Annotated in this window: 191 protein-coding genes, 1 tRNA gene, 1 pseudogene and 4 other annotated features (1 of these 197 cut by a window edge); of the genes and pseudogenes, 161 read left to right on the top strand and 32 right to left on the bottom strand. The window is 55.5% G+C overall.

What is annotated here, in order from left to right; genetic code table 11:
- From BQ5462_RS11225 to fumC, 27 genes are all read left to right on the top strand, one after another.
- The coding region (locus BQ5462_RS11225; protein WP_159429669.1) for a hypothetical protein at window positions 1-272 on the top strand (272 nt) is incomplete at its 5' end.
- A gap of 3 nt (window positions 273-275) precedes the next feature.
- The gene (locus BQ5462_RS03930; protein WP_071142110.1) at window positions 276-596 is read left to right on the top strand and encodes a phage head closure protein; all 321 of its coding nucleotides are present in this window, start codon (window positions 276-278) and stop codon (window positions 594-596) included.
- Window positions 593-1,060, top strand: coding sequence for an HK97-gp10 family putative phage morphogenesis protein (locus BQ5462_RS03925; protein WP_071142109.1), 468 nt, complete (start codon window positions 593-595; stop codon window positions 1,058-1,060). The genes BQ5462_RS03930 and BQ5462_RS03925 overlap by 4 nt, the downstream gene beginning before the upstream one ends.
- Complete coding sequence (locus BQ5462_RS03920) at window positions 1,047-1,448, top strand: DUF3168 domain-containing protein (protein ID WP_071142108.1); 402 nt, start codon at window positions 1,047-1,049, stop codon at window positions 1,446-1,448. Before BQ5462_RS03925 ends, BQ5462_RS03920 begins: the two co-directional genes overlap by 14 nt.
- Before the next feature lie 15 nt (window positions 1,449-1,463).
- Window positions 1,464-1,940 carry a phage tail tube protein gene (locus BQ5462_RS03915; RefSeq protein WP_071142107.1) on the top strand — a complete coding sequence of 159 codons (477 nt, stop codon included), beginning with the start codon at window positions 1,464-1,466 and terminating at the stop codon, window positions 1,938-1,940.
- A gap of 10 nt (window positions 1,941-1,950) precedes the next feature.
- Complete coding sequence (locus BQ5462_RS03910) at window positions 1,951-2,343, top strand: hypothetical protein (protein WP_071142106.1); 393 nt, start codon at window positions 1,951-1,953, stop codon at window positions 2,341-2,343.
- Between the two features lie 14 nt (window positions 2,344-2,357).
- A complete protein-coding gene (locus tag BQ5462_RS03905) occupies window positions 2,358-2,651 on the top strand; it encodes a hypothetical protein (RefSeq protein ID WP_071142105.1) in 294 nt (97 codons plus the stop codon).
- A 4-nt stretch (window positions 2,652-2,655) separates the two neighbouring features.
- Window positions 2,656-6,570: a hypothetical protein gene (locus tag BQ5462_RS11340; protein WP_071142104.1), complete on the top strand. Its 3,915-nt coding sequence runs from the start codon at window positions 2,656-2,658 to the stop codon at window positions 6,568-6,570.
- A gap of 14 nt (window positions 6,571-6,584) precedes the next feature.
- On the top strand, window positions 6,585-7,154 hold the full coding sequence (locus tag BQ5462_RS03895) for a DUF2460 domain-containing protein (RefSeq protein WP_071142103.1): 570 nt from the start codon (window positions 6,585-6,587) through the stop codon (window positions 7,152-7,154).
- A gap of 11 nt (window positions 7,155-7,165) precedes the next feature.
- Window positions 7,166-7,750, top strand: coding sequence for a baseplate hub domain-containing protein (locus BQ5462_RS03890; protein WP_071142102.1), 585 nt, complete (start codon window positions 7,166-7,168; stop codon window positions 7,748-7,750).
- Window positions 7,747-8,223 (top strand): NlpC/P60 family protein, encoded by a 477-nt coding sequence (locus BQ5462_RS03885; protein WP_071142101.1) that lies wholly within the window; start codon window positions 7,747-7,749, stop codon window positions 8,221-8,223. Before BQ5462_RS03890 ends, BQ5462_RS03885 begins: the two co-directional genes overlap by 4 nt.
- Entirely contained in the window at window positions 8,210-12,220 is a 4,011-nt protein-coding gene (locus BQ5462_RS03880; protein ID WP_071142100.1) for a phage tail protein, read from the top strand. Before BQ5462_RS03885 ends, BQ5462_RS03880 begins: the two co-directional genes overlap by 14 nt.
- A gap of 9 nt (window positions 12,221-12,229) precedes the next feature.
- Window positions 12,230-13,669, top strand: a complete 1,440-nt coding sequence (locus tag BQ5462_RS11335; RefSeq protein ID WP_071142099.1) for a hypothetical protein — start codon at window positions 12,230-12,232, stop codon at window positions 13,667-13,669.
- Window positions 13,670-14,020: 351 nt separating this feature from the next.
- Window positions 14,021-14,281 carry a hypothetical protein gene (locus tag BQ5462_RS03870; RefSeq protein WP_071142098.1) on the top strand — a complete coding sequence of 87 codons (261 nt, stop codon included), beginning with the start codon at window positions 14,021-14,023 and terminating at the stop codon, window positions 14,279-14,281.
- Window positions 14,274-14,642 (top strand): hypothetical protein, encoded by a 369-nt coding sequence (locus tag BQ5462_RS03865; RefSeq protein WP_071142097.1) that lies wholly within the window; start codon window positions 14,274-14,276, stop codon window positions 14,640-14,642. Before BQ5462_RS03870 ends, BQ5462_RS03865 begins: the two co-directional genes overlap by 8 nt.
- Window positions 14,578-14,979, top strand: coding sequence for a hypothetical protein (locus tag BQ5462_RS03860; protein WP_159429668.1), 402 nt, complete (start codon window positions 14,578-14,580; stop codon window positions 14,977-14,979). Before BQ5462_RS03865 ends, BQ5462_RS03860 begins: the two co-directional genes overlap by 65 nt.
- Window positions 14,980-15,113: 134 nt before the next feature.
- On the top strand, window positions 15,114-15,683 hold the full coding sequence (locus BQ5462_RS03855) for a hypothetical protein (protein WP_071142095.1): 570 nt from the start codon (window positions 15,114-15,116) through the stop codon (window positions 15,681-15,683).
- Window positions 15,684-15,685: 2 nt separating this feature from the next.
- Window positions 15,686-16,261, top strand: coding sequence for a DUF7338 family protein (locus tag BQ5462_RS03850; protein WP_071142094.1), 576 nt, complete (start codon window positions 15,686-15,688; stop codon window positions 16,259-16,261).
- A gap of 162 nt (window positions 16,262-16,423) precedes the next feature.
- A complete protein-coding gene (locus BQ5462_RS11220; protein ID WP_159429667.1) occupies window positions 16,424-16,576 on the top strand; it encodes a hypothetical protein in 153 nt (50 codons plus the stop codon).
- A gap of 50 nt (window positions 16,577-16,626) precedes the next feature.
- The gene (locus tag BQ5462_RS03845) at window positions 16,627-17,271 is read left to right on the top strand and encodes a hypothetical protein (protein WP_071142093.1); all 645 of its coding nucleotides are present in this window, start codon (window positions 16,627-16,629) and stop codon (window positions 17,269-17,271) included.
- 49 nt (window positions 17,272-17,320) lie between these two features.
- Window positions 17,321-17,551, top strand: a complete 231-nt coding sequence (locus tag BQ5462_RS03840) for a hypothetical protein (protein ID WP_071142092.1) — start codon at window positions 17,321-17,323, stop codon at window positions 17,549-17,551.
- Window positions 17,552-17,565: 14 nt separating this feature from the next.
- Window positions 17,566-17,925 (top strand): hypothetical protein, encoded by a 360-nt coding sequence (locus BQ5462_RS03835; RefSeq protein ID WP_071142091.1) that lies wholly within the window; start codon window positions 17,566-17,568, stop codon window positions 17,923-17,925.
- A gap of 20 nt (window positions 17,926-17,945) precedes the next feature.
- Entirely contained in the window at window positions 17,946-18,152 is a 207-nt protein-coding gene (locus tag BQ5462_RS03830; RefSeq protein ID WP_071142090.1) for a helix-turn-helix domain-containing protein, read from the top strand.
- A 425-nt stretch (window positions 18,153-18,577) separates the two neighbouring features.
- A complete protein-coding gene (locus BQ5462_RS03825) occupies window positions 18,578-19,576 on the top strand; it encodes a TAXI family TRAP transporter solute-binding subunit (protein WP_235819566.1) in 999 nt (332 codons plus the stop codon).
- Window positions 19,577-19,585: 9 nt separating this feature from the next.
- Window positions 19,586-20,137: a DUF1850 domain-containing protein gene (locus BQ5462_RS03820; protein WP_071142088.1), complete on the top strand. Its 552-nt coding sequence runs from the start codon at window positions 19,586-19,588 to the stop codon at window positions 20,135-20,137.
- 22 nt (window positions 20,138-20,159) lie between these two features.
- On the top strand, window positions 20,160-22,088 hold the full coding sequence (locus tag BQ5462_RS03815; protein ID WP_205407927.1) for a TRAP transporter permease: 1,929 nt from the start codon (window positions 20,160-20,162) through the stop codon (window positions 22,086-22,088).
- 202 nt (window positions 22,089-22,290) lie between these two features.
- Window positions 22,291-23,667 (top strand): class II fumarate hydratase, encoded by a 1,377-nt coding sequence (gene fumC / locus BQ5462_RS03810; protein WP_071142086.1) that lies wholly within the window; start codon window positions 22,291-22,293, stop codon window positions 23,665-23,667.
- Window positions 23,668-23,710: 43 nt separating this feature from the next.
- Here the strand turns inward: fumC and BQ5462_RS03805 are convergent, their stop codons facing one another.
- Window positions 23,711-24,055 (bottom strand): heat-shock protein Hsp90, encoded by a 345-nt coding sequence (locus tag BQ5462_RS03805; protein WP_071142085.1) that lies wholly within the window; start codon window positions 24,053-24,055, stop codon window positions 23,711-23,713.
- Between the two features lie 142 nt (window positions 24,056-24,197).
- On the opposite strand from BQ5462_RS03805, the gene BQ5462_RS03800 reads away from it, so the two are divergent.
- The 8 genes from BQ5462_RS03800 to BQ5462_RS03765 all read left to right on the top strand — a co-directional run bounded on the left by BQ5462_RS03800 (window position 24,198) and on the right by BQ5462_RS03765 (window position 31,598).
- Window positions 24,198-25,007 (top strand): C39 family peptidase, encoded by an 810-nt coding sequence (locus BQ5462_RS03800; protein WP_071142084.1) that lies wholly within the window; start codon window positions 24,198-24,200, stop codon window positions 25,005-25,007.
- A 336-nt stretch (window positions 25,008-25,343) separates the two neighbouring features.
- Window positions 25,344-25,787 carry an Hsp20/alpha crystallin family protein gene (locus BQ5462_RS03795; protein WP_071142083.1) on the top strand — a complete coding sequence of 148 codons (444 nt, stop codon included), beginning with the start codon at window positions 25,344-25,346 and terminating at the stop codon, window positions 25,785-25,787.
- Between the two features lie 199 nt (window positions 25,788-25,986).
- Window positions 25,987-26,298, top strand: coding sequence for a hypothetical protein (locus tag BQ5462_RS03790; protein ID WP_143038013.1), 312 nt, complete (start codon window positions 25,987-25,989; stop codon window positions 26,296-26,298).
- A gap of 98 nt (window positions 26,299-26,396) precedes the next feature.
- Window positions 26,397-26,966, top strand: coding sequence for a tryptophan transporter (locus BQ5462_RS03785; protein ID WP_071142081.1), 570 nt, complete (start codon window positions 26,397-26,399; stop codon window positions 26,964-26,966).
- A complete protein-coding gene (locus BQ5462_RS03780; RefSeq protein ID WP_071142080.1) occupies window positions 26,959-27,819 on the top strand; it encodes an energy-coupling factor ABC transporter ATP-binding protein in 861 nt (286 codons plus the stop codon). The genes BQ5462_RS03785 and BQ5462_RS03780 overlap by 8 nt, the downstream gene beginning before the upstream one ends.
- Window positions 27,816-28,658, top strand: coding sequence for an energy-coupling factor ABC transporter ATP-binding protein (locus BQ5462_RS03775; protein WP_071142079.1), 843 nt, complete (start codon window positions 27,816-27,818; stop codon window positions 28,656-28,658). Before BQ5462_RS03780 ends, BQ5462_RS03775 begins: the two co-directional genes overlap by 4 nt.
- Window positions 28,655-29,323 carry an energy-coupling factor transporter transmembrane component T gene (locus BQ5462_RS03770; protein WP_071142078.1) on the top strand — a complete coding sequence of 223 codons (669 nt, stop codon included), beginning with the start codon at window positions 28,655-28,657 and terminating at the stop codon, window positions 29,321-29,323. Before BQ5462_RS03775 ends, BQ5462_RS03770 begins: the two co-directional genes overlap by 4 nt.
- 106 nt (window positions 29,324-29,429) lie before the next feature.
- The gene (locus BQ5462_RS03765; protein ID WP_071142077.1) at window positions 29,430-31,598 is read left to right on the top strand and encodes a Tex family protein; all 2,169 of its coding nucleotides are present in this window, start codon (window positions 29,430-29,432) and stop codon (window positions 31,596-31,598) included.
- On the opposite strand, the gene pepT is transcribed toward BQ5462_RS03765, so the two are convergent.
- The gene (gene pepT / locus BQ5462_RS03760) at window positions 31,584-32,867 is read right to left on the bottom strand and encodes a peptidase T (RefSeq protein WP_071142076.1); all 1,284 of its coding nucleotides are present in this window, start codon (window positions 32,865-32,867) and stop codon (window positions 31,584-31,586) included. The genes BQ5462_RS03765 and pepT overlap by 15 nt on opposite strands.
- 256 nt (window positions 32,868-33,123) lie before the next feature.
- Here pepT and BQ5462_RS03755 point away from each other — a divergent pair, with 256 nt between their 5' ends.
- From BQ5462_RS03755 to BQ5462_RS03740, 4 genes are all read left to right on the top strand, one after another.
- Complete coding sequence (locus tag BQ5462_RS03755) at window positions 33,124-34,437, top strand: ATP-binding protein (protein ID WP_071142075.1); 1,314 nt, start codon at window positions 33,124-33,126, stop codon at window positions 34,435-34,437.
- A 107-nt stretch (window positions 34,438-34,544) separates the two neighbouring features.
- Window positions 34,545-34,817, top strand: a complete 273-nt coding sequence (locus tag BQ5462_RS03750) for a type II toxin-antitoxin system RelB/DinJ family antitoxin (protein WP_083378061.1) — start codon at window positions 34,545-34,547, stop codon at window positions 34,815-34,817.
- 417 nt (window positions 34,818-35,234) lie between these two features.
- Window positions 35,235-35,528: a DUF6110 family protein gene (locus tag BQ5462_RS03745; RefSeq protein ID WP_071142073.1), complete on the top strand. Its 294-nt coding sequence runs from the start codon at window positions 35,235-35,237 to the stop codon at window positions 35,526-35,528.
- A 32-nt stretch (window positions 35,529-35,560) separates the two neighbouring features.
- The gene (locus tag BQ5462_RS03740) at window positions 35,561-37,675 is read left to right on the top strand and encodes a heavy metal translocating P-type ATPase (protein WP_071142072.1); all 2,115 of its coding nucleotides are present in this window, start codon (window positions 35,561-35,563) and stop codon (window positions 37,673-37,675) included.
- Between the two features lie 37 nt (window positions 37,676-37,712).
- Here the strand turns inward: BQ5462_RS03740 and BQ5462_RS03735 are convergent, their stop codons facing one another.
- The gene (locus tag BQ5462_RS03735) at window positions 37,713-38,321 is read right to left on the bottom strand and encodes a TetR/AcrR family transcriptional regulator (RefSeq protein WP_071142071.1); all 609 of its coding nucleotides are present in this window, start codon (window positions 38,319-38,321) and stop codon (window positions 37,713-37,715) included.
- 167 nt (window positions 38,322-38,488) lie between these two features.
- Between BQ5462_RS03735 and BQ5462_RS03730 the strand changes: the two genes are divergently transcribed.
- The 5 genes from BQ5462_RS03730 (at window position 38,489) to BQ5462_RS03710 (ending at window position 44,628) form a co-directional block, all read left to right on the top strand.
- On the top strand, window positions 38,489-39,472 hold the full coding sequence (locus BQ5462_RS03730; RefSeq protein WP_071142070.1) for a DNA recombination protein RmuC: 984 nt from the start codon (window positions 38,489-38,491) through the stop codon (window positions 39,470-39,472).
- Window positions 39,473-39,516: 44 nt separating this feature from the next.
- Window positions 39,517-39,720: a binding site (T-box leader), on the top strand.
- Between the two features lie 72 nt (window positions 39,721-39,792).
- A complete protein-coding gene (gene serA / locus BQ5462_RS03725) occupies window positions 39,793-41,382 on the top strand; it encodes a phosphoglycerate dehydrogenase (protein WP_071142069.1) in 1,590 nt (529 codons plus the stop codon).
- A gap of 347 nt (window positions 41,383-41,729) precedes the next feature.
- Window positions 41,730-42,308, top strand: coding sequence for a helix-turn-helix domain-containing protein (locus tag BQ5462_RS11650; RefSeq protein WP_071141679.1), 579 nt, complete (start codon window positions 41,730-41,732; stop codon window positions 42,306-42,308).
- Entirely contained in the window at window positions 42,275-43,150 is an 876-nt protein-coding gene (locus BQ5462_RS11645; protein WP_407923319.1) for an IS3 family transposase, read from the top strand. The genes BQ5462_RS11650 and BQ5462_RS11645 overlap by 34 nt, the downstream gene beginning before the upstream one ends.
- Before the next feature lie 116 nt (window positions 43,151-43,266).
- Complete coding sequence (locus BQ5462_RS03710) at window positions 43,267-44,628, top strand: aspartate-alanine antiporter-like transporter (RefSeq protein ID WP_071142137.1); 1,362 nt, start codon at window positions 43,267-43,269, stop codon at window positions 44,626-44,628.
- A 144-nt stretch (window positions 44,629-44,772) separates the two neighbouring features.
- Here BQ5462_RS03710 and glsA read toward each other — a convergent pair whose 3' ends face one another.
- From glsA to BQ5462_RS03690, 4 genes are all read right to left on the bottom strand, one after another.
- Window positions 44,773-45,714, bottom strand: coding sequence for a glutaminase A (glsA, locus tag BQ5462_RS03705; RefSeq protein WP_071142068.1), 942 nt, complete (start codon window positions 45,712-45,714; stop codon window positions 44,773-44,775).
- A gap of 17 nt (window positions 45,715-45,731) precedes the next feature.
- Entirely contained in the window at window positions 45,732-47,138 is a 1,407-nt protein-coding gene (locus tag BQ5462_RS03700; RefSeq protein ID WP_071142067.1) for an alanine/glycine:cation symporter family protein, read from the bottom strand.
- A gap of 101 nt (window positions 47,139-47,239) precedes the next feature.
- A complete protein-coding gene (locus BQ5462_RS03695) occupies window positions 47,240-48,193 on the bottom strand; it encodes a LysR family transcriptional regulator (RefSeq protein ID WP_071142066.1) in 954 nt (317 codons plus the stop codon).
- 29 nt (window positions 48,194-48,222) lie between these two features.
- On the bottom strand, window positions 48,223-49,395 hold the full coding sequence (locus tag BQ5462_RS03690) for an iron-containing alcohol dehydrogenase (RefSeq protein WP_071142065.1): 1,173 nt from the start codon (window positions 49,393-49,395) through the stop codon (window positions 48,223-48,225).
- A 187-nt stretch (window positions 49,396-49,582) separates the two neighbouring features.
- Here BQ5462_RS03690 and BQ5462_RS03685 point away from each other — a divergent pair, with 187 nt between their 5' ends.
- The 11 genes from BQ5462_RS03685 (at window position 49,583) to BQ5462_RS03635 (ending at window position 60,063) form a co-directional block, all read left to right on the top strand.
- Complete coding sequence (locus tag BQ5462_RS03685) at window positions 49,583-50,464, top strand: DMT family transporter (protein ID WP_071142064.1); 882 nt, start codon at window positions 49,583-49,585, stop codon at window positions 50,462-50,464.
- Window positions 50,465-50,522: 58 nt separating this feature from the next.
- The gene (locus tag BQ5462_RS03680; RefSeq protein ID WP_071142063.1) at window positions 50,523-50,789 is read left to right on the top strand and encodes a DUF1653 domain-containing protein; all 267 of its coding nucleotides are present in this window, start codon (window positions 50,523-50,525) and stop codon (window positions 50,787-50,789) included.
- A gap of 475 nt (window positions 50,790-51,264) precedes the next feature.
- Complete coding sequence (locus tag BQ5462_RS03675; RefSeq protein ID WP_071142062.1) at window positions 51,265-51,804, top strand: biotin transporter BioY; 540 nt, start codon at window positions 51,265-51,267, stop codon at window positions 51,802-51,804.
- Window positions 51,805-52,011: 207 nt separating this feature from the next.
- Window positions 52,012-52,698 carry a dethiobiotin synthase gene (bioD, locus tag BQ5462_RS03670; RefSeq protein WP_071142061.1) on the top strand — a complete coding sequence of 229 codons (687 nt, stop codon included), beginning with the start codon at window positions 52,012-52,014 and terminating at the stop codon, window positions 52,696-52,698.
- A gap of 12 nt (window positions 52,699-52,710) precedes the next feature.
- Window positions 52,711-54,051 (top strand): adenosylmethionine--8-amino-7-oxononanoate transaminase, encoded by a 1,341-nt coding sequence (gene bioA / locus BQ5462_RS03665; protein ID WP_071142060.1) that lies wholly within the window; start codon window positions 52,711-52,713, stop codon window positions 54,049-54,051.
- A 231-nt stretch (window positions 54,052-54,282) separates the two neighbouring features.
- Entirely contained in the window at window positions 54,283-55,518 is a 1,236-nt protein-coding gene (locus tag BQ5462_RS03660) for a M24 family metallopeptidase (protein WP_071142059.1), read from the top strand.
- Window positions 55,519-55,620: 102 nt separating this feature from the next.
- Complete coding sequence (locus BQ5462_RS03655; protein ID WP_071142058.1) at window positions 55,621-55,929, top strand: hypothetical protein; 309 nt, start codon at window positions 55,621-55,623, stop codon at window positions 55,927-55,929.
- On the top strand, window positions 55,926-56,486 hold the full coding sequence (locus BQ5462_RS03650; RefSeq protein WP_071142057.1) for a manganese efflux pump MntP: 561 nt from the start codon (window positions 55,926-55,928) through the stop codon (window positions 56,484-56,486). Before BQ5462_RS03655 ends, BQ5462_RS03650 begins: the two co-directional genes overlap by 4 nt.
- Before the next feature lie 56 nt (window positions 56,487-56,542).
- Entirely contained in the window at window positions 56,543-57,697 is a 1,155-nt protein-coding gene (locus BQ5462_RS03645) for a DNA polymerase IV (protein WP_071142056.1), read from the top strand.
- A gap of 12 nt (window positions 57,698-57,709) precedes the next feature.
- Entirely contained in the window at window positions 57,710-58,585 is an 876-nt protein-coding gene (locus BQ5462_RS03640) for a DMT family transporter (RefSeq protein WP_071142055.1), read from the top strand.
- Between the two features lie 182 nt (window positions 58,586-58,767).
- Window positions 58,768-60,063 (top strand): O-acetylhomoserine aminocarboxypropyltransferase/cysteine synthase family protein, encoded by a 1,296-nt coding sequence (locus BQ5462_RS03635; RefSeq protein ID WP_071142054.1) that lies wholly within the window; start codon window positions 58,768-58,770, stop codon window positions 60,061-60,063.
- 44 nt (window positions 60,064-60,107) lie between these two features.
- Here BQ5462_RS03635 and BQ5462_RS03630 read toward each other — a convergent pair whose 3' ends face one another.
- On the bottom strand, window positions 60,108-61,160 hold the full coding sequence (locus BQ5462_RS03630; protein WP_071142053.1) for an AbrB family transcriptional regulator: 1,053 nt from the start codon (window positions 61,158-61,160) through the stop codon (window positions 60,108-60,110).
- A 113-nt stretch (window positions 61,161-61,273) separates the two neighbouring features.
- Here BQ5462_RS03630 and BQ5462_RS03625 point away from each other — a divergent pair, with 113 nt between their 5' ends.
- The 9 genes from BQ5462_RS03625 to BQ5462_RS11635 all read left to right on the top strand — a co-directional run bounded on the left by BQ5462_RS03625 (window position 61,274) and on the right by BQ5462_RS11635 (window position 69,954).
- Window positions 61,274-62,188 (top strand): LysR family transcriptional regulator, encoded by a 915-nt coding sequence (locus BQ5462_RS03625; RefSeq protein ID WP_071142052.1) that lies wholly within the window; start codon window positions 61,274-61,276, stop codon window positions 62,186-62,188.
- Window positions 62,189-62,260: 72 nt separating this feature from the next.
- A complete protein-coding gene (locus BQ5462_RS03620) occupies window positions 62,261-63,676 on the top strand; it encodes a WG repeat-containing protein (protein ID WP_071142051.1) in 1,416 nt (471 codons plus the stop codon).
- Between the two features lie 320 nt (window positions 63,677-63,996).
- Window positions 63,997-65,262 carry a 3-isopropylmalate dehydratase large subunit gene (gene leuC, locus BQ5462_RS03615; RefSeq protein WP_071142050.1) on the top strand — a complete coding sequence of 422 codons (1,266 nt, stop codon included), beginning with the start codon at window positions 63,997-63,999 and terminating at the stop codon, window positions 65,260-65,262.
- Window positions 65,259-65,741, top strand: coding sequence for a 3-isopropylmalate dehydratase small subunit (locus tag BQ5462_RS03610; RefSeq protein ID WP_071142049.1), 483 nt, complete (start codon window positions 65,259-65,261; stop codon window positions 65,739-65,741). Before leuC ends, BQ5462_RS03610 begins: the two co-directional genes overlap by 4 nt.
- A complete protein-coding gene (leuB, locus tag BQ5462_RS03605) occupies window positions 65,741-66,814 on the top strand; it encodes a 3-isopropylmalate dehydrogenase (protein WP_071142048.1) in 1,074 nt (357 codons plus the stop codon). Before BQ5462_RS03610 ends, leuB begins: the two co-directional genes overlap by 1 nt.
- A gap of 80 nt (window positions 66,815-66,894) precedes the next feature.
- Window positions 66,895-67,464: a DNA-3-methyladenine glycosylase I gene (locus BQ5462_RS03600; protein ID WP_071142047.1), complete on the top strand. Its 570-nt coding sequence runs from the start codon at window positions 66,895-66,897 to the stop codon at window positions 67,462-67,464.
- Between the two features lie 108 nt (window positions 67,465-67,572).
- Complete coding sequence (locus BQ5462_RS03595) at window positions 67,573-68,367, top strand: MBL fold metallo-hydrolase (protein WP_071142046.1); 795 nt, start codon at window positions 67,573-67,575, stop codon at window positions 68,365-68,367.
- Window positions 68,368-68,533: 166 nt separating this feature from the next.
- On the top strand, window positions 68,534-69,112 hold the full coding sequence (locus tag BQ5462_RS11640) for a helix-turn-helix domain-containing protein (RefSeq protein ID WP_071141584.1): 579 nt from the start codon (window positions 68,534-68,536) through the stop codon (window positions 69,110-69,112).
- Window positions 69,079-69,954 carry an IS3 family transposase gene (locus BQ5462_RS11635; protein ID WP_143037990.1) on the top strand — a complete coding sequence of 292 codons (876 nt, stop codon included), beginning with the start codon at window positions 69,079-69,081 and terminating at the stop codon, window positions 69,952-69,954. The genes BQ5462_RS11640 and BQ5462_RS11635 overlap by 34 nt, the downstream gene beginning before the upstream one ends.
- Window positions 69,955-70,040: 86 nt before the next feature.
- Here the strand turns inward: BQ5462_RS11635 and ilvN (BQ5462_RS03580) are convergent, their stop codons facing one another.
- The 5 genes from ilvN (BQ5462_RS03580) to BQ5462_RS03560 all read right to left on the bottom strand — a co-directional run bounded on the left by ilvN (BQ5462_RS03580) (window position 70,041) and on the right by BQ5462_RS03560 (window position 76,050).
- Window positions 70,041-70,544 (bottom strand): acetolactate synthase small subunit, encoded by a 504-nt coding sequence (gene ilvN, locus BQ5462_RS03580; protein ID WP_071142045.1) that lies wholly within the window; start codon window positions 70,542-70,544, stop codon window positions 70,041-70,043.
- Window positions 70,541-72,238: a biosynthetic-type acetolactate synthase large subunit gene (gene ilvB, locus BQ5462_RS03575; protein ID WP_071142044.1), complete on the bottom strand. Its 1,698-nt coding sequence runs from the start codon at window positions 72,236-72,238 to the stop codon at window positions 70,541-70,543. The genes ilvN (BQ5462_RS03580) and ilvB (BQ5462_RS03575) overlap by 4 nt, the downstream gene beginning before the upstream one ends.
- A 121-nt stretch (window positions 72,239-72,359) precedes the next feature.
- Window positions 72,360-73,370 carry a ketol-acid reductoisomerase gene (gene ilvC, locus BQ5462_RS03570; RefSeq protein ID WP_071142043.1) on the bottom strand — a complete coding sequence of 337 codons (1,011 nt, stop codon included), beginning with the start codon at window positions 73,368-73,370 and terminating at the stop codon, window positions 72,360-72,362.
- A gap of 88 nt (window positions 73,371-73,458) precedes the next feature.
- Window positions 73,459-73,699 (bottom strand) — a binding site (T-box leader).
- A 184-nt stretch (window positions 73,700-73,883) separates the two neighbouring features.
- A complete protein-coding gene (locus tag BQ5462_RS03565) occupies window positions 73,884-74,570 on the bottom strand; it encodes a response regulator transcription factor (RefSeq protein WP_071142042.1) in 687 nt (228 codons plus the stop codon).
- Entirely contained in the window at window positions 74,548-76,050 is a 1,503-nt protein-coding gene (locus BQ5462_RS03560) for a sensor histidine kinase (protein WP_071142041.1), read from the bottom strand. Before BQ5462_RS03560 ends, BQ5462_RS03565 begins: the two co-directional genes overlap by 23 nt.
- A 212-nt stretch (window positions 76,051-76,262) precedes the next feature.
- Window positions 76,263-76,498: a binding site (T-box leader), on the top strand.
- A 135-nt stretch (window positions 76,499-76,633) separates the two neighbouring features.
- On the opposite strand from BQ5462_RS03560, the gene ilvB (BQ5462_RS03555) reads away from it, so the two are divergent.
- The 3 genes from ilvB (BQ5462_RS03555) to BQ5462_RS03545 are packed head-to-tail and all read left to right on the top strand — an operon-like array spanning window position 76,634 to window position 80,137.
- Window positions 76,634-78,346: a biosynthetic-type acetolactate synthase large subunit gene (gene ilvB / locus BQ5462_RS03555; RefSeq protein WP_071142040.1), complete on the top strand. Its 1,713-nt coding sequence runs from the start codon at window positions 76,634-76,636 to the stop codon at window positions 78,344-78,346.
- Window positions 78,343-78,894, top strand: coding sequence for an acetolactate synthase small subunit (gene ilvN, locus BQ5462_RS03550; protein ID WP_071142039.1), 552 nt, complete (start codon window positions 78,343-78,345; stop codon window positions 78,892-78,894). The genes ilvB (BQ5462_RS03555) and ilvN (BQ5462_RS03550) overlap by 4 nt, the downstream gene beginning before the upstream one ends.
- Window positions 78,881-80,137 (top strand): ATP-binding protein, encoded by a 1,257-nt coding sequence (locus tag BQ5462_RS03545; RefSeq protein ID WP_071142038.1) that lies wholly within the window; start codon window positions 78,881-78,883, stop codon window positions 80,135-80,137. Before ilvN (BQ5462_RS03550) ends, BQ5462_RS03545 begins: the two co-directional genes overlap by 14 nt.
- Before the next feature lie 135 nt (window positions 80,138-80,272).
- Here the strand turns inward: BQ5462_RS03545 and BQ5462_RS03540 are convergent, their stop codons facing one another.
- A complete protein-coding gene (locus BQ5462_RS03540) occupies window positions 80,273-81,781 on the bottom strand; it encodes an ArnT family glycosyltransferase (RefSeq protein WP_071142037.1) in 1,509 nt (502 codons plus the stop codon).
- Between the two features lie 266 nt (window positions 81,782-82,047).
- On the opposite strand from BQ5462_RS03540, the gene BQ5462_RS03535 reads away from it, so the two are divergent.
- The 3 genes from BQ5462_RS03535 to BQ5462_RS03530 all read left to right on the top strand — a co-directional run bounded on the left by BQ5462_RS03535 (window position 82,048) and on the right by BQ5462_RS03530 (window position 85,475).
- Complete coding sequence (locus tag BQ5462_RS03535; protein WP_071141821.1) at window positions 82,048-83,241, top strand: ISL3 family transposase; 1,194 nt, start codon at window positions 82,048-82,050, stop codon at window positions 83,239-83,241.
- A gap of 220 nt (window positions 83,242-83,461) precedes the next feature.
- Entirely contained in the window at window positions 83,462-83,608 is a 147-nt protein-coding gene (locus BQ5462_RS11020; protein WP_083378055.1) for an ESPR domain-containing protein, read from the top strand.
- On the top strand, window positions 83,565-85,475 hold the full coding sequence (locus BQ5462_RS03530; protein WP_071142036.1) for a YadA-like family protein: 1,911 nt from the start codon (window positions 83,565-83,567) through the stop codon (window positions 85,473-85,475). Before BQ5462_RS11020 ends, BQ5462_RS03530 begins: the two co-directional genes overlap by 44 nt.
- A 131-nt stretch (window positions 85,476-85,606) precedes the next feature.
- Here BQ5462_RS03530 and BQ5462_RS03525 read toward each other — a convergent pair whose 3' ends face one another.
- From BQ5462_RS03525 to BQ5462_RS03510, 4 genes are all read right to left on the bottom strand, one after another.
- On the bottom strand, window positions 85,607-86,731 hold the full coding sequence (locus tag BQ5462_RS03525; protein ID WP_205407923.1) for a 5-methyltetrahydropteroyltriglutamate--homocysteine S-methyltransferase: 1,125 nt from the start codon (window positions 86,729-86,731) through the stop codon (window positions 85,607-85,609).
- 213 nt (window positions 86,732-86,944) lie between these two features.
- Window positions 86,945-87,817 (bottom strand): IS3 family transposase, encoded by an 873-nt coding sequence (locus BQ5462_RS11630; protein ID WP_235819542.1) that lies wholly within the window; start codon window positions 87,815-87,817, stop codon window positions 86,945-86,947.
- Window positions 87,787-88,365, bottom strand: a complete 579-nt coding sequence (locus BQ5462_RS11625; RefSeq protein WP_071141584.1) for a helix-turn-helix domain-containing protein — start codon at window positions 88,363-88,365, stop codon at window positions 87,787-87,789. Before BQ5462_RS11625 ends, BQ5462_RS11630 begins: the two co-directional genes overlap by 31 nt.
- Window positions 88,366-88,452: 87 nt before the next feature.
- A complete protein-coding gene (locus BQ5462_RS03510; protein WP_071142034.1) occupies window positions 88,453-92,742 on the bottom strand; it encodes an acyl-CoA dehydratase activase-related protein in 4,290 nt (1,429 codons plus the stop codon).
- 313 nt (window positions 92,743-93,055) lie between these two features.
- Between BQ5462_RS03510 and BQ5462_RS03505 the strand changes: the two genes are divergently transcribed.
- Window positions 93,056-94,669, top strand: a complete 1,614-nt coding sequence (locus tag BQ5462_RS03505; RefSeq protein ID WP_143038011.1) for a putative polysaccharide biosynthesis protein — start codon at window positions 93,056-93,058, stop codon at window positions 94,667-94,669.
- 34 nt (window positions 94,670-94,703) lie between these two features.
- Here the strand turns inward: BQ5462_RS03505 and BQ5462_RS03500 are convergent, their stop codons facing one another.
- Complete coding sequence (locus BQ5462_RS03500; protein ID WP_071142032.1) at window positions 94,704-95,570, bottom strand: LysR family transcriptional regulator; 867 nt, start codon at window positions 95,568-95,570, stop codon at window positions 94,704-94,706.
- 154 nt (window positions 95,571-95,724) lie between these two features.
- Here BQ5462_RS03500 and BQ5462_RS11215 point away from each other — a divergent pair, with 154 nt between their 5' ends.
- The 5 genes from BQ5462_RS11215 (at window position 95,725) to BQ5462_RS03480 (ending at window position 99,953) form a co-directional block, all read left to right on the top strand.
- Window positions 95,725-95,880, top strand: coding sequence for a hypothetical protein (locus BQ5462_RS11215; protein WP_159429666.1), 156 nt, complete (start codon window positions 95,725-95,727; stop codon window positions 95,878-95,880).
- A gap of 12 nt (window positions 95,881-95,892) precedes the next feature.
- A complete protein-coding gene (locus BQ5462_RS03495) occupies window positions 95,893-97,080 on the top strand; it encodes a pyridoxal phosphate-dependent aminotransferase (protein WP_071142031.1) in 1,188 nt (395 codons plus the stop codon).
- Window positions 97,081-97,097: 17 nt separating this feature from the next.
- The gene (locus BQ5462_RS03490) at window positions 97,098-98,024 is read left to right on the top strand and encodes a fumarylacetoacetate hydrolase family protein (RefSeq protein WP_071142030.1); all 927 of its coding nucleotides are present in this window, start codon (window positions 97,098-97,100) and stop codon (window positions 98,022-98,024) included.
- Window positions 98,025-98,038: 14 nt separating this feature from the next.
- Window positions 98,039-98,833: an SDR family oxidoreductase gene (locus BQ5462_RS03485; RefSeq protein ID WP_071142029.1), complete on the top strand. Its 795-nt coding sequence runs from the start codon at window positions 98,039-98,041 to the stop codon at window positions 98,831-98,833.
- 160 nt (window positions 98,834-98,993) lie between these two features.
- Window positions 98,994-99,953 carry a M23 family metallopeptidase gene (locus BQ5462_RS03480; RefSeq protein WP_071142028.1) on the top strand — a complete coding sequence of 320 codons (960 nt, stop codon included), beginning with the start codon at window positions 98,994-98,996 and terminating at the stop codon, window positions 99,951-99,953.
- Between the two features lie 134 nt (window positions 99,954-100,087).
- Here BQ5462_RS03480 and BQ5462_RS03475 read toward each other — a convergent pair whose 3' ends face one another.
- Window positions 100,088-100,639 (bottom strand): PadR family transcriptional regulator, encoded by a 552-nt coding sequence (locus BQ5462_RS03475; RefSeq protein WP_071142027.1) that lies wholly within the window; start codon window positions 100,637-100,639, stop codon window positions 100,088-100,090.
- Between the two features lie 172 nt (window positions 100,640-100,811).
- Between BQ5462_RS03475 and BQ5462_RS03470 the strand changes: the two genes are divergently transcribed.
- Complete coding sequence (locus BQ5462_RS03470) at window positions 100,812-101,795, top strand: alpha/beta hydrolase (protein WP_071142026.1); 984 nt, start codon at window positions 100,812-100,814, stop codon at window positions 101,793-101,795.
- A 134-nt stretch (window positions 101,796-101,929) separates the two neighbouring features.
- The gene (locus tag BQ5462_RS03465; RefSeq protein WP_071142025.1) at window positions 101,930-103,588 is read left to right on the top strand and encodes a [FeFe] hydrogenase, group A; all 1,659 of its coding nucleotides are present in this window, start codon (window positions 101,930-101,932) and stop codon (window positions 103,586-103,588) included.
- A gap of 77 nt (window positions 103,589-103,665) precedes the next feature.
- Here BQ5462_RS03465 and BQ5462_RS11620 read toward each other — a convergent pair whose 3' ends face one another.
- The 3 genes from BQ5462_RS11620 to BQ5462_RS03450 all read right to left on the bottom strand — a co-directional run bounded on the left by BQ5462_RS11620 (window position 103,666) and on the right by BQ5462_RS03450 (window position 105,516).
- Entirely contained in the window at window positions 103,666-104,538 is an 873-nt protein-coding gene (locus tag BQ5462_RS11620) for an IS3 family transposase (protein WP_407923321.1), read from the bottom strand.
- Window positions 104,508-105,086 carry a helix-turn-helix domain-containing protein gene (locus BQ5462_RS11615; RefSeq protein WP_071141679.1) on the bottom strand — a complete coding sequence of 193 codons (579 nt, stop codon included), beginning with the start codon at window positions 105,084-105,086 and terminating at the stop codon, window positions 104,508-104,510. Before BQ5462_RS11615 ends, BQ5462_RS11620 begins: the two co-directional genes overlap by 31 nt.
- A gap of 82 nt (window positions 105,087-105,168) precedes the next feature.
- A complete protein-coding gene (locus BQ5462_RS03450; RefSeq protein WP_071142024.1) occupies window positions 105,169-105,516 on the bottom strand; it encodes a winged helix-turn-helix transcriptional regulator in 348 nt (115 codons plus the stop codon).
- Window positions 105,517-105,665: 149 nt separating this feature from the next.
- Between BQ5462_RS03450 and BQ5462_RS03445 the strand changes: the two are divergent.
- Window positions 105,666-106,085, top strand: a pseudogene (locus tag BQ5462_RS03445) (dioxygenase family protein); the annotation flags it as partial.
- 74 nt (window positions 106,086-106,159) lie between these two features.
- Here BQ5462_RS03445 and istB read toward each other — a convergent pair.
- Window positions 106,160-106,915 (bottom strand): IS21-like element helper ATPase IstB, encoded by a 756-nt coding sequence (gene istB, locus BQ5462_RS03440; RefSeq protein WP_071141678.1) that lies wholly within the window; start codon window positions 106,913-106,915, stop codon window positions 106,160-106,162.
- Window positions 106,897-108,339 (bottom strand): IS21 family transposase, encoded by a 1,443-nt coding sequence (gene istA, locus BQ5462_RS03435; protein WP_071141677.1) that lies wholly within the window; start codon window positions 108,337-108,339, stop codon window positions 106,897-106,899. Before istA ends, istB begins: the two co-directional genes overlap by 19 nt.
- Window positions 108,340-108,478: 139 nt before the next feature.
- Between istA and BQ5462_RS03430 the strand changes: the two genes are divergently transcribed.
- Window positions 108,479-108,853 (top strand): DODA-type extradiol aromatic ring-opening family dioxygenase, encoded by a 375-nt coding sequence (locus BQ5462_RS03430; protein ID WP_235819564.1) that lies wholly within the window; start codon window positions 108,479-108,481, stop codon window positions 108,851-108,853.
- A 210-nt stretch (window positions 108,854-109,063) separates the two neighbouring features.
- Entirely contained in the window at window positions 109,064-109,696 is a 633-nt protein-coding gene (locus BQ5462_RS03425; protein WP_071142023.1) for an NAD(P)-dependent oxidoreductase, read from the top strand.
- 39 nt (window positions 109,697-109,735) lie between these two features.
- On the opposite strand, the gene BQ5462_RS03420 is transcribed toward BQ5462_RS03425, so the two are convergent.
- Complete coding sequence (locus BQ5462_RS03420; protein ID WP_071142022.1) at window positions 109,736-110,638, bottom strand: LysR family transcriptional regulator; 903 nt, start codon at window positions 110,636-110,638, stop codon at window positions 109,736-109,738.
- Window positions 110,639-110,799: 161 nt separating this feature from the next.
- On the opposite strand from BQ5462_RS03420, the gene BQ5462_RS03415 reads away from it, so the two are divergent.
- From BQ5462_RS03415 to BQ5462_RS03405, 3 genes are read left to right on the top strand one after another with little or no spacing between them, the layout of a single operon-like run.
- A complete protein-coding gene (locus BQ5462_RS03415) occupies window positions 110,800-112,755 on the top strand; it encodes an aconitate hydratase (protein WP_071142021.1) in 1,956 nt (651 codons plus the stop codon).
- The gene (locus BQ5462_RS03410) at window positions 112,752-113,951 is read left to right on the top strand and encodes a lactonase family protein (RefSeq protein WP_083378052.1); all 1,200 of its coding nucleotides are present in this window, start codon (window positions 112,752-112,754) and stop codon (window positions 113,949-113,951) included. The genes BQ5462_RS03415 and BQ5462_RS03410 overlap by 4 nt, the downstream gene beginning before the upstream one ends.
- Window positions 113,952-113,963: 12 nt before the next feature.
- Window positions 113,964-115,226, top strand: coding sequence for an SLC13 family permease (locus tag BQ5462_RS03405; RefSeq protein WP_071142020.1), 1,263 nt, complete (start codon window positions 113,964-113,966; stop codon window positions 115,224-115,226).
- Between the two features lie 152 nt (window positions 115,227-115,378).
- On the opposite strand, the gene BQ5462_RS03400 is transcribed toward BQ5462_RS03405, so the two are convergent.
- Window positions 115,379-116,620: an aminopeptidase gene (locus tag BQ5462_RS03400; RefSeq protein WP_071142019.1), complete on the bottom strand. Its 1,242-nt coding sequence runs from the start codon at window positions 116,618-116,620 to the stop codon at window positions 115,379-115,381.
- Between the two features lie 184 nt (window positions 116,621-116,804).
- On the opposite strand from BQ5462_RS03400, the gene BQ5462_RS03395 reads away from it, so the two are divergent.
- The gene (locus BQ5462_RS03395; RefSeq protein WP_071142135.1) at window positions 116,805-118,055 is read left to right on the top strand and encodes an ArsB/NhaD family transporter; all 1,251 of its coding nucleotides are present in this window, start codon (window positions 116,805-116,807) and stop codon (window positions 118,053-118,055) included.
- A gap of 15 nt (window positions 118,056-118,070) precedes the next feature.
- The gene (locus tag BQ5462_RS03390; protein WP_071142018.1) at window positions 118,071-119,111 is read left to right on the top strand and encodes a lactonase family protein; all 1,041 of its coding nucleotides are present in this window, start codon (window positions 118,071-118,073) and stop codon (window positions 119,109-119,111) included.
- A gap of 82 nt (window positions 119,112-119,193) precedes the next feature.
- On the opposite strand, the gene BQ5462_RS03385 is transcribed toward BQ5462_RS03390, so the two are convergent.
- Window positions 119,194-120,051 (bottom strand): LysR family transcriptional regulator, encoded by an 858-nt coding sequence (locus BQ5462_RS03385; RefSeq protein ID WP_071142017.1) that lies wholly within the window; start codon window positions 120,049-120,051, stop codon window positions 119,194-119,196.
- 134 nt (window positions 120,052-120,185) lie between these two features.
- On the opposite strand from BQ5462_RS03385, the gene BQ5462_RS03380 reads away from it, so the two are divergent.
- The 5 genes from BQ5462_RS03380 (at window position 120,186) to BQ5462_RS03360 (ending at window position 129,338) form a co-directional block, all read left to right on the top strand.
- Window positions 120,186-121,310, top strand: a complete 1,125-nt coding sequence (locus BQ5462_RS03380) for a 2-methylaconitate cis-trans isomerase PrpF family protein (protein ID WP_071142016.1) — start codon at window positions 120,186-120,188, stop codon at window positions 121,308-121,310.
- Window positions 121,311-121,423: 113 nt separating this feature from the next.
- Window positions 121,424-123,706 carry a hydratase gene (locus BQ5462_RS03375; protein WP_071142015.1) on the top strand — a complete coding sequence of 761 codons (2,283 nt, stop codon included), beginning with the start codon at window positions 121,424-121,426 and terminating at the stop codon, window positions 123,704-123,706.
- A gap of 10 nt (window positions 123,707-123,716) precedes the next feature.
- A complete protein-coding gene (locus BQ5462_RS03370) occupies window positions 123,717-125,138 on the top strand; it encodes an MmgE/PrpD family protein (protein ID WP_071142014.1) in 1,422 nt (473 codons plus the stop codon).
- A 305-nt stretch (window positions 125,139-125,443) separates the two neighbouring features.
- The gene (locus tag BQ5462_RS03365) at window positions 125,444-126,637 is read left to right on the top strand and encodes an isocitrate/isopropylmalate family dehydrogenase (protein WP_071142134.1); all 1,194 of its coding nucleotides are present in this window, start codon (window positions 125,444-125,446) and stop codon (window positions 126,635-126,637) included.
- A 400-nt stretch (window positions 126,638-127,037) separates the two neighbouring features.
- The gene (locus BQ5462_RS03360) at window positions 127,038-129,338 is read left to right on the top strand and encodes a hydratase (RefSeq protein ID WP_071142013.1); all 2,301 of its coding nucleotides are present in this window, start codon (window positions 127,038-127,040) and stop codon (window positions 129,336-129,338) included.
- A 127-nt stretch (window positions 129,339-129,465) separates the two neighbouring features.
- Here the strand turns inward: BQ5462_RS03360 and BQ5462_RS03355 are convergent, their stop codons facing one another.
- Window positions 129,466-130,395 carry a LysR family transcriptional regulator gene (locus tag BQ5462_RS03355; protein WP_071142012.1) on the bottom strand — a complete coding sequence of 310 codons (930 nt, stop codon included), beginning with the start codon at window positions 130,393-130,395 and terminating at the stop codon, window positions 129,466-129,468.
- A 281-nt stretch (window positions 130,396-130,676) separates the two neighbouring features.
- Here BQ5462_RS03355 and BQ5462_RS03350 point away from each other — a divergent pair, with 281 nt between their 5' ends.
- From BQ5462_RS03350 to BQ5462_RS03250, 21 genes are all read left to right on the top strand, one after another.
- On the top strand, window positions 130,677-130,988 hold the full coding sequence (locus tag BQ5462_RS03350; RefSeq protein WP_071142133.1) for a hypothetical protein: 312 nt from the start codon (window positions 130,677-130,679) through the stop codon (window positions 130,986-130,988).
- 5 nt (window positions 130,989-130,993) lie between these two features.
- Window positions 130,994-132,838: a V-type ATP synthase subunit I gene (locus BQ5462_RS03345; protein ID WP_235819560.1), complete on the top strand. Its 1,845-nt coding sequence runs from the start codon at window positions 130,994-130,996 to the stop codon at window positions 132,836-132,838.
- Window positions 132,839-132,854: 16 nt separating this feature from the next.
- Window positions 132,855-133,331 carry a V-type ATP synthase subunit K gene (locus BQ5462_RS03340; RefSeq protein ID WP_071142010.1) on the top strand — a complete coding sequence of 159 codons (477 nt, stop codon included), beginning with the start codon at window positions 132,855-132,857 and terminating at the stop codon, window positions 133,329-133,331.
- 15 nt (window positions 133,332-133,346) lie between these two features.
- Window positions 133,347-133,955, top strand: a complete 609-nt coding sequence (locus BQ5462_RS03335; RefSeq protein ID WP_071142009.1) for a V-type ATP synthase subunit E — start codon at window positions 133,347-133,349, stop codon at window positions 133,953-133,955.
- 1 nt (window position 133,956) lies between these two features.
- Window positions 133,957-134,952 carry a V-type ATPase subunit gene (locus BQ5462_RS03330; protein ID WP_071142008.1) on the top strand — a complete coding sequence of 332 codons (996 nt, stop codon included), beginning with the start codon at window positions 133,957-133,959 and terminating at the stop codon, window positions 134,950-134,952.
- A 26-nt stretch (window positions 134,953-134,978) separates the two neighbouring features.
- Complete coding sequence (locus BQ5462_RS03325; RefSeq protein WP_071142007.1) at window positions 134,979-135,305, top strand: V-type ATP synthase subunit F; 327 nt, start codon at window positions 134,979-134,981, stop codon at window positions 135,303-135,305.
- 60 nt (window positions 135,306-135,365) lie between these two features.
- The gene (locus BQ5462_RS03320; RefSeq protein WP_071142132.1) at window positions 135,366-137,087 is read left to right on the top strand and encodes a V-type ATP synthase subunit A; all 1,722 of its coding nucleotides are present in this window, start codon (window positions 135,366-135,368) and stop codon (window positions 137,085-137,087) included.
- On the top strand, window positions 137,080-138,471 hold the full coding sequence (locus BQ5462_RS03315) for a V-type ATP synthase subunit B (protein ID WP_071142006.1): 1,392 nt from the start codon (window positions 137,080-137,082) through the stop codon (window positions 138,469-138,471). Before BQ5462_RS03320 ends, BQ5462_RS03315 begins: the two co-directional genes overlap by 8 nt.
- Before the next feature lie 3 nt (window positions 138,472-138,474).
- Window positions 138,475-139,110: a V-type ATP synthase subunit D gene (locus tag BQ5462_RS03310; protein WP_071142005.1), complete on the top strand. Its 636-nt coding sequence runs from the start codon at window positions 138,475-138,477 to the stop codon at window positions 139,108-139,110.
- Window positions 139,111-139,283: 173 nt separating this feature from the next.
- Window positions 139,284-140,645, top strand: a complete 1,362-nt coding sequence (pdxR, locus tag BQ5462_RS03305; protein WP_071142004.1) for a MocR-like pyridoxine biosynthesis transcription factor PdxR — start codon at window positions 139,284-139,286, stop codon at window positions 140,643-140,645.
- A gap of 93 nt (window positions 140,646-140,738) precedes the next feature.
- The gene (locus BQ5462_RS03300; RefSeq protein WP_235819559.1) at window positions 140,739-141,293 is read left to right on the top strand and encodes a hypothetical protein; all 555 of its coding nucleotides are present in this window, start codon (window positions 140,739-140,741) and stop codon (window positions 141,291-141,293) included.
- A 24-nt stretch (window positions 141,294-141,317) separates the two neighbouring features.
- Window positions 141,318-141,896, top strand: a complete 579-nt coding sequence (locus tag BQ5462_RS03295) for a nitroreductase family protein (protein ID WP_071142003.1) — start codon at window positions 141,318-141,320, stop codon at window positions 141,894-141,896.
- An 11-nt stretch (window positions 141,897-141,907) separates the two neighbouring features.
- Window positions 141,908-142,765 carry an NAD(P)/FAD-dependent oxidoreductase gene (locus BQ5462_RS03290; RefSeq protein ID WP_071142002.1) on the top strand — a complete coding sequence of 286 codons (858 nt, stop codon included), beginning with the start codon at window positions 141,908-141,910 and terminating at the stop codon, window positions 142,763-142,765.
- A complete protein-coding gene (locus BQ5462_RS03285) occupies window positions 142,762-143,778 on the top strand; it encodes a polysaccharide deacetylase family protein (protein ID WP_071142001.1) in 1,017 nt (338 codons plus the stop codon). The genes BQ5462_RS03290 and BQ5462_RS03285 overlap by 4 nt, the downstream gene beginning before the upstream one ends.
- Before the next feature lie 11 nt (window positions 143,779-143,789).
- Window positions 143,790-144,257, top strand: a complete 468-nt coding sequence (locus BQ5462_RS03280) for a peptidylprolyl isomerase (protein WP_205407922.1) — start codon at window positions 143,790-143,792, stop codon at window positions 144,255-144,257.
- Window positions 144,254-144,523, top strand: coding sequence for a GIY-YIG nuclease family protein (locus BQ5462_RS03275; protein ID WP_071142000.1), 270 nt, complete (start codon window positions 144,254-144,256; stop codon window positions 144,521-144,523). Before BQ5462_RS03280 ends, BQ5462_RS03275 begins: the two co-directional genes overlap by 4 nt.
- Before the next feature lie 167 nt (window positions 144,524-144,690).
- Complete coding sequence (locus tag BQ5462_RS03270; RefSeq protein WP_009015310.1) at window positions 144,691-144,888, top strand: cold shock domain-containing protein; 198 nt, start codon at window positions 144,691-144,693, stop codon at window positions 144,886-144,888.
- A 103-nt stretch (window positions 144,889-144,991) separates the two neighbouring features.
- A complete protein-coding gene (locus BQ5462_RS03265) occupies window positions 144,992-145,747 on the top strand; it encodes an SDR family NAD(P)-dependent oxidoreductase (protein WP_071141999.1) in 756 nt (251 codons plus the stop codon).
- Between the two features lie 10 nt (window positions 145,748-145,757).
- On the top strand, window positions 145,758-147,098 hold the full coding sequence (brnQ, locus tag BQ5462_RS03260; RefSeq protein ID WP_071141998.1) for a branched-chain amino acid transport system II carrier protein: 1,341 nt from the start codon (window positions 145,758-145,760) through the stop codon (window positions 147,096-147,098).
- Between the two features lie 74 nt (window positions 147,099-147,172).
- Complete coding sequence (locus tag BQ5462_RS03255) at window positions 147,173-147,781, top strand: porin family protein (RefSeq protein WP_071141997.1); 609 nt, start codon at window positions 147,173-147,175, stop codon at window positions 147,779-147,781.
- 120 nt (window positions 147,782-147,901) lie between these two features.
- Window positions 147,902-147,978: transfer RNA gene (locus BQ5462_RS03250), tRNA-Arg, on the top strand.
- A 130-nt stretch (window positions 147,979-148,108) separates the two neighbouring features.
- Here the strand turns inward: BQ5462_RS03250 and BQ5462_RS03245 are convergent.
- Entirely contained in the window at window positions 148,109-149,512 is a 1,404-nt protein-coding gene (locus BQ5462_RS03245; protein WP_071141996.1) for an aspartate ammonia-lyase, read from the bottom strand.
- 301 nt (window positions 149,513-149,813) lie between these two features.
- On the opposite strand from BQ5462_RS03245, the gene BQ5462_RS03240 reads away from it, so the two are divergent.
- The 5 genes from BQ5462_RS03240 (at window position 149,814) to BQ5462_RS03220 (ending at window position 155,176) form a co-directional block, all read left to right on the top strand.
- Window positions 149,814-150,179: a CidA/LrgA family protein gene (locus BQ5462_RS03240; RefSeq protein ID WP_071141995.1), complete on the top strand. Its 366-nt coding sequence runs from the start codon at window positions 149,814-149,816 to the stop codon at window positions 150,177-150,179.
- On the top strand, window positions 150,172-150,855 hold the full coding sequence (locus BQ5462_RS03235; RefSeq protein WP_071141994.1) for an LrgB family protein: 684 nt from the start codon (window positions 150,172-150,174) through the stop codon (window positions 150,853-150,855). Before BQ5462_RS03240 ends, BQ5462_RS03235 begins: the two co-directional genes overlap by 8 nt.
- A 138-nt stretch (window positions 150,856-150,993) precedes the next feature.
- Window positions 150,994-152,148, top strand: coding sequence for a M20 family metallopeptidase (locus BQ5462_RS03230; RefSeq protein ID WP_071141993.1), 1,155 nt, complete (start codon window positions 150,994-150,996; stop codon window positions 152,146-152,148).
- Window positions 152,149-152,166: 18 nt separating this feature from the next.
- Window positions 152,167-153,606, top strand: coding sequence for a YfcC family protein (locus BQ5462_RS03225; protein WP_071141992.1), 1,440 nt, complete (start codon window positions 152,167-152,169; stop codon window positions 153,604-153,606).
- Window positions 153,607-153,844: 238 nt separating this feature from the next.
- Window positions 153,845-154,100: a binding site (T-box leader), on the top strand.
- A 92-nt stretch (window positions 154,101-154,192) separates the two neighbouring features.
- A complete protein-coding gene (locus BQ5462_RS03220; RefSeq protein ID WP_071141991.1) occupies window positions 154,193-155,176 on the top strand; it encodes a bile acid:sodium symporter family protein in 984 nt (327 codons plus the stop codon).
- Window positions 155,177-155,300: 124 nt separating this feature from the next.
- Here the strand turns inward: BQ5462_RS03220 and BQ5462_RS03215 are convergent, their stop codons facing one another.
- Window positions 155,301-155,732 carry a Fur family transcriptional regulator gene (locus BQ5462_RS03215; RefSeq protein WP_071141990.1) on the bottom strand — a complete coding sequence of 144 codons (432 nt, stop codon included), beginning with the start codon at window positions 155,730-155,732 and terminating at the stop codon, window positions 155,301-155,303.
- Between the two features lie 189 nt (window positions 155,733-155,921).
- Between BQ5462_RS03215 and BQ5462_RS03210 the strand changes: the two genes are divergently transcribed.
- From BQ5462_RS03210 to BQ5462_RS03200, 3 genes are all read left to right on the top strand, one after another.
- The gene (locus BQ5462_RS03210) at window positions 155,922-157,424 is read left to right on the top strand and encodes a CYTH domain-containing protein (protein ID WP_083378051.1); all 1,503 of its coding nucleotides are present in this window, start codon (window positions 155,922-155,924) and stop codon (window positions 157,422-157,424) included.
- 173 nt (window positions 157,425-157,597) lie between these two features.
- Window positions 157,598-160,141, top strand: a complete 2,544-nt coding sequence (gene clpB / locus BQ5462_RS03205; RefSeq protein WP_071141988.1) for an ATP-dependent chaperone ClpB — start codon at window positions 157,598-157,600, stop codon at window positions 160,139-160,141.
- Window positions 160,142-160,274: 133 nt separating this feature from the next.
- On the top strand, window positions 160,275-161,519 hold the full coding sequence (locus BQ5462_RS03200; protein WP_071141987.1) for a hypothetical protein: 1,245 nt from the start codon (window positions 160,275-160,277) through the stop codon (window positions 161,517-161,519).
- 154 nt (window positions 161,520-161,673) lie between these two features.
- Here the strand turns inward: BQ5462_RS03200 and BQ5462_RS03195 are convergent, their stop codons facing one another.
- Window positions 161,674-162,234: a hypothetical protein gene (locus tag BQ5462_RS03195; RefSeq protein ID WP_071141986.1), complete on the bottom strand. Its 561-nt coding sequence runs from the start codon at window positions 162,232-162,234 to the stop codon at window positions 161,674-161,676.
- Between the two features lie 155 nt (window positions 162,235-162,389).
- Here BQ5462_RS03195 and BQ5462_RS03190 point away from each other — a divergent pair, with 155 nt between their 5' ends.
- The 41 genes from BQ5462_RS03190 to rpsD all read left to right on the top strand — a co-directional run.
- Window positions 162,390-163,382 carry a hypothetical protein gene (locus BQ5462_RS03190; protein ID WP_071141985.1) on the top strand — a complete coding sequence of 331 codons (993 nt, stop codon included), beginning with the start codon at window positions 162,390-162,392 and terminating at the stop codon, window positions 163,380-163,382.
- A 20-nt stretch (window positions 163,383-163,402) separates the two neighbouring features.
- Window positions 163,403-164,767, top strand: coding sequence for a phosphohexomutase domain-containing protein (locus tag BQ5462_RS03185; protein WP_071141984.1), 1,365 nt, complete (start codon window positions 163,403-163,405; stop codon window positions 164,765-164,767).
- A gap of 15 nt (window positions 164,768-164,782) precedes the next feature.
- Window positions 164,783-165,772, top strand: coding sequence for a UDP-glucose 4-epimerase GalE (gene galE, locus BQ5462_RS03180; RefSeq protein WP_071141983.1), 990 nt, complete (start codon window positions 164,783-164,785; stop codon window positions 165,770-165,772).
- Between the two features lie 5 nt (window positions 165,773-165,777).
- Entirely contained in the window at window positions 165,778-167,730 is a 1,953-nt protein-coding gene (locus BQ5462_RS03175) for an ABC-F family ATP-binding cassette domain-containing protein (protein WP_071141982.1), read from the top strand.
- A complete protein-coding gene (locus BQ5462_RS03170) occupies window positions 167,727-168,416 on the top strand; it encodes a uracil-DNA glycosylase (protein WP_071141981.1) in 690 nt (229 codons plus the stop codon). The genes BQ5462_RS03175 and BQ5462_RS03170 overlap by 4 nt, the downstream gene beginning before the upstream one ends.
- Before the next feature lie 21 nt (window positions 168,417-168,437).
- Window positions 168,438-169,208, top strand: a complete 771-nt coding sequence (locus tag BQ5462_RS03165; protein ID WP_071141980.1) for a threonine/serine exporter family protein — start codon at window positions 168,438-168,440, stop codon at window positions 169,206-169,208.
- Window positions 169,209-169,217: 9 nt separating this feature from the next.
- Window positions 169,218-169,688: a threonine/serine exporter family protein gene (locus tag BQ5462_RS03160; protein ID WP_071141979.1), complete on the top strand. Its 471-nt coding sequence runs from the start codon at window positions 169,218-169,220 to the stop codon at window positions 169,686-169,688.
- A gap of 70 nt (window positions 169,689-169,758) precedes the next feature.
- Window positions 169,759-170,112 (top strand): cupin domain-containing protein, encoded by a 354-nt coding sequence (locus BQ5462_RS03155; protein ID WP_071141978.1) that lies wholly within the window; start codon window positions 169,759-169,761, stop codon window positions 170,110-170,112.
- Between the two features lie 417 nt (window positions 170,113-170,529).
- Window positions 170,530-170,784, top strand: coding sequence for a L7Ae/L30e/S12e/Gadd45 family ribosomal protein (locus BQ5462_RS03150; RefSeq protein WP_071141977.1), 255 nt, complete (start codon window positions 170,530-170,532; stop codon window positions 170,782-170,784).
- A gap of 66 nt (window positions 170,785-170,850) precedes the next feature.
- On the top strand, window positions 170,851-171,234 hold the full coding sequence (rpsL, locus tag BQ5462_RS03145; RefSeq protein WP_012939266.1) for a 30S ribosomal protein S12: 384 nt from the start codon (window positions 170,851-170,853) through the stop codon (window positions 171,232-171,234).
- 48 nt (window positions 171,235-171,282) lie between these two features.
- On the top strand, window positions 171,283-171,753 hold the full coding sequence (rpsG, locus tag BQ5462_RS03140; protein WP_071141976.1) for a 30S ribosomal protein S7: 471 nt from the start codon (window positions 171,283-171,285) through the stop codon (window positions 171,751-171,753).
- Between the two features lie 23 nt (window positions 171,754-171,776).
- Window positions 171,777-173,864, top strand: coding sequence for an elongation factor G (gene fusA / locus BQ5462_RS03135; protein WP_071141975.1), 2,088 nt, complete (start codon window positions 171,777-171,779; stop codon window positions 173,862-173,864).
- Window positions 173,865-173,892: 28 nt separating this feature from the next.
- Window positions 173,893-175,086 (top strand): elongation factor Tu, encoded by a 1,194-nt coding sequence (gene tuf, locus BQ5462_RS03130; RefSeq protein WP_071141545.1) that lies wholly within the window; start codon window positions 173,893-173,895, stop codon window positions 175,084-175,086.
- A 178-nt stretch (window positions 175,087-175,264) separates the two neighbouring features.
- Window positions 175,265-175,576, top strand: a complete 312-nt coding sequence (gene rpsJ / locus BQ5462_RS03125) for a 30S ribosomal protein S10 (protein WP_012939263.1) — start codon at window positions 175,265-175,267, stop codon at window positions 175,574-175,576.
- A 12-nt stretch (window positions 175,577-175,588) separates the two neighbouring features.
- Window positions 175,589-176,248 carry a 50S ribosomal protein L3 gene (gene rplC / locus BQ5462_RS03120; RefSeq protein WP_071141974.1) on the top strand — a complete coding sequence of 220 codons (660 nt, stop codon included), beginning with the start codon at window positions 175,589-175,591 and terminating at the stop codon, window positions 176,246-176,248.
- A 25-nt stretch (window positions 176,249-176,273) separates the two neighbouring features.
- The gene (gene rplD, locus BQ5462_RS03115) at window positions 176,274-176,903 is read left to right on the top strand and encodes a 50S ribosomal protein L4 (protein ID WP_071141973.1); all 630 of its coding nucleotides are present in this window, start codon (window positions 176,274-176,276) and stop codon (window positions 176,901-176,903) included.
- Window positions 176,903-177,193 (top strand): 50S ribosomal protein L23, encoded by a 291-nt coding sequence (gene rplW, locus BQ5462_RS03110; protein ID WP_071141972.1) that lies wholly within the window; start codon window positions 176,903-176,905, stop codon window positions 177,191-177,193. The genes rplD and rplW overlap by 1 nt, the downstream gene beginning before the upstream one ends.
- Window positions 177,194-177,214: 21 nt before the next feature.
- A complete protein-coding gene (gene rplB / locus BQ5462_RS03105) occupies window positions 177,215-178,045 on the top strand; it encodes a 50S ribosomal protein L2 (RefSeq protein WP_071141971.1) in 831 nt (276 codons plus the stop codon).
- A gap of 28 nt (window positions 178,046-178,073) precedes the next feature.
- A complete protein-coding gene (rpsS, locus tag BQ5462_RS03100) occupies window positions 178,074-178,352 on the top strand; it encodes a 30S ribosomal protein S19 (protein WP_071141970.1) in 279 nt (92 codons plus the stop codon).
- A gap of 23 nt (window positions 178,353-178,375) precedes the next feature.
- Entirely contained in the window at window positions 178,376-178,711 is a 336-nt protein-coding gene (gene rplV, locus BQ5462_RS03095) for a 50S ribosomal protein L22 (RefSeq protein ID WP_012939257.1), read from the top strand.
- 28 nt (window positions 178,712-178,739) lie between these two features.
- A complete protein-coding gene (gene rpsC / locus BQ5462_RS03090; RefSeq protein ID WP_071141969.1) occupies window positions 178,740-179,417 on the top strand; it encodes a 30S ribosomal protein S3 in 678 nt (225 codons plus the stop codon).
- Window positions 179,417-179,875, top strand: coding sequence for a 50S ribosomal protein L16 (gene rplP, locus BQ5462_RS03085; RefSeq protein ID WP_071141968.1), 459 nt, complete (start codon window positions 179,417-179,419; stop codon window positions 179,873-179,875). Before rpsC ends, rplP begins: the two co-directional genes overlap by 1 nt.
- Window positions 179,875-180,069, top strand: a complete 195-nt coding sequence (rpmC, locus tag BQ5462_RS03080; RefSeq protein ID WP_071141967.1) for a 50S ribosomal protein L29 — start codon at window positions 179,875-179,877, stop codon at window positions 180,067-180,069. Before rplP ends, rpmC begins: the two co-directional genes overlap by 1 nt.
- Before the next feature lie 36 nt (window positions 180,070-180,105).
- Entirely contained in the window at window positions 180,106-180,366 is a 261-nt protein-coding gene (rpsQ, locus tag BQ5462_RS03075; protein WP_075579434.1) for a 30S ribosomal protein S17, read from the top strand.
- A gap of 39 nt (window positions 180,367-180,405) precedes the next feature.
- Window positions 180,406-180,774: a 50S ribosomal protein L14 gene (rplN, locus tag BQ5462_RS03070; protein ID WP_012939252.1), complete on the top strand. Its 369-nt coding sequence runs from the start codon at window positions 180,406-180,408 to the stop codon at window positions 180,772-180,774.
- 21 nt (window positions 180,775-180,795) lie between these two features.
- A complete protein-coding gene (gene rplX / locus BQ5462_RS03065) occupies window positions 180,796-181,125 on the top strand; it encodes a 50S ribosomal protein L24 (protein ID WP_071141966.1) in 330 nt (109 codons plus the stop codon).
- 23 nt (window positions 181,126-181,148) lie between these two features.
- The gene (rplE, locus tag BQ5462_RS03060; RefSeq protein WP_022486694.1) at window positions 181,149-181,691 is read left to right on the top strand and encodes a 50S ribosomal protein L5; all 543 of its coding nucleotides are present in this window, start codon (window positions 181,149-181,151) and stop codon (window positions 181,689-181,691) included.
- A gap of 12 nt (window positions 181,692-181,703) precedes the next feature.
- Window positions 181,704-181,889: a type Z 30S ribosomal protein S14 gene (locus BQ5462_RS03055; protein WP_012939249.1), complete on the top strand. Its 186-nt coding sequence runs from the start codon at window positions 181,704-181,706 to the stop codon at window positions 181,887-181,889.
- Window positions 181,890-181,920: 31 nt separating this feature from the next.
- Entirely contained in the window at window positions 181,921-182,319 is a 399-nt protein-coding gene (rpsH, locus tag BQ5462_RS03050; RefSeq protein WP_071141965.1) for a 30S ribosomal protein S8, read from the top strand.
- 30 nt (window positions 182,320-182,349) lie between these two features.
- The gene (rplF, locus tag BQ5462_RS03045) at window positions 182,350-182,898 is read left to right on the top strand and encodes a 50S ribosomal protein L6 (protein ID WP_071141964.1); all 549 of its coding nucleotides are present in this window, start codon (window positions 182,350-182,352) and stop codon (window positions 182,896-182,898) included.
- A gap of 25 nt (window positions 182,899-182,923) precedes the next feature.
- The gene (gene rplR / locus BQ5462_RS03040; protein WP_071141963.1) at window positions 182,924-183,286 is read left to right on the top strand and encodes a 50S ribosomal protein L18; all 363 of its coding nucleotides are present in this window, start codon (window positions 182,924-182,926) and stop codon (window positions 183,284-183,286) included.
- A gap of 18 nt (window positions 183,287-183,304) precedes the next feature.
- On the top strand, window positions 183,305-183,805 hold the full coding sequence (rpsE, locus tag BQ5462_RS03035) for a 30S ribosomal protein S5 (protein ID WP_071141962.1): 501 nt from the start codon (window positions 183,305-183,307) through the stop codon (window positions 183,803-183,805).
- Window positions 183,806-183,817: 12 nt separating this feature from the next.
- Window positions 183,818-184,003: a 50S ribosomal protein L30 gene (gene rpmD, locus BQ5462_RS03030; RefSeq protein WP_071141961.1), complete on the top strand. Its 186-nt coding sequence runs from the start codon at window positions 183,818-183,820 to the stop codon at window positions 184,001-184,003.
- A gap of 15 nt (window positions 184,004-184,018) precedes the next feature.
- Window positions 184,019-184,459 (top strand): 50S ribosomal protein L15, encoded by a 441-nt coding sequence (gene rplO, locus BQ5462_RS03025; protein ID WP_071141960.1) that lies wholly within the window; start codon window positions 184,019-184,021, stop codon window positions 184,457-184,459.
- Window positions 184,460-185,716: a preprotein translocase subunit SecY gene (secY, locus tag BQ5462_RS03020; RefSeq protein ID WP_071141959.1), complete on the top strand. Its 1,257-nt coding sequence runs from the start codon at window positions 184,460-184,462 to the stop codon at window positions 185,714-185,716.
- Between the two features lie 11 nt (window positions 185,717-185,727).
- A complete protein-coding gene (locus BQ5462_RS03015) occupies window positions 185,728-186,372 on the top strand; it encodes an adenylate kinase (RefSeq protein ID WP_071141958.1) in 645 nt (214 codons plus the stop codon).
- Between the two features lie 12 nt (window positions 186,373-186,384).
- A complete protein-coding gene (infA, locus tag BQ5462_RS03010) occupies window positions 186,385-186,603 on the top strand; it encodes a translation initiation factor IF-1 (RefSeq protein WP_009015367.1) in 219 nt (72 codons plus the stop codon).
- A gap of 30 nt (window positions 186,604-186,633) precedes the next feature.
- The gene (rpmJ, locus tag BQ5462_RS10895; protein ID WP_076978284.1) at window positions 186,634-186,747 is read left to right on the top strand and encodes a 50S ribosomal protein L36; all 114 of its coding nucleotides are present in this window, start codon (window positions 186,634-186,636) and stop codon (window positions 186,745-186,747) included.
- Window positions 186,748-186,760: 13 nt separating this feature from the next.
- Window positions 186,761-187,126, top strand: a complete 366-nt coding sequence (gene rpsM / locus BQ5462_RS03005; protein ID WP_071141957.1) for a 30S ribosomal protein S13 — start codon at window positions 186,761-186,763, stop codon at window positions 187,124-187,126.
- Between the two features lie 25 nt (window positions 187,127-187,151).
- A complete protein-coding gene (gene rpsK / locus BQ5462_RS03000; RefSeq protein WP_071141956.1) occupies window positions 187,152-187,544 on the top strand; it encodes a 30S ribosomal protein S11 in 393 nt (130 codons plus the stop codon).
- 18 nt (window positions 187,545-187,562) lie between these two features.
- On the top strand, window positions 187,563-187,747 hold the beginning of the coding sequence (gene rpsD / locus BQ5462_RS02995; RefSeq protein WP_071141955.1) for a 30S ribosomal protein S4. 409 nt of this gene lie beyond the right edge of the window; the window shows 185 of its 594 coding nt (coding positions 1-185); it begins with the start codon at window positions 187,563-187,565; the stop codon falls past the right edge of the window.

Below are 187,747 nucleotides of genomic sequence, written 5' to 3'. Positions count from 1 at the left end.
TTGGGCAAAAATACCGCAAAAAGTCCACACAGGCCAGACGTTTTCGGCAGATGAAACGCCGAAAAACCGCGTATTTCCTAGCGTTTCGGCGTTTCCCGTATCGTCCCGATAGGACGTTCCGTAATGCTGGGGATGCTGGATTTAAAGCCAAGGCCGACATGGTCATGCTGGCCATCGTCACCAATCTCTATGAGGACCGAGTCGGAGAGAAGAAGGACCTGGGCTACATCATCCAGTCCATGCTCCACCAGCTCAGCCTATGGGAGGGATGACCTATGATCAATCCTGCTAAGCTCAACAAAAGAGTCAAGCTGCTGCAGCTGACCAGGGGCGAGGATGACGGCTTTGGCGGCACCACCACCTGGACGGTTGCCGCCACGGTATGGGCTGAATTTTTAAAAGCCAGGGTATCCCCCGGCGTCATCGCTGATGACGGGGCTGCCGTCATGGTCACCCAGGGCATGCGGATCCGGGCACGGGCAGACATAGCCAAGGGATGGAGAGTCGAGCATGATGGCCATCAGTATGAGGTCTATGATGTAGACCGCTCTGATCCGGAGATCTATGTGCTGACTACCCAGGAGGTGCGGACATGAGCAAAGGCTTTGTGATCCGGATGAAATCCACCGAGGCTGTGGAGCTGGCTACCAAGGAGATAGATAGTTACTCCAAGGCAGTCCAGAGCCGCATCCGTGGAGTTATCCGCAAGGGCACTATGGCCATCTATGACTCCGCTGTCCGCATGGCACCCATGGGCGATACGGGCAAACTCAAACAGGGAATCCGTTTCCGGTCAGCCAACGACTGGCAGACCGGGGAAGTCGTCTCAACGGCTCCCCACTCCCGGGTTGTGGAGATGGGGACAGGGCCCCGTATAACCTATCCCAACCCCAAGCTGGGGAAGAGACACGCCATGAAGATGCCGGACGGCCGGTATGTCAAAGGGGACATCTACAACGGCCACATGACCAAGCATCCGTTTATGCGGCCCGCCTACCTGAAAGAAAAGGATAAGATTGAGGCCGCCATGAAGGAGGCGATTGAGCATGATACTGATTAAAGACGTCCCCCTGGTCCCTCTGCAGCAGGCCGTATTTAAAGTTATCAGGGATGGCCAGACCACGCCCGTCTACGGGGATGTGACCGAAGAGGCTAAGCTGCCATACATCACCATCGGCTCCGTGACCATGAAGCCCGAAGCCGTTAAAAACATGGTTCTGTGGACCGCCACCATCAACATCGATGTGTGGGCCGACAGCAACGGCAAGCGGAAGGTCAATGACGTGCTCAATGACATCTCCGCATTGTTGTCCTACTACGGCCCAACCCTGGCGGTGGATGGCTACAAGACCATATCTGCCAACATCGATGTGATAGAGGCGTTTCCGGAGGTAACCACAGGCTACCACGGAACCCTCACCGCATCGTTTTTACTCAACAAGATTTAACAGGAGGAAAACCATATGACTATTACTGCTGAAGACCTGAAGAAGCTCCCGACTCCCACCGATACGACAGAAGCCCAATCCGGTAAAGACACCCTGCTGTATCTGGGAGCACCCGGCAGCACTACCGAAACCCCGAAGTGGACTCTGGTGGGCGGTCAGCGTGACTGCACCCTGGACATGAGCTCCGACTCCATCGACGCATCCCATAAGACCAGCGGCGGCTGGCAGACCAAACTGCAGGGCCTCAAGAGCTGGAGCATCAACTACACCGGTCTCCAGGTTATGAACGACGACGGAGCTCAAATCATGGAGTACGCATTTATGAACGGCAAGCCGGTCCTTGCCAAGATTGTATATCCCGATAAGAGCTATCAGCAGGGGTGGGCCGCTGTTACTAAGTTTAAAAAAGGTCTGGCCTACAAAGATGCCGCTACTATCGACGCCACGCTGGAAGGCCAGGGCGAAATTTCCGAAGTAACGACCGGGGCATAAGGAGTAAATTATGAAAAAGAGCATTGATATTAAGGTCGGGGACAAGACCTACTCTCTGATGTACAATACCAAGGCTCTGGCAGCAGCGGAGCGGTCTATCGGCCGCTCCCTTGTTTTTATGCTGGGGCAGGTAATGGTCAATCCGTCCATGGGCAACGCTATCAACATCGACTTTACCGTCGCTTGTCTTAATGCGGGGATCCAGGACAAACCCAAGGACTTTGACGCATATGATTTTATTGACTCCTACTGCGAGCAGGGCGGTAACCTGGACGAGCTCAACGCCTACATCTTCGAAGCCATCATCGCCAGCGGGCTTTTTATCAAAGGGGACAGCAAGGCGACCGAGAAAGCGATCCAGGCTTATCGGAGAGTGCTGGCTCCCCTCGAATCCAAAGCGTAGCCGACTGGATAGCGGTGGCCGAGAAGGCCGCCTTTACCATCGGCATCCATCCAGCAGAATTTGAGGAGATGCAACCAGGGGAGTTTTACCAATGCTTTGAGGCATCCCAGGAAGCTCAAAAGGCCAGGGACTGCCGCACGGCCTACTGGGTCAGTGTGCTGCTGTCCCCTTACTCCAAAGAGCCGGTGAAGGTTAAAGACCTCATCGAGCCCCTGTGGACAACTCCCCAGCAGCGGATGCGAAAGATGATGGAGGATCGCAAGATCCTCATGGATGAATTTGGATTAACCCAAGAGAAAGGACGGTGACAACATGTCGACGATTGCAGACCTACTTATCAAGATCGGGGCTGACAGCTCCGGGTTAAACTCAGCACTCAAAAACGCCAAGGGCCAGATCGATAAGACTTTTGAGCCGTTCCCCATCAAGGGATTTACGGATGCCATCAACGGAACCTCTGCATCCGTGGAGGGATTTGCCAGCAAGGTGGCCAAGGCCGCTGCTCTTGCGGGGGCTGGCTTTGGTTTCACGCAGCTGATCAGTGGGGCAGTGGAGGCAGGCTCCCGGATCCATGATCTGACGGAGGCCATGGGCATCTCTGCTGCCGAGGCATCCATGTTTAGCCGGACGGTGGCCATCGCCGGAGGCGACATCCAGACTGCAAGCACGGCGCTGATGAAGCTGGACAAGACGCTAACCGGGGGCGGGACCGCCGCCGAAAAGGCACAGATCATGCTCCAGGCGGTAGGGGTATCCCTCCAGGACTCCAATGGCAAACTGCTCCCGGTCAACCAACAGCTGGAAGCCCTGGCCGAAGGCTATCAAAAGGCGGCTAAGGCAGGATACCAGCAGGAATTTATCATGAATACCCTGGGGGCCAAGGGCCTGGCCCTGGCTGGTACTCTCCGGGAATATGCCGAGGCTAAGGAGCAGGCGAACAAGATCAGCGGCATCGGCCTGGATCCGGAGGAAATGGACAGGCTCTCTAAGGAGCTGACCACTCTCAAGATGCAGGCCAGCAGCATCGGCCTGGCCACCGGGGCCGCACTGGCACCCATCGTGGAGGCATACCTGCCGTACCTTATGACAGGGCTGTCCAACACGGCAAAATTTTTAGCGGCGAACAAAGAAGAGATCGTGGACATCACCCGGAACGTGGTGGCGTTTATCGCAGTCTATAAGACTCTCCAGGCACTCCAGTCGGCCAGCCGTGCCGTGGGCGGTCTCTTTGGCTCTGCCGGATCTACGGCGGCTGAGGAGGCACTGACCCGGGTTCAGGAAAAGGCCATTGAAAAGCGCATCAAGATGGTCCAGGCGGCGGCCCTGGCGGAGGAAAAGGCCTACTACCAGAGCCTGGCCACCATGCAGACTACAGAAGCCGAAAAGACAGCACTTTATGCCAAATTTGTAAAACAACGGGAACTCCAGGCGGCAGAAGAAGCCGCTGCCATCCGCAACGCCATGACGGCAGCTTATGCCCAGGTCAATGCGGCGGCCACCGAGTCGGCAGCCGTCCAGAGTGCAGCCGGGGCAAAGGTGGCCGGGCAGGCAGCAGTGACCTCTGCAGCCATTGCTACCACGGGCACGGCGGCCACCGGGGCAGCTGTCAAAACGGTGGGGGCAGCAACTACCAGCGTCACAGCCATTGGGACAATCAAGTCGGCCGTCTGGGGCCTGATCGGGGGCTGGATGGGCGTAGCTGCGGCCATCGGCTATGCCACCTACAAGCTCTTCCAATACAAGCAGGCTCAATTTAACAAGGAATATTACGACGATACAGTAAAGTACAACGGTAATACCTATAAAAAAGTTGACGGCGAGTGGAAGCTCCGTGGCATCAACGACGAGGAGGACGAAGCCCTGGGCGGCGGCGCTTATAAATACACAGACGTCACCGATGAGCAGACTCTGCAGGTCCTCAACGATGTGGAAGCCGCCAGGAAGGCACCCAAGACCAGAGTCAACGTAAGCAGTGGCGGCGGTGACGGCAGTGGCGACTCTACGGCTGCAGACCTCACGGCAAAGCTCCAGGAGGCCCTGAACAAAGTCAACGCAGCGACAGCTACGGGCAGCAGCGGGGCCGGGAGCAGTGCCGCCGCTGCTAAAGCCCCCGAGCCCAAGCCTGTAGAGGTCCAGGTCCCCATCGGCCAGATTGCCGCACAAAATGCCATCAACGCATATAACCAGGCTCCTGGCAGTCAGTGGCTCAACCCTGAGCTGACCACCGACATGAACATGTCCTGCGCCGCCTTTGTCGGAACGATGTACGCCGCAACCGGGGCACTGAAGTCCTTTTACACGGCCTCCGGTGACAACATTGAAGATCAGTTGGAAGCCAAAGGAGCCTGGCACAATCCGGGAGACGGTTACATCCCCGAGGCTGGGGACTACATCTCCGGTCCTAAGCATGTCGGGATGTATGTCGGCAACGGGCAGGTAATCTCCCGAGACTCCAAAGGCGGCCTGCAGCAGCGGGATCTGGCGTCCTGGAAAGACGAGTTTGGTTTTATCGGGTTTGGATCTATCCGAGAGTTTACCGGCGGCCAGACGATGTCTCAGTCCATGCTCCCAGATCAGCAGAAGCAGCAGGAGGCCATTGATCGGCTCAATAATGCTAAGGCCAAGGCCATGGAACTGTTTACGTCCATGAAAGACGCCATCGGCAAGGAGACAGGCACGGCTTACGAATCCGGAATGACCAGCGTGACCGAGGATGTCAGAAAGAAAGCCCAGGAGATCGCACAAATTCAAAAAGATGGGGTCCCTGCGGATGCTATCAAGATGCTCACCGACGAGCTGGCCACCTATCAGACCACCATGATGGACAAGGTAGAGAAGCAGCGGAAAGAGAATTTGGACAAGCTGGTCACCGATACGGCCAAGGCCAATGCTGAGGTAAAGGGCGACTACAAGAGCCTGGCCGATGCCGAGTACCAGAGCACACTGGACGCCATCAACAAAGAACGGGACGAACGGCTCAAGGCAGTGGCCAAGAACAAGAACGACAAGGAGGCCATGGCCGCCGTCGAGGAGTGGTACACAGCCCAGACGGCAGCCGCCGCCCAGAAACGAGTGGACGCCTACCGGGAGTCTTTTGACCGCCAGGTTGAGTACGCCATCAAGGCCCACGACATGATCCAGCTCCAGAGCATCCTGAATAGCCAGGAAGGCAAGGACAGCCGGGAGTGGGATGGACGGACCGAGGCCATGGAGAGGTACTACGACCTCTGGAAGGCCGCCAACGTCTCTGTGGACGAGCAGATGACGGCCGTGGCTGAAAAAGCCCAGACCGGGCTCCAGGACTTTTTCACCAATCTTTTTACCGGCGAAAACAGCTTTACCGACTCCATCTTGGATCTCTTTGACTCCATCATGCTGGAAATCGTAAACCAGATCACAGAAAAGTGGGCGGCACAGATCGTTACCAGCCTATTCGGTGGATTCCTGGGCGGCAACAATGGAGCCCAGGGCGGCGGTCTGAGCATCATCGGAGACGTTGCCATGGGCGGACTGCTCAACATCAGCAGCATCTTTGGAGGTGGCGGCAACAACGGATCCGGAGGAAGCTCCGGTGGCATCGGTGTAGGAGATATGGGCGTGGGGGCTGTGGCCACCGGGCTCAACTCCCTAAGCACCGGGCTCAACTCCGCCACCACGGCAGTCACTGCCATGGGCGGAGCAACCGGAACGGCTGGCAACCTGCTAGGTGCTTACAACGTCGTCCAGGGCGTCCTCAACATGACGACAAAACCGGCCGAATCCGCCACCACCGTGACGACGACTGCAGCCATGCAAGCCCTGAGCGCTGCCGCCCTGAGCGCATCCATAGCGCTGAAAAGTATGTCCGTAGGCGGCAGCGGCTTCTTCTTCTTTGCATCTGGCGGCTACATCAGCGGACCAGGCACAAGTACCAGCGACTCCATCCCGGCCATGCTGTCCAATGGCGAGTACGTCATCAATGCGGACGCAGTGTCCCGGGTGGGGGCTCCGCTCCTGGATGCCATCAACCAGGGCCGCAGCATCCGGCATTTTGCCAGCGGCGGCCTGGTGAGCGGCTCCGGCGGCAGCGGCATCATCCTCAAGGCAGGAGGCACGGTCCAGCTCAACGTGAGTGCCCTGGATGCATCCAGCTTTGTAGATTTCCTGCGCAACGGCGGCGGCGACACCATCAAGCAGCTGCTGCTGGACAATGATCGAGACTACACCGGTAACACCGGGGTATGGTGAGGTGATAGAGGACTATGAGCAGACTGTTTTTTCCGACTTGTAAAATCGCTTACGAGTCCAGCAAAAGTCAAAAATGGAGTACACAGGTACAAACAGCAGGGTCCGGCATGCGCCGGGCCCTGACTAATCAGCTATACCCGGAGTGGACCATCAAAGTCAAAGTCAACTACTTGACTGATGAGGAGGCTAGAGCCCTCCACGGCTTTGTAGCAAAACTCAAGGGAGCCCTGACACCCTTTTACTGGCTGGATGCTGAGGACTACCAGGTCAAAGGCCTGCAGCTCCCCATGGTCAGCAGCGGACTGTACCAGCCTTTGATGCAGATGGGCGATTATGTGGAGCCGGTCAGCTATGTGGATAACCTGAGTGTATATGTGGATAACGTCAAGCAGGCCAGCAACAAGTACAGTCTGACGGCCGGAGGTCTGATTAAATTCAGTACCCCGCCGTCCGCCTCAGCGGTAGTCAAGGCTGACTACCGCTACTACTGGCAGGTGTATCTCTCCGGAGACGGCATTGAGATCGAGCACGAGTATGACAACATCAATCGGACCAGCAGCTTCAAGCTGGTCACAGTAAGGTGAGGTGACCAGCCATGAAAGACGTATCTAAGGACCTGGCGTCCTATCTGAGCACAGTAAAGAGCCTCACCAGCTGCGACCTGTATGATCTTGTCCTGGACTCCGGAAACACCTACAGGTACTGCGACACAGATCAGGACATCACCTACAACGGCAATGTTTATAGGCACAATGCCCTGCTGCTTAGCAGGCAGCAGATCAAAACCAACCCGAGCATTAGCGTGGACTCCATGACGGTTACTGTCTATTGCGACAAAAACGACAGCCTGGAGAGCAAAGCCTTTTTAAAAGCCGCCCACGATGGCACTCTTGACCAGGCAAAGCTCTATCTGAGCCGCTGCTTTTTTAACGGCCAGACCGTTGTGGGGGCCATCGCCCTCTTTGGCGGGCAGGTGGAGGTCAAGCAGGCCGGTGGCATCAAGGTGGAGCTGACGGTCAAGAGCAAGACCCAGGGGCTCAACATGCAGTTTCCGCTGCGCAAGTACTACCCCCAGGGCACCTACACCCTCAACAGTGACTCCAACATCATCTCGAGCCAGACAAGCGAGGAGACCTGTCTGATCGCTCCCTTTGTCCCTCAAAAGGAGGTACTGCTATGAGCACGATCGGTGACAAGATTGCCCAGGCATCCCTTGCCTGGCTGGGGACTCCCCATATCAACATGGCCCGAGTCAAGGGCAGGGGCGTGGACTGTGGCATGCTACTCATCGCCAGCCTGGAGGACTCCGGAGCAGTAGCCAGGGGCTCCATCCCCATCAAACCCTACAGCAATGAGTGGCACTTGCATCACTCCGACGAGTGGTTTTTACACTATGTGCAGACCTACTGCGACAAGGTGGAGACCATGGAGCCTGGTGACTTCCTGCTCTATCAATTTGGCCGGTGCATCAGCCATGGCGGCGTCTACATCGGCAACGGCCAGATTTGTCATGCAGTCATCGACAAAGGCGTCATCCTGTCTGATCTGAATGAGGTCATGTTTGTGGATGCCCATGGCCACAGCCGGTTGAGAGCGATCTACCGGTTTAATCCGGACAAATACAAGGAGGTGACAGCGCATGGGGATATTTAAATCGCATACCACATACAACCGGGCCGACAAGATCTCCAACTTTACTGTGACTACGGCCGAGTACGGCAGTGCTGTCCCTGAGGTCTTTGGCACCACACGTAGGTCTGGCAACGTCATCTACTACGATGACTTTACGGCTCATGAGCATCGGGAGAGCCATAAGGCGGGGAAGGGCGGCCGGAAAAAGACCGTGACCATCACCTACACCTACACAGTGGCCACCATCCTGGGCCTGTGCGAAGGACCCATCAACGGCATCGGCAAGGTGTGGGTTGGCAAGTCGGTCTACGACTACCCAAATGACAACATCGGCCTGACCTGCTGGACCGGCACGGACACGCAGCAGCCCTGGGCTTATGTCCAGGGGAAACACCCGGACAAGGCCCTGCCTTATAAGGGTCTGGCCTATATGGCCGGGGTGGTAGATCTGGGCGATAATGCCACTTTTCCCACCTACAACTTTGAGATCAAGGGCAAGCTGCTCAGCACCGGAGACTACACCGACGCCAACCCCGCCGATGTGATCAGGTACATCCTGGACAAGACGGGCCTCTCCGGTGTGGCCATTGATGGACTGGACAACTATCGCACCTACTGCCGAGAAAACGACCTGCTGATCTCCAGCCCCATGGACGACACCAGCGCCAGGGAGACCCGGGAAATCATCAACGAAATCATCAACATCACCAATGCCTATATGTTTTGGAGCAACGACCACTACAAAATCGTGGTCCTGGACGACCAGGCACACGGCGGCTGGAAGCCGGATACCACCATCCGCTATGCACTGACTCCGGACGACATGCTCCCCCAGAGTGGCGCCGCCCTGGTGACCTATAGCCGCAAGGATAGCAGCGAGGTCTACAATCAGTACCCCGTGGAGTTTATCTCCCGCAAAAACAGCTACGACAAGGAGACCGTATCCTACGCACTCTCTAAGGACATCGCAGAGCATGGCGTCCGGCAGGCCAGCACGACTAAGGCCCATTGGTTTTACACCAAGGAGCGGGCCGTGAAGCTGGCAGAGGCGCTGGCCCGGAAGGCCATCTATGGCCGAAATCAGTATACCTTTAAGCTGGACTGGTCCTTTTGCCGGTTAGAGGTTGGCGATTTGGTCACACTCACGGATCCATCCATCGGCCTGGACAAGCAGGTAGTGCGGATCAGCTCTGTAACCGAGGGCACCAACGGGGTGCTGACATTTACGGCAGTCAGCGTGCCGCCTATGGACGTGACGGCTCCCCAGTACGACGTGCACAGTCAGGACCGGCCCTACGTCGACTATAATGTGACCGCTCCCGACACGGATACCCCCGTGCTGATCCAGCCCCCGGCGGATCTGACCACCAACGGACTGGAACTGTGGATCGGGGCAAAAGGCAAGGGTGACCTCTGGGGCGGCTGCGAGGTCTATGCCTCCGACGACGGGACCACCTACCGCTCTATCGGTATGATCACCAACACAGCCCGGATCGGCACCCTGGCCACCAACGTCACCAAAGATGCCACCACCCTGGAGGTCTCCAGTAACGGTGACTTTTTGTCAGGCACTGCCCAGGATGCAGAGCGGGGCAACACCCTCTGCTGGGTAGACGGGGAGTGCTTTAGCTATCAGACAGCCACCTTGCTGAGTAATGGCCATTGGCAGCTGTCCGGCTGCATCCGTGGGCAGTACTTTACCACTGCCGCCGCCCATAAGGCCGGAGTGCAGTTTGCCCGTATGGACTCCACGCTGCTCAAGGCTCCCTTTACCAAGGCTGACATCGGTAAAAAGATCTGGCTCAAATTTGTCTCCTACAACATCTTCGGCGCCGGAAATCAGGATCTGAGCAAGGTCAAGGCCTATCAGTACACCATCCAGCCCTACTACATCCCGCCCGTGACGGGCATCAGCTGCTATAACCGCTATCGTCAGCAGGCCGACGGGGTCAGCCGCTATGACATCGTAGTCAAGTGGACTCCTCCGGCCCTGGACTCCTACCTGGAGGGCCGTGTCTGGTATAAAACGGACCATGGGCAAGTAGACAACCTGTCTGCCACCGAGGGAGTCAGCGTTGACAGCATGGGCTTTAGCGGCGAGTGGATTTTTGGCGGCAGCGGCAAGGACCAGGTGGTCATCCCCCAGGCTGTAGTGGGCGATACCTACCGGATCTGCGTGACCACTGTGGACGAGTGGGGAGCCTCCACCAGCCCGGATCTGGCACCCAGCAAGGACATCGTGGTGGCTCTCAAGACCTACATCCCTAATACGCCGTACGGCTTTACCGTCGACTTTGGAGCGGCGGCCGTGGCCACCTGGAAAGAGGTCACCAACACCGACATCAGCTTTTATGAGATACGCCTGGACAACCACCCGGGAATCGAGGGAGCCAGCCTGCTGGCACGGACCAATGGCCTCAAGGCATCACTGACGCTGACCTCCCGGACAGGTACTCTGTACCTCTTTGCCTGCAACGCCCTGGGCAAGTACTCCGACCCGGCGACACTCAAGTACAGCAAGGCTCTGCCGCCGACTCCGGCGGTCCCCAAGCTGACAGCGACCATCGGAGGCTTTGGAATCATGGCCAAAGCCATCCCCAATGGCTGCATTGGCATGGCCATCTACATCGACAGCCAGGACGTCATCCGGACGCCCAACAACGTCTACTCCTGCACCTGTGGAGCCGGTGTCTATACGGTGCGGCTTGCCTACTATGACCTCTTTGGCGAGGGCGATAAATCGGACGAGGCCCTGGTGACGGTTAAAGTCGAGATTGACGAGTCAATGATTAAAAACGAGGCCATCAGCCTGGACAAGGTCAATGCAGCCATCAAGGACCAGCTGAAGAAGGGCGTGGACGCCGAAAACAAGGTTAGCGTCGTGGTGGACAACCTCAACGCTGAGGATGGCTATAAAAACTACTCTGCCCTGACTCAGCTCAACGACGCCATCAACCTCCGGGTCAAGGAGGGGGATGTCATCAACCAAATCAACGTCAGCCCGGAGAGCATCCTCATCGACGGCTCCAAGGTCCACATCACCGGCGAGACTTACTTTGACGACAACATCGTTACGAGCAAGATGCTGCAGGCAGCCAACATTTCCCTGGAAGGGGCACTGGCCATTACCGGCGGAAACGTATTCCTTAATGAGGACGGGATGCGGGTTAAGCAGAGCAACGGTGAATCCATCATGTTTGACGGAAAGGGTATGACGTTTTTCGACAGCGACGGAAACGCCTACAACAGTGTCCGCCGCATGATTATCGGCACGGCAAAACATAACCAGTATGTTAAATTCCCCGTTGCATGGCCTACCGCCCCGAAGGTTCTTATAACTCCGCTGTCTGTAACCACAGCGGACAACAACAAAAGCGGGGCCATTATCCGTATCCACTGCCGGGCAACCGACGTAAGCCCAAACGGATTTCGGGTTATGTGCTACTCCGGGATAGATAATACAAGCTACTGGCAGAGCGTAAACACGGATTTAGGCTCTTTTTCCGGGGCGAGAGGGTATACTGATGGCTCAATCCGCCAGACGTTTTCATGGACAAAGAACATCAGCGTGGACAGCCGTGCAAGACTCATTAAACTGAACCTGTATTTCAGCGGGATTTGGCACGCTAAAGGTACTGGCATTGGAATCGGGAAAAGCAGCAAGAACGACGCCCCCTTTACCCGTGTCACGGTAACGGCGGCGGGCAAGACCGTGCTGTCCGAAGATGTGGGCGGCACGGACGGCGGCTATTTCGACTACTGGAACGGGCAGAGCGTCCAGACCTCCCAATTTCAGATTCCTTCGGTCAGCGCCATTACGGTAAATATCCAGTGGCGCCCACGGGCTAACCACATGGGGAAGAGCAACGACGCAGGAGATGTGGGGGATGGCAAATGTACCCTGCAGAGCATCGAGGGCACAATGCAGGGTAACGACTCTACACAGGTCATCGACAGTGACGGGACGGCCCTGTTTTTGGCAGTTGACCAGTCAACTCAAAACTATTCGGTAAGTTAAGGAGGACGCATGAAACGACAAGCATATCAGCACCCCGAGCTGAGGGATGCAAACGACAGCATCATCCAGGACGGTGCTTTCGGCAAGAAAACGCCATTAGCCAACGCTGAGGGCACTGGCTGGATTGACTACGTAGCCAACGACCTGGAGGCACTCCACGATGCCATCAACGGGGGCAGGGTATACGTAGCCAACAAGGACGCACTCCCCGCTACAGGGGATTTATCCGCCATGTACATCGCAGAGGATACGGGCAAATGGTATCTCTGGGACGGGCAGAAGTACATCGAAACTGACAACGCCCGGAAGATTGCTGACGAAGCCATTGCCGCTAGGGATGCGGCTAAAGCCAGTGCAAACGATGCGGCCAATAGTGCAAGGGAACAGCAGGCCGACTGGAACGTGACGGACAGCACGAGCAAGGCGTTTATTAAGAATAAACCACAAGTAATAGATGAGCAGGGAGTAACGACTATTGCACAACGCATCACGGATGCTGGACTAGATGACGTAAGGCTTTACATGGCAAACGGTATTACTACAAAAGCTTTAACTGTGTATGAGGAGTCTTCCGTCCCCACAGCGAACGCTGGCAACAGCAGTAAAGCCATTGCCAACACGGAATTTGTTGCCAAGTCTATTTCTGCATTGGTCAACGGTGCCCCCGACCAATTAAACACTTTGAACGAGCTGGCAAAGGCTCTGGGCAACGACTCCAACTTTGCGGCCACCATGACGGCAGAGCTGGCCAAAAAGCTGAACAGCACGGAAGCGGAAAGCACCTACGCCACGAAGCAGGAAGCAGGCGTCCCGTACCAGATTAAGCGCAACACGGCTTACAAGGTTGGCGACGTACTGACCTCTCCAAGCCTTCCACCGGGCTGTGTAATCGTCGTGACTCAAGCAGGGACGACGGGTAGCACAGAGCCGGACTGGACGACCGTTAAAAGTAACATGGGTGGGGTAATAGCTGACGGAACTGTAACGTTTTATATCAACGATACACTGAGCAAACACAGTATAGGCGATATTATCTATAAACCGCTGACAAAAACAGGGGAGCATGAATACCTCCTGCCGTTGGACGGGCAGACGATTGACGGGGACAAGTATAAACGGCTGGTGGATTATCTGGGGACCACGACGCTACCGAACCTTAACGGGCGGTATCTGAGAGCTGACGCCACACCGGGGCAGATGGTGGAAGCGGGGTTGCCGAACATCACAGGGAAATTCCAGAGGATTTACACATACGCTGACCAAGCCGGAGCCCAAGGAGCTTTTAGCCTTGATGCTTATGCAACGAACAATGGCCCCTATGAAAATGGTGATACTAATAATGCCCTTACGATATCCCTTAACGCTTCCCGTTCCTCCGCCATCTATGGCAAATCAACTACCGTAACCCCGTTAACTTATACCGTGCGTGCATTTATTTGCTATGCATAAAGGAGAGACTATGAGCGAATTTACCGATGGAACCATGACAGGGAACACTCTGTCACTGGTTTAGTTGACCATCAACGAAACACCATCCCATGGTCACATGGTTAGAACCAGGACAATTCGAATTCAGATTACAACGGATTACCTTGAGCAAAAAAAAGTGAGGGCCGCATCATGTGTCTCAAAATACCCCAGGGCTTTTTGACGGCCCTCTATCGTCTTTTTAACTACCCACGGGCGCCGTCTGTGCCCCTGGAGCTTGTATACAGAGCCAAATCCATTTGGTAAACGCATAAAAAATCAACCTCCTAGATATGTATTACTACTGGAGATGATAGCAAGGGAGGCAAGAGTATGGATGTATCGCTAGGAGACGCAGCCGCCATCCTGGGGCTCATCGGCGGAGCAATCCTCTACATGGTCCGGTCTACGGTGGCACCTCTGCAGGTTGTCCTCGACCGGGTGACGAGGAGCCTCGACAAGCTGGATGCGACGCTAGCCGAAGAAAAGGCCCACCGGGAGCAGATGGAGGTCCGCCTCCAGTCCGTGGAGGATCGGAGCAAGAGCAATACCCACCGGATCGACAGCATCGAGGAGCGGGTGGGTCATGGCTAACTTTTTTAAGCCGATTTTAAGTTTTATCGCCCAGGCCGGTAAGGTCCGCATCAAGGGCCTGCCCATGGGCCTTGTCATTGTCTATATGCTTTTTTTACTGTCCAGCCTGGTGCTCTACATGACCGGCTGGATTTACTTGTGGTATACAACAGGCAAGCCCGACCTGCCCAAGCTGATTGATTTTATCAACTCCATGGGGAGCAAGGGCTTTGCAGCCGTCATCTTGATGGTGGCGGCAAACTTTGTCGATAAAAATCATAACGGCATCCCAGATGCCATAGAAGGAGGCAAAGATAATGCTAAAGGAGATTCAATTTCAGCGATCCCGCCAGAAGATCTACGCCATGGACGAGGACTATGAGGTCATTAAGTCCTGGCCCTGTCACGACGACTTTTTTGCCGGGTACAATGATCAGGGTGAGCCCCGGGAGTCCCTGCCGGACGGGACCTATCCGGATGTAAGCGCTGAGATCACTACGGCCTATGGTCCCGGCTATGGCACCTTTTACATCACCACCGGTGATCCCAGGGGCAGAGACATTCATGGGGGAGGCAGTGATCTGGATGATCCATTTGCCCCGTACCAAGGGTGGGAGGGCACCTATGGCTGCCTGCGCATGCAAAATGCAGACGGTGAGGAGCTCAGCCAGATGATCATCGACGCAGGAAACAGCTGCACCCTGACCGTCGTGGAGTGACACTGTCCTAAAATATGGACTAAAACCCGCTACATCAACGAGATTGAGATGTGGCGGGTTTTTGCTATATACGCAATAAAGTATATGCAAAACAAAATAAAAGTTGTCCAATCGCAAAATAAGAGGTGATTTTTATGGACCCCGAACAAAAAAAGAAAATCATCCTGGCAGTCATCGCTCTCTGCGTAATCAGTCTGCTGGCCGGGCTGATCTATGCCCATCGAGAGCGCCAAAAAGAGCAGCCGACGGTGATGCCGTACCAAGACACAACGGATCCGGTCAAGACGGCTGACCAGCTCAAGCTGTCAGATGACTCCGTCCGGGCAGTGACCAGGGAGATCTACCACATCCAGCAGACCCAGCCCATGCCCCAGGTGACCTACTACGTCCAGGCTCCGGATCTGACGGCAGGAGCGGAGACTGTGGCCAAAGAGATTAAAGAGGACAAGCCCTCCGTCCCGGCAGCGGCCCGGGAAAAGACGGACCGCACCGTGGTCACGGCTGACCCCAACCGCCAAAAGGTGGACGTCTATAAAATCAACCTGCGCAAGCCTCATAAGGTCAAGGTGGGGGCCATGACAACCGGCGACAAGACCTACATCGGAGCGGGCTACCAGTACGGACGATGGGAAGGCATGCTCTACACCCGGACCGGCCGCAAGGTAGAGGCTGGCTCCATCACCTATACAGTTAAGGAGTGGTGACTATGATAAGATACCTGATTTACCTGCCTCTGCAGCTGATCTGCATGGTGCTCTGCTACCTTACCAACTGGCTGGTGGTGCTCTTTGCGGACGAGCAGGGAGAGCTGCCTGGCCTGCTGCGCATGTGGCAGACCTGGGACGACACTCTGGACAACAAGACGGATGTGAGCCGGATGCCAGCCTGCCTGCGCTACGACTGGGACGCCCACTATATCCAGGAGCATCGGATGGAGTGCGGCCAGGTCCGCTATACGGAGAGGCTCATCAAGTCGTTTGGACTGGCCAACCGGATCCGGCGCTACTGCTGCCGGGTCCACTGGCTGTACCGCAACTGCGCCTATGGCTTTGCCTTTTACATCTTCGGGACCACAGTCTGGCCTCAGCAGTACCCGATCCAGACCAAGAGCGGGGACGGGTGGTACTACTGCCGCTCTGGCCTGGCCTGGGCCTACAAAAACGAGGCCCGAATCGCCGGGAAATGGTGCTGGAAAATCTACCTTGGGTGGAAGATCCAGCGGACCATGCAGACGGAATACCAAGCTATGATCGCCACCAGGCTGTGGATCAGCCGCAAGTAACAACGCCTCCAGGGCTAGCACCTGGGGGCTCTATTTTTTTTGCAAAATTTTATAAAAAGTCCTTGAACTAGCACGCAATGCGTGCTATAATATAGTCAGAAAGAGGGAAGGGGACAAAAAAAGAAAGCCCCCATCAAAAGAAAAGAAAAGGAGAGATTGATCATGGAGAGAATCGAACTGGAACAAATCGCAGGAGCTGCTTATGATGGCGGCTGGAGAACTTCTGATAAAGAAGACCTTCAGAAGGAGTACGGATTTACCGATGACGAACTGGAAATCGTCCTTGACAAACTGGCTGAAATCGAAAACCGCTAAAGCAATGGCGGGGCTAGCCACCCCGCCACCATTTAAAAGGAGGGAATATCATGAAAACGACCATCAACAAAAAAACTTATGATACCGATAAGGCAACCTTTATCGGTGAATGGGACAACGGAGCATCTCCTACGGACAGTCTGGATTATATGATCGAAGAACTGTACGTGACTGCCGACCATGAGTTCTTCATCCATGGCCGGGGCGGAGCCAGGACGGCCTATGGGCGGTACGAAGGCTTCGATTCCTGGGCCGGCGGAGAAGAAATCCGTCTGTTGCCGGTCTCCATGGCCAGCAGAATGGTAAGGGAACATCTGCCGGAAAAATATCATGAACTTTTTGGGGACAATCCTTACTGCGAAATCAAGGATGAAAGCGGGGAAACTATCGAGGTCGGCACCCGGGAACAGATTGCCGATGCATGGAAAACCACAAAAGCCAACCCCTGTGAAAAAAGCCGTTTGACTCTCTGGGAAGAACAGGAAGATGGTAGCCATCTAATCAAAGATGAAACCATTGGAGAAGGTTATGAAGAACTCAACCGGGAAGAGCTGAAATCCCTGGCCCTGGACCTCTACGGTTCCGGCTGGCGGGCCGATGACAAAGAAGAACTCCAGTATCAGTACAATTTGACAGAATGGGAAGTTGAAACCCTGTGTGAAATCCTGGAAGACATCGAGAAAAACGAAGACTGAAAGCCGGGCGGGGCTTTGAGCCCCGCCACCCATTGAAAGGAGAACCACCATGAAATGCTTCGTTAACTTCGTAAACCAAGACAACGGCGAGGAAGATGCCTACAAGATCGTTGGTGTCCCGGCGGAAGCTGGGCAAAAGATGGACGCCTGGATCCAGGACCTGATCCAGGAGATGAAGCCAATCCAGCAGGAGCTGGACAAGAAATTTGGCGCCTCCCATTCCCTGCTGATCGTGGTTAAAGATGGGGCCGAAGAGGTCTTCAGCCTCCATACGGCCTGAAAGGAGAAAAAATCATGAAAATCGACAAAAACTACGTCATGGAAATGAAAGCGATCGCTCGAGCGGAAAAATACAAGGATTTTTACAAATACTGCACCCTGAGTGCAGGGGTGAGCGACATCGCCGCCCTTATCTACCGGACCAGCAACCCGAAGGAGATCGGAGAGATCCCTTTCGGTGAGGACGGGGATTACAAAGCCCACCTCATCGCTGGTGACACAGATGTCCCCAGCCATTACAACCTGGTTCTGGACACAGCATCTTCCTGGCTGTGGATTTATGATGACGATGGTAAAGTCCTGGATCTGGAAAACCCGTCTGGCTTCCAGCTTTACAGAGCCGGAGAGAGAGGACTTATCATCCGTTTTAAATGAGCGGAAGGAGGTCGGTGGAAATGACCACCATCAAAGAGGCTCGGCAGGCCGCCGGGCTTAGTCAGCAAGGAGTGACCGATACCCTGGGCATCCCCAGGAGGACACTACAGGATTGGGAGTCTGGGAAGCGGACACCGCCAGGGTGGGCGGAAGCCCTGGTCGTGGAAAAGCTGGAGCGAATCGCCCAGGAAAGTCATGCAGCCCGTCCTACGACAGCAGAAAAGTAGTCGGGGCAGACTGTGAAACGGATGTTCGCATATGTGAGCGTTCGGGTCACCATTTGAAAACAAAAACGTCCCTGTGGCTTGCAGGGGCGTTTTTTTTATTCCTGTTTCCATGGCGGGCACTTTCCGGTTCAAAAGAGAACCAGGATGAATGGAAATGTATAAACATCTATTATAAAGAACCAATTGCATGATTATGACATCTCATGTATACGATATGATGCGTTAATTTATATTGAAAGTGTAAAAACTGTATGATATACTAAACTCATAGAATTTACGGAATCGTAAAACATTCAGCTTTTTTGCATAGAACATTTTTTCTGAGTATTACGAATTGCCTTTTTATGATAACCCCTTTATTTCTGAATTCAGCCCCGTTCCGGGTTTGAAGAGCTATGATTTCATCAATTGAAGGAGGGATTTTTGTGAAAAAGTGGTTTGCAGTATTGGTGGCAGGAATGCTGGCGGTAACAGCCGCAGGCTGCGGCAGCTCCGGAGGCCAGAAGAGCAGTGACGGGAAACTGGACCGGAGCAAACAATTCATTACGGTGCTCACCGGACCTACCAGCGGCATCTATTTCCCCATCGGAGGCGCTTTCTCGAAAGTCGTGGGGGAAATGGGCTACAAGACATCCGCTACGGCTACAGGGGCTACGGTTGAGAACATCAACGGGATCCTGACGGGCAAGGGGGAAATGGCCATTGCCATGTCCGACTCCGTAATTCAGTGTCAGGATGCATTTGGTGCCTTTGAAGGCAAGAAAAAGGAACCGGATCTGCGGGTGATGATGGGATTGTGGCCCAATGTGGTGCAGATTGTCACCACGGAAGATTCCGGCATCAAGACCTTCAAGGATATCAAAGGCAAAAGAGTCGGGGTGGGGGCGCCCAACTCCGGGGTGGAACTGAATGCCCGGATGATCTTTGAAGCCAACGGCATGAGCTACAGTGATGCCAAGGTAGATTACCTGTCCTACGGGGAAGCCATCGACCAGATCAAGAATGGCCAGTGCGACGTGGCTTTTGTGACCTCCGGTCTGGGGAACGCGACCATCAAGGAACTGGGAACCATGAAGAAAATCCGGTTCATCCCCATCGATGGAGAAGCCATCAAGAACCTGACGGCCAAATATCCTTTCTATATGCCGTTCAAGATTCCCAAGGAATCCTATGATACCGAGGTGGATACGCCTACGGCAGCTGTGATGAACGTGATGCTGGTGGACAAGAAACTGCCGGATGATGTGGTCTACGACCTGCTTACCGGGATCTATTCCCAGAAGGGGCTGGAGACCATCGGCGCTTCCCATGCCACGGCCAAACGGGAAATCACCCTGGATACGGGCCTGAGAGGCATCAAAGGGACCTCTCTGAAGCTGCATCCCGGTGCGGAAAAATTCTGGAAAGAAAAAGGGAAGCTGTAACGCTGTCCCATGAAGGGTAAAAAAAAGATCCTGGCCTGTCTGGCCCTGCCCTTTGCCGTCGGACTGCTGTTCTGGTGGCATTGGGCCAGCCGGACGGTCCTGCGGATCAGGGATTATCAGACAGGAAAGACCTATGTGGAATTTCCCGCCGGCAGGGGGGACCGGCTGTTTTTCGGCTGGATCCATTCCCTGGAGCATATCCACTGGCATGAATACTTCCATGTGGCTGACGACAACAGCCTGGTGCTGGATACCATCTCCTTTCCGTCTTTTGGGGCGGGGATCCCGGAAAATAAGGGGAAGAAGACCTGGATCGATGAAAAAGGAAACATCTACATGGATGAAATCGGCCAGGTGTTCCCCCGGATCGACTGGCTGAATTCCCATTACGCAACCCGGGAAATCCGGCTGAATGACCAGCTGATCACCAGCGGACGGCTTCTTCCGGAACACACCCGACTGACCCTGATCATAGAGAAGAGGGGGTATTTTGATGGACGACTTGAAGAAACGCTCGACAGATTCGGGTGCAGACGCCTTCTCCCAGGCTCCCGTCAATAAGGACGGGATCATCACTGGAGATATGACGGAAGAAATGGCCGCCAAGACCAGTGCCATCATTGAAAAGGTGGACAAGGAAAGCGCCACCCGGAAATTCACCGGAAAAATCAAAAGCTTCTTTTACATTTTTGCCATCCTGGTTTCTCTGTACCATTTGTACACGGCCATTTTCGGGCCTCCGGTGACCCTGGTCCACCGGTCCCTCCATGTGGCCATGATGTGTTCCATGTGCTTTTTGATGTATCCCATGCGGAAAAAATCCAGTCGGACCACACCCAGTTTGTTTGACTGGTTCCTGGCCGCCATTTCCTTTGTGATTCCCTTTTATATCTGGCATGATTACCTGGGAGTCGTAGAGCGGGCCGGACGGGCCAGCGACATGGATATGGTGATGGCCACCCTGCTGGTGGCACTGGTGCTGGAAGCCACCCGGCGGTGCAGCGGCAAGGCCCTGCCCATCCTGAGCCTCTGCTTCATCCTCTACGGGATGTACGGACGGGAATTCCCGGGAATGTTCATGCACCGGGGCTATGACTGGCTCAGCCTGTCCAATCATTTCTTCGCCAATACGGAAGGGATCTACGGGACTTCCGTCAACGTATCTTCCAGCTATATTTTTCTGTTCATCCTTTTTGGCTGCGTCATGACCAAATCCGGCATGGGGAAATTCTTCAATGACATTTCCCTGTCCCTGGCCGGGCACACCAAAGGCGGTCCCGCCAAGGTGTCGGTGGTGGCAGCCGGGCTGCTGGGCTCCATCAACGGGTCGGCTGTGGCCAACGTGGTGACCACCGGATCCTTTACCATCCCCCTGATGAAAAAGACCGGGTATTCGGCGGAATTCGCCGGAGCCGTGTCGGCAGCGGCTTCTGTAGGGGGCCAGCTGCTTCCGCCCATTATGGGGGCAGCCGCCTTCATCATGGCGGAAATTCTGGGGGTCAAGTATTCGGAAATCATTGTATGGGCAGCCATTCCGGCGCTCCTGTACTATATGGGAATCATGATCCAGGTCCAGCTCCGGGCCTCCAAGGACGGGCTGGTGGGGGTGCCCAGGGAACAGCTGCCCCGGACCCGTGATGTATTGAAGGCACAGGGCCATCTGATCATCCCCATTGTGTTCCTGCTGTACATGCTGTTCATGTCCGGTTCCACCGTGGTGTATGCGGCGGTGCTCACCATCGGGGTGACCATCCTGGTGGCGGCTCTGAAGAAAGCCACCCGGATGAAACCCAAAGCCATTGTGGATGCCCTGGCGGAAGGGGCCAAACAGACGGTGAGTGTGGCCATTGCCTGTGCCTGCGTGGGTATCGTGGTGGGGGTTTCCTCCAAGACCGGATTCGGGCTCACCATGGCCAACACCATCATCAGCCTGGGGAACACCAGCATCATGTTTACCCTGGTGTTCACCATGATCACCTGTATGATCCTGGGTATGGGACTGCCTTCCATTCCCTCCTACATCATTACCTCTTCCATTGCGGCGCCCGCCCTGTTCAAGCTGGGGATTCCCAATGCGGCGGCCCACATGTTCAGCTTCTACTTTGCCATGTTCGCCAACCTGACGCCTCCTGTGGCGCTGGCGGCCTTTGCGGCAGCCGGGGTGTCCGGCGGGGATCCCATGAAGACCGGATGGACTTCGGTGAAACTGGCAGTGGCCGGGTTCATCATTCCCTATATCTTCGTGCTTTCGCCCCAGCTGATGCTGATCAATACAACCTTGGGAGAAGGGTTGTTCACGGCGGCTACAGCAGCCCTGGGAGTATTCCTTCTGGCAGTGGCCTGCGAAGGGTATGTGTATGCACCGGTGAATGTGGTGATGCGGCTCGTTTCCCTGGCCGGGGCCCTGCTGCTGATGATCCCTGGGATCCAGACCGATATTGTGGGGGCTGTGATCCTCATCGGGGTGATCCTGTTCCAGAAAAGAAAAGCCAAAACATTGCAGGTGGCATAAAGGGCGGCATGGAAAAATGCTTTTTCCGCGCCCGGCCACCGGCCATGGAAGTCGGCTGATGCCGGCCTGACAGAGGAGCTGTGGATGAGTTGTCCACAGCTCCTTTTCATGGAACCCGGCGTGGTACAGGGGGCTGTGATTTGACAAACTTCAGGGGCTATGAAATAATGCTTTTATCCAATACAAAGTGAGGGGGAGCAGCATGGCGAAAAAAGAAGAATGGCGGCTGGAACGGGATTCCATGGGAGAAATCAAGGTCCCGGCGGACAGATACTGGGGGGCTCAATCGGAGCGGAGCTTCGAGAACTTCAAGATCGGTACGGAAAAGATGCCCATGGAAGTGATCCGGGCTTTTGCCTATCTGAAGAAGAGCGCTGCCCAGGCCAACCAGGCTCTGGACAAACTGGACAAGAAACGGTGCCAGATCATCGGGAAGGTCTGCGATGAGATCCTGAAGGGTAAGCTGGACGGGAACTTTCCGCTGGCAGTCTGGCAGACGGGCAGCGGTACCCAGAGCAACATGAACGTGAACGAGGTCATCGCCCATCGGGGCAATGAACTGGCCGGAGAGGCCCTGCTGCACCCCAATGATCATGTGAACATGTCCCAGAGCTCCAACGATACCTTCCCTACGGCCATGCATATTGCTGCTGTATGGGAAATCGAAAAGAACCTGCTGCCCCACCTGGATGATCTGGTGGACGCTTTCAAAAAGCTGGAAAAGGCCCATAAGGGGATCGTGACCACGGGCCGGACCCATTTGCAGGATGCGGTGCCGGTGGCCTTCTCCCAGGAAATTTCCGGCTGGCGGACCATGCTGGAACGGAACCGCCAGGAACTGAAGGCGGCGGAAAAAGGGCTGCTGGAACTGGCCCTGGGTGGTACGGCTGTAGGCACCGGGTTGAATGCCCCCAAGGGGTTCGACAAGAAGGTAGCCGGGTTCATTGCCAAGAACACCGGTTTCCCCTTTGTGACGGCTCCCAATAAATTCCATGCGCTCACCAGCCTGGATGATATGGTCTTCGCCCACGGTGCCCTGAAGGCACTGGCAGCCAACCTGATGAAGATGGCCAACGATGTGCGGTGGCTGGCTTCCGGGCCCCGGGATGGCCTGGGCGAAATCACCATTCCGGCCAACGAACCGGGTTCCTCCATCATGCCCGGGAAAGTGAACCCTACCCAGTGTGAAGCCGTGACCATGGTGGCTGTGCAGGTCATGGGGAACGATGCCGTCATCGGCTTTGCCGCTTCCCAGGGGAATTTCCAGCTGAACGTGTTCCTGCCGGTGACCATCTACAATTTCCTGCAGAGCGTGCGGCTGCTGGGGGATGTGATGGAATCCTTCCGGAAGAACTGTGTGGTGGGAATCAGGGCCAACAAGGACAAGATGGCCTACAACCTGCATCATTCCCTGATGCTGGTAACGGCCCTGAGCCCGTACATCGGCTACGACAAGTGTGCCCAGGTGGCAAAACTGGCTTTCAAGGACAACATTTCCCTGAAGGAAGCCGTGCTGAAGCTGGGCTTCATGGAAGAAAGCGAGTTCGACAAGGTGTTCCATCCGGAGAAGATGGTATAAAAAATAAGAGCGCCGCGGAGCGGCGCTCTTATTTTTTATTTCCTTATTCACCCAGCATTTCCAGGATCTTGGAACCAGCCGTGCAGGCCGGGCAGAAGCAGTATTTGCCGCCATCGGCTTTCACCTTCTGGCCCTGGGCCAGCATCCTGGCAGCCTGTTCTTCCCCGAAAGCCTTTTTGGCAGCGTCGGAAGCGAAGAAGGGCAGCACCTGGTCGATGGTGCATACGTCTTCCTTCAGGGCAGCCCGCAGCAGCGCGGTCAGGTTGGCCTGGGCAGCGGTACCGTCGGCTGCCAGCCATTTTTCAGCCAGATCTTTCAAACCGCTGTATACGCTGGGAGCGGCCACCAGATTTTTTACTTCAGAAACCAATTCTTCATGAGTTGCCATGGGAATCATCCTTCCTGTAAATAAATTTATTACAACAATATTATAGCACATCTGACAGAAAAGAGTTAGTCAATTTTTAATGGATTTCGTATAATAGAAAAGAATGAACAAGAAGAGAACAACATGTGACGAGGTGAATGAGATGCTGTTTGGCAAAAAATTGGCAATGTGGGTTTTGACCGGGATTCTGGCCGGAAGTATGGCTCTGCCGGCATTGGCAGCGCAGAAGGACAACTTTACGGATGACATGAAGATCACCGGGGTGGAGAAGATTACCCAGGACCAGGGAGCCGCTTCCATTGAGCGGAAACTGGACCACAAAAAGTCTCCCTACTATGTCCATCCGGATTTTTACCATATGCATTCCAAGGGATCTTTGACGATCCTGCCCTGCTTCAAAACCATCCAGCAGTCCAGTGAATGGTCCTGTGGTCCGGCTTCGGCCCTGATGGTGCTGAACTGGTACGGACGTCAGAAGGACTGGACGGAACAGAAACTGGCGGATCTGCGCCATCCTCTGCAGGATGTGGCAGTCCCCGGCTTCCCGAATGGCTACCCGGGTACCACTTTGGAACAGATGAAGGATATGTTCCAGAAGGTGGGGGGCTTCGATCTGGTGACCACAGAAGATTATGCCCAGGCAGGAAAGACTTTTGGCCCGGAAGACATCAAAGCCACCCTGAAGGCAGGGAAACCCATCCTGGTGGGGTGGATCGACTGGGGCGGCCACTGGCAGGTGGTCATCGGCTATGATGACATGGGTACCGCCGATACCCAGGATGATGTGCTGATCGTGGCAGATCCCTATGATACCACGGATCATGACCAGGATGGATATGGCATCTATCCGGCGGCCCGGTTCTTCTCCACCTTCGATATGTACGGGCAGTTCCCGAAGAAAGAAGGAGGGAACCACAACCTGTTTGTGATCGTCTCTCCTGCAAAACCGTGAGCGGGCGCACCCAAGGGGGCGTCTCTGCAGTGTTGCGGTCATTGGACCGTGCAGGAATCGTAAGGGGAGTATCCATGGAGGGGCGGGCATATGGACCCGCCCGCTTTTTTCGAAAAAAGTCAAAAAATCTTTGACTTTTTAGCACTCAACGCTTGACAGTGCTAACAACTTGTGCTAGTATAATAGTCGGACGAAGGAAAGACCCACAGAAGGGTTCCCGTAAGGAACCTGGAACGCTGGACGACGGGTTCCCTTGCGGAACCCCGGGAATCCGAAAGCCTTTCGGTAGTCTCAAAAGCTGACCTTCAAGGTCAAGATTGAATGGAGGAATGGCTTATGTTACTGCCTGCTGTTTTCAATGACAATGTGTTTGATGATCTGATGGATGATTTTGATGATGTGTTCTCTGTGCGGAATCCTCTGTACGGGAAACATGCCAGAAATATGATGAAGACCGATGTACGGGATGTGGGCGACCATTATGAACTGGATATCGATCTGCCGGGCTTCAAGAAGGATGAAATCCATGCACAGCTGCAGGATGGGTATTTGACCATCAGTGCCAGCAAGGGTGTGGACAAGGATGAAAAGGACAAGAAGGGCCAGTACATCCGTCGTGAACGTACCTTTGGCCAGTGCGCCCGGAGCTTCTATGTGGGTGAAGGCGTTACGGAGGCCGATGTGAAGGCCAAGTACGAGAATGGCATCCTGGAATTGAGCGTTCCCAAGAAGGAAGCCAGGAAAGTGGACAACAAGAAATACATCGCCATCGAAGGCTGATGGCCTGCAGGAAACCCCGCCGGGAAACCGGCGGGGTTTCTTTTTATGAAAAAAGACGGATGTGCCGTTTGCGTCACAAATTTTCAATAAGAACACAGTAGATATATGATAGAAACGTGAATTCTATCAGGCTGGATTGAATAGGGTATGGGGGTATGATACACTACTGGAGAATGAGGAAAAATGAGGCGGTAGCAGTATGGACAGAAAGAGGAAAACAACGTTGGCAGACGAGACTCCAAAAACACATCTGATGACTTTTGCCCGGAAATTCACCCTGCAGGAGTGTTATGAACGGGTCCTGCTGGTAAGGGCGTCCATGAGCGGATACATCCTGAGCCATGAGTTCAAATATCTGTTTGCCCGGGAGAATCTGAAAAAGCTGTGCCTGACACAGGCCCTGAGGATCTTTGATGTTCCCCAGGATAAGATTGAACTGCTTCTGGTGGAAATGAAGACACAAAAAGACAAAATGCTGGAAGTGAGCCGGCGGATCTTTGCAGAGCTGTGAAATGTCACAGCTCTTTTTTATGGCCCCTTCTGCTTGACAGTCAGAGATTTGACACATAAACTATACTCATACATTTGTAGCAAAGGAGTATAGCAATCATGGACAAACCGATTCCGGATCTGATTACGGTGGAAGCAGCCAGGGACACCCATCGCTGGGTAGCCATGACGGCCCTGCTGCTGGCCATTGGTGTCATCCTCCATACCATCAGTCCCAATGTGGGCGGGGTCACCCCCAACTGGACCATTGCCATGTATTCCATCACCATCTGCCTGACGAAACCGGGCCTGACCCGGGCCCTGGGCATTGGATTCGTGGCCGGTCTGACTCTGGTCCCTTCTTCCAAATCCGCCTTCCCGCTGGGGAACATCGCCAGTGAAGTGAGCGGGGCCCTGACGGCCTGTATCCTGGTGAAGGCCTTCGCTCTGACCCATCTGGAGAACCTGAAGGTGAAACCGTTCATCGTGGGTTTTGTGGCCACCAGTGTCAGCGGTGCCGTATTCACCTACATCCTGAAACTGGTGCTGGGGCTGCCCCTGACCGTGTGGACCCATGCCATGCTGCCGGTGGTGTTCACCGTGGGGGCTCTGAATGGGGTGGTGACCCAGGTGCTGTTCAGCCCTGTACGGAAGATCTTCTATGCAACGGAGGGGAAACACCATGAGTGACAGTGCCATTCGGATCTCGGATTTTTATTTTGCCTATCTGAACAGTGACCTGGTGCTGAAAAACATCAACCTGGACATCCAGAAGGGCAGCTTTACAGCCATCGCCGGTCCCAGCGGTGCCGGCAAGACCACCCTGTGCAAGGCCATGACGGGTATCGTGCCCCATTATTACGGGGGACGGTACTACGGCAAAGTGGAAGTGCTGGGAGAAGACCTTAAGGGAAAGAAAATCTCGGAAATCGCCATGCGGGTGGGCATCATGATGGATGACTACGAAAGCCAGATGGTGTCCCTGACCGCCGGAGAGGAAATCGCCTTTGGCCTTCTGAACCATGGATTCTCGCCGGATGAGGTGGACCAGCGGGTGAGCCAGGCCCTGGCCGATGTGGGCCTGCCCGGCCGGGAAAGCTACCAGCTGGACGAACTGTCCGGGGGCCAGCGGCAGCGGCTGCTGCTGGCATCGGTGCTGGCCTGCCGGCCGGAAGTGCTGATCCTGGACGAGCCGGTGTCGGCTCTCGATCCGGACGGAGCCCGGTCCCTGTATGCCCTGCTGTACAAGATCTACCAGCAGCACAACATGACCGTGGTGGTGGTGGAGCACGACCTGAACTACCTGCTGCCCTACATGACGGATCTGGTGCTGATCAGCGGCGGCGAGGCCCGGGTACAGGGACCTTTCGAACAGGCGGCCCGGAAGGCTTTCCAGCAGGAAGACCTGCGGGAGAACCTGCCGGAACTGTGGCAGGTGAAGCTGGGTCTGGAAGAGAGATTCCACTGCCGGCTGGGCAACTGGCGCAGTGAGGACGAAGCGGAAGAGGAACTGACCCGGAAATTCCAGGGAGGCAAGGCATGATTGAAGCAAAAGAAGTGAACTTCGCCTATCGCAGAGGGGTACCCGTGCTGCAGGATATCCAGTGCAAGGTGGAAGATGGAGAAGCCGTAGCCCTCCTGGGGCACAACGGCAGCGGCAAGACCACCCTGAGCCGGCTGTTCATGGCGCTGAACCACCCCCGCAGCGGACAGGTGCTGGTGGACGGCGTGGATATCGTGGACTGCGAACCGGCGGACCTGGCGGATAAGGTGGGCTATGTGTTCCAGAACCCGGACCTGCAGCTGCTGGGAGATACGGTATATGATGAAGTGGCTTATGGTCTGCAAACCCGGAAGATGCCTAAAGCGGATCTGGATAAACAGGTGCGGGAAGCCGTGGAAGCCATGGGGCTGACACCCTGCCTGGACCAGTATCCCCGGGGGCTTTCCTTCGGCCAGAAACGGCGGCTGGGGGTAGCCGTGGCCCTGGCCCTGCAACCCCGGACCCTGATCCTGGACGAAATCACCAACGGCCAGGATGAACAGGAAAAGCTCCATATGATGAACTACCTGTCCAGGCTGCAGAGGGAGAAACACATCACCCTGATCCTGATCACCCACGATATGGAAATCGCCCGGAAGTACACCACCCATGCCCTGGTGCTCCACGATGGGCAACTGGTGTATGACGGGAAAACAAAGGAACTGTTCGACGGCAGGCGGCCCATTGAGGAATGGGGCCTGAAGCAGCCGGTACTGGCCCGGCTGGGAGCGCTGTTCGGGGTGGATGCGGACAGCCCGGAAGTCCTGTGTGACCGGCTGGAGCTGAAGGAAGCTCCGAAAGAAGGACGGAAGGAAGAGAAAGAAGGTGGCAAGGCATGAAGCTGACCGCTTTTACGAAACTGATCCTGGTGCTGGCGGTGACAGCCTGGGTGTTCCTGCTGCCGGTAGCGGCAGTGGCCACGATCCTGGCCCTGGAACTGGTGATTTTGCTGTACATCAAGCGGGACCGGATGACCATGGCAGCCATCGGGACGCTGACGGTCTTTACCGGGATGATGGTGGTGCTGCAGCTGCTGTTCGGTTCGGCACTGTACGTGGCGCTTACCGGCGGGCTGCGGATGTTCGTCATGACCACGGCGTTTCTGTGCCTGCTGGCTTCCACCCGGATCCAGGAAATCGCCCAGGCGCTGGTGGAAAAATTCCATATGCCCTATGAATACGCCTTCATGCTGACTACGGCCCTGCGGTTCGTTCCGGACTTCCTGTCGGATTCGGCCATCACCCTGGACGCCCAGTCCTGCCGGGGCTATTCCAACCGGGGCAATGCCTTCAAACGGCTGTATGCGTACCTGGCGGTGGTGAAACCGCTGGTGATGCGGGCCGTGGCCAAGTCGGACACCCTGGCCCTTTCCATGGAACTGAAGGGGTTCGGCCCCAATACCTATAAAAACCGCCGGCCCATGCGGCTGCATGGACTGGATTACGTGACGCTGCTCCTCATCATCGTGCTGAGCACGTATCCCATTTGGGTAAAACATATCTAAAGCTGACGCATAACCCGGGCGCACGATCTGGACTCATCTTGTGTGCCTGGAAAAAGTCGGGGCTGCGGGGATCCGCAGCCTTTTTTTTACGAAAGGAAAATATCCAATGAAACAAACTGACATTGCCCCATTGATCGCCGGGGAACTGGGTTGCAGATCCATACAGGTGGAAAAGACCATCGAACTGCTGGATGGGGGCAACACCGTTCCCTTCATCGCCCGGTACCGGAAGGAGGTCACCGGTTCCCTGGAGGACGAACAGATCCGGACCATCGAGGACCGGCTGAATACCCTGCGGAACCTGGTGAAGCGCCAGGAGGAGATCCTGACCAGGATCGACGAACAGGGCAAACTGACACCGGACCTGCGCCAGGCCATCGAACAAGCCCAGAAATTGACGGAACTGGAAGACCTGTACCTGCCTTATAAGCAAAAACGGCGGACCCGGGCCCAGCAGGCCCGGGAAAAGGGCCTGGAGCCGCTGGCCAATGCTTTCCTGCTGCAGCGGGAAATCCGTGGCACCTCCCTGGAGGCAGCCCGGGCCTATGTGGATCCGGAAAAAGGGGTGGAGACGCTGGAAGCGGCTCTGGAAGGAGCCCGGGATATTGTGGCGGAAGTGGTTTCGGAAAATGCGGACCTGCGCAAGGACCTGCGGCAGAAGCTGTGGAAGGAGGGCGTGCTGCAGACGGAACTGGTGGAAAACGCCGATGAGGCCCAGACCTTCCTGATGTACAGGGACTACCAGGAACCGGTGCGGACCCTGCCCTCCCACCGGGTACTGGCCATCAACCGGGGTGAAAAGAAGGGATGCCTGAAGGTGCATCTGCTCTGGGAGGAGGAACGGGCCCTGCAGCTGCTGCAGCGGCGGTTCGTCCGCCATCGCTCCATTTATCAGGAACAGCTGGAACTGGCCCTGGCGGACAGCTGGAAACGGTTGTTGTTCCCCGCTCTGGAGCGGGAGATCCGCCATACCCTGACGGAAAATGCCGAAGCCCAGGCCATCAGGGTGTTCGGGGCCAACCTGCGGCAGCTGCTGCTCCAGGCGCCTCTGGCAGGACGTACGGTCATGGGACTGGATCCGGGCTATCGCACCGGCTGCAAAGTGGCTGTAGTGGATCCTACCGGCCAGGTGGTGGACCATGGGGTGATCCAGGTGACCCAGAGCGAGAAGCAGAAGGAGCAGGCTGAGGAAATCCTTCTGGGGATGATCGAGAAGCATCATGTGACCCTGCTTTCCATTGGAAATGGCACGGCTTCCTATGAGACGGAACAGTTCGCAGCCCGGCTGATCCAGCAGCATCACCTGAGGGAGGTGCATTACCTGATCACCAATGAAGCGGGGGCTTCGGTATATTCTGCCTCCAGGTTGGCCAGAGAGGAACTGCCGGAGTACGATGTAACCATCCGGGGCGCTGTTTCCATGGCCCGGCGGGTGCAGGACCCCCTGGCGGAACTGGTGAAGATCGATCCCCAGGCCATCGGGGTGGGCCAGTACCAGCACGATGTGGACCAGAAGGCCCTGACCGGCACCCTGGACGGGGTGGTGGAAATGGCGGTGAACCATGTGGGCGTGGACCTGAATACGGCGTCGCCGGCCCTGCTGTCCCATGTGGCGGGCATTACGGCCACTACAGCAAAGAATATTGTGGCCTACCGGAACGAAAACGGGCGCTTCACCGGGCGGCGGCAGCTGCTGAAGGTACCCCGGCTGGGTCCGGCGGCCTTTACCCAGTGCGCCGGTTTCCTGCGGATCCTGGATGGAAAGAGCCCTCTGGATGCCACTCCGGTGCATCCGGAATCCTACCGGCTGGCAGAAGCCATCCTGGAGAAACTGGGGTTTGCGGTCAGGGATTTGAAGGATAAAGAGAAGCTGGCGCTTCTGGCAGCCAAACGGAAGCTGGTGGACGAGAGCCGGCTGGCCAGGGAGCTGGAGGCCGGCCTGCCTACGGTACACGATATCCTGGACGCCCTGGTAAGCCCCGGCCGGGATCCCCGGGAGGACCTGCCGGCACCCCTTACCCGGCAGAATATCGTCAGGCTGTCCGATATCAAAGTGGGGAGCCTCATGCGGGGAACCATCCGGAACGTGACGGATTTCGGGGCCTTCGTGGACATCGGCATCAAAACGGCCGGACTCATCCATATTTCGGAAATGAGCAGTCGGCGGATCAGGCACCCATTGGATGTGGTGAGCGTAGGGGATGTGGTACAGGTACGGGTGATCAGCGTGGACGAGAAGCGGGGGCGGATCGGCCTGTCGTTAAAGGGTGTGTGAAGAAATCAGGGCCCCGTTTTCAACCACTTTTTCTACGATTTTCAGGGATACATGGTAGGCTTTTTCCAGGGAGGGGACGGGCAGGCATTCGTACGGAGAATGGAAGTTCAGACCTCCGGTGAAATAGTTGGGGGTGAAGATACCCCGGGTGGACAGGAAGGATCCGTCCGTGCCGCCCCGCATGGCAATGGTGTGGGGCTGGATGCCCAGGTCGTCCAGCGCTTCGTACAGGATGTCCACGGCCTTGCGATTTTTGGGGGTCATGGCATCGGCGATGTTGCCGTAGATGTCCTCCAGGGTGCAGGTGACTTTCGCCCGGGGCTCCTGCTGCAGCAGGCGCTGCACGTTCTGCCGGATGGTCTCTTTTTTGGCCTCATAGCCGGCCTTGTGGTGGTCCCGGATGGCCAGCTGGACCACTGCCCGTGTGGCATTGGACTGGATGGATTTGATCCAGATGTAGCCCTCCTTGTCTTCCGTGCACTCCGGGGTCTCTTTCCGGTCAAAGAAATTGGCGAAATCCACGGCCAGCAGGGTGGGGTTCACCAGGCGCCCCTTGGCGTTCATGGGATGGGCACTGATTCCCTGGATGGTGACAGTGGCAGCACCGGCATTGAAGGTTTCGTACACCACCTCGCCCACTTCGCAACTGTCGATGGTGTAGGCGAAATCCACCGGAAACCGGTCCAGCTCCAGGGATTTGGAACCTTTCAGTCCCACTTCCTCATCGGGGACGAAGGCAATGTAGATGTCTCCGTGGAAAATCTCCGGGTGGGTGGACAGGGTGTGGAGCAGGGTCATCACATTGGCCAGGGCCGCTTTGTTATCCGCACCCAGCACGCTGGTGCCATCGGTGAATACGATGTCCTCGCCTACGTGGGCAGCCAGCTCCGGATGGTCGGAGGCCTTCATGACAAGGTGCTTTGCTTCATTCAGGATCACATCGCCGCCCGGGTAGCCCTTGACCAGGTGGGGATGGATGGTGGGGCTCAGGTTCACGTCCACCGTGTCCAGGTGGCAGCAGAACCCGATTTTGGGTACGGAGCCGGTGAAGCCTTTGGGCAGGCTGGCAGGCAGGTATCCGGTGAGGACGCAGTGATCGCTGAGATGCACGTCCTCCAGGTCCAGGAGCTCCAGTTCGGCTTCCAGCAGCCGGGCCATATTCCACTGGCTGGGGGTGCTGGGGACCGTGGCAGCACCGGCCCGGCTCTGGGACGGGATGTTGATGTACCGCAGGAAGCGGGTCAGTAATTCATGGGTGATTTCGGACATACAGGGACCTCCTTACAGGAATTTGATTCCATCCATTGTACCATATTATCGTATATAGAGAACCTGCCACCAGCTTTCGGCGGGTCCCCCCTTGAAAAGGGCGGAAAATCGTGACAAGGGTGGCAGGTTCTTTTTGCTAAAAAGAAAATGGAAAGAAAAGGAAAAGTGCCTTGAAAAATCGTTTCATTTCCTGTAAAGTATAAGAAGCTGTTTTGTTTCGTTTTGTTTTCCATTTGCCAAAAGAAAGAGGAGTGCCATGCTTCAGCGCAAGATCGAAAAATTCCTGCAGACCTGGAAACAGGTCCCCCAACACAACCCTCTGGTGATCAAGGGCTGCCGCCACTGCGGCAAGACCACCTCTATCCTGGATTTTGCCCGGAAGGAATATGCCCATGTGGTCTACCTGAATTTCCAGGAGAAGCCGGATTATGCGGCCATTTTCAAAGATTCCCTGGATGTGGATTACCTGGTGATGCTGATTACAGCTCTGGTAGGGCCGGATGCCCTGTTTGAACCCTACAAGACGGTGCTGGTGCTGGATGAAATCCAGGAATGTCCGGAGGCCCGGGCGGCCCTGAAAGCGTTTAAAAAGGATGGACGGTACGATGTGATCGCCTGTGGGTCGCTGCTGGGCGTAAAGGGGTATGGCAAGGAACCGGCGTCCATTGCAGTGGGGAGTGAAACCGTGGTGAACATGGTTCCGCTGGATTTCGAGGAATTCCTGTGGGCCAATGGAATCACCACACCGGTCCTGGATATGCTGCACCGGAGCCTGGATCAGGAAATACCGGTGCCGGAAGCCCTGCATTTGCGGCTGAATGAACTGCTGCGGCAGTATGCCGTGGTGGGTGGCCTGCCGGAAGTGGTGGAAACCTATGTGCAGACCCATGATCTGAATGCCGTGCTGGCCAAACAGCAGGAAATCCTGAAGGATTATGAAGAGAATCTGTTCGTGGCCGTGAACAAACGGGCCCGGGCCAAGCTGAAAACGGTCCTGGATGCAGTACCTCTGCAGCTGAACAAGGAAAATAAAAAGTACCAGTATGCCCAGCTGAAAAAAGGGTCCAAAGCGTCCCAGTTCGAAGGGACACTGACCTGGCTGGAGGAAGCGGGTATCGTGACCCGGTGCTACAACCTGACAGAACCGGGACTGCCTCTGGAACGGCATGCCATCGACACCATCTTCAAGGTGTATATGAAGGATGTGGGGCTGTACGCGGCCATGCTCACCGGGGAGGACCGTCTGAAACTGCTGCAGGGAGATCTTTCCGGATGCCAGGGCGCTGTGTATGAAAGCCTGGCGGCCGATCTTCTCAGCAAGAGCGGGCGGAAGCTGTATTATTATCATAAAAATTCCGGCCTGGAAGTGGATTTTGTGATCCGCTGTCAGGGCAAGAGCACCCTGGTCAAGGCCACGCCTTCCACCGGCAATACCAAGAGCCTGAAGACCTTGCTCCAGCAGCCGGACAAGTACCAGGTGGAACAGGCCATCCAGCTGAGCACGGAAAATGTGATGAAAAAGGGAAAAGTGCTGGAGCTGCCCATGTATATGGGCTTCCTGCTGGGCTGATCCTGCTGGATGGGGAGAAAATTGGCACTCAGATGTCTCCTTTTTGTTGACATCCCGTTGCATTGGCTGTATAATGCAAGGCATCAAAACAAGAGGGGTTGATGGATTTGGCATCTGTTAATGTAAATATCCGTATGGATGCGGGACTGAAAAAAGAGTTTGAAGAATTCTGCAGCAATGTGGGCATGAACATGACCACTGCTTTTACCATCTTTGCCAGAAGGACTGTCCGGGAAAACCGGATCCCGTTTGAAGTTTCCGCCGATTGCCGTCGGGCAGCTGTCCATCAGGTTCCGGCAGACAGTGCCGCCAGTCAGGAAGCAGCAGTCAAGAAACCGGAAGATATGTTCGAGGAAATCAAGCAGGATTTCAATATTTAAAGACTGTGCCAGGAAAGAAAGGGCTGTGAAAAAATCACGGCCCTTTTTTTGCCGGTTTTTTTGGGAGGAGAGACTCGAAAGGAATGGTGACAGGACAGATGCCAATGAAATAAACGACGTATTGTCTTGACTAACCAACTGTGAAAGTTCGGTAAAATACCTGGGATTTCCCGAGGATTCATGAAAACCCCTGATTTTTGTGATATAATTTACTATTATCCCGGTTGATACTGGAGTAAGGTACTTGAGAACTGATTACAATGCGGCTTGGGGGACGTGGTATTAGGCCGTCTTCCAAGATCGGGCGCTCTGCCGGACTCATGTTTACACAGCTTCCTAATAGGCGAAATGCTCCGGGGAAAATTCACACGGGCTTGCAGGAAAAACTGCCAAGCCGGCGAAAGGAGCCATTTGACTATGGAAAGAGAAGATTGGATTAAAACGGGTTTGGTTGCTGGGGGCGCTGTCCTGGGCCTTCTGGGTGAACGGGTAGTGAAATCCAACCTGGTGAAAAAAGCGCTGGTAAAGACCACCGCTGCTGCCCTGCGGGCACAGAAGTGCGCTGCGGAAAGCTCTGCTTCCCTGCAGGCACAGGCTGATGATATCGTAGCGGCTGCCAGGGAAGAAAACCAGAAACTGGAAGAAGCGGAAGCGGCGGAAAAAGCCAAGAAAGAAGCAGCTGCTGCTGTAGTTGAAGACGAAGCGAAGTAAGCTCTTTTCTTTGGGAAAGGAGCGGAAACGCCATGAAATTTCAAATCCAACATGAAACAGCCGGCCGGATCCGGGTGCGCTGTCTGGCCCAGGAGGGACGGAGTGTCCGTTCCTTCAGCCTGGAACAGGAAGCAGCCATCCTGGGCGGACTGGAACGGGTCCCGGGAATCCGGAAGGTGAAACTGTATGCCGGGGCTGCGGGCATCGCCGTGCTGTATAAGCCGGACGCAGCCGGCAGCATCCGGGACGGGATCATCAAAGCCCTGGCCCGGCTGAACATGAATGATCCGGATCTGCGGAAAGCCACCCGGGAAAAAGCCGGATCCCTGATGCTGAACCGGCAGTACCGGAACCGGCTGGTGACCCTCCTGGCCCGGCATTTTGCCTGCAAGTGGTTCCTGCCGCTGCCCATCCGGATGGCCCGGTGCTGGTACCATACCCTGGGCTTTATCCGGCTGGGACTGAAATCCCTGCGCCATGGACGGCTGGATGTGCCGGTGCTGGACGCTACGGCCATTACGGCAGCCATGCTCCAGAAGGACATCAGTACCGCCGGTTCCGTCATGCTGCTGTTGCGGATCGGGGAACTGCTGGAAGAATGGACCTATCAGAAGAGTGTCCATGATCTGGCGGACAATATGTCCCTCCACATCGATACGGTGTGGAAAGTGGTGGACGGTACGGAAGTGGAAGTCTCCCTGGCCGATGTACAGGCCGGGGACCTGGTCAGCGTGAAGATGGGCAGCACCATTCCTCTGGATGGGGAAGTGCAGAGCGGCGACGCCATGGTGAACCAGGCTTCCATGACCGGGGAATCCATGCCGGTCCATAAGACGGCAGGCCTGACAGTCTATGCCGGGACTGTGGTGGAAGACGGAGAGATCGTGGTAAAGGTGAAGGGCGGCGCCGGCAACAGCCGGTACGACCGGATCGTGAAGATGATCCAGGATTCCGAAAGCTTCAAATCCAACCTGGAAAGCCGGGCCAGCCATCTGGCAGACAGCCTGGTGCCCTGGTGCCTGGGGGGAACCCTGCTCACCTATCTCCTGACCCGGAATCTGACCCGGGCCATGTCCATCCTGATGGTGGACTTCTCCTGTGCCCTGAAATTGTCCATGCCCCTGGCGGTACTGTCGGCCATGCGGGAATGCAGCACTCACAAGATCACCGTCAAGGGAGGCAAATTCCTGGAAGCTGTGGCCCAGGCAGATACCATTGTCTTTGACAAGACCGGTACTCTGACCCTGGCCAAACCCAAAGTAGCAGATGTACTTTGCTTTAACGGGTATGACCGTGCCACAGTGCTGCGCTATGCGGCCTGTCTGGAGGAACATTTCCCCCATTCCGTGGCCAACGCCATTGTGCGCCAGGCAGCGGACGAGGGCCTGACCCACGATGAGATGCACAGCAAAGTGGAATACATCGTGGCTCACGGAATCGCGTCCATGGTGGATGGCAAGCGGATCGTGATCGGATCCGGCCATTTCATCTTTGATGACGAACACTGTGTGATTCCGGAAGGAGAAGAAGCCCTGTACGAAAACCGGCCGGAAGAGTATTCCCATATTTATATGGCACTGGACGGAAAACTGGTGGCCATCATCTGCATCCAGGACCCCTTGCGGCCGGAAGCGCCCCAGGTGCTGAAGAACCTGAGAAAAGCCGGGTTCAGGAACCTGGTGATGATGACCGGAGACAGCGAACGGACGGCTGCTGCAGTGGCCGCCAAAATCGGGGTGGACAAGTTCTACGCCGAAGTGCTGCCGGAAGACAAGGCCCGGTTCATCAAGGAAGCCAAAAAGAGCGGTCACCGTGTGGTGATGGTGGGCGACGGCATCAACGATTCACCGGCCCTGTCGGAAGCTGATGCCGGTGTGGCCATTGCCGAAGGGGCGGATATCGCCCGGGAAATCGCCGATATCACCATTTCGGCCCATGACCTGCAACAGCTGGTGGTGCTGAAGGAAATCAGCACCCTGCTCATGAAGCGGGTCCAGTTCAACTATGATTTCGTGATTACGTTCAACGCAGGCCTGATCGGTCTGGGGGTGATGGGAATCCTGCCTCCGGCGACAACGGCGCTGCTGCACAACGGATCGACCATTGCCATCAGTCTCCACAGCATGACGGATCTGATGGAAGCATAAAAAATGGCGCTGTGAAAAAAATCACAGCGCCATTTTTTTACGGCAGCATGGACTTCAGGACGTAGTCGATGAGCTTGCCCAGCAGGGCATCCGAAGGATGACCGTCCGGATTCAGGGAAAGGGGAAGATCTTTGACCAGGAACAGCATTTCAGTCACCGCGGTCAGGATGAAGGTCACGTAGCGGAAATCCTCTTTCTGCGCAGGGGATTTCAGTTCCCCCTGCGCCGCGGCCTGGGCCAGCAGCTGCTGCACATAATCTCCCATGCGGCACAGACGGCTCCAGGAATCGGAATTCAGCAGGCCCGAGGGAGTGATCAGTTCCTGATACAGGATGATCATGTGGCGTTTGGGATCCAGCTGGCTTTTCAGGATGGTGTGGAGGTATTCCTTCAGCCGTTCCAGGGGTGGCAGGCCTTCCTTGTCCAGCCGTTCCTGGAGCTGCTGGATGGCCTGCAGCTGGCTTTCGATGATGGCCTGGTACAGGGCCTGCTTGCTGCCGAAATGGTAGGAGATCAGAGCGCTGTTGCAGCCGGCCAGCCGTCCGATCTCCTTGATGGAAACATTGTGGTACCCTTTTTTATCAAACAGTTCGGCGCCGGCGTCCAGCAACCGTTGCATGGTTTCTTCCGAGTTCCGTCTGTGCATGACGGACCCCTCCTTCCGAATTAATTACTTATGTGATTAATTCTATTATAGCGCAAAAGGAGCAGAACGGAAAGAGGGCGGAATCCGTCGAAAGGAACATTTGTTCGTGCAAGTTCCCTTTTCTTTTGTTATAATGGAATGAGAATCTGGGAAAGGCGGAATGTTGCATGGAAACTATTTTGTTGGGAGCAGTGCTCTGCGCCCTGATTTTTTTAATCGTCATGTTGTACCAGCTCCAGAAGGCCCTGGGGGACCGGGAGGAACTGCAGCAGCAGCAGGCCCGGGAGGATGCGGACCGGCTGCGGGACAGCCTGGATCAGAAGGTGACCCTTTCCATGAGCGTGGTCAGTGACCGGCTGGCCATGGTGAACCGGTCACTGGGGTCCATGCAGTCCCTGGCCCAGGGCGTGGGCGACCTGAAAAAGGTCCTGACCAATGTGAAGAACCGGGGCATTTGGGGGGAAATGCAGCTGGGGAATCTGCTGGGCGATATGCTGGCTCCGGAGCAGTATGGCACCAACGTGGCCATCAGGCCCCGCAGCCAGGAACGGGTGGAATTTGCCATCCGGCTGCCGGGGCGTACCGGAGATGCACCGGTGTGGCTGCCCATCGATGCCAAGTTCCCCCTGGAAGATTACCAGCGGCTGGTACAGGCCCGGGAGGACGGGGATAAGGATGGAGAGACCCTGGCTCTGAAACAGCTGGAAATCCGGCTTAAAAGCGAGGCAAAGGACATTCGGGATAAATACATCGCACCGCCGTATTCCACCGATTTCGGCCTCCTTTATCTACCCTTGGAGGGGCTTTTTGCAGAGGCGGTCTCCCGCCCGGGACTCATGAGCGAGCTCCAGCGGAAATACCGGGTGACCCTGGTGGGGCCCACTACCCTGGCTGCCGTGGTCAACAGCCTGCAGATGGGGTTCCGTACCCTGGTGGTGCAGAAGCAGACCAGCCAGGTGTGGCGGCTGGTGGCCCAGATCAACACCGACCTGGGGGTTTTCGCGACGGCGGTGGAACGGGCGGAAAAGAAGCTGGCGGAAGCCCAGTCTGCCATGGAGTCCGTGGGAGACCGTACAAGAATCCTGAAAAAGCACCTGGATCGGGCAGAAAAATTTACGAAGGCACTTGACAATACCAATGACAATGACTAGAATTGTAAGCAAGTGCTTGAACTACCTAAATTGATATAGTGTATAAAGTATCTATGAAGGAACCAAGTACACAGGATCTTGCCTGTTACAGAGAGCTGCTGGCGGTGCGAAGCAGCGGAAGATCCTGTGGAATCCACTCCTGAGATGGTGGGGGTCGCAACCCACCCGGCCAAGCCGTTATCCTGGAAATGAGGCTGCGCTGCAGCGAAATAAGGTGGCACCACGTGAGAGGTTCTCCCGTCCTTGACATACCCGTTTAGGGGGTCAGGCACGGGAGTTTTTATTTTACCATTTTACTGGGATTTAAGGAGAGAAAGAACATGGACAAGAAAAAAGTCATCGTGGTGGAACGGATTTCGGACAAAGGCGTGGAAATGCTGAAAGCACAGCCAGACCTGGAAGTTACCGTAAAATTTGATATCCCGCGGGAAGAGTTGCTGAAAATCGTGGGAGAGTATGATGCCATCATTGTCCGCAGCGTGACCAAGATCAACGAAGAGTTCTACCAGGCTGCCAGGAACCTGAAGGTGGTGGGCCGCGCCGGCAACGGGGTGGATAACATCGATATCGATGGGGCCACGAAACGGGGCATCATCGTGGTGAATACGCCGGAGGCCAACGTGATCTCCGCCGCTGAACATACCATCGGCCTGATGCTGGCCTCCTGCCGGAATACGGTGCGTGCCCAGAAGATGATCGAAAGCCGGGTATGGGATCGGAAGAACCTGAAGGGTGTGGAATTGTACCACAAGACCCTGGGCATCATCGGTCTGGGCCGGATCGGGGCCCTGGTGACCAAACGGATGCAGGCCTTTGAAATGAAGGTCATTGCCTATGACCCGTACATTTCTGATGCCCGGTTCAAACGGCTGGGCGTGGAAAAATGCGAGACCCTGGACGAACTGCTGGCCAAGTCCGATGTGATCACCATCCATACGCCGAAAACGGAAGAAACCATCAACATGATCGGCAAGGAAGAACTGAAAAAGTGCAAGAAAGGCGTGCGGCTGGTGAACTGCGCCCGGGGCGGCCTGTACAATGAACAGGCGGTGGCGGAAGCCATCCAGGAAGGCCAGGTGGCCAGCATCGGCCTGGACGTGCTGGTGGACGAACCCAAACCCATTTCTCCCCTGATCGGTATGGACCAGTGCACCCTGACTCCCCATCTGGGCGCCGATACGGCCGAAGCCCAGGATAAGGTGGGTATTTCCATCGCCCAGGAAGTGGTGAATGTGCTGAAGGGGCAGATGGTGCCCAATGCGGTGAACCTGCCGGCCCTGCATCCCCAGGAGCTGGAGGGCATGATGGGGTACCTGCAGCTGGGCGAATGCCTGGGCAAGCTGTACTACCAGCTGGAAAAAGATCCGGTGGACAAGGTGGAAGTGCTGTATGAAGGTCCTGCCGCCCAGCTGGAGACCACGCTGATCACCCGGAGCATCCTGAAGGGCCTGTTCGATCCCATCCTGAAGGAACGGGTGAACATGGTCAACGCTGAACTGGCTGCCGAAACCCGGGGCGTAGCCGTGGTGGAGGGCAAGATGAACGGGGAAGACCGGTTGAATCGGGTCAGCCTCAAGGTGTACAGCGGTGAAAAAATCTTCACCGCCGCGGGGACGGTGGCTCCGGATGAAACGGCCCATATCACGGAAGTGCAGGGATACCAGTATGATCTGGTGCCGGAACACTACATGATCCTGGCCAAGAACGATGATAAGCCCGGCATGATCGGTCAGATCGGGACCCTGCTGGGGGCCGCCCATGTGAACATTGCCACCATGCAGGTGGCCCGGAACGCCAGGACTGGCAGTGCCATGATGATCATGACCGTGGACAGTCCTGTGGAAAAGGCTACCCTGAAGATGATCGAAGGGCTGGATGGGATCCTGAGCGCCGATTTCGTTACGTTATAAGAAAAATCGAATCTCCTGAAAGGATGTGGAGCCGTCCACATCCTTTTTTTGAGTCCATGTAAAATACGAACATTATACAGTATTCTTACTTGTAAATTCGAAATTATTGACATAAAATATAGGAAAAACAACGAGATTGTAAGGGATCCTCTTGGTAAAAACACAATTTACCGTAATTTAAAACAATTCTCGAGACCATTGCAAAGTTTATGTCATTCCGGTAAAATAAATTCATCTTTTTCCTTTTTTATTCTTTTTTATTTTTATTTATCGAGGGGGGAATATTATGCAATGAGCTGACCCCCAATTGTTAGACCAAAAATCTAACAATTGGGGGTCAGTTTTTTATGGCAAAACACAACTATGAATTTAAGAAAAAAATAGTACTGGAATACTTGAACAGTGACGAAGGGTGTATTTCTATTTCACGTAAATATGGGATGGCAAGTAGCAGCCAGCTGCTAAAGTGGGTTGCTGCTTACAAGGCATTTGGTGATAATGGACTGAAGAGATCCCGCTCTCAAAAAATATACTCTTTCAAAGAAAAACTTTCTGTGGTAGAGTCTTACTTAACAAACGAAATCTCGTATCAGGAATTGGCAATTCAAGTAGGAATCAATAATCCATCCATGATTTCCAGATGGGTCAATGAATTTAAAATTGCGGGGCCGGAAGCGTTACGGCCACATAAAAAAGGCAGGAAGAGAACTTTGAACAAATCTCAAACCAAAAAAACAGATCCCCAGGTTCAGCAGCCGATGGTCGACATCAGTGTGGAACATGTCCAGGAGTTAGAGGATGAACTCCTTAAACTCCGTATAGAGAATGCTTTTTTAAAAGAACTGAGGAGACTGCGTTTAGAGGACGAAGCAAAAATGAGAGAGTTGCGAAAATCATCTCCAGTCTCCGAAGATCATTCAAATTGAAAGACCTTCTCTCCTATACTCAAATGCCTAAAGCGACCTATATGTACTGGCAGAAACGGTTTGACCGCGTGAATCCAGACCAGGAAGTAGAGGACAAAATACAGGAAATCCGCAGCCAGCATAAAGATTATGGATATCGGCGCATGACCGGTGAGCTGAAGAATCAAGGGCTTTGCGTGAACAAGAAGAAAGTTCAACGTATCATGCAGGAACTGAGCCTTCAGGTAACATCCTTTACCCGGAAAAGCCGTAAATACAGCTCCTATAAGGGTAAGGTAGGAACCATTGCTCCCAATAGAATACATCGTCGTTTTGAGACGAATATCCCACATCAGAAGATTACAACCGACACTTCAGAATTCAAATACTATGAAGTAGATCCACAGGGACATCTGACCCTGCACAAGCTTTATCTGGATCCTTTCCTGGACATGTTCAATGATGAAATCATCAGCTATGGAATAGCAAAACGTCCTTCGGCTGAAAGCATACTGGAAGCTCAAGCTGAAGCAATCGAAATTACTGCTGATTGTCCGTATCGAAGAACGTTTCACTCCGATCAGGGTTGGGCATACCAAATGAAGGCCTATGCCAGGAATCTAAAAAAAGGACGAATTTTTCAAAGCATGTCTCGAAAGGGCAACTGTCATGATAACGCTGTAATGGAGAATTTCTTCGGCTTAATGAAGCAGGAAATGTATTATGGAGTAATCTACTACAGCTACGAAGAACTAAAAAACGCTATCGAACGATACATTAAATACTATAACGAGCAAAGGATCAAGGAAAAACTATGCTGGAAAAGTCCTGTTCAATATAGGCTTTCCTTGCAGGCAGCATAAAAAAGTAACGAGACAGTAAAAACCATCTCGTTACTAAGGTCTAACTTTTTGGGGTCACATCACAATTCAATGTGATCGCATTCTTTCTCAACCCGCTGGTCCTGCTGTTTCTGACCATGGCGTTGGGGAACCTGTTCGGAGAACTGAAATTCCGGAAATTCAAATTCGGGATCACCGGGACCTTGTTCGTAGGCCTGGCCATCGGTTACTTCCTGACCCGATATGCTGCCACCATCACCAAGGGCAGCAAGTATTTTGCTTCCGCCACCAAGATCATGCAAGGGAAGATCATCGATGGTTCTCTGATGAACCTGGCCCTGCTGATCTTCATTGTGGGTACCGGCCTGCTGGCTGCCAAGGACATGAAATACGCCATCAACAAATTCGGAAAACAGTTTGTGGCGCTGGCCATTTTCATTCCTTTTGTAGGGGCAGTGGCCTCCTATGGGTTTTCTCAGGCTCTCGACAACCTGAGCCCGTACCAGATCACCGGCACTTACACCGGGGCTCTTACCAGTTCGGCGGGTCTGGCTGCCGCTACGGAGTCTTCCGACAGTGAATCCAGACGGTTGGCACAGGATTTTTCCAACCAGCCTGAAAAGGCCCAGAAGAAGATCCTGGCCATTGTGAACGGGGCCAAAACCCGTGATGCCAAACTTCGGGGCACTGCGGTACCGGAAACCATGACACTGGAAAACACCCAATCCCTGAGTCCGGAAGATGTAGAAGTCTTTGTGACGGAAGCCAAGGCCGGCGTAGGGGTGGGCCACTCCATCGGATATCCGTTCGGGGTGCTGTTCCTGATCCTGGGAATCAACGTGATCCCCAAATTCTTCGGGTTTGATGTAGAGGAAGAAAAGAAGAAATATTTCGCCCAAAAGGCCATCGATATCAAGAACAACGAAAAGCTGGCCGCTTCCACCATGCCGGAAGTGCCCATGGATTTCGTGGGATTTTCCCTGGCGGCGTTCCTGGGGTATGTGCTGGGTTCTATCAAAATCTTCATGGGGCCTCTGGGGATGTTCTCCCTGGGTTCCACCGGTGGTGCCATCCTGGTTTCCCTTGGACTGGGCTCCCTCGGTAAGGTGGGCCCTGTCAACTTCCGGATGAACTCTACCGTGCTGGGCAAGATGCGGACCTATTTCCTGTCCGTATTCCTGGCCGGGACCGGGCTGAACTACGGATACCGGGTCATCGATGCCATCACCGGCGCCGGGTATATGATCGTAATCATTTCCTCCCTGGTGGCCATCCTGTCCGTACTGTTCGGATTCCTGCTGGGCCGCTATGCGTTCCATATCAACTGGACCCTGCTCAGCGGTGCCATCACCGGCGGTATGACTTCCGCTCCGGGCCTGGGCGCTGCCGTAGATGCCCTGGAATGTGATGAACCGGCTGTTTCTTATGGGGCTACCCAGCCACTGGCCACGCTGTTCATGGTCATTTTCTCCATCATCATCCATAAGCTTCCCATCTGATATTGCATGCAAAAAAGGCGCTGTGAAAAAATCATCCACAGCGCCTTTTTTTCGCCAGCGTCAGCTGGCTTCCATCAGCTGGTGACTAGTGACGGGGTGTGAAAAAGCATTTTTTCACACCCCCTTTTTATATCCAGGGGATCCTTAAAATTCTTTCGTGTCGAAAACGTGCAGGCCCAGGGAATCGGACAGGACCTGCAGGATCTTTTCTCCGCCCACGCTGTTGCCTTTTTTGTTCAGCATGGGGCCGAAGGTGCCGATGCCGATGCCGTGGCGGGCAATGGCACAGATGCCGCCGCCCACGCCGCTTTTGCTGGGCAGGCCCACCTTCACGGCATATTCCCCGGATTCATCATACATGCCGCAGAGCATCATCAGGGTGGTGACAATGCGTACAATGGTGGAATCCACCAGCTGTTCTCCGGTTACGGGGTCCACTCCGTGGTTGGACAGGACCATGCCGTAATGGGCCAGATCACGGGCGGTGACCATCACGGAGCACATGCGGAAATAGACATCCAGGATCTCTTCCGGTTCTCCGTCCAGCACATTGTCGCTTTTCAGCAGGAAGGCAATGGACCGGTTGCGGGTGCCGGTCTTCTTTTCGGAATGGTATACGTCCTGGTTCAGGTCGATGCGGGGATTGGCGCACAGCTTCCGGACCAGGTCCAGAAAGGAGGCAAAGGGATCCGGGGTCTCGATGCAGCTGGCCGTGACAATGGCGCCGGCATTGATCATAGGGTTAAAGGGACGCCAGTCCTTCAGCTCCAGCTGCAGGATGCTGTCGAACCGGTCTCCGGTGGGTTCCATGCCGATTTTGCTGAATACCTTGTCGTAGCCGGCTGTCTGCAGGGCCAGGATCAGGGAAAACGTTTTGGAAATGCTCTGCATGGTGAAGGGAATGTCGTAGTCCCCGGCACAGTACGTACTGCCGTCCCTGCGCATGAGGCACACTCCCAGATTCCCGGAATTGGCCTTGGCCAGTTCCGGGATGTAGCTGGCTACCTTGCCTTCATACAAAACCTGTCGCCCTGCTGCCAGGGCCTTTTCCAGTATTTCCTGGATTTCTGTTTTATCCATGACCATGGTTCTTCCTCCTTGGGTTATTTCCAGAAATCAAGTTCATCCGTGGGCAGGCCAAGGGATGCTGCTTTGAAACAGGGATCCTGGCCCGCTTCTTTCTGCTTTTTGTAATCCTGATAGGCTCCGACGGCTACGCTGCTGAGCAGGACGCAGGCTGTCAGGTTGATCAGGGTCATTCCTCCCATCATGATGTCAGCCAGATCCCAGGCGGCAGCCATGGGAATGATGGCCCCCAGGAAAACGATCAGGACTGCATACAGGTGGAACCCTCTCATGAATTTTTTGCCGGGGATCCGTTTGTGGTTCAGATACGCCAGACCGTTTTCACAGTAGTAAATGTTTCCGATCAGGGTGGTAAAGGAAAATACCAGCATGGAAACTGTAATGAACAGGGGACCGAAATCACCCAGCACCTTGTGCAGGGAAGTCTGTACCCACAGGGCGCCCGCGTTTTCCGCATTGCCGGGGACTTCCGATACCAGGCACATGAAGGCCGTTGCATTGCAGAGGATCACCGTATCGATGTATACGGACAGCATCTGGACCAGGCCCTGTTTTACCGGGTGGGTGGTCGTGGCCGCGGCGGCCGCATTGGGGGCAGATCCTACACCGGCTTCGTTGGAATACAGTCCCCGCTTGATGCCCATGATCAGGCAGGAGCCTCCAATGCCGCTGAAAATGGCCCGGAAGTTGAAGGCGTCATGCAGGATGGCTTCCAGCACCCGGGGGATTTCCTGGAAGTTCAGGGCCAGGACCAGGATGGTCACCAGGGCATAGGCCACTCCCATAAAAGGGACCAGGATGCCGGCGGCCTTTTCAATGGCTTTGGCCCCGCCCATGACGCAGGCGCCTACCAGAAGAGCCAGGATAGCCCCGATGACAGCCGGGGTGGTCTCCGGATGGTAAAAGCTGTAGACGGAAAACGTGGATTGCACGTTGAAGGAACAGAGCAGATTGAATCCGAAAGAGTAGGTCAGCAGCAGGAAGATGACGAATGCTGTGGCCATGACCCTGTTGTGCAGGGCATCTTCAATGTAATAGGCAGGCCCTCCGTAGGAAGAACCGTCTGCCTTTTTCCGTTTGAAGATCTGGGCCAGGGTACATTCCGTGAAGGAAGAGGCCGCACCGATGATGGCCATCAGGGTCATCCAGAAGGCGGCACCAGGGCCTCCCAGACAGATGGCCGTGGACACGCCGATGATGTTGCCGGTGCCCACGCAGGCCGCGGTGGAAACCATCAGCGCCTGGAAGGGAGACGTCCCGTTTTTGTCCTTGGGCTTTACCATCAGGAGACGCAGTGCTTCCGGCAGCCACCGTACCTGTACAAAACCCATCCTCAAACTGAAATACAACCCGGCGGCACCCATCACGATCAATAGGATCGGATAGTACAGGATACCATCCACAGCGTCCAGGAATTCCATCATTGTTGCATTCCTCCCCTATTTGAATTGTGTAACTATTTACTGAATTCATTATAGAGGAAAAGCAGGCCATCGGGGAAATAGATGATATACATAGGGGCCATCTATGATGCCAATGAGTCACCCTCCTTCTGCAATTGGGCAAAGCACTCCCGCAGGAGCTGGATGAAGTCCGTTTCCATGCGGGAGAGCATGGCGCCCTGATTGAGCAGGACACCGAACCGGAGATGCTCACTGCAGCCCAGCAACGGGATGGAAACCACTTTGTACAGAGAGTCCTGCCCCTGGAACTCCATGATCCCCACTGTGAAAAAATTGGTCCGGGAAAGGAGGGCCATTTGTTCCTGCCGGTCATTGACATAGATGATCTTGCGGGTCTCATTCAGATCGATGGGCCCCTTTTCTGTACTGATATGGTAAATGAAATCCTCGTACTGGCCAATATAGCGGACAAATCCGTAGTCCCGGAGATCCTGGAAATGGATCCCCCTGCGGCCGAAGCGCCGGATCAGCTCGTGCTCGGCGGACAGGCACACATAGGGGGAAAAGGAAGCCAGGGGGATGAACTGGAGACCCTGGAGAGCAAAATAGGACTCCAGATCTTTCCGGGCGGTGGTCATATGGATGACGCCCACATTGGAATAGCCGCTTTTCACCTGGGAAATCACATCCAGGGGCGCCGCTTCACACAGGTGATTGGAAAAGCGGTCCACATCCTGGTACCGGCGGCAGATTTCATTGAAGCACTGGGCGGTGTGGGAGAACCGGGTCATGCTTACATTCAGGCAGCCGGCATCCTGCTTTCGGCTGCTGGTCAGGTTCTGCAGCTGGTCCAGTTCCTGCAGGATGATCCGGCAGTGGGACAGGATCCGCTGACCGTCCATGGTCAGACAGGTTCCCTGGCTGGTGCGGCGGAACAGGGTCATGCCCATTTCTCTTTCCAGTTGTTTGATGATGTGGCTGAGCTGGGGCTGGGAAATGTACATGGCTTTGGCGGCCCGGGTAATGGAGCCATATTGGGCCACGGCGGCAAAATATCGAAGATTGTTGGTATCCATGGGAACCTCCCGGGTTGGCAGCGGCTGTTTTACAAGCACATTTTGTAGATCTGGATGATATCCTGCTGGTGCAGGGTCTTGAAGCCTTTGATTTCTCCGCCCTTGGCTTCGCAGGCCTTTTGGGCCATGAGAGGGAAATCTTCTTTCCGGATGCCCAGTTCTGTAAGGGTGGAGGTGAGTCCCAGGTCTTTATAGAAGAAATCGGCCAGCTTCCGGATGCTCTGCTGGGCGATGGTCATGGGCTCCTGGCGGGGATCCAGGCCGAATACATTGACACCGAACCGCACATACCGGCTTACATTGCTTTCGTCCAGGCAGTATTCCAGGAACCGGGGCGTAACAATGGCCAGCCCCAGCCCATGGGTGATATCGTAGAGGGCGGACAGCTCGTGTTCCAGGCCGTGGCAGGCCCACACATGATTCTGGCAGGTTCGGGTGAAGCCGTTGATGGCCCAGGTGGATGCCCACATCAGATTGGCCCGGGCTTCGTAATCGTCGGGATGCTCCAGGGCTATGGGGGCGTATTTCAATACGGTCTTCATGAGGCCTTCCATGACAGAATCCAGCATGAACATGCCTTCGCCCGGGTTGAAGTAGGTTTCCATAATGTGGGACAGGATGTCAGCAGAGCCGCAGGCCGTCTGATACCGGCTGACCGAAACCGTCAGCTCCGGATCCAGGAAGGAGACTTTGGGGCGCAGTGCAGGAGAGGAACAGCCAAGTTTCTGGCGGGTTTCCATATTGCTGATGACAACAGTCGGATTCATTTCGGAGCCGGTGGCGGCCATGGTGGGGATGGTCAGGATGGGCAGGGCTTTTGTCAGAGGAAGATGCTTCGAGATGAAATCCCAGGGGTCGAAATCCACACAGGCTCCGGCGGCAATGAATTTGCCCGCATCCATACAGGAGCCGCCGCCTGCGGCCAGCACCATATCACAGCCCTGCTTTTTGCAGAGAGCCGCGCCCTGACGCACGGACTGGATCCTGGGATTGGGTTCGATGCCGGGCAGTTCCACCCAATCCAGCCGGCAGGCTTTGAACTGGGCAATCAGCCTGTCATACAGGCCGGTGCGTTTGATGGAACCGCCGCCGTAGACCAGCAGTACCTTGTGGCCGAACCGGGACAGTTCTTCGCCCACATGGTTGAGGGCCGTCTTGCCGAAATAGACCTTGGTGGGGATATCATACACGAAGTCTTTCATGGGGATGCCTCCTTGAGGGTTTTCTTCCATTGTACCATGGAAACGGGAAATCGGGGGAAAAGGTTCATACAACCCTGAACCAAACATCGTACAACAGGGTTGGATACAGGAAGGGTCGCTTCCGGCACCATCCATATGCTATAATGAAAAAATATGGACAATCTGTTGTAAAGGATGGACGCTGGGTATGGAATTTTCTTTTCTTTCGCCCAAAGGACGCATGCTGCTTTCTTTGGTGATCTTCGGAACTATCGGGCTGGTGCGCCGGTACATTCCTCTGGGCTCGGTGCCCCTGGCTTTTCTGCGGGCGGCCCTGGGATGCCTGGCCATGGTGGTGCTCATGCAGGGAAAGCACATCTCCTTCCATGGGAAGATCCTGGGGCAGCAGGCTCCCAAACTGCTGCTCAGCGGGCTGCTGCTGGGGCTGGACTGGGTGTTTTTCTTCGAAGCCTTCAACCACACTACGGTGGCCATTGCGACCCTGTGCTACTATATGGCACCGGTGTTCATGCTGGTGGCGGCACCCCTGGTATTCCATGAAACCCTGGGGAGACGGAAACGGGTCTGTGCGGCCATCACCATTGGCGGAATGCTGCTGGTGTCCGGGGTGGTGGGCAGTACCGCCACCGGGGGTCCAGGGGATTTCAGCGGGGTGGTATATGCCCTGCTGGGGGCCTTTTTCTATGCAGCCATCATCGTCCTGAGCAAAACCCTCACCGGACTGGATCCCTATGAACAGACGGCGGTCCAGCTGGGGACGGCGGCTCTCTTCCTGCTGGTCTATTCCGGAGCATCCGGCAGTCTGGACTTCCATACCATGACAGGATTGGGCTGGGGGCTGACGCTGCTGCTGGGGGTGGTCCACACCGGGCTGGCCTATGGCATCTATTTCGGCAGCCTGACCCGGGTGCCGGCCCAGACAACGGCCATTTTGAGTTACGTGGATCCGGTGGTGGCAGTGCTGCTGAGTGTGTTCGTGCTGCAGGAACCCATTACAGAACTGCAGCTGGCCGGGGTGTGCCTGGTATTGGGCGGCATGATCAGCGGGGAAAGGGGAACCCGCAAATAAGGCCGTATTCCCGGCCGCAGGGTTCGTTCGGGAACCCGGGGATAGAAAGGAGGCAGCGATGGAAAAGAGAGTGTTCCATCCGGGAGATCTTGTGCAGCATTTCAAGCGGGAAGGGCTGACGGAGGAAGAGAAACGGACCAACCGGTACCTGTACCGGGTCATTGGTACGGCCATCCATTCAGAAACCCGGGAACCGTTGATGATCTACGAGGCCCTGTACGGGGATTTCGGGCTGTATGCCCGGCCGGAGGCCATGTTCCTCAGTGAAGTGGACCACAGGAAGTATCCGGACGTGAAACAGAAGTACCGGTTTGAAAAGGTGTGAAGGAGACGCTGTGAAAAAATGAGGATTCATTTTTTCACAGCTTTATTTTTGTCTCCCTTTCCACGCCTGGAAGCAACTTTTCTTCCATGGTCGGCCAGCGGTACCCCGTCCGGCTGAGAGAGTATGGTATCGCTGGGCCCCCAACGCCGTAGGGTTCGATTGCTCTGATCGACCCGCTTCCAGACCTGGGAACGGATGCCCCTGACGGGTCATCCCTACGCAACCCACGTGCGGTACCAATCCGTAGGGGTCCGATCGCTCTGATCGACCCGCTTACCGATCTGCCCTGCGGGCAAAAAATTCTTTCCCAACCATGACTCACTATCCACCAGCCACTGAAAAAGGGAGGCTGTGATTTTTTCACACCCCCTTTTTGGGGACACTTGTTACGTTAACTATACAGAATTACTAGGTTGACATAAAAGTGCTGTTTCCTGTATGGTACAATCGTCTGAAATTTTTTGGAGGTGAGGCTGTGCGTTTGCGTGAAATGGTGTTGTGCGGGTTGTTCATTGCTCTGGTGGCCGTGGGGGCTCTGATCCAGATCCCGGTAGGGTCCGATGTGTATACCCTGCAGTTCCTGTTCACCCTGCTGGCGGGACTGCTTTTGGGACCCCGGCTGGGTGCAGTGGCCGTGGGGGCTTATGTGTTCATGGGGCTGGTGGGGATCCCGGTGTTTGCCTCCGGTGGCGGGCCGGCTTATATCCTGAAACCCACCTTCGGCTATCTGGTGGGATTTACGGTACAGGCCTGGGTCTGCGGCCATCTGGCCAGACAGGGAGCGGTGACCTTCCGGAGGCTCCTGGGCATTACCCTGATCGGTATGGCGGTGGTCTATGTGCTGGGAATCGGGTATTTCTACCTGGCTTCCAATTACCTGGTCCAGGCTCCCATCGGGTTCTGGGCAGCGTTGTGGATCTGCGGCGTGCTGCAGGTGGTCCCGGACTTTTTGCTGTGCCTGGGCGCCACGGTGGTGGGACTGCGCTGCCATCGGGCGGGAATCTGGGTACAGTGAAAGTGGAGAAAGAAGAGTAAAGAGGGAAGAGGCCGCTGCGCGGAACCCACCACCATGCATCCGCATGGTCCCCCGCCCTTGAAAAGGGCGGATATGGGGGGTACGTTGTGAATCCGAACAGGAGACTGTCACTGCCGCTCTTGAAAAGGGCGGATAGGGGGGTACGGTGCTTCCGGCAGGACCTTTTCAGGAAAGGAACGGGTGAATATGGGAAAAGCATTGTTTGTGACCGGTACCGGAACGGATGTGGGGAAAACGTATGTAACCGGACTGCTGGTGAAAAAATTGAAGGAGGCCGGGCTGGATGCCGGCTATTACAAAGGGGCTCTCAGTGGTGCGGAGCCGGATGGACAGGGAAACCTGATCCCGGGGGATGCGGCCTGGGTGAAGGAGACAGCCGGGCTGGAGGATCCCCTGGAGGATCTGGTGACGTATGTGTATCAGGAGGCGGTATCGCCCCACCTGGCGGCCAGGCACACCGGTGTACCGGTGGAGATGGACCGGATCCGCCGGGACTTTGCCCGGGCAAAATCCCGGCATGACTACCTGACCATGGAAGGCAGCGGCGGGATCCTGTGCCCCCTGCGCTGGGATGGGCAGGAGAAGCTGCTGCTGGAGGATGTGATCCGGGAATTGGGCCTGGGGTGTGTGATCGTGGCCCATGCAGGGCTGGGAACCATCAACAGTACGGTGCTCACAGTGGAATATCTCCGCCGCCGGCAAATTCCGGTGCGGGGCATCTTCTTCAACCACTGGGTTCCCGGGGACCCCATGCAGGAGGACAACCGGGTCATGACGGAACGATTGACGGAGGTACCGGTACTGGCCTGCATCCAGGCAGGAGATCAGGAACTGGATGTAGAAACAGGAAAATTGATCCAGCTGTACCGCTGAAAAGGAGAAAATATGGAACAATCCATGGAACAACAAGATCTGGAGCTGATCTGGCATCCCTGCTCCCAGATGAAGGACTATGAAACCCTGCCGCCCATGGTCATCGATCATGCTCATGGCTGCTGGCTCTATGACATCCACGGAAAAGCCTATCTGGATATCGTAAGTTCCTGGTGGGCCAATCTGCTGGGACATACCCATCCGGTGCTGAATGCCCGGATCAAGGCCCAGCTGGACAGACTGGAACATGTGATTTTTGCCAATTTCACCCATGAACCGGCCATCACCCTGGCCCGGCGATTGCAAAAGCTGGTGCCTCCCGGTCTCAGCAAATTCCAGTTCCACGACAATGGATCGGCCGCTGTGGAGGCAGCCCTGAAACTATGCTTCCAGTATCATCAGCAGACCGGTCATCCGGAACGGCAAAAATTCCTCTGCCTGACGGAAGGCTACCATGGGGAGACGGTGGGGGCTCTTTCCGTGGGCAGCATGGACCTGTTTTCCCTGAAGTACAAACCCATGCTCATGGAGACCATCCATGTGGAGGCCCCGGACTGCTATCGCTGTCCCTATGGGAAGCAGAGGGACGATTGTACCTGCCCCTGTTTTGGCAAAGCGGAAGAGGCGTTTGCCCGTTATGGGAAGGAAGCGGCGGCCATGATCGTGGAGCCGCTGCTCCAGGGCAGTGCCGGCATGCGGATCTATCCGGCTCTGTATTTGAAGAAGCTGCGGAAACTGTGTGACGGATACGGTGTCAAGCTGATCGCCGATGAAATCGCTACGGGATTTGGACGCACCGGGACCCTGTTTGCCTGTGAGCAGGCCGGGATCACGCCCGATGTGATGTGTCTCTCCAAAGGCCTTACAGGGGGCTATCTGCCCATGTCCCTGACGGTGACCACCCAGGAAATCTACGATGCCTTCTACGATGATTATGGGACCCACAAGGCATTTCTCCACAGCCATACCTATGCAGGCAATCCTCTGGGCTGCGCAGCGGCCCTGGGGGTACTGGACGTTCTGGAACAGCAGCAGATCCTGCTCAAAGCCCGGGAAACGGCCCGCTGGCTGACGAAGGAAATGGAAGGACGGTTCGGAAAGCATGAGCATATAGGGGAAATCCGTCACATTGGACTGATCCATGCGCTGGAGCTGGTGGCGGACCGAAAATCCAAACGTCCCTTTCCCGCAGAAAAACGGCTGGGCTATCAGCTGTATCAAAAAGCGCTGGCCAGGGGACTGGTGCTGCGGCCCCTGGGAGATGTGCTGTATTTCAATCCGCCGCTGACCATTGCGAAGGAGGAACTGACACAGGCGATGGAGGTGCTGGGTGAAGTTTTACGGGAGTCGTGACTGGTGAATGGTTAACCCGTTAAAAACAATGGTTGACATAACCTGTCCGGGGGCCTATAATAATGCCATCGAATCAAGTGAGCCATGATTTCGTTCTGCCCCGTCCCTCCGGGGTGGGGAGCCCATGAGAATCAACCCGTCAGGAGCTGTTGCATGAAAAACGTGCAGCAGCTCCTTTTTCGTGGTACACTGTGTACCTGCGGAGAAAACTACAAGCGGAGGTAATGAACCATGGCTTTTTTGGAACATGATATCCTGGTCAGCGAAGATCTGCGGCGGGTCCCTCTGGAGGAACTCCAGGGCCGTCTGGAACGGCTGCGGGCATCCCTTACGGAAGCGGATCCGGACTGGCAGATGGCGGTGGTCAGCGATAAGCTGGATATGTATTACTTTACAGGCACCATGCAGGAGGGGGCCTTCCTGGTACGTCCCCAGGATGCCATCCTGTGGGTGCGGCGCAGCCTGGAACGGGCCCGGAACGAATCCCTGCTGCCTTCCACCCAGATCCTGCCCATGCACAGCTATCGGCAGGCTGCCCAGTTCTACGGGGAGGATCTGCCCAGGTCCGTGTATCTGGATGAAAAGCACACCTCTCTGGAGTGGCTGCGGTTCTTCCACAAATATTTCCCTTTTGCAGTCCGGAAGAATTTGGATCCCATCCTGGGACACCTGAGGAGCGTGAAAAGTCCCTACGAACTGGCCCTGCTGGCCACCAGCGGCCGGATCCACGGGGACGTGCTCATGCAGGAAGCCCCGGTATTCCTGAAGGAAGGGATCAGCGAAGCAGAACTGGCCATCCAGCTGTATCTGCGCATGGTGCTGAAGGGCAGTCAGGGAGTGGCACGGACCAACCGGCCTCTGGGTGAAGATGTGATCGGTCTGGCTTCCTTTGGCAAAAGTGCCCTGGTGCGCACAGCCTTCGACGGCCCTGGCGGGACCGGCGGGACCTGTGTGGCGGTACAGAGCATCGGCTCCGCCTTCCGTCTGCTGAAACAGGGACGGCTGGTGTACCTGGACATTCCCTGTGGCTTCGATGGGTACAATACGGACAAGACGGTGGTGTACTATTATGGGGATCTGGACCGGGATCCGGCAAAGGAGGAAATCCTCCGGGCCTATAATTACTGCCTCTCCCTGGAGCAGAAGACCCTTTCCCTGATGAAACCGGGAGCAGTCCTGGGAGATATTTACGATCAGGTCATGGCGGACTTTGATCCCCGGTATGAGGGGATTTTCATGAACGGCGGCCGGTTCCTGGGCCACAGCATCGGGATGTGCATGGACGAGACTCCGGTGATCGCCAGTGGTGTGAAGGAGAAAATCCAGGAAAACATGGTGTTTGCGGTGGAACCCAAGATCGCCCTGCCGGAACTGGGTATGGTGGGTACGGAGAACACCTACCGGATCGGACCGGACGGCCCTGTGTGTCTGACAGGGGGGCCTCAGCCCCTGCGGGTGGTCCGTTGATTTTCCCGTACCAAAAATGGTACAATGATACAATCAAATCGGCGGAAACGGGCGGCCTGGGAAAGGCGGTCCGAGGGTTCCGCACAGGGGAGTAACAGAACCATGGCAACAGAAGAAACCGGGCTGCTGGACAAGCAGGATTTCCTGGAACAGAAAGATGTAATCAAAAAACAGATCCTGAGCAACGGCAAACTCACCGGTGCCCAGAAGCGCCAGACCCTGCAGGTGCTGGCTGGATTCGAAAAGAGCGTGAACCAGGGCGGCGTACGTCAGCACGGCATTACAAAAGCCATGCTGAAGACAGCCCTGCCCGTGTTCGGAAAAATGAGCGAGGATAAGCGGCATAACGAGAAGGAACTGCGGGTCCTGCGGTTTCTGACCTATTTCGTCCTGCAGGGGATCCAGAAATGAACGCACTGACCCTATTCCTGCTGGCCGTGTCCCTTTCCATGGATGCCTTTGCGGTCTCTGTGTGCGGCGGGCTGAAGATGAGCGGCCGGGAACGGCTGAAGGGCGGGGTGGTATTTGGACTCTGGTTCGGCGGGTTCCAGGCATTGATGCCTTTCCTGGGATATGAACTGGGAAGCCATTTTGCCAGGGCTGCATCTGCCTATTCCCACTGGATCATTTTCGCAATCCTGGCCTACATCGGCTGGAACATGATCGGGGAAGCCGGGGAGGACCAGGAACAGGAAAAGATCACTGGGGTGAAAACCATGCTGGGCCTGGCGGTGGCCACCAGCCTGGATGCTCTGGGTGTGGGGGTGGGTTTTGCCTTCATGGACATCGCCATCCTTCCCACCGTCCTGGAAATCGGGACCATTACGTTTTGCTTCTCGTTCGTCGGCTGCGCCTGCGGTTCAGTGATCGGGATGCTGGGCAAGGAAAAAGCAGAAATCGGCGGGGGCATTGTCCTGATCCTCATCGGCCTGAAGGCCGTGCTGGAGCATTACGGATTTCTGGGATAGATTGACTGGAAAGGAGGGTGTCACCATGGCACCCTCTTTTTTAAAAGGAGGAAACCATGGGCAGCAGGCGGATCATCATGCATGTGGACATGGATGCATTCTTTGCATCGGTGGAACAGCTGGACCATCCGGAATACCGGGGCAAGCCTGTGATCGTGGGCGGTCTGTCCGGCCGGGGCGTGGTCTCCACCTGTTCCTATGAGGCCCGGAAGTTCGGAGTCCACTCGGCCATGCCCATGACCACCGCCCGGCGGTTGTGTCCCCAGGCCATCTATGTGCAGGGACGGTATCCCCGGTATGTGGAACTGTCCCGGCAAATCCGGGGCATCTTCCATGCTTTTTCTCCGGTGGTGGAGCCTTTGTCCATTGACGAAGCTTTTCTGGATCTCACCGGGATGGAAGCCCTGGTGGGGGACGCAACCACCCTGGGAGAAAAAATCAAACAGGTGATCCGGCAGCAGACGGGTCTGACGGCCTCCGTGGGAATCGCTCCCAATAAATTCCTGGCCAAGCTGGCCAGTGACCTCCAGAAACCGGACGGGCTGGTGATCATCCACCAGGAGGAGGCGGCGGATTTCATCGCTCCCCTGCCCCTTGACCGGGTGTTCGGCCTGGGCCGGCGGTCCGTGGCGGCCCTGGAGAATCTGGGGCTGCGGACCATCGGCCAGCTGGCAGCCTGTCCGGTGAGCCTGCTGCAACCCGTTCTGGGCAAACAGGCCCAGGAGATCCGCAACCGGGCCCGGGGGCTGGATGACCGCCCGGTGGTGCCTGATGAACAGCGGAAATCCCTGGGCAAGGAAACCACCTTCGGGGAAGACCTGATGGGGAAAAGAGCCTGCCTGGAAGCCCTGTGGGACCTGTGCCAGCAGGTGGGCTGGCGGCTGCGGGCCAATGGCCTCAGCGGGTATACGGTGACCCTGAAGATCAAGACGGCCCGGTTCCAGCTGATCACCCGCAGCCGGACTGTGGAGGAACCGGTGCAGCTGGACGAGGAGCTGCGGGAGCAGATCCGCCTGCTGGCGGACCAGGTAAGCTGGCGGGAACCGGTACGGCTCCTGGGAGTCAGCGTCAGCCACCTGACACAGGGTGGCAGTGTGGCCCTGGATCTGGATGGCAGCGGCAGGGAACGGAAGCGGGCCCAGGTCCTGGACGCATTGAAACAGCGATTCGGGGAAGGCATCATCCATAAAGGGAAGAGCCTGGAACGATAAGGAGGAAAGACAGTGGATCGGAATCGGAAAATCGGCATGGGGATGGTCCTTCTGGGAGCTTCCCTGTGGGGAAGCAGCAGCAACTGCATGGAATATCTCATGACCCATCAGCATTTCACCTGGCAGGCCATCCTTTTTGCCCGGATGGTCCTGACCGGGCTTTTTTTCCTGGCCTTCTGCCTTTACAAGAAAGAGCCGCTGCTGGTACCGCTGCGGAAGGATCCCTGGCTCATGCTGAAGTTCACCGTGCTGGGCATGTTTGTCATGCAGGTGCCTTTTGTGAAGGCCATCTATTACAGCAATGCGGCCACGGCCACGGTGCTCCAGTACCTGATGCCGGCCATCCTGCTGGTCATGTCCCTGTGGAAAGCGAAGCGGGGACCCCGGCGGCGGGAAGTGGTGGCTGTGGGGCTGGCCATCCTGGGTACGGCCCTGATTGCTACCCGGGGAGAGGGGGCTGTCCTGGCCGTTTCGCCGGAAACCCTGTTCTGGGGCATCCTGGGAGCCTTTGGCATGGCCTGGTACACCCTGTATGCGGCGGAACTGCTCCAGCGCTACAGCTGTTTCCTGATCATCGGCTGGGGCAGTCTGGGCAATGCCCTGCTGCTGGAACTGCTGGTCCATCCCAATGTACAGGGAGCCCTCTTCAACTTCGATACTCTCTGGTCCTTCGGTGTGCTGTTTGTGCTGGGGACCCTGGTGGCCTATACGGTCTACCTGGAAAGCACCCGGTACATCCCGGCTTCGGAGACCGGAACCCTGGCGGCTTTTGAACCCCTTTCCGCCTATTTCTTCTCCATCCTGTTCCTGGGGAATCACATCGGAGTGGCCGAAAGCATCGGGGCCCTGTGCATCATCACCATGGTGGTCCTGCTGGCCCGGAAATAGGACTGCAGGGGGCAGGTTTCTCAAAGAAATGGACATCCCCTCATAGAAAGGCAACAGACAGTTGAAAAATCCCTGGATTTTTGTATCAAAAACTGTTGACAAAACAGAAACATATCCCTATAATTTAATTCATAGTGAAGTACAGGTAATTAAAACCGTTCTGAATTTGGGAGGCAAAGACAATGAGCGAAGAAAAAAAGTACCATTTTGAGACCCTGCAGCTCCATGTGGGCCAGGAACAACCGGATCCCGCCACGGATGCCCGTGCAGTCCCCATTTACCAAACCACTTCTTACGTATTCCGCAACAGCCAGCACGCCGCTGATCGGTTCGCCCTGAAGGACGCCGGCAACGTATACGGCCGTCTGACCAACCCTACGGAAGACGTCTTCGAACAACGGATCGCTGCCCTGGAAGGCGGCGTGGCAGCTCTGGCTACGGCCAGCGGCGCCGCTGCAGTGACCTACGCCATGCAGGCTCTGGTCCATGCCGGTCAGCACATTGTCTGCGCCACCACCGTGTACGGCGGTACCTACAACCTGTTCGAACATACCTTCCCGGATTTCGGCATTGAAACCACGTTCGTGGATCCCACCCAGGGCGTCCATGTATTCGAAGATGCCGTAAAGGAAAACACCCAGGCCATCTACATTGAATCCGTGGGCAACCCCAACGCCAACCTGATCGACATCGATGCAGTAGCAGAAATTGCTCACAAGCACAATATCCCTCTGGTGGTGGACAGCACCTTCGCCACCCCGTACCTGCTGCGTCCCTTCGAACATGGGGCTGACGTGGTAGTCCATTCTGCCACGAAATTCATCGGCGGCCACGGTACTACCCTGGGCGGCGTGATCATCGACAGCGGTAAATTCGACTGGGTGGCTTCCGGCCGGTTCCCCTGGCTGGTAGACCCCAACCCCAGCTACCATGGCATCAGCTTCGCCAAGGACGTGGGCGCGGCCGCTTATGTAACCTACATCCGGACCCTGATCCTGCGGGATACGGGTGCCACCATCTCTCCCTTCAACGCCTTCCTGCTGCTGCAGGGCCTGGAAACCCTGTCTCTGAGGGTGGAACGGCATGTGGAGAATGCCCTGAAGGTTGTTGATTTCCTGGCGAAGGATCCCCATGTGGCCAAGGTCAACCATCCCTCCCTGCCCAATCATCCGGATCATGAACTGTACAAGAAATATTTCCCCAACGGCGGGATCTCCATCTTCACCTTTGAAATCAAGGGCGGCGCAGAAGCAGCCCGGAAATTCATCGATCATCTGAAGATCTTCTCCCTGCTGGCCAATGTGGCTGATGTGAAGAGCCTGGTCATCCATCCGGCTTCCACCACCCATTCTCAGATGAATGAAGAAGAACTGGCTGCTTCCGGCATTACACCGGCCACCATCCGGTTGTCCATCGGTACGGAACATATCGATGATATCATCGACGATCTGAAACAGGCTTTTGCGGCCCTGGATTGATTGTAAAATAAAAAATGGCTGTCGCGTGGAGCGACAGCCATTTTTTATTTTGCAGGCTTGAATACTTTTCGGATGGCAAAGGGGACCCCCAGAGCCAGGATCAGGACCCGCACCAGCTGGTAGGTCAGGATCACGGCCACGTCCTGCTGCATCTCCAGGCCGGACAGGCACATCTCGGCGATACCGCCGGGAGCCAGGGCCAGGAAGGCCGTCAGGGTGGTGAATCCGTAGAGCCGGGACAGGAACAGGGAAAGAAGGGCGCTGGAGATCACCATCAGCAGGGAACCGATCAAAATGTTGGGAATCAGCGTCTTTGTCTTCAGCAGTTTGTCCCGATCCAGCATGGTGCCGATGTACAGGCCGATGTGGAGCTGGGCGAACGCCATGGCCGGCGCCGGGATCCGGGATACGCCGCCCTGCCAGCAGGCAAACAGGGCTGTGGCGATAATGGGCCCCAGCAGCTGGCTGGTGGGCATGTGGCCCTTCTTTGCCAGGTATCGGCCTCCCAGCGCCAGGGGGAAAACCAGCAGCCAGCCCGGATGGAACAGGCTCAGGAAATCCGCCACGCTGGTGTCCCACAGGCTGGGGCCGGTCAGGCGGATGACCTGGCCGCCGAACAGATTCACCGCCAGGAACGGGACACTGACTTCCACTACGAATAGACGGAGGCATTGGGATACCACCACTACATTCTGGTCCGCTTCTTCATAATCTTCCATCAGGACCGTCATGGCAGTTAGGCCGCCGGGCAGGCAGCCCATAATGGAGCTGAGCAGATTGGCGAAGGTATGCCGGTGCATGTAGATGGCCACGGCCACGGACACCGCCAGGGTGAAGAGGGAGGCACCGAAGATGCCCAGGGTTTCCTGGCTCAGTTTGACAAATGTTTCAGGGGTGCAGTTGCTGCCGATGCCATAGCCGGCCACTCCCAGCATGGCATTGCGCCACTGCCTGGGCCAGTGGAAGGAGCTGTCCAGGAAAGCGCTGAGGACGAATCCGGTCAGGATGCCGCCCAGCATATAGGGAATTGGGATACCCAGCTGCCGCAGAAAGAACCCGATCAGGGCGGCTGTCAGGAATGCAGTGATTTTTTTCATGGAAACGCTCCTCTCCAGCAAATTCCCTTCTATTATAAAAAATCCCTGCCATGCTGTAAAATCTTAATAGTATAATAGCGCTATAACAAAAATGATATGGGAGGCAGAATATCATGTTCCACGAAAAATACCTGCGGTATTTCCTGACCGTCTGTGAAGAAAAAAATATCACGGCGGCGGCCCGGAAACTGGAGCTGGCCCAGCCGGCCCTGAGCCGGATCATCCGGGAACTGGAACAGGAGGCGGGACTGCCCCTGCTGGTACGGGAGGCCGGCGGGGTTTATCTGACCCAGGCAGGGGAAATCTATGCCCGATCCGCCCGACAGGTCCTGGCGGCCTATCAGGAAGGACAGCGGGAAATCCACGATATCCGGGATTCCCATACGGGCCAGGTCCGGCTGGGACTTTCCCGAATTTCCAGCGAAGTGCTGCTGCCGGTGATCCTGGAACAGTTCCGGAAACAATATCCTCAGGTGGAACTGCAGCTGACGGAAACCTGGATCCGGGAACTGAATCCCCTGCTTCGCCAGGGAAAGCTGGACCTTTCCCTGACTTATGAGAACACGGATCCGGAACTGGAGTACCAGCCCCTTCTGACGGATCCCATCTATCTGGAGGCGCCGGCTTTCTTTTATGAAAAGCAGGGGAACTGGTCCTATGGCAGCACCAATGTGCTGCCGGATGTATCCCTGCTGGAGCATATGCCCTTCATCTTATTGAAGCCGGGGCGGGGTATGCGGTTCCAGGCAGATTCCCTGTTTCGGGAAGCGGGGCTGCATCCCCGGGTGATCCTGGAAACGGACAGTGTGACCCTGTCCCATCGGCTGGTCCTGGCCAACCAGGGATTCGCACTGATCCCCCGCATGGCCCTGCAGATCCTGCGGAAAAAGAACCGGGCTGTGTTCTATCAGCTGCCGGCATTTCCCCTGCGCCGGACGCTGTATCTGGCCCGCCGCAGGGGTGCCTACCAGACACGGGCCATGGAGGCCCTGGCCCGGCTGATCCGCAGCAACGTGACAGGGAAATAGGCCATCCTGTACCTGCTTCCTTTCACTTCCCTGTGGTACAATAAAACCAGCAAATGGATGGAGGTGTTCTGGATGACATATGGTAAATTGGCTGTTGTGCTGGGACTGTGCCTGGCTCTGGGGCAGACAGCCCTGGCGGCCGACCATCTGGCCGTGGTGGAAAAATCCGGCAAACAGGGGGTCATCGATACGGCAGGAAAGGAAATCCTGCCCCTGCATTATAAAAAAGTGGTCCTGGGGGACCCTAAGGAGGACCCGGTGATCCTTGTCCAGGAGAAGGGCAAATACGGTCTGATGGACCGGGACGGCAGGGTGCTGCTGCCGCCCACCCTGAAGAAAGTCACCGACGGAGGCACCGGATATCTGGGGGGGCAGGCCGGCAGGACCTGGAGCTTTTACAATCTGAAGGGGGAGAAGCTGCCCGGGGACTATGAAGGGGTCCAGGCTTTCAGCGAGGGAATGGCGCCTGTCAAGCTGAAGGGCAAATGGGGCTTTGCCGATACCACCGGAAAAGTGGTGATCCAGCCCCAGTACAAGGAAGTCCATGGCTTCAGCGAAGGGCTGGCTGCGGTCAAAACCGGCAAACAGTGGTTCTACATCCGCAGGGACGGCACCGTGCTGCCCAGTGTCAGTGCCAGAAAAGCCGGGGATTTCCACCAGGGCGTGGCCGTGGTGGACGGCGGCTGGCTCATGGATACCACGGGCAGGCGGTATGCCAAACTGAAGAAGTATGCCTACGTAGGCGACTTCCAGGATAACGGCCTGGCCGAAGTGGGTGTCCGCCGGGCCAGCCACAGCTTCCTGGATTATCTCTCCATCGGCCTGGGCTGGGGAGACGGCTGGGGCTGGGGCGGTCCCTACTGGGGCATCGGTCCCGGCTGGGGTCCCTATTGGGGTGATGTGGGCTATGGGTACCATCATCACCATCACCACGGCTGGGGCTGGGGTGGCGGCATCAGCGTCTCACCGGCCATGGCCATGCCTTCCAACCTGTACCGGGGCTATGTGGACAAGAAGGGGCAGGAAGTGATTCCGCCCAATTACAGCTACGTGTCTCCCTTCTACGGCAAATATGCCCTGTTCCGGGATGAAGGCCACTGGGGCATGCTGGATGAAAAAGGCCGGATCGTGATCCCGGCTGCCTACGATGCCCTGCTGCCCTTCAGCCGGGGACTGGCTCCCTTTGCCTCTGACAAGAAATGGGGCTTCATCGACCCGTCCAACCAGGTGGTGATCGCCAACCGGTTCGAAAGCGTCCAGTCTTTCCTGGAAGACCGGACTACGGCCATGGAAAAGGGCAAGGGTGGTGTCATCGACAGATCCGGCAGGGCCGTGGCTCCCTTCCGGGAAGAACTGCAGCAACTGGGGCCTCTCACGGCGGACAGGGCTGCTTTCAAGGACAGCCGTACTAAAAAATGGGGATATATTGATGGAAATGCCCAGGTTGTCATCCCTGCACAATATGATAATGCCGGATTGTTCGATTAAAGTTCATGTTTGACTACAAAAAACTATTGACACCCGTTGCCAATGATGTATAATGTAAACCATACCATTTCAAACAAACACAGGCAATGAACGGGAATGGAATCGTATGAACTTCCAGAGAGCTGGCGTTGGGTGCGAGCCAGTAAGCGATGACGATTCCTCTGGCCCGGGAGCTGCAGAGGCGAAATCCAGTAACTTCTGCCGTCCACAGCGCGTTAGGCTGAATGAGACCCAACATAGGGTGGTACAGCGCTCGTTCGCCCCTATCTGCTTTGCAGCAGGTAGGGGCTTTTTGGTGCACAAGAAAGGAAGTCATACAAATGGGAATGACAAGAACGCAAAAAATCCTGGCCCGCCATGCCGGCCGGCCGGAAGTGGAAGAAGGGGAACTGCTGGTTTCCCAGGTGGATCTGACCCTGGCCAATGATATTACCGGGCCTCCTGCCATCGATGAATTCGATAAAATCGGCCGTCCTGTGTTCAACAAGGATAAGATTGCTTTGGTGCCGGATCATTTCTCTCCTCCCAAGGATATCAAATCGGCCACCCTGTGCAAACACATGCGGGATTTTGCCCGGAAACACCATATCACCAACTATTTTGAAGTGGGACGGATGGGCATCGAACATGCCCTGGTCCCTGACAGCGGCCTGGTGGCACCGGGCGAGCTGGTCATCGGGGCCGATTCCCACACCTGCACCTATGGTGCCGTGAACGCCTTCTCCACCGGGGTGGGCCAGACGGACCTGGGGGCTGCCATGGCCAGCGGACAGACCTGGTTCAAGGTCCCACGGGCCATCAAAGTGGTACTCACCGGCAAGAAACCGGACTACATTTCCGGTAAGGACGTGATCCTGACCCTGATCGGCATGATCGGAGTGGATGGGGCCCTGTATCAGTCCCTGGAATTCTTTGGGGACGGGGTGGGAGAACTGTCCATGGCGGACCGGTTCACCATCTGCAACATGGCCATTGAAGCCGGCGGCAAGAACGGGATCTTCCCGGTGGATGACAAGACCCGGGAATATCTGAAAGAACGGGGCGTCACCCGGAAATGGGAAGCCGTGGAAGCAGATGAAGATGCGGTCTATGCTCGCACCATCACCATCGCCCTGGATCAGCTGGAGCCGACGGTGGCCTATCCCCATCTTCCGGAAAACACCCATCCTGCCGCAGAAGGCAGGGACATTGCCATCGACCAGGTGGTCATCGGTTCCTGCACCAACGGCCGGTACGAAGATCTGGTTTCGGCAGCCCGCATCCTGAAGGGCCGGAAAGTCAACGACCGGGTGCGCTGCATCATCATCCCGGCTACCCAGGAAATTTACAAACGGGCCATGGATAACGGCCTGCTGGACATCTTCATCAACGCCGGTGCCGCCGTATCCACGCCCACCTGCGGACCCTGTCTGGGCGGCTATATGGGCATCCTGGCAGCCGGTGAACGGTGCGTTTCCACCACCAACCGGAACTTCAGAGGCCGGATGGGCCACGTAGACAGCGAAGTGTATCTGGCCAGCCCGCTGACGGCAGCGGCCAGTGCAGTGACCGGCCATATCACGGATCCCAGGGAGGTAATGAAATGAGTAAGGTTTGGCGTTACGGAGACCATGTGGACACGGATGTGATCATCCCTGCCCGCTACCTGAACATCTCCGATTTCAAAGAATTGAGCGAACATGCCATGGAAGATATCGACACCACCTTTGCCCCCAACGTAAAGCCCGGGGACATCATCGTGGCCGGCCGGAACTTCGGCTGCGGCTCCTCCCGGGAGCATGCTCCCATTGTCATCCAGGAAAAGGGCATCCAGTGCATCATTGCCGAAAGCTTTGCCCGGATCTTCTATCGGAATGCCATCAACATCGGGCTGCCGGTGCTGGAAGTGGGTGACGATGCCAAAAAGATCCAGGCCGGGGATACGGTGGATGTGGATCTGGACAAAGGGGAGATCCATGTGGTGAATAAAGGCATCACCATCAAGACCCATCCGCTGCCGGCCTTTGTCCGGAAAATCCAGGAAGCCGGCGGGCTGATCAACTATGTGAAAGGAGAGCATGCCTGATGAAAGTTACCGTATTGGCCGGGGATGGCATCGGTCCTGAGATCACCGATGCCGCCCTTGAAGTCATGAAAAAAACGGCCGATGTGTTTGGCCTGGACATTTCCTATGACCACAAACTCATGGGAGGCTGTGCCTATGACAAGTTCGGAACGCCGCTGCCGGAAGAGACCATTGCCAGTGCCAGGGCGGCGGACGGTGTGCTGTTGGGCGCGGTAGGCGGTCCCAAATGGGATCACATCGAAGATGTGACCAAGCGGCCGGAAAAGGGGCTGCTGGGCATCCGCAAGGCCCTGGGGCTGTACTGCAACCTGCGGCCGGTGCAGGTGCGTCCCTACATGGCCCATCTGTCTCCGCTGAAGACGGAACGGGCAGAAGGCGCCGATCTGGTGATTGTCCGGGAACTGACCGGCGGGATCTACTTCGGAGAACACAAGGAAGCCGCTTTGGTGGATGGGGTGGAAACGGCTTCGGACATTGAAAAATACACCCGTCCTGAAGTGGAACGGATTGCTGTCAAGGCCTTTGAAGCGGCCCGTTTGCGCCGGGGCAAGGTGACCAGCGTGGATAAAGCCAATGTCCTGGGTTCTTCCCGGATGTGGCGGAAAATCGTCACGGAAATCCATGATGAGAAGTATCCGGATGTGGAACTGAACCACTATTATGTGGACAATTGTGCCATGCAGCTGGTGCTGGATCCCAAACAGTTCGATGTGATCCTGACCAACAACATTTTCGGGGATATCCTGTCGGATGAGGCTTCCACCATTGCCGGCAGCATCGGGCTGCTGCCTTCTGCCAGCCTGGGCGATGGAACCGGGCTGTACGAACCCATCCATGGCAGTGCGCCGGACATTGCCGGCAAGGGCATTGCCAACCCGCTGGGGACCATCCTGTCAGCGGCCATGCTGCTGCGGTATTCCCTGAAACAGGAAGCGGCTGCCAAAGCCATTGAAGCGGCAGTGGATGAAGTGATGAAACAGGGCTACCGGACACCGGAGCTGGCCGGCGAAGGACTGACGGTGATCAGTACCTCCGAAATGGGCCATAAGGTGGCGGAAGCGGTAACTCAATAAAGCCACTAGTCTCGAGTCACTAGTCTCTAGCCGATGGTGAAAAATCGCCATCGGCGATTTTTTGAATAAGGAGTAAAAGAATGACAAAATGGGCTGACGGGAAGCAGCGATGCTTCTGGGCCAATCCGAAAAATGAACGGTACATCCGGTACCATGACGAAGAATGGGGCGTACCGGTCCATACGGACCGGAAGCTGTTTGAAATGCTGCTGCTGGAAACCTTCCAGGCCGGGCTTTCCTGGGAATGTGTACTGAATAAGCGGGAGGCCTTCCGGAATGCCTTCGATGGTTTCGACCCGGTGAAGATCGCTGCTTATGAGGAAAGGAAACTGGAGGCCCTGCGCCAGGATCCCGGGATCATCCGGAACAAACTGAAGATCAGGGCGGCCGTGACCAATGCCCGGATCTTCCTGGAACTGGCAGGGCAATGGGGCAGCTTCGACAGGTATCTGTGGCATTTTACAGAAGGGAAGACCCTGCAGGAACACGACGGCCGGACCCATTCGGACCTGTCCGACAACCTGTCCAAAGCATGGAAGAAACTGGGGATGAAGTTCGTGGGCACCACGGTGGTCTATTCCTACCTGCAGGCTGTGGGGGTGGTGGACAGCCACGAGCCCGGCTGCTTCAAGTATCGGGGAAGCCGCTAGCAGCAGCCCCTGGGAGAAGGGTCCTGGAGGCCGGGGAAGGATTCTTTTTGCTGGGCGTCCCCTGCCCAATCTGGGAGTATAATAAAAGGCAGAAAAGGAGGTCATACAATGCAGATCCAACAGATTCGCAATGGTACCAATAAAATCGTTTATGGAGATACAACGTTCCTTCTGGATCCCTATCTGGGAGAAAAGGGGGCCTTGGGGACCCTGGGGGATATTTCCGGCCAGCCCTATAAGACCCCTGATCCGGTGAAAATGCAGCTTCCCATGCCCTTTTATCCCCTTCCGGACCCCATCGGGACGATCCTGGAGCATGTGGATTATTATCTGTTCACCAGCCTGGCTCCGGACCACATCGATCGGGCCGCGGATGGCACGGTGGGCGCTTTGCTGGATAAGAAGATCCCGGCCCTGGTACAGAACGAGACGGATGCAGCGCTCCTGCGGAAATCCGGCTTTGCAGATGTGCGGGTGGTGTCGGAGGAAGGCACCGAGCTGGGGGAGATCACCCTGGTGAAGACGGCCACCTGCCACGGAAAGATCATCCCCACCGGGGATGCCATGGGAGTGGTGCTCCTGAAAGAAGGAGAAAAGGCGCTGTATGTGGCCGGAGATACCATCTGGTACGAGGGGGTACGACAGGTACTCCAGGATTTCAAGCCCCGGGTGGTGATGGTGAATGGTTGCGCAGCTGCGCTGCTGGGATGCGGCCGGCTTTCCATGGATGACGAGGACATCGAGAGCGTATCCCGGAACCTGCCCGATGCCGTGGTGTACGTGACCCATATGGACAACGATGCAGCGGCCTGCATCACCCGTCATGAGATGCGGGGCAGATTGACCAACCGGGGCGTCACCAGCTATATCATGCCCAGGGACGGCCAGACGATCCATTTCTAAAAGGGGCGTGAAAAATACTTTTTCACACACCCGTCACTAGTCACTAGTCAAATAGTCACTAGCTGATGGAAGCCAGCTTACGCTGGCAAAAAAGAGAGCTGTGAAAAAATTGAGCTGACCCCCAATTGTTAGACCAAAAATCTAACAATTGGGGGTTAGTTTTTTTATGGCAAGACACAGCTATGAATTTAAGAAAAAAATAGTACTGGAATACTTGAACAGTGACAAAGGGTGTATTTCTATTTCACGTAAATATGGGATGGCAAGTAGCAGCCAGCTGCTAAAGTGGGCTGCTGCTTACAAGGCATTTGGAGATAATGGTCTGAAGAGATCTCGCTCTCAAAAAATATACTCTTTCAAAGAAAAACTTTCTGTGGTAGAGTCTTACTTAACAAATGAAATCTCATATCAGGAATTGGCAATTCGTGTAGGAATCAACAATCCGTCATTGATTTCCAGATGGGTCAATGAATTTAAAATTGCGGGGCCGGATGCGTTACGGTCACATAAAAAAGGTAGGAAAAAGACTTTGAGCCAATCAAAACCCAAAAAAACAGATACCCAGGTTCAACAACCGATGGTCAACATCAGTGTGGAACATGTCCAGGAGTTAGAGAATGAAAACCTTAAACTCCGAATAGAGAATGCTTTTTTAAAAGAACTGAGGAGACTGCGTTTAGAGGACGAAGCAAAAATGAGAGAGTTGCGAAAATCATCTCCAGTCTCCGAGGATCATTCAAGTTGAAAGACATTCTCTCCTATACGCAAATGCCCAAAGCAACCTATATGTACTGGCAGAAACGGTTTGACCGCGAGAATCCAGACCAGGAAGTAGAGGAGAAAATACAGGAAATCCGCAGCCAGCATAAAGATTATGGATACCGTCGCATGACCGGTGAGCTAAAGAACCAAGGGATTTGCGTGAACAAGAAGAAAGTTCAACGTATCATGCAGAAACTGAGCCTTCAGGTAACATCTTTTACCCGGAAGAGCCGTAAATACAGCTCCTATAAGGGTAAGGTAGGAACCATTGCTCCAAATAGGATACATCGTCGTTTTGAGACGAATATCCCTCACCAGAAGATTACGACCGACACTTCAGAATTCAAATACTATGAAGCAGATTCACAGGGACATTTGACTCTGCGCAAGCTTTATCTGGATCCTTTCCTGGACATGTTCAATAATGAAATCATCAGCTATGGAATAGCCAAATATCCTTCGGCTAACAGCATACTGGAAGCTCAAGCCAAAGCAATCAAAATTACTGCTGATTGTCCGTATCGAAGAACATTTCACTCCGATCAGGGCTGGGCATACCAAATGAAATTCTATACCAAAAGACTAAAAAACGAACGAATTTTTCAGAGCATGTCTCGAAAAGGCAACTGTCATGATAACGCTGTAATGGAAAACTTCTTCGGCTTACTGAAGCAGGAAATATATTACGGAGTGACCTACTACAGCTACAAAGAATTAAAAGGCGCTATCGAACGATACATCAAATACTATAACGAGCAAAGAATCAAGGAAAAACTGGGCTGGAAAAGTCCTGTTCAATACAGGCTTTCCTTGCAGGCAGCATAAAAAAGTAACGAGACGGTAAAAACCATCTCGTTACTAAGGTCTAACTTTTTGGGGTCACATCAAATCGTTCACAGCTCTCTTTTTTATTACATTTTTTTTACTGGAATCAGCCCGCGGGAGAGGGAAATCTGCCCGGTACGGGCGATTTCGATGATCTGGTAGTCCTCCAGCACTTCCAGGAGGGCATCGATGTGATCCTCCCGGCCGGTGAGGCGGAGTACCAGGGATTTTTTCTGTACGTCCACCACCTTGGCGTGGAACAGGTCGGCCAGGTTCGTCAGTTCCTCCCGCACCTGGGGTGTGGGGGCGCTGACCTTGATCATGGCCAGTTCATAGCTCACAAAGGGAGCGTCGTCCAGGTTCACCACCTTGATCACATCGATGAGCTTGGCCAGCTGTTTGATGGCCTGGTCCAGCTCATACCGGTCTTCCACGGAAACGACGATGTTGATCCGGGTTACGTCCGGTTCTTCCGTATAGCCGGCGTTGATGAACTCGATGTTGATGGCACGGCGGCTGATGAGTCCGGCCACATGGGTCAGCACGCCGGGTTTGTTGTCGGCCAGGATGGCCAGATGCTGTCGGATCATTGCTTGTCGCCTCCCGTTACCATTTCATCCAGTTTCTTACCGCCGGGTACCATGGGATACACGTTTTCATCCGGCGGGATGGTCACTTCCAGCAGAGCCGGTCCCTGCTGGGCAAACAGCCGGTCCAGGGCCTCTGCCAGCTGGCTTTCTTTCTCCACGGTCCAGCCGGGAACGCCCATGGAACGGGCAATACCGGCGATGGAGGGCGTGGCGGTCAGGTCGGATTCTGCAAAATGGCCATGGTAGAACATGCCCTGCCACTGGTGCACCATCCCCAGGGTGTTGTTCCGCAGCACCACCGTCTTTACGGCGATACCGTATTTGTGCAGGGTGGCAAATTCCTGGCAGTTCATCATGATGCTGCCATCTCCGGTGACCAGGACCACCGGCCGTCCCGGTTGTCCCACTTTGGCACCCAGGGCAGCGGGCAGGCCGTAGCCCATGGTCCCCAGACCGCCGGAGGAAATGAAATGGCGGGGCTGGTCCACTGGATAGAACTGGGCTGCCCACATCTGGTGCTGGCCCACATCCGTAGCCACAATGGAATCGGAGCCGGCTTTCCGGGCCAGGGCTTCCAGCACCACCTGGGGTGACAGGCCCCGTTCCGAAGAGGGACGGGTGCCTGCCGGGTGACCGGCTTTCAGTTCCTGCAGTTCCTGCCGCCAGGAGACGGTCTGCACCGCCGGGATGGGGGCTGCTTCCAGCTTCTGCCAGAAGGAGGGCAGGGACCAGCGCAAATCACCATTCACGCTGAGATCCGCGTGGACGATCTTGTTGATCTCCACCTGGTCGATGTCGAAATGGACGATCTTTGCTTTGGGGGCAAAATTCTCCACCGATCCGGTGACCCGGTCATCGAACCGGGCTCCCACGGCCAGCAGCAGATCGCATCGGGTGATGGCCATATTGGCCGTCCAGGTACCATGCATGCCGGCCATGCCCAGATTCTCCTCCCAGGTGTCCGGTACGGCGCCCTTGCCCATCAGGGTGTAGACCACCGGGGTGTGGGTGGCTTTCACCAGCTGGCGCAGGGGCTCCGTAGTGCCCGACAGGACCACACCGCCACCTACCATGAGCAGGGGCCGTTTGGCTTCCCGCAGGGCCTCCAGGGCCACTTCCACTTCCTCCTCCCGACCTTTTTCCAGGGGCTGGTAGCCCCGCAGAGAGACGGCTTCCGGATAGACATAGTCGAAGGATGTGTCAAACACATCTTTGGCCACATCCACCAGTACCGGTCCCGGCCGGCCGCTGCGGGCGATGTAGAAGGCCTCCTTCAGCACCCGGGGCAGGTCCTGCACGTCTTTCACCAGGTAATTGTGCTTGGTGATGGGGGTGGTGATCCCGGAAATATCCGCTTCCTGGAAAGAATCCCGTCCAATCAGGTGGGTGGCCACCTGGCCGCTGATCACCACCAGAGGGATGGAGTCGATGTTGGCCGTGGCGATGCCGGTGACCATGTTGCAGACACCGGGGCCGCTGGTGGCAAAACAGACGCCCACCCTGCCGGTGGCCCGGGCATATCCGTCCGCCGCATGGACGGCACCCTGTTCGTGGCCGGTGAGGATATGGGGGAACTTCATCCGGTACAGAGCATCGTACAGGCTCAGTACGGCTCCTCCAGGGTATCCGAAGACGACCTGGACCTGTTCCTTTCGTAAACTTTCAATGACGGCTTCTGCACCGGTGATCTTCATGGTTCCTCCTTTGTGAATGATGGTTGTTGGTTGGATTCATTAAGTAGAAAGGCAATCCCGCAGGATTGCCTTCCTTTGGCTGTAGACTAGTGACTAGAGACTAGTGACTGCTCCCGCCTGCTTACTCGTTCTTGTCGTTTTCATGCAGCCAGGGCATCATGCTGCGCAGTTTTTCGCCCACTTTTTCGATGGGGTGTTCGGCGTGCTGACGGCGCATGGCCAGGAAGTGGGCACGGCCGCCTGCACGGTTTTCCAGCAGCCAGTCTTTGGCGAAGGTACCGTCCTGGATGTCCTTCAGGACCTGTTTCATGGCCGCCTTGGAATCCTGGGTCACCACTTTCGGGCCGGCAGTGTAGTCACCGTATTCAGCCGTATCGGAGATGGATTTCCGCATTTTGGCCATACCGCCTTCGTACATCAGGTCCACGATCAGTTTCATTTCATGGAAGGTTTCGAAATAGGCGATTTCAGGCTGGTAGCCGGCTTCGCACAGGGTTTCGAATCCGTTGGTGATCAGCTGGCAGATGCCGCCGCACAGGACAGCCTGTTCACCGAACAGGTCGGTCTCTGTTTCTTCCTGGAAGGTGGTCTGGATCACACCGGCACGGGTGCCGCCAATGCCTCTGGCATAGGCCAGGGCCAGATCGAAGCACTTGCCCGTGGCATCCTGTTCCACTGCGAATACATCAGGTACACCGCCGCCTTCCACGAAAGTCCGGCGGACCAGATGGCCCGGTCCCTTGGGGGCTACCATGAATACGTCCACATCAGCCGGCGGGACGATCTGTTTGAAATGGACATTGAACCCATGGGCAAAAGCCAGGGCACTGCCGCTTTTCAGGTTGGGAGCGATTTCGGTTTTGTACACATCGGCCTGCTTTTCATCGGGGATCAGGACCATGGTCACATCAGCAGCCGCTACTGCTTCAGCAACGGTTTTTACCTCCAGGCCGGCGGCACGGGCTGTATCGGCGGAATGGCTGCCTTTGTACAGGCCGACGACTACTTTCACGCCGCTTTCTTTCAGGTTCAGGGCATGGGCATGACCCTGGCTGCCATAACCGATGACGGCAACGGTCTTGTCCTTCAGTACGCTCCAGTTAACGTCTTTGTCATAAAATACTTTTGCCATGGGAAACATCTCCTTTGAAAATAGAAATAAAATGGGGGCCGTGGCAGAGGGGGGTTGATCGTATAAAAAAATCCGTCCCTACTGTAAAAATAGGGACGGAAACAGTTCCGCGATACCACCCTGGTTCTCTGGCCATTGCTGGCACAAAGCACTCTGCTACGTACAATCATACGCGTTCCCACTAACGGGGGAAAACCGTCCATGCTTACTGGGGTTTCAGCAGGCTCCTGGGGGAGGATTTTCTTCTGCCTGTTCCTGCTGGCTCGCACCGGCCGCCAGCTCTCTGGAAGAAACGGAGGTAGAATACTCGTTCCCTTCATGGGATTTGCCTTATTCATTTGGGCTTGAAAAGGATGAGGTAAGTATACATTGTACAAGAACCTTTGTCAACAAAATTTTGAATCATATTTTCAAATCGCAATACATAAGCAAGAAAGTGTTACATTTTGAATAACTGATTTGAACAATGGCCTCCGGAGGATAGAAAATCCAGGGCCGGTGAGGAAAAATCTTTTATTTTTTAAACCGGTAGCCTACGCCCCATACGGTCTCGATATAGGTGGGCCTGGTGGTGGACGGTTCGATTTTTTCCCGGATCCGGTTGATGTGGACGGAAACTGTCGCTGTATCTCCCAGGGAAGTTTCACCCCAGATCCGTTCAAACAGGGTTTCTTTGCTGAAGACCACACCGGGATTTTCCGCCAGGAACAGCAGCAGAGCAAATTCCTTGTTGGGCATGGGCACTTCCCGCCCGTCCAGGAAGACCCGGTGCCCATCCCTGTCGATGGTCAGAGCGCCCCGCTGGAACACATGGGGTGCATCCTTCTTGCCGGTCAGCTGCAGGTACCGCTGCAGGTGGGCTTTGACCCGGGCCACCAGTTCGCTGGGACTGAAGGGCTTTACGATGTAGTCATCAGCTCCCAGGCCCAGCCCCCGGATCTTGTCCACGTCCTCCTGCCTGGCGGAGACCAGCAGGATGGGGATGTTCCGTGCCTCCCGCACTTTTCGGCATACCTGGAAACCATCTATGCCGGGCAGCATGATGTCCAGCAGGATCAGATCCACATCAGCCTCCAGGGCCCGTTTTTCGCCCAGGGAACCGTCGCCGACGATTTCCACAGAAAACCCGTTGGCTTCCAGATAATCCCGCTCCAGTTCTGCGATATCCATATCGTCTTCAATGATCAAGATTTTTTGCATCCATATTCTCCTTCCATGGGAATTCCATGGCAATGATCAGTCCCTGGGGCTCATTGGGGAGCGCCCGGATGGTTCCGTCCATGGTTTCTACGATTTTCCGGACCACAGCCAGTCCCAATCCGCTGCCGGCGGCTACATGGCTGCGGGCCCGGTCAGTGCGGTAGAAACTTTCGAAGATCTTGTCCAGCTGGGCAGGGGCTACCCCCTGGCCATCGTCACTGCAACGCAGTTCCACAAAGCCGGGACGGCCTGGAGCAAGGCTCAGGACGACAGAACCTGTGTGGCTTCTCCGGTATTTCCAGCTGTTGCTCAGCAGATTTTCCAGGATCCGGGCGAACTGGTCCCGGTCCAGCTGGATACAGGCCCGGGGCAGGTCGCTGTGGAACGTGACGGAAAGTCCATTCCGATTCCAGTGATCCTGCTGTTCTTCCACATAATCGGCCACGTACTGGCACAGATCCACGGTTTCCCAATGGAAAGGGACCTGATCCAGGTCCAGCTTGGAAAACAGGAACAGGGTCTGGTCCAGTCTGGCCATGCTTTCAACAGTTTCCAGGATCTTGTCCAGGTAGCGCTGCCGTTTTTCCGGAGTATCGGCAATGCCATCCTTGATCCCGGAGGCATAGCCCTGGATCTTGGTGAGGGGCGTGGCCAGGTCATGGGCGATCCCGGCCAGCAGTTCCTTTCGGCTCTGATCATACTGGATCCGCCGTTCCCGGGCCGCTTTCAATTCCGTACGGGCTTTTTCGAAGGCCCGCAGGGTATCGCCGATTTCGTCCCGGCTGTCGGCTCTTACTGGGGTATCCAGGTCTCCCCGGCTGACCTGGGTGGCCACCCGGCGCAGCTTTCCCAGGGGCTTCAGCAGCTGGGTGGCCATGATCCGGGATAGCGCCAGGCCGGCCAGGGCCGCCACCAGCAGGACCAGCAGGAAAGCACCGATGAAGCTGCCCTTGAACAGTTCCTTGGAATGCATGGAGAATGTATCATCTCTTTCTACCAGAGGATCAGCCCCGGCCACATAGACTTCTACACCGGTCCGGAGAGAGCGGTACCGGAAGGCGATCCCTCTTCCTCCCCAGCTGATGGCGCCCCGGCCTTCCGGAGTCTCCGCCTCTGCGGTCCTCCTGATTTCTTCCGGATCCTGGTTTTCTGTCACATAGAAAGGGACGCCGTTCCGGGCCAGCATGACCCGCAGTCCCTGATCCTCCAGGTGGTCACTGACCAGCAGCAGGGGGCGGGGCTTTTTGGGATTGTAGTGGTCGGCCCGGACCCGGAGACGGGTCAGCTCGAACTGGATGGACAGAGTGGGGCCACTTTCCGGCCAGATAAAGGAAAGGACGCTGCTGCGGTTCATGTTTTCCATGCCGAAGATCCAGAAAATCCCCACACTGAGCAGCATAAAGCAGAGAATGGGCGTCAGGATCATCAGATAATTGGCCGCCAGCAGCCGTTTCCGAATGGGAAGATCTTTCCAGCGCATGGTTCCACATTGCCCTGCAGGATCCAGGGCACTCCTTTCTTTTCAATGGTTTTATTATATCATTATTTGGGCAGGTTTCCTGTAAAATTGGAAACAGGTGTTTAATTGTTTACAAATATTTACCTGTTAAACGAATTTTATAAATATACGGGAAAAATCATTGACAAGTGTCCATTGACAGGATAAAATACCTCTAATTCACAATTTCACAGCATACGCCCATGAAGGGAAAGAGTAGTCCAGGAAATCTATGCAGAGACGTGGCGGAGGGTGCAAGCCATGAAGAGGCACTGTACGAAACTGGTCCCGGAGGAGACAGGCTGAACAGGGTTCCAGTAGGCCTGGACGGTATTCCCCGTTATCGGAAACGCGTATGGTTGTACGTAGTGAAGTGCCCCGGGAGCCTTCCGGGGAAACAGGGTGGTACCGCGGATTTTCCGTCCCTTTTGTGGGGCGGTTTTTTTTGTCCAAAACCGGGATCCCGATACCAGGATCCGTTTGAAAAGGAAGGGGCTCAGATACCGGAGTACCGTTGAAAAGGAGCGAGTTTGGACAGAGACAGGAAAAAGAAGGAGGTCCCTGAATGGAAATGACCGGCGCAGAAGCCATCCTTGCATGTTTGAAGGCCGAACAGATCCCTGTGGTCTTTGGGTACCCTGGAGGTGCTGTCCTGGGGCTGTACGATGCCATCTACAAAACGAAATTCCCCCACATCCTTACCGGCCATGAACAGGGGGCCATCCATGCCGCCGACGGCTATGCCCGGGCTACGGGCAAGGTGGGTGTATGCATTGCCACCAGTGGTCCGGGGGTCTGTAATATGGTCACGGGCATTGCCACGGCTCATATGGATTCCATTCCGCTGGTGATCATCAGCGGCCAGGTGGCCACCTCCCTGATTGGCCAGGACGCCTTCCAGGAGGCGGATACGGCGGGCATCACCACCTCCATCACCAAATACAATTATCTGGTGCGGCGGGTGGAGAACCTGCCCCAGGTACTGAAAGAAGCGTTCTACATTGCCCGTACCGGGCGACCGGGACCGGTACTCATCGATATCGTCACCGATGTGTTCGATGCCAGACTGGATTTCAAATACCCGGAAACCGTCCATATGCTGGGCTACCAGGGTGGCCTCCATCCCCGCTATCGTGATGTGGAGCGGGCGGCAGAAGCCCTGTGCCGGGCCCATCGGCCGGTGATCATGGCCGGAGGGGGCGTGATCCTGTCCGAGACGGCACCGGAGCTGACCCGATTGGCGGAAGAAACCGGCATCCCGGTGGTGACCACGTTGATGGGCAAGGGGGCTGTCCCTGACAGTCTGCCCCACAATCTGGGGATGCTGGGCATGCACGGCAGCTATGCGGCCAACCGGGCGGTGGCCGGCTGTGACCTGCTGCTGGCTTTCGGGGTGCGCTTCGATGAACGGTCCACGGCCAAGGCCAGCCTGTTCGCTCCGGCGGCCCGGATTGTCCACTTCAATGTGGAACCGGGGGAAATCAATAAGATCATCCCGGTACAGGTGGCCGTACCAGGGAATCTGCAGGAGTCCCTGCCCCTGCTGCGGAAACTGACAGAACCCTGGGCGGCCCAGTGTCGGGAAAGTGTTGCGCCCTGGCGGGAACAGGCAGAAGAAATGAAAAAAGAAGTGCCTTTTTCGGCCCATTGCTGCAGCGGTGGCATTTCGCCGGAAGCGGTGTTGAAGGAAGCCGCCCGACAGGCCCCGAAGGATACCATTGTGGTCACGGATGTAGGGCAGCACCAGATGTGGGCGGCCCAGTTCTTTCCGACGGATCGGCCCCGTCATTTCCTGACCTCCGGGGGCCTGGGCACCATGGGCTTCGGCCTGCCGGCAGCCCTGGGGGCCAAAGTGGGTGAACCGGACAAAACGGTCCTGCTCATTACCGGGGACGGCAGCATCCTGATGAACTGCCAGGAATTCACCACCCTGCCCACCTACGGGATCCATGTGAAGACCCTGGTCTTGCGCAACGGCCAGCTGGGTATGGTGCGCCAGCTCCAGGGCCTGTTCCGGGGCGGCCGGTATTCCCAGACGAAGCTCATCCACAAGCCATCCATGGCGGGCATCGCCCAAGCCATGGGCATCCCTTCCCGGAGCATTGACAAACCGGAAGAACTGGCAGAGGGCCTGGAGTTCCTGTTCGGGACGGAGGATTCAGCCCTTCTGGAGGTGACCATTCCGGAGGATGAACGGGTGTATCCGGTGGTGCCGGGGAGCAAAGGCCTGGATCAGATGATCCTGGGTCCTGAGGAGACGGAAGGAGGACAACCATGAAATGGCAGCATATCGCCCTTTTGGTCAATAACCGGCCGGGAGTCCTGTCCCATGTGGCAGGGCTGATCGCCCGCCGGAACATCAACATCGAATGCCTGAATGTGGGGTATACGGAAATCCCGGAAATCAGCCGGATCAACCTGGTGGTGGGTGTGGAAAGCCGTTTTCAGCTGGACCAGGCCCTGCACCAGCTGAGCCAGCTCATCGACGTGGTGAAGGTGGTCAATCTGGATGATGCACCCCTGGTCAGTTATGAGCTTACCCTGGTCAAGGTCAGTGCGCCCACGCCCCAGCTGCGGGAGGAACTGACCAATCTGGCCAACCTGTTCCACGCCAAGGTGGTGGACGTGTATCCTGAATCTCTGATTCTGCGGCTGACCGGTGGAACGGATCACATCCAGGCCCTGGAACAGATGCTGAAGCAATATCAGATCCTGGAAATCGCCACCACCGGGCAGATTGCCCTGGGACGGGGACCGAAGACCGTAAAAGGGGATCTGCTGGCAGAGCAGGAGGTCCCGAAAGGAGAAAATCATGAATCAGAATGAAAACCGGGAACCGAGCTATCGGGTCTTTGCCCATCTCACCGTCCTGCGCAGTCTCCGGAAGGATCCGGTGCTGCAGGAGCTGAGCCGGGCGGAGAAACATCCGGAACATGAGCACCATCTGGCCCGGGCCAGGGAGGCCATGCTGGAACAGGCAGAAACCCTGGGACTTTCCGGTGACCTGTGGCAGGGATATTTTCTCCATCTGCTGGCTGAAGGAAACAATCTGGCCGGAGAAGTGGTGGAAGAACAGGGCCAGGCCGGCAGCGGCATCAAGGCGGCTCTGGTGCGGGATCTGGAACAGGTGCAGCCCTTTTTCACCCTGACTGCCGGCCAGGTGTTCGGGGACCGTCTGTATGAGGTTTACCAGCCGGCCCGGGTCCGGAAGGATCCCCTGGAAGAGCGGCTGGGGAAACAACTTGCCGCAGCTACCAGTGCCGCCCAGCAGGCAGAGCTGCTGCTGCAGCATTACCAGCGGTACGGCCGGGGCGAACTGGCCCGGTATGAAGCCTTCTGCCTGGATCGGAAGGGACGGTTCCAGGGGATCCCGGACTTTCCCCATTACGCCTGGGACGACATCCTGGGGTACCAGGACCAGAAGGAACAGCTGCTGGCCAATACCCGGCAGTTCATGGCCGGCCGGGGATGCAATAATGTGCTTTCCACCGGCAGCCGGGGCACCGGGAAATCCACGTCCATCAAAGCCCTGATCCCGTTGTTCAGTGCCCAGGGACTGCGTCTGGTACAGATCAGGCGGGATGAGCTGCATTTGCTGGCCCGGGCCATGGAACGGGCAGGGAAGATCCGCAGCCACCGATTCCTGTTCTTTTTTGACGACCTGTCCTTTGATGAAAATGAAAAGGAGTACAAATACCTGAAAAGTGCCATTGACGGAGGCGCCGCTCCGCAGCCGGACAATGTGCTGCTGTGTGCCACAAGCAACCGGCGCCATCTGTTGAAGGAAACCTGGGCGGAACGCAGCGATGAGCCGGAGGCAGAGGTGTACCGGGAAGATGCGGACAACGAGTCCATCTCGCTGTCGGACCGGTTCGGTCTGATCCTCCATTTCGGGGCGCCCACCCAGCAGGAATACCTGGCCATCATCGACCACGAGCTGCAGAAAGAGGGCGTGAAGCTGCCGCCGGAGGAACTGCGGGTTCTGGGCGTGCGCTGGGAAATGGAACATTCCGGCCGCAACGGCCGTATCGCCAAACAATTCGTCCAGTGGTACCTGGGAAACCACTGAAAAAGGCGCTGTGAAAAAATCATCCACAGCGCCTTTATTTCGCTAGCGTGAGCTGGCTTCCATCGGCTAGTGACTAGAGACTAGTGACTAGTGACGGGGTGTGAAAAAGCATTTTTCACACCCCCCTTTTCTCTTTCAGCCCTTTCGTGCCCATACGGCCCAGCGGCCTCCTTCCCCCACCTTATGCCAGTGGCCCGGCAGGGTCCTGAGGAATTCCTTCTGGCTGCTTCCATCCACCAGGACCAGCATATGGCCCTCTTGGGGCAGATCTTCTATGGCCTGGAAGGGCATCATGTTCTTGGCATTCCAGCTGATCCCATCCGGCCGCATTTCCGCCAGCCGTTCCCGGGTCACCAGGCGGGGAGCGGGGATGCCGCTGTACCAGGTAAAGGAAACGGGGTAACGGCCTCCGTAGACATAGACCGGCACAGAAGGGAGACGGTATACCTTGACGAGCTGGGCCACGTCCCAGGCAGAGGCCTGGCGGCACAGAGGCACGGCCACGGTGTGGGCCAGGACCAGGAAGACCAGGGCCAGCCCGGCGGCCAGCCGTTTGGCCCAGTATTCCGCCTGGAGGGTGTCCAGGCTGGCAGCCAGCCCCATGGCAAGAGGCGGCAGACAGGGAAAGGTGTAGGTGGGGTATTTGGTGGCCATACATTCAAAGAAGAACCAGGTCACAGCAACCCACAGGAAGAGAAACCGCTGGCGGTCATCCAGACTCTGCCAGAAAATATGGCGGTGGAAACGGATCCGCAGGGTTTTTCCGTATTTTTTCCAGAGCCAGGGCAGGCTCAGGCTCCAGGGAAAACAGCCGATGAGGAAAATCAGGAAATAGTACCACCAGGTATTGTTCCGGGGATGTTCGGATACGGTGGCCCGGAGGATGTTGTGGACTCCGATGAACCCTTCCAGGAAGGCACTGCCGTGGAGCTGTACCATGGGACCATACCACAGGGCGGCGATGGACAGGGAAAGAAGGAGGCCCCGGCACAGCTTCATGTGGAACAGGGTATGGCTGTCCCGGTTGCCCAGCAGATACGCCAGGATGATCAGACCGGGGAGCACCAGGCCGATGGGCCCTTTGGTCAGGATGGCGAGACCCGCCAGGAGATAGGCTCCGTAATAGAGCCGGGGCCGCTGCCCGGTCCTGGCCACATAGAACAGCATCAGGGCACCGTCCATGACGACAAAAAGCGTCATGTCGGTGATGACAGCCTTGGCCAGGTAGAAATATTCCACTGTGGTGGCCATGATGAGGCCGCTGAGGAAACCAGTTTTGCGATTATACAGTTTCTGGGCAAACCAGTAGGTCTGGAGGACTCCGATGGTGCCGAAGACCGCGGGAAAGAAACGGGCTGCAAAGGGTGTTTCCCCGAAGAGCCGGAAGGCTGCCAACAGCTCTCCGTAGAACAGCCAGGGTTTGTCATACCAGTAGTTTCCGTAGATCCGGGGTGACAGCCAGTCCCCGGAAGCCAGCATTTCTCCGGCAGTCAGGGCATAGTTGGATTCCACCGGGTCCGTGATCAGAAGCTGTCCGTTGGCGGAAAAGAACAGCAGCAGGCTCAGCAGGCCCAACAGAAAGGCGGGCCAGTGCCGGTGATAGAATTTCAGCAGCGGACTGCGGTCATTTTCCCAGTATTCCATCTTCCATCCTCCCCTGTTTCAGTTGTCACCAGTATAAGGAAGAACCTTAAAGAAAGAATAAACAGAATGGAAGAAATGATTAAAAATTTTCTATGGAAACCTGTACTAAAGTACAGTGCGAACAGGTGTCAATTCAGGTTCTATAATAAATGTTGGGGTCTTGTGGACACTCCTGTTCACAAGACCCCTTGTCTTACGATAAAATAAAGACATATCTAAGCTACATTTCACCTCAACCACCACGAAGAACTGAAAGGAGAATAGATATGTCTTTCTTTCATTTTATCGAAAAAAGCTTCCATTGGGAAGAGGGTTCCATAAAAGAATTTGAAAAATTGGGATCCAGCCTCCTCCTTTACGTGGAATTCACTTCTACAGCTTCTCGTTGCCCCTACTGTCATCATAAAATTCTTCATATTAAGGACTATCGGGACCAAAAAGTCCTCTTAGGGCACTGGAACACCCATCCTGTTTCTGCTATTGTTCATAAAAGAAGATTTTTTTGCCCTTGCTGCCATAAGACATTTTATGAAAAAATTCCTGGCGTCGAGCATTACCAGCGGCGTTCTAACGATGTAAAGAACAGCATCATCCAAGCCTGTTCTGAACTGGCGAGCTTTAAAGCTATTGCCAGAAGCCATGGTGTCTCTGTTTCCACCGTAATCCGGTATTTTGATGGACTTACTTTTAAAAGGCCTCTCCATCTGCCTGAAGTTCTTTCTTTAGACGAATTTCGTGGGAACGCTCATGGGCAAAGATACCAGGTCGCTGTGAATGACCCTCAGCGTCATGAAACTCTCGATATTTTGCCAAAGAGGACAGCGCTGGAATTGATTCGTTATTTTAGCCAATTTTCAAGAGCAGAGCGATTGAAAGTAAAATTTGTCGTAATGGACCTTTCGTCACTTTTCCGCAAGGTCATCAGAGCGATGTTTCCTGGTGCAACAATTATTGGTGACCGATTCCACATACAGAGACTGGTCATTTGGGCGCTTGAACGGGTTAGGAAAAATGTACAAAAGTTATTCGACGAAAAAAGAATTTATTTCAAGAGAAACAAACATATCTTGAACAAGAGGGGTGATCGTCTGACAGAAGAAGAACTGGCCAGCCTTCGGGAAATCTTGAAGCAGTCTTCAGAATTACAGAGAGCCTATGCCTTAAAAGAGGCATTCTTTAAGGTGTTTTCTATGAAAGAACGGTCTGCTGTTGCTTCATTCTTATCTCGTTGGTTATCATTAGTCGAAGAAAGTGGGGTTGAAGAATTCAAGAGTGTTATAAAGACGTTCACTGATTGGAAGACAGAGATTTTGGAAGGATTGAGTCAAGCGTATTCGAATGGTTTTACGGAAGGAATGAACAATAAGATTAAGGTGTTAAAGAGAGTAGCATTTGGTTTTCGCAACTTTGAACGATTCCGTTCTCGGATTTTACTGCTTTCGATGGTGAAATTAAAATAAAAACAGACGTGAGCAAAAATCGCTCACGTCCGTGTGTGGTAGATGAATTGGAGCTTACCCCAACATTTGACAAAGAACCTCAATTCATGCTATAATCAATAAAACCCAACAGAAGAAAAGAAAGGAGAAAGGAAACAACTCAAAATTAACAGAAAATTCCGCGAACAATACCATCTTCCACAGGAAAAGAAAGAAGGATAGAAGCCAGGAGGTGGCCTGTATGAACAGAATTTTCAAGGTTGTATGGAACAAGGCAAGAAACAGCTGGATGGTGGGATCGGAACTGATTTCCGCCTGCTCCGGCTGCCATCCATTATTTCAGTGTGAAGCCGGAAAATGGCAATCGGGACAAGAATTACTTCAATGACGGCGCTGTCGGGACCGATTCCCTGGCCGTCGGCGCCGGGGCTCATGCGGATGGAACCATGGGGGCTACGGCCCTGGGCAATGATGCCTACGCAGAGGGAGAACGGGCGCTGGCCATCGGGAGCGGCTCCCGGGCCATTGGGCTGGACGCCATTGCCATCGGTACGGGAAGCCAGGGGGAAGCCAATGGGACCAATGCCATCGCCATCGGGGAACAGACCCTTGCCAGAGGCATGTATACCACGGCTGTGGGAAGCTATTCCGAAGCCACCGCCCAAGGGGCCGTGGCCCTGGGCCAGCAGGCCAAGAGCAAAGGAGAAATCAGCACCAGCATCGGCATCATGGCCAATGGCATGGGCGAAGGCGGAACGGCCGGGGATCATTCCACGGCCGTAGGGGCCTATTCTGAATCTTCCGGAGTGGCTTCCACCGCCCTGGGTGGTTTCAGCAAAGCCACTGAAAAATTTGCCACTTCCCTGGGTTATGCCAGCGAATCTGGCCTTCGGGGCACGGCCGTAGGGGCTGCCAGCCAGGTCACGGGAGAAGGTGGTACGGCGGCAGGGTTCTTGAGCAGCGCTTCTGCTCCGGGATCCGTGGCGCTGGGTATGAGTTCCGTGGCTGACCGGGAAGCAGGCTGGCAGGGATACCATCCGGTGTATGGCCAGATGCAGGACGTTTCTCCTGCCTGGCAGTCCTCCTGGGGGGCAGTTTCTGTAGGGGCCGGACCTTCCCAGGATGAAGATGGCCGGACGATTCCCCAGCGGACACGGCAGATCATCAACCTGGCCGCCGGGACGGAAGATACGGACGCTGTGAACGTGGCCCAGCTGAAGGAAGCCATGAGCGATGCCCGGATCTCCATCCATGCCGGTGAAGGGATCATTGTGGAAAAAATGGGAACGGAGTACACGATTAAGGCCAATCTGAACGGATTGAGCAACGAACACGGAACGGTACACATCCTGTCCAATCCGGAAGAATTCCCTGATAATCGGGAGCAGCCGGATGCGTCTCCCGATCAGCCTCATCCAGTCCCCAGACCGGCTCCCCGGCGGGTGGCGGCAGAACAGCCGGAAGTGGAGGACGGCGGACCGGTCCATGTAGGCTATGTGTCCAATGAAGTGGAGTTTGCCACGGATGATGGGAATACGGCCCGGCTCAACGACGGAGGGACTGTCAATGTACTGGGCGGGGACAATATCCATACGGCTTCCAGCTCTACTACAAATGACAATGGCCAAACCGTGGGTAATATCCATATCCATCTGGACAAGGATATCCGGGTAGACAGCGTGAGCATCGGGGAAAAGGGTCCGGTGTTGAATGGAAAGGGCATGGATATGAAGGGGTTGTCCATTACCGGACTGGCACCGGGAGAAGTGTCGGCCACTTCCATGGATGCCGTGAACGGCAGCCAGCTCCACGCCACCAACCAGATGGTCCAGGAGAACCGGCAGAACATCACCCAGCTGGGGAATTCCCTGAACAAGCTGGACGCTCGGGTGAACCGGGTGGGAGCCGGAGCAGCCGCACTGGCAGCTCTCCAGCCACTGGATTTTGACCCCGATGACAAATGGGACTTCGCCGCCGGGTACGGAAATTATGCCGGTGCCCATGCGGTAGCCATCGGAGCCTACTACCGGCCGACGGAAGATATGATGTTCAGTGTGGGCGGCTCCTTCGGCGGAGGAGAAAATATGGTGAACGCCGGAGTGACCTTCAAACTGGGCCAGGGGAACCATGTGACCACTTCCCGGGTGGCCATGGCCAAAGAAATCAGCCTCCTGCGCAGCAATGTGGATGAACTGAAAGCCATCGTCAGCCGCCAGAGTGCCCTGATCGATCAGCTGACAGCCAAAGGACGGTAAGGAAAAAGGCGCTGTGAAAAATCATTCACAGCGCCTTTATTTCGCTAGCGTCAGCTGGCTTCCATCGGCTAGTGACTAGAGACTAGTGACTAGTGACGGGGTGTGAAAAAGCATTGTTCACACCCCCTTTTTTATGCATCTTCCCAGACCTTTTCTGCGATGGAACGGATCAGCCGGAGCTTGGCCCACTGTTCTTTTTCCGTCAGCAGGTTGCCTTCCTCGGTGGAGGAGAACCCGCACTGGGGGCTCAGGCACAGCTGGTCCAGGGGCACATACTTTTCGGCTTCGTGGATCCGGGCGATGATGTCTTCTTCTTTTTCCAGTTCCGGGGTCTTGGAAGTCACCAGGCCCAGCACCACCTGCTGGTTTTTGATGTGGCGCAGGGGTTCGAAACCGCCGGCCCGGTCGCTGTCGTATTCCAGGAAAAATCCGTCCACGTTACAGTGGCCGAACAGGGTCTCGGCTATCGGCTCGTAACCGCCGCTGGAGAACCAGGTGGAGCGGAAGTTGCCCCGGCAGATGTGCATGGTGATGGTCATGTCATCGGGTTTGGCTTCTAGGGCCCGGTTGATCATGGCTACATAGTGCTTGGCCAGTTCGTCCAGGTCGAAGCCCCGTTCTGCGTAGGCCTTCCGTTTATCGGCGTCGCAGAATTCACCCCAGCTGGTGTCATCCAGCTGCAGGTACCGGCAGCCGGCGGCGTAGAAAGCCTTGATGGCGTGCTGGTAGGCGATGGCGATGTCGTGGAACAGCCGGTTCTGGTCCTGGTACTGGGGAATGGGTTCATAGTGCTTTTCCCGGACGCAGCAGATCAGGTGCAGCATGCTGGGGGAGGGGATGGTCATCTTCACCAGGGTGTCCTTGCAGGCGATTTTCTGCAGGGCCTTGAAATGGTCCAGGAACGGGTGGCTGCCGAAATCCACCAGGCCGGTGATCCTGGCGGTGCGAGCCTTGGGCTGGGCGCCTTTGAAGTGGACGGACCAGTTTTCGGCAGAGATCTCCGTGACGCCCTGCAGTTCGGTCAAAAAGTCCAGGTGCCAGTAGCGGCGGCGGAATTCCCCGTCGGTGACGGCGTGGAGGCCCACTTCTTTTTCTTTGGCCACCAGGTCGGCGATGGCGGCATCTTCAGCGGCCTTTAGTTCATCGGCCGTGATCTTGCCGGCAGCGAATTCGTCCCGTTTTTCTTTCAGGGCAGCCGGACGCAGGAAGCTGCCAACGATATCATAGCGGAAGGGGGGTCTATTTTTTACAGTCATGATATTCATTCCTTTCAATGGGTATTTCAGAGGTCTTTTGAAAAAGTATGGCCTTAGGATACCATAAAGGTAGGGATTGGGCTAATACCGAAAAAGTAGCGATAGCCATAGCTTGAACGCATAACAAAAAGAGAGCACCGCAGTTGCGGTGTGATGTGACCCCAAAAAGTTAGACCTTAGTAACGAGATGGTTTTTACCGTCTCGTTACTTTTTTATGCTGCCTGCAAGGAAAGCCTGTATTGAACAGGACTTTTCCAGCCCAGTTTTTCCTTGATTCTTTGCTCGTTATAGTATTTGATGTATCGTTCGATAGCGCCTTTTAATTCTTTGTAGCTGTAGTAGGTCACTCCGTAATATATTTCCTGCTTCAGTAAGCCGAAGAAGTTTTCCATTACAGCGTTATCATGACAGTTGCCTTTTCGAGACATGCTCTGAAAAATTCGTTCGTTTTTTAGTCTTTTGGTATAGAATTTCATTTGGTATGCCCAGCCCTGATCGGAGTGAAATGTTCTTCGATACGGACAATCAGCAGTAATTTTGATTGCTTTGGCTTGAGCTTCCAGTATGCTGTTAGCCGAAGGATATTTGGCTATTCCATAGCTGATGATTTCATTATTGAACATGTCCAGGAAAGGATCCAGATAAAGCTTGCGCAGAGTCAAATGTCCCTGTGAATCTGCTTCATAGTATTTGAATTCTGAAGTGTCGGTCGTAATCTTCTGGTGAGGGATATTCGTCTCAAAACGACGATGTATCCTATTTGGAGCAATGGTTCCTACCTTACCCTTATAGGAGCTGTATTTACGGCTCTTCCGGGTAAAAGATGTTACCTGAAGGCTCAGTTTCTGCATGATACGTTGAACTTTCTTCTTGTTCACGCAAATCCCTTGGTTCTTTAGCTCACCGGTCATGCGACGGTATCCATAATCTTTATGCTGGCTGCGGATTTCCTGTATTTTCTCCTCTACTTCCTGGTCTGGATTCTCGCGGTCAAACCGTTTCTGCCAGTACATATAGGTTGCTTTGGGCATTTGCGTATAGGAGAGAATGTCTTTCAACTTGAATGATCCTCGGAGACTGGAGATGATTTTCGCAACTCTCTCATTTTTGCTTCGTCCTCTAAACGCAGTCTCCTCAGTTCTTTTAAAAAAGCATTCTCTATTCGGAGTTTAAGGTTTTCATTCTCTAACTCCTGGACATGTTCCACACTGATGTTGACCATCGGTTGTTGAACCTGGGTATCTGTTTTTTTGGGTTTTGATTGGCTCAAAGTCTTTTTCCTACCTTTTTTATGTGACCGTAACGCATCCGGCCCCGCAATTTTAAATTCATTGACCCATCTGGAAATCAATGACGGATTGTTGATTCCTACACGAATTGCCAATTCCTGATATGAGATTTCATTTGTTAAGTAAGACTCTACCACAGAAAGTTTTTCTTTGAAAGAGTATATTTTTTGAGAGCGAGATCTCTTCAGACCATTATCTCCAAATGCCTTGTAAGCAGCAGCCCACTTTAGCAGCTGGCTGCTACTTGCCATCCCATATTTACGTGAAATAGAAATACACCCTTTGTCACTGTTCAAGTATTCCAGTACTATTTTTTTCTTAAATTCATAGCTGTGTCTTGCCATAAAAAAACTAACCCCCAATTGTTAGATTTTTGGTCTAACAATTGGGGGTCAGCTCAGTGCTCTCGCGTAACAGGCCAGGGGCCCTGTTTAAATCATGATTTCCCGGCGGGCCAGGTTTTCGTCGAAGAAGCCTTCCTTCTTCTTTTCGGCCCTGGCTTTGGGCTGGGGTACGCCGGAGGTCTGGATGTTCTCCACGAACAGCAGCAGCCGGTTGGCTACGTTGGCGTCGCTGACGCTGCTGTCGAAGTCCAGGCTCAGCAGGTTCAGCTGGGGATACAGGGCCTTGACCTTCTTTTCGATGCCCTTGGAGATGATGTGGTTGGCGATACAGCCGAAGGGCTGCAGGCTCATCACATTGTTGATGCCGTGTTTGGCGAAGTTCACGATTTCCGCCGGCAGCAGCCAGCCTTCGCCGAACTGGGCAGCCATGTTGATGATGGCCTTGCCCTCATTGGCCAGGTCGAAGATATCCTCGATGGGGGTGAAGTAGGAGAACTGTTCCCCGATCTCATTGAATTTCTTGATCTGTTTGGTGACCCACATGTAAATGACATCCACAATGACATTGGGGATATGGTGCCGTTCCAGACCGAATTTCCGGTTGGTGATCCGGTTCACGAACGCCTGCATGAAGAACGGAGTCAGGAGCGGAGGCATTACTTCGATGCCGTGCTCCATGAGCCAGCCGGTCACGTTCTTGTGGGCAAAGGCATTGAACTTCAGGTAGATTTCGCCCACGATCCCCACCTGGGGCAGGTGCACATCCGGCTTGGCCAGAGCGTTGAATTCCGACGCGGCTTCCTTCAGCAGTTTCAGCAGGCCGTTGGAGTTGTTGGCTTCGATCTCTTTCTTGGCCAGTTCCAGATATTTGTCCTTCAGCTCCTGGGCCTTGCCCTTTACTGTCTCCCGTACTACGGAAGCATTGAAGAATTTGGACAGGCAGTCAGAGAACAGGACGGTAGAAATGGTGATCTTGGCGATCTTCAGCCAATTGATTTCGAACCCGGGCTGGTCGTTCTGGATATTCTTGCTGGTGGCCAGGGAAATCACCGGAGTATCCTTGAAGCCGGCTGCGATCAGGGCATGCTTGATCAGGCCGAAGTAGTTGGACGCCCGGCACTGGCCGCCGGTCTGGGTGATGGCCACGGCGGTCTTTTTGGGGTCATATTTGCCGGACTGCAGGGCCCGGATGAAGTCGCCCACCACCAGGGTGGCCGGGTAGCAGACTTCGTTGTTGGCATATTTCAGGCCCAGGTCCGCCGTCTGCATGGTGCTTTCCGGCAGGGTCACCACATGGTACCCGATATTCTTCAGGACGGAGGGAATCAGGGGCGAAATGAACGGGGTGAAGAACGGAGACAGGATGGTGTAATCCTTCATGCTCTTCTCGAAGCGGGGCGGCTGTACGAAGGGTTCTTCCTTGGGTTTGGCATCCCTGTTGTAGCGGATGCTGTCCACCATGGAGCGGACCCGCAGCTTCAGGGATCCGATGTTGGACACATCGTCGATCTTCAGCAGGGTCAGGGCCTTGCCGTGGCGCTGGAGGATGCCCCGTACCTCGTCCTGGAGGAAGGCATCCGGGCCGCAGCCGAAGGAGGTCATTTCCATGAAGTGCACGGAGTTGTCCTGGCGGGCCACCCAGTCAGCGGCCTTGGAGATCCGGTTGATGTAGGCCCACTGGCGCACCAGATAGGAATCGTCCACGGTGATGGAACTGTCGTCCCGCACCAGGTCTTCGTTGATCACGTTGATGCCCATGGCCGCAATGGATTCGCTGAGCTTGTGCTGGATCAGCGGGTCCGTATGGTAGGGCCGGCCGGCCAGCAGGATGGTCAGCTGATGGTTCTTCCGGCTGTCTGCCAGGATTTCCTCGTTTTTGGCCTTGATGGCCTTGCCGTATTCATCCTGGGCTTTGAGGGCCGCTTTCAGGGCCTTGTCGGCGGTGAACCGGTCGAAACCGATGTAGCTCAGGTATTTCCGGATCTGCTTCTTCAGCAGGTTCGGATCCTGGAAGTTGATGGGCGGGGAATCGATGGGAATGTCCGTATCCACCACGCTCTTGATCACGTCGGAATACCCGGAGACCACCGGGCAGTTGTAGCTGTTCAGCTGCCGCTTGTCGTCCTGCCGTTCGTAGATCACGTAGGGCATGAAGATCCGGTTCACCCGCTTGCGGATCAGGTCATTGATATGTCCGTGGACCAGCTTGGCCGGGAAGCAGATGTTGTCGCTCATCACATCGTGGATGCCGCCTTCGTAGTTCTTGAAGGTGGAGGGATCGGACAGCTGCACTTTCAGGCCGCAGGTGGTGAACAGGGCATGCCAGAAAGGATAGTCTTCATACATGTTCAGGCAGCGGGGGATGCCGATGGTCCGCTTGGCATCCTCATTCACCGGCCGGTCGAACAGCAGCCGGTATTTGTAGTCATAGATGTTTTCCCCGGGCTTCTGGTCTTCCCCGTTGTTGGTGAAGAACTTTTCGCATTTGTTGCCGGAAAAGTACACTCTGCCGTTGCTGAAATTGTATTTCTTGATCAGGCAGTTGTTTTCACAGCCGTGGCACTGGAGCTGGCTGTCAGTATAGTTGGCCACATGGATCATCTCGTCCAGGGTCACTTCCCCTTCGGCCCGGCTCCGGGCGAACAGGGCGCAGCCATAGGCTCCCATGATCTCGGGGATGTTGCTGCGGTGTACAGTGGTGCCGGTGAGCAGTTCGAAGGCCCGGACCACGGCATCGTTCTTCATGGTACCGCCCTGGAGCACGATATCCGTGCCCAGTTCGTGGGTGTTCTGCAGCTTCAGTACCTTGTACAGGCAGTTCTTGATGACGGAATAGGCCAAACCGGCGGAGATGTCGGCGATGGTGACTCCTTCCCGCAGGCTCTGCTTCACCTTGGAGTTCATGAACACGGTGCAGCGGGTACCCAGGTCGCAGGGTTCCTTGGCTTCGCAGGCCAGCTTGGCAAAATCACTGACACTGTAGTTCAGGCCCTTGGCAAAGGTTTCCAGGAAAGTACCGCAGCCGGAGGAACAGGATTCGTTCAGTTCCATCCGGTTCAGCACACCGTGGTCCACAAAAATGGCCTTCATATCCTGTCCGCCGATATCCAGGATGAAAGAGACATCCTTGTTGATTTTCCGGGCGGCCAGGTAGTGGGCGATGGTCTCGATGATGCCGGTCTTCAGGCCGAAGGCAGCCTTGATCAGATCTTCCCCGTAGCCTGTGGAGCAGCTGCCCAGGATTTTGGGGTTGGCCCCCACTTTCAGGCATTCTGCGTAGAAGGCCTCGAAGGCCTCCTGGACGGCACCGATGGGGTTGCCGTTGTTGGGACCGTAATGGGTGAACAGGATCTCGTCTTTGGGATTGGTGACCACCAGCTTGGTGGTGGTGGAACCGGAGTCGATGCCCACGTACACTTCGTCCGTATCTGCCGTCAGGGGAGTCAGCTGGATGAAGTCTGCTTCCTTGGCCTTTTTCCAGGCCGCATAGTCCTCCGGCGACTGGAAGATGGGAGGCAGTACATCATCGGTCCGGACGGATACCCTGGGAGCGCTTTCCAGCTTTTCAATGAGCTGATCGAAGCTGATGGAGGGGGCATCGGACGCGCTGAGGGCCGTGCCGTAGGCCGGAATCAGGTTGGCGTTCTCCGGAACGATGAAGTTCACATAGGGAATCTGCAGGCAATCCATCAGGGCCTTGCGCAGGGCCGGCATGAAGGTCAGCGGGCCGCCGCACAGCAGGACCTTGGGTTCGATGGTACAGCCATGGCTCAACGTGGCGATCACCTGGACTGCCACCGCATGGAAAATGGAGATGGCGATGTCTTCCCGGCTCACGTTCTTGGCCAGCAGGTTCTGGATGTCCGTCTTGGCGAATACACCGCAGCGGGAGGCAATGTAATGGACGTGTTTGGCTTTTTCTGCCAGCCCGTTCAGTTGTTCGATGGGAATCCCCAGCAGGACGGCCATCTGATCCAGGAAAGCCCCGGTACCGCCGGCGCAGTTGCCGTTCATGCGCAGGTCGCAGCTGCCATCCTTTTTAATGTAGACAATCTTGGCGTCTTCGCCGCCGATGTCGATCAGGGTTGCAGCTTCCGGATATTTGGTTTTCACGAACTTGGTGGCCGCGATCACTTCCTGCACAAAAGGCAGGTCGAATTTCTCTGCAACGCCCATGCCCACCGATCCGGTGATCTTCAGTTTCAGGCTGGCGCCGCCGATCTGGGAACGGAGATTCTTCAGTTCTTCCCTCAGGACGCCGGCCACATTGGCCTGGTGCCGTTTGTACCGGGAGAATACCATATGGGAATGGTTGTCCAGCACCACGATCTTACAGGTGGTGGATCCGATGTCTAAACCTACACGATACGTACTCATAATGCACCTCATTCTAAAGTGTATATCATTATAGCACAATTGAAGTAAAAATCCAGTTGCAGGGGCAACCGAAAGAAGCAGATAGGCTACAATACCCGCAAAAAAACAAAGAAAGCGGGAGAAAAAATAAATTTATTCCCAAAAAAGAATTCTTATTGTTTGCCCGGGAGTCCTTTTATTTCCGGAAGGATAGAAGGAAAGTGGCCTAAAGCAGGAAAAATATGATAAAATAATACGATTATAGTCAATGACAAGGGCCGGAGCAGCCCAGGTGGGGATTCCGGTTTCAGATACAAGATAAAGGATGGATGGCATGGCGCAGCAAGAACAGACTTCCGCAAACAGCAAAACCAAGAAATTCCTGAAAGGGACCATGATCCTGACCATTTCCAGCATTGTGGTCAAGGTGATCGGCGCCCTGAACTGGGTGATCCTGTCCCGGGTCATGGGGGGCGAAGGCATCGGCCTGTACCAGATGGGGTTCCCCATCTACCTGATGGCCATCACCGTGTCCTCTGCCGGCATCCCGGTGGCCATTTCCATTGTCACCGCGGAAAAGGTGGCCAAAAAGGATTACGGAGGCGCCCAGCACGTATTCAAAGTGTCTCTGTGGATGATGCTGGCCACGGGCCTGCTGTTTACAGGGGCCCTGCTGGCCCTGGCACACGTTTTGGTGGAATCCGGGTTCATTCCGGACCCCCGGGCTTATTATTCCATCATCGCCCTGGCACCTGCCGTGTTCTTTGTGACCTTCCTGTCCAGTTTCCGGGGATATTTCCAGGGCTGGCAGATCATGACCCCTACCGCCTGCTCGGAAATCACGGAGCAGCTGATCCGGGTGGTGACCATGATCGCCTTCTCCTATCTGCTGCTGCCCTACGGCCTGACCTATGCGGCTGCCGGGGCCAGCATGGGGGCCGGCGCCGGGGCCTTCTGCGGCCTTCTGGTCCTGCTGGGGTTCTACCGGAAACTGAAGCATAAGTTCTTCCCCCAGGGGGAAGAGAACGTGCCGCCTCAGGAACCGGAACCGGCCGGCAAGATCATCAAACGGCTGATCATGCTGGCTCTGCCCGTTTCCATGGCCAGCCTGATGCTGCCCATCGTGTCCAATCTGGATATGGTCATCGTGCCCCGCCGGCTCATGGCCGGTGGCTGGTCCATGTCGGAGGCCACCACCCTGTTCGGGTACCTGACAGGGATGGCCGTGCCTCTGGTGAATATGTCCACCATTTTGACGGCGGCCCTTTCCATCAGCCTGGTGCCTGCCATCAGCGAATCCCGGACCCTGGAGGATACGGAGGGGATCCGGGAGAAAGTGGCGGCGGCCTTTTCCGTGGCGGCTGTGATCACCATTCCCTGCAGCATCGGTCTCCATGTGCTGGGGGGACGGGTGGCGGCCCTGATCTATAATGCCCCCAAGGCCGGGCCTTCCATCGAGACCATGAGCTGGGCCATTTTCCTCCTGGGGCTGCACCAGGTAAGTACGGGCATCCTGCAGGGCCTGGGCAAGACCAAGATCCCGGTGTTCAACATGATCATCGCGGCGGCTTCCAAGGTGTTCCTGAACTGGAACCTGACGCCCACCATGGGCATCGTGGGGTCCAGCTGGGCCACGGTGGCGGATATCGGCATTGCGGCCATCCTGAACCTGTTCTTCATCAAGAAATATACAGGCTTCTCTCTGGAGCTGAAGCAGCTGGTGAAGACGGCCGTGGCAGCGGTGGCCATGGGAGCTGCAGTGAAGGGCTTTTTGGCCCTGGTGCCCAACTGGGGCGCCTGGAGCATCCTGGGGGGCATGGCCGTGGCCATCCCTGTGTACGCCCTGTTGCTGCTGGTCCTGAAGACCATGCCGGAAGATGAACTGGCCCAGATTCCTTTTGTGGGACGGCGCATGGTACGGCTGGGACATCAATTGAAATTGTTGTAAAAAAAGCGGTTGTGAAAAATCACAACCGCTTTTTTTACGGATTGAAATGCTCCTCCAGGGCGTCCAGCAAGGCCATTACGTGGGGGCGGTCTTCCTCCTGGCGCCAGCAGAGGTACACCTGGTGCAGCGGGGTGACCTCCTTCAGAGGAAAAGCGGTGAAGCCTCGGCCGGTCATGGCTCTGGCCACGGAGCAAGGGACGATCATCCAGTCCTCCGGGGCCTGGAAATACTTTTCGGCGGTGGGGGTGCTGTTCACCCGGATCTTGCTGTCCAGGATCCGCCAGTGGGTATCATGCCAGGCGCGGAACCCGTCTGTAAAGCTCTGGAAGATTTCCTGCCGGGCATCCAGCTCCCTGACAGAAAGCTCCTTTTTTCCGCGGAAGCGCCCCGGGTCCTTCATGACCACCTGAAAATATTCATCATAGAGCAGCTGGCTGACCAGGCCATGCCCGGTATAGGGAATCTGGACAACCCCCAGATCCAACAGTCCTTCCAGCAGCAGCTCCCGGATCTCGTGGCTGTGGTGATCCTCCAGGGTCAGGCTGAACCGGGGATGGGTCACCAGGAAGCATTCCAGGAAATCGGACAGGAAGGCCTCTTGGACGCTGCGCATGCAGCCCAGCCGAAGGAAGAACCGTTCCTGTTCTTCCTTCAGGGCCCGGCTTTCTTCATACAGTTCCAGCATGCGGGTGGCCAGCACCAGGAACTTTTCGCCCCGGCTGGTGAGCTCTGCCTGCTGCCGTCCCTTGCTGCGGACCAGCAGGGGATAGCCCAGTTCTTCCTCCAGCTGGGCCAGCCGCTTGCTCAGGGTGGACTGGGTCAAAAAGAAGGCTTGGGCAGTCTGGGTCATATTCCGGGTGCGGCACAGGTCACGGAACAGGAGGAGGGTGGATGTATCCATGGGAATCGCCTCTCTTTAAATATTCTCATAAAGAATATTATAAAGTTGAAACAATCATTTTACAACTGTTTCCTCCTGCTTTATACTGAAGGCGTCAAAGGGAAGAGCCCTTTGAAAGAGCAATGCACGGAATGGAAAGGAAAAGGTGAGCATCATGAGAGAAACCTTTAAAGATAGCGTTGCAGACATGGTCACGAAAGTGGATAAGGATGAATTCCTGCGGACCCGTCTGGTGGCCTGGATGAATCTGTGGGACACTCCGCAGAAACCGGAAGCAGAAAAGCGGTGCTGCTGCAGGAACCGGAAATAAGGAGGTGGAAGCATGGAGCTGCGGATCGCTGAACGGATGAAAGTGCTGGAACCTTCCGGAATCCGGAAGGTCAACGAAAAAGCCCTGGCCATGGAACGGCAGGGCGAGAAAGTCCTCCATTTTGAACTGGGACGGCCGGATTTCGATACGCCGGAATACATCAAGAAAGCCTGTATGGCGGATCTGGAAAAAGGGGATGTATTCTACACCTCTAATTTTGGGACCATGGAACTGCGCAAGGCCATTGCCTGGAAGCTGAAAACCCAGAACCACATCGACTACCGGCCGGAGGAAATCCTGGTCACGGTGGGGCTGTCGGAAGCCGTGTACGAAGCCATGGCCGCTCTCCTGGATCCGGGCGATGAGATCCTGGTACCCAATCCCGGCTGGCTGAACTACAAGAACATCCCCAGGACCCTGGGGGCAGTTCCTATCTTTTATACCTTAAAGGAAGAAAACGAATACCAGCTGGACCTGGACGAAATCCGCAGCAAGATCACGGACAAGACCCGGGCCCTGGTCTTGATCACACCCAGCAATCCCACCGGTGGCGTCCTGTGCGAACGGGTCCTGAAGGAACTGGCGGACATCGCCATCCAGCATGATCTGATGGTGCTGTCCGATGAAGTGTACGAAAGGCTGCTGTATGATGATGCCGAACACCGCAGCATTGCCGCCTTGCCGGGCATGAAGGAACGCACCGTGACCCTGAACGGGTTCTCCAAGGCCTATTCCATGACGGGCTGGCGCCTGGGTTATGCGGCGGCTCCGGAGGAACTGATCCGGACCATGAACAAACTTCATCAGCATGTGACCACCTGCGCTCCTTCGTTTGTGCAGCAGGCCGGGGTAACGGCCCTGCTGGACGAAAAAGAGGAGGTCCGGGACATGGTGAAAGAATATGCCCGCCGCCGGGATTGTGCTGTGGAAGCGATCAACGCCACGCCGGGCATCCATTGCCTGAAGCCCAAAGGGGCCTTCTACATCTTCATCAATATCAAAGGACTGGGCATGACTGGGGATGAATTCGCACCCTATCTGCTGGAAAAGGCCGGGGTGGCCATGGTTCCCGGCAGTGTGTTCGGACCGGAAGGGAAATACTACATCCGGATGTCCTTTGCCAACAGCCTCGAAAATGTGCAGGAAGGCTGTCGGCGGCTGGCTCAGGTCTGTGCAGCAATCATGGAGAAAAAAGGATAAGCGAGGAGGAAAACAACATGCGTCTGGCAACCATCCAATTGAACGGCCGTGAAGTGGCCGGTATCGTTACAGAAAAAGGGGTACTGCCCATTGAACGCCTGAACGCCGCCAGGGGGCTGGCCTGGGCAGAAAATCTGTTGAGCCTGATCCAGAAGCAGCAGGTGCAGGGCCTGACTGCCTGGTATAACGGCGGCGGCCGGGAAGAACTGGAAACCATCCCGGGGATCGTTCCCCAGGAAAAAGTGGTTTATGGACCTCTGTACCGGAATCCGAAACGCATCTTCGGTATCGGCCTGAATTATCGGGACCATGCAGGAGACATCGGCAGTGCACCTCCTTCCGGATTCCCCGGCAGCTTCTTCAAACAGGCTGACACGCTGATCGGCCCCGGCGACGCCATCAAGCTGCCGAAATTGAAGGAAGCCGTGAAAACTACGGCCGAAGCTGAACTGGGCATCATCCTGGGGAAGGACTGCCGGGATGTGGAGGAAGCTGACTGGCAGTCCGCCATCGTGGGTTATACCACCATTTTGGATATGACGGAAGAATCCATCCTGAAAGGGAATGAATTTCTGGCCGGCAATCCCCGGTATCTGACCATCGTGAAGAACTTCCCCACATTTTTCTCCTTCGGTCCGGAACTGGTGACTCCGGACGAAGTCCCCGATGTGACGAAACTGGAGATCCAGAGCGTCCACAATGGAGAAGTCCACGCCAAAAACACGGTGGACCATATGATCCACCAGCCACCCAAACTGATTTCCCTGCACAGCAGGATCCAGGGCTGGTTTGCCGGCGATGTGCTGTCCACCGGGACACCCCGGGCCTTCCACATCGTGGATGAGGACAGGGCAGAATGTCGGATCTGCGGACCGGATGGCTTCACCATGCGTCCGCTGGTGAACCCGGTTGTCGATCTGAAGAAGCACCCTGAAGCAGAATGAGAGAGGAGAAAAACATGGATCTGGGATTCAAAGGAAAAGTCGCACTGGTATTGTCTTCCGCTTCCGGTATCGGGAAGGGAATCGCTACGGAGTTTGCCCGGGAAGGAGCTGTGGTGGCCATTGCCACCGCCAAAGCCTATGAAAAGGACCTGCTGCAGGCCCAGGAGGACATTGCTCAGGCCACCGGGAACCGTCCCCATATCTTCTTCTATGATGTGAAGGATCCTGACAGCATCACGAAGATGGTCACAGAAGTGGGGAATAGCTTGGGCGGCTTGTACGCCCTGGTGAACCATTGCCCCGGGCCCAAGGCAGGGAGCTTTGAGACCTTGACGGAAGAAGACTGGGCCGACGGCTACGAAAAATGCCTGCACAGCTATACTTTCGCCATCCGGGCAGCCCTGCCGTTCATGAAGGAAGCCGGCGAAGGCCGGATCCTGAACAGCACGTCCTCTTCCATCAAACAAGCCCTGGACAACCTGATCCTGTCCAACACGTTCCGCATGGGTGTGGTGGGCATGAGCAAGACCCTGGCCCGAGAACTGGGGAAATACGGCATCCTGGTGAATACCATGGGACCCGGCCGGATCTATACTGCGCGGATCGCCTACCTGAATGGCATCCGGGCCCAGAAAGCCGGCATGACGGAAGAAGAGTACACGAAGAAGGACTGCGCCAGCTTCCCGCTGAACCGGTACCAGAACGTGGAGGAATATGGCCGTACCGCCGTGTTCCTGTGCTCTCCGGCCAACAGTGGTGTCAGCGGACAGCATCTGCTGTGCGACGGCGCCATGACCACGGCGTACTGAATCGGAAAATCTGGAACTTTATGTAAAATTTTTGACAACCGGCTTGAAGCGACCTTCCATCCGCGCTAAAATAATGACTTGGTAGTCAAGGATGTGCAAGACCAATCAAACAGTTGTACCGGACGTGCCACCTGGCACGTCCTTTTTGTAAGGAGTCAGGATGGATAAGAAACAAATCGGAGAGAAACTGAAAAGCCTGAAGGAGCTGCTGCCGGGGGGACATCTGGTGGGAGCCGGCCTTTCCTTCCAGTGGAAGGACGACGACGGCCATATCCAGGAAGTCCATGGGGGACCCAGGACCCTGATTGCGTTCTGCGGCGCCTTCCTGGCCAGCCTTATGGGGCTGGCAGTATGTGCCGGTCTGCTGGTGAAGGCCTGGGACGAACAGACGGAACTGGCCAACTACCGGGCGGATTATGCCGTCTACACGGAACGGCTGGCCAAGCTCATGGACGACAACGAAAAGCTCCAGAGGGAGCTGGCCCAGGTGGTGCAGGTGGAGAACGCCGTGCGCCAGAAGCTGGCCAAGGACGGCGTAAAGATCGGTGGCAATGGCGTGGACAAGAAGTCCCAGGAACTGGACAAGGGCGGACAGGGCGGTTCTACCACGGCGGATCAGCTCCAGGTGCTGGAAGTGCAGGATGAGATCAACTGGAAAAAGCTGGCCTATAAAAAGGAGAACCTGTCCAACATGCTGCTGGCCCTGTCGGATACCGGGGACGGTACCTATGGCTGGCCGGTGAGCGGCGGCGAAATCAGTTCTTTCTTTGGCCTGCGGGCGGATCCCTTCGGGGGCAGCGGCAGTGATTACCATCCCGGCATCGACATCGCCGTGGATTACGGTACGCCCATCCGGGCCGCGGCGGCCGGCACCGTGCAGGATGCCCAATGGAACGGGGGCTATGGCCGGTTCGTGAGCATCGACCACGGCAGCGGCATCACCACCTGCTATGGCCACATGAGCGCCATCGCTGTACAGCCCGGCCAGACCGTGCACCGGGGTGATATCATCGGCTACGTGGGCAGCAGCGGGTACAGCACCGGTCCTCACGTGCATTTCGAAGTGCGGCAGAACGGCAGCCCCGTGAACCCGCTGAACTTTGCGCGGCCGGTAGGATGAACAAAGGCGCTGTGAAAAAATCATCCACAGCGCCTTTATTTCGCTAGCGTCAGCTGGCTTCCATCGGCTAGTGACTAGTGACTAGAGACTAGTGACGGGGTGTGAAAAAGCATTTTTTCACACCCCCTTTCTTTTTATATATCCTTTGACAGCGTTTCCAGCTGCTGCTTCTCCCATTCCAGCTTCCCGGTTTCCCGCTGGATGGCTTCCTGGAGGATCAGGGCATGGCCGTAGTCTTTTTCCCGGGCCTCCCGGGTGGAAAACAGCAGCTGCCAGCGGAAATGCAGGTGGGCCAGGCGTTCTTCATGGCGGTGGATGTCTGCCTGGAGCAGGGTCCGGAGCCGGGGATCCTGCCGGCTGCGGATCAGGTACATCTTCATGGTGAATTCATCCCGGGTGGGCGTCATGGTACCCAGAGGCTGGGCCAGCCATTCCAGAAGTTTCCGGTGGCCTGCAGGCGTCAGGTGGTAATAGGTTTTCTGCCGTTTTGCCTCGGAGGCACAGGGAAGGGCGGTGATCATTCCATTTTTTTCCATTTTCCGGAGTTCCGGATAGACCTGGCTGTGCCGGGCAAACCAGAAATCGCCCACTTCCTGTTCAAACAGTTTCTTGATGTCATAGCCGGTCAAATCCTGTTTGGCCAGAAGTCCCAGCAGTATATATTGGAGAGTGTTTTCTTTGGTCATGGGGCGGCTCCTTTCTTCGGGGATATTATATCATGGAAACAGGCAGAGACATAATGGATTGACAATGGATCGGCAAACGTGCTACACTCGTGGCAATCATTATTATGTAAATATTTACATATTATCCGGGACAGGCGGAAAACTGTCTGAAGGAAGATAAGGAGGTCTTTTTATGAAAATCAACGGGAAAGTACGCAGGCTGGCTGTATCCAGCCTGCTGCTTCTGGGGATGACCGGGTTTACAGGCGCAGAGGCGGCAGCCCGCTATCCCAGTAAGACCCTGGAGGTGGCTCCGGTCAAGACGGAAGTGAAACAGGTTTCCGGGGTGGTCTATGAACAGGTTCCCAGCCGGGGGTACCCCAACGTACCCATGCAGCTGGACCTGCTCCAGCCCCAGAAAAAGACCAGGATGCCGGCCATCGTCTACGTGACCGGGGGCGGATTCATCAATGCCAATAAGGACAACGGGGTCCAGCTGCGGAACTACCTGGCGGAAAAAGGCTATGTGGTGGCCAGCATTACCTACCGGGTAGCACCCACGGCCAAATTTCCCCAGCCCCTGGAGGATGTGAAGGCTTCCATCCGGTACCTCCGGGCCCATGCGGATCAGTGGAACATCGACAAGGACCGGATCGGCATCATCGGCGGCAGCGCCGGCGGGTATCTTTCGGCTTTTGCCGGTACCACCAGCGGTACGAAGACCTTCGACAAGGGTGAAAATCTCCAGGAATCCAGCAAGGTCAGCTGTGCCGTCGATCTGTACGGCCTGTCAGACCTGTCCCAGGTGGGCATGGATTACAGCCCGGAAGTCCAGCAGCTCCACAAATCCGCCGGGGCCACGGAAGCCCTGTGGGTGAACGGCAGTCCCGTGTTCGGCGGGAAGGATGGGGGCGTCCTGGCTGACCCCAAAGCTACGGAAGCGGCCAATCCCATCGCCTATATCGGGAAAAACAGCGCCCCCATGCTGCTGATGCACGGAACAGCGGACAAAGTGGTGTCACCGGGGCAGACGGACCTGTTGTACCAGGCCCTGAAGGCCAAAGGGGTGCCGGCGGAACGGTATGAGATCCCGGGAGCAGCCCATGGGGGCGTATACTGGGTGCAGGACAAGGTACTGCAGGTAATCGGGGATTTCTTCGACCGGTATCTGCGCTGAAAAAATGGAGCCGGAGGGCGGATGGGCTGAGAAAGCCCGTCCGTTCTGTTTTGGGGCGGTATGGGTAAAGACCCTGCCTGTGGGTCCCTCCGTCCTTTGTGATGCTCACGGTATAGTGAAAAGGGGGAGTCGTAATGAGCAAACATCTTTCACCGGATATCCGGGTACCGATCGAGCCGGGGAATCCGGCCATCCTGCGCCGGGAAGACCTGTGCGTCCGCTGTGGGAAGTGTCGGGATGTATGCCGGGATCAGATCGGTGTACTGGGTTACTATGACCTGAGTCAGACAGATGATGTGCCCATTTGTATCCATTGTGGCCAGTGTGCCAATGTGTGTCCGGTGGATTCCATCGTGGAAACTCCAGAATGGGAAACGGTGCGTCAGGCCGTGGCCGACCCGGATAAAATCGTGGTGGTGAATACTTCCCCCTCAGTGCGGATTTCTCTGGGGGAAGAATTCGGCCTGCCGGACGGCAGCTTTGTCCAGGGCAAGATGGTGGCCCTGCTGAAAGCTCTGGGCGTGGACTATGTGCTGGATACCAATTTCGCAGCGGATATGACCATCCTGGAAGAAGCTGCGGAGCTGGTGGAGCGGGTGACCCAAAACACCCGTCCCTTGCCTCAGTTTACCTCCTGCTGTCCGGCTTGGGTGAAGTTTGCAGAGACGTACTATCCGGAACTTCTGCCTCATATCTCTACGGCCAAAAGTCCCATCGGGATGCAGGGACCTACGGTCAAGACGTATTTTGCCCAAAAAATGGGACTGGATCCCCGCAAGATCGTCAATGTGGCCCTGACTCCCTGTACGGCCAAAAAGTTCGAAATCCGCCGGGAAGAAATGGGTGCGGCAGGAACCTATCTGGATATCCCCGGAATGCGGGACATGGATCAGGTCATCACCACCCGGGAACTGGCAGCCTGGGCACGGTCGGCCGGCCTAGATCTGGCCACTCTGGAGGACCAACCCTATGATTCCCTCATGGGAGAAGCGTCCGGGGCCGGAGTGATCTTCGGCAATACGGGCGGGGTCATGGAAGCGGCTCTGCGGACCGCATATCATCAGGTCACAGGGCATAATGCACCTGCTGATTTCTATGATCTGGAACCGGTCAGGGGACTGGAGGGAATCCGGGAAGCCCAGGTCCGGCTGGGGGACCTTTCCCTCAAAGTGGCTGTGATCTATGGCACGGAACATGTGCGTCAGTTCCTGGAGAAAAAGAAGGAGAAACTGGCGGATTACACATTCATCGAAGTCATGACCTGCCCCGGCGGCTGCATCGGAGGTGGCGGTCAGCCCAAAGGGACGCAGCAGAAGGGGCAGGATCTGCTGGCCAAACGGATCCAGGGCCTGTACCAGAGAGATGCTGCTCTGGCCAACCGGAACAGCCATGAAAACCAGGAACTGCTGGAACTCTACCGGGAATTTTACGGGAAACCGCTGAGCCCGCTGGCAGAACAGATCCTCCATACGACGTATGAGGATCGGAGCGGGATGCTGGGAGAGCCGGTAACGAAGTATCAGAGCCCGCGGAAACAGGAATCCAAAGAAGAATATGTGGAAGTGACCAAGCCGGGAGACCGGGTCCGGAAATGGAAATGCCGGGTCTGCGGCTATATCTGGGAAGGCAATGAACCGCCGGCTGAGTGTCCGCTCTGCCACAAGGACAGCAGCTATTTCGATGAAATCAAGAGATGGCGGTGCCGAATCTGCGGTTATGAATGTGAAGGGGTGGAACCACCGGCTGAGTGTCCCATCTGCCATAAGGACAGCAGTTATTTCGATGAAATTTGAAAAAAGGGGCTGTGATGATGTGACCCCAAAAAGTTAGACCTTAGTAACGAGATGGTTTTTACTGTCTCGTTACTTTTTTATGCTGCCTGCAAGGAAAGCCTATATTGAACAGGACTTTTCCAGCATAGTTTTTCCTTGATCCTTTGCTCGTTATAGTATTTAATGTATCGTTCGATAGCGTTTTTTAGTTCTTCGTAGCTGTAGTAGATTACTCCATAATACATTTCCTGCTTCATTAAGCCGAAGAAATTCTCCATTACAGCGTTATCATGACAGTTGCCCTTTCGAGACATGCTTTGAAAAATTCGTCCTTTTTTTAGATTCCTGGCATAGGCCTTCATTTGGTATGCCCAACCCTGATCGGAGTGAAACGTTCTTCGATACGGACAATCAGCAGTAATTTCGATTGCTTCAGCTTGAGCTTCCAGTATGCTTTCAGCCGAAGGACGTTTTGCTATTCCATAGCTGATGATTTCATCATTGAACATGTCCAGGAAAGGATCCAGATAAAGCTTGTGCAGGGTCAGATGTCCCTGTGGATCTACTTCATAGTATTTGAATTCTGAAGTGTCGGTTGTAATCTTCTGATGTGGGATATTCGTCTCAAAACGACGATGTATTCTATTGGGAGCAATGGTTCCTACCTTACCCTTATAGGAGCTGTATTTACGGCTTTTCCGGGTAAAGGATGTTACCTGAAGGCTCAGTTCCTGCATGATACGTTGAACTTTCTTCTTGTTCACGCAAAGCCCTTGATTCTTCAGCTCACCGGTCATGCGCCGATATCCATAATCTTTATGCTGGCTGCGGATTTCCTGTATTTTGTCCTCTACTTCCTGGTCTGGATTCACGCGGTCAAACCGTTTCTGCCAGTACATATAGGTCGCTTTAGGCATTTGAGTATAGGAGAGAAGGTCTTTCAATTTGAATGATCTTCGGAGACTGGAGATGATTTTCGCAACTCTCTCATTTTTGCTTCGTCCTCTAAACGCAGTCTCCTCAGTTCTTTTAAAAAAGCATTCTCTATACGGAGTTTAAGGAGTTCATCCTCTAACTCCTGGACATGTTCCACACTGATGTCGACCATCGGCTGCTGAACCTGGGGATCTGTTTTTTTGGTTTGAGATTTGTTCAAAGTTCTCTTCCTGCCTTTTTTATGTGGCCGTAACGCTTCCGGCCCCGCAATTTTAAATTCATTGACCCATCTGGAAATCATGGATGGATTATTGATTCCTACTTGAATTGCCAATTCCTGATACGAGATTTCGTTTGTTAAGTAAGACTCTACCACAGAAAGTTTTTCTTTGAAAGAGTATATTTTTTGAGAGCGGGATCTCTTCAGTCCATTATCACCAAATGCCTTGTAAGCAGCAACCCACTTTAGCAGCTGGCTGCTACTTGCCATCCCATATTTACGTGAAATAGAAATACACCCTTCGTCACTGTTCAAGTATTCCAGTACTATTTTTTTCTTAAATTCATAGTTGTGTTTTGCCATAAAAAACTGACCCCCAATTGTTAGATTTTTGGTCTAACAATTGGGGGTCAGCTCATGAATGATTTTTTTCACAGCCCTTTTTTTATCGATTCTCTTCCAGGTAATGGATATATTGTTTGCCCCAGTTATGGATGCTTTCCAGGACGGGCTGGAATTCCCAGCCGATGGTAGTCAGGGAATATTCCACCCGGGGGGGGACTTCCGGATAGACCGTCCGCTGGATCAGCCCTTCCCGTTCCAACTGCTTCAAATGGGTGGAAAGGGTGGCCTGGGTCACCTCAATGGCCCGCTGTAGTTCCTTGAAGCGCTTGGTGCCGGTGGACAGCTGGTACAGGATCAGGATGGTCCATTTGCCCTGGAGCAGCTGCTGGGCAGTGACATAGGGGCAGATTCCGAAAAGGTGATTCTTTTCGCATTTTTCCTTTTTCATAAGAAAGCCTCCCAATGGACAAGAAAAAGATACCAGGTAGGGAATAAAGTCCTACTTGTGTTCTGGGGTATTCTTTGTATAATTTATTGTATAAAGGATAAAAAAGAAAAGCAAGTTTATTTTTTAAAGCATTGAGAGGAGCGTTGGAGATGGAGACGAAAAAATATCCGGTGATCTTTTCGGGCCACGGCAGCCCTATGATTGCCCTGGAACAGAATGACATCACGGAAGGCATGGCCAAAGTGGGGCAGACCGTATTGGAAAAGTACGGACGGCCCAAAGCCATTTTGATGGTGTCCGCCCACTGGTACACCCACGGAACCTTTGTCCAGAGTGCTCCGGAACCCCGGCAGGTCTATGACATGTACGGGTTCCCCAAAGAGCTGTACGAAGTGAAGTATCCGGCGAAGGGGGATGCCGCCCTGACTGCGGCCGTACAGAAAGCCCTGGGCCACAAGGTGCAGGTGAATGACGAATGGGGCATCGACCACGGGGCCTGGACGGTACTGGTCCACATGTTCCCCAAAGCCGACATCCCGGTGGTTGTGAATGTCAACCAAAAAGTGAGCCACTTGCTCACGAATTTTTGAGCCACTCATGCTCATGAAAAAGTGAGCCACCTGCTCACGAATTTTTGAGCCACTTAAGCATTCGTCATCTTCTGTTTGCTGCTGTGCAAACGGTAAGACTGTCCATTCATATTTAAAACACTGGAGTGGTAGGTGAGCCGGTCGACCAATGCGGCAACCAGCGTCTCGCTGGCAAACATCTCCGTCCATTTGGAAAACTCCAGGTTTGTCGTAATCACTGTACTGGCTCTTTCACTCCTTTCGGCAATCACTTTGAACAACATTTCAGATTCTTCCTGGTTGAATCTTGCATAACTTAATTCATCTATGAGCAGCAGGTCTGCTCCGCTCAAAGTTTTTTCCATCTTGCGCAACTGGTAATCATCATGGGCTTCACATAGCTCAGTTGCCAGCGTTGTGGCATTGCAGAAAATGACCTTCCAGCCCAGCAGACAGGCTTTCACTCCAAGGGCTGTCATCAGATGTGTTTTCCCCGTCCCCGGATTACCGATCATCACCAGGTTCTCATGCCTCTTTATGAAATCGCAGCTTGCCAGCTGCTTCACATATTCAGGCCGAACATGTTCCAGCCTTGTGAGATCAAACTCTTCCAGGGTCTTGAGCATGGGAAAGTGCGCTCTCTTCAGCCTGCGTTGCTGCTGTTTTTCCTGACGGGATGCATATTCCCGCTTCATCAACCCGAGCACGAATTCTTCCAGGCTTTGTCCGGGGCGGAATTTTTCCGCTGGTTCACCGACGTCTTTGAAAGTGGGAAGTTTAAGCTGTTTCGCATAGAAACGGAGTGCTTCCTTTACACCTGCGTCCTGCACATAGTGCCTCCTTCCTGTAAAAGCTGGTCATACATTGAAAGATCTGTCTGCTGCACTTTTACCGGGTCGGTAAGGATATGCGCTTTCCTGTCGGAAACCATAAATTGCTCTTTGTGCTCCCAAAAAGCGTTCTCTCCGTCGGCAGCACATAGCCGCAGAATCTCAACCAGCTGTTCGCTGCTGAATGCATTGGTCTCCAGGAACTGTAGCAGGGCAGCACTGAGGTTCTGCCGTACCGGTTTTGCTTCCAGGATGCTGCGCGGCTTGTATTCCAGCAACGGCAGATAATGCGCAAGTTTCAGAATCTGCTGGTTTTGCCCATAGTTTCTGGCGTGTTCAGCAATCAGTTCCCCCTTGGCAAAGATCCGAATCTGTTCAGCATAGGCTCGCACCGTGACCTCCTGTCCCACATATTTCACGGGCACAGAATAATCGTTAGCGACGAATCGGACAACAGAAAAGGGTGTTACTCGGCAGACTGCTGCTCTGCTTGCATCAAAAGGGCTGCCCGGCAGTGGGCAGAGACGTTTCTGGTCTTCCAGGAGCAGATCCTTTACAGGGTTCTCCCGTCCAGGGATTTTATGCGTATTCGCATACACCTTGCATTTATCCAGCAGGAGTCTGTTCAATTCGTCCAGCGCATCTACTCTGGGTACAGGGACAAAGACATTCCGGCGGACCCAGCCTACGAGATTCTCCACCAGTCCTTTTTCATTTCCACTCCGGACATTGCAGAAAACGGTATGGAAGCAATAATGGGCTGCAAATGCTTCATACTTTTCCTGGGCAATGGCTTCTTTGCCACCTTTTTCCTTAACGGCTACCCGGTCATTGTCAAAAATGACCTTAGCAGGGACGCCCCCAAAGAATTCCAGAGCTTTTCTCAATGCTTCAAGTAAAGCTTCCGTATTCTTCCTGCGGAAACAGACCACGAAAGGAGCACAGCTGTAGCAAAGGCGGGCACAAAAGAAATTGACTTTAGTACGCACTCCTTTGAGGTAAACCACAGCTTCACCCCAATCAATCTGCATCGCATCACCTGGAAGGTGAGCCAAAGGGACGAAGGCTTCCTGAAGATTGCCACGTAACAGATGAACGCAGCGCCGGACTGTGCTTGCACCTCCTGTAAATCCAGTTTCTTCTACCAGGCGGTCATAAATCCGCTTGGCTGTGTGGTGCTGCTTCTTATTGGGTTCTTTCGCATCTTCATCCAGACAGCTCTGGATGAATCGAGTCACCTCCTCTGTAATCACTGCAGATGTCCGATGATATTCGCAGCGGATGCCCGGGAGTGCATTTCCTTTGCAATACTTGGCCACAGTATTACGGGAGATATGCATTTCTCTGGCAATCTGGCGGATAGATTTTCCATCGCGAATGTACATCTGGCGAATTTGACCATAATCTTTCATAGTGATGACCATCCTAACATCAATCCCCTTAGAATCAAATTACTGACTCTAGTATAGGGGAACTTGTTTCAGAGTGGCTCACTTTTTCATGAGCATTTAGATCTTAAATGGCTCACTTTTATATTAGCATTCACAGGTGGTACAGTTGTCCGTGGACGGGGATATTTCCTATGCAGAGGAGTATGCCATTGGTGAGAAGCTGGCAGCCCTGCGGGAACAGGGGTACCTGATTGTGGGTAGCGGCAACGTGGTCCACAACCTGCGGGCCGTAGAATGGGACAACAAGGGCGGTTCGCCGGCCACCCTGCGGTTCAACGACTACATCATCGATGGCGTGCTGAAAAATGATACGGACAGGGTCATCGGTTTCAGCAGCCATCCGGATGCGGCCTATGCAGTGCCCACGCCGGATCATTATCTGCCGCTCCTGGTGTGCCTGGGGGCCGCCCAGGGTGACAAGGCCACCCTGTTCAACAAAGTCTGCAATCTGGGGTCCATGGCCATGACCGGGTTTGTGTGGGGATAACCAGCCATGAGCCTTGAGCTGTGAGCCATGAGTCGAAGGAAGAAATTCGCCTTCGGCTCATTTCTTTTAAAAGAGGTGTTTTTTTTTAAGATGTAATAAATATATTGATAACTAAGCAAAGACCGGCTATAGTATATCTCGTAAGATGTAATTAACTTTATTACAAAAACCGTGTGGAAGGGCAATCCCCTTCAGAGAGGAAAAATCATTATGAAAATCGCAGTAGTAGCAGCCAACGGCCGGGTAGCCAAAGAAGTCATCGCAGAGGCAGTGCGTCGGGGCCATGAAGTGGTGGCCTTCGGCCGTCATGCTGAAAATGACACCCAGGCAAAGGAATATCACAAGAAAGACCTGTTCGAACTGACCGCTGAGGACCTGAAAGGGTTCGATGTGGTGGTGGACGCTGCCGGGGCCTGGAGCCTGGAAACCCTGTATGTGATCCCCAAGGCTGCCATCGATCTGGCCGACCTGGTGAAAGGGACGGACACCCGTCTGGTGGTGGTCGGTGGTGCCGGCAGCCTGTTCACCAACAAGGAACACACTTCCACCGTGGAACTGGGGCCTGACTTCCCGTTCGCCTTCAAGGGTGTCAGCGCTGCCCATGGGCTGGCCCTTGCCGAACTGAGGGCCACGGAAAACGTGAAATGGACCTACCTCAGCCCGGCAGCCGATTTCCAGGCGGAAGGGGAACGGACCGGCAAATACCTGTTGGGCGGGGAAGAATTCCAGCTGAACAGCCGGGGAGAATCCATCATCTCCTATGCGGACTATGCCATCGCCCTGGTGGACGAAATCGAAAGCGGCAAGCACGTACAGCAGCGGATCTCCGTGGTACGGGCATAAGATAAAAAGGGGGTGTGAAAAAATGCTTTTTCACACCCTCTATTTTTTTATGGCCTGATACAGTTTGGAGGCCAGATCCTGGAGCGGGGCCCCTTCCCGGTAGGCCAGGCCCACGGCCCGATGGTTGTACCGGCTCTTCAGATGGAAGAAGCGCACATGGTTCGTGCGGGGGTCGTAGTTTTTGGCAATCACATCGGGCAGGAACCCCACCCCGTAATTGTGGTTTACCAGGGAATACACCGTATCCAGATTTTCGGAGGAATAGACGGACTGGGGCTGGAAGCCGAACTGGCGGCAGATCTTCAGAGCCGCTTTGTGCATCTTCAGCCCTTCCCGGGGCAGGACGAAGGGAAAGTGCCGGTACAGTGCCAAATCGATGCCTTTGGGGGTCAGGGCCCGGGGCAGCAGGTCCATGGCTTCCCGGTTTTCTTCGCTGAAGGCAAACAGGATCTCTTCATCCCCCAGGGATAAGAAGGTGATTTCCTTATGGGTGGTGGGGGCCGGAAAAATGGCAAAATCCAGCTTTCCCTGGAGCATCAGGACTTCCAGATTGTGAGATTCCCCATCCACGATCCGGATCTGCCAGCTGGGCAGTTGCTGCCGGATGTCCTGCAGGTAGGGGGTGAGGAACCATTTGCCGTAGAACTGGGACACTCCGATGCTCAGCTGCTTCGTCTCTTTCTGCTGCCAGTGGCGCATGGTCTGTTCCAGTTCCTGCATGGCCTTCAGGATGGCCTCCCCCTGTTTTACGTAAAACATCCCCGCCGGGGAAAGTTCTACCCGACTGCGGCTGCGGTAGAACAGGGTCACGTTCAGATTCTGCTCCAGCCGTTTGACATACTGGCTCAGGGCCGGCTGGCTGATGAACAGCTGCCGGGCGGCCTGAGAAAAGCTGCTGGTGCGGGCAATGGTCAGCACATATTCCAGATCCCGGGAATCCATGGTGTATCCTCCTTATAATTTTATATTATAAGTCAATTATAATCTAATATTATACAAACGGCAAGGGCTGTGGTACCCTATGAGCATAAAGAAGATTGAATTGCGCGAAATATCACGGCAATTATGAAAATGATTCCAAGAGGGAAGAGGAGAGAATGACCATGGCAATGAATCTGACACAAAAACTGTTTGCGGCCCATCTGGCAGAACCTGCGGAGCTGGTCCCCGGACAGGAAATCAAGGTGACGGTGGATCAGACCCTGACCCACGATATCAATGCGGTGATGGCCTACCTGGCTTTTGAAGCTCTGGATCTGAACCGGGTACGGACGAAACTGTCCGTGAGCTACATCGATCACAATCTGCTGCAGATTGACAACAAGACTCCGGATGACCACATCTACCTGCAATCCATTGCCCAGAAATACGGACTGATCCTGTCCAAAGCCGGCAACGGCATCTGCCATGCCCTCCAGTGCAGCCGCTTCGGCAAACCGGGTGCCTTGCTTTTGGGCGGCGACAGCCATACCCCCAGCTGCGGAGCCCTGGGCATGCTGGCCATCGGGGTGGGCGGCATGGATATCGCCGTGGCCCTGGCCGGGTTCCCCTATGTACTGAAGATGCCCAAGGTGGTGAAGGTGAACCTGAAAGGCCATCTGCGTCCGGGCACGGCTGCCAAAGACATCATCCTGGAAATGCTGCGCCGGAATACGGTGAAGGGCGGCGTGGGGAAGGTCTACGAATATGTGGGCGAGGGCGTGGAGACGCTGTCCATCCCCGAACGGCTGACCATTGCCAACATGGGAGCAGAAATGGGAGCCACCACCTCCGTGTTCCCGGCGGATGAACAGGTGCGGAACTTCCTGAAGGCCCAGGACCGGGAGCAGGACTATACCGAATGGCTGCCCGATGCCGGCTGTTCCTATGACGAAGAGATCAACCTGGATCTGGATGCGCTGGAACCCCTGGTGGCCTGCCCCCATATGCCGGACAATGTGATGAAGGTGGCCGATGTGCCCAAGGTGCCGGTCCAGCAGGTGTTCATCGGCAGTTGTACCAACGGCTCCTACAGCGATTTCAAGAAGGTGGCCCTGGTGCTGAAAGGCCATAAGATCAATCCGGATGTGAGCCTGGTGCTGGGTATCAGCTCCCGGCAGATCTACCTGCAGCTGCTCCAGGATGGGGTGGTGGCCGACCTGCTGAACGCCGGAGCCCGGATCACGGAATTTGCCTGCGGCCCCTGCTGCGGCATCGGCATCGCCCCTTCCAGCAAGGGGATTTCCGTACGGACCAGCAACCGGAACTTCAAGGGACGCAGCTCTACGGCGGATGCCAGTCTGTATCTGGTGAGCCCGGAAGTGGCGGCGGCCACGGCCATCAAGGGGCGGCTGGCCCTGCCCCAGGAAGTGATGGACGATGTAAGCGTGCTGGGTACAGTGAAGGAACCGGAAATCTATCCCATCAACGACAACCTGTTCCTGCTGCCGCCGGAAGACGGCCGGGATATCCAGATCGTCCGGGGACCCAACATCAAACCCCTGCCGGTGGCCGATCCTCCGGAAGAGATTCTGGAAGCCAAGGTCAGCCTGAAGGCCCGGGACAACGTCTCCACCGACGATATCACGCCGGCCAGCGCCCAGTTCTCCTCCATGCGGAGCAATATGCCGGCCATGGCCCAGTATGCCTTCTGCCGGTATGATCCGGACTTTGCCAAACGGGCCCAGAAGGACGGCAAGAGCTTCATCGTGGGCGGCGAGAACTACGGCCAGGGTTCCAGCCGGGAACATGCGGCCATCACCCCCATGTATCTGGGCGTGAAAATGGTCATTGCAAAGAGTTTCGCCCGCATCCATAAGGGAAACCTGATCAACCACGGGGTGATCCCGGCCGTGTTCGTGGACAAGGCGGCCTACGATGGCATCGACCTGGATGATACTTTCCATATCGACAACCTGCGGGACCAGATGAAGAACAAAACCATTGAAATCCAGAACCTGAGCAAAGGGACCCGTTTCACAGTGAAACTGGAACTGACGGACCAGGAAGTGGAAATCCTGCTGGCTGGCGGCAAGCTGCGGTTCTACAAGGCCAAACTGGCAGAGGAGAATAAAAAATGAAAAAAAGCAGCTGGCTCCGCCTGGTCCTGTCCACCATGCTGCTGTGCATGGCAGGGACGGGCGTAGGGATGGCGAATCAGAAAATCGAGAAAGGAACGAAGAAAATGACTACTGCATATGTAGGCTGCCGGACTACAGCGAAGCGCTATGCCCACGGGAAGGGCATTTCCCGCTACACCATCGACGAGAAAGGCAACTGGAAGCTGGAAGGCATCACGAAGACTCTGGACAACCCGGCCTGGCTGGTACTGGACCAGACAAAAAAATATCTTTATACCGTCCATGGGGATGGTCACGAAGTCAGTGTCTTCCGCATCAAAGAAGATGGGGACCTGGAATTCCTGGATACGGTGGATGCCCAGGGAAAAAACCCGGTGTATGGTGTGGTGACCCCTAATAATCAATTCCTGCTGGTGGCCAGCCTCCAAGGCGGAGCGGTGGCCAGCCTGCCCATCCGGGCCGACGGGAGCCTGGGCGAAGCGGTCAGCGTGGAGCATTTCGAAGGCCCCAAGGCTGGCGGCATCTCCCACGCCCATGCCTGCGTGCTGGACCGGACGGGCAAATGGCTACTGGTCCCCACCCAGGCAAGGGGCATCGGCTATGACCGGGTATGGGTATTGGCCCTGGACGAAAACACGGGCAAACTGACCCGCACGTCCTATGCGGAAGCCCGGAAATACGACGAACCCCGCCACCTGGTGTTCAGCAAGGATAATCGGCACGTGTATCTGGTGAACGAAAAAGCCAGCACCCTGCGGGTGTTCGATTTCGACGATCAGAAAGGACAGCTGACCGCCAGACAGGTGGTCCCCACTCTGCAGGATACGTATGTGGGACCTAATATGGCCAGTGCCATCGTCCTGAGCCGGGACGGGAAACAGGTCTATGTGTCCAACCGGATCAAAGAGGGCATCCCGCCGGAAGGGGAAGGGTATGCCGGGACCTTCCGGGGCCAGGAAACGGTGGTCAGCTACACAATCGACCCGAAGACGGGGCTGCTGGGGAATCCCCAGTGGACGAATTGTGAAGGGTACACGCCCCGGTTCATGACCCTGACGCCGGAAGGACAGCTGCTGGTGGCCAATATGGACAGTGACACCCTGCAGTTCTTTGCGCCGGAAGGCAAAAACGGGCAGCTCCACTTCACCGGGAAGACCGTGAAGACGGAAAGCCCCTGCACTGTGGTATTTCGGTAAGGAGGAAGGATTATGGAGCTGGGTATCATTTCTCTGCTGCTCTTGGCGGTGGCCATCGCCATCGGCTTTTTCCGCAAGACCAATGTGGGCCTGGTCTGCCTGCTCTTTGCCTTTGTGCTGGGCAAGGTGGCCGGCATTCCCACGGCGGAAATCCTGAAGGGCTTCAAGCCCAACCTGTTCATCAACCTGATGGGCGTCACCCTGTTGTTCAGCATCCTGAACAAGAATGGTACCATTGAACTGCTGGCCCGGAAAATCGTGAGCCTGGCCGGCAGCAACAAATACCTGATTCCCATCGCGGTCTTCCTCATGGGAGCCCTGCTTACCGGAATCGGGCCGGGGTCCATTCCCCTGCTGGCCATCATGCCGGCCATTGCCATCCCTTTGGCCAGGGCCCGGGGCTACAACCCTCTGATGCTGGCCATCATCGGGTGCAGTGGCTGTTTCGGAGGGCGCATGAGTCCCATTACCCCGGAAGGACTGCTATCCTATGATCTGTTGCGGCAGAGCGGGCTGGATGCGGTGGCTGCGGTACGGCCCATCTATACGGCCCAGATGATCAGCGGCATCCTCATCGCCCTGGCAGCCTTTGTCTACTACAAGGGCTACCGGATCCAGATGCCGGAAAAGGGGACGGAAGAGAAACTGTCCGGATTCACCGGGCAGCAGTTGCTGTCCCTGCTGGGACTCCTGGTCATGGCTGTGCTGGTCATTGCGTTCAAACAGAATGTGGGGCTCACCAGCTTCTCCGTCAGCGCCATACTGCTCATGTGCCATGCAGCCTCGGAAAAGGACAGCTTGAAGGCCATCCCCTGGGGTGTGCTGCTCATGGTGTCCGGCGTCAGTACCCTCATGAACCTGGTGATCAAGACCGGGGGTATCAAGCTACTGACGGCGGCCCTGTCCACCTTCATGAACAGTTATACCGCTCCGGCGGTCATGGCCTGCACGGCAGGGGTCATGAGCCTGTTCTCCTCCGGCCTGGGCGTGGTGTTCCCCACGCTGCTTCCCACCGTGGCTTCCCTGGGACAATCCGTGGGTGTGAACCCGGTTGAACTGGGGTCCATGGTGGTCATCGGCGGGACCATCACCGGCCTCAGCCCCATTTCCACCACCGGCGGCCTGATCATGGCCACTTTGATGGCGGACGAAAGCGGGACGGCGAAAAAAGATGAAGAAATGAAGCTGTTCATGGAACTGACCGGCTGGGCTCTGGGCATCCTGGTGGTGCTGACTCTGCTGGCAGGGGTCGGGTTCTACAACCTGATCTTTTAACCACTGACCACGACTCACTAAAAAACGGCGCTGTGAAAAAATCATTCACAGCGCCTTAAATTTGCCAGCGTAAGCTGGCTTCCATCGGCTAGAGACTAGTGACTAGAGACTAGTGACGGGGATGTGAAAATCATTTTTTTACATCCCCTTTTTTACGCCCAATCCCCATTCACGAACACGGGCACCCTGGTCCCATCTTTCCGGATCCCGGTAATGGTCAGATCCGGGCTGCCCACCATGAAATCCACGTGGATCATGGAATCGTTGAGCCCAGCTTTTTTCAGTTCTTCGTCTCTGAGCTCCGGGCCCTTTTCCAGGCAGGTGGGATAGGAGTCTCCCAGAGCCAGGTGACAGGCAGCGTTTTCGTCGAACAGGGTCTCGTAGAAGATCTGGTTCGTCAGGGAAATGGGGGAATGGTAGGGTACCAGGGCCACTTCGCCCAGGCGGCAGGCACCTTCGTCCATCTTGATCAGGTCTTCCAGGATTTCCTGTCCCTTTGCGGCCTGTACGTCCACCACTTTCCCGTCTTTGAAAGTGAACTGGAAATCCTCGATCAGGTTCCCGTTGTAGACCAGGGGCTTCGTGCTCCAGACCACACCGTCCACCCGGTCTGCCTGGGGAGCGGAATACACTTCTTCCGTAGGGATGTTGGCGTTGAACAGGAAGCCCCGGGTGGTGCTTTCCGCCCCGCCCTGCCAGATGTGATGCTTCGGCAGGCCCACGGTGAGCTTCGTGCCTTTCCCACTGGCATATTCCAGGGCCGTGAACTGCTGGGCGGTGAGCCATTCCCGCCGCTGCTTCAGGGTTTCCAGGTGTTTGTCCCAGTCGGTCAGAGGGTCATCACCCAGGCAGCGGGATACGTCCAGGATCTGGAGCCACAGCTTGTCCAGCCCTTCTTTTTCCGGCAACTGCGGATACAGCAGATTCGCCCATACGGTGCTGGGTACGGCGGCCACCAGCCAGTTGGTCCGGGAAGCCATCATGCCGTCGGAATACTCCTTCACGGCCTGATGGAACGCTTTCTGCCAGGCAAAAATCTTCTTCCGGTCGATGCCCTGCATGCTGTAGGGGTCAGCGGAAATCAGGCTCAGGAAGGCCGCGCCCTTCCGATAATAGTACAGGTTGAATTCGCTACGCCAGGGGGGAACGGTCTCGAATTTGTCCTGGGTCTCGTACTGGTAGCGCAGCCGGGTGGCGGCGTTGCAGTACCAGTTGAACACCACCTGGGCGGCACCGGCCTTGTAGGCCTCCTCTGCCAGCAGGGAGGCGAACGAGTGGGCTTCCACCGGGGCGTTGATCACCAGGATCTGGTCCTTCTGCAGGTTGATGCCTTTTTGTAACAGGACCCGGGCGTACAGGGGCAGCTGGCGAGCCAGGGTTTCTTGTATGGTCATGGAAATCTCTCCTTTGCGTGCATTTGGTTCCATTATACAGGAATTTGTGCTGTCTGGGAAATGAACAATTCCCATAGGGAATGAATTTATCCTCTTATTTTTCATTTTTCAGAATAGCTTTGGCCTCCTATAATGGAATCAGAAAGAAGTTCGGAATACTCTGAAAGGGAGGCACATCATGTCCATGTCGTTTGTTGCACTGCTGTTCTTGTTCGGCGCCATCGCCCTGGGCTTCGTGAAGAAGTCCAATGTGGGGCTCATCAGTCTGGGGGCGGTCCTGATTTTAGGGAAACTGGGGAACCTGCCGCTGAAAAAAATGTATGTGGGGTTCCCGGGGAAACTGTTCCTGACGCTACTGGGGACTATGTTCTTCTTTGCCCTGCTCCAGGAGAACGGGACCCTGGATAAGGCGTCCAAAAAGCTGACCCGGCTCTGCGGGACCAGGGTGTTCCTGGTGCCCATCGTGGTCTACGTGGTGAGCTTCGTCCTGAGTGCCATCGGGCCCGGGGCCATCAGTGTGCAGACGGTCATGGTGCTGTTCGCTGTGCCCCTGGCTTTCCACCTGGACGCCAGCCCCATCCTCATGGGGGCCATGGCCATCCTGGGGGCTGTGGGCGGTACGGCCTCGCCCATTGCCCTGACGGGCATCATCGTGAGCGACCTTCTGGGACAGATGCAGCTCACCATGCCCGGCATGGCCATCTTCGCCGGGGTGACGGTGGCCAATGCCCTGTGCGCCCTGGTGGTCTATATCGTATTCAAAGGCTGGAAGCTGCGGGGCCAGCCGGTCCAGGCAGAGGCAGAACCCATCCGGTTCGATGCCATCCAGAAACTGAGCCTGCTGCTCATCGTGGCCCTGTTCGTTTCCGTGGTGGGCTTCTCCCAGGACGTGGGCTTCGTGTGCTTCACCCTGGCCTTCATCCTGCTGCTCACCGGCAGGGTGGATGAAAAGAAGGCCGTGAAGAGCCTGCCCTGGAATACCCTGATTTTGATCTGCGGCATCAGCGTATTGATGAATGCGGTGAAGCTGCTGGGCGGCATCGACCTGCTGGCCCGGGGCCTGGCTTCCTTCATGAGCCCAATGACAGCACCGGCCCTCATGGGTCTCACCGGCGGCATCATGAGCTGGTTCTCCAGCGCCAACGGGGTGGTATTCCCCACCCTGATTCCCACGGTGCCCCAGGTGGCGGCCAACGTGGGCGGAGCTTCCCTGCTCCAGATGGTGGCCGCCATTGTGTGCTCGGCCACAGTGGCGGGCATCAGTCCCATGTCCACCGGCGGGTCCCTGGTCATGGCCAGCTGCTCCCAGGAAAAGAGCGGCAAGGGGAAGGAAAGCGACTCCGCCCTGTTCGCCAAACTGTTCGGGGTCTCGGCCCTGTGTGTGACCATCATCTTCGTGTTCACCCTGGTGGGTGGGCTCAGTTTCCTGCATTGATCCGGGAGGGATACTATGTTTGCCTATATTGGTTCCAGAACCACGAAAGAACGAAAAGCCATCGGCCGGGGCATCACGGCGTATCGGCTGCAGGGGGGAGCTTGGAAAGAAATCCAGGTGGTTCCTTGCGGGGAGAATCCCTCCTATCTGTGCTTCAATGAGGCCAAGGACCGGTTGTATGCGGTCCATGGGGATTTCAGCACGGTGACGGCCTTTGCGGTGGCCGAGGACGGTACCCTGGAAGAAATGAACAGTGCGCCCACCTATGGAACCAATCCGGTGCATCTGGTGGTGAGCCCCAACGGGAAGAACCTGTACGTGGGAAACCTGGAAACGGGCTGCATCACCCGGATGGCCCTGGAAAAAGACGGCAGCCTGGGATCGGTGCAGCAGGTGGTGTTCGTACCCGGGCAGGAAGCCCACGGGTACATTTCTCATCCCCATCAGGTCTGTCTCCATCCGGATGGCAAGTGGCTGCTGGTGCCCTGCCAGGGCCGGGACCACGGTATCGGCAAGGTGGAGGTGTATGCCATCGATCCGGTGGACAACGCTCTGGAAGAAGCCTTCGTGTGGACGGCCCGGAAAGGGGCGGAACCCCGCCATGTGGCCATCCATCCCAACGGGAAGTGGGTGTACCTGGTGAATGAAAAGGACAGCACGGCCATCTTCTTCCATTTCGATGAAGAGACAGGCCATCTGGAACCCCAGCAGATTATGAGTACCCTGCCGGACGATTACTTCGGTCCGGGCTGGGCCAGTGGCATGGTCATGGGGCCGGAGGGGAAATGCGTCTATGCCTCCAATCGGACCCAGGATTCGGTGACCGTATTCGCCATCGACCCGGTGACGGGCCGGCTGAGCTACCGGCAGAACATCACCACGGAAGGGAAACAGCCCCGATTCATCGACGTGGAATCGGGCGGCGAGACCCTGGTGGCGGCCAATGAACTGAGCCATACCCTGACCCGGTTCGCCATCCAGGAGGACGGCAGCCTGGTCCGGGAGCCCGAACAGCTCCGGGAAGGGTCGCCGGTGTGCGTGGTGTGGAAGTTATAAAATTTGCCAAAGGCAAATTTTATCCTTTGGCGTATGACCTATGACGTATGACAGGAGCCTTGAGAAAATGCTTTGCATTTTCTCAAGGCTCCCTTTCCAGTCTCTCCAGAAAAATCTTTACCTGGGGCAGCTGGGCGTACTCCTCCTGGTAGAACACAAAAGTGGAACGGGTGAACGGGGTGCCGTCCCGGAAGGTCAGGGCTTTCTTCACCAGGTCGTCCCGGCCCTTCAGGCAGATCTCCGGCAGCACGGACCAACCGATGCCGCTGGTGATCATGGCCAGACAGGTAGCGATGTCGTTCATCTGGATGGAGGAAGGGGAATCCGTGATGTGCTGCTCCAGCTTCCAGCGCTGGATCCGGGCCATGAACGGCTTGTCCGACTGCCGGTGGATATAGGGCAGCTGGGAAAAGGGGATTTTTTCATTCTCTTTACTGGTGACCGCATACACCTTTTCTTTGGAAAGGAGCCGACTCTGGCCGGACCAGGGGAAATGGCCCCGGAGCACGGCCAAAGACAGCTTCCCCTCCTGGAGCCGGGTGAACAGGTCCAGGCTCTGGCCGGTGGTGACGGAAATCTGCACTTCCGGATAATCGGTCATGTACTGTTTCAGCAGGTCCGGCAGGGTGTAGCGGGCGTAGTTCACCGACACCCCCAGCTTCAGGTGGCCGGCGATGCGGCCCTGGGCATACTGGGACAGGTTCTTCACCCGCTGCAGGGAGGCCTGGAGCTGTTCCATCTCTCCGGCGATGGCATCGGCGGACGGCGCCGGGATCAGTCCCTTCACCGAGCGAAGGAACAGAGGTGCCCCCAGCTCTTCCTCCAACTTGTGCAGCCGCTTCGTGATGGCGCTCTGGGTCGTGTACAGGGTTTGGGCGGTTTTGGTCACATTCTTCGTTTCCATCAGGGTCTGGAAAATCTGGATATCCCGTTCATCCATGGTACTCACATCCAATCTATTCCAATTCGGAATTGCTTATGACTATATTCTATCATTTTTCATAATGCTTTGAAAGCGGTATACTGAAGCCATCAAGAGAGAAACGGATGGCAAGCTTGAAGGAGGCAATCAGCATGAACCAGAAACAACGGAAATTCCCCTGTGTATATATGCGCGGCGGCACCAGCAAAGCGGTGTTCTTCCACAAAGAAGATCTGCCGGCGGACGAAAGCGAATGGAAGGACATCTTCCTGAAGGTCATGGGGACCCCGGATGTGAAACAGATCGACGGCATGGGCGGCACCGTAAGCTCCACCTCCAAGGTGGCCGTGATCAGCAAATCCGACCGGCCCGGCATCGACGTGGATTACCACTTCTTCCAGGTGGATATCGTGATTCCCCGGGTGGATGATTCCGCCAACTGCGGCAACATCTCTTCTGCGGTGGGTCCCTACGCCATCGACGAAGGCCTGGTGGAACCGGTGGAAGGCATCACGAAGGTACGGGTGTACAACGTGAACACCAACAAGGTCATCGAAGAACATGTGCGGGTGCAGGACGGCATGGCCTGCGTCAACGGGGACGCCAGCATCCAGGGCGTACCGGGCACCGGTTCCCGGATTGACATGTACTTCGAAGACCCGGCCGGGGCTAAGACCGGCAAATTGTTCCCCACCGGCCTGAAGAAAGAGACCATCGACGTACCCGGGTACGGTAAAGCCGAAGTCACTATGATCGACTGCTCCAACCCGGTGGTGTTCATCAAGGCCTCCGACCTGGGCATTACGGGGACAGAACTGACCGAGCTGAACCAGAACAAGGATGTGATGGAACACATCGAACGGATCCGGGGCATCACCGCCCAGAAATTCGGCTTCGTGGATGATTTCATGAAAGCCCGGACGGAATCCACCTCCGCTCCGAAAGTGGCCATCATCAGCCCGGCCCAGGATTACAAGAACATGGACGGCAACATCGTGAAGAAGGAAAATATGGATCTGTGCGTCCGGGCCATTTCCGTAGGGGCCCTGCACAAGGCCTATCCCATGACCGTGGCCGTGGCCACCGGCGCCGCTGCCAAGATCCCCGGCACCATCGTCAGCGACATCCTGGGGCAGCACGACAGCGACTGTGTCCGGCTGGGCCATTCCAGCGGCGTCACCGATGTGCTGATGAAGATGGACGGCGAAAAAGTCCTCCAGGGCGGCGTGGTCCGGACGGCCCGGCGTATCATGGACGGGTACGTATATATCCGGTAAGGAGATGTCAGACACCAGATGTCAGATGTCAGCTTGATTGGGTTTGAAAAGAGAAGATAGAGGATCTGATGGAAGAGAGTTGGATCCGTTAGAAAAACAGAGGAGACTGAATCATGATTGAATGTTTTGCAGAAGGACATTACCTGGTTGACGGCAAACCGGTACCGGCCAAGGATCATCCGGAACTGGATGCGGCTGAAGGCAAAAAGCACACCATTGCCTACCAGATCATCGAAGACCACAACACCAGCGGCGACCCGGCCAACCTGCAGCTGAAGTTCGACTCCATCGGCGTGTACGACAATACCTATGTGGGCATCATGCAGACCGCCTGTGCTTCCGGCCTGAAGAAATTCCCGGTGCCTACGGTGTTCACCAACTGCCACAACTGTCTGTGCGCCGTAGGCGGCACCATCAACTCCGATGTGCACAAATACGCCGAGACCATCTGCAAGAAGTACGGCGGCATCTTCGTACCGCCCCATGAAGCCGTCATCCATTCCTACATGCGGGAAATGATCGTCAAGGGCGGCAGCATGGCCATCGTGTCCGATTCCCACACCCGGTACGGCAGCCAGGGTTGCCTGGCCATCGGCGAAGGGGGCCCGGAAGTAGCCAAAGCCATGCTGGACAAGACCTATGAACTGAAATACCCGGAAGTGGTGGGCATCTACCTGACCGGCTTCATCAAACCCTGGGTGGGACCCATGGATGTAGCTCTGACCCTGATCGGTGCCACGTTCAAGAACGGCTTCGTGAAGAACCGGATCCTGGAATTCTTCGGCCCCGGCATCGCCTCCTTATCCATGGATACCCGGAACGGCATCGACACCATGACCACGGAATCCGCCTGCCTGACCTCCATCTGGGAAACCGATGACAAGGTACGGGAAGATTACAGGATCCACGACCGGGAAGCCGATTACAAGCACCTGGTGCCCGGCGACAAGGCCTACTATGACCGCCTGATTCACATCGACCTGAGTACGGTGGAACCCATGATCGCCCTGCCGTACCATCCGTCCAATGCCTTCCCGCTGAAGGACGTGATCGCCCGTCCGGAAAAATACATGAAGTACGTGGAAGATAACGCCAAAACTGTCTTCGAGAACAACCCGGACATCCATCCGGATATGTTGAGCAAGATCCAGAAGAACGGCCGCATTCGGGTGGACCAGGCTGCCATCGCCGGCTGCGCGGCCGGTTCCTTCGAAAACATCTCCTATGTGGACCAGGTGGCCAGAGCCGAAAACCGGGGCCTGGGCATGTTCCCCCTGAACATCTACCCCGCTTCCCAGCCGGTGCTCACCGAGCTGAACAAGGACGGTATCGTCAATGACCTGATGACGGAAGGCGTGCGGGTGAAGACCGCGTTTTGCGGACCCTGCTTCGGTGCCAGTGACTGCCCGGAAAACAATGCCTTCGTGCTGCGCCATTCCACCCGGAACTATCCGAACCGGGAAGGCTCCAAACCCAATATGGGCCAGGTGGCTTCCGCTGCTCTGATGGATTCCAAGAGCATTGCGGCCACGGCCTTCAACGGTGGCTATCTGACCTCCGCCGAGGAAATCAAGGACGTGTTCAAACCAGAGGACATCCCGGCGTTCACGTTCAACAAGAAAATCTATGACAACGTGGTCTACAACGGCTTCGGCAAGGCCCAGCCGGAAACGGAAATCGTCTATGGACCGTTCATCAAGGACTGGCCGGCCATGGAACACCTGACCGACAACCTGCTGCTCCAGGTGGCTTCCGTCATCCGGGACGAAGTGACCACCACCGACGAACTGATCCCATCCGGGGAAACGGCTTCCTACCGGTCCAACCCCTATAAGATCTCCGAATTTACCCTGCTGCGGAAGGATCCGAAGTATGTGGGCCGGGCCAAAGCTGCCCAGGCCTATGAAAAAGCCCGTTTGGCCGGCGACCGGAAGACCGCTGCAGAATTCTATGCTCCGCTGAAGAATGTGGGCATCGACGTGAACAAGAACCTGGATACCCTGCTGGCGACCACCGGTATCGGCTCCGTGCTGTACGCCAAACGGCCGGGGGATGGTTCCGCCCGTGAATATGCGGCGTCCTGCCAGAAGGTGCTGGGCGGCCTGGCCAACATCTGCATCGAATACGCCACGAAACGGTATCGCAGCAACTGCGTGAACTGGGGCATGCTGCCCTTCACGAACCCGGACGACCACATCGACCTGAAGGTGGGCGAATGGGTATGGCTGCCGAACATCCGTGAGATCGTAGCCGAAAACAAAGGTGGCATCGACGCCACGGTCATTGGCACCGATGGCAGCACCCGGACCCTGCACCTGGACCTGAAGATCCTGAACGACACGGAACGGAAGACCCTGCTGGCCGGGTCCATGATCAACCTGTTCAAAGAAAGCTGAGGCCATCCTAATGGAACAAACGGTGCGGGAGGCACCTCTGGGAAAGCTGGCTGCATTTGCGGCCAGCCTTTCTTGGGATGGGCTCCCTGAAACAGTACAGCAGGCGGCAGTCTACCGGGCCCTGGATCTGATCAGCGTGGCCCTGGGGGCCGTGGGTGACCCGCTGGTGGAAAGAATGAAACAGGCCCTGCGGGCCCTGGATCCGGAAAACCGGCGCACGGGGGTGGCCCTGTTGGGACAGCCCCTGGAGGAAAGATGGTCCGTGACGGAGGCGGCCATGCTGGATGCCATGCTGGCCCATACCCTGGAACTGGACGATGTGCATCCCGGGTCCAAGACCCACATCTCCTCCAGTATGATCCCGGCGGCCTGGTGCCTGGGCCACGCCTTGGGCAGCACGGGGAAGAATTTTTTGACCGCCCTGGTGGCCGGCTACGAAGTGGCCCACCGAGTGGGCATGGCCTTCGGAGTGGCGGCCCACCGGAAACGGGGCTGGCATGCCACGGCCACCTGCGGCACGTTCGGGGTGGCAGCGGCCTGTGCCCATCTGCTTGGCCTCGATGCGGAAGGAACGGCTTCGGCCCTGGGACTGGCCGGGTCCCAGACCACGGGGGTATGGGCGTTCCTGGGGGACGGCACGAACTCCAAGGTGCTGAACCCGGGGCAGGCGGCCATGACCGGTCTGCGCTGCACCTATCTGGCCCGCTATGGCATGCAGGGTCCGGTCCACGTGCTGGAGGCGGAAGACGGGGGACTGCTGAATGCCATGAGTGACGGCGGCCACCTGGAGAAACTGACGGAAGGCCTGGGGACTACCTGGGAAATCCTGAACATGGATATGAAGCCGTATCCCTGCTGTCGCAGTGCCCATGCGGGCATCGACGGCGCCCTGTCCCTGCGGAAGGCCATCCTGGGAGAGGGGATGCTGCTTCTGGCAGATGCGGAGCAGCGGATCCTGGACAGCGTGGTGAGCCTGGAGGCAGAAACGTATAAGATCGGGTACCAGCAGTGCGCCGTCAGTGACGGGTGCCTGCATCCTCAGAACCCCCTGGACGCCAAGTTCTCCCTGCCCTTTACCCTGGCCGGGGCTATGCTGTTGGGGCAGGTGGACCAGAGCCTGTTCACCCCGGAAAAAGTGGCGGACCCGGCCATCCAGACGATGCTGGGGCGGATCCGGGTGCGGGAGGCGGCGGACCTGACGGCGGCCTACCCGGACCACTGGAGCTGCCGGGTGAAGGTACAGCTGAAGGACGGCCGGGTGCTGGGGCAGTTCATCCAGGACCCCACCGGGTCGTACCGGAAGCCCCTCAGCGAGGAGGCGGCCCTGCAGAAGGCGGAGGGGTTACTGGCCAATGTGTATCCCCACCAGGCCGCCCAGGTGGCGAGGAAGTTATTGAGCCTGCCGGAAGCGGAAAAGCTGCCGGAGGTGTAAGGTGTGTTGCAGGCTGTGAGCCCAGTGTCCCCCTGAAAGGGGGAAAGGACCCGCTTGCGGGTAGGGGGTCTCACATCGGGTGTGGGACCCTTCCACCAGCCATTTGGCTGGTCCTCCTCCCCTTTCAGGGGAGGACAAAATATATCAACTCCCATAGAATCCCTCCAATATCCCCTATGGGAGTACAAGTATTGGAAATGCTCTGAACAATCGGATAAACTGGAACCATCAAAAGGAACAGCTGCCCCCGGTGCTGTGGAAGCGGACGGTGGCTTGAGAGAAAGGGAGAGTATACCATGGAAATCATGAATCAGAAGGAATATGACGAACAGGCACAGGAAGAAGTCATCCGCAAGGCCATGGAACGTTTCGGCGCTCTGATTCGGGAGGACTTCAAACGGATCGAAACCATCAAGAACGCTCCGGCCCGGAAGGACTTCAAGAAACTGAGCCACATCACCGTGGGCATCCTGCCCGGCGACGGCATCGGGCCCTACATCATGGAACAGGCTCTGCGGGTGGCCAAATACCTGCTGGCCGAAGAAGTGGCCGAAGGCAAGGTGGAATTCCGGACCATCCCGGGCATGACCATCGAAGAACGGGCCAAAAAGAACGAAAGCCTGCCGCCGGAAGTGCTGGAAGCCTGCAAGGCCTGCGACGTGCTGGTGAAGGGACCGTTCGTGACGCCCCGGGCCGGTGATCCCTGGCCGAACATGGTCAGCGCCAACAGCCTGCTGCGCCGGGCCCTGCAGCTGTATGCCGCTGTACGGCCGGTGCGGATCCCCGAAAAGGGCATCGACTGGACGTTCTTCCGGGAGAACATCGAAGGGGAATACATCTGGGGCAACAAGGGCATCCAGGTAAACGATGACCTGGCCGTGGACTTCAAGGTCCTGACCCGCCCCGGCGCCGAACGGATCTGCCGGGCTGCCTTTGAATTCGCCAAGAACAACGGCAAGACCAATGTGACCGTGGTCACCAAGGCCAACATTGTGAAACTGGTGGACGGCAACTTCCTGAAGATGGCCCACCAGGTGGAAAAAGAATATCCGGGCATCACCGTCCGGGAAGAACTGGTGGATGCCATGGCCGCCAAGATCACGGACCAGGAATTCACCAAAGGGATGCAGGTATTCCTGCTGCCGAACCTGTACGGGGACATCGTCACTGACGTGGCTGCCGAATACCAGGGCGGCCTGGGCACGGCCAGCTCCTCCAACATCGGCGACCAGTACGCCCTGTTCGAAGCCATCCACGGGGTGGGAAACTTCCTGGTACAGCACCACCGGGCCCAGTACGCCGATCCCTGCAGCCTGATCCGGGCCATGGGCGAAATGATCAGCCACATCGGCTACGCCGACAAGAAGGAAAAGCTGGTGAAGGCTCTGGATATCTGCACCCGTACGGAAAAGAAAGTGGTCATCACCACGGACAAAGACGGCGCTACCGCAGAAGAATTCACCGATTACCTGCTGGATACGCTGAAAAACCTTGACTAAAAAGTCCAGAAATTGAAAGCCTCATCCTGTTTGGGATGGGGCTTTTTTGTGCAAAAACGGCAGAATAAGAATCAGAGATGTCAGAAGTCAGACTCGGCCCTGCCGGGCCTCGAGATGTCAGCTTGTTACGACAAGCACAAAGAGAGTGCGTTTTATCGCTATACAAGCTGATGTCTGACATCTGAAAGCCCCGTCAGGGGCGTTCTGACTTCTCAGCAGGAGGCGTTCCGTCTCCTGCCCCATAGAATCTCTCCAATACCTTCTATAGGAGTACAAGTATTGGGAATTGCCTGATAAATCTCATATAATGGAGCCATCGAAAGGGAAAACAACAGAAAGGCTCCGGTGACGTTCCGGAGCTGTTACGGGAAAATCACTTGTGAAAGAGAGAGGGAACATCATGATCGAACTGTACAAGAACGGGGGCTACCTGCTCCACGGCACCGAAATGATTCCGGAAGAGGAAGTCGCTGCCGTCGAACAAAAGCTGGGCCGCAAGGTCTCTAAAGAAGAAGCCAAAAAAGGCACCATCGCCTATAGCATCCTGAAAAACCACAACCTGAACGACAACATGGATGATCTGAAAATCCGCTTCGACGATTTGACCAGCCACGATATCACTTACGTGGGCATCATCCAAACGGCCAAGGCTTCCGGCATGGATAAATTCCCCATGCCCTACATCCTGACCTGCTGCCACAATTCCCTGTGCGCTGTGGGCGGCACCATCAACGAGGATGACCACCTGTTCGGCCTGAGCGCTGCCCAGAAATACGGCGGCATCTACGTACCGCCCCATGTGGCCGTCATCCACCAGTACATGCGTGAAATGTACGCCGGCTGCGGCAAGATGATCCTGGGCTCCGACTCCCATACCCGGTATGGCGCCCTGGGCACCATGGCCGTGGGCGAAGGCGGCGGCGAACTGGACAAACAAATCCTGGGCGACACCTGGGATAACCCGTATCCCGGCGTGGTGGCCGTGTACCTGACCGGCACTCCCAAACCCTGGGTCGGCCCTCACGATATCGCCATCGCCATCTGCGGTGCGGTGTACAAGAACGGCTATGTGAAGAACAAAGTCATGGAATTCGTTGGACCCGGCGTAGCCAGCATGACCACCGACTACCGGAACGGGGTGGACGTGATGACCACGGAAACCACCTGCCTGTCCTCCATCTGGCGGACCGACGAGGATACCCACAAGTTCCTGAAGGAACACAACCGGGAAGCCGATTACAAGGAACTGACCCCGGCTGACGTAGCCTACTACGATGGCGTAGTCTCCATCGACCTGTCCACCATCAAACCCATGATCGCACTGCCGTTCCATCCGTCCAACGCTTACGAAATCGACGAACTGAATGCCAACCTGGACGACATCCTGGCCGAAACGGAAAAAGCCGCTGCCAAAGTGGCCCAGGGCCGTGCCACCTTTACCCTGCGTGACAAGATCACCAAAGACGGCAAGCTGCAGGTGCAGCAGGGCGTCATCGGCGGGTGCGCCGGCGGGAACTACACCAACGTGGTGGAAGCCGCCAATCTGCTGAAAGGCAAGTTCATCGGGGCCGGAGAATTCGCCCTGAACGTCTATCCTTCCTCCATGCCCGTGTACATGGACCTGATGCGCAAAGGCTATCTGACGGAACTCATGGCCTCCGGGGCCGTTGTGAAGACCGCCTTCTGCGGACCGTGCTTCGGCGCCGGCGATACCCCCAACAACAACGGCCTGTCCATCCGTCACACCACCCGGAACTTCCCGAACCGGGAAGGCTCCAAACCGGGCCAGGGCCAGATGGCTGCCGTCGCCCTGATGGATGCCCGCAGCATCGCTGCCACCGCCGCCAACAACGGCCGGCTGACCTCTGCCGAGGAATATGCCGAGGCCTTCGGCGATGTGCCGGAATACCACTTCGACGAAAGCCCGTACAAGGCTCGTGTGTACTACGGCTTTGGCAAAGCGGACACGAAGAAGGAACTGGTCTACGGGCCGAATATCAAAGACTGGCCGACGCTGCCCAAACTGGGTGAGAACATCCTGCTGAAGGTGTGCTCCAAGATCCTGGATCCGGTGACCACCACCGACGAACTGATCCCCTCCGGGGAAACGTCCTCCTACCGGTCCAACCCTCTGGGCCTGGCCGAATTCACCCTGAGCCGCCGGGATCCGGGCTATGTGGGTCGCACCAAGGCAGTGAAGGAAGTGGAAGTGGCACGGGAAGCCGGCAAGGATGTAACGGCTGACGATGCTGACCTGAAGGCCGTGTTCGACGGACTGAAGGATCTGCCCGGCAATGCCACCCTGGCCAACACGGAAATTGGCTCCACTATCTATGCCAACAAACCCGGCGACGGTTCCGCCCGGGAACAGGCTGCCAGCTGCCAGCGGGTCATCGGGGCCCTGGCCAACATCACCCAGGACTATGCCACGAAACGGTATCGCAGCAATGTGATCAACTGGGGCATGCTGCCCTTCCATCTGAAAGGGGAACCCAAGGATTTCGAAGTGGGTGACTACATCTACGTACCGGAAGTCCGGAAAGCCCTGGCTGGGGATATGCAGGACATCAAGGCTTATGTGGTGAAGAAGGGTTCCGCCGTCCCCATCAGCCTGTACATCAAACCCCTGAATGAGGAAGAAAAAGCCATCATCAAGGCCGGTTGCCTGATCAACTTCAACCGGGCCAGGAAGGGGCTGTAAACCGCGTACCGTCGGGGGAAGGGCCGCCCTCTCGGCCCGACCCCGATTTTCCCAAACCATAGATTGAAACCAACACGGAAAAAGCCTTTGCATCGAAGTTCGGTGCAAAGGCTTTTTCCGTGTTGGTTTATAATTGGACGGTGGTTTCCTTCTGGAAATACTCTTTCAGCAGATCCAGAAAATACCGTTCGGCCTTGTTCAGGTAGGCGCCTTTTTTGTAGATGGCGTTGATTTCCCACTGGACGGGGGTGGGGGAATATTCGTAGCAGCAGCGGTCTGCGTCCGGCCCCAGGATCTTCCGGGCACGGCGGGGCACCAGGGTGAAGCCCAGGCCGCAGGCACCCAGCTGGGCAGCGGTGGAGCTGCTGTCCACTTCCATCAGGGTATGGGGAGCGATTCCGTACTCCCGGAAGATCTCCTGGACCTTCCAGTTGATGGAGTGGGCTTTCTTGATGCCGATGAAAGGCATGGAAGCCAGCTTGTGCAAATCCACCAGCCGGTGGTCCCTGTCCAGGAACATATCCTCGGTGAAGGCATCCGGGGCAGCGATCAGCTGGATGGTTTCCCGGTAAATCAGTTCCCAGGTCATGGATACCGGTACTTCCCGGGCGTCCAGGGGACAGATCAGGAAGGTGACTTTGTTGTTCTGGAGCATTTCCAGCAGTTTTCGGGTACCGGCTTCCTGGATGGCAAATTCCGAATCGGGGAACCGGGACCGGAACTGGTTGATGATGGGAGGCAGCATGAAACCGGCCCGTTCTGCCGGGATCCCCAGGCTGATCCGGGCGCCCCGGCCGTCTTTCAGATCGGCCAGCCGGTCCTTCAGTTCCGTCCGTTTCTGGAGAATCTCCCGGGCAATTTTCACGTAGATGCGGCCGGCGTCCGTAAGAGCCAGGGGCTGCCGGGAACGGTCGAACAGCTTTACACCCATTTCTTTTTCAATCTGGCCCAGGGCATAGCTCAGGGAAGGCTGGGAAATATATAATTGTCTGGCAGCCTGGGTCACGTTCCGGCAATCGGCCACCGTGACCACATATTGCAATTCGCGAAAATCCACCAGCGACCCTCCCTCCATTGATCCTTATTAATCTATTTTATCATAAAATGAAAAATAGTTGCATAATGGTACAAATTGTAAAAATACTGTAAAAAAGACTAAAATTAATGTTACAAAAACGGGTACAGTATAGTATAATGAAATCATATAGGCACATCAGCAGGATTTTTTGTTCTCTTGTTGAATACTTATATTGTACCAGTGATTTCATTGACCCTGGAAGTTGTACAGGGAATTTCTCTATGAAAGTCCCTGAGTGGGAAGAAAAAGGTGGTGAGACCATGTCCATGCTGGAAGACATCAAAAATGCCGAGCAGAAGGCGGATGCACTGAAGAAACAGGCCACCCTGGATGCCCGGAACACGGTGCGGGATGCCCAGGCGGAAGCCCATAAAGAGGCAGAAGCCCTGATTGCGGAAGCCCGGAAACAGGCTGCTGAAGCCATTGCCCAGGCGGAAGCCCAGGCGAAGAAGGAAGCCGATGCCCTGGTGGAAGAGAACCGGGCCAGAGATGCAGCCCAGGCGGCGGAAGCCCGGAAGAACCTGGACCAGGCCGTGCAGTACATTATGAAGAAGGTCGTGATCGAATGTTAGTCCCAATGCAAAAACTAACGCTCTACGCCTTGAAGGCCGATCGCGATGCCCTGCTGCTGGCCCTGCAGAAGGACGGCAGCGTCATGCTGGAACCGGAAGCAGGAAGCAAGGCCCTGCCCGGAGCCGAAACTGTCAGCGCCCAACTGGATAAGACCGGGGCAGTGCTCCAGTTCCTGGTGCAGAACGGGGCCAAAAATCCCCTGTTCCCCCAGAAGGAACAGGTCTCCTATCCGGATTTCCTGAAGGAAACCGGAGAAGGAAAACGTCTGACAGAACAGCTGGATACCACGGCCAGCAAAATCGCTTCTCTGGAGAGCGAAGCGGCGGCCCTCAGGACCCAGGCCGAAAGCCTGCAGCCCTGGCTGCAGCTGGATATCCCCCTGGAACAGCTGAGCTTTACGGAAACCACCCATTGCCATGTGGGCTTCCTTCCGGAAAAAGAGCTGTCGGCGTTCCAGGAAGGTATGGCCAAGCTGCTGGCTGACTGGAAGACCTACGGGGACGGCCAGGATGGACGGGCCCTGGTGGTACTGGCCTATAACCGGGACGAGGAAGCGGTGAAACACCTGCTGAAGGAACATGACTTCAGTGAGGCGGTGCTGCCCAAACGCAGCGGCACGGCGGCCCAGGTCCAGCAGGAACTGCTCCAGGAAGCCAAAGAACGGGAGGATAAGATCGCCCGCCTGCAGCAGGAAACCAAGGACATCCTGCCCCGGAAGCAGCAGGTGGAACTGTATTACGATCAGCTGAGCACCACCCACGAACGGCTCCAGAACGGGGGCGTGGAAACGGTGAGTGCTTTCAAGGTCCAGGGCTGGGTACGGAAGGACCGGACCCGTCGGGTGGAGAAAGTCATCCAGAGCGTGACGGATGCCTACCAGCTCACCTTTGCCGACCCGGCAGAGGGCGAGATTCCGCCCACGGTGCTGGAAAACGGCAAACTGGTGGAACCCTACGAAAGCGTAGTGGAACTGTATTCCCTGCCCAAGGCCGGTTCCATCGACCCGGATTTGATCATGGCGCCTTTCCACTTCATCTTCTTCGGAATGATGCTGTCGGATGCGGGCTATGGACTGGTCCTGACGGTGATGCTGTATTTCGCCCTGAAGAAATTCAAACCCACGGGTTTTGCCCGGCAGCTGGCCCTGGTCATCTTCTTCGGCAGCATTTCTACAGTGCTGTGGGGGGCCATGTTCGGCGGCTGGTTCGGCCTGGAATGGAAACCGTTACTGTTCGTGCCCATGAAGGAGCCCCTGAAGATGCTGGCCCTGTGCTTCGGCCTGGGCGCCATCCATCTGGTGGCCGGTATGCTGGTGAAAGTCTACATGCTGCTGCGGGATGGGGATGTGATGGGTGCGGTCTGTGACCAGATCAGCTGGCTCATCATGTTCCTGGGCTTCTTCCTAATGGCCCTGGTACCGGGGCCCATCGGCAAGTACCTGGCCTGGCTGGGTGCGGGCATCATCATCCTGTTCGGCGGACGGGAAAAGAAGGGCATCGTCAGCCGTCTGCTGGGCGGCCTGCTGACCCTGTACAACATCAGCGGCTACCTGAGCGATCTGCTGAGTTATTCCCGGATCTTCGCCCTGGGGCTGGCCACCGGCGTCATCGCCATGGTCATCAATACCGTGGCCCAGATGTTGTGGAGCGCGGGCCCTGTGGGCATCGTGGCAGCCATCCTCGTCCTTCTGGCCGGCCACTATTTCAATATCATCATCAACGTGCTGGGTGCGTTCGTGCACAGCAGCCGTCTGCAGTACATCGAGTTCTTCGGCAAGTTCTATGAAGCCGGCGGCCGGGCGTTCCTGCCCTTGGCACTCCGGACCAAGTTTACGGATATTACGAAATAAGGGAGGATAATTCATTATGATTACTTTAGGAACAGCTCTGGCATTTAGCGGCGCAGCAACGGCAGCAGCTCTGGCAGGGGTTGGCAGTGCCATCGGCGTAGGGATCGCCGGGCAGGCCGCTTCCGGCGTGGTCAGTGAAGACCCGGATAAATTCGGTAACGTGCTGGTGCTGCAGGCTCTGCCCGGTACCCAGGGCATTTACGGTCTGCTGATCGCCTTCATCATCATCCTGAACCTGGGCGTCATCGACGGCAACGTGAAAGATCTGACCACGTTCCAGGGCCTGGCCTACCTGTTCGCAGCCATGCCCATGGGCATCGGCGGCCTGCTGTCCGCCATCTACCAGGGCAAAGTGGCTGCCTCCGGCATCTACCTGACGGCCAAACGTCCGGAAGAAACCGGTAAAGGCATCATCCTGACGGCTATGGTTGAAACCTACGCTGTGCTGAGCCTGCTGATCTCCTTCATCATGGTGAACGGGATCAAATTATAAGAAAGGGTGACTGTCGTGTCTGGCGATAAAATCATTCAAAAAATTGAAGAAGAAGCCAAGCAGGACGCGGCCGCCATCGGGGCAGCAGCCCGGGATAAAGCCCAGAAGGAAAAAGACCGGATCCTGGCCAAGGCCCAGGAGGAAGTCCGGGAAATCCAGGCCAAATCCCAGGTGGATGCCAGGGAGGCTGCGGGACGGCTGCAGCTGATTGCGGAACTGCAGAGCCGGAAAGAGAACCTGGCCAGCAAACGGCAGGTCCTCCAGGAGGCTTTCGACCGGGCTGCCAAACAATTGGCGGACCTGCCGGAAGACCAGTGGAAGGACCTGATCGGCCGGATCATCCTCAGTGCGGATCTGACCGGCCACGAAACCCTGGTGGTACCGGCCAAGGATCGGAAACGGTATGAAGACGGCTTCCTGGACCGGATCAACGCCGCCCTGAAACAGGCGGGCAAAAAAGGCAAACTGACCCTGTCTGACACTCCGGCGGATTTTTCCGATGGATTGCTGATCCAGGGAGAAACCTGTGATTACGATGGCTCTTTTGCCACCCTGCTGGAAGAGGTACGGACCGGGGAGGAATATCGCGTAGCAGAGCTTCTGTTTGGCGCGGAGGTGAAGTAATATGCCCCAGCCCAGTTATGAATATGCCCTGGGCCGGATCAGTGTCCTGTCCACCCATCTGCTCACCGCAGCCCAGCTCCGGCGCATTGCGGAGGCTTCCACCACGAAGGAAGCCATGAAGCTGCTGCTGGAGACCGGCTACGGAGAGAACGTGGCCACGGAACAGGAAATCGCCCTGGGAGAAATCGACTTCATCATCCGGGATCAGCTCCAGCTGACCCGGAAACGGATCCGGGAACTGACCCCGGATGCGGAACTGACCGGTCTGTTCCTGCTGCCGGTGGATACCCACAACCTGAAGGCCCTGCTGAAGGGCCGGCTGCTGGGAACGTCCGCTGATGGCATCTTGCGGGAGGGAGGGAATTTCGACCTGTCCCTGCTGAAGGATATGGTCCAGACCAAATATTACGAAGATCTGCCGCCGATCTACAATGAGACCCTGAACCAGATCGAAGCGGACCTGGCCCGGGAGGCGGATCCTTTCCGGCTCAGCGCTCAGTTGGACGGAGCCCTGTTCCGCCAGGCCAAAGAGGTACTGGACCGGAAAAAGGAAAATGGGTTCATCCGGAACTACTTTTCCCTGTGGGCCGATTACCAGAACACCATCAGCCTGATCCGGGCCCAGAACCTGCACTGGGAACTGTCCCAGCTGCGGCTGGTCCTGGTGGACTGTGGGGACATCCCCAAAACGGTGTTCGAAGAGAGCCTGGACGTGCCGCCGGAACAGCTGGGGGCACGGCTGAACCAGGGAAGCCACGGGGCAGAACTGGTCCAGGCCATCAATGAATTTGCACAGACGAACGAGTTGGCCGTCATCCCCAAACGGATGAAGGAAGGCTTGAATCTGATCCTGCGCCGGGCCAAATGGGATACCCATTCCCTGGGGCCCATCGTAGGCTACCTGGAAGCCCGGGAAACCGAGGCGGAAGCCCTGCGGATGATCTTCGGGGCCATCCAGGGCGGGTTCGAACCCCAGCTGCCGGATGTCTACGCCTGATCACAGGAAGCATGGGAGGCAACCATATGGAAAAGAAAAAAATTGCAGTGATCGGTGATCCCAGCTCCGTGATGATCTTCAAAGCCGTAGGGTTCGATGTATTCTACGAAGAAGAAAAAGAACAGATAGAGCGCAGGATCCACCACCTGGCCGACAAGGGCTACGCCGTGATCTACATCACGGAAATCGCGGCCCAGAAGGCCCAGGCAGTGATCGACGAATATGCTACCGCTACCTTTCCCGCTATCATCCCCATTCCCGCCGGGAGCAAGTCCCTGGGGCTGGGCCTGAAGCGTGTCCGGGAAAACGTGGAAAAAGCAGTGGGCGCCGATATTCTATTCAAGGAAGGGTAGGGAACAATCGTGAGTGGAAAGATCGTAAAAGTATCCGGCCCGCTGATTGTCGCCGAAGGGATGCAGGACGTGCAGCTCCATGATATGGTCCGCGTCAGTGACAAGCGCCTGATCGGTGAAGTCATCGAGCTTCGTGACGATAAAGCTTCCATCCAGGTCTACGAAGAAACGGCCGGCCTGGGCCCGGGGGAACCGGTGGAATCCACCGGAGCTCCCATGAGTGTGGAACTGGCCCCCGGCCTGATCGAAAGTATCTTCGACGGGATCCAGCGTCCTCTGGAAAAAATCTATGAACTGGCCGGAGACCGGATCAGCCGGGGCGTGGAAGTACCCAAGCTGGACCGGGAAAAGAAATGGCAGTTCGTGCCCGTGGCCAAAGTGGGCGATGCCGTCAGCGGCGGCGATGTGATCGGTACAGTGCAGGAAACCCCAGCCGTACTGCACAAGATCATGGTGCCTCCCGGCAAGAGCGGCACGGTGGAATGGGTCTATGAAGGGGAAGCCACCATCCTGGACCCGGTGTACAAACTGAAGGACAGCAAGGGCGAAGTGAAGGAATACCCCATGCTGCAGCAATGGCCGGTCCGTGTGGCACGGCCCTATAAGACGAAGCTGCCTCCGGAAGAACCCATGGTCACCGGGCAGCGGGTCATCGATACCCTGTTCCCCATTGCCAAAGGGGGCGTGGCCGCCGTGCCCGGACCTTTCGGCAGCGGCAAGACGGTCATCCAGCACCAGCTGGCCAAGTGGGCTGACGCAGACATCATCGTGTACGTGGGCTGCGGCGAACGGGGCAACGAAATGACCGACGTACTGAACGAATTCCCGGCCCTGAAGGATCCCCGCACCGGCCTGCCGCTGATGAAGCGGACGGTGCTGATCGCCAACACCTCCGATATGCCGGTGGCCGCCCGTGAAGCGTCCATTTATACGGGTATTACCATCGCCGAATACTATCGGGACATGGGCTACAAAGTGGCCATCATGGCTGACTCCACGTCCCGCTGGGCCGAAGCCCTGCGTGAAATGTCCTCCCGTCTGGAAGAAATGCCCGGTGAAGAAGGGTATCCGGCGTACCTGGCTTCCCGTCTGGCCGAATACTACGAACGGGCCGGCGAAGTGGAATGTCTGGGTAAGGACCAGCGGGTCGGCGCTGTTTCCGCCATCGGGGCCGTATCGCCTCCCGGCGGGGATATTTCCGAACCGGTCTCCCAGGCAACCCTGCGGATCGTCAAGGTGTTCTGGTGTCTGTCCTCCGCCCTGGCCTATGCCCGTCATTTCCCGGCCATCGACTGGCTGCAGAGCTATTCCCTGTATTCCGACCGGCTGCGGAAATACTACGATGAAAAAGTGGCGCCTGACTGGTCCAAACTGGTGGGGACCGCCATGGAAATCCTCCAGGAAGAATCCAGCCTGAACGAAATCGTCCGTCTGGTAGGGATCGATGCCCTGGGCTTTAAAGACCGGATCACCATGGAATGCGCCCGGTCCATCCGGGAAGACTTCCTGCACCAGAACTCCTTCCACGAAGTGGATACCTATACGTCCCTGGAAAAACAGTATGACATGCTGAAGCTGATCATCACCTGGTACGAAAAGGCCCTGGATGCCATGACGAAGCATGTGAAACTGGACAAGCTGATCGAAATGCCCATCCGGGAACAGATCGGCCGTGCCAAGTATATTCCGGAAAGTGAACGGAAGGAAAAGTTCGCCCAGCTGAACCAGGAACTGGAACAGGCCTTTACTGAACTGACGGAGGAGGGTGAACAAGATGCGTAAGGATTACAAGACCATCCGTGAAGTGGTGGGCCCTCTGATGCTGGTGGACCAGGTCAAAGGCGTCACCTACGATGAACTGGTGGAAATTCATCAGGCCAACGGGGAAGTCCGGAACGGCAAGGTCCTGGTGGTGGACGGGGACAAAGCCATGGTGCAGCTGTTCGAAGATTCCCAGGGCCTGCAGCCCTCTACCGCCAAAGCCCGTTTTCTGGGCCACGGCATCCAGCTGGGGGTGGCTCCCTCCATGCTGGGCCGTGTGTTCGACGGCATGGGCAAACCCATTGACGGGGGCCCGGCCATCATTCCGGAAGAATACAAGGATATCAACGGCGAACCTATGAACCCGGCCGCCCGGGAATATCCGTCTGAATTCATCCAGACCGGGATCAGCGCCATCGACGGCCTGAACACCCTGGTCCGGGGCCAGAAGCTGCCGGTGTTCTCCGGTTCCGGTCTGCCCCATGCCCAGCTGGCTGCCCAGATCGCCCGGCAGGCCAAAGTACGGGGCACCGACGAAAAATTCGCCGTGGTGTTCGCGGCTGTAGGGATCACCTTTGAAGAAGCCAACTTCTTCATGCAGGACTTCAACCGGACCGGCGCTTTGAGCCGTGCCGTCATGTTCATCAACCTGGCCAATGACCCGGCTGTCGAACGGATCGCAACGCCTCGTATGGCCATCACCGCTGCCGAATATCTGGCCTTCGAGTTGGATATGCACGTACTGGTCATCATCACCGATATTACGAACTATGCTGACGCCCTGCGGGAAGTGTCTGCTGCCCGTAAGGAAGTGCCGGGCCGCCGGGGCTATCCGGGCTATCTGTATACGGACCTGGCCACCATGTACGAACGGGCTGGCCGGATCCGGGGCAAGAAGGGGTCCATCACCATGATCCCCATCCTGTCCATGCCGGAAGACGACAAGACCCACCCCATCCCCGACTTGACCGGGTATATCACCGAAGGCCAGATTATCCTGAGCCGGGAACTGTACCGGAAGGGGCTGACACCACCCATTGACGTGCTGCCGTCCCTGTCCCGTCTGAAGGATAAAGGCGTGGGCAAGGGTAAGACCCGGGAAGACCATGCCGATACCATGAACCAGCTGTTTGCTGCCTACTCCCGTGGGAAACAGGCCAAGGAACTGGCCACCATCCTGGGGGATTCGGCCCTGAGCAAGGTGGATAAACTGTATGCCAAATTTGCCGATGCCTTTGAACGGGAATACGTTTCCCAGGGCTATCGGACCAACCGGTCCATCGAGGAAACCCTGGATCTGGGCTGGAAACTGCTGGGCATCCTGCCGCGCAGTGAACTGAAACGGATCCGGGATGAATACCTGGATAAATACTACAAACCGGCGGACGGCAGCGAGGGGGAATAACCCATGGCTACGAACGTAAATCCGACCCGGATGGAGCTGACCCGGCTGAAACGCCGGCTGGCCACCGCCGTCCGGGGGCATAAACTGCTGAAAGACAAACGGGACGAAATGGTCCGGCAGTTCATGATCTATATCCGCCGGAACCACGAACTGCGGGTGAAGATGGAAAAAGCCCTGCAGAATGTGTCCCATCATTTCGTGGTGGCCCGGGCCCATATGGGGTCCCTGACCATGGACGAAGCGCTGCTCTACCCGGCCCGGAGTGCCGAGTTCGAAGTGGGGAGCAAGAATGTGATGAGCGTAGATGTGCCCACGCTGACCTACACGGGGGCTACGGCGGATGACGCCGCCCAGGTACCCTATTCCTTCGTGTTCACCACCGGGGAACTGGATACGGCCGTGACAGAACTGACCACCTGCCTGCCGGATCTGCTGGAGCTGGCCCAGGTGGAGAAAACCTGCAACATGCTGGCAGATGAAATCGAAAAGACCCGCCGGCGGGTGAATGCCCTGGAATACGTCATGATCCCGGAAATGCAGGAAAGCATCAAGTACATCACCATGAAGCTCAGCGAAAACGAAAGAGCCAGTACGGTGCGCCTGATGAAAGCCAAAGAAATCATGGCGAAACAGGCATAAACGGAAGCAAAGAGGGTGCCGCAATGCGGCACCCTCTTTTTTGCAAGTCATTTGTCTCCAGTCACTAGCCTTCAGCCGATAGAGGGAATTCGCCTCTGGCTCATTTCTCAATTATGCTATAATAGCCGTGATGATATTTTTCTTCTACAACGATGGAAAAAAGGAGTACGGCGATGGCGACTATCTTTACCTTTCGGGCACAGGACGGACAGGGTCCTTTGTACAAACAGCTGGCCCGGTACTTTCGGCAGGAAATCGCCCAGGGACATCTGGTGAGCGGAGAGTTCCTGCCCTCCATCCGTCAGCTGACCCGGAACCTGAAGCTGAGCCGGACCACGGTGGAAGCGGCCTATCAGATCCTGATCGACCAGGGGGTGGTACACAACCTGCCCAACCGGGGGTATCAGGTGGCGGAGTATGTGCCCCGGGAAGAGAGCGATACGGAAACGGTGCCGGAACAGCCGGAAGAAAAACGACCGGCCGTACTCTATAATTTCTCCAACAATTACATCGATACCTCTACTTTTGACACAGTGATCTGGCGGCGATGCCTGAACGCGGTGCTGCGCAATCCCTCTTCCATCGCCGGGTATGGGGATCCTCAGGGTGAGCCGGAACTGCGCCAGGTACTAGCACGGTACAGCTATGCCTCCCGGGGTGTGGTGTGCCGGCCGGAACAGATCCTGGTGGGAGCCGGGCTCCAGACCCTGCTCCTGGTATTGCTGCCCCTGCTGCCCCTGACAGAAAAGGCCGTGGGCCTGGAAGCACCCGGGTTTCCCCAGGCAGAGCAGATTTTCCACCTGATGGGATGGGAGACCCGGCGCTTTGACCCGGGGAATCCCAAGGCCGACTGGCCCGGGCTGCTCATGATCTCGCCCACCAATCCCTACAAGGGACGGGCCCTGACGCAGCGGGAACGGAACAATCTGATCGTGGCTACCCAGCTGGAACGGGTGTACCTGCTGGAGGACGACTACAACGGAGAGTTCCGCTATCTGCACCAGCCTATTCCAGCTCTCCACAGCTTTGGCAATCGGGAGCAGATCATTTACCTGGGGTCGTTTTCCCGGACCCTGCTCCCCTCCCTGCGCATCAGCTATCTGGTGCTGCCGGAAAAGCTTCTGAATGGCTACCGTTCCATTGCGGACCGGTACAACCAGACCTCTTCCACGGTAGAACAGCTGGCCCTGGCCTCTTATATTGCAGAAGGACATCTTACCCGGCATATCCGGAAACTGCGGAACTCCTACTGGAGCAAGAGCCAGCAGCTGCAGACCGCACTGCTGCAGGGATTCGGCAAGCAGGTGGAGCTTTTGAGCTATGGCTCCGGACTCCATCTGCACATCGCACTGCACCTGCCGGGTACGGCGGAGGAACTGGCCCGGAAGGCCCTGATGGGAGGGGTAAAAATCATCCCGGTGAAGGGGCCCACCTCCGGAAAATGGCCCGAATTCCTCCTTTCCTTCGCGGGTATCGCCGGAGAAAAGATCCAGGCCGGGGTCCGGGCTCTGAAAATGGCCCTGGAGGCAGGCTGAACCGGAACTGGCAATTGTGTTTTCCCTGTTTTCTACGGTATAATACAAAGATGGGAAAAATCAAGGATGGTATCCACTGCAGGAGGTGTCGCTATGAAAATCCTGAGAGACATGGCTCTCGCTGCGCTGCTGCTGGGCCTGGGCGTACAGGCAGCAGACGCTGCCCAATATTTTGCGCCCCGCTACAACCTGAGCAGCAACGGACAGCTGCAGCCTTCCCTGACGGTGGAGTTTACCAAAGGGCAGCCCAAAAAGATCAGTGCCAGCCTGACCGGATCGGCCGGAGGCGAAAAGGTGCTGGTACTGGGCTGGCAGGTGGAGGATGGCGTGGGCCTGGCCACGTTCCAGAAGGGTGTGGAGTATGCCCTGTACAAACTGGACTTCCGTCCGGGGAAACAGGATATCCTGGTATTGAGTTATGGCCACAGGGGCACGGGCCGGACCCATTTGAATGATGTGGCCATCATCGGGGAAGATGCCCTGGGCGTGATCCGGATCCTGCCGGTGGCCGGTTTTGCCCCTGTGGATGTGTTCAACAGTCCCCTGCAGATCCGTCAGCAGGAGGCTGTGCTGTTCCTGGCACAGGCACCCCATGTACTGACCATCCAGGCGGACGGGGAAAACGGTTACGCTGTGGGCGTGGAATGAACGAAACAAAAGGAGATGGGATAGATGGAACTAGCTGAATCTTATAAGACCTGCCGGACGTACCGGCGCTTTACCCAGAAACCGGTTCCCCGGGAACTGGTCCGTAATCTGGTGGATGTGGCCCGACAGCGCAGCTGCGGCCGGAATGGCCAGGTGCTGCGGTATGTGTCCGTGACCCAGCCGGAAAACGTGAAGGCCATGCAGCCCATGCTCCACTGGGCAGCCGCGCTGCCGAAGGAAATCGGGACCCCGAAGGAAGAGGAACAGCCGGTGGCCTTTATCGTAGTGACCAAACCCGGGGATGCCAATCCCGTCATCAGCAACATCGATCTGGGCATTGCCCTGGATGCCATGGCCATCACCGCCTGGCAGCAGGGGGTGGGCAGCGCCATCCTGGCCGCAGTGGACCGGGCGAAGATCGCGGCTCTGCTGGAACTGCCGGAAGGGCTGGAAGTGAGTGTGGTACTGGCCCTGGGCTATCCCAGCCACAAGAGCACCCTGGTGCCGGCTGAGGAAGGAAAGCCTCTGGCCTATTATGTGGATGAAGAACGGGATTACTACGTCCCCAAACTGCCTCTGGAGACAGTTTTGACTGAAAAGTAAGGAGAGGTGCCATGGTATATGATGTAGCCATTGTGGGAGGCGGTCCGGCGGGCTGCAGTGCAGCGGTGACAGCTGCCAACCGGTCTCTTTCCACGGTGCTGTTCGATACCGGCGATTTTGGCCTGGCCCTGCGGAAAAGCAAACAGGTGAAGAATTATCTGGGACTTCCGGATCAATCGGGGGAAGCGCTGATGGACGCTTTTGTGGCCCACATGAAAGCCGGCAGGCCGGAAGTGGTACCCCACAAGGTCCTGAACATCATGCCCCTGGAGGGTGCGTTCTACCTTGCCACACCAGGGGATGTATACCAGGCCCGGAGCATCATACTTTGCCCCGGGGTGGCCCATGGCCATTCCCTGGCGGGGGAAAGTGCCTTCCTGGGCAGGGGAGTCAGTTACTGCGCCACCTGTGACGGGTATCTGTATAAGGGAAAGACCATCGGGGTGATCACCAACCTGCCGTCTGCCTGGGAAGAGGTGGAATTTCTGGCAGGCCTGGCGCAAAAGGTGAAGGTGTGGTCTTCCTGTCCGGTGCCGGATGCGCATCCGGAGAACATCCAGCCCATGGAGGGACAGCCACAGGAAGTCCTGGGAGATGAAAAAGTCACCGGGCTTCAGACCACGGCAGGAAAAGAGCCCCTGGACGGGCTGTTCATCCTGCGGGAGACGGATCCTCTGGAAAAACTCCTGCCTGGCCTGGAACTGAATGGTTCCTTCATCCGCGTGGATGAGAAACTGGGGACCTCTGTACCCGGGGTGTTTGCAGCCGGAGACGCTGCCGGCTACCCCTGGCAGATCAACAAGGCTGCCGGGGAAGGCCAGAAAGCGCTGCTTTCTGCGGCATCGTGGCTGCAGGAGAAACGGGCATGAGGAAGCGCAATGCTGCCGGGATCCTGGCTTTTTGCCTGTGTCTGCTGTTCAGCGGCTGTCAGGAACAGGCCAGGCCGGAACCGGCCGGAGAACTGCCCCAAAAGGCAATGACCCAGGAAAGCCGGGGCCAGGAGACCAAGGCCATTGCTCCCGGGGAGGGCGCCCAGGGGGCCCGGGTGGAATTCGTCACCCGGCAGCATTCCATGGAACGGATCCAGTTCACCGGCGGGTACCTGCGGAATCTGCCGGAGGAAAAGCCGGAGACCATCCTGCGGCAGGCTCCGGCCGGGGCCCGGGGCATGATCTTCGGAAAGCGGGAGATCAACGGCCTGGAATGGGCCAAGGTGGCCACCCGGGATGGAATCACCGGCTGGTACACGGTACCGGCCCGGCCAGGGGCTTCTGCCACCACCAAACGGGAGAACCTGAAGATCTCGAAGGATGCGTATGAGACCACCTATCCCCAGGTGACAGGGGAAGTCACCCCCCAGGCCCAGGATCGGATCAACCAGGAACTGGGCAACTACATCGGGGTGTTCCGGTATATGACCGGGCCGGTGGGCAGTGCCCTTCAATGCCAGGTGACTTACAACCGGAACAACCTGCTGAGCATTGTCTTCACGGCGCCGCCCATCCTGTACCGGATGTTTCCGGTCAGTGAGGTGAACAACCTGGCCAGCTGGGCCCGGCTGAAAAAATACGCCTATGTGTCTCCTCTGCAGGGCGGGGCGGATCCCGCCCTGCTGCGGGCGGAGAAAATCGATCTGCAGTATGCCCTGGTGTTCGATTTGACCACGGGCAAACGGCTGACCCTGAACCATTTTCTGGGCAACAAGCAGCAGGAGGCTCTCCAGGCACGGGTGGAGACACTGGGGACAGGGACCCGGCTCCAGCCGGACAATTTTTATATTACTGAACAGGGACAGCTCCTGGCCCTGGTCGACCTGCAGGGACCCGGTCCCGGCGGCCGTAAACCGCTGGACCTGTCCGATCTTGTCATCAAGGAATTTTAGAGGTGAAAATAATGAACAAACATGTGCATTTCCATACCAACCTGGGCGATTTTACCGCCGAACTGTTCGAGGACAAGGCGCCCAAAACGGCTGCCAACTTCATGGAGCTGGTGAAAAAAGGCTTTTATGACGGTGTGATCTTCCACCGGGTCATCGATGATTTCATGATCCAGGGGGGCGATCCCACGGGTACTGGCATGGGCGGTCCCGGCTACGCCATCGACGATGAATTCGGGCCCGGCCTGGCTCACGACAGCGAAGGCATCCTGTCCATGGCCAACGCAGGTCCCAATACCGGCGGCAGCCAATTTTTCATCACCCTGGTACCTACCCCCTGGCTGGATGGCCATCACGCCATCTTCGGCAAGATCACTGAAGGCATGGATGTGGTCCACAAGATCGGTTCCACCCCCACGGACTTTGCTGACCGGCCTTTGCAGGACGTGGTCATGGAAAAGGTGGAAATCGTGGAAGCATGAGTGCTTACGTGTACATGGTGCGCTGTGCCAACGGCGCCCTCTATACCGGCTGGACCAACGACCTGGCCCATCGGCTGGCCATGCACCGCAGCGGGTCCGGGGCCAAATATACCCGGGCTTTCAAGGCGGTGGCCATGGTCTATTATGAGGAGCTGCCCGACAAAAGTGCGGCGTTGCAGCGGGAGTATGCCCTGAAGCAGCTGGCAAAAAAACAAAAAGAAGAGCTGGTTCACCAGTTTTCTCGAAAACCTCTGAAAATATCATAAAAAGTTCAAGGTGAAAGGGACTTCTGACAATTCTTTTGCTTGTAAATCTCCCCCCGGTATGCTAGAATGGAACACAGAAAACACGGACTTACTGAATGTTGAACTCATGCAGGTATCACATATAGTTGGATCGTTTTTCGCAATAATTTTTAGGAGGCCAATGTAAGATGACTGGCAAAGTTAAATGGTTTAATGCTGAAAAGGGTTATGGTTTCATTGAACGGGAAGATGGCGGTGATGTATTCGTTCATTTCTCCGCAATCCAGGGTGAAGGCTTCAAGACTCTGGAAGAAGGCCAGGCTGTAGAATTCGACGTTGTCGAAGGCAACCGTGGTGAACAAGCTGCTAACGTTGTGAAACTGTAAGATATAAATCTGCATCAAGCAACCAGCTGCACAGAGGGGATATCGCTTCGGCGGTATCCCCTCTTTCATTTGAGACAGGAATATCCAGCAAAGGAGGAAAAATATGATCAAGTATGGTATGGAAGGAAAATGGGGCGTCATCAGCGGGGGTACCTCCGGCATCGGTCTGGCTGTAGCCCGGAATCTGGTACGGGAGGGTGCGTCCGTCTGCCTGGTGGGCCGGGATGCGGAAAAAGGGCAGAAAGCACTGACTGAGCTGGAGAGCGGGGAGGGGGAAGCCCTCTATGTCCAGGCCGACCTGAGCACCCTGGAGGGCTGCCGGAAAGTGGCTGAAACTGTGGGAAAAGACGGGAAAAAACTGGACTTCCTGGTGAACAGTGCCGGGCTGTATCAGGAGAAACCCCTGCAGGACATCACCGAAGATGACTACAACCGCCTCATGGATGGGAACGTGAAAAGTACGCTGTTCTTGACCCAGCAACTGCTGCCCCATTTTGCCGATGAAGGTCCCTCCATCGTGAATATCGCCTCTGACGCTGCCCTGGAAGGGAACTACGGCTGCAGCCTGTACGCCGCTGCCAAGGGCGCTGTGGTAGCCTTTACCCGGGCACTGGCCCTGGATCTGGCTCCCTGGATCCGGGTGAACTGTGTATGCCCCGGCGATGTGGATACACCTCTGGTGCAGAAACAGCTGGAAGAAGGCGGCTATTCCCTGGAAAGTATGGCTTCCGTCTATCCCCTGGGACGCATCGGCAAACCGGAGGAAGTGGCTCATGTGATCTGCTCCATCCTGTCGCCGCTGAACGGCTTCATGACCGGTTCCATTGTTCCCGTGGACGGCGGGCTCACCGCGAAATAAGGAGGGAACCATGAACAAGAAACTGACAGGTGCAGAATATGTCTTTGTAGGTTCCATGCTGTTCGGGATGCTGTTCGGCGCCGGGAACCTGATCTTTCCGGTACACATGGGCCAGCTGGCCGGTTCCCATTTCTGGAGGGCCAATTTCGGCTTCATTTCCACCGGGGTCTTCCTGCCCTTCCTGGCTCTGATTGCCTTCGGGCTCTCAGGCAGCGCCAGCCTGGAAGAGCTGGCCGGGAATGTGCATCCGACCTTTGCCAAAATCTTTACGGTATTGCTGTATCTGACCATCGGTCCGGCCTTCGCCCTGCCCCGGACGGCCACTGTCTCCTACCAGATCGGGATTGCTCCTTTTGTCGGCGAGCAGCCTCTGCTGCTGGCAATCTTTACCTTTGTATTCATGGGGGTGGGGTTGCTGTTTTCTCTGAAACCCTCCAAACTGATCGTGTACATCGGCAAGGGACTGAATCCCATCTTCCTGGTGTTCCTGGCCATCCTGATGGCCGCCGCTCTGCTGAATCCCATGGGGAGCATGGGCAGCGCCCTGCCCCAGGGGGACTACGTGGCCCATGCTTTCCTGACCGGTTTCAAGGAAGGGTATAACACCATGGACGTACTGGCCATGCTGGCCTTTTCTGTGGTGGTGATCGATACCCTGAAGAACCTGGGCATCACCGACACCGGGAACATCACCAAAGATCTGCTGAAGGTGGGGGCCATCGTGGTCTTTCTCATGGCCCTGCTCTATACCCTGATCACCTGGCTGGGCACCTCCAGTGTGGGCCGGCTGCCCATCAGCGCCAACGGGGGCATCGCCCTGGCCCAGATCACCCATGCCTATTTTGGATCTGTTGGGGGCGTGCTGCTGGCGGCCATTGTCACCTTTGCCTGCCTGAAAACGGCCATCGGCCTGATCACAGCCTGTTCCAATACCTTTATGGAGTTGTTCCCGGGGAAACCGGGGTACAGGACCTGCTGTGTACTGGTAGCCGGGGTTTCCTTCCTGATCGGAAACGTGGGGCTGACCCAGATCATCCAGCTGGCCGTCCCCATCCTGATGCTTCTGTATCCCATGGCCATTACCCTGATCCTCAGTGCTTTTGCCTGTGCTCTGTTCGGGAAGGATCGGCGTCTGTACCGGTGGCCCATGGTGCTGGCCGGGTTTGCAGCCTTCGGGGATATGCTCAGTGCCCTGCCCAAAGGCGTACAGAACCTGGGCGCCGTCCAGAGCCTGCTGGGACTTTATCATCAGCTGCCCCTGTTCAGCCTGGGCATGAGCTGGCTGCTGCCCGCTCTGGCGGCCCTGGTGGCAGCCGTGGCAGTTGTGAAGTTTTCGGGGCAGAAAGCCTGAATTTTTGCGAAAATTGATGAAAGCGTGTATAATGGATAAGTGAGTAGTTGAATCCATTGAAGGAGGGATTTCCCATGAATAAAATGATGATGGCCACTGCAGTGCTGAGTCTGCTGCCTTTGACCGTGGCCTGTGCTTCTCCCCTGGCCAATATTGCTCCTGGCGCTGCAAAAATCGATGCCAACGTCACAGTGGGCACTTCTCTGAAATGGAAACAGGATGGGCATACCACCAATTATGACGGCAACTCCCGGTATCGAGTGGGTGGCACCGTAGGGGTCGCCGACAACCTGGGCCTGGATTACCGGTATTCTGCCCACGAAGGCAATCAGGATGCCTCCGTGCAGTCCCATGAAGTCAGCCTGATCTACCAGTTCAACCCGTATCTGTACGGCTACGGCGGCTATGTCCGGAACCGGATCAAACAGCATGGCTACCACGACAACAACAGCGGGTATCAGGTTGGGGCCATGGGTCGGCTGCCCATTACGGAAAAGACCACTGGCTGGGCCAAGTTCGGTACCGGCAATAACATTACCCAGTATGAACTGGGCGTAGGCTATGCCTTCACCGATAACTGGGAAGCCAACGTATCCTACAACGACAGCAAGTACAAAGATTTCAAGGGTGATATCGATGCCAAGACCCACGAAGTGAATGTGGGGGTTTCGTATAAGTTTTAAATGGCAAAAACACTGCGGAAGTACCGCAGTGTTTTTTTATGCCTTCTCAAGAACGAACCGGGGGCGTTGCATCCCCCCTCTTGCCCTCATACAGCAGAATTGTTATAATAACAGTGTTATGCGGTTGTAGCTCAGTTGGATAGAGCATCTGCCTCCTAAGCAGAGGGTCGCGCGTTCGACTCGCGCCAATCGCACCACATGGCAATGAAAAAGGACTGGGAAGGAAATCTTCCACAGTCCTTTTTGTTTTACCGGAGTCATAGGGCTTCCTTCGGCGGCTGGCCATTGAACCAAAGAGGGGTTGCGACTTTTGTCGCAGCCCCTCTTTTACCGCGCTACCGGCGTGGTCATTTTGTACGGATCCAGCACGGTTTCCAGCTGTTTGTCGGACAGGTAATGGCGCTGCCGGGCCAGTTCCACCACAGGAATGTTCCTGGCCAGGGACTCCTTGGCCAGTTTGGCGGCCTTGGCGTAGCCGATGTAGGGGCTCAGGGCCGTTACGATGCCGGCGCTCATTTTCAGCAGGTGCTGGCAGTGCTCCCGGTTGGCGGTGATGCCTTCCACACAGTTGATCCGCAGGGTATCGGCGGCTTCCCGCAGGGTGTCGATGCTCTGGAACAGGGAATAGAATACCACCGGTTCAAAGGCGTTCAGTTCCAGCTGGCCGGCTTCCACGGCCATGGCGATGCAGGTGTCGTTGCCTACGATCCGGAAAGCCACCTGGCTGACCACTTCCGGAATCACTGGGTTCACTTTGCCGGGCATGATGGAGGAGCCGTTCTGCCTGGCCGGCAGGTTGATCTCTTCCAGGCCGGTCCGGGGACCGGAGGACATGAGCCGCAGGTCGTTGGAAATCTTGGAGAGAGCGATGGCACAGTCCTTCAGGCTGCCCGAAACGGAGGCAAAACTGTCGATGTTCTGGGTGGCATCAATCAAATCGGCAGCCTGGGTAAAGGAAAATCCGGTCAGCCGGGAAAGATCTTCTGCAATATGCCGGGAATAGGACGGGGAGGCGTTGACTCCCGTACCGATGGCGGTACCCCCCATATTGATGGAAGTCATTTCTGCAGCGGCGGACCGGATCCGTCTCAGACCACGCTCCAGCGCGGTGGCATAGGCTTTGAACTCCTGACCCAGCCGGATGGGAACAGCATCCTGCAGCTGGGTGCGGCCCATCTTCAGCACGGAATCAAATTCCACGCCTTTCCGGGCAAAGGCCTCTTTCAGGGCCTGCAGGCTCCTGTACAGGTCCTGGAGCAGGAAAAGGGCCGTCAGCTTGCCGGCGGTGGGGATCACATCGTTGGTGGACTGGCCCCGGTTCACGTCATCGTTGGGATGGACCAGGGTGTACTCTCCTTTTTCACCACCCAGCAGTTCGATGGCGATGTTGGCGATCACTTCGTTGGCATTCATATTGAGAGAGGTACCGGCACCGCCCTGGATGGGGTCTAGTATGAACTGGTCCAGATACTCACCTGCCAGCACTTTGTCACAGGCAGCTATGATGGCATCCGCCTTGGCAGGCTGCAATGTGCCAGCCCGACGATTGGCCATCGCACAGGCTTTTTTGATCAGGGCCAGGCTTTTGATCATCGTCGGATGGGTGGATTGACCGGTAATATGGAAATTTTCATGGGCACGCAGGGTTTGCACACCATAATAAGCGTCCGCGGGGACGTATTTCTTACCGATAGAATCACTTTCCAAACGTTCGAGTTTTTGCTGACTCATTGCCATAATCCTCCTTGATTTTTCTTTATAGCCCGTATTATAGCACTTTTTAACGAACAATCAATATATAAAATCATATAAAGTTCAATAAATAACGAACAATCCGGAAAGGGATGGAAGGAATTTGTTTACTTTACCTAACCGGGTTTGAAATTAAATTTTGCTTAAATTCATGAAAATATGCAAACTTTATCTTGTTTTGCTTTTTTTCCTTCATAAAATACGATATACTTAAATTATTATGTGTTTATGATGTATTTCTGCAGGATATGCAAGGTAACAAAAGATTTTAGGGGGAGTCATGAACATTGTCATGGAATTGGCGCTGATTTTTGGCGTCTGTCTGATCGGTATCGGGATTGCGGCCCTGCTGCCCTTCATGGTACCTTACAGTGTGATCAGCCTGCTGGTGCTGACGTTCCTGTTCTATCGGAAATGGCTGCGGCCGGAGCAGGTGAAGGATGCGGGCGGATTTTTCATCCGGAATATGGGGATCTTCTTTGTACCGGCGGTGGTGGGGACCATGGAATATGTGGAAACCCTGAAGAACTATCTGGTACCGTTCCTGGTGATTACCCTGGTAACCACGCCGCTGGTCTATTTCGTGGCCGGCTGGACGGTCCAGCTTTGCCTGTACTTCCGGAGGAAAGGAGAGCATCATGCCTGACGCTTTTACCCGTACACCCTTCTTTGGCCTGACCCTGATCTTTGTCTGCTGGGTGCTGGGGGTCAAGCTCCAGAAAAAGACCGGATGGCTGTTGTGCAATCCGGTGCTCACTTCATCCCTGATGATCGTGGTGATCCTGACCGTATTGGGGGTACCCCTGAAACACTTCAATGCAGGAGGTTCTGTGATTACCATGCTGCTGGGCCCGGCTACGGCAGTGCTGGCCCTGAATATCTATCAGCAGCGGAAGGTCCTGCAGGAGAACTTCCTGCCGGTACTGGCGGGCTGCGTCATGGGCAGCCTGGTGAGCATTGTGGCGGCGCTGACCCTGTGCCATCTGTTCGGGACCAATTCGGTGTTCTCGGCCTCCATGCTGCCCAAGAGCGTGACCACGGCCATTGCCCTGGGAATCTCGGAAAACGGGGGCGGCATTCCGGGCATTACCGCCGGGGCCGTGGTGATCACGGGCATCGAGGGAGCCGTGATCGCTCCCTACCTGGCCAAACTGTTCCACCTCAAGGATCCGGTGGCTGAAGGGGTGGCCATCGGTGCCTGCAGCCATGCGGTAGGAACCAGCAAGGCCCTGGAGATCGGAAAGATCCAGGGGGCCATGAGTTCCATTTCGTTGTGCGTCTGCGGAATCATCACTACCGGATTGGCTCTGATTTTTATGTAAATAAAAGACAGGAAGGGAAAATTTGATTTTCCTTCCTGTTTTTTATTGCTATCTGGTAGGATTTTCGATAAAATAAACATAATTATGCAATCTTGATGCATAATTCGCGGTATGACTGGGAACATAAGGAGAAACAGTATGGATCAAAAGGAAATACAACTGAAAGCCCTGGTGGAAAAATACCGCCAGGATATGCTGGATTTCTGGAAGGAACTGATCGACTTCCAGGCCGGCAGCAGGGAAAAAGAACGGATGCAGACCCTGATGGAAAAAGTGGCCGCCCGGCTGGAAACAGAGGGTATGGAAACGGAATTGCTGGATACGGGGGCTGTACCTCTGCTCCAGGCCTGGGTGGGTAAAAATCGCCCCGGCAAACCCATTCTGCTCAGCGGGCATCTGGACACCGTGTTCCCCAACGGCAGCTATCCGGAGGAGGCCTTTACCCTGAAGGACGGGAAGGCGTATGGCCCCGGGGTCTGCGACATGAAGGGCGGCATCGTCATGGCTGTGTACGTGGCCAAGATCCTGACGGAAGCCGGCTATGACCAGCATCCTCTGAAGCTGGTGTTCGTGCCGGATGAGGAAATCACCCACCAGGGGTCCCGGGTGGCCGATATGCTGGTGGAACAGTCCAAAGGCTGCCTGTGTGCCTTCAATTTCGAAACGGGGCGCATGGACAATTGCCTGACCGTGGGCCGGAAGGGATGCATGGATGTGTGGATCACCGTCCATGGCAAGGCGGGCCATGTGGGGAACGCCTACGCCACTTCTGCCAATGCCATTGAGGAAATGGCCCACAAGATCATCGCCCTGCGGGCCCTGACGGACCTGGAAAAGGGACGGATCGTAAGCACGGACATCATCTCCGGGGGAACGGTCTCCAATGCGGTGGCCGATACCTGCCGCATCGAAGTGGACTGCCGCTATGATTACAATGAAGACAAGGACAGACTGCAGGAAGCCATCCGGGCCCTTTGTGCCGAGACCCATGTCCCGGGCACTTCCACGGAAGTGGAATTCCCGGCTTCCATGCCCGTGTTCGAGCGGACCGAGGGCAACGACCGTCTGCTGGCCCTGGTGAACCAGGTGGCGGCGGATTTCGGGATTCCGGCCTTTGGAGCGGCCCATCCCGGCGGCTGTTCCGATGCCTCCTTCATGGCCCAGGCGGGGATTCCCATCCTGGATTCCGTGGGGGTCCAGGGGGACGGTGCCCATACCCTCCAGGAATATGCCATCGTGGAAACCATGTTCGAACGGACACTGCTCCTGGCAGTGGCCATCTGCCGCCTGTAAAGGCAAGGGGGAGTTGTTATGACGGATACAAAGCAGGACACCGTGCAGAAGCCGGTGAACAAAAAAGTATCGGTACCCAGCCCGATCATCATCATTTTCTTCATCCTGATCTTGACGGCCATTGCCACCTACATCGTTCCCGCCGGGGTGTTCGACCGGGTGAAGGATGCTTCCAGCGGCCGTATGGTGGTGGATCCCAACACGTTCCACTTCATTGCCAAACATCCGGCCAGCTTCTTTGACGTGTTCAAGGCAGTACCCCGGGGCGTGAAGAGCGCCAGCAGCATCGTAGGCTTTCTGATGATCATCGGCGGGTCTTTGAACGTGATGGCCGTCACCGGTGCCATTGAAGGGGCTCTGGGCCATGTGGTGACCAAGGTGAAGGGACGGGAAATGCTCATGATCCCCGTACTGCTCACCATCATGACCTGCCTCAGCGCCTTTGCCGGGTGCAGTGAAGAGTACATTGCCTTCGTACCCCTGATTATGGCTGTCAGCTATGCCCTGGGCTTCGATTCCATCGTGGCCGTGGCCATGCCCCTGGCCGCTGTCAGCGGCGGGTACGGCGCCGGGGTGACCAATGCCTTTACGGTGGGCGTGGCCCAGAGCATTGCCGGGCTGCCCATGTTCTCCGGCATCGAGCTGCGGCTGGTGATGCTGGCAGCGCTGATTGTGATCAATGTGACCTACACCCTGTGGTATGCCCGGAAGATCAAGAAAAATCCGGAACAGAGCTATACCTACGATTATGACCAGCTGATCAAGGAAAGTATGGATCTGACCGCCTACGAAGGGGAAGATAAGTATATGACCGGCCGCCAGAAAGTGATCATGGGCGGGTTCGTGGTCACCATTGCCGTCATCCTGGTGGGTGTGGTGAAATACGGTTTCTATATGGATGAACTGGCTGCGCTGTTCCTGATGATGGGCGTATTCGCCGGCATCGTGGGAAAACTGAGCATCAACGACTTCGCCAACGCCTTCATCGGCGGGGTGAAGAATATGGCCATGCCCTGTATGATGGTTTCCCTGTGCAAAGGGGTCACCCTGCTCATGGGCGACAGCAAGATCCTGGATACCATCATCCACTTCCTGGCTGGCGGCCTGAGCATGTTCCCCCAGTCTCTGCTGGGCTTTGGCATGTTCATCGTACAGGATGTGTTCAACCTGGTGGTTCCCTCCGGTTCCGGTCAGGCGGCCATCACCATGCCCATCATGGCGCCTCTGGCCGACCTGGTGGGGATGACCCGGCAGGCTGCCGTACTGGCCTTCCAGATGGGGGATGCCTTCACCAACATGGTGACGCCTGCCAGCGGTACCACCATGACAGTGCTGACTGTGGCCGGTATTCCGCTGCGGCGCTGGTGGAAATTCGCCTTCCCGCTGCTGGGCCTGGAATGGATCTTCGCCTTTGTGGTCATGTGGTATGCTACCGTTACCAAGATCGGACCGTTCTGAGTCAAAAGGGGGTGTGAAAAAATGCTTTTTCACACCCCGTCACTAGTCACTAGTCTCTAGTCACTAGCTGATGGAAGCCAGCTGACGCTAGCGAAATAAAGGCGCTGTGGATGATTTTTTCACAGCGCTTTTTTTGTGTGTTATTGTATGTCGTACGTTTGTCCATAAATTAAAAACATCGAAAAAACTTGTTGACAAATTTTCCTGAAAGTGTATAATAAAACCCATAACAAAACATCAGACAGTGTTGATTGGGAAAAGTACTTGTCCAGGCTGACATTCCAGAGAACCTGCCACCGGGTGCGAGGCAGGATGCACAGCGGAAAAGGAAAATCACCCAGGAGCTGCTCGCTGAAAGGATTACGAGTAAGCGGAGCCGGTTGACAGTCGTTATCCTGTCCGGCATTGGAAGGGGAAATCCGGAGATGCTTGTCAAGAGGTCGCAGTTGCGACAAAAAGAGTGGTACCGCAGAGCATAGCGCTTTGTCTCTTACAGGAGACAAAGCGCTTTTTATTTTCTCCCAGGGAAGCCATCAGCCGTTTGATTTTTGCAAAATCCAAATCAATTGCATGGAGGGAATGGAAAATGAATTTGTTGACAAAAGTAAGTGGTTTCGTGGGGAAGAATCTGACCTGGCTGGTACTGGCCACCATCGTGGGCGGCTATTTCGTTCCGGGAGCCTTCTCCTGGTCCGTCCATTATACCGTGTGGCTGCTGGGCGTGGTGATGTTCGGCATGGGCATGACCCTGCACGTTTCTGACTTCAAACTGGTGCTGCAGCGACCGAAGGAAGTGCTGGCCGGTACCGTCTGCCATTATACCATCATGCCGCTGGTGGCCTTTGCCCTGACCAAGGTCTTCCACCTGAGCCCGGATCTGGCAGTGGGCATGGTCCTCCTGGGCTCCTGCCCCAGTGGTACGGCTTCCAATGTCATGAGCTTCCTGGCCAAGGGAGATGTGCCTCTGGCCGTTTCCGTCACCACCGTTTCCACTCTGCTGGCTCCTGTGATGATGCCGTTCCTGGTCTGGGCCCTGGCCGGTGAATATGTGAACGTTTCCTTTGTTTCCATGGCGCTGACCGTCATGAAGGTCATCCTGGTTCCCCTGGTGCTGGGACTGATGGTCCACAAAGTGGTGGGCGAGAAATTCCTGGCCCAGGTCCAGAAAGTACTGGTACTGCTGTCCGCTTTTGCTGTCCTGTCCATCCTGGGCGGTGTGGTTGCCGTGAACGGAGCCAAGATCGTGGCTCTGGGTGCCTTCATGGTGGTGCTGGTGCTGCTGCACAACCTGGCCGGGTTCGCCCTGGGGTACTTTGTGACCGGTAAACTGGGTATGGGCAAAGCCCAGCAGCATTCCGTAACGCTGGAAGTGGGAATGCAGAACGATGCCCTGGCCCTGTCCATCTGCGCGGTGTACTTTGCTCCGGCTGTGGCCATCCCCGCTGCGGTAGGGGCTGCCATCCATCAGATCACCGGGTCCTTCCTGGCAGGTCTGTTCGCCCGGAACATGGACAGATACGAAGCCAGACAGAAAGCGGCCAAAGAAGCTGCTGTCGCTGTGGGTGATTGACAGAAAAAAATAAGGCGCTGTGAAAAATTATCCACAGCGCCTTTGTTTCGCTAGCGTCAGCTGGCTTCCATCGGCTAGTGACTAGAGACTAGAGACTAGTGACGGGGTGTGAAAAAGCATTTTTTCACACCCCCTTATTTTTTTGACACTCTCTGCAAATTCCCAAAAACAGTGTCTGGTGATGGTGGATGAGGAAACCGGTCTTTTGGGCCACGTCCCGGTCCAGGTGATGGTGATAGGCGTAGTCCAGGTTCATCACCTTTCCGCAGCATTCACAGCGGAAATGGGCATGGGGGCGGGTATCCACATCATATCGCATGGCACCGTCCCCCACATCCACCGTCTGGAGCAGGCCCTGCCTGCAGAAAAAGTTCAAAGCCTGGTATATGGTGGCGAAACTCAGGGTGGGCATCCGGGCCTTGACCTTTTCGTAGATTTCTGTGGCCGTAGGATGTTCTTCCGCATTGGAAAATGCCCCGTAGACTTCCAGCCGCTGGGGGGTGATTTTCATACCCCGTTCTTTCAGGAGCCGGGTCAATTCTTGTGGAGTCAGCATGGCGGGCCTCCTTATCAGTACTGAAAATTGTGGTTTATAATATTGAAGATATTTTAATAATAACTTTTAAAATATAAAATGTCAATGAACTTCCGTGGTTTTCCATCAATTCCGGCAGCTATAGCCAAATGGGGACTCCTGTTCGCTTTTTGCTTGTGTTACAATAATAAAATATCGTAGGGGAGTGTGATGGCAATGGCCAATGGACAGGAAAAAGAAATCAAATTGACTTCCACGAAGGCAGCCCGGAAAAAATTCTTCCATCTACCCCTGGTGAAGGAGAAAATCCTGGCGGGCAGCCAGCATACCCTGAAGCTGTGGAACCAGTATCTGGATACCCGGGATCGGAAACTGTCCCGGACGGGGATGGCCTACCGGATCCGCCGGACCAACGGAAAGGCCTTCGAGGCCACCATCAAGAGCCGGGGCGAGACGGTGAACGGGTTCTCCCGGCGGGCGGAGTATACGGTGCCTCTGGAACAGGCAAAGCCGGTGCTCCAGGGCTTTGCGCCCCAGGTGGATCAGAAACTCCAGACCCTGCTCCAGGAGGATGAGCTGCTGCCGCTGTGTACCGTGGAATTCACCCGGAAGGTGGCCCTGCTGCAGATATCCGCAGTGACAGTGGTGGAAGCCGCTGTGGATACGGGGACCATCAGGGCAGGGGGCAAAGAAGCTCTGATCGGGGAAATCGAACTGGAATTGAAAAGGGGCCAGGAACGGGAACTGCTGCGCTTTACGGCAGAACTGGCCCAGGCAATCCCCCTGCTGCCGGAGGAACGGAGCAAATTCAGCCGGGGGCTGGCTCTGCTGGACGGAGAAACACCCAAAGCAAAGGAAAAAATACCAGCGCCTTCCTGGACAGAGGATACGGATCCATTGGTCCTGTGGCGCAGTCTGGCCCGGAAGGCTACCGGGACGGCTCTGGATCTGCTGGTCCCCCGGATGGATGAGGCATTCGATGCCCAGGGGATGCTGGCCACCCTGCGGCAGCTGGGAGGCCTGTGGCTGGTGGGGCAGGACTTCCTTTCCCGGAATACCTGGAAAAAAGGGAAGGACTTGCTGGCCGGACTTCAGGAACAGCTGGAACCCATGGCCTGCCTGACCGGACTTTCCGATGCGAAAGCCAAGCCATTTCCGGAGGAACTGTTACCCCTGGAGCCGGGCCGGAAGTGGCTGGAGGACCAGTGGGTGGCCGCCGCCCAGAAGGCGGCGGAGGCCTGTGGAAAAGAAGTGCGGGCCTCCCTGTGGCAGCTGCTGTATCTGTGTACCCTGGCTCATAAAAAGACAGAAGTGCCTGCCCTGGGTGTTTTGCTGCAGCGGCAGTGGAGTGCCTGGCAGCAGGAGGAGCAGCTGCTGGCGGATGCAGGAAATCCGGATCCCTGGGAGAGGAAAGACCAGATGGAGAAACTGGAAGGACTGCTGGCCCTGACCCGGGGCCTGGGGGAGAAACGGCTGCAAAAACGGGGCCGGGCCTATGAGAATCAGTGGTGGAAGCACTGCCTCAGCTATGCCCGGACCGGAGCCCTGGAAGAAGGAGCGGAACAGGTGGAGGACCGGGAATTGAGCCTATCCCTGGCAGCCCTGTGCGGCCAGGAGGGACTGCGTACAGAAAAACACCGGTCACGGGCCTGGGAAGCGGGGAAAGACTTTTTTAAGGAAGTGGCCAGACACAAGGAATGGTCCTGTCTCTGAAAAAAATCCAAAGAAAAAGTCAAAAAATCGAAAATACTATTTGACTTTTTGACTTTTAACGTGTAGAATAAGACCCGGGAAGTGGAAAAGGCTTCCCGGGCCTTGTTGTCATAGGCCCTGAAAAGAAGCAATGGTATCCATTTGATAGGGAAATGGATTTGGAGGTGTTTGTTATGCAGGCAGAACGCTTGAGTGATGAAGTGAGAAGTTTGTTGGAAGCTGCCCAGCAGCAAGCCGTCATGAATTATAACCCCGAACTGACCACGGTCCATCTGCTGTCCGCTATGTGCGGCCAGCCGGACGGGTTCTTCAAGTTTGTACTGAAGAGCCTGAACGTGGATGAGAACCAGTTCAGCCGGGAAGTGGATCATCTGATCAAACAGATGCCCTCGGTGAAGGGTACGGACCAGCTGAGCATGAGCACAGGCATGGCCCGGGTGTTCGCTCTGGCGGAAAAGGCCGCCGGGCAGAACCAGGTGACGGCCTCCCATCTGCTGGCTGCCCTGTGTGAGGACGGGGATACGGAAGTGGTGAACCTGTGCAGGAAGTATGGAATCACCCGCAGTGCCATCCGCGGCCTCATCGATAAATACGAAAACAACGGGGATGCGGACGAGAACCGCAAGACCCTGGAAAAATTCGGCCAGGACCTGACCCGGAAAGCCAGAGAGGGCAAACTGGATCCGGTGATCGGCCGTGATGATGAAATCCGTCGGACCATCGAGATCCTGTCCCGTCGGAAAAAGAACAACCCGGTACTGATCGGTGAACCCGGTGTGGGCAAGACGGCCATCGTGGAAGGCCTGGCCCGCCGGATCGTGGCCGGTGATGTACCGGAATCCCTGAAGAACAAGACCCTGTATGCCCTGGACCTGGCTTCTCTGGTGGCCGGTGCCAAGTACAGAGGGGAATTTGAAGAACGGTTGAAGAAAGTCCTGAAGATCGTGTCCGATTCCGCCGGTCAGATCATCATGTTCATCGATGAACTGCACACGGTGGTGGGCGCCGGTGCCTCGGAAGGCTCCATGGATGCCGGGAATATCCTGAAACCCATGCTGGCCAGAGGGGAACTGCGTTGCATTGGTGCCACCACCCTGAAGGAATACCGGAAATACATTGAAAAGGATTCTGCCCTGGAGCGTCGTTTCCAGCCCGTACTGGTGAAGGAACCCAGTGTGGAGGATACCATCTCCATCCTGAGAGGCCTGAAGGAACGGTACGAAGTTCATCATGGCGTGCGGATCAAGGACTCCGCCCTGGTGGCTGCGGCAACGCTGTCCAACCGGTATATCAATGACCGGTTCCTGCCGGATAAGGCCATCGACCTGGTGGATGAAGCTGCTGCACGGCTGCGGGTGGAAATCGACTCCATGCCTACGGAACTGGATGAAAGCCGCCGTCGGATGCTGCAGCTGCAGATCGAGGAACAGGCCCTGAGCAAGGAAGACGATGAGGCTTCCAAGGCCCGTCTGGAAAAGATCAAGGAAGAACTGACCACCCTGAAGGCCGAGAACGATAAGCTCATGGCCCAGTGGAAGGAAGAAAAGGGTGGCATTGCCAAAGTCCGTCAGGTGAAGAAGGAAATCGACAATGTGAAGAAAGAGATGGAAGAGGCCGAACGGACCTACGACCTGAACAAGCTGGCAGAACTGAAGTACGGCAAGCTGCCGGAACTGCAGAAACAGCTGGCTGCACTGGAGAAGGCCGAGCAGTCTGACAAGCGCCTGCTGAAGGAAGAGGTGGACGAGGATGATATTGCCAAGGTGGTCAGCACCTGGACGGGCATCCCTGTGAACCGCCTGATGGAAGGCGAAAAGAAGAAACTGGCCCACCTGCCGGAGATCCTCCATAAGAGAGTCATCGGTCAGGATGAAGCCGTGGAAGCGGTCAGCGAGGCTGTGATCCGGGCCCGTGCCGGCATCAAGGATCCCAACAAACCCATCGGCTCCTTCATTTTCCTGGGGCCTACGGGCGTGGGCAAGACCGAACTGGCCAAAGCCCTGGCCGAAGTGCTGTTCAATGATGAAAAGAGCATCATCCGGATCGATATGAGTGAATACATGGAGAAACATACGGTTTCCCGTCTGATCGGTGCGCCTCCCGGCTATGTAGGGTATGAAGAAGGCGGCCAGCTGACGGAGGCTGTACGGCGTCATCCGTATTCCGTGATCCTGTTCGATGAAATCGAAAAGGCCCACCCGGATGTGTTCAACGTGCTGCTGCAGGTACTGGACGACGGCCGTCTCACCGATGGCCAGGGCCGGATGGTGGACTTCAAGAACACCCTGATCATCATGACCAGCAACCTGGGTTCCCATGAGATCATGGAAAAGAAGGGCAACATCAGCAAGGAGGAAGTCCGCAGCATGCTGATGAAGTTCTTCCGTCCTGAATTCCTGAACCGGGTGGACGATATCGTGGTGTTCAAACCGCTGCAGGAAGAACAGCTGAAGGACATTGTACGTCTGATCCTGAAACGCCTGGGCGACCGTCTGCACAGCCAGCAGGAACTGACCCTGACGGCTACGGACGAAGCGGTGGCCTATCTGGCCAAGGCAGGGTTCGATCCTGCTTTCGGTGCCCGTCCTTTGAAGAGACTGATCGTTCACACGGTGGAAACCGTGGTGAGCAACAAGATCGTCAAAGGCGAGATCCAGAGTGGCGATCACATCGAAGTGGTGCTCCAGAACGGGAATATCGACGTGGTGAAGAAATAAGAGAAAATGCCTGGGAGAGCGATCTCTCAGGCATTTTTTTGATTTTCCAGGACGGGAATCCAGCACAGCTATTCATTTGCTTTTCATTTGTCCCAGGTACAATGGTCTATACGATTGAACAAGGAGGCGGATCATGGTGAAATGGAAACTGTGCCTGGGGACTGGCCTTTTATCCCTCTGCTGTTTCTCTGCAGGGGCTTTTGCTGCCGGGCATGTGGAAGATGTGGAAGCCATCTCTCAGGTCTATGGAGATGGAGAAAAGCTGGCAGAAGTCCAGCTCCGGTATGATGCGGATCTGTTGGGCTCTTCCGTGACCGCGGAAGATTATGCCGTGCCGGGACGGACCGTGACAAAAGCCTTCGTTTCGGCGGAACCGTATGGAAAGGCAGCGGAAAAAGGGCGCTATGTCCAGGTGGAACTGGAACCCCTTCCCCTGTCCGACCAGATGGTGGATCCCCATCCGGAAGACAAGCACAAGGCGCCTGTGGGGGTGGGAGGCCCCCAGCTGGGGAGCCATGGAAATCCCCAGCCTCTGGTTCCTGTTACGGCCAAAATCAGCCAGAAGGGTCTGGTCAAGACGGCGGAGGGACGGCTGTACGGAGGGGAACCGGAAATGAGCAGTTCCCATACCCGCCAGCTGCTGATCGAGAAATTTACCCAGCACACCTTTACCGATCGGGATGGGAAAAAACTGCAGTACAATTTGTATGTGCCGGAAAAACTGGAAAAGGGCAAGGTGTACCCGCTGGTCCTTTTCATGCATGATGCGGGGACGGTGTCTCCGGAAGTGAAGGCCACCCTGAGCCAGGGCCGGGGCGCTGTGACCTGGGTGGAACCGGAATGGCAGAAGGAACATCCCTGCTTTGTGCTGGCCCCCCAGTATGATACGGTGATCGTGGATGACCAGTACCAGTACGGACCGGAACTGGATCGGACCATCCATCTGGTGGAAAGTCTGTCCAGCCAGTATCCCATTGATACCCAACGGATCTACAATACAGGGCAATCCATGGGATGCATGACCTCCATTGCCATGGATGTGAAGTACCCGGATTTCTTTGGAGCTTCCTATCTGGTGGCCGGCAAATGGAATCCCCAGGTGACGGCACCCCTGGCCCGGCAGAACATCTGGGCCGTGGCGGCTGCAGGGGATCCGGGAGCCAAGCCCTCCATGGATACCATCATGGCCCAGCTGGATGCGGCCGGGGATCGGGTCATCCGAGGAACCATCGCCCAGGATGCTCCGGAAACCCAGGTGGATCAGCTGACGGAACAAATGATCCGGCCTGGAGTCCATGCGTATTATCTGCTGTACCAGGGAGGCAGCCATCGGAGCACCTGGCAGCATGCCTATGATATCACCCCGGTCAAGGAGTAGATCTTTGAGCAGAAAAAAGGAGCCTGATTTTCTGGGCGGGACCTTTGCATGCGACAAAACGAAGCTGTGAAAAATGGATATGAGCTGACCCCCAATTGCTAGACCAAAAATCTAACAATTGGGGGTCAGCTCATTTTCACAGCTCCCTGTTTCTTTATTTCTTAGCGTTCTTGGTCAGCTCATCAGCGGCGTCCCGGATGATTCCTGCCAGCAATGTGTCGGATGTGTATTCGCTACTGGTCCGCTCATCGGTGACCTGGTAGATGGGCGTACCGTTTTTGGTGGCCAGAAAGCTCAGGCTGGCATAGGATGTACCGGCACTGGTCAGCTTCTTCCCTTTCTTGTCGGTGGTGACTTCAGCACCTGCCGTGGCGGGCTCTGTGCCCACGTGGTTCACCTGTACCTGCAGGGTGATGGTGTTGCGCAGCTGTTTGTCCGGCAGCATTACCGGATTGTTGTAGAGGGTGACACCCTCTTTTTTCAGATCCCGCTGCAGGGTCAGGAAGGTCTTGCGGACGGCATCGTCATCCCGGATGAAGGCGGGATGGGCTTTTTGGAAGCCTCCATCCTGACGGCTCAGGTCTTTCAGATAGACGACTTTCAAGCGTTTAAAGGGAAAGGTATTGCTCTTCCAGCCGCTGCGTTCAGCACCTGCCGTCAGGGGCAGAGCCAACAGCGTCACCAGCAGGGTGGCCAATGCCAGGAATTTTTTCATGGATGTTCCTCCTCTATGCATTCTATCTTTCCATTTTACAACGGAACAGGAAGTGTTTCAACGGGTTTTCGTTTTGACTATCGTCTGGAATCGGGCTATAATTTGAGGAGCTAGCATATCTTTTGCAGATACGGTGCAGGAAGGAGGCTTTTGTCATGCCAATACCGCTTGTTGTATGGGCGGCTGCTGGAATCGGTGCGGCTGGCCTGAAATTATACAAAAGCGCTACCAGCGCAGAAAACATGGTGAAAAATGCCATCGAACGGTACAATGAAGAACGGTTCAAGTTTTATAAGGTCCTGGAACAGCTGACCCCGGAAGTGGAAAATCTGGGCCATCTGAAACTCCATGTATGGGGCTGTTATGACAAGGTCTTCGCCATTTTGGAGAAAGTCGAGAACCTGCCTGGACATTATACGTACAAGAGTCATAAAAATCTCCATATGCTGCCCCAGGATGTGCGGAAATTGAAACGGATCCGCCGAGTGGTGGAACGGATCCAGGACAAGAAACTGGATACAGAAGGCACCGGCATGCTGACGGTACTGGCCCTCCAGGGCGGGGCGGCCAGTTCCTACAGCCAGTCGGAACTGGAACGGGACGAGGCCAAACTGGTCATGGAAAAAATCATGGACCAGCCCCTGTATACGTCGGAAGTGACGGCCCTGGACGAAATGAGTGTCCTGGAATCCATCATGTGTTTCCCCAAGGTGCTGCGGCCCGGGTATTTTTCCGACAAGGACGGATCGAAGATGACCAAGGAGCAGGCGGTCCATTTCAAGACGGATACGGACACCCATTCCCTGCTGCTGGCTGACGCGGAAGCCCGGGGACAGCGATTGCTGGAAGTGGTGGTCCATGTGCGCAAGACCATGGACCTGCTGAAAAATGAGCAGCGGGAGCAGATCCTGTACCTGCAGCACCTGCTCACGGTCAAAAACGACTACAACCTGTTCACCCTGGAGGAAAAGGACCGGCTGAACTTCCTGGTGGCCATCGGGTTCGTCCTGCGGGAACTGGCCCGGACAGATATCGTATTGAAGAATGGCAGCATGGCCATCCTGAACCGGAGTGGCCTGCGGGTCCCTCTGAGCAAGGCCCAGGACCTGCTGCCGTCTGAAAATCTGGCATTGCTGGATGAAAAATAAAATGTAGAGGAGAGAGTATCGTGATCAGCACAAAAGCATTCAAGGCCTATGACATCCGGGGCATTGTACCGGAGGAAGTGAACGAAGACCTGGCGTACCGTTTGGGGCGTGCCCTGGCCTGGTACCTGAAAGCCAAGAAGCTGGTGGTGGGTCACGATATCCGTCTCAGCGGACCGGCATTGAGCCAGGCGGCTGTGGATGGGATGCGGGACGCCGGGGCCCAGGTACTGGATCTGGGCCAGTGTGGTACGGAAATGATCTATTTCGCCACTGCCCATCTGAAGACCGACGGGGGCATGATGATCACCGCCAGCCACAATCCCAAGGACTATAATGGCATGAAGCTGGTCCGCTCTGAAGCCCGGCCCATTTCGGCGGATACGGGGTTGAAGGATCTGGCTGCGCTGGTGGCGGCTGACGATTTCGAGACCCGGGTGCCCAAGGCAGAAAAACGGGGCGGCTATGAAGAAATCAACATCGTACCCAGCTATGTGGAACATCTGCTTTCCTATATCAATGTGAAGAGCCTGCTGCCGCTGAAGATCGTGGCCAATCCGGGCAATGGCGGCGCTGGTCCCATTGTGCGGGAACTGGCCAAACATCTGCCCTGCCAGTTCTTCATGCTCAACGAGACGCCGGACGGCAACTTCCCCAACGGGGTGCCCAATCCGCTGCTTCCGGACAACCGGGCGGCCACGTCCGAAGCTGTGAAGAAGGTGGGCGCTGATCTGGGTATTGCCTGGGACGGGGATTTCGACCGCTGCTTCTTCTTTGACGAGAATGGCCGGTTCATCGAAGGGTATTACCTGGTGGGGCTGTTCGCCCAATACTTCCTGAAGAAGCATCCGGGCAGCAGGATCCTGTATGATCCTCGGCTGACCTGGAATACGGAAGACATCATTGCCCGCTTCGACGGGGAACCGGTGCGCTGCAAGAGCGGTCATGCCTTCATCAAGGAATGCATGCGGAAGAACAATGTGATCTACGGGGGCGAGATGAGTGCCCACCATTATTTCCGGGATTTCTCCTACTGCGACAGCGGGATGATCCCCTGGCTGCTGATGATCTCTCTGATTTCCACCTCCGGTATGACCCTGAGCCAGATGGTGGATGCCCGGATCGCTGAATATCCCTGCAGCGGAGAGATCAACCTGAAGGTCAAGGATGCGGACGAAGTGCTGGAGCGGCTGTCCAGGCACTTTAAGTCCGGAATCCAGGACCGGATGGACGGGCTCAGCGTGGTTTACAATGAGTGGCGCTTCAACCTGCGGAAATCCAATACGGAACCGGTGGTCCGGCTGAACATCGAAACCCGGGGCGACAAGGACCTGCTGAAGCAGAAGACCCGGGAGATGCTGGAACTGATCGGCGGAGAAAGAGCATAGGAGGAATTTCTGGGAATGAACGTACTGGTAACAGGGGGAGCCGGCTACATCGGCTCCCATGTGGTGGAAGAACTGGTGGCCAACGGGTATACCCCCATTGTGTACGATAACTTCAGCACCGGCCATGTGGATGCGGTGTCGGAAAAAGTGCAGCTGATCGAAGGGGACATCCACGACTTCAACTTCCTGAAGCATGTGCTGGGGGAATATGAGATCGACGGGGTGCTCCACTTTGCGGCCAGCAGCCAGATGGGCGAATCCATGGTGAACCCGGGAAAATACTACTACAACAACGTGGCAGGGACCCTGGGCCTGCTGGATGCCATGCGGGAAGCCGGCGTGGAACAGCTGGTGTTCTCTTCCACGGCTGCGGTATACGGGGAACCGGAACAGGTGCCCATCACGGAAGATATGCCCCTGCATCCCACCAACGTATACGGCCGGACCAAGCTGATGATCGAAAAGATGATGGAAGACTACAGCAAGGCCTATGGCCTTCGCTATGTGGCCCTGCGGTACTTCAACGCTGCCGGTGCGTCTCTTTTGGGGAACATCGGAGAAGACCACCGGCCGGAGACCCATCTGATCCCTCTGATCATCCAGGCGGCGCTGGGACAGCGGGACAGTGTGTCCATCTTCGGGACGGACTATCCCACCCCGGATGGAACCTGCCTGCGGGACTACATCCATGTGAAGGACCTGGCCAGCGCCCATGTACTGGCCATGAACCACCTGAAAGAGGGGGGCGGCAGCCGGGTGTACAACCTGGGTACGGAAAACGGTTTTTCCGTACGGGAAATCATCGAAACGGTGAAAAAGGTCACCGGCCGCAGTTTTGCGGTGAAAGAAGAAGCCAGAAGAGCCGGGGATCCGGCCAAACTGATCGCTTCTTCGGAAAAAATCAAGAAGGAGCTCCATTGGGAACCCCGCCACAGCAACATCGAAGAGATCGTGGCTACGGCCTGGCGGTGGCATGAGGGTCATCCCAAAGGATACGAAAAATAAGCAGTATGGATATTTTAGTTACCGTGGACGGCCTGAAAAAAAGTTTCGGCGTCCACGATATTTTTCAAAATGTACGTTTTACCATCCGGCAGGGTGAAAAAGTGGGTCTGGTGGGGGTCAACGGCTCCGGCAAGACTACGCTGCTGCGCTGCCTGCTGAACCCGGATTTTGCGGACGGAGGCACGGTGAAGTTCGCCGGGGAGCTGCGCCTGGGCTATGTGGAACAGGGGTTCGATGATTTCCGGGAGGAGACCATCTGGCAGTTCATGCAGCATGCCTGCCCGGACATCCTGAGCCTGCGGGACAAGATGCAGAAACTGGAAGAGGCCAGCGGCAAAGCCGGGGGAGAGGAGCTCCAGGGGATCCTGGACCAGTATGCCCGTACCGAGAGCCGCTATGCCCATCTGGACGGCTATCATTATGAAAGCAACATCAAACGGGTACTCATCGGCCTGGGCTATCCTGAGGAAACCTGGGAAAACCGGGCGGACAAGCTGTCCGGAGGCCAGAAGACCCGTCTGCAGCTGGCGGCGGCTCTGGTGAATTCCCCGGATCTGCTGATCCTGGACGAACCCACCAACCATCTGGATATTGTCATGAGCGAATGGCTGGAAAAATACCTGCGAGAATTCCGGGGCGGGGTGCTGGTGATCTCTCACGACCGGGCTTTCCTGGATAATGTAGTGGATGACATCCTGGAAATGGAAGGGGGAACCATCCATCGTTTCAAGGGAAATTATTCCCGTTATCTGGAACAGAAGGAAGTGCAGGTCCTGACCCAGACTCGGGCTTACGAGGCCCAGCAGGAATACATTGCCCGCCAGGAGGCCTACATCCGTCGGTTCAAGGCGGGAATCAAGAGCAAGATGGCCCGGGGACGCCAGTCCCAGCTGGACCGGCTGGAACGGATCGACGCTCCGGTACAGGAGGAAGAATTCGAACTGCGGCTGCCCCATGCTGCCGAATGTGCGGAAAAGGTCATCATGCTGGAGCATCTGGACGTGGGATATCCCGGAACGACGCTGCTCCAGGATGTGGATCTGACCCTGCGCCGGGGGGAGAAGGTGGCCATCATCGGTCCCAACGGCTGTGGCAAATCCACTCTGTTGAAAACCATCCTCCAGGAACTGCCGCCTCTGAAGGGAGAGGCCCGCATCGGAAACCGGGTGAAGATCGGGTACTTCTCCCAGAGCTATGAACGGCTGGACGAGAAGCAGACCATTATGGAGAACTTCCTGACAGAGTATGGGCTGACGGATGAGCAGACCCGCCGCCTTCTGGGGAGCATGATGTTCCACGGCGAAGATGTGTTCAAGGTGATCGGGACCCTGTCAGGGGGCCAGAAAGCCCGGCTGGTACTGCTGAAACTGGTACTGGACGGGGCCAACTGCCTGCTGCTGGACGAACCCACCAACCATCTGGATATCGCCGCCAAGGAGGCTGTGGAAGCGGCCTTGGAGACCTTCGACGGCACCGTGCTGCTGGTCAGCCACGACCGGTACCTGGTCAACGAGGTAGCAGATCGGATCTGGGCGGTGGAACAGGGCCATGTGATCGATTACAAGGGCAACTACGACTTTTATCTGGAGGAACGGCAGAAACGGCTGACGGGAACGGCAGCCGCGGCACCGGAGGAAAAAGCCAAAGAAACGAAACCCACGGAAAAAGATATGCCTGCTCCGGAATCCCGGAAACCGGCTGCTCCCCGGCCGGCGGAAAAGAAAACGGAGAAGAAGCCCTACAGCCCCGGAGAGGCCCAGAAACTGCTGCCCCAGGTAGAACTGAAGATCCGGGAGTACGAAGCCCTGCAGAAGGTCCTCAGCAACCAGATCGCCGACCCGGCCAACCAGCAGGATCTGGAAACCAGTACCCGACTGGCCAATGAGTACGCGGAACAGGAAAAGATCCTGGACGGGCTTATGGAGAAATGGGAAAAACTGATGGAGTCTTTGGAATGACCATTGAAGAGTTTTTGCAGAAACTGCAGCACTTCCACGGGGAGGGCTGCTTCAACCCATGGGGGGACTATGATCCCCAATGTGATATCGGGCCCCAGGCACCGGTGATCCGGTCGGCCAATTTTCGCCGCTACCTGGAGCTGCGCCGGGACGCCCGGTTCCTGTTCATCGCCGAGGGCCTGGGGTACCAGGGCGGCCATTTTTCCGGTATGGCCATGACCAGCGAACGGATCCTGCTGGGGCATCATCCCACGGTACGTCCGGAGGTGGTGCTGGGGGAAAACTGGGACTATCGGCGGACCAGCAATCCGGAAAGCCCGCTTCTCAACCGCAAACAGCGGGAGGAGGGGTTCAACGAACCCACGGCCACCATCATGTGGGGGGAACTGGCCAAGCAGGGCCTGGCACCCTTCCAGACCGTGCTGTGGAACATTTTTCCTTTCCATCCCTATAAACCTTCCGGTATTTTGACCAACCGGACGCCCACAGGGCCGGAACTGGATGTGGGCATCCAGTTCGCCCGGGATCTGCTGGAACTGCTGCCGGGGATGAAAGTGATCGCCATCGGGCGGAAAAGTGCCGGTACGCTGGAGAAATACGGGGTGCCCTGTGCGGCGGTGCCCCATCCGTCCATGGGCGGCGCCAACCGGTTCCGGGAGGCTGTGGATCGGCTGTTTCACCAGTAAGAACGGGCAAAGGAGTCTGCCATGCAAAGAAGTACCTTAGCTTCCATGAGCAAGGAACAAGTGTTGAAAATTGCCTTGACCGCAGGCAAGATCCTGCTGGTCAGTGGAGCGGAGACCTATCGGGTGGAGGATACCATGCTGCGGATCTGCCATGAGGGGGGCATGCACACCATCGCCTCCTTCTGCACTCCGTCCCTGATCATGATCGGGGAGGAGACCATGGAAGGGGCCAGCCTCATGTACCGGGTGACGGAACGGGGGACGGACCTGACCCTCATCAGCGAGGTCAACGCCATGAGTTTTCAGATGCCCCACTGGAACAAGAGTTTCCAGGATACCATGGCCATGCTTGCGGAAAAAACCATGCGCAAGCCCCGCCCGGCCCGGGAAGATATCTTCTGGTCAGGGCTGGCCGGCGGTTTCTTTGCTGTGGTGCTGGGAGGCGGCCTGCTGGAATTCCTGGCAGCCTTCCTGGGTTCTCTGTTTTCCATGGCTTTCGTGAAGGCGCTGTCTCCCTTCCGTCCCAGCAACTTCTGGGCCACCACCATGGCCGGGGCTATCATCTGCCTGACTGTGGTCCTGTTCCGGAAAATCTGTCCGGATATGGTCATGGAGCTGGCCATTGCGGGAGGTGCCATGCCCTGGCTGCCCGGTATGGCTTTTACCAATGGAATCCGTGACTTTATGGCCGGCGACCTGCTCAGTGGCACCTGTCGGGCCGGGGAAGCCATTTTCCTGGTAGTGGGGGTCGCTGTGGGCATCGCCACCGTCCTGGGCATTCTGTATATGTAGGAGGCATGTATGCCGCTGGCTGCAACCATATTCATCAAAACCCTGTTTTCCTTTTTTGCCACGGTGGCGTTCGGGAAACTGTTCAACTGTCCCAGAAGCTGCCTGTACAAGGCTGGATTCGTGGGCATGGTGGGCTTCGAGGTCTATATCATCCTCCTGAGCGGATTTGGGCTCAGTTCCATGCTCAGCAACTTCGCAGGCACGGTGGCTCTTTCCATCTGCAGCGAAATCTTTGCCCGCTGGTACAAACAGCCGGTGCCCATCTTCTCCATCCCCGGAGTCATTCCGCTGGTCCCCGGGCTGCCCCTGTACCGGGCCATGAACTATACCATGCTGGATTCCTACAGCATGGGGATGCATACGTTCGTGTCGGCAGCCCTGGATGCCATGGCCATTGCCATGGGGATCCTGCTGGTTTCGGGCCTGGCCAAGGTGTATAAGACCAGCCGCCAGCTCATAACGAAAAAGGGCGGGAAATAGGGCTGCTTTTTTGCAAAGGCACGGGGAAATGGCTATAATACCCATAGAGAATAGAGAGGAGGAGATTGCCATGGCAGTTTTCACGACGAGAGAAAAACAGGTGGTGAAGAATCCGAAGACCGGTACCATCGAAAAGGAAATCCTGCTGGATCCCAAATACTTCAATGGCACCAATGACCTGTTTGCCCGGATCACCCTGCATCCAGGCTGTGCCGTCCCCGTCCATCAGCATCTGGGAAATAACGAGACCTACTATCTGCTGAAGGGCGAAGGGGAATACACCGACGAGGACAAGACGCTGATGGTGAAGGCAGGTGACGTGACGTTCTGCGCCGACGGCGGAACCCACGGGCTGAAGAACACAGGCAGAGAAGATCTGGTGTTCATCGCCCTGATCAACAACACCCCGGGCTATCAGCGGTAATATTGAATCGTGTTTGCCCGGACCTCCGTAGGGACGACCCATGAGGGGCGTCCGTTTCCAGGTCACAGATTATAAAAGATAACAGGAACTGCTCTCCAGACAGTTCCTGTTTATTTTTTTTTGCCAATAAATGAAAACTTTTTGTGAAACATTGATATTCTATGCATCCTGCTTCGTCCAAATTGAGACCAAAAACGAGAAAATTTCGTTGCTTTAGCACAGTACCAATGCCCGAAACATGAGAAAAACAGCCATTGTTTACAGCAAAAAGAAACACTAGGAACTGTGTAAAGAAAGAAGCGCATAAAATGTGGGCTAAAGCGCAAAAAATATTGAGAAAAACCTTGACATTGGGTGTCAAGGATGTTACAATACCACAGTGTCACAGAGGGGTAGTATGTCTTTTGGAGGTGTCAAATGTTTCTCGCAGACGTAAAAAACGGTTCTCCAGTTGTAGTCGGTGTGAAGCAATCCCAGAAAGCCATCGCCCGGGATCAGGCTGCTGGAGTCCTGATCGCCCTGGATGCAGATGAACACGTGACGGGTCCCGTAAAGGACCTGTGCGAAGCCAAGGGTATCGTCGTGGAGACGGTCCCCACCATGCAGGAACTCGGCAGGGCCTGCGGCATCCACGTGGGAGCATCCGTTGCTGCTGTGCTCCAAACCCGGTAGAATCTTCCGCTTTGCGGAAGATCTTCATAATCATTAAATCTTATTCTCGAGAAAGGAGGTGCCGGAATGCCTACAATCAACCAATTGGTTCGTAAAGGTAGACAAGTTATTACTCAAAAATCCACGGCGCCAGCATTGAAAAATTCACCGCAAAAACGCGGTGTCTGCACGAGAGTGTACACCACCACTCCGAAAAAACCTAACTCTGCTCTGCGGAAGGTTGCTCGTGTCCGTCTGACCAATGGTATTGAAGTAACTGCTTACATTCCTGGTATTGGCCATAACCTGCAGGAACACAGTGTTGTCCTGATCAGAGGCGGAAGAGTCAAGGACCTTCCTGGTGTTCGTTATCACATCATTCGCGGTGCATTGGATACCGCCGGTGTTGCTGACCGCAACCAAGGCCGTTCCAAATACGGCGCTAAGCGCCCGAAAGCAGCTAAGAAATAATTAGCCTGCCAGCTGTAGAATGAGAAAATAACGAAGGAGGAAATACAGATGCCGAGAAAAGGTCCTGTAACCAAAAGAGACGTATTACCGGATCCAGTATATGGTTCCAAACTGTTAACCAGATTCATCAACAAAATTATGCTCGACGGCAAAAAAGGTGTTGCTGAGCGTATCGTATATGATGCATTCGATCTGATCCATTCCAAGACCGGGAAGGATCCCATGGAAGTGTTCGACGCTGCCATGAAGAACGTAATGCCCGTCCTGGAAGTCAAAGCTCGCCGGGTCGGCGGTGCCAACTACCAGGTTCCTGTGGAAGTCAGAGCTGACCGGAAAACCACGCTGGGTATCCGGTGGCTGGTCAACTATTCCCGCCTGCGCGGTGAAAAGACCATGTATGAACGCGTAGCTGGCGAACTGATGGATGCTGCCAACAACACTGGCGCTGCTGTCAAGAAACGTGAAGATACGCACAAGATGGCTGAAGCAAACAGAGCGTTTGCTCACTATCGTTGGTAAGATTCCTTAAGGAGGAGTAATTCGTGGGTAGAGAGTTTCCCTTAGAGAAAATTAGAAACATCGGCATCATGGCTCACATCGATGCCGGTAAGACTACGACCACGGAACGGATCCTGTTCTACACCGGTAAGACTCATAAGATCGGTGAAGTTCATGACGGCGCTGCCACCATGGACTGGATGGTCCAGGAACAAGAACGTGGTATTACGATTACTTCCGCTGCTACGACTTGCCATTGGAAAGGCCATTCTATTAACATCATCGACACCCCGGGCCACGTTGACTTCACCGTAGAAGTTGAACGTTCCCTGCGTGTCCTGGATGGCTCTGTGGCTGTGTTCAGCGCCAAGGGCGGCGTTGAACCCCAGTCCGAAACCGTATGGCGTCAGGCGGAAGAATACAATGTTCCTCGTATCGCTTATGTCAACAAGATGGATACCACGGGTGCTGATTTCTTCAACGTAATCCAAATGATGAAGGACCGCCTGGGTGCCAACGCTGTTGCCATCCAGATCCCCATGGGCGCAGAAGACAGCTTCGTAGGCCTGGTTGACCTGGTAGAGATGCAAGCCATCATCTACGGCGATAAACTGGGTAAAGATGAAGAATTTGAACCGATTCCTGAAGAATACGTGGAACAGGCTCAAAAATATCGTCAGATCCTGCTGGAAGCCATCGTGGAAAGCGATGACAACCTGATGGAGAAATACCTGGAAGGCGAAGACCTGACCAAGGAAGAAATCAAAGGCGCCATTCGGAAGATGACCTGCCAATGCAAACTCTTCCCTGTAACCTGCGGTTCTTCCTACAAGAACAAAGGCGTACAGCCTCTGCTGGATGCCATCATCGATTACATGCCTTCTCCTCTGGATGTACCTGCCATCAAAGGGACCAATCCTGAGACCGGCGAAGAAGAAGAACGTCCTTCCGACGACAATGCTCCGTTCGCAGCTCTGGCCTTCAAGATCGCAACTGACCCCTATGTTGGTCGTCTGGCCTTCTTCCGGGTATATTCCGGTACCCTGAGCGCTGGCTCTTATGTGTACAACGCCAACAAGGAAAAGAGAGAACGCATTGGCCGTATCCTGCGGATGCATTCCAACCACAGAACGGAAATCAATGATGTATACGCCGGCGATATCGCTGCTGCTGTAGGTCTGAAAGACACCGGCACCGGCGACACCCTGTGCGATGAAAAAGCCCCGATCATCCTGGAATCCATGGTCTTCCCTGAACCGGTTATTTCCGTAGCCATCGAACCGAAGACGAAAGCTGACCAGGAAAAGATGGGTATCGCTCTGAGCAAACTGGCTGAAGAAGACCCCACCTTCCGTGTCCGCACGGATCCGGAATCCTCTCAGACCATCATCTCCGGGATGGGCGAACTTCACCTGGATATCATCGTTGACCGTCTGAAGAGAGAGTTCCACGTAGACTGCACTGTGGGTAACCCGCAGGTAGCTTACAGAGAAACCATCCGCAAGGAAGTGGAAAGCCAGGGCAAATTCGTCCGTCAGTCCGGTGGTAAAGGGCAGTATGGCGATTGCTGGCTGAAACTGACCCCGCTGCAACCGGGCGAAGGCTTCAAGTTCGAAAACAAGATCGTTGGTGGCGCTATTCCGAAAGAATACATCGCTCCTGTTGAAGCAGGTGTCAAGGAAGCCATGGAAAACGGTGTTGTGGCCGGCTATCCTATGGTGGACATCGGTGTTACCGTGTTTGATGGTTCCTACCACGAAGTCGACTCCTCTGAAATGGCATTTAAGATTGCCGGTTCCATGGGCTTCAAGAACGGCGCTATGAAAGCCAACCCTGTTCTGCTGGAACCGTATATGAAAGTGGAAGTCACGATCCCCGAAGAATACATGGGCGACGTTATCGGCGACTTGAACTCTCGCCGGGGCCGCATCGAAGGCATGGAAGCCAGAAGCGGCGCACAAGTCATTACGGCTTATGTTCCCCTGTCCGAAATGTTCGGGTATGCAACGGACCTGCGTTCCAAGACCCAGGGCCGCGGCAACTACTCCATGGAAGTAGACCATTACGAAGAAGTTCCTAAGAATATCGCAGAAGCGATCATTGCTAAAAATAAAGGAACTGCACAGGGCTGAGCCTTGTGATCATTAGGAGGATATAACAATGGCTAAAGAGAAATTTGAAAGAACCAAACCCCATGTGAACATTGGTACCATTGGTCACGTTGACCATGGCAAGACCACTCTGACTGCGGCTATCACCAAAGTCCTGTCCGAAACTCCGGGCTGCAAAGCTACTTTCGAAGCGTATGCCGATATCGATAAGGCTCCGGAAGAAAGAGAACGTGGTATCACCATCAACACGGCTCACGTTGAATATGAAACCCAGAAGAGACACTATGCACACGTTGACTGCCCGGGGCACGCTGACTATGTAAAGAACATGATCACCGGTGCTGCTCAGATGGACGGTGCCATCCTGGTTGTTTCCGCTGCTGATGGTCCTATGCCTCAGACCCGTGAACACATCCTGCTGGCTCGTCAGGTTGGCGTACCTGCCATCGTAGTGTTCCTGAACAAATCCGACCAAGTCGACGATCCTGAACTGATCGAGCTGGTTGAAATGGAAGTCCGTGAACTGCTGAGCCAGTACGGTTATCCTGGAGACGAAGTGCCCATCGTTGTAGGCTCCGCTCTGAAAGCCCTGGAAGGCGACAAGGAACAGGAAGACAACATCCGCAAACTGATGGAAGCTGTGGATGACTACATTCCGACTCCTGTCCATGACCTGGCCAAACCGTTCCTGATGCCTATCGAAGACGTATTCACCATCACCGGTCGTGGTACCGTTGCTACCGGCCGTGTGGAACGTGGCGTGATCAAAGTTGGCGACACGGTTGAAATCGTAGGTCTGAAAGACGAAAAGAAACAATCCGTTGCCACCGGTCTGGAAATGTTCCGCAAGACCCTGGATCAGGCTGAAGCCGGCGATAACATCGGCTGCCTGCTGCGTGGTATCGACCGTACTGAAGTAGAAAGAGGTCAGGTACTGGCCAAACCGGGCAGCATCCATCCTCATACGAAATTCAAAGGTCAGGTTTACGTACTGACCAAAGAAGAAGGCGGCCGTCATACTCCGTTCTTCAACGGCTATCGTCCGCAGTTCTACTTCCGTACCACTGACGTTACTGGTGTAGCTCACCTGCCCGAAGGCACCGAAATGGTAATGCCTGGCGATAACGTTGTGATGGATGTGGAACTGATCACCCCGATCGCCATCGAACAAGGTCTGCGTTTCGCTATCCGCGAAGGCGGCCATACGGTTGGCGCCGGTGTTGTTACTGAAATCGAAGCCTAATCACTTCGGTTCAATGAAATGAAAGCCCATATGAGGGGCTTGGCCAAAGCCCCTCATATTCTTATGTTTTTTAGGGCCCGCGATGAGGCAGAAGATGGCTTCTGGCCCGCTGGCTGGGAAGGGAACTTCTGCTGAGTATGTCCGTTCTTGGAAACGTGGCGAATGGAGGAAATTACGAATGGCAAAGACTCAAAAAATCCGTATACGCCTGAAAGCGTATGACTACAAAGCACTGGATCAGAGTGCTTCCAAAATCGTAGAAACGGCGAAACGCACGGGTGCGCAAGTATCCGGTCCGATTCCCCTGCCTACGGAAAAAAACATCTATACGATTCTGCGTTCCCCGCATGTCAACAAAGACTCTCGTGAACAGTTCGAAATGCGGACTCACAAGAGACTGGTAGACATCCTGGAACCTACAGCTAAGACGATCGATGCACTGACTCGCTTGGATCTTCCTGCTGGTGTAGATATCGAGATCAAAGCGTAAGGAGGTGCGATGATGGCTAAAGGAATCATTGGCAAAAAATTAGGTATGACCCAAATTTTTGAAGCTGACGGTACTTTGGTTCCCGTTACTGTTGTAGAAGCGGGTCCCTGCGTCGTGCTGCAAAACAAGACCGAAGAAAAAGACGGCTACAATGCTGTTCAACTCGGTTTCGGTGATATCAAAGAAAAACAAGTCAACAAACCCATGAAGGGCTTCTTCGACAAAGCTGGCGTGGCTCCTGTAAAGGTTGTCCGTGAAGTTCGCCTGGATGCTCCTTCTGAATATAAAATCGGTGACAAGATTGCTGCTGACATTTTCGCAGCCGGCGATCTGGTTGACGCTGTCGGCGTTTCCCGCGGTAAAGGGTTCGCTGGTACGATCAAACGCCACAACTTCGCATGCGGTCCCATGAAACACGGTTCCAAATCCCATCGTGAACCCGGTTCCAACGGTCCTATGCATTCCGGTCCTGGCGGCCGTGTAATCAAAGGCAAAAAGCTGCCTGGCCGTATGGGTGGAATCAGCGCGACTGTGCAACGTTTGAAGATCGCAAGAGTGGATAAGGACCGCAACCTGATCATGGTGAGAGGTTCTGTACCTGGTGCCGCTGGTACCTTCCTGCTGCTGAGAGACACGGTTCGTCCCGATGTCGTGAAAGCAGTTACAAAATAAGGTTTAACGAAAGGAGGGCGTTTCAATGCCGAAAGTAGCAATTTACGATATGACCGGCAAACAAACCGGTGAAGAAATAGAATTGATGGATTACGTCTTTGGCGTAGAATTCAACGAAGCAGTTGTCCATCAGGCTGTTGTCATGCAACAAGCTAACGAACGTCAGGGCACTCATGCAACCAAGACCCGTGGTCTGGTCCGCGGCGGTGGCAGAAAACCCTGGAAACAAAAAGGCACCGGCCGTGCTCGTGCTGGTTCCGTCCGTTCTCCTCTGTGGGTAGGCGGTGGTACCGTCTTCGGTCCTGCTCCCCGGAGTCATGCAATCGATATGCCCCGCAAGGCTCGTCGTCTGGCAATCCGCTGCGCACTGAGCGCAAAAGTTGCTGAAGGCGCTCTGGTCGTTGTTGACGGCCTGACCCTGGCAGCTCCCAAAACCAAAGATGCAGTCGCTCTGCTGAAAGGTTTCGAAGCTGTTGACAAAAAAGCCCTGATCATTACGGATGGGGAAAACGAAAACGTAGAAAAATCTTCCCGCAACATCGAAAAGGTTAAGGCTCTGTCCAACGACTGCCTGAACGTTTACGATATCCTGAATGCGGAAAAAGTACTGCTGGCTAAAGATGCCGTAGCAAGAATTGAGGAGGTGCTCGCATAATGGCTGCTAATCCTCGCGACATTATCATCAGACCCATCGTGACCGAAAAGACTTCTGATATGATGAAGGATAACAAATATACTTTCCAGGTAGCTATGGGCGCAAACAAGACTGAAATTCGCCAAGCCATTGAAGATATCTTCAATGTGAAGGTAGTAAATGTCAACACCATCCGCGTACTGGGCAAAACCAAGCGCATGGGCAAATATGAAGGCAAACGTTCCGATTACAAGAAAGCGATTGTAAAACTGGCTGAAGGTAATACAATTCCGCTGTTCGAAGGAATGTAATTCGCATAAGGAGGACAAACAATGGCTATTAAAAGCTTTAACCCGTACTCTCCTTCTCGGCGGAACATGACTGTGTCCACCTTCGAAGAGATCACTACGGACAAGCCCCATCGCCCCTTAGTTGTTAAACTGAACCAGCATGCCGGCCGTAACTACACCGGTAAGACCACGGTTCGTCATCAGGGCGGCGGTCATAAGAGACAATATCGTATCATCGATTTCAAACGGAATAAAGACAACATCCCTGCTAAAGTTGCGACCATCGAATATGATCCCAACCGCAGCGCCAACATTGCTCTGCTGAACTATGCAGACGGTGAAAAACGGTACATCCTGGCTCCTCAGGGCCTGAAGGTTGGCGATGTGCTGGTCAGCGGTCCGGAAGCCGATATCAAGATCGGTAACGCACTGCCCCTGCAGAACATCCCTCTGGGTACCATGGTCCACAATGTGGAAATGAAGATCGGCAAAGGTGGCCAGCTGGGCCGCAGCGCCGGTGCCGCCATTCAGCTGATGGCTAAAGAAGGCAGCTATGCTCTGCTGCGTATGCCTTCCGGCGAACTGCGTCAGGTACACATCTTCTGCCGTGCAACCATCGGTCAGATCGGTAACCTGGATCACGAAAACCTGAACCTGGGTAAAGCTGGTCGTACCCGTTGGCTGGGTGTCCGTCCTGCCAACCGTGGTGTGGCAATGAACCCGAACGACCATCCGCATGGTGGTGGTGAAGGTCACTCCCCTGTTGGTCGTAAGCGTCCTGTTACTCCTTGGGGCAAGAGCGCCTTCGGTACTCGTACCCGGAAGCACAAGAAAGCTTCTACGAAACTGATCCTGAAACGCAGAACGAAATAATAGAGTTTGTTGAAAGGAGGCATAAAGAGTGTCCAGATCCGTTAAAAAAGGACCTTATGTCCAAGCTAGTCTGCTGAAAAAAGTTGAAGCGCTGAACGCTGCACAGGAAAAGAAAGTCATCAAGACTTGGTCCCGCAGCTCCACGATTCTCCCTGAATTTTTGGGCCACACGATTGCCGTCCATGATGGTCGGAAACATGTGCCTGTGTATATCACCGAAGATATGGTCGGCCATAAATTAGGCGAATTCGCTCCTACCCGTCTGTTCAAGGGCCATGGCGATAAAGCCGCTGCCGTTACGAAATAATCAGGGGAAGGAGGATAAAATAGATGCAAGAAGCTAAAGCTGTTGCCAAATACATCCGTATCGCACCTCGCAAACTGCGCATCGTGATCAACCTGATCCGTGGCAAGTCTGTGAACGAAGCCTTTGCAATCCTCAAGTTTACCCCGAAGGTTGGTTCTGAGGTTATTGAAAAAGTTCTTCGCTCCGCTGTTGCGAACGCTGAACATAACTTTGACATGAACGTTGACAAACTGGTCGTTTCCAACGCTTTCGTTGACCAGGGTCCTACCATGAAGAGAATCCATCCGCGGTCTCGTGGACAGGCCTTCAAGATCCTGAAACGTTCCAGCCATGTCACTGTGGCTGTTTCCGAAAAATAAACATCCTGACAGAAGGAGGGAATGAATAGTGGGTCAAAAAGTTAATCCACATGGTTTCAGAGTGGGCGTAATCGACGATTGGGATTCCAAATGGTTCGCCGACAAAGACTATCAAAAGAATCTGTTGGAAGATATCAAGATTCGTAACTTCATTAAAGATAAACAATTCCAGGCTGGCATCTCTCGGGTCGTGATCGAACGGACCGAACAAAAGATGCGCATCAGCATCTACACCGCAAAACCTGGTATCGTGATCGGCCGTCAGGGCAGCAACATCGAACTGCTGAAAAAAGACCTGGCTAAGATGACCGACAGCAAACTGGACATCAACATCATCGAGGTTAAACAACCGGATATGGATGCTACCCTGGTTGCTGAAAACGTGGCTTCCCAGCTGGAACGCCGGATTGCTTTCCGTCGTGCCATGAAACAGTGCGTGGGCCGTACCATGCGTCTGGGTGCCAAGGGTATCAAGATCCAGTGCGCTGGTCGTCTGGGCGGTGCTGAAATTGCCCGTACCGAAAGCTATCGTGATGGCAGTATCCCCCTGCATACCCTGCGTGCCAACATCGACTATGGGACTGCAGAAGCTCATACCACTTATGGCCGTATCGGCGTAAAGGTATGGATCTATAAAGGCGAAGTCCTGCCGACCAAACCTGCAAAGAAAGAAGCTCCTGAAGCGCAAGAAGGAGGGGCGAAATAATGTTATTACCGAAGAGAGTAAAACATCGTAAACAGCAGAGAGGCCGCATGAAAGGCCGTGCAATGCGTGGCAACCGGGTTGCTCACGGTGAATACGGTCTGGTGGCACTGGAACCGTCCTGGATCACCAACCGGCAGATCGAAGCTGCTCGTATTGCTATGACCCGTTACATCAAACGTGGCGGTCAAGTTTGGATTCAAATTTTCCCTGACAAACCCGTAACTGCCAAAGCTGCTGGTAGCCGTATGGGTAGTGGTAAAGGTGCTCCTGAGTATTGGGTAGCGGTAGTGAAACCTGGCCGTGTTCTGTTTGAAATGGCTGGCGTAACGGAAGATATCGCTAAGGAAGCTATGCGTCTGGCTGGCAACAAACTGCCGATCAAGACTCGCTTTGTAACGAAAGCTCAGTTAGATGCCGAAGTCACCGCGCGTGAAAATGGAGTAGGTGGTGAAGCTTAATGAAAACTAACGAAATCAGAGAAATGTCTGTTGAAGAGCTGGATGCAAAGCTGACAGGCTTAAAAGATGAACTTTTTAACTTGCGTTTTCAAATGGCAACCGGACAACTGGACAATCCGATGAAGATCAGAGAAGTCAAGAAGTCCATTGCCCAGATCAAAACGATCCAACGGGAACGCGAAGTAAACGCTTAATCCGGGTACTACCCTAAGCGAAGGAGGATACAATCCGTGGCTGAAGAGAGAAACTTACGTGTTACGCGTACTGGTAAAGTCGTAAGCGACAAGATGCAGAAGACCGTTGTCGTTGCTATTGAACGTCTGGTTCAACACCCTCTTTACAAAAAAGGCGTAATGCATACCATTAAACTGAAGGCTCATGACGAAAACAACGACGCTCATGTTGGCGATATCGTGAAAATCGCTCAAACCCGTCCTTTGTCCAAGGATAAATGCTGGCGCGTAGTTGAAATCGTAGAACGGGCAAAATAAGATAGACTGCTGAGCATAGCTTGGCAAGGGAGGTAAACCATGATTCAACAGCAGACTGTGCTGAATGTTGGGGACAATACCGGCGCCAAAAAGATTATGTGCATCCGTGTGCTGGGCGGTTCCTATCGGAGATACGCCAACATCGGTGACATCATCGTAGCTTCTGTCAAAGATGCTACACCCGGTGGCGTTGTCCAAAAAGGTGATGTAGTAAAGGCCGTTGTGGTGCGTTCCGTAAAAGGCACCCGTCGTCCGGATGGTTCTTACATCCGTTTCGATGAAAACGCTGCCGTTTTGATCAAAGACGATAAGACCCCTCAGGGCACTCGTATTTTTGGGCCGGTTGCCCGGGAACTGCGTGATAAAGACTTCATGAAGATCATTTCCCTGGCACCGGAAGTGCTCTAAGAACAAGGAGGTGTTGCAGAAATGGCTGAAGCCGTAAAATTGCACGTAAGAAAAGGCGATACCGTCGTGGTATTGACCGGTAAAGATAAAGGCAAGGAAGGCAAAGTACTGGCTGCTTTCCCGAAGAAATCCAAGGTTACTGTGGAAGGCGTCAACGAAGTAAAGCGTCATACGAAACCTTCCCAGAGCAACCCCCAGGGTGGGATCATCACCAAAGAAGCTCCGATCAACGTTTCCAACGTGATGCTGGTATGCCCGTCCTGCAAGAAACCGACCCGCGTTAAGAAAGTGGCCAATGGTGATGGATTCGCCAGAGCCTGCAAAAAGTGCGGGGAAGTCATCGACAAATAATCTTCGGGAAAGGAGGAAAACAGATGGCAACGAGACTGCAAGACAAATACAATTCCGAAGCTGTAAAAGGCTTAATGGAAAAATTCAATTACAAGAACGTCAACGAAATTCCGAAACTGGAAAAAGTTGTTTTGAATATCGGCTGCGGTGAAGCTGTGACCAACAGCAAAGCCATTGAAAGTGCTGTTGCAGATATGACCATGATCGCCGGTCAGAAACCCATCATCACCAAAGCCAAGAAATCCATCGCTGCATTCAAACTGCGTGAAGGTATGCCCATCGGCGTCAAAGTGACCCTGCGTGGCAGCCGGATGTACGAATTCCTGGATAAATTCATGAATATTGCCCTGCCCCGGGTGCGTGACTTCAGAGGCGTGAACCCGAAATCCTTCGATGGTCGTGGCAACTATTCCATCGGCTTGAAAGAACAGCTGATTTTCCCCGAAATCGACTATGATAAAGTCGACAAAGTCCGCGGCATGGATGTAATCATTGTTACGACTGCTAAGACCGACGAAGAAGGCAGAGAACTGCTGAAGCTTCTGGGTATGCCGTTTGGGGCATAAGGAGGAAAAACCGTGGCAAAGACCGCATTGATTGAAAAATGGAAAGCGGAACCGAAGTTCAAGGTCCGTAAATATAATCGCTGCAAAATCTGTGGCAGACCGCATGCTTACATGCGCAAATTCGGCATCTGCCGTATCTGCTTCCGGAAATACGCTTACGAAGGCGCCATTCCCGGTGTAACGAAAGCAAGCTGGTAAGAAGCGGAAAAAGGAAGGAGGGCTTTTATAAATGACCATGACTGATCCGATTGCCGATATGCTTACGAGAATCCGTAATGCCAATTCGGTTCATCACGATAAAGTTGAAATCCCCTGCTCCAAAATCAAAACTGCCATCGCAGAGATTTTGAAGGAAGAAGGATTCATTAAGAATTTCGAAGTCGTAGCCGGTGAACATCAGAATGTGATCCGTGTAGAACTGAAATACGGTCCTAACAAGGAAAAAGTGATTTCTGGTATCAAACGTATCTCCAAACCCGGTTTGAGAGTTTACACCCAAAAGGACCAGCTGCCTCGCGTACTGGGCGGCCTGGGCATTGCCGTAATCTCCACCTCCAAGGGTATGATGACGGACAAAGCTGCCCGGAAGGCTGGCTTGGGCGGCGAAGTCGTCGCTTACGTTTGGTAAGATATTCCCTAGGACCGGAGGTGCTTATAAGTGTCTAGAATTGGTAAAGCTCCGATTACCGTACCTGACAAGGTAACGGTAACGGTACAAGATAACCTGGTTACCGTTAAGGGACCGAAAGGTGAACTGAGCCGTCAAATCAATAAAGAACTGACCGTGGAACTGAAAGACGGTGTCATCACCGTTTCCCGTCCCAACGATGATAAACTGTATCGCAGCCTGCACGGCTTGTCCCGTACCCTGATCAACAACATGATCCTGGGTGTTACGGAAGGATTCTCCAAACATCTGGAAATCCAAGGCGTCGGCTACCGTGTAGCCAAAAAGGGCAAAGCGCTGAGCTTCACCCTGGGCTTCTCCCATCCCTGCGTGATGGATCCTCCCGAAGGCATTTCCTTCGATTGCCCGAACTCTACGGAAATCATTGTTTCCGGTATCGATAAAGAAAAAGTTGGTGCTGTAGCTGCTGAAATCCGCAGCCTGCGTGCTCCCGAACCCTACAAAGGCAAAGGGATCCGCTATGTAGGCGAACATATCATCCGCAAGGAAGGTAAAGCCGGCGCCAAAGGCAAGAAATAATTTCTAAGAGGAAGGAGTGAATCTCTTGCTGAACAAGAAAGATAAAAACGCAGCTCGCCAAAAACGGCATCTGCGTATGCGCAGAAATATTGTAGGAACGGCTGAAAAACCCCGTTTCAATGTATATCGCAGCCTGAGCAACATCTACGCTCAGATCATCAACGATGAAACTGGTGAAACCCTGGTATCTGCCAGCACCGTTGAAAAAGCCAACAAGGAAAACTACGGCGGCAACATTGAAGCTGCCAAAGCTGTTGGCACGGAAATCGCTAAGAAAGCTCTGGAAAAGGGCATCAAAACTGTTGTTTTCGACCGTGGTGGTTATCTGTACCATGGCCGTGTGGCAGCCCTGGCTGAAGCCGCCCGCGAAGCCGGTCTGGAATTTTAACAGAGGGAGGACATAAGAGTGGCTAATTACGAAAAACAAGATGATGGCTTCAAAGAAAGAGTAGTCTTCATCAACCGCGTAGCTAAGGTCGTAAAAGGCGGACGTCGTTTCTCCTTCTCTGCTTTGGTTGTTGTAGGTGATGAAAACGGTAAGGTTGGCATGGGCCTGGGCAAAGCAGCCGAAGTTCCCGAAGCCATCCGCAAAGGTGTGGATGATGCCAAAAAGAACCTGATTACCGTTCCTCTGAAAGGCACCACCATTCCTCACGAAGTAATCGGCATTTTCGGTGCTGGCCGTGTTCTGCTGAAACCGGCTATGGAAGGTACCGGGGTTATCGCCGGCGGTCCTGTCCGTGCGGTCCTGGAACTGGCTGGTGTCCGTGACATCCTGACCAAATCCCAGGGTACCTCCAACCCCAACAACGTGGTTCGGGCTACCATGGAAGGTCTGAAGTCCCTGAAGAATGCCAAAGACGTTGCTGCTCTGCGCGGCAAAACCGTTGAAGAATTGTTAGGCTAAGGAGGTAGCATGATGGCACAAGTTAAAGTCACGCTGACCCGTAGCTTAATCGGGTATCCCAAAGACCAACGCGCTACTGTGAAAGCTCTGGGATTGACCAAGATCCGTTCCAGCGTTGTCAAAGAAGATTCTCCTACTCTGCGCGGTATGCTCCACAAAGTGGCTCATATGGTCAAAGTAGAAGACGTTCAGGCGTAATAAGGAGGTCTGCAAATGTATTTGCATGAATTGGCTCCCGCTGCCGGCTCCAAGAAAGCTCGCGTCCGCGTAGGCCGCGGCCTGGGTTCCGGTGTGGGTAAAACGGCCGGCAAAGGTCAAAAAGGTCAGAAATCCCGTAGCGGCGGGGTGAAACGGCCTGGATTCGAAGGCGGCCAAAAACCGTTGTATCTGCGTCTGCCGAAACGCGGTTTCTACAATAAATTCGGTAAACATTACACTGAAATCAACGTGGAAGTATTCAACTGCTTTGACGACGGTGCTGTAATCGATCCTGTATCCCTGATTGAAGCCGGCCTGGTGAAAAACATCCGTGACGGTATCCGTGTCCTGGGGAATGGCGAACTGACCAAGAAGGTCACTGTAAAAGCTATGGGCTTCAGCAAAACGGCTCAATCCAAGATCGAAGCTGCCGGCGGTAAGGTAGAGGTGATCTAATTGGCATCAGCCCTTGATAACCTGTTAAAGGCTACAGAACTCCGAAAGAGATTATTATTTACCCTTGCGATGTTCATAGTTTTCAGGGCTGGTACGCAGATTCCCGTTCCGGGGGTTAACGCAGCCATGATCGAACGGCTTTTCAACAGTGGAAACCTGTTCGGTTTGTTGGATCTGTTCTCCGGCGGTGCACTTAGCAAATTCTCCATATTTGCTATGAGCATTACTCCTTACATCAATGCGTCAATTATTACGCAGCTGCTGACAGTGGTGATCCCGACTTTGGAAGAATGGTCCAAAGAGGGAGCGGAAGGAGCAAAAAAAATCAACAAAATCAACCGCTATGCGGCGGTCGGCCTTGGTGCCATTCAGGCAATCGGGATGGCGTATGGTCTGAGAGCGGCAGTCAACAATCCTGACTTCTTCTCTTTTGCCATGATCGTCATCACGCTTACCGCAGGCTCGCTGCTGCTGATGTGGATTGGGGAACAGATCACTGCGAAAGGGATCGGGAACGGTATTTCCCTGATCATCTTCGCCGGGATCATTTCCCGACTGCCCAATGGGCTGGCCGTTATCGGCCGGTACCTGCAGGCAGGTACAATTAACGTCTTCAACGTATTGATCTTCGCTGTGCTGGCAATCCTGATGGTGATGTTTGTGGTAGCCATTACCGTAGCATACCGCAAAGTCCCCGTACAGTATGCAAAGCGGATCGTAGGTCGGAAGATGTACGGAGGCCACACCACCTACATTCCTTTGAAAGTGAATCAGGCCAGTGTGATGCCCATCATCTTCGCTTCTTCCGTATTGATGTTTCCTGTGACCATTGCGCAGTTCATCAAGATCCCCTGGATCCAGAAAGTGGCCGGCTATTTAGCATGGGGCACCCCATTGCAGACTACGCTGTATATCCTGCTCATCCTGTTCTTTACTTACTTCTATACAGCAGTAAGCTTGAACATTCCCGATCTGTCCGATAACCTGAAGAAATACGGCGGGTTCATTCCCGGGCTGCGTCCCGGTCAACCCACCACGGATTATCTGGACCGGGTGATGAACCGGATTACGTTGGCGGGTGCTGTTTTTCTGGCGTTCATTGCTATTATGCCCAACTTGATCGTCTGGCTCACAGGAATTTCCGGAGTATACTTCGGCGGAACGGCTTTGTTGATCGTAGTTGGCGTAGCGCTTGATACAATGAAACAGGTAGAGTCCATGACCCTCATGCGGCACTACCAGGGTTTCATGAAATAAGGAGAGAGAACATGCATATTCTTTTAATGGGACCTCCTGGCGCAGGCAAGGGGACCCAAGCGGAAAAATTAGTTGCTGATTTCCCCATTCCCCATATTTCTACGGGAGATATGTTCCGTGCGGCTGTGAAAAATGGGACTGAATTAGGGAAAGAAGCCAAGAAATATATGGACGCCGGCGGTCTGGTTCCTGACAGTGTCACGATTGGCATTGTGAGAGAACGGCTGAGCCAGCCGGATTGTGCCAAAGGATTCATCCTGGACGGGTTTCCCCGTACGCAGGATCAGGCAGTTGCCCTGGACCAGATCCTGAAGGATCTGGGGATTTCCCTGACGGCTGCGGTCAACATCAGCGTGCCTGATGCAGACCTGGTTGCCCGGGTGACCGGCCGGCGCATCTGCAAGAACTGTGGTGCTACCTATCATGTGGTATACAATCCTCCCAAAAAGGAAAACGTATGCGACAAATGCGGTGGGGAACTTTACCAGCGGGATGATGACAAAGAAACCACTGTGAAGAAACGTTTGGAAGCGTACCATAGCCAAACGGCTCCTCTGATTGCGTATTACAAAACGGAAGGCGTGTACAAGGAAATTGACGGCACTCAGCCCATCGATAAGGTGTATGCTGATGTGGTAGCGGCTGTAAAAGGGTAAGGAGGCATTCAAGTGTCCAAACAAGATGCGATCGAAGTAGAAGGTACTGTCTTGGAATCTTTACCCAACGCTATGTTCCGGGTGAAACTGGAAAACGATCACGAAATCCTGGCTCACATTTCCGGGAAAATACGTATGAACTTTATCAAGATCCTCCCTGGGGATAAGGTGACTGTAGAGCTGACGCCCTATGACCTGAACCGGGGCCGGATTACGTATCGGTTCAAATAAGAGGACTTGGCAAGAGGAGGTTCAAGCAACATGAAAGTAAGACCGTCTGTAAAACGCATTTGCGACAAATGCAAGATTATCAAACGCAAAGGCCGTGTTATGGTCATTTGCGAAAACCCGAAACATAAACAAAGACAAGGATAAGGAGGTGCTTTGAATGGCTCGTATCGCCGGTGTAGATTTGCCTAGAGATAAACGTATCGAATATGCTCTGCCGTACATTTATGGTATCGGTCTGACTCTGTCCCGGGAAATCCTGAGCAAAACCGGGATCAACCCTGATACTCGTGTCAAGGATCTGACGGAAGCTGAAATCGCCAAGCTGCGTGAAATCCTGGATCATGAATATAAAGTGGAAGGTGACCTCCGTCGTGAGGAATCCCTGAACATCAAACGTCTGGTGGAAATCGGCTGCTATCGTGGTCGTAGACATCGTGCAGGCCTGCCTGTTCGCGGTCAGAACACCAAAAACAATGCTCGTACCCGTAAAGGCCCGAAAAAAGTGGCCGGCGCTAAGAAGTAAGTTTGTCTAAGGAGGGATTAGACGAGTGGCTGGTAAAAAAGTTGTCCGTAACAAACGGAAAGTAAGCAAAAACATTGAAGCTGGTGTAGCACATATCCGCTCCACCTTTAATAACACGATCGTGACGATTTCCGATCTGAACGGGGCTGTCCTGAGCTGGGCCTCTGCCGGCGGTCAGGGCTTCCGTGGTTCCCGGAAAAGCACTCCTTTTGCCGCACAGATGGCTGCTGAAACGGCTGCCAAAGCTGCTATGGAACATGGCCTGAAACGCATCGAAGTATACGTGAAGGGTCCTGGTGCTGGCCGTGAAGCTGCTATCCGTGCTCTGCAGGCTGCAGGCCTGGAAGTGGAATCCATCAAAGATGTGACTCCGATTCCTCACAATGGCTGCCGTCCGCCGAAACGCAGAAGAGTATAATTGGAGGTGAAAGACTAGATGGCTATTGATAAGACTCCTGTTCTGAAAAGATGCAGATCCCTGGGTATGTCTCCGGCCTTCGTTGGGGTTATGAAAGAATCCCATCGTCAGCCGAAACGGCAGTTCAAAAAGAAGAGCGAATACGGGATGCAGCTGGCTGAAAAACAAAAAGCCAAGTTCATCTACGGCGTTCTGGAAAAACA

Source organism: Acidaminococcus timonensis (genome assembly GCF_900106585.1).
Taxonomy (GTDB): domain Bacteria; phylum Bacillota; class Negativicutes; order Acidaminococcales; family Acidaminococcaceae; genus Acidaminococcus; species Acidaminococcus timonensis.
Note: the sequence above shows the minus strand (reverse complement) of the source record. Positions and strands in the feature narration are given on the sequence as shown.

What these genes read in the sequence shown, in the direction of transcription:
- BQ5462_RS03930 (WP_071142110.1), top strand. Translation starts at nt 276, where the DNA reads ATGATCAATCCTGCTAAGCTCAACAAAAGAGTCAAGCTGCTGCAGCTG.
- BQ5462_RS03925 (WP_071142109.1), top strand. Translation starts at nt 593, where the DNA reads ATGAGCAAAGGCTTTGTGATCCGGATGAAATCCACCGAGGCTGTGGAG.
- BQ5462_RS03920 (WP_071142108.1), top strand. Translation starts at nt 1,047, where the DNA reads ATGATACTGATTAAAGACGTCCCCCTGGTCCCTCTGCAGCAGGCCGTA.
- BQ5462_RS03915 (WP_071142107.1), top strand. Translation starts at nt 1,464, where the DNA reads ATGACTATTACTGCTGAAGACCTGAAGAAGCTCCCGACTCCCACCGAT.
- BQ5462_RS03910 (WP_071142106.1), top strand. Translation starts at nt 1,951, where the DNA reads ATGAAAAAGAGCATTGATATTAAGGTCGGGGACAAGACCTACTCTCTG.
- BQ5462_RS11340 (WP_071142104.1), top strand. Translation starts at nt 2,656, where the DNA reads ATGTCGACGATTGCAGACCTACTTATCAAGATCGGGGCTGACAGCTCC.
- BQ5462_RS03895 (WP_071142103.1), top strand. Translation starts at nt 6,585, where the DNA reads ATGAGCAGACTGTTTTTTCCGACTTGTAAAATCGCTTACGAGTCCAGC.
- BQ5462_RS03890 (WP_071142102.1), top strand. Translation starts at nt 7,166, where the DNA reads ATGAAAGACGTATCTAAGGACCTGGCGTCCTATCTGAGCACAGTAAAG.
- BQ5462_RS03885 (WP_071142101.1), top strand. Translation starts at nt 7,747, where the DNA reads ATGAGCACGATCGGTGACAAGATTGCCCAGGCATCCCTTGCCTGGCTG.
- BQ5462_RS03880 (WP_071142100.1), top strand. Translation starts at nt 8,210, where the DNA reads ATGGGGATATTTAAATCGCATACCACATACAACCGGGCCGACAAGATC.
- BQ5462_RS11335 (WP_071142099.1), top strand. Translation starts at nt 12,230, where the DNA reads ATGAAACGACAAGCATATCAGCACCCCGAGCTGAGGGATGCAAACGAC.
- BQ5462_RS03870 (WP_071142098.1), top strand. Translation starts at nt 14,021, where the DNA reads ATGGATGTATCGCTAGGAGACGCAGCCGCCATCCTGGGGCTCATCGGC.
- BQ5462_RS03865 (WP_071142097.1), top strand. Translation starts at nt 14,274, where the DNA reads ATGGCTAACTTTTTTAAGCCGATTTTAAGTTTTATCGCCCAGGCCGGT.
- BQ5462_RS03860 (WP_159429668.1), top strand. Translation starts at nt 14,578, where the DNA reads ATGCTAAAGGAGATTCAATTTCAGCGATCCCGCCAGAAGATCTACGCC.
- BQ5462_RS03855 (WP_071142095.1), top strand. Translation starts at nt 15,114, where the DNA reads ATGGACCCCGAACAAAAAAAGAAAATCATCCTGGCAGTCATCGCTCTC.
- BQ5462_RS03850 (WP_071142094.1), top strand. Translation starts at nt 15,686, where the DNA reads ATGATAAGATACCTGATTTACCTGCCTCTGCAGCTGATCTGCATGGTG.
- BQ5462_RS11220 (WP_159429667.1), top strand. Translation starts at nt 16,424, where the DNA reads ATGGAGAGAATCGAACTGGAACAAATCGCAGGAGCTGCTTATGATGGC.
- BQ5462_RS03845 (WP_071142093.1), top strand. Translation starts at nt 16,627, where the DNA reads ATGAAAACGACCATCAACAAAAAAACTTATGATACCGATAAGGCAACC.
- BQ5462_RS03840 (WP_071142092.1), top strand. Translation starts at nt 17,321, where the DNA reads ATGAAATGCTTCGTTAACTTCGTAAACCAAGACAACGGCGAGGAAGAT.
- BQ5462_RS03835 (WP_071142091.1), top strand. Translation starts at nt 17,566, where the DNA reads ATGAAAATCGACAAAAACTACGTCATGGAAATGAAAGCGATCGCTCGA.
- BQ5462_RS03830 (WP_071142090.1), top strand. Translation starts at nt 17,946, where the DNA reads ATGACCACCATCAAAGAGGCTCGGCAGGCCGCCGGGCTTAGTCAGCAA.
- BQ5462_RS03820 (WP_071142088.1), top strand. Translation starts at nt 19,586, where the DNA reads ATGAAGGGTAAAAAAAAGATCCTGGCCTGTCTGGCCCTGCCCTTTGCC.
- BQ5462_RS03815 (WP_205407927.1), top strand. Translation starts at nt 20,160, where the DNA reads ATGACGGAAGAAATGGCCGCCAAGACCAGTGCCATCATTGAAAAGGTG.
- fumC (WP_071142086.1), top strand. Translation starts at nt 22,291, where the DNA reads ATGGCGAAAAAAGAAGAATGGCGGCTGGAACGGGATTCCATGGGAGAA.
- BQ5462_RS03805 (WP_071142085.1), bottom strand. Translation starts at nt 24,055, where the DNA reads ATGGCAACTCATGAAGAATTGGTTTCTGAAGTAAAAAATCTGGTGGCC.
- BQ5462_RS03800 (WP_071142084.1), top strand. Translation starts at nt 24,198, where the DNA reads ATGCTGTTTGGCAAAAAATTGGCAATGTGGGTTTTGACCGGGATTCTG.
- BQ5462_RS03795 (WP_071142083.1), top strand. Translation starts at nt 25,344, where the DNA reads ATGTTACTGCCTGCTGTTTTCAATGACAATGTGTTTGATGATCTGATG.
- BQ5462_RS03790 (WP_143038013.1), top strand. Translation starts at nt 25,987, where the DNA reads ATGGACAGAAAGAGGAAAACAACGTTGGCAGACGAGACTCCAAAAACA.
- BQ5462_RS03785 (WP_071142081.1), top strand. Translation starts at nt 26,397, where the DNA reads ATGGACAAACCGATTCCGGATCTGATTACGGTGGAAGCAGCCAGGGAC.
- BQ5462_RS03780 (WP_071142080.1), top strand. Translation starts at nt 26,959, where the DNA reads ATGAGTGACAGTGCCATTCGGATCTCGGATTTTTATTTTGCCTATCTG.
- BQ5462_RS03775 (WP_071142079.1), top strand. Translation starts at nt 27,816, where the DNA reads ATGATTGAAGCAAAAGAAGTGAACTTCGCCTATCGCAGAGGGGTACCC.
- BQ5462_RS03770 (WP_071142078.1), top strand. Translation starts at nt 28,655, where the DNA reads ATGAAGCTGACCGCTTTTACGAAACTGATCCTGGTGCTGGCGGTGACA.
- BQ5462_RS03765 (WP_071142077.1), top strand. Translation starts at nt 29,430, where the DNA reads ATGAAACAAACTGACATTGCCCCATTGATCGCCGGGGAACTGGGTTGC.
- pepT (WP_071142076.1), bottom strand. Translation starts at nt 32,867, where the DNA reads ATGTCCGAAATCACCCATGAATTACTGACCCGCTTCCTGCGGTACATC.
- BQ5462_RS03755 (WP_071142075.1), top strand. Translation starts at nt 33,124, where the DNA reads ATGCTTCAGCGCAAGATCGAAAAATTCCTGCAGACCTGGAAACAGGTC.
- BQ5462_RS03745 (WP_071142073.1), top strand. Translation starts at nt 35,235, where the DNA reads ATGGAAAGAGAAGATTGGATTAAAACGGGTTTGGTTGCTGGGGGCGCT.
- BQ5462_RS03740 (WP_071142072.1), top strand. Translation starts at nt 35,561, where the DNA reads ATGAAATTTCAAATCCAACATGAAACAGCCGGCCGGATCCGGGTGCGC.
- BQ5462_RS03735 (WP_071142071.1), bottom strand. Translation starts at nt 38,321, where the DNA reads ATGCACAGACGGAACTCGGAAGAAACCATGCAACGGTTGCTGGACGCC.
- BQ5462_RS03730 (WP_071142070.1), top strand. Translation starts at nt 38,489, where the DNA reads ATGGAAACTATTTTGTTGGGAGCAGTGCTCTGCGCCCTGATTTTTTTA.
- serA (WP_071142069.1), top strand. Translation starts at nt 39,793, where the DNA reads ATGGACAAGAAAAAAGTCATCGTGGTGGAACGGATTTCGGACAAAGGC.
- BQ5462_RS11650 (WP_071141679.1), top strand. Translation starts at nt 41,730, where the DNA reads ATGGCAAAACACAACTATGAATTTAAGAAAAAAATAGTACTGGAATAC.
- BQ5462_RS03710 (WP_071142137.1), top strand. Translation starts at nt 43,267, where the DNA reads ATGGCGTTGGGGAACCTGTTCGGAGAACTGAAATTCCGGAAATTCAAA.
- glsA (WP_071142068.1), bottom strand. Translation starts at nt 45,714, where the DNA reads ATGGTCATGGATAAAACAGAAATCCAGGAAATACTGGAAAAGGCCCTG.
- BQ5462_RS03700 (WP_071142067.1), bottom strand. Translation starts at nt 47,138, where the DNA reads ATGATGGAATTCCTGGACGCTGTGGATGGTATCCTGTACTATCCGATC.
- BQ5462_RS03695 (WP_071142066.1), bottom strand. Translation starts at nt 48,193, where the DNA reads ATGGATACCAACAATCTTCGATATTTTGCCGCCGTGGCCCAATATGGC.
- BQ5462_RS03690 (WP_071142065.1), bottom strand. Translation starts at nt 49,395, where the DNA reads ATGAAAGACTTCGTGTATGATATCCCCACCAAGGTCTATTTCGGCAAG.
- BQ5462_RS03685 (WP_071142064.1), top strand. Translation starts at nt 49,583, where the DNA reads ATGGAATTTTCTTTTCTTTCGCCCAAAGGACGCATGCTGCTTTCTTTG.
- BQ5462_RS03680 (WP_071142063.1), top strand. Translation starts at nt 50,523, where the DNA reads ATGGAAAAGAGAGTGTTCCATCCGGGAGATCTTGTGCAGCATTTCAAG.
- bioD (WP_071142061.1), top strand. Translation starts at nt 52,012, where the DNA reads ATGGGAAAAGCATTGTTTGTGACCGGTACCGGAACGGATGTGGGGAAA.
- bioA (WP_071142060.1), top strand. Translation starts at nt 52,711, where the DNA reads ATGGAACAATCCATGGAACAACAAGATCTGGAGCTGATCTGGCATCCC.
- BQ5462_RS03660 (WP_071142059.1), top strand. Translation starts at nt 54,283, where the DNA reads ATGGCTTTTTTGGAACATGATATCCTGGTCAGCGAAGATCTGCGGCGG.
- BQ5462_RS03655 (WP_071142058.1), top strand. Translation starts at nt 55,621, where the DNA reads ATGGCAACAGAAGAAACCGGGCTGCTGGACAAGCAGGATTTCCTGGAA.
- BQ5462_RS03650 (WP_071142057.1), top strand. Translation starts at nt 55,926, where the DNA reads ATGAACGCACTGACCCTATTCCTGCTGGCCGTGTCCCTTTCCATGGAT.
- BQ5462_RS03645 (WP_071142056.1), top strand. Translation starts at nt 56,543, where the DNA reads ATGGGCAGCAGGCGGATCATCATGCATGTGGACATGGATGCATTCTTT.
- BQ5462_RS03635 (WP_071142054.1), top strand. Translation starts at nt 58,768, where the DNA reads ATGAGCGAAGAAAAAAAGTACCATTTTGAGACCCTGCAGCTCCATGTG.
- BQ5462_RS03630 (WP_071142053.1), bottom strand. Translation starts at nt 61,160, where the DNA reads ATGAAAAAAATCACTGCATTCCTGACAGCCGCCCTGATCGGGTTCTTT.
- BQ5462_RS03625 (WP_071142052.1), top strand. Translation starts at nt 61,274, where the DNA reads ATGTTCCACGAAAAATACCTGCGGTATTTCCTGACCGTCTGTGAAGAA.
- BQ5462_RS03620 (WP_071142051.1), top strand. Translation starts at nt 62,261, where the DNA reads ATGACATATGGTAAATTGGCTGTTGTGCTGGGACTGTGCCTGGCTCTG.
- leuC (WP_071142050.1), top strand. Translation starts at nt 63,997, where the DNA reads ATGGGAATGACAAGAACGCAAAAAATCCTGGCCCGCCATGCCGGCCGG.
- BQ5462_RS03610 (WP_071142049.1), top strand. Translation starts at nt 65,259, where the DNA reads ATGAGTAAGGTTTGGCGTTACGGAGACCATGTGGACACGGATGTGATC.
- leuB (WP_071142048.1), top strand. Translation starts at nt 65,741, where the DNA reads ATGAAAGTTACCGTATTGGCCGGGGATGGCATCGGTCCTGAGATCACC.
- BQ5462_RS03600 (WP_071142047.1), top strand. Translation starts at nt 66,895, where the DNA reads ATGACAAAATGGGCTGACGGGAAGCAGCGATGCTTCTGGGCCAATCCG.
- BQ5462_RS03595 (WP_071142046.1), top strand. Translation starts at nt 67,573, where the DNA reads ATGCAGATCCAACAGATTCGCAATGGTACCAATAAAATCGTTTATGGA.
- BQ5462_RS11640 (WP_071141584.1), top strand. Translation starts at nt 68,534, where the DNA reads ATGGCAAGACACAGCTATGAATTTAAGAAAAAAATAGTACTGGAATAC.
- ilvN (WP_071142045.1), bottom strand. Translation starts at nt 70,544, where the DNA reads ATGATCCGACAGCATCTGGCCATCCTGGCCGACAACAAACCCGGCGTG.
- ilvB (WP_071142044.1), bottom strand. Translation starts at nt 72,238, where the DNA reads ATGAAGATCACCGGTGCAGAAGCCGTCATTGAAAGTTTACGAAAGGAA.
- ilvC (WP_071142043.1), bottom strand. Translation starts at nt 73,370, where the DNA reads ATGGCAAAAGTATTTTATGACAAAGACGTTAACTGGAGCGTACTGAAG.
- BQ5462_RS03565 (WP_071142042.1), bottom strand. Translation starts at nt 74,570, where the DNA reads ATGCAAAAAATCTTGATCATTGAAGACGATATGGATATCGCAGAACTG.
- BQ5462_RS03560 (WP_071142041.1), bottom strand. Translation starts at nt 76,050, where the DNA reads ATGCGCTGGAAAGATCTTCCCATTCGGAAACGGCTGCTGGCGGCCAAT.
- ilvB (WP_071142040.1), top strand. Translation starts at nt 76,634, where the DNA reads ATGGAAATGACCGGCGCAGAAGCCATCCTTGCATGTTTGAAGGCCGAA.
- ilvN (WP_071142039.1), top strand. Translation starts at nt 78,343, where the DNA reads ATGAAATGGCAGCATATCGCCCTTTTGGTCAATAACCGGCCGGGAGTC.
- BQ5462_RS03545 (WP_071142038.1), top strand. Translation starts at nt 78,881, where the DNA reads ATGAATCAGAATGAAAACCGGGAACCGAGCTATCGGGTCTTTGCCCAT.
- BQ5462_RS03540 (WP_071142037.1), bottom strand. Translation starts at nt 81,781, where the DNA reads ATGGAATACTGGGAAAATGACCGCAGTCCGCTGCTGAAATTCTATCAC.
- BQ5462_RS03535 (WP_071141821.1), top strand. Translation starts at nt 82,048, where the DNA reads ATGTCTTTCTTTCATTTTATCGAAAAAAGCTTCCATTGGGAAGAGGGT.
- BQ5462_RS11020 (WP_083378055.1), top strand. Translation starts at nt 83,462, where the DNA reads ATGAACAGAATTTTCAAGGTTGTATGGAACAAGGCAAGAAACAGCTGG.
- BQ5462_RS03525 (WP_205407923.1), bottom strand. Translation starts at nt 86,731, where the DNA reads ATGACTGTAAAAAATAGACCCCCCTTCCGCTATGATATCGTTGGCAGC.
- BQ5462_RS11625 (WP_071141584.1), bottom strand. Translation starts at nt 88,365, where the DNA reads ATGGCAAGACACAGCTATGAATTTAAGAAAAAAATAGTACTGGAATAC.
- BQ5462_RS03510 (WP_071142034.1), bottom strand. Translation starts at nt 92,742, where the DNA reads ATGAGTACGTATCGTGTAGGTTTAGACATCGGATCCACCACCTGTAAG.
- BQ5462_RS03505 (WP_143038011.1), top strand. Translation starts at nt 93,056, where the DNA reads ATGGCGCAGCAAGAACAGACTTCCGCAAACAGCAAAACCAAGAAATTC.
- BQ5462_RS03500 (WP_071142032.1), bottom strand. Translation starts at nt 95,570, where the DNA reads ATGGATACATCCACCCTCCTCCTGTTCCGTGACCTGTGCCGCACCCGG.
- BQ5462_RS11215 (WP_159429666.1), top strand. Translation starts at nt 95,725, where the DNA reads ATGAGAGAAACCTTTAAAGATAGCGTTGCAGACATGGTCACGAAAGTG.
- BQ5462_RS03495 (WP_071142031.1), top strand. Translation starts at nt 95,893, where the DNA reads ATGGAGCTGCGGATCGCTGAACGGATGAAAGTGCTGGAACCTTCCGGA.
- BQ5462_RS03490 (WP_071142030.1), top strand. Translation starts at nt 97,098, where the DNA reads ATGCGTCTGGCAACCATCCAATTGAACGGCCGTGAAGTGGCCGGTATC.
- BQ5462_RS03485 (WP_071142029.1), top strand. Translation starts at nt 98,039, where the DNA reads ATGGATCTGGGATTCAAAGGAAAAGTCGCACTGGTATTGTCTTCCGCT.
- BQ5462_RS03480 (WP_071142028.1), top strand. Translation starts at nt 98,994, where the DNA reads ATGGATAAGAAACAAATCGGAGAGAAACTGAAAAGCCTGAAGGAGCTG.
- BQ5462_RS03475 (WP_071142027.1), bottom strand. Translation starts at nt 100,639, where the DNA reads ATGACCAAAGAAAACACTCTCCAATATATACTGCTGGGACTTCTGGCC.
- BQ5462_RS03470 (WP_071142026.1), top strand. Translation starts at nt 100,812, where the DNA reads ATGAAAATCAACGGGAAAGTACGCAGGCTGGCTGTATCCAGCCTGCTG.
- BQ5462_RS03465 (WP_071142025.1), top strand. Translation starts at nt 101,930, where the DNA reads ATGAGCAAACATCTTTCACCGGATATCCGGGTACCGATCGAGCCGGGG.
- BQ5462_RS11615 (WP_071141679.1), bottom strand. Translation starts at nt 105,086, where the DNA reads ATGGCAAAACACAACTATGAATTTAAGAAAAAAATAGTACTGGAATAC.
- BQ5462_RS03450 (WP_071142024.1), bottom strand. Translation starts at nt 105,516, where the DNA reads ATGAAAAAGGAAAAATGCGAAAAGAATCACCTTTTCGGAATCTGCCCC.
- istA (WP_071141677.1), bottom strand. Translation starts at nt 108,339, where the DNA reads ATGGTCATCACTATGAAAGATTATGGTCAAATTCGCCAGATGTACATT.
- BQ5462_RS03425 (WP_071142023.1), top strand. Translation starts at nt 109,064, where the DNA reads ATGAAAATCGCAGTAGTAGCAGCCAACGGCCGGGTAGCCAAAGAAGTC.
- BQ5462_RS03420 (WP_071142022.1), bottom strand. Translation starts at nt 110,638, where the DNA reads ATGGATTCCCGGGATCTGGAATATGTGCTGACCATTGCCCGCACCAGC.
- BQ5462_RS03415 (WP_071142021.1), top strand. Translation starts at nt 110,800, where the DNA reads ATGGCAATGAATCTGACACAAAAACTGTTTGCGGCCCATCTGGCAGAA.
- BQ5462_RS03410 (WP_083378052.1), top strand. Translation starts at nt 112,752, where the DNA reads ATGAAAAAAAGCAGCTGGCTCCGCCTGGTCCTGTCCACCATGCTGCTG.
- BQ5462_RS03405 (WP_071142020.1), top strand. Translation starts at nt 113,964, where the DNA reads ATGGAGCTGGGTATCATTTCTCTGCTGCTCTTGGCGGTGGCCATCGCC.
- BQ5462_RS03400 (WP_071142019.1), bottom strand. Translation starts at nt 116,620, where the DNA reads ATGACCATACAAGAAACCCTGGCTCGCCAGCTGCCCCTGTACGCCCGG.
- BQ5462_RS03395 (WP_071142135.1), top strand. Translation starts at nt 116,805, where the DNA reads ATGTCGTTTGTTGCACTGCTGTTCTTGTTCGGCGCCATCGCCCTGGGC.
- BQ5462_RS03390 (WP_071142018.1), top strand. Translation starts at nt 118,071, where the DNA reads ATGTTTGCCTATATTGGTTCCAGAACCACGAAAGAACGAAAAGCCATC.
- BQ5462_RS03385 (WP_071142017.1), bottom strand. Translation starts at nt 120,051, where the DNA reads ATGGATGAACGGGATATCCAGATTTTCCAGACCCTGATGGAAACGAAG.
- BQ5462_RS03380 (WP_071142016.1), top strand. Translation starts at nt 120,186, where the DNA reads ATGAACCAGAAACAACGGAAATTCCCCTGTGTATATATGCGCGGCGGC.
- BQ5462_RS03375 (WP_071142015.1), top strand. Translation starts at nt 121,424, where the DNA reads ATGATTGAATGTTTTGCAGAAGGACATTACCTGGTTGACGGCAAACCG.
- BQ5462_RS03370 (WP_071142014.1), top strand. Translation starts at nt 123,717, where the DNA reads ATGGAACAAACGGTGCGGGAGGCACCTCTGGGAAAGCTGGCTGCATTT.
- BQ5462_RS03365 (WP_071142134.1), top strand. Translation starts at nt 125,444, where the DNA reads ATGAATCAGAAGGAATATGACGAACAGGCACAGGAAGAAGTCATCCGC.
- BQ5462_RS03360 (WP_071142013.1), top strand. Translation starts at nt 127,038, where the DNA reads ATGATCGAACTGTACAAGAACGGGGGCTACCTGCTCCACGGCACCGAA.
- BQ5462_RS03350 (WP_071142133.1), top strand. Translation starts at nt 130,677, where the DNA reads ATGTCCATGCTGGAAGACATCAAAAATGCCGAGCAGAAGGCGGATGCA.
- BQ5462_RS03345 (WP_235819560.1), top strand. Translation starts at nt 130,994, where the DNA reads ATGCAAAAACTAACGCTCTACGCCTTGAAGGCCGATCGCGATGCCCTG.
- BQ5462_RS03340 (WP_071142010.1), top strand. Translation starts at nt 132,855, where the DNA reads ATGATTACTTTAGGAACAGCTCTGGCATTTAGCGGCGCAGCAACGGCA.
- BQ5462_RS03330 (WP_071142008.1), top strand. Translation starts at nt 133,957, where the DNA reads ATGCCCCAGCCCAGTTATGAATATGCCCTGGGCCGGATCAGTGTCCTG.
- BQ5462_RS03325 (WP_071142007.1), top strand. Translation starts at nt 134,979, where the DNA reads ATGGAAAAGAAAAAAATTGCAGTGATCGGTGATCCCAGCTCCGTGATG.
- BQ5462_RS03320 (WP_071142132.1), top strand. Translation starts at nt 135,366, where the DNA reads ATGCAGGACGTGCAGCTCCATGATATGGTCCGCGTCAGTGACAAGCGC.
- BQ5462_RS03315 (WP_071142006.1), top strand. Translation starts at nt 137,080, where the DNA reads ATGCGTAAGGATTACAAGACCATCCGTGAAGTGGTGGGCCCTCTGATG.
- BQ5462_RS03310 (WP_071142005.1), top strand. Translation starts at nt 138,475, where the DNA reads ATGGCTACGAACGTAAATCCGACCCGGATGGAGCTGACCCGGCTGAAA.
- pdxR (WP_071142004.1), top strand. Translation starts at nt 139,284, where the DNA reads ATGGCGACTATCTTTACCTTTCGGGCACAGGACGGACAGGGTCCTTTG.
- BQ5462_RS03300 (WP_235819559.1), top strand. Translation starts at nt 140,739, where the DNA reads ATGAAAATCCTGAGAGACATGGCTCTCGCTGCGCTGCTGCTGGGCCTG.
- BQ5462_RS03295 (WP_071142003.1), top strand. Translation starts at nt 141,318, where the DNA reads ATGGAACTAGCTGAATCTTATAAGACCTGCCGGACGTACCGGCGCTTT.
- BQ5462_RS03290 (WP_071142002.1), top strand. Translation starts at nt 141,908, where the DNA reads ATGGTATATGATGTAGCCATTGTGGGAGGCGGTCCGGCGGGCTGCAGT.
- BQ5462_RS03285 (WP_071142001.1), top strand. Translation starts at nt 142,762, where the DNA reads ATGAGGAAGCGCAATGCTGCCGGGATCCTGGCTTTTTGCCTGTGTCTG.
- BQ5462_RS03280 (WP_205407922.1), top strand. Translation starts at nt 143,790, where the DNA reads ATGAACAAACATGTGCATTTCCATACCAACCTGGGCGATTTTACCGCC.
- BQ5462_RS03275 (WP_071142000.1), top strand. Translation starts at nt 144,254, where the DNA reads ATGAGTGCTTACGTGTACATGGTGCGCTGTGCCAACGGCGCCCTCTAT.
- BQ5462_RS03270 (WP_009015310.1), top strand. Translation starts at nt 144,691, where the DNA reads ATGACTGGCAAAGTTAAATGGTTTAATGCTGAAAAGGGTTATGGTTTC.
- BQ5462_RS03265 (WP_071141999.1), top strand. Translation starts at nt 144,992, where the DNA reads ATGATCAAGTATGGTATGGAAGGAAAATGGGGCGTCATCAGCGGGGGT.
- brnQ (WP_071141998.1), top strand. Translation starts at nt 145,758, where the DNA reads ATGAACAAGAAACTGACAGGTGCAGAATATGTCTTTGTAGGTTCCATG.
- BQ5462_RS03255 (WP_071141997.1), top strand. Translation starts at nt 147,173, where the DNA reads ATGAATAAAATGATGATGGCCACTGCAGTGCTGAGTCTGCTGCCTTTG.
- BQ5462_RS03245 (WP_071141996.1), bottom strand. Translation starts at nt 149,512, where the DNA reads ATGAGTCAGCAAAAACTCGAACGTTTGGAAAGTGATTCTATCGGTAAG.
- BQ5462_RS03240 (WP_071141995.1), top strand. Translation starts at nt 149,814, where the DNA reads ATGAACATTGTCATGGAATTGGCGCTGATTTTTGGCGTCTGTCTGATC.
- BQ5462_RS03235 (WP_071141994.1), top strand. Translation starts at nt 150,172, where the DNA reads ATGCCTGACGCTTTTACCCGTACACCCTTCTTTGGCCTGACCCTGATC.
- BQ5462_RS03230 (WP_071141993.1), top strand. Translation starts at nt 150,994, where the DNA reads ATGGATCAAAAGGAAATACAACTGAAAGCCCTGGTGGAAAAATACCGC.
- BQ5462_RS03225 (WP_071141992.1), top strand. Translation starts at nt 152,167, where the DNA reads ATGACGGATACAAAGCAGGACACCGTGCAGAAGCCGGTGAACAAAAAA.
- BQ5462_RS03220 (WP_071141991.1), top strand. Translation starts at nt 154,193, where the DNA reads ATGAATTTGTTGACAAAAGTAAGTGGTTTCGTGGGGAAGAATCTGACC.
- BQ5462_RS03215 (WP_071141990.1), bottom strand. Translation starts at nt 155,732, where the DNA reads ATGCTGACTCCACAAGAATTGACCCGGCTCCTGAAAGAACGGGGTATG.
- BQ5462_RS03210 (WP_083378051.1), top strand. Translation starts at nt 155,922, where the DNA reads ATGGCAATGGCCAATGGACAGGAAAAAGAAATCAAATTGACTTCCACG.
- clpB (WP_071141988.1), top strand. Translation starts at nt 157,598, where the DNA reads ATGCAGGCAGAACGCTTGAGTGATGAAGTGAGAAGTTTGTTGGAAGCT.
- BQ5462_RS03200 (WP_071141987.1), top strand. Translation starts at nt 160,275, where the DNA reads ATGGTGAAATGGAAACTGTGCCTGGGGACTGGCCTTTTATCCCTCTGC.
- BQ5462_RS03195 (WP_071141986.1), bottom strand. Translation starts at nt 162,234, where the DNA reads ATGAAAAAATTCCTGGCATTGGCCACCCTGCTGGTGACGCTGTTGGCT.
- BQ5462_RS03190 (WP_071141985.1), top strand. Translation starts at nt 162,390, where the DNA reads ATGCCAATACCGCTTGTTGTATGGGCGGCTGCTGGAATCGGTGCGGCT.
- galE (WP_071141983.1), top strand. Translation starts at nt 164,783, where the DNA reads ATGAACGTACTGGTAACAGGGGGAGCCGGCTACATCGGCTCCCATGTG.
- BQ5462_RS03175 (WP_071141982.1), top strand. Translation starts at nt 165,778, where the DNA reads ATGGATATTTTAGTTACCGTGGACGGCCTGAAAAAAAGTTTCGGCGTC.
- BQ5462_RS03170 (WP_071141981.1), top strand. Translation starts at nt 167,727, where the DNA reads ATGACCATTGAAGAGTTTTTGCAGAAACTGCAGCACTTCCACGGGGAG.
- BQ5462_RS03165 (WP_071141980.1), top strand. Translation starts at nt 168,438, where the DNA reads ATGCAAAGAAGTACCTTAGCTTCCATGAGCAAGGAACAAGTGTTGAAA.
- BQ5462_RS03160 (WP_071141979.1), top strand. Translation starts at nt 169,218, where the DNA reads ATGCCGCTGGCTGCAACCATATTCATCAAAACCCTGTTTTCCTTTTTT.
- BQ5462_RS03155 (WP_071141978.1), top strand. Translation starts at nt 169,759, where the DNA reads ATGGCAGTTTTCACGACGAGAGAAAAACAGGTGGTGAAGAATCCGAAG.
- BQ5462_RS03150 (WP_071141977.1), top strand. Translation starts at nt 170,530, where the DNA reads ATGTTTCTCGCAGACGTAAAAAACGGTTCTCCAGTTGTAGTCGGTGTG.
- rpsL (WP_012939266.1), top strand. Translation starts at nt 170,851, where the DNA reads ATGCCTACAATCAACCAATTGGTTCGTAAAGGTAGACAAGTTATTACT.
- rpsG (WP_071141976.1), top strand. Translation starts at nt 171,283, where the DNA reads ATGCCGAGAAAAGGTCCTGTAACCAAAAGAGACGTATTACCGGATCCA.
- tuf (WP_071141545.1), top strand. Translation starts at nt 173,893, where the DNA reads ATGGCTAAAGAGAAATTTGAAAGAACCAAACCCCATGTGAACATTGGT.
- rpsJ (WP_012939263.1), top strand. Translation starts at nt 175,265, where the DNA reads ATGGCAAAGACTCAAAAAATCCGTATACGCCTGAAAGCGTATGACTAC.
- rplC (WP_071141974.1), top strand. Translation starts at nt 175,589, where the DNA reads ATGGCTAAAGGAATCATTGGCAAAAAATTAGGTATGACCCAAATTTTT.
- rplD (WP_071141973.1), top strand. Translation starts at nt 176,274, where the DNA reads ATGCCGAAAGTAGCAATTTACGATATGACCGGCAAACAAACCGGTGAA.
- rplW (WP_071141972.1), top strand. Translation starts at nt 176,903, where the DNA reads ATGGCTGCTAATCCTCGCGACATTATCATCAGACCCATCGTGACCGAA.
- rplB (WP_071141971.1), top strand. Translation starts at nt 177,215, where the DNA reads ATGGCTATTAAAAGCTTTAACCCGTACTCTCCTTCTCGGCGGAACATG.
- rplV (WP_012939257.1), top strand. Translation starts at nt 178,376, where the DNA reads ATGCAAGAAGCTAAAGCTGTTGCCAAATACATCCGTATCGCACCTCGC.
- rplP (WP_071141968.1), top strand. Translation starts at nt 179,417, where the DNA reads ATGTTATTACCGAAGAGAGTAAAACATCGTAAACAGCAGAGAGGCCGC.
- rpmC (WP_071141967.1), top strand. Translation starts at nt 179,875, where the DNA reads ATGAAAACTAACGAAATCAGAGAAATGTCTGTTGAAGAGCTGGATGCA.
- rplN (WP_012939252.1), top strand. Translation starts at nt 180,406, where the DNA reads ATGATTCAACAGCAGACTGTGCTGAATGTTGGGGACAATACCGGCGCC.
- rplX (WP_071141966.1), top strand. Translation starts at nt 180,796, where the DNA reads ATGGCTGAAGCCGTAAAATTGCACGTAAGAAAAGGCGATACCGTCGTG.
- rplE (WP_022486694.1), top strand. Translation starts at nt 181,149, where the DNA reads ATGGCAACGAGACTGCAAGACAAATACAATTCCGAAGCTGTAAAAGGC.
- rpsH (WP_071141965.1), top strand. Translation starts at nt 181,921, where the DNA reads ATGACCATGACTGATCCGATTGCCGATATGCTTACGAGAATCCGTAAT.
- rpmD (WP_071141961.1), top strand. Translation starts at nt 183,818, where the DNA reads ATGGCACAAGTTAAAGTCACGCTGACCCGTAGCTTAATCGGGTATCCC.
- rplO (WP_071141960.1), top strand. Translation starts at nt 184,019, where the DNA reads ATGTATTTGCATGAATTGGCTCCCGCTGCCGGCTCCAAGAAAGCTCGC.
- BQ5462_RS03015 (WP_071141958.1), top strand. Translation starts at nt 185,728, where the DNA reads ATGCATATTCTTTTAATGGGACCTCCTGGCGCAGGCAAGGGGACCCAA.
- rpmJ (WP_076978284.1), top strand. Translation starts at nt 186,634, where the DNA reads ATGAAAGTAAGACCGTCTGTAAAACGCATTTGCGACAAATGCAAGATT.
- rpsM (WP_071141957.1), top strand. Translation starts at nt 186,761, where the DNA reads ATGGCTCGTATCGCCGGTGTAGATTTGCCTAGAGATAAACGTATCGAA.